Here is a 230,686-nt window from a genome sequence, read left to right as displayed (position 1 = left end):
TCCGCCAGTACTACGATCAAATTTAAATAAACAGTAATCGCTTGTGAGATTCAGCGGGTTCAGAATTACGGCATCCCAATCGTTTTCTCCTTTTGGAACATCACAGCTGTGCAAGGCAGTAAAGCGGCTCATCGCTTCAACCACGTCAGGTCTAGAACCGCCATGACAGACGGCCAGGAGATTTTGCCAATCGAGGTGCCAGTTCTTGGGGGTAGAGGCATCTGATTTTGGATGAAAGTGTTCTACACGAAAGTCAGCAACACCTGTGTGGTCTGCTGCTTTCAAGTTGATTTCGCAGTAAGCACATATTCCACTTTGATCGGTAGCCAGTTGAAGCTGAACAGCTTTACGTCTGGCTGGGGATCTCTTGAAGTGATCCCAGGTTCGGGTTGGATTGGTGGTTACGTAATTCTTTAGTTCGTTAGGTTCCTGGTTCTTTAACGTGTTTTTCATGAGCGGCGATCCATTTCCTTCAGGCGAACATCCATGTCCAAGCGTATCAGCTCGGGCTCGTGACCAGCCCCCCAATTATCGAGCTTCTGTTTAAGTGCCAGTCCATCCTTTGAATCCCATTTATCGTCGGCAACCAGCTGTTGGTATTTTTTCAGGTCACGGACTATCGCTATTTTTTCCGAACGGGATTCTGTGCCCAGTACGTCGGTCAGCATCTGTTGTGCTTCTGCACCCTCTGAAAACTCAACGAAATCCACGTGAGGTTTTCCGTCTTGCCAATCAATTATGCGTAATGATTCGGGTGGAACGGTACTGATCACTTGCGGACTATGAGTGGTGACAATGAACTGAACATCCGGAAAGGTGCGCATTAGGTCAGGAAGAATTTTTTGCTGCCAGCCAGGGTGCAAGTGCAGGTCGACTTCGTCTATGAGAATCACGCCTTCGGTGGCCAATGGATCGGTGGCTTGCGGATTGGCTTCGGCCATGCGCGCAGCAATATCCATAACCATTGCAATCGTGGTTCGATAACCGTCACTCAGCTGTTCGATACGCAACTGTTTGGTTATGCCCTCCACGTTCCAGTCGAGCATTAGCCCGGCAGGATATGCGCCACGAGGATTACTGAAATCGGGCATTAGTCTACTGATTGCCATTCGTATGGCTCGCAACTCAGGTTGTTCAAAGTCAAACGACCTCTGCGCTTTATGTTCGCGACTTTCACAATCTTCCAGATGATAGAAGTACTCGATGAATCTCTTGAAGTTTGTTCGACTTTGGAGGGCGCCATCAAAGGCATCAAATCGGTTAAAGCTGTTTTTGAAACCCTTCTTGCGCTGAGGAATATCAAATACGCCTCGTCCCGTTCCGTAGTAAATGAAAACTGGAAGTTTGTAAGGTTGTTTATCGTTGGCAGCGTCAATAAAGCTGTCGGCGTACTCCGTCAGTGCTTTATGACCAATTGCAGGCGGAATCTGTGCAGCGGTTTTCTTGGTCTGATCTCTTTTTTCTGTGCGATCCCATTTCAAGCCATCTGTGCTTTCGCAAAGAATTCGCATGTATGGGGGCTTGCTGCCATCAGGGTAGATCTGAAAGTCCGCGTCACGCGGGCTTATGCCGGATACGCCAGGCAGCCTTGAAACAAAGAGTCCGAAAGCGGTCGCCAATGCGTCCAGAACGCTTGATTTGCCTGCGCCATTTCTAGCCACCAATACGGTTATTTTATCGTCGAATTCAATCTTGAAATCAGCAAAGCGGCGGTAGTGTTTCAGTGTCAGCTGTCTGATTTTCACAGTACATATCCCTTCTGTGATGGCTACTTTCAATGAATGCCGATTTTTTCGTTCACTTACCGATGCGCGTGAAAGTAGCAGAGTCTAACTACTCCGGTTAAGAAAACTTTTGTTTGCGCATTGAGCGACTCGCTCCTATGAGCGGGGGGCTACTTTCTCGCAACAATCACCGCACGCATCGGCGCCGGCAGCCCTTCAATCGTTTTGCTGTGATCGTCCGGATCAAGGAAGTCGCTCAACGATTGATACTTCATCCACTCCGTCCCGCGCTGTTCTTCGACCGTGGTCACGCTCACGTCAACGCAACGCACATCCGTAAACCCGGCACGCCGCAACCACAGCTCCAGCGCCGGTACCGACGGCAGGAACCACACGTTGCGCATCTGCGCGTAACGGTCTTCCGGTACCAGCACCTGTTGTTGATCGCCCTCGATCACCAGCGTCTCCAGCACCAACTCGCCGCCCTTGACCAGGCAATCTTTCAGCGCCAGCAAATGCTCGATCGGCGAGCGGCGATGGTAGAACACGCCCATGGAAAACACCGTATCAAAGCCTTCCAGCTCCGGCGGCAGGTCTTCGAACGGGAACGGCAAATGCCAGGCATTCGGTTCGGACAGGTAGCGTTGCACCGCTTGGAACTGGCAGAAGAACAGCCAGTTCGGGTCAACGCCGATCACGCTGTCGGCCCCGGCACCGAGCATGCGCCACATGTAGTAACCGTTTCCGCACCCGACGTCGAGGATGCGTTTGCCCTTCAGATCCAGATGCGGTGCGACCCGCGACCATTTCCAGTCCGAGCGCCATTCTGTGTCGACATGCACACCAAACAGGTCAAACGGCCCTTTGCGCCACGGTGACAAACCCATCAGCGCGGTACGCATCTGTGCGCGGGTTTCGTCGTCGCACTCGGTGTCCAGCATTAGGCCATTGAGCAAGTCGACTTCGCTCGGCTGAATCTTCGGCAAGGCATCCAGCGCACTTTGCCAGCGCTCCAGATCGCCGTGACCTTTCTCCATTTTCTTGTCGAGTTGCGCTTGCAGGGTGTTGGCCCATTCGGCCAGCGGTGTACCGGCCAGACGGCGGGCGAGGGGGGACAGATCAATCATGGCAAGGCAATCAACGAGGCAAAGTTAAGACACTGGAACCACGGCACGACTTTCGAGAACCCGGCGGCCAACAGGCGCTCGCGGTGTTCTTCGAGGCTGTCGGGCTTCATGACGTTTTCGATGGCGCTGCGCTTCTGGGCGATTTCCAGTTCGCTGTAGCCGTTGGCACGTTTGAAGGCGACGTGCAGGTCGGTGAGCAGCGCGTGTTCTTCGAGATCGTTGAAACGCAGCTTCTCCGACAGAATCAGCGCGCCACCTGGCAACAGCGACTGGCGGATGCGCGAGAGCAACGCCGTGCGCTGGTCCGGGGCGATGAATTGCAGGGTGAAGTTCAGCGCCACCACCGAGGCTGGCTGAAACTCAAGGGCGAGGATGTCGCCTTCGATCACTTCCACCGGCAGCAACTCCTGGAACATCGAGTCCTGACCGTTGAGGTATTCGCGGCAACGTTCGACCATCGCCGCCGAGTTATCCACAGCGATAACGCGGCAACCGTCGGTGCGCACGTGACGGCGCAAGGCCTGAGTCACGGCGCCCAATGACGAACCGAGGTCGTAGAGCACGCTATTGGGCTGGGCGAATTGCGCGGCGAGCACGCCGAGGTTTTCCACGATGGTCGGATAACCTGGCACCGAGCGCTTGATCATGTCCGGGAACACCCGCACCACGTCCTCGTTAAAGGCGAAGTCAGGCACCTGGGCCAAAGGCTGGGCGAAAAGGCGATCGGGTTCTTTGCTCACGGCGGTTCCAGCAGCGTTGGTGGAAAAGGCCGGCATTTTAGCCAAATTGACGGGGGGATGCGCGGGTTGTCTGATAAACCGGCTGGAAGGGGTACTGGGGGAGCTGCATTGTCAGTGGTGCCGCCTTCGCGAGCAGGCTCGCTCCCACAATGGATCTCGTCGATTGCATTCACCGCAGATCAAATGTGGGAGCGAGCCTGCTCGCGAAGAATTCAGCGCTGTTTTTGGGTGAACGCCGAAGCGGTAATTCCCCATTGCCCCAGCCAATAACTGAGGATGATTACATAGGGCGCTGCGTCGAATGGCATCACAAAACGGCTGATGCCAATCACGCTGTCGGAGAACACGAACGCCACCGCACCTGCCGCTGCCAGCAGCGCCGAGCGTTTGGGGACTTCAGTGCCCAGTCGAGCCAGCGCCCGCCAGAGCATTGCGCTGATGGCCAAGCCGTAAACAATCACCGGGATCAGCAATGGGCCGAGGCCGTGAGAGATCAAAATCCCCAGCAACACCGCGCCGACTCCCAACGCAATCACCAATGGCAACAACGCCAACCGCCGACAATCGCTCAAGTACGCTTTCAAGTACGCCAGATGCGCGACCAGAAACGCCCCAAGACCAAACACAAACAGATCCCCCGGCCACGCCAGCAACACATCTCCGAGCAGCGAGAAAATCAGGCCAAGGCTGATCCAGCGGCGATAGTCGCTGGGCGGCGCGTCATGCAGCCAACCGAGCAAGGCCAGCACTGGCATCGGTTTGACCAGCAGGCAGAGCAACGTTGCATGCATGCTCACGCCATACAGAAAGGTCACTGCGCCCATCAGCGCCAGAATCAGCCAGCCCACGATCAGTTAACCGAGATCGCGCAATCGAAAGTTTCCACCGGCAATACCTCCGGGGCCCAGGGTTGTTGCGATGTCAGGCGCAAGCGCCCGGTGCCGGCGGTGAACGCCTGAAAGCGCCAGGTCGAGAGGCCGGCGCTGCCGACGATTCCGGCGTCTTGCGGGTTACTGTAAACCTCGGGGCTGAGCGCATGCAGCACACCACCGGCCGAATCCTGAATCGCCCAGCGGTAACCCGTCGACGGGTTGCTAGGCAGGGTCAGGATCAGGTTTTGCCCGCTGTTCAGTTTCACCGGGCATTGACTTTGTTTTACCACGGTCACGTTCTGTTTCGGTTGCGTGGCGCAGGCGGCCAGCAAGGACAGGGCGAGGGGGACAAACAGGCGGGTGGGGGACATGGGGTCAGTGGCTCCGGCGTTCACGACGAACGGCGAGCATAACTGAAGATGAGACAAAGTGTGACGGTGGGAGCTACGGACGCGATCCTCTGGTACCTGTTTCGCGCCCGTAGGCGTGCAGCCAGGACTAATTCGCAGTGCTGTATGTCAAGTTACTGGTGAAGGATCCGGAAGCAAACCCGAGGATTTCTCCGGTAAGCGTGGATTTCATGGATATGTTGATGGCTGACACCCTGCAATGGAATCCACTGATATCATTTTTAAAAAGGGCAAAGTGCAATTTTCCATCGATGGCTTCGTAAAGTTCGCGAGAGTCAATATCTAATTTGGTGTTTAGCACTTCTTTGAAACTTGCTGCTCGGAAGGGGCCATCTTTTGTAATAGAGTACTCACCCGTTGTAATGTCTGCGCTGAAAGTGAAAGACAAGTATTTTTCACTAGGGCGGCCCTTGTTTTGATAGTAGGCAATCGTAATTTCATTATCGAATTTAAGGTTGAACTCCAGATCCGTTGAGTCAATCTCAATCCGGCCTCCGGCTCCGAGTTGCATTCGGCCATCCAATTTGAACTTTGTATCAATAATCTGGTTTGTTTTGCTGGTTGTCATGAATAAATCCCTTTCGATAATGAATGATGTCGAGTGGGAAGTGTGGAGGGGTGCTTAATAACTGGTAACTGTCAGATCTGACAGTTGTTTAGATTTATTTGCAATAAGAAGGTAGTTTGCCAGCACCCTACAGCGCGAATGCTGGCGAACTTCCTGTCAAAACAAAATCTTCGCCACATCCGCAAAGCGCTTGGCGAAATGCACGGTAATCCCTTCCTTCAGATAGTCCGGCAGTTCATCAAAACTGCCACGGTTAGGCTCCGGCAAAATCAACTCGAAAATCTTCTGCCGCCGCGCTGCAATCACTTTCTCGCGCACCCCGCCAATCGGCAGTACATGCCCGGTCAACGTCAGTTCGCCGGTCATGGCCACGCCTTTTTTCGGCGGCTGGTTACGCGCGAGCGAGAGCAGGGCGCTGGCCATGGTCACGCCGGCGCTCGGGCCGTCTTTGGGGGTGGCGCCTTCCGGGACGTGCAAGTGGACGAAAGCCTCGTCGAAGAACTTCGGATCGCCGCCAAACGACTTCAGATTGGAGCTCACGTAGCTGTAGGCGATTTCCGCCGACTCTTTCATCACATCACCCAATTGCCCGGTGAGTTTGAAGCCACGGTTAAGCGTGTGGATCCGCGTCGCTTCAATCGGCAAGGTCGCGCCGCCCATGCTGGTCCAGGCCAGACCGGTGATTACGCCAGTGCCGGACAGCACTTGCTCGTTACGGAACACCGGGTGACCGAGTGAGGCTTCGAGGTCTTTGGGCCCGAGTTTGATCACCGCTTTCGGTTCGTCGATCAACTTCACCACGGCTTTGCGCACCAGTTTTCCCAGTTGTTTTTCCAACTGGCGCACACCGGCTTCACGGGCGTACCCGTCGATCAAGGCTTTGAGGGCGCTGTCGCTGATGCTCAGGCTGCCTTTGGACACGCCGGCCTTTTCCAGTTGCTTGGGCCATAGGTGGCGTTTGGCGATGGCGATTTTTTCTTCGGTGATGTAACCCGACAGGCGAATCACTTCCATGCGGTCCAGCAACGGGCCGGGGATCGAGTCCAAGGTGTTGGCGGTGCACACGAACAACACTTTCGACAGGTCCAGACGCAGGTCCAGGTAGTGGTCGAGGAATTCGACGTTCTGTTCCGGATCGAGGGTTTCAAGGAGCGCCGAGGCTGGATCGCCCTGGTAGCTTTGGCCCATCTTGTCGATCTCGTCGAGCATGATCACCGGGTTCATCACTTCGACGTCTTTCAACGCCTGTACGAGTTTGCCCGGTTGCGCGCCGATGTAAGTGCGGCGATGGCCCTTGATCTCGGCTTCGTCGCGCATGCCACCGAGGCTGAAGCGGTAGAAAGGCCGGCCCAGGGATTCGGCGATGGATTTGCCGACGCTGGTTTTACCCACTCCCGGCGGGCCGACCAGCAAAACGATGGAGCCGCTGATCTCGCCTTTGTAAGCGCCGACAGCGAGGAATTCGAGGATGCGGTCCTTGATGTCGTCGAGGCCGGCGTGGTGTTTGTCCAGTACCTTGCGCGCGTGCTTGAGGTCGAGTTTGTCCTCGCCGTACACGCCCCACGGCACCGAGGTTGCCCAGTCGAGGTAGTTGCGGGTGACCGCGTACTCGGGCGAGCCGGTTTCCAGGATCGACAGCTTGTTCATTTCCTCTTCGATGCGTTTCTGCGCCTGCGCAGAGAGCACTTTGCCAGTCAGGCGTTGCTCGAACTGCTCAATGTCGGCGCTGCGGTCGTCCTTGGTCAGGCCCAGCTCTTGCTGAATGACTTTGAGTTGTTCCTTGAGGAAGAATTCACGCTGATGCTCGCCGATCTTGCGGTTAACTTCGGCGGAGATCTCTTTTTGCAGGCGCGCGACTTCGACTTCCTTGCGCAGCATCGGCAGGACTTTTTCCATGCGCTTGAGCATCGGCACGCAGTCGAGCACTTCTTGCAGCTCGCTGCCGGTGGCCGAGGTCAGGGCGGCGGCGAAGTCGGTCAGCGGCGAGGGGTCGTTGGGGCTGAAGCGGTTGAGGTAGTTTTTCAGCTCTTCGCTGTACAGCGGGTTGAGCGGCAGCAGTTCCTTGATCGCGTTGATCAGCGCCATGCCGTAAGCCTTGACCTCGTCGGTCGGCTCGGTCGGCTGGTGCGGGTATTCGACTTCCACCAGGTACGGCGGGCGATGGTGCTTGAGCCAGGTTTTGATGCGCACCCGGGTCAGGCCTTGGGCGACGAATTGCAGTTTGCCGTTTTCACGACTGGCGTGGTGCACCTTGACCAGTGTGCCGTACTCCGGCAGTGCGCCGGTGTTGAAATGACGCGGGTCTTCCTGGGGCGCGTCCATGTAGAACAGGGCCAGGGAGTGATGATCGGCTTTGCTGACCAGGTCCAGTGTCTCGGCCCACGGTTCTTCGTTGACGATGACCGGCAGCACTTGGGCCGGGAAGAACGGGCGGTTGTGGATCGGGATGATGTAGACCTTGTCCGGCAGGTTCTGGCCGGGCAGGGCGAGGCCTTTGCCGGTGGTGTGGTGTTCGATTTGCTCGGCTTCGTCGTACTCGTTTGGGTCTTCGGGGAATTCTTGCTGGTCGCTCATGGGGCACCTGCGCATTGGGTATGGGTGTTAGATGGGGCAGGTGGGGGGTGGTTTCAATGGTTCGGGATATTTCAGAGTGTGTGTTCAGGGTTTGGACAGGTGCTTTGGACTTGGCGGCCTCTGGGCCGACCATGTCGTTGTTTTTGGTGTACATATCCGTTTCTGCGGTAACGGCCACTTAGGGTTTCGCCCTTACGGCGCCTCACTTTTTTTTCAAACGCCAAAAAAAAGTAAGCAAAAAAAGGCTCGCCCCGAGCGTCCGGCCCCTCGCTAAGGCTCGGCGTTCCTTCGCTCCGGTGTCCATCCGGGGACACTGCCCTCCGGTCTGCTTCGCTTCGACCTACATGCAGCGTGTTCGACTGCGTCGAACGGCGCTGCGCGCCACTCCCCGGATGAACACCTCCACTCAGCCTCCCGAAGGGGCGGGCAGATCAAAAGCAAGATCAAAAGCTTTCAGGCGAGCTAACGCTCGGCCTGTTGAGCGGTGAGGAGCAAGGGCGGTACGCCGATCTACTGTAGGAGCTGGCTTGCCAGCGAAGGCGGCCTGACAGCCGACCAATCTCTGGCGGATGGATCCGCTCCTACAGGGGATTGGCTTCTGGTGGGGGATTAGCGGTGTGGCGTGGGTTTGGGTAGTTCGAGGTTATCCAGCATCCGGTTCACCGCCAGTTCGGCCAGCATGACGATCTGCTGAATCGCCATGGTCGTGTTGCGATGCGGGCCTTCCAGATAGCCGGCAAAATCGCTGGCCATCACACTGGCCTGGGCCAGGGACTCACAGGTGTGGGCCAACAGGTCTTCGTCTTTGAGATCCGGTGCGAGCATGAACATCGTGCTGGGTTTGCGGGTGGGCGGTGATTTGAGCGCAGCGGGATTGAGGACGTGATTCAGCGCGCGTTCGGCGGCTTCGTTGAGTTTTTTGGAATCGACGGATTTGTAGGGGGAAACGTCGTCGGTTTCCGGGGGATTCGGTGTTTCTTTGATCATGGTGAAGCTCCATTCGAAGATAGGGAGTTCGCCACGACTGCGACCAAGCAGTTGGGTGGCGAACCGTACGCAGGTTGGTCGACCAGGGAATGGAACCCGGCAGGGCCGAAGCCCTCCCACGCACAGCTCGCCATTAAGCAAGCACGAAAAGTGCGCCATTCTAAACCTGGGCGACCAAACCCGGTCGCTGAATTTGCAGCGACGGGCAAAGCCTATCTCCCGGCCTTCCGACACGACAACCGACAGTACCTGTCGGAATCCTTCCCCAAAACCGCCACGGCTGTAGGACCAGCGCAAAATTTTCAGACTGATCCCAATCGAAATGTGGGAGCGGGCTTGCCCGCGAAGGCTGTTTAACATTCAACATTGATGTCGACTGACACACCGCTTTCGCGGGCAAGCCCGCTCCACATTTTATTTATGGTGTGGCGAAGATGGCGGCCACAAAAAGGCGAGGCTTGCCTGCGAAGGCGGCCTGACAACCGACCAATCTCTGGCAGATGTGTACCGTTCCACTGTAGGAGCCGAGCTTGCTCGCGATGACGGAGTGTCAGTTGTCATTAATTTTGAATATTAGACCGCAATCGCGAGCGAGCTCGGCTCCTACAGGGGATTAGCGGTGTGGCGTGGGTTTGGGTAGTTCGAGGTTGTCGAGCATCCGGTTTGCCGCCAGTTCGGCCAGCATGACGATCTGCTGAATCGCCATGGCCGTGTTGCGATGCGGGCCTTCCAGATAGCCGGCAAAATCGCTGGCCATCACACTGGCCTGGGCCAGGGACTCACAGGTGTGGGCCAACAGGTCTTCGTCTTTGAGATCCGGTGCGAGCATGAACATCGTGCTGGGTTTGCGGGTGGGCGGTGATTTGAGCGCAGCGGGATTGAGGAAGTGATTCAGCGCGCGTTCGGCGGCTTCGTTGAGTTTTTTGGAATCGACGGATTTGTAGGGGGAAACGTCGTCGGTTTCCGGGGGATTCGGTGTTTCTTTGATCATGGTGAAGCTCCATTCGAAGATAGGGAGTTCGCCACGACTGCGACCAAGCAGTTGGGTGGCGAACCGTACGCAGGTTGGTCGACCAGGGAATGGAACCCGGCAGGGCCGAAGCCCTCCCACGCACAGCTCGCCATTAAGCAAGCACGAAAAGTGCGCCATTCTAAACCTGGGCGACCAAACCCGGTCGCTGAATTTGCAGCGACGGGCAAAGCCTATCTCCCGGCCTTCCGACACGACAACCGACAGTACCTGTCGGAATCCTTCCCCAAAACCGCCACGGCTGTAGGACCAGCGCAAAATTTTCAGACTGATCCCAATCGAAATGTGGGAGCGGGCTTGCCCGCGAAGGCTGTTTAACATTCAACATTGATGTCGACTGACACACCGCTTTCGCGGGCAAGCCCGCTCCCACATTTTATTTATGGTGTGGCGAAGATGGCGGCCACAAAAAGGCGAGGCTTGCCTGCGAAGGCGGCCTGACAACCGACCAATCTCTGGCAGATGTGTACCGTTCCACTGTAGGAGCCGAGCTTGCTCGCGATGACGGAGTGTCAGTTGTCATTAATTTTGAATATTAGACCGCAATCGCGAGCGAGCTCGGCTCCTACAGGGGATTAGCGGTGTGGCGTGGGTTTGGGTAGTTCGAGGTTGTCGAGCATCCGGTTTGCCGCCAGTTCGGCGAGCATGACGATTTGCTGGATTGCCATCGCGGTGTTGCGATGCGGGCCTTCCAGATAGCCGGCAAAATCGCTGGCCATCACACTGGCCTGAGCCAACGATTCACAGGTATGGGCCAACAGGTCTTCGTCTTTGAGGCCCGGTGCGAGCATGAACATCGTGCTGGGTTTGCGGGTGGCGGTGATTTGAGCGCAGCGGGATTGAGGTAGTGATTCAACGCGCGTTCGGCGGCTTCGTTGAGCTTTTTGGAATCGACGGATTCGTAGGGGGATACGTCGTCGGTTTCCGGAGGGTTAGGTGTTTCTTTGATCATGGTGAAGCTCCAAGTAAGTAATGGAGCTGCCACTAATCGCCGCGAAGCAATGGAAGGTGGCAGCTGTACGCAGGTTCGCGGACCGAGCACTTGGTAAACCCGGCATACCCGAAGGTATCCCGCGCACAGCCACCATAAAACCAATCGACAAACTATGAAGGAGAGTCGGTTGAGGGCGGTGATTATGCACCAAGTAAGCTAATTCGGGCCGCGATGCCCGGCCGCTGATTTGCAGCGACGGGCAAAGCCTATCCCCATGGCTTCCGACACAACAACCGACAGTACCTGTCGGAATCCTCCTCGAAAACCGCCCCGGCTGTAGGACCTCCACAGATTTTCCAGACCTCCCCCGGTCAAATTGTAGGAGTGAGCCTGCTCGCGATGGCTGTTTAACATTCAACATCAATGTGCCTGACACACCGTCATCGTGAGCAGGCTCACTCCTACAATTTGATCAGTGGGGTGACAAAAATCGCGACCACAAAAAAAGGCGACCCCCTCGCAGGAGTCGCCTTTCCATTAACCGCCGCTAAAACCTATTCCGGCAGTTTGTACGCAATCACATAGTCACCCATCTTGGTGCCCAGCGAACCGTGACCACCCACAACCAACAGAACGTATTGCTTGCCGTCCTTGCCCGTATAGGTCATCGGTGTGGCTTGGCCACCCGCCGGCAGACGCGATTTCCACAACTCTTTACCAGAGTTCACGTCGTACGCGCGCAGGTACTGGTCGAGGGTGCCGCTGAGGAAGCCGACGCCGCCAGCCGTTACCATCGAGCCGCCCATGCTCGGCACGCCGAGGGTGAAGCCGATCGGGATCGGCGAGCTGTCGCGGCTGGTGCCGTTTTTGCGTTTCCACACGACTTTGCCGGTGGTCAGGTCGATACCGGCGACGTAGCCCCAGGCCGGGGCCTGGCACGGTACGCCGAAGGGCGACATGAACGGGTGCATGATCACGGCGTATGGCGCGCCGGTGTTCGGTTGCACGCCAGCGGTTTCGCTCTCGCGTTTGCTGCCGGCAGCGACTTCTGCGCGTGGCACCATTTTCGAGACGAAGGCCATGTAGTTCGGGCTGGTGAACAGGATCTGGCGAACCGGGTCGACCGAGACGCCGCCCCAGTTGAACACGCCAACGTTACCCGGGTAGATCAGGCTGCCCTGCTCCGATGGCGGGGTGTACTGGCCCTCATAACGCAGTTCCTTGAACTGGATGCGGCACAGCATCTGGTCGAACGGGCTCGCGCCCCACATGGCTTTTTCGGTCAGTTCCGGAGCCAGCAGGTTGAGGTCCGAACGGGCCTGGGTCGGGGCGGTGTGGTCGCCTTTCACGGCGCCTTGCGGAACCGGGATTTCCTTGATCGGGATGATCGGTGTGCCGTCACGACGGTCGAGGACGTACAGGCTGCCCTGTTTGGTCGGGGCGATCAACGCAGGTTTCACGCCGTCGGCGGTTTTCATGTCGAGCAGGGTTGGCTGGCTGCCAACGTCCATGTCCCACAGGTCGTGGTGGGTGAACTGGTAGTTCCAGCGTACTTTACCGGTGGCCAGGTCCAGAGCCACAACGCCGGCGCTGAATTTCTCGGCGCCTGGGGTGCGGTCGGCGCCCCATTGGTCTGGGGTCTGGTTGCCCAGTGGCAGGTAAACCATGCCGAGTTTTTCGTCGACGCTGGCCAGCGACCACATGTTCGCCGAGTTGCGGCTGTAGGTTTCGCCCGGGGCCAATGGCTCGGTGGCGTCTGGCTTGTCGCTGTCCCAGTTCCATACGAGGTGGCCGTCGCGCACGTCGAAGGCGCGGATCACGCCCGATGGCTCGTTGGTCGATTCGTTGTCGGTAACGTGACCGCCCATGATCACCAGATCACGGGTAATCGCGGCCGGCGAAGTGGAGTAGTAGCCACCGGCAGTGAACGGGCCGATGCCTTGGGTCAGGTCAACCACACCGTTTTTGCCGAAGCCTTCGCAGATCTTGCCGGTGTCGGCGTTCAACGCGATCAGGCGGGCATCGGCGGTTGGCAGGTACAGACGACGCGGGCAGGCCTGGGCGACGGCTTTGCCGGCTTCGGAGATGACGGCGGAAGCGGCGTTTTCAGACTTGGCGTACGTAGCTTCGTCGTAGTACGACACGCCACGGCAGGTCATGTGGGCGAAGCCCTTGAAGCCGACCGGGCTCTTGATCTGTGGATCGAAGCGCCACAGTTCCTTGCCGGTGTCCGGATCCAGTGCCAACACTTTGCTGTGCGCGGTGCAGGCGTAGATCATGCCGTTGGCTTTGAGCGGGGTGTTTTCGTTGGTCAACTCGACCGGGTCATCCGCGGTCGGCAGGTCGCCGGTCTGGATGCGCCAGGCTTCTTGCAGCTTGCCGACGTTGGCCGGGGTGATCTGCTTGAGTGGCGAGTAACGGTCACCGAACTCGGTGCGGCCATAAGCCTGCCAGTCGCCATCCGGCATTTGCGGGGCGGTGCTGGTGGTGTCTGCAGTGTCGCGGCCCAGTTCGCCGAACGTTTCGCCCGGGTGGGTGAACAGGCTGGCCAGTGCGGTGACGCCGGCCAGAACCACAGCCACGGTCAGGCCGCCGGTGCCCATTGGCGCAGGGCCGTTGAGCAACAGTGGACGGCGGAACCACGGCAGCAGCATCACGAAACCGAGGACAAACCACAGCGCCAGGCGCGGGACCAGTTGCCACCAATCGAGGCCGACTTCCCACAAGGCCCACACGGTGCTGGCGAACAGCACCAGTGCGTACAGGCCCAGGGCGGCTCGGCGGGCGAGCATCAACAGCACGCCGCTCAGCGTCAGGCCGATACCGGCCAGCAGGTAATACAGCGAGCCGCCGAGCATGCTCAGCTTGATCCCGCCGGCCAGCATGGCCAGGCCCATTAGCAGAAGCAGAATGCCGAGCAGGGTCGGCAATAGACGGCTTCGACTCAAAGCACCATCAGTGCTCATAGTGTGGTTCTCCGTGACGTTTCAAGTAGTCCCGCGCAAGTTCACTGTAGATGACGATCTGGCGTGGGCATGGTTCATATAAAAACTGCAATCCTTGTAGGAGCTGGCTGTGTGGCGAGGGGGCTTGCCCCCGTTCGGCTGCGAAGCAGTCGCAAAGTCAGCATGAGCGGTGTTTCAGTTACACACCGGTCACAGTTTTTGGCACTGCTTCGCAGCGCAACGGGGCGGTGCGGCGTTCCGACAAGCCCCCTCGCCACACAGCCTGCTCCTACAGGGGGTTGTGGTGTTCGTTAGAAGGATGAGGTGATCTTGATCCCGCCAATCAGTGCGTCATCGACCTGGTTCACGCCACCGGGGTGGCGGATGTATTGCAGGTTCGGGCGTACGGTCAGCCAGTTCGTGACGTGCACGCCGTAATAGAATTCGGCGCTGTATTCGGTGTCCTGCGGCGGCAGGAACGACGGGTCGTCGTAGCTATCAACGGCGCGCGCTTGATTGGTCGCTTCGGCGTTTTTGCGATAGGCCGGGTTGACGTGGACCCGGGCCAGGGCGAAACCGATGTCGTCTTTGGCACGTGCATCGAACCAGCCTTTGTAGACCACGCCGGCCTGGACGTAGTTGTCGATGGCATTGGTCTTCTTGTCGTGCATCGTGGCGTTGGCAAACACGTTCAAACCACGGGAGTGATCGCTGGCGATGCTGGTCACTTGCTGCTGAATAACGAGCCACTCGCCATGCTTGCTCGATGCACTGCGATAGGCCTCGCCACTCAGGGCGGCAGGCTGGCCATTGCTGTCCTTGTAGACATCGGTGGCATTGGCGCTGCTGTAGTAATAGCCGACGCGGTATTCGCCCGGCAGGTCATGAACCTTCGGCGACCACACCAGTTCCACCGGCAAAATCGCGCCTTGGGTGCCGCTGCCGCTGAGCTTGAAGCCGTTACCGCGATCCAGGTTCGATGGGTTTTGCTCATAGGCGCCGACCTGCGCAAACAACTGCGGCGTGAGGTGATATTTGACGCGCATCGCCCACTGGCTAACGGGCCAGTTGTACCAGATGCCACCGACCCAGTTGCCGACTTGCGAGCCGCAGAACGCCAGGTTCTGGAAGTCGCAGGGGAAGCTGTTGAAGTCTTCGCCTTCACCGAAGCGACCGACCTTGATGTCGAGTTGCTGATCGAAGAATTTCTGCTGATACCACATCTGCGTCAGGCGCCAGGTCTGCCCACGCCCCCAGACTTCCTGAGCCGAGGTAAAGCCGCCCACACGTGGATCGTTGATGCGGTCGTTGCTGATGTTGTTGCCGTTGCGCTCGGTGAGGGTCAGCTGAAATTCGGCGTCGTCCCAACCGAGGATTTTCTGCAAATCCAGGTGCGTGCCGAAGGCGAACTGATCGCTGTAGCGCGCGGTGCGGTCATGGTCGTAGCCGCCGTGCAGATTGCTGCCCGTTTCGCCGGTGTAATCGACGTTGAAGTCGTAACCTTTTTCCGAAAGTTCGGTGCGCGTGCCGTTCCAGTCGCCGAGCATCCACGGTGAACTGCTATCGAAGGCGGGAGCCGCCTGGGTGCAGGTGGCGAGGCCCAGCGCGGTGAACCCACCGATCAGGTTCAGGGCTTTTCGGCTGGCAATAGTGGTGCAGACAGCGCTGTCTCGCGAAGTTTTAAAATAAGGCATAGAGAAGAAATTCGGGGTCTTTTTCCAGGAAATAAACGGATTGCAACAGGCGTGAAGCAGTGTGCGGAAGCGTTTCAGCTTGGTGGGCGCAAGGATAATGTTCTGTTACAAATAGAGAAAGGGCTTTTACTGACATGGATCATTTCAGATTCGGTAACAGTGCCGGGCGGCAGTCTTAGCAAGGTCACCTACAGTAAGAGATAGCGCACAGAGCGCTTCCACCCGATCACACCCTCGGCTAAGGTGCGCGGCTTCCCACTCCTTACATCGCTCGAAGGCCCTGCATGACCGAACAGAACAACAACCCGCTGCATGGCGTGACGCTGGAACAGATCCTCAACGTCCTGGTTGAACATTACGAATGGTCGGGGCTGGCCGAGCGCATCGATATCCGCTGCTTCAAGAGCGACCCGAGCATCAAGTCGAGCCTGACGTTCCTGCGCAAAACCCCGTGGGCCCGGGAGAAGGTTGAGCGCTTGTACGTCAAGTTGATGCGCACCAAGCGACCGGTCTGAGCATGCCGGGCTCGGCTGCCAGGCGCTATTTTGTTGCCGCTGCGGCGCTGCTGGGCTGGACGGGACTGGCTATTCAGCTGTACCTGATTCTCTATTCGCGCTGGAGCCTGGAAGCCAGTCTGATAGGTGGGGTGGTGAGCTTTTTCAGCTACTTCACGGTGCTAAGTAACACGCTGGTGTCGACGGTATTGACCTGTGAGTGGACATCCCGCGAGTCAGCGGCGCGACGCTGGTTTTTACAGCCATGGGTCAGCAGCGCGGTTGCCGTGAGCATCACCGTGGTGGGGCTGGCGTACAGCGTGTTGTTGCGACATTTATGGCATCCCGAAGGCTGGCAATTTCTGGCTGATGAACTGATGCACGACATCACGCCGCTGCTGTTTCTGGCGTATTGGTGGGTGTGTGTGCCCAAAGGCACGTTACGGCTGCAGCACATTGGTCTGTGGGTCATTTATCCGCTGGTGTACTTCGCGTTTGTGTTGTGGCGCGGGCATGTGCTGGCGGTTTATCCCTACCCGTTCATTGATGTCGACAAGTTGGGTTATGCACAGGTGTTTGTGAATGCGGGGGGATTGTTGGCGGGGTTTGTGGTGATAGCGCTTCTGATAATCGGATTGGATCGGTGGCTTGGACGTCGCACAAAGACTTCAGGTTTGTAGTGGCTCAGCTATCGCCTTCGCGAGCAGGCTCGCTCCCACAGTTGATCTCGGTCTAATGTGGGAGCGAGCCTGCTCGCGAAGGGGGACTAAAACCGGTCACTCTTCGTCGCTGTCATCCAGCCGCCAGTAGCCGACGGCTTTGACGAACTGCTCATTCAGGCCGTGCTCATCGAGCAATAGCCGACGGATCTGCCGCGACACCTTGCTCTCGGTCGCCACCCACGCGTACAGACTGCCGCTCGGCATTTGCAGTTGCTTGACGGTGGTCAGCAGATTGTCTTTGCCCCCTTCGCGCAGTACCCAGATCACATCGACCTGTGCGGCGCTTTCCAGGCGCTGCTGTTCGGCGCCGTTCTCCACTTCCACAATCACCAGCGCACGGCGATTGACCGCCAGGCCTTCAAGTCGACGGGCGATGGCGGGCAGGGCAGTTTCGTCGCCGATCAGCAGGTAGCTGTCGAACATGTCCGGCACGATCATCGAGCCGCGTGGCCCGCCGATGTGCAGGAACTGGCCGGGCCTGGCTTGCTCGGCCCAGGTCGAGGCCGGTCCGTCGCCATGCAGCACGAAATCGATGTCCAGTTCCAGGGTATCGAGGTCGTAGCGACGCGGTGTGTAATCGCGCATCGCCGGCATCGGCCCATTGTCTTTGCCTGCGCCCAATACCAGGGTTTCCAGCGCCGCTTGTTCCGCTGCATTTTGCGGGAACAGCAGTTTGACGTGGTCGTCGGTGCCGAGGCTGACGAAGCCGGCTAATTCCGGCCCGCCCAAGGTGATCCGGCGCATACGCGGCGTCAGGTCGACCACGCGCAACACTTCCAGGCGACGGCGTTTGATCTCATGCATGACACGGTGGATGGATTGCACGATCACTTCAGTCATTCGGTTTTCTCCCGAACAGGTTGAACGGCAGGGCCGTCGACAACGGCTTTTGCGGTGTTGTTGAGCAGGTCGCGCACCCGCAGGATTTCTTCCGGGCTCCAGCGGCCGTGGTGCATCTGCAAGGCATGACGCAAGTTATGCACGGCTTCGTGGATCTCGGCCGGTCGATCTTGGCCGCGCAGCGAGCGCTTGCTGACTTCGATGCGCATCCGCACGCCGTCCAGCGCAATCGCTTGCTCGGTCAACGACAGACGTCCAGTGTCGGTGATGCTGTAGCGTTTTTTGCCGCCCTCGGCGTCGCCCGAAATCATTTCGCTTTCTTCAAGAAAGGTCAGGGTCGGGTAAATCACGCCGGGGCTGGGGCTGTAGGCGCCGTCGAACATGCTTTCGATCTGGCGAATCAGGTCATAGCCGTGGCAGGGCTGTTCGGCGATCAGCGCCAACAGCAGCAGTTTCAGGTCGCCGGGGGCGAACACTCGTGGTCCGCGTCCGCCGCGTTCACGGCCGGGGCTTGGGCGTTTTTCGACGCCGTCGCGGTTGTCGCTGTGCTCTCGATGGGAATGATGGTCTCTCATTTTGTGTCTTCTCTCGTCGTGTTTAGATACAACTTAAGATATATCTTTACGAGAAAGCAAGACGCCAGGACAAACGGTCGACGGCACAGGAGCGCTCGGTGCCATGGCACACGACAGACGGGGCTGCTGCGAAGTTAGCTCTTTTAGAGTAATTGAACTAACTCTAATGCGCTGCTGTTTATCGTTGGCTTATTGTTGTGCCGTCAGTGGTATTGTTCTGACGGAAGTTAGATTGATTATTGTCTGTGTGCTTTTTAAGTTAAAACTGTGTGTAGTATTTGTCTGAGGGTAAAACAATCTATTTGTTGTTTTTATGACTTTTTTCCTGCTGTTCGAAAGCCATTATTACTACATGTTCTTCGGAACTTGCGTACTTACTTTTTCGAGCGATTGGCCGATCATTCTCTGGCGTCGAAAGTTAAGCGAATTCACCATCGCCTCACGGTATGGCATTCGCTTGCTCTAACTTTTATTCGCCCAATCCTTTGAAAAGACAGGTACTCAACAATGTTCAAGAAGTTTGCAATCGCCGTTCCGATGACTCTCCTGGCCCTCAGTTCTTCGCTAGCGTTCGCTGAGTATGACGCGTACACGAACATCAGTATCACTGCCACTATCCCAACCCAGGTATTTCACGCCCAACCGGTGAATCCTGACTTCGGTAAAGATGAAAAAATGGCCTACAACCTGGTGGCCGGCACCTTGGACCCGCTGCGTGCGACTTACGATATTCGCCACACCAACGGTTCGGTCAATGCTTATGTAGAAGGTGGTCCGCAACCCCTGTTCAACGGTAATAACAACATCGCGCTGACTTACTCCTTCAACGGCGTCACCTTGACCGGTGTCTCTCAAGAAGTGGTCGGCGATACCGAGTCCAACGGGGGCATGCGGACTGATCTGGTGATTGCCGCTGCCAAACCGACCGCCGCCCAGACGGGTGTTTACACGGCCAATCCGGTCGTGGTCTTCGATGCCATCCCGCGTGTCCAGTAATACGGTTATGAATTAAGGCTTGTCCTTATTCGTCAACGCCGACCGGTCGATGGGTAGTCACTGCCTGTCGATCGGGTTTTAACGCACTTATCTTCAGAGTATCCCGTTCATGTTCCCGATGACTCCCATCGCGACGGCGCTTGCCCTTTTTTTCTGCGCAACTGCAATCGCCGCGCCAGCGGATAACGGCACTACACCTCGAAGTCTGCTGGCGCAGGCCAAGGGGTTGCCGACCGAGTTCGAAGAGCATTTCTTTGACGTGCCATTGGCCGTGCGTGTGGAACTTGACCAACAATTTCTCGGTGAGGCGATGGTGGTGTTATCTCGCGACGACCGCATCACCCTGGTTGACTTCACCGACGTCAGTGACAGTACGATCAAGCCCAGCGAACGTGACACCTGGTCGATCTGGCTGAAACAAGGTGTGGCGCTGGGCAGTTGCGAGGCCAAGTGCCCTGAGCAACTGCTGGCGGTGCATTACAGTCTTGAAAACTCGCTGGTGTCGATTGTCACGGAAAACGCCGAGCGTGACGATCAAGCGCAGCGTTATTACACGTTGCCCGAAGGTGGCAGCACCGGTTTGATCGTGCGCAACCAGTTGAACCTCAATGGCGGCCAGAACCAGGACCTCGGTGGCCGTTACGGTCTGGAAGCCAGCAGCAGCCTGGGTAATTGGACCCAAGCGGTCAATGTTCAGTGGTCCCGGCTGGGAGGCCTGGATAACACGCTCTATCACGCCGTGAATGAGCTGTTTACCCAACGCGAACTGGAAGGCAGCTTTCTGCGCCTGGGTCTTTTCACTCCCTCGTCCGAAGGCCTGACCCGCCAGCCAAATACCTTTGGCACCAGCCCCGACACGGCGCTGGGCGTGATGTATGGCAGCTCCGACAGTCTGGCGCTCAACAACCCGAAGGCGGCGGTTTATCCGATTTATGTCACCGCCAATCGGCAAGGGTCGGTGGAGATCTACCGCGACGGTTTGATGATCAATACCCAGGCCGTTCCCGCCGGTTTACAGACCCTGGACACGCGTCCGCTGCCGGGCGGCATCTATGAAGTGGAAGTGCGTCTGATCGAAGATGGCCAGATCACCTCCAGCACCCAGGAACTGATCTACAAGCCGAACAATTGGCGTAACCATGACGAACGCTGGCGCTACAACCTCTTCGCCGGCCGTGAATCGAAAGTGCTCAGCAACTGGGACCAACAGGACGATGGCGACATGACCTCTGGCGCCGCGTTCAACTACCTGCTGCACCCTCGGGTGATCCTCGGCCTGAGCGCTCGTCAGGTGCGCGACAACCTGCAATACGGCACGTCGGTCGACTGGTCGATCGTCAATAACGCCAGCCTGTATGCCAGCGTCTACGAGACCGAAAATTACGGCACCGGTCTCGATGTGCAGGGGCTCTACTCCTATGGCAGCGGCAGCCTCGTCGCCAGCTATAACCGCAGCTGGCTCGACACCACAAAGCTGTATGACACCCTGCCCGATGGCACGCGGGTGCGGCAGCCCAATGTGTTTATCGGGCAAACCAGCAACTCTTCGTTGTCGATCAACCATCGACTGACCAGCAAAAGCTCGGTCAATGCGCGGGTATCCCACAGCGAGGGCAACACCAATGGCACAGGTGTGGATCTGGGATGGACCCAGCGCACCCGGCTGTTCGGCAGCGATGCCAACTGGCGACTGTCCCTGTTCGATCGGCCGGGCAGTATCAGTTCGGATGACGAACGCAACCGTGGTGTCGACCTGAGCGTCAACATTGCCTTGGGTGGCCCCGGTGAACAAATCTCCGGCAGCATCGGCTCACGCACTGCGCGCGAGGGCGGTCGGGATAACAACGCCTCGATCTCCTACCGCAAAGACCTGCAGGATCACCTGCTGCAAAGTGTCTCGGCCACGGTCCTCACCGACACCTACGGCGTGGGGTTGAACGCGATGGGGACGATGCAAACGGACCTGGTCAACGGCGACGGGTTTGTCCAGCGCTCGTCTTTCAGCAACGACTTCACCGGTGGCCTGAACCTGGACAGCACCGTGGCCGTCGGCGGCCAGAAAATGGTCGTTACCAGCCAGTACCACCGCAACGGTGCGGGCATGATCATCGATGTCGAATCGGACATCGCGGACATTGCCCTGCGCGCCGACGATTTGAGCGGTAGCAGCACGGTACTCAAACCCGGGCGTAATTTTGTGCCGATCACCGCCTACAAAAGCAGTTCGGTCAGCTTCGACTTCGAAGGCAATCATGTACCGGCCGCGACCATTCAGCCGGCCCGTTCCAGCTATCACCTGAACAAGGGTGGCGTGGGCTATCGCCAGATCAAGGTCATGCGCACCCTCACCGTACTCGGTCGGCTGATCGACCCCCAGGGCAACCCGCTCAAGGGCCACCACGTCATCAACCATGCCAGTCGCGGTGTGAGTGAAGTGGACGGTTTCTTCTCGATGGAAATGAACGCCGGCTCACCGACCCTGGAAGTGCGCCACGGTGATCAATTGCTGTGTCAATTCCGCCTCGATACGAGCAGTGGGCGCACGGAAAACAACGTGTTGATGATCGGTGATTTGCGCTGCACGCCGGACACCTTGGCGGATGCAACTTTTATGGCTCCAACGGCGGGTTGATGGCCCGGCAGAACGTGATTAATCAACGAGGTAAGGGACGATGAAACGTCTGTTGGCATTATTTGGTTTTTGTTTGTTTACCCAGGCAACGCAGGCAACACCGAGCATCAATATCGGCACCGTGTACGACTATCTGGACGGCGACAAAAGTACCTTTTTGAAACGGGTGTTCAATGGCGGCGACAGCACGGCATTTGTGAAGGTCAATATTCTCGAAATCCTCTATGACGCCGACGGCAAATCACAGGAAGTGCCGCTCAAGACCCAGACCGATGGCAGCGCCCGTGATGGCTTGATGGCCAGCCCGGCTCGACTGATCGTCCCGGCCAATGGCATGCAGGGCACGCGATTGTTGTTCATGGGGGAGCGCGACAAAGAACGCTATTTCCGCGTGCGTTTCGTACCGGTGGTGCCCGAAAAGGAAGACGAGTTTGCCGTCTCCAGCGAAGAGCGTGAGGACTATAAGAAAACCCTCTCCGCCGGGGTCAATGTACTGGCGGGTTACGGCGCGGTTTTTTTCGTACGGCCCAAGCAGGCACGCTTTGACAGCGCGATCGAAAACGTCGCGGGCACTTATCGGATTCGCAACAACGGCAACACGGTCGTGGTGATCGATGAGTTCAAGGATTGCTCGGTTAAAAACGAGCAGGACTGCCAGCCGACCACCAAACATCACATTCTCGCCGGCCGTACGTTTACCTTCGAAAAACAGGCCGGCCGCCACTACCAGTTCACGCTGGTGGAAGGTGTAAGCAGCAAAAAACTCGACGTGAAGGGTTGAAGCCATGACCAGGAAACTGATCTTCGGGTTGTTGGCGGCTGCTGTTGCGTATGCGAGTCATCCGGCGTTTGCCGCCAGGGAAGTGTATCAGTTCGAAGTGTTCGTGACGATCCCGACCCAGGCGTTCTACGTGATTCCCTCGGACCCGACCTGGATCCATCGCGAGCAGCAACTGCCCTGGAACCTGACCACGTCGACGCTGGGCGGCTTGCGCAAGTATTTCGACGTCAAGAACGAAGCCGGCTCGATCGAGGCAAGGCTTGAAGGCCGACCGTATCTGTCCAACGGCACTCCGGCCGATGACATTGGCTTGCGTGTGCTGTTCAACGGCACGTTGTTGAGCGAACTCGAGAGCAGCGAAGTGGTGTCCCTGGCCGACGCTGCCCCCGGCAAACGCGTCTTGCTGGAAATCGTCCCGATGCCGCCGGCCGATGGGGTTTACAAGCCTGGCAATTACTTTGGCAACGTCAACATGATCTTCAACGCGGTCATGCCAGGTGCTTGATACCGATCTTATGAGGCTAAAGGGATGAAGCGTTTTCAGACATTACGACGTTGTGCGGGGGCGTTGGTGTTGTGCTCGATGTGGCTGCCAACGGTCTGGGCAGAAGAGGTGTCGATTCAGGCCTCGTTCAAACCGGATTCGGCTAATCCGCAAAGCAATAAATTCACCAACGACACGCCGTCCAGTGGTTATTGCGTCAGTTACCCCGATCAGTGCCGAATCTATGAGATGTTCAGCCTGCAAGTCCCGATCGAGTTCAACTCAATCGCGCCGATTCAAGCTCGTCACGGGGATGTTCGCCAGGGGGCAATGATCAAGGTCCCGACTCAGTGGCGAGACTTGACGGTCGTACACGAAGCTACCGGTGAGCCGGCGACGGTGAAAATCCGTATTTCCGGCGTGGGGTCACAGTATGTAACGGAGGACGTGGTCAGTCTGGTGGGTGGCGGCGACGATTATCGAGTTGCCCATAATCAGTTATGGGGCAGTAGCTGGGTTAACGCACCTGCACCCTGTGCTGTCAGTGGTGTGGGTTTTTTCGGTCCCAATCGGTACGGTTTTTTCTGGAAAACGCCAACGGAAGGCGTTTGTGCAAAACAGGCGCAGTTCAATGTTCCATGGCTGCGTTATAACTACCTCGACTTTGCCTACGAACTGGTGACCCCCAACCCCTTGGGTATGTCCTCGGGCAAGTACCGTGGAGACTTGGTCTATTACCTCGGTCCCAATAGGGACTTCGACATGGGCGACATCATGCAGCCCACCAGTTCAACCCTGAAGTTGAACTTCGCCCTGGATGTTCTGCATACCCTTAAAGTGGATGTGCCACCGGGGGGTAACCGCGTGGAGCTGGTGCCGCAAGGCGGATGGCAGTCGTGGTTGACCCAAGGGCGCAAGCCGACACGCCTGTTCCGCGAGCAGACGTTCAATATTTCCGCCAGTTCACGCTTCAAAATGCAGCTCGACTGCCAATACACGCAGGATGGACAGAACTGTTCAATGCGAGAACCCGTGAGCGGTCACGCCGTTCCCTTGAATGTCAGCGTCAGCCTTCCCCATGGCTTGAGCGATGCCACTGGGCAAGCGGTCAGTCGTCGGCCACTACGGCTGGATGGCAGTGGCACGGAGCTGTTTCAACCGGGCATTTATGTGGACCGCAAACCGGGAACGCTGCACTTCGAGGTGCCTGCCTCAGAGGTGGCAGAGATGATTCGTCCAGGATCGTCTCGCCAATACTCGGGCAACGTGACAGTGATCTGGGATTCGGATGTCTAGCACTTCGTCAAACGCTGCCAAGGCTAAAACGGAACGAGCCTCAACAGGATCTTTGAAGGAAAGACAATGAGCCATTTGCGTACACAATCATTTGGAAAATTGAGCGGCCTGCTGTGCGCCGTGTTTGCACTGTCGGCGCAAGCCTTGACGGTGGACATCGAGGCCACCTTCAAGCCCGATTCATCCAACCCGCAGAGCAATAAATTCATCAATCAGACGCCGTCCGAAGGTTTCTGCCGACAGGTGCCGCAGGCCTGCGAGCCCTATGGGCTGTTCAGCCTGGGTGCGCCCATTTCGTTCACGGCCAATGCGCCGATTCTGGCTAATCACACGGACCCGCGTCAGGGCGGCATGGCCCGGGTGCCCTCGGAGTGGCGAGATGTGCCGATGACGCATGAGTCGGGTGATACCAAAGTGCTTTCCATCCGGATTGGCGGAATTGGCCATGAAGCGCAGACGCCGCTCCCCGTCACCGAAATAACCGACGGCGGAGGCTGGGACCACCTGTGGGAAGGTCGGGGGTGGACGTATGCGCCTGCGCCTTGTCAGGGCGTAGGTTGGTATTCGGCGGGAAGCCGGGGTTACAACAGTTTTTGGAGAGTCCCGGAGGGGGCTGGAGTGTGCAGCAAGAAGGCGCTTTATGAGATTCCGATGTCCTTCCGCTTCCTGTACTTCGTTTTTGCTTACGAGCTGCGTACACCGGATCCGCTGAATATGAAGGCGGGTAAATACACAGGCTCCATCCCGTACTCGGTCGGCCCGCGCAAGGATTTCGACATGGGCGATGTGATGATTCCGGATGACGAGCAATTGATCCTCAATTTCTCACTGGATGTTCAACACACGCTAAAAGTGGAGATTCCTCCCGGTGGTACACGCATTGAGCTGGTGCCGCAAGGTGGCTGGCAGGCCTGGTTGACTCAAGGGCGCAAACCGACGCGGTTGTTCCGTGATCAGACGTTCAACATTTCGGCCTCGAGTCGTTTCAAGATGAACCTCGAGTGCCAGTACATCCGTGGCAATACCTGCGCGGTGCGGGAGCCGGTGACGGGACATTCGGTGCCGCTCAACATCAGCGTCACCTTGCCCAGCGGTTTGACCGATGCCGCGAACCAGCCGGTCAATCACCGCCCGCTGCTGCTCGATGGCAGTGGCACGCACTGGTTCCAGCCTGGCTTTTACGTGGATCAGAAACCCGGGACACTGCATGTCGAAGTGGCCCGGGACCAGGTCGAGGAGATGCTCGAACCGGGCGTTGCCCGAAGTTACTCGGGCAGTATCACGGTCATCTGGGATTCGGAGGTGGGTTGAAAACAGGGTGGCGTGCAGAAGATTGCCCTCAGGACAAATGCCAGTCTGTTAAGAACATCTCAGGAAAAACAAGCTCTTGGTAACAGCAGGCTTCGCCAGCTGCTATGTATGGACTCGCCCCCACTTTCAACCCGCTTTTGAACACTGCTACCCGGTTGCATCTATGTATAAGGCCTATTCGAGGAAGCCTTCATCGGCTTCTGGCCAACATTGGGTGAGCTCGCGGTATGCCTATTACATTTAGGCCTCAAGGGCCGGTAGCAGCTCAGGCATCTATCCGCGACGGTCTGACCTGGGGTCAATGTTCTTCAGCAAGGGTTGAGGCGGCTCAGCGCCCCGGTGGCAGAACTCTGTCAATGACTCTTGATCAGCCCCTCATCACGGCCTCTGACCAGTGGCCGGTTGGCGATGATAGGTCTGCTCGTTTTGCAGCAGCACCCACATGATGCGCAGGTTGCGGTTGGCCAACCGCACCGCCGCGCCTTTTTGACCGTGACGGCTCAACCAGCGTCGCAGACGCTGGTCATCTGGATGTTCCGAATCTGGCCGCACCTGCCTCAATACAGAGTGCGCACCTTGAATCGCCAAGCTGCGCAGATAGGCATCACCGCGCTTGCACATATTGCCCAGTCGAATCTTTTGCCCGCTACTGTGCTGTTCGGGCACCGTGCCGAAATAGGCGGCGAACTGGCGCGCGTTGGCAAAGCGTTCAGGCTCAGTCTGTTTGGCTAGCATCGCCGTGGAGAAGATCGGGCCGACCCCCGTATCGTCATCAACCGTTTCGCCGTCTCGTCCGCGCGAGCACTGGCTTCCAGGCGCCCCGTCAGCACGTTGATGTGTTCGCCCAGTTGGCCCCACTCAGCCAGTATTTCGTCGATCAGCTCGCGCAACATATCCGGCAGCGGCTGGCTGGGGTCTTCCAGTACCCGTGGCACATCTCGGCTGAGGGCCATCTCGCCCTGCGCCAAGGCAATGCCGTGTTCCAGCAGCAAGCCACGCATCTGGTTACCCAAGGCCGTGTGCCGTCGCACGCATCCCTGCCGGACGCGGTGCAGCGCTTGCATCGCTAACGCCGACTCACTCTTGACCGGTACGGCTGCAATTTTTTGGTCTCGGCCTGCACGTAATATCGCCAGCACATCGTTGCGGTCATTCTTCGCTCCGCTACGGTGTTCGGCCACACGTTGTGCAGGCAGTATCCGCACTGGATTGCCTTGCGCCTGTAACAGCCGTGCCCACGCTTGCGCGCCCGGCCCGGTCTCCATCAGTACCGTCACATCCGCCGACAACTGGCGCAGGAACACGTGAAAAGCTTCACGAGACTTGATCCGTTGCTCGTGGACCACCTGGCCAAGGGAATTTTCCCCCGCGACCTGAAACACATTCTTCGCAAGATCCACCGCTACTGTCGTGCACGCCGCAAGATCGGCTGGCGACAAGGATTTGTTTATCGTCGTATGCTTGCTCATGGCCTCGCCCTCGCTGTCGTTGGCTTTCATAGAATGCCACCGTGGCGCGAAGACGCCTCGGCTTGGGCGAGTCCATTCAATTACAAATTGCGTTACGGCTTAACTGACTGGCATTACCCCGCTGGGCTTTCAGGGTTGTTCTTTACTGCCCGGCCTTTTTCAGCGCTTCACGGGTCAGGCGTCGGCTTAACGCCTTTTCGTCATAGCCGATCTCGTTGAGCAACCGCTCATACACGGCATCGGTCATCTCGGCGCCGGTAAACACCACGCTGTGGGGTACGGGAAGTTGATCGGCGAGGTCCTGCAACTGCCGCCGCAACGGAGCGCGCCGCACTTCAGGCCATCGGGCGGAATGTACCCAGGCGTGTTGCGCATCGCGCAACTGATCCAGCAGCTCGGGTTTGCCCCGGTAGATTCGGGCATTACGGCTGTAGGCTTCGGGGTAGGCCTCGCGCAGGTACTTTTCCCAGAAGGGCTGTTCGATCATTTCATTGACCAGCCCGTCGCCGGCCTCCATGGAGATCACAGTGTCAAACGCCGTCTCGAGGGTTCTGGCGCTCACGCCGGCCGTGGGTTCATAGAGCATCGTATTGGATTGCCATGGCAGGTCCAGGCGGTGAGCCAGGCCGGTTTCGTAGGCCAGGTACACCTCGACTTCATCGGGATTGCCCGCTCGGCTGCGGACATCGGCACCGGCGATGTCATCCACCCGCGCCAGGCGCGCGGCACCTTTTGCCAGGGTCACCAACCTGCTTTCCAGAATCGCGGCCGATGTCGAGAGGGCATAGGCTTCGGCGGTGAGGACTTTGATGCCCATGTTATTGAACAACTGGGCACCGGCATCGGCGCAGGTGGTGGGGGCGGAGCTCATCTCGAACAGCTCGGTGCGCAATTCAGTGTCCAGGTCCATGGCCTCGATCATGCGCCAGACGCGTCCGCTGAGATGGTCGCGCAGTGCTCCACCGGCGCGGTAGTCGGCCGACTGCTTGAGTTTCTCAATCAATGCGAAAAAGTCTTTGGAGCCTGGCTCACCCATCAAGTCGTGCCAGGCTTCTTCCTTGAACGTGCCCAATCCGGCGACGACCTTACTCCACCAACGGGAATCATCCGACATCGGCCAGGCATTGATCGCATGCTCGGCGGCACGGCGGTAGATATGCCCGGGGCTCAAGCCCACTGACTTTCGGTACTCCTCATAAGCCATGCGGTTTGCATCGGAGAGCTGCTTGGCGAACAAACGCGTGCGGGCCACGATGCGCGCCTCTTCGGAGCCCGGAACCACGGCCGGCAGTTCCGTGAGCGGGTTCTCCATCAGGTCGAGGAAAAACCCTCGGGGGCGGCGTTTCTCGAACAGACCCTCAGGCCAGCGCGTCACCCCGGTGTTGCTCAAACTGAGGAGCATCAGTTTGGGCATACGCTCGACATTGGGCAGCAGGCCCAGTGCCGGGTTTTCATCGAGCCTGAGTATTTCCATGCGGGTCAGGTTTCTCAGAATCTCGACGGCGTCGGGTGTCAGGGTGATGTGGTTGTCCGTCAGGCGCAGGGTGCGCAGAAAGTGCATCTTGTCGATGCCGTCCGGCAAGTGGGCCAGACGGCAGTCCCTGGCACTGAGCTGCTCAAGCGCAGGGAAGTCTTCCAGCAGACTGCCGGCTCTGGGGTTGAAGGTTGTACGGTCCAGCGTCAGCGTGGTGACCTGATCCAGAAGGTGTTGGATGTCGGGCAACTTGTCCCACCACAGATCGAGGTTGATGACATTGAATTCCGCCGACAGATCCAGTGCGTATCCACCTTCGAGGCTGGCGCTGCGCTCACCGAAGACCATCGATCTTCGTTCAAAACACTGCAACAGTCGTTCGGCAATCAAGCTCCCGCCGTTGTACCTGAAGCTCATCCATTCGGGGTCAACCTCACTGTCACCCGTGCCGTCATAGGGCGCAGGTTCCCAATTTTCCAGAGTCTGTCGCAGCTTTCCAAGCTCCTCCTCCAGCGCGTTCATGACCTTGAACGGCTCTTCTCTGGCATTCAAGGATCGAGCAAAGGTTTCCACTTCGCGTTCATTCAGGTTGGGGTAGAGATTGCGTACCCGGTCTTCCAGCGTCGCGGCGGGTTTGGAAAACAGTGGGCCACGCAGCAGGGTGATCGTTTCGCGGGGCAGGACGGGCACGTTCGGTGGCTCGGCGAGCAGCACCCGACGCACGCTGGGCATTTCGGTCTTGGCCATGATCCATTGCTTGAAGAAAAGGCCTTGTCCGGGTCGGTAACCCAGTGCCTGACGCTTGTTCGCTGGCAAGGCGTGGAGTACCGATTCAACAAAGTCGTCGGCTTCATGCACTTTGTTGTTGGCACCGTCCCGCACTTCGTATTGGTCGGATTCCTCGCGGATCAGCAGTCGCACGGTCGTCGCATCTTCGGCGCCGACGCTGCATCGCAGTGGTCCGTCGAAGGTGCCTTCGCGCACTTCAATGCGCAGCTCGGCGAAGGTGTCGGTGTACAGCCGCAGGGTATTGAGTACCAGCCTTTCGGTATCCGCCCCCCACTGCGCATCAGCATAAAAGCCCTCATAGGCGTGGCTGAGCCGTGCTTCGAAGGCGGCTTCGCGGGCCAGGGTTTTCAAGCGCAGCGGCGGGCGCTGTTCTTTTGACAGGCGCTCCAGTTCACCACCACGGGCCCCGGCCAGCAGTGTTTCGGCCGTGCGTGCCGGCAGCTCCGGTACCGTTTGACGAAGCACGCGGATGCGCGGGTTGTCCGAGGTTTGCCCGGCCTGGTAAAGCTGATTGAAGATGTCTGTCCTGAACTTGCCGGCTTCATCAGCCAGCTGATTGCGCAGGGCGTGCAGGCGATCACCCTTGGCGACCTGCGGACCGAGCAACGCTTCAAGCTCTGCGTCGTTGAAAAAGTCGACGACGCTTTGCGGAAATTGGTCGCTCGTGACATGGGCGATACTGGTGGCGAGGGTCTGTTCGTCGCTGGCCTGTTCATTGCCATACTGACGAGAACGCCCAGTCAGGTCGGAGTTTTCGTAAACCTTCAGCGACTTCTCTGCGGGCCAGCCGTCCAGATAGGTCACCAGCGGCTCAAACCAGTAAGGGATCGGTTCGAGGGGCTGCCCGGCACGGATTTGCTCGATCGTTGTGTCGATCTGCCGGTCAATATTCAAACGCTGCAGGCTGTCGGCAAGCAGCGGCGGTGGTGGTGCATTGTCGATGTACATCCGTCGCAGCGCATCATCGTCGGTGCCGCTGGCGATGCGCACTCGCTCAAGCGCTGCATCGCTGAAACCATCCACGTCATGGCCGAGGCGGCGCATCAATGTCGGGCCTTCCCAGTCCTGCGGGGTTTCGCCTTCATGGGTCCAGGCACCCAGGCCATTGGTCTTCAATTCGGGTAAATAGGCATTGGCGCGCTGAGGATGCTTGATGCGGTAGCGCCCCTGCGTTATCTGGTGTTGCACGGCGTAGTGTTTGCCCTCCAGTGGCAACACACTTTGCCCCTTGTGCGAATGCAGGCCTCGCTCATCCGGTCGCGAACCGTCCGGCAACGTGAGTCCGGGCTGTTCGTAGGGTGTGAGATCGGGATGCCACAGCCGGGACTGACCGTTGGGCAATCTCACCGGTTTCATCCCTTCGATCAAGGGCGAAAGCCTCAGGCGCGCGAATTTGCCAAGCTCTGCACCTGCCGCAATAGCCGCCAGTTGAATGATGTTCGTCACCACCTCGACGATGTGTTCGGCGGCTTCGGTCCATAACCCTTCGGCCATGTCGACGATGGATTCGACCACGTCACTGGTGATCTGGTAGGCGGTGTAGACCATCATCAACTCACCCAGGAAGGGCACGAACGGGGTGATGACAATCAGCGCGATGTTGAAGATGTCCGAAACGATCTTCTTGAAGTTGTCCCACCAGGCCCAGCGGGCATTGCTGTCGGCATCGGCGGTGGACACGGCGATGTGTCTGGCGTCGTTGAGAATCTTGTTCAGTTTCTGCTGATAGAGATGCGTCCACAGATTGTCGTTAATCAGTTCGGTACGAAAATGCAGCCGAGGATGAGCCACCGGCTCTTCGCGCCATGGTGGACGCTGATCCAGTGGCTCTTTTTTGTGCCAACGCACCTCGGTCAGGTTCTGCTGGAGTTCGGCGAAAAACAGCCCACGTTGCTGATGAGGGACGAATTGACTGAAGTATTGGCGGTAGGTCATACCGCTGGATCTGATCAGTTTGTTTTCCCGCAACTGGCGTGTCAGTTCGTTTAAGAAGTCGGGGAGCGAGGGGTACGACTTCAGCGGATGTTCGGGGTCCTGCGGGACATAGGCGATCACCTGCTCGGTCTGCCATGTCCGATCCAGATCCGGGGCGATCAGGACGATACCGGTCAGCGCCGTGTCCAGCATCGACAGTTCGTGAAAGCGCAGGTGCTTGCCTTTGAGTTTGATATTGCGTTCACCCTCAAGCATCGCCACCACGACGTCACGGGTGTAGGGTCCGATATCGCCGGTCACCACCGCCAGTTGCGCCGCCGCTTTGAATGCTGCTTTCTGACTTCTGACGACTTTTTTCTTCAAGAGCGTTTTGACAACGGCATCGCCGGACAACAACGCACTTTCAAGGTACTGGGTGTAACGGGCGCCGATATCCAGTTCGCGACACAGTGTCTGGAACTGAGCGATGGACATCTTGTGCTTGATCGGTTTGATGTCGAACAGCCCACGTTCATCGGGCTGGCTGATGAAATCCGAATCGGCTTCGCAGGTTTCAGAGCGTGCAAAGTTGTGCAGCGCGGCGTCCAGCAGAGATACAGTTCGGGTGACAACACCTTTTGAAATGTCTATGGCGTACCACGGCTGTTGCTTGGGTAAATAAAGATGCAGGAATGTTGTTTTGACGTCGTCCTCGACGCCATAGCGTTGCTTGAGTGCGGCACTCAATAAGGGTTCGGCAAATTCATAAACATTCTGCAACTTATCGAACAGCCGGTCGATGCTGTTGTGTTCGGTCCACAGTTTCAGATTGGCATCTTGTAACTGGCTGTGATCGTGCTGTGAGGCGGTTGTTATCCAAGTCGCGGGGCTTATTCGCGCGGAACTTAGTTCCCTGGCTCTTTTTAGTGATGAGCTTTTGAATACGAGAGGGATGCGGCTCTTGATAAACGCGTAGTGATGGCCACTGTCGCCAAGTGTGTCCGGCTCTTGATCTGCGATTATACGTCCTTGTAAGTCAGACATTGTTTTAATAAACCTTGAGCGTTAATAGGAGCTTCCAGCCTACCTTTCATTGCTCAAAGTTAAAGTTTGAATAACTGCTGTTAAGTCAGAGTTGGTCCTTGAAAAAACATTGAAATTATCAATGTCGAAAATAATTATGTACCACCTGCGCACACGGCCGGTTCTGTTAACGCCGCACCACTTCAATCGGCAAGCAACCGGTGTTACCGGTGGGTTGCAGGTACGGCGTCAGAATCGGCGCCATGCCCTTGAGCACTTGCACCGGCAGCGCTGAAGTGAACGTGAACGATTCGGCCGAGCGACCCGGCACGAAGGCGGTGAGGGTGCCGAAATGGTGATCGCCGATGAAGAACACGAAGGTCGCCGTGCGATTGAGGGATTTGGAGCTGATGACCCGCCCGCCGGAACCAATGGCTGCAATGCGGTTGTCGCCGGTGCCGGTCTTGCCGCCCATGGCCAGCGGTTTACCGTCGGGCAGGGTGAAACTGCCGGACACACGTCTCGCCGTACCGGCATCCACCACTTGCGACAGGGCTTCGCGCATGGCCGTGGCAACTTCGGACGGCATCACCCGCTTGCCTACGTCCGGATCATTGATCAATTTGGTTTCGTACGGTGTGTTCGCCGCGAAATGCAGCGTATCGATGCGCAGCGTCGGCATGCGTACGCCATCGTTGAGAATGGTGCCGATCAACTCGCCCAGCGCCGCCGGGCGGTCACCTGAGCTGCCAATGGCGGTGGCCAGCGACGGCACCAGGTGATCAAACGGGTAGCCGACTTGCTGCCAGCGCTGGTGAATGTCGAGGAACGCTTCGATCTCGAGCATAGTGCGAATGCGGCTGTCACGGGCGCCCTTGTGACGGCTTTTGAACAGCCAGCTATAGACTTCCTGGCGTTCGAAATGGCTGGCCTTGACGATCTGGCTCCACTTGGCGTCAGGGTTGTTCAACAGGTAACCCATCAGCCACAGGTCCAGCGGGTGGACCTTGGCGATGAAGCCCTGATCCGGCAGATCGTAGGCTCCGGGGCTGTAGTTTTCGTACAGCCGTTGAAGGCGTTCGTCGGTGAGTTTTTCGGTAGCTTTTCCGGTGGGCTTGGGGCCTTTGAGGTGCGAACGCACAAAGGTGTTAAAGCTTTCCTGACTGGCTTGCGGCAGCAGATAACGGTGAATCGCCGCCAAGCGAATCGGGGTCGGGCGCAGGCTGTCGAGGAAGGTGTCGAGCCGCGCCTGGGTGTCCTTGTTTTTGTACTTCTTCCAGAACTTCAGCAGGAACGAGGTGCCTTCGCGGTCGGCAAAATTGGCCAGGTATTCCTGACGCCGAGGGTCGCGGTCGTCCTTGAGCAGTTCGGCGCTGCTGTTGGGGCCGGAATACGTGGCGTAACGCACCAGGTCGCGCATCAGCCGAATGAACGGCAGGTTGATGGATTCGCGCAGGGCATCGCGCAAGGTGGGGATGCGGCCGTTGTCTTCCTTGCGAAAGTTATGGAACACGTGCAACCCGCCCCCGGTGAAAAACGCTTCGCCGGGGCTGGCCGAGTATTTGCGATCCAACGCGGCGCCGAGCATGGCCGGCAGGTTGCGGTCTGTGTTCTCGATCAGGTAATCAACGGCCCAGCGGCTCAGGCGGTCCTGGTCAGGGACGTCGATTTTTTTCAGTTCAGGGACCGTCATCCCGGCATATTTATCGTGCAACTCGGCGATGATTTGCAGGTAGGTGGTGAGCACGCGCATTTTTGCAGTGGAGCCCAATTCCAGCTTGCTGCCTTCGTTGATGTCGAACGGCTGGTCGGTGCTGTCGGTCTGAATCCGCACGCGCGCGCCGTCCGGTGTCAGTTCAAACAGGGTGAAGCTGTAGCGCACCTGGGTGGTACTGGTGGGGGTGAGCAGGCGTTCGCCCATCAAGCCGATCTGCGTGGCAAACGCCGGATCGGCCAGATGCTTGAGGTACTCGGTGGCCTTGGATTGCAGGTCGCCTTGCAGGGTGCTGGTGGCAGACAGGTCGAGGCGATCAAGGTCGTACAGCGGACGATTGAGCAACCCGCCCAGGCGGCTGCGCGCTACGCTGATGCCTTTGTTGGTTTCGATCGGCTGAATGGTCGGCTGGGTCTGCCAGTCGCGATAAGTGACCTTGCTGGCCAGTGCCGCCGCCGCGAGGGGCGCATCAATCACGTTGTTCTGTGCCAGCAGCCGAATGTGGCTGTCGGTGAGATCGACCAGTTCGTCACGGCCCTTGGTCAGGTAGTGAGAAGGGCGACGCTGGGCAATCATCAACGAGAGCACTTCACGCAGGGCCAAACCTTTCGCGGCCAGGGTCTTTGGATCCGTGTCGGTGCTGGCGAGCGTCTCGTTGGCCTTATTGAAGTCGGCGCCGTACCAGACGCGCAACCCTTCGGCCATGCCATGCACTTCACCGTGACCGGGCACGGCAGAGAGCGGCACGCTGTTGAGGTAATCGCGAACCACATTTTGCCGCGCCTCAAGGGTTTCCGGACCGGCCTGATAGGCACGCACGGTGGCGGAAATCATCTGCCGGATCTTTTCCGCGCCCGAGACCGTCAGGCCGTCGGGCGAATGCCGATATTTTTCAAGCTGTGTCGCCAGGGTACTGCCGCCCGCCGACTGGCCCGGCAGGTGCATCAGTTTGGCCACCTGCGACCACGCGGCCATGCCAAAGCGTGGCCAGTCCACGGCGGGGTTGGCCAAGGGTTGTTTGGGGTCGAGCAGAAAGCGGTTCTCGATGAACAACAGGCTGTTGACCACCACCGGCGGAATCGATTCAAAGCTTGAATAAAGCTGTTGTGGATACTTGAACTGGTACAGCGGTAACGCGCGGCAATCGGTGATCGACAGGCCGGCCTGGATTTTCTCCGAATAGGGCACGAAAAGGCCTTTGGCACTGTAGTCCATCAGCTTTGGAGAGAAACGCGTCTGGGCTGAAATCACGTAGTCGCGCTTGAGTAACCGGGGCAGGAACTCATTCAGTGAGCTGTAGCCCAGTCGCAAATCGAAAGGCCCGGCGCCAGGGTAACGAATGGCATCGCTGGGGCCCGGTTCCAGGGTGTAGCTCAGCGACGCGGCGAATTTGCTGGCTTCCCGTGCCTGAAACTTCGAAGTGCGCATTTCTTTGGCAGCAGCGAGCCCCACGACGATCAGAATGATGAGCAGCAGCAACCAAAACGCCTTCCAGCCGTGTTTGACACGGCTGCTACGGGGTTTTTCAGGTGATGGCGCTTCATCCACAGGTTCAGTCGGGACCACAGTTTTACTCGTATCGGTTTGCCACAAAGCGCCCATAGTCGATTGATCCATTTACGCAGATTGATCGGACTTGTCTCAAGCTTAGACGGTGGATGGCGATGGTGAAAAAATTGTGAGCGCATAAATATCGAATATTTCCCGTGACCTGTGATGAGTGGGCTTTTGTGGCTAGTGGGCTTTTGTGGCGAGGGGGCTTGCCCCCGTTCGGCTGCGAAGCAGTCGTAAAATCGGCAACAAAGGTGTGCCTGATATCTGGGACTGCTGCGCAGTCCAACGGGGCGGTGCGGCGTTCCGACAAGCCCCCTCGCCACAACGAATCCTTTAGCTTCAGGGGAAGTGATCTGCGCTGAAATGCTTGGATTAGACGCTTCGAGAGGGAAACTCTACGAATGTCTGGGCATGACGACGCACCAATGCTGTGCAATACTCGCCGCCGTGTTCAATTGCGAGTGAAATCAGCTTTAGCCAGTTAAAGCCTCTCCTTCTATCGCGCTTTTGCCGAGAGTTGTGGCTGTAATTTATGGTTTATAGAGTGAAAACGCCTGCGAAAAGCTTTTTATACTGCGCGTCCCGCTGATCCTGAAGGTTTTGTCCTACAGGACGGTTTTGCCCAAAAAGCAAACCGGTTTCAGGCAAGCAATGGCTTATCGGTCAGCGCTTCGACACTCGGTGGGTATATCCAATAACAAGACGAGGATGTCCCCTATGCCAGTCGGCAATCAGCTGCCCCACGGCGAGACCGCTCAAGGCGGCCCGCTTAAACGCGAACTCGGCGAACGGCATATTCGCTTGATGGCGCTCGGTGCCTGTATCGGTGTCGGTTTGTTTCTCGGATCGGCCAAGGCCATCGAAATGGCCGGCCCGGCCATCATGCTGTCGTACATCATCGGCGGTCTGGCGATCCTGGTGATCATGCGCGCCCTCGGCGAAATGGCCGTGCACAACCCCGTCGCGGGCTCGTTCAGCCGTTATGCCCAAGACTACCTCGGCCCCTTGGCGGGATTTCTCACCGGTTGGAACTATTGGTTCCTGTGGCTGGTGACCTGCGTCGCGGAAATTACGGCGGTGGCGGTGTACATGGGCGTCTGGTTCCCCGATGTGCCGCGCTGGATCTGGGCGCTGTCAGCGTTGATCAGCATGGGCACCATCAACCTGATCAACGTAAAAGCCTTCGGTGAATTCGAATTCTGGTTCGCCCTGATCAAGATCGTCACCATCGTTGCGATGGTCATCGGTGGCATCGGCGTGATCGCGTTCGGCTTCGGTAATGACGGTGTAGCGCTGGGGATTTCCAATCTGTGGACCCACGGCGGCTTCATGCCCAACGGCGTGCAAGGCGTATTGATGTCGCTGCAAATGGTCATGTTCGCCTACCTCGGCGTTGAGATGATCGGCCTGACCGCCGGTGAAGCAAAAAATCCGCAGAAGACCATCCCGGATGCCATCGGCTCGGTGTTCTGGCGGATTTTGCTGTTCTACGTCGGCGCGCTGTTCGTGATCCTGTCGATCTACCCGTGGAACGAAATTGGCACCCAGGGCAGTCCGTTTGTGATGACTTTTGAGCGTCTGGGTATCAAAACCGCTGCTGGCATCATCAACTTTGTGGTGATCACTGCCGCGCTGTCGTCCTGCAATGGCGGCATTTTCAGCACCGGGCGCATGCTCTACAGCCTGGCGCAGAATGGCCAGGCCCCGGCTGGTTTCGCCAAGACGTCGAGCAACGGTGTACCGCGTCGCGCCTTGCTGCTGTCGATGGGGGCATTGCTGCTGGGTGTGTTGCTCAACTACTTGGTGCCTGAAAAAGTCTTCGTCTGGGTCACCGCGATTGCCACCTTCGGTGCGATCTGGACTTGGGTGATGATCCTGCTGGCCCAGCTCAAATTCCGTAAAGGACTGAGCGCCAGCGAGCGTGCCGGACTCAAATACAAGATGTGGCTGTACCCGGTGAGCTCGTACCTGGCGCTGGCGTTCCTGGTGTTGGTGGTCGGCCTGATGGCGTACTTCCCGGACACCCGTGTGGCGCTGTATGTGGGGCCTGCGTTCCTGGTGCTGCTGACGGTGTTGTTCTATGTGTTCAAGCTGCAACCGACCCAAGTGTCGCAAGGTGCGGTACGTTCGGCGTCGTAAGGCGTAACGCCTGAAATGCAAAAGCCCCGGTCCATTGGCCGGGGCTTTTTCGTTTCAGGCTGCCGCGATGTGTGGTGAACGGTTCAGGCGTTTATTGAATTCCAGCCAGACCGCCAACAACCCCATCAACCCGGCCCCCACCAACGCGGTGAAGATTTGCATGGCAAACGCATCGTCGGTCAGGGCGTTGATCATATCCGCCAACGGCGCCAGCAAAACGCCGAGGCAGAACACTTCCAGTGAAAAACGACCCATGCGCGAGCATTGCCGGGCCAGCCAATTCTGCGTCCAGCCAGTGTCCGGCAACAGTTTCGCCGTAACGTATGCCAGAGCCAGAAAGTGCAGCAGGCGCACTGGCGACAGGTCGGTCTTGCTGATCGGGTAGAGCAGGTTGTCCAGAAGGGTTGGCATCAGCGCGTCATGAATGGCCGGCCAGCGCCAGGAGACGGTAATCACTCCGGCAGCCACCACGTAAATCGCCGCACAGACAAACAACGGCTGGCGCAGCAGCGGACGATCCTCGGTCAACCGTGGCCTTTGCCCGTGAATCGCAGCGGCGCCGCCGAGCACAAACAGCAGTTGCCAGGTAACGGGGTTGAAGTACCACACGCCGTCCTTGATCGCGGCCAGGTTCCAGCCAAATACCAGCGCCAGCAGGTAGACAGTCAACGATACCGCCACTACCGCCCAGGCTTTTCGCACCAACATGGGCAGCACCAGCGGCAACCCAACCAGCAACACGATGTACAGCGGCAACGGATCCATCAGGTTCGGTTTGAAGCGCAACAATAATTCATCGGTCAACGCTTGCTGCGGGTTGCTGATGAAGTGGAGCATGCCCATTTCCTCGACCAGATCCCGGGTTTCCACATGGCTGTTGGCGAAAAACACGATGCCCATCAGCATCGCCAGCAGAAAAATATGCACCACATACAGCACCCAGGCGCGGCGCAGGATTTTCACGCAAGTAATCAGATAACCGTCGCGCGCAAGGACTTTTCCGTAGGCCAGGACCGCCGCGTAGCCCGCCAGAAACACAAAGACCTCTGCTGCATCGCTGAAGCCGAAGTTACGCAGGGTAATTTGGCCCAAGGGGTTGTGGGGCACGTGATCCCAGAAAATGAAGATCAGTGCCAGGCCACGGAAAAAGTCGATTCGGTGATCGCGTTCAGTCGTCATGGCTGCGGGCTCTTGAACGGTGTTGAAGTGGGGGCGGCCGGTGCCACAATTAAGTCGCGCGCGGCACATCGGCGGCGCGCAGGGTGCGGGGATTAGCCGGCAATTGCAAAGTGTGGGTATTACGGGATGTCTCAGCGCATTTCCGAAGGGCAACCGCCGGTCTAAAAGCCCGGCAGCTTTGCGATCTCTGACTAACGTCGGATTCAAAGTTGTATTGGTTGTGGGCGAAATCCCTTGAGGCGCCGACATGAGCATCTGCGATTGGCTCGACAAAGCACGTGGAGGCCGTCAGGTCTGGTTGCTGTTTGTTCTTGCGACGTCGCTCTATGTCCTGCCGTTGATCCTCGCGGATTACCCTTACATCGATGACAACTGGCGTTCCCTGGCCGCTGGCATGGGCTGGTCGGAGGAGGGCCGCCTGTTCGCACAATGGTTCTACAACCTGCTGACCTTCAGCGGTGCCGCGCCCAATATCTTCCCGTTGCCGCTATTGATTGCCACGCTGGCCATGAGTGCAGCCCTGACCCGCCTGACGTTCCACTACTTTCCCGAACCGACTATTGCTCATTGCCTGGTGGTTCTTCCGCTTTGGTACAACCCGTTTCTCCTGCAAAACCTGTCGTACCAATATGACGGGCCGACCATGGCGCTGAGTGTGGTAGCGGTGATTTACGCGATCACGTTCAAAGGCCCCACGCGCGTTCAGCAACTGATCGTTCCGGCGCTATTGATTGCGTTGGCCATCGGTCTTTATCAGGTCAGCATCAATGTGTTTTTCGGGCTCTGTTGCCTGGAGCTGCTGCGGGGTGCAAACGACAAGTTATCGTGGCCCGCGTGGTGCCGATTGCTCGGCTGGAAAGTCGCGCAGGTGGTGTTGGCAGGCTTGATCTACGGCGCCACGGCCTTTGCTTACATGAGTCAAAACCGCACCGCGATGTTGAACGGAGCGGCAGCACCACTGCTGCAAGTTGAAATCAATGCAGGCCGGGTGCTGGAAAAAGTCGTGCTGCTGTTTCATGGTGGCTTTACCTGGGTGTTCGCCGCGCTATTGCTGTGCGCCATCGTCGGGGGGGCACGCGTGGGGCAGGGCTTGCTGGCGCGGCAGGACAGGAGGCTGCACAAAGCGCTGATGGGGTTGGTGTGTTTGTTGATTCTGCCGGTCCTGGTGTTATTGGTGCCCGGTGCTTCACTGTTTTTTCGTGACTTCAATGAAGGCGCCCGAACCTTGATGGGCTTTGGCGTCGTGCTGGTGTTGCTGTTCTATCTCAGTCATCGGGCTCTGGCATCGTTGCACGGAAAACTGCCGTTGCTGTTGCTCATCCCGCTGTTGGCGATGCTCTCGCTGTCCTTCGCTTACGGGCGCGTGCTGACCCTGCAAAAAACCTTCGCGACCAACGCGCTGTATGCCTTGAGTGCCGACATCGCCTCGCGCCCCGCATTGCGCGATGCCAAGCGCATTTACTTGTCGGTGACTTACTCGGATCACTGGTTAGTTGCCGCCGCAGGGTCGTTCAAGCAGATGCCGGTTTTGCACTATTTGCTGAACACCGACTACTACATGCTCGCGGAAAATCTGCCGAAAACCGGCATCACCAATGTGGTCCGGGAAAAGGAACGACGCAACGCGACACGAGTGGGTTATCAGGGGTATCCGCCGCTGGTGGACAGCCAGTTTTATCGCATTTATCTGCTGGGGGATTACGGCTTTATCGTCATGAAAGAGCCGGTGCCCGTGAAAACGCTTCAGTGGTGAATGAAGATAGTGGGCATGACCGTTAATCAGGAATACCGCGGCACCTGCTATTTCTGACAGTAGACGCACACCTGCCCTGACATTAGGTTGAAGCACTTCTGAAACCGAGAGCGGGCCAGGGAACGGACATGAAAGCCTTATGGAAAGAATTCTCCACCTATACGGTTGTTGGCGTGGCCAATACGCTGATTCATTGGCAAATATTTTATGTACTCACCACCTCCGCCGAATGGAGTCAGGCCGCCAGTAACGTTTCGGCGTTTTGTGTGGCTGCGTCGTTCTCTTTGTATGTGCATGCGCTGTACACATTCGACGCCAAAGCATCGATGCTTCGTTATCTGGTGTATGTCTGTTTCATGGGGGTGATGAGTTTCGTTGTCGGCCATTTCGCTGATGTCCGGAAACTTCACGGGTTGGTGACCGTCGGGTCGTTCTCGTTCTTGAGCCTGATCTGCGGGTTGTTATTTTCGAGATTTATTCTGTTTAGTGAGCGTGAGGTGTGAAAGATGCCAGCCTCCCCGTGAAGCTGGCATGCAGAGCCATTGTTAAGCGGCAGCCACCTCATTGGGCTCAAAACTATCCGCCCGAGCCATTTGCCACATCCGCGAGTAAAACTCCCCATTTACTTCCCCGGTAAGCAACTCCCCCGGTTTCAAGAACACATGCAACTGCGAGAACAACTTGATCTCGGTCGCCGACATGCGCCGCACCAAGTGTTTGGCCGACAGCTGTGAAGGGTGATCGAGGCCCGCCGCCGCGAGCATTTCGGCCAGAGCTTTGAGCGTATTGCGATGAAAGTTGAACACCCGCTGGGCCTTGTCCGGTACCACCAGCGCGCGTTGACGCAAGGTGTCCTGAGTCGCCACACCGGTCGGGCATTTGTTGGTGTGACAGCTTTGCGACTGAATGCAACCGATAGCGAACATGAAGCCGCGCGCCGAGTTGGCCCAGTCGGCGCCGATGGCCAGGACGCTGGCGATGTCGAAGGCGCTGACGATCTTGCCGCTGGCGCCGAGTTTGACTTTGTCCCGCAGGTTCAGGCCGACCAGCGTGTTGTGCACGAACAACAAACCTTCGCGCATCGGCACGCCGATGTGGTCGGTGAACTCCACCGGCGCAGCGCCGGTGCCGCCTTCCTTGCCGTCGACGACGATGAAGTCCGGGAGAATGCCGGTTTCCAGCATGGCCTTGGCGATGCCCATGAATTCCCATGGGTGACCGAGGCAGAACTTGAAGCCCACTGGTTTGCCGCCGGACAGTTCACGCAGTTGCTGGATGAAGTGCATCAGTTCGATCGGTGTGGAAAAGGCGCTGTGCCGCGACGGCGAGATGCAGTCTTCGCCCATCATGATGCCGCGGGTTTCGGCGATTTCCCTGGTGACTTTGTGCTTGGGCAGAATCCCGCCATGGCCGGGTTTAGCACCTTGGGACATCTTGATTTCGATCATGCGAACTTGCGGCGTTTGTGCCTGGGCGGCGAAACGTTCCGGGTCGAATTGGCCGTCAGCGGTACGGCAGCCAAAGTAACCGCTGCCGAGTTCCCAGGTCAGGTCGCCGCCGTTTTCCCGATGGTAAGCGCTGATGCTGCCTTCACCGGTGTCATGGGCAAAGTTGCCGAGCTTGGCGCCCTGGTTCAAGGCGCGAATCGCGTTGGCGCTGAGCGAGCCGAAGCTCATGGCCGAGATATTGAATACTGACGCGGAGTACGGCTGGGTACATTGCGGGCCGCCGACCATCACGCGGAACGCGCTCGGATCGCTCAACGGCGCCGGACGCATCGAGTGGCCGATGAACTCGAAGCCTGACTGATACACATCGATCAGCGTGCCGAAGGGTTTGTCCGCGCTTTCGTTCTTGGCGCGTGAATAAACCAGCGAACGCTGGGCCCGAGAGAAGGGCAGGGCATCGCTGTCGGATTCGAGCAGGTACTGGCGGATTTCCGGGCGAATGCCTTCCACCAGATAACGAATATTGCCCAGGATTGGATAGTTGCGACGCACCGCGTGCGGGCTTTGCAGCAGATCGAACACGCCGATCAGGCTGAGCACGCCCGTGACGGCAGTGATCGGCCAGAGCCAGTCGTATTGCACAAAGGGCAGGCTGGCGAGGGTGAAGATCACGCAAGCGGCAAAGAAGGCGTAGCGGCTCAGGAGTGACAGGCTCATACGGTTTCCTTGGGGTCGGACTCGGTCATTGATTAGCAATGTTGCAACTTGCTTTTGTGGCGAGGGGGCTTGCCCCCGTTGGACTGCGTAGCAGTCCCAAACCATCCACCGCATTCTTCCCAACAGAACTCTTTGCAGGTCTTACGACTGCTCCGCAGCCGAACGGGGGCAAGCCCCCTCGCCACAGGGATCAGCGGCGCAGCGCAGTTGTCAGGCATTCTGCGCCCTGAGGAAAATCGATAACAGTCTCTTGTTCGCGCGATCCGGGTGTCCGTCTGATGACGAGCCCCCGGCGAGCATGGGATCCTTGCGGTTTTTACCCAAGGCCCTCTCTGATCCATGACGCTTTCATCCGCTGATACACCGCGCCTCATTCGCATCGCCGCCGCCCTGTTGATCGGTCCCGACGGCCGCACATTGCTGGTGCGCAAGCGCGGCACTCAAGCCTTCATGCAGCCGGGCGGCAAGATCGAAGCCCATGAACAACCGGTACACGCGTTGGCCCGGGAGCTGGAAGAAGAGCTGGGTCTGATCATCGATCCTGCGCATGCCCGTTACCTTGGGCACTTCTCGGCACCGGCCGCCAACGAGCCGGGATTTGTCGTACACGCCGAACTGTTTTTGCTGACTATCGATGCCGACGTTACCCCGGCGGCGGAGATCGAAGAAGTGATCTGGATCGACCCGGCCATCGATGGCGATGTTACGCTGGCGCCATTGACACGGGACCTGATCCTGCCGTTTTATCGAGCATCGCTGAGCGAACCTGCCTAATCATTACCGGACGAAGGATTGCCCATGATTCCGCTTCAAGATCTGTTGATTTTCGCTGCCGCCGCGTTGTTGATGGTGCTGACGCCGGGGCCGAACATGATCTACCTGATCTCCCGTTCAATCTGTCAGGGGCGCAAGGCCGGCGTGACGTCATTGCTGGGCGTGGTCGCGGGGTTCTTCGTGCATTTGTTCGCCGCCGCTGCCGGTTTGACCGCGGTGTTCCTGGCGGTGCCGATGGCCTATGAAGTCTTGAAATGGGCCGGGGCGTTGTACCTGGTGTGGCTGGCCTGGCAGGCGGTCAAGCCCGGTGCGCGTTCACCGTTCGAGGCGCAGCAATTGCCGCCGGACTCATCGCGCAGACTGATCACCATGGGGTTTCTCACCAGTGCGTTGAACCCCAAGATTGCGGTGTTTTACCTGTCTGTGTTTCCGCAGTTCATCAACCCTGAACACGGCTCGGTATTCAGCCAAAGCCTCATCCTTGGCCTGACGCAGATCAGTGTCAGCTTCTGCGTCAATCTGCTGATCGCGTTGTTCGCGGCGGGCATCGCCTCGTGGTTCGTCAACAACCCGGCCTGGCTGGCGGTGCAGCGTTATTTCATGAGCTTTGTGTTGGCGGCACTGGCGGTGCGGCTGATGCTTGAGCAACGCAAGATGGCGTGAACATGTGGATTGAACGGCTCGATGCCAGTCATGCCCTGGCTTACCGGGAATTGATGCTCGAAGCCTACGACTTGCATCCGCAGGCCTTCACTTCAAGTGTGCGCGAACGCGCCGCGATGCCGCTGAGTTGGTGGGAAAAGCGCCTGACCAGCAAGCTGGATGCGGTGTTTGGGGCGTTTGAAGAAGGCCGGCTGGCGGGCATTGTCGGGTTGGCATTTGAACCGCGAGAAAAGGCCCGGCACAAGGCGAGGCTGTTTGGCCTGTATGTGTCGGGCACGGTTCGCCAGCGCGGGTTGGGGTATGAGTTGGTGCAAGCGGTGTTGGCCGAGGCGCGCAATCATCCGGCGCTGAAGGTCATTCAACTGACTGTTACTGCCGGCAACGAGGCAGCGTTCAACCTGTACCAGCGCTGCGGCTTCATTCAGTTCGGCCTGGAACCGCTGGCGGTGTGGGTGGGCGAAGACTACTTCGACAAAATCCATATGTGGCGTGAACTCTAAACCCACCGCTATCCCCTGTAGGAGCCGGGCAAGCCCGGCTCCTACAGGGGACTGTGTTCCTAGCGGACTGCGCTGACCCCATCCAGCGTCGAGAACGACGTGTCTTTCGCCGTCAGCAAGAAATCGCGCATATACGGCGCATCCAGCATGTCCGCACGAATCCCCGCGTACAGCGTCGCAAACAAACCTTTCTCGCCCAGCCGCTTGGCCTTCACGTAACCCCGCGAGCTGTATTCATGCAGCGCCCAATGCGGCATGCCGCACACGCCGCGACCGCTGGCCACCAGTTGCATCATCATCACCGTCAGTTCCGAGGTGCGGACCTGCGCCGGTTCGATATCGGCCGGCTCCAGGAAGCGGGTGAAGATGTCTAGCCGATCACGTTCCACCGGGTAGGTGATCAAGGTTTCCGTGAGCAAGTCTTCCGGCACGATGTACGCCTTGCTCGCCAACCGGTGCTGGTTGGCCACCGCCAGCATGGCTTCGTAGGTGAACAGCGGCACATAGGTGATGCCGGCAATGTCCAGCGGATCAGAGGTCACCACCAGATCCAGATCGCCACGGGCCAGCGCCGGCAGTGGTGCAAAGGAAAAACCGGAGGCCAGGTCCAATTCGACTTCCGGCCAGGCATCGCGGAACTGATCGATGGTCGGCATCAACCACTGGAAGCAACTGTGGCACTCGATCGCCATGTGCAAGCGCCCGGCCGTGCCGCCCGCCAACCGCGCGATATCGCGCTCGGCGCCGCGCAGCAGCGGCAGGATGGCGTCGGCCAGTTGCAGCAGGCGCAAACCGGCACTGGTGAAGCGCACCGGTTTGGTCTTGCGCACGAACAGCGGCATGCCCATGCGCTCCTCCAGTTCCTTGAACTGGTGGGACAGGGCCGATTGCGTCAGGTGCAGCCGGTCGGCGGCATCGACCAGGCTGTCGGCTTCGCGCAAGGCGTGCAGGGTCTTGAGGTGACGGATTTCAAGCACCGGATGGCTCCATGAGAAAAACTTGTGATCAACACGAAAAGGTTGAGTTTGTCTCATGATGGGTTGGCTGTCGACAATAGCGCCATGTTTTACAGCATCTTTTATAGAGAGAACTCATCATGGCGCTGGCCCACACACTAGGTTTCCCACGCATCGGCGCGGACCGCGAACTGAAAAAAGCCCTTGAATCCTATTGGAAGGGCGATCTCGATCAGGACGCGCTGAACAGTGTCGGCCGCCAATTGCGCGCGACCCACTGGCAATTGCAGAAAGACGCCGGCATCGACCTGCTGCCGGTCGGCGACTTCGCCTGGTACGATCAGGTGCTGACCCATTCCCTGACGTTCGGCGTGATCCCCGAGCGTTTCGACAGTGCCAAAAATGCCAACGGCCTGCCGACCCTCGACACGCTGTTTGCCATGGCCCGAGGCGCTACCGCGACCTGCTGCGGCGGCGAACACGGCAAAGCGCAATACGCCCAGGAACTGACCAAGTGGTTCGACACCAACTACCACTACCTGGTCCCGGAGTTCAGCGTTGACCAGCAATTCAAGCTGAGCTGGGAACAGCTGTTTAATGAAGTCGACGAGGCCAAAGCCCTGGGGCACAACGTCAAACCGGTGATTATCGGCCCGTTGACTTACTTGTGGCTGGGCAAGGCCAAAGGCAACGACTTCGACAAACTCGACCTGCTGGAACGCCTGCTGCCGGTGTACAACGAAATCCTCACGCGCCTCGCCGCACAAGGCGTGGAATGGGTGCAGATCGACGAACCGATCCTGACCCTCGACCTGCCGCAAGCCTGGAAAAACGCCTTTGAGCGCGCTTACCACATCCTTCAATATTCGCCGCTGAAAAAACTGGTGGCGACCTACTTCAGCGGTCTGGAAGATAACCTCGGCCTGGCCGTTGGCCTGCCGGTGCAAGGCTTGCACATCGATGCCGTACGCGCGCCGGACCAGCTCGGCCAGGTGCTGGATCGGCTGCCGACCTACAAAATTCTATCGGTCGGTCTGGTCAATGGCCGTAACGTCTGGCGCTGTGAACTGGAGCAAGTGCTCGCGCAACTGCAACCGGCCCAGGAACGTTTTGGCGACAACCTGTGGGTCAGCAGTTCCTGTTCGCTGCTGCACAGCCCGGTGGACCTGGAACGTGAAGACAAACTCGATCCGGAACTGAAAAGCTGGCTGGCCTTTGCCGTGCAGAAGTGTGGCGAAATCGCCGTGTTGCGCGACGCCCTCAACGACCCGCAATCGCCAAAAGTGCAAGCCGCACTGGCCGAAAGCCGGGCGATTCAGGCCAGCCGCGCCGAGTCACCGCGCATTCACAAAGCCGATGTGCAGGCGCGTATTGCCGCCATCGGCGCAACGGACAGCCAGCGCCAATCGCCGTTTGCCCAGCGCATCGAGCAGCAGCGCGTACGCTTGAAACTGCCGGCGTTCCCGACCACCACCATCGGTTCATTTCCGCAGACCGGTTCGATCCGTCTGGCGCGTCAGGCGTTCAAGCAAGGCAAGCTGTCGGCCAACGATTACACCGACGCCATGCACAGCGAAATCCGCCACGCCGTGCAAATACAGGAACGTCTGGGACTGGACGTGCTGGTACACGGCGAAGCCGAACGCAATGACATGGTCGAATACTTCGCCGAGCAGTTGGATGGGTACTTGTTCACCCGTTTTGGCTGGGTGCAGAGCTACGGTTCGCGCTGCGTCAAACCGGCGATTGTCTACGGCGACCTCAGCCGTCCCAAGGCGATGACCGTCGACTGGATCACGTATGCACAGAGCCTGACCGACAGGGTCATGAAAGGCATGCTTACCGGCCCTGTGACCATGCTGATGTGGTCGTTCCCGCGCGAAGACGTGTCGCGCAAGATCCAGGCGCAACAATTGGCGCTGGCCCTGCGTGACGAAGTGGTCGACCTCGAAAATGCGGGCATCAAAATCGTCCAGATTGACGAAGCCGCGTTCCGTGAAGGCTTGCCACTGCGCCGGGCGCAATGGCAGGAGTATCTGGACTGGGCGGTGGAAGCGTTCCGCTTGAGCGCCAGCGGTGTGCGTGACGAAACCCAGATCCACACCCACATGTGCTACAGCGAATTCAACGACGTGATCGTGTCCATCGCGGCGATGGATGCCGACGTGATCACCATCGAAACCTCGCGTTCGGATATGGAGTTGCTGGAGGCGTTCGAAGCGTTCGACTACCCGAATGACATCGGGCCGGGTGTGTACGACATCCACTCGCCACGGGTGCCGGACACGGCCGAGATGGTCAAATTGATGAGCAAAGCCGTGAAGCGAATTCCGGCCGAACGTTTGTGGGTGAATCCGGATTGCGGGTTGAAGACCCGGGCGTGGCCGGAGACCGAAGCGGCGTTGGTGAATATGGTGGCGGCGGCGCGGCAATTGCGCAGCCAGTTGGCATAGGGTGCCTGAAGCGGGAGCGGAAAAACCGCTCCCGTTTTACGTTCTAAGCCGGATCGAAATGTTTAAGCACTACGGATTTCTTGCCGATGTCGGCGTATGGAAGGTCGGCATTGTCAGCGTGCGTCAGAAACCGGTGCTCCGGCAGTTTTAGATGGGCCTTTTCGAATTCACCGAATGCAGGGGCTGCCTTGCTGTAATGAAAATGCGCATACCACATCACCTTGGGCGGTGTTTGCGTCAGGTCTCGTACCTCGTATTCCTGCAGGTAGTCGGTGCGTCCGTCCGCACGTTTACCCAGATTTTCCATCGGTTTTTGCTTGTGGACATCAACGATTTTCTTCTGCGCGGAATTTTGCTTCATGAGGTAATCCAGCATGCCATCGGTGGGGTTTCGACTTTTCATCGAGTACTCGATACGCAGCGCCCGTGCGGTATAGGTCAGCTCCGTAGCCTTGTCACGCAACTGCTGGATAAGCGCGTGACCGGATTGAACCTCTTCGATCGCCAGGGCTCGCCGGCCGAGTTCGGCGGCCTCGCTGAGCATCATGTGTTCCAGATCAACGGGCAGCATTTCCTGTCGGGCATAGGCCTCGACGCGGGTCTTGTACGCCGCTTGTGCCGCGAGTCGGCTGCGGGCATCGGCCGTTAACGCTCCAAGGTCTTGGCGCGCGGGGTGAGCGCTCTGTTCCTGAGGATTCAGGAGGCGAAACTTGCCATTTGAGCCTTGTTCCCAAACCTCTTCGAAACCGCGATGTCCCGTCAGTGAGTATTGGCGCTTTTGGGTCGTTGGTTCCCAGCGCTCCTCCCCGATCAGCAATTGATCATCTTCGGTGGTGAACACTTTTTTGCGGCGTTGCCCGGCCGGGGATGCAGGCGCTGGCTGATCGATGGCCTTGTGTGCCCGTTCGGCCATTTTCTCGATACCCAACAGCAATGGCCCCACGGCGTCCAGATGGAAGTGCTGGGGATAGCTGGCGGTCCAGGCATTCATGTCGCGGCGAAACTCCCCGTAAAGATCGAGGCATTCCTGCAATATCCGATTGCGCTGGGCTCGGGTGGCGCTCACTTCCGGCAGGCTGTGTTGGGTGAACAGGGCGCGATCGACTTTGGTTCGCAGGGTCTGCGCCCGTGCTTGCAGGTAGAACCAGGAAACATCGCTGGTGCTGTCGTAGCGTTTGACGATTTCCAGCAAGTGACTGGTTTTCAAGTACAGCTGATTGGCCTCGTTGAGCTTCGCGTTCAAGTCCACGAAGGCGCGGGTCAAGACTGTTTTTGTGGGTTTGTCGGTAATGCGTGGGTACCACAGGTTGAGGTCGCGCATATGGGCATCGATCGCGTCGAACTCGCGCATATTCTTCAGGCGCAGCTTCCTGACGTCCTCCAGAATACGCAAACGCTCGCCCAGTGCCTCGGCAGGCAGTGCGTCCAACTGGTCCAGTAGATCGTCGATCCTGTCCGTCAGGGCTAGCGCCCGTTGACTGGCCAGGACCACCCGTTGTTTGGCCCGATCGGCCAGTAACAAGGCGTCATTGCTTTGTATTTCCTTGAGCACGCGCAATTTGTTGCCGCGCGTCATGGGGAGCAGATCAGTCAGCGTCTGGTAATGCTTGCTGCCCAGTTCCATGTCCTTGATGCATGCCGCTTCAAGTGCCTGTATCAGCGCCGGGCGAAGGCTTTCGGGGCTGACGTTGTACGTTTCCATCAGGGCGGTGGTACGCGCAACCTGGTCATCGATGAGCGGGCCCATGGCATCGGCGGCTTCGGTCAGCGCTTGTTGGCGGCGCAAGGTCTGGTCGGTCCACCAGCGCGGTAGACGTTCGCGAATGACGGCCGGCCAGAGCGGGTCAAGGCCGTCCGCCAAGTGCCCGAGCACACCACCGCCACCCAGCCCGCCGCCCTCGAAGGTCACCCCGTAGACACCGAACCAAGTGTCCCATTGTCCGGCTTCATTGAGGCCGATGGGTTGTTTATAGGTTTTTTGACGAGTGCCCGTCAGTCGCCAGTTTCGTGAATCCCGGCTGCGTTCAACTTGAAAGATCCTGCCCTGGCGAACAATGAAATCGCCGTCCGGGTGGCGGTAAATACTGCGGTAGATCCCGTGGGTAGCCGGTTGCAGTCCGGCCAAAGAGAGCGGTTTTTCGTAATCGTAACCGGCAAAGCGATTCAGACCGTGTCGCGCTTGGCGCCTTGACCTCCCTTGCAGCGCCCCCGCACTTTTGCCCAATGCGTTGATTTGGCGAAGCCGCGCCAGTGAACGGGCACCCTTGGCTGACCGGGGCCCCACGGACGCGCCCGGAAGAATGTCCATGGCGGCATCGACCAGTGACAACAACACCGATTCAATCTCCGTCAGGCCATCGCCTACGTCACCGCGCAACAGGGCCGCGACGGCGTGGTTGGCACTGTTCCAGGCATCGTAGAGGGCGATGCCCGCGCCGACAAAGGGCACCATGCCCAAGGCCATTTTTATGTAGTTGAACGCCCTCGGCCCGCTGAGCGCGTAGCGTTCCTGATACAAGGCATCGTTGGAACGCGAGGTGCCGCGATGCGCTTCGATCAGGCGTCCCATATGCGCATCGAGCAGATGGGCCGACAGCGACGTTGTTTTCGGCCAAGGCAAGCCGACCCCGATCATCGCGTCGAAATGCTTGAGCACGGCCTGGTTGATACGGCTTGCATGGGCTCGCACGTTGCCGATCAAGGCGCGTCCGGCCAGATAACTGACCATCTCGCTACGCAGGCACAGATTGAACAAGGCCCGGCGAGCAGCCTCCAGGTTGTCGTAGCGTCGCAGAAACTGACCGTCGGGGCTGTCAGGCAGATACAGCAGGGTCATCCCGCTGACTTGCTCTTGAACGAATGTCACTCCTGACAACGTGGTGCCTCCTTCGTTGGGTGTGTCCTTGCCACCGGCGCTCAGGTACGCCGGCAGGAGCACGATGCGCTTGCCCGCAACATTCCAGGCTGGCGGTGTATCGGCCGTAATGGCGATGTTCAACACCTGCCATTCGTTCTGGTTGATCTGCTTTTGCAGGCGCGCGCAGGATCCCTGCAACTGGAGCATCAACCGCCAGGGCTCGATCAGGCATTCACGCCGGTGTTCCTTGATGAACGCGGTCTCGCTGGCCGAGCCCATGAAGGCGTCGCGAATCAGGTTTTCGTAGGCTTGGGGCAGATCCAGTTCAGGCAGTACCTTGCGTAGCCAAGGCAAGGTGATGCCACTGGCCAACGCCTGGCGTTCGGTGTCATCCGCCGCCGTGACTTCAAGCCGCATAAAACCCAGTCGCAGTGAAAGGGGTTCCAGCTGCATCGCGGGTGTGTTGTCGATGTTGAGCTGGGCGAGTGCTTCGAGTGACATTTTGCTGCGGGCTGCACTGAGAACCGCAACGAGCTTCTGCGGGGTTCCCGGCGCGGCGCCATCGGACAGTTGTTTTTTCAGCGTCACCGCGTCGGGCAGATCAAGCTGCACGGCAAAATGCCCGTTGAGCGAGAAGTCTTTTCGCAGACGCGCCTGCAGATGCTGGCGGGTGAAGTCGTCACGCGGTGGCAGGGCGATTTCCAGCTGTGCGTGACTGCGGCGCATAGCCAGGATGTAAGCCTCCACCAACCCCTTGAGTTCAGCACGCTCGGACGCCGATAAGGTGGCCAGCCAATCGGGTAACAGGGAGAAGAGCTTCGCGCTACGGCTTTGTTCCAGCAGGTGTGCAAAGGCCAGGTTTCTGGCGGCTGGCATCGGGACTTGCAGGGTCGCCAGCGTTTGTTTGCGCAGCGTTTCCAATTCGTCTGCACGCTGTGGCGCCTGGCGTAGATGTGCTGCTTGTTCTTCGAAGTGGGTGGTCTGTTTATCGAGGCTGTAAGACAGCGGGTCGGTGACGATTTTTTTCAACTGCAAGGCCAGAATCTGGTCTTGGTCCTGGATCTTGAACAGCTGTTGTTCCAGTTCCGTGCGGTTCGCAAACCGTTGCAAGCCGCCGCCTAAACCTGGCCAGTACAGCAAAAGGCTGTGCGGCGATGGCGCATCGAGCGGCGCTCGGGTGATGACGAAGGGACCGTTGAGCGTCTGGGTGGTGACGCTGCCGTTGGGCCCGGTCATCGACAGCGTCAGGCTGGCGGCGGTGATGGAGGTGTCGCGATTGGTGGCGAGCGGCGTATCCAGCACAGCCTTGAGTAGGCTGAACTCATCGCTGTCGAGCTGCTTGAGCGCCAACTGAAGCTGGACCTCGGCGCGCAGGCCATCCTTGTGCGCCTGATAGAGAGCACTGAACTCACGATTGATGGTTGCAAAGTCGAAGGCGCGCGATCTGTAAAGCAGGGCGGAGGCCGCCGTGTCGGCGGCTTGCTCTGCCGTCTCCAGCGCCTGCATTGCCTCTTTGAATGACTGTTGACGCTCGCTGTCGAGCTCATCGCCCAACAGCGCTTCGAGCGCATCGCGCTGCCGGTTCAGCGAGGCCTGTCGCTGGGGCCAGGGAATGTCGGCAAACAGGTGGTCGAACAGCGGTTGTTCATCTTCAACCGGGTTGTCTGGCAGCGGGATTTCAAGGTCTGGAGGCAAAGCGAAAACGACGGCGTTCGCGTACTGCGGGTGCAGAAGCAGCTCCGTGATACCGACCGTGAGCGGCTGAGCCTTCGCCGTGTACTCAAAGCGCAAGTCATCGTCGGGCAGGCCCTGCGTAACGAGCGATTGCCCGGACAACCAGTCTTCCATGTCACTGCGCTGATTGAAGAACTGAATGGGAACTGGCCGGCCAGGCAGGTACAGCCACTGCGCGGAGGGTTGCCGATCACCCACGCTGATGACCCAGGCGGCGGGGAGTTTCAGGGTGCCGCTGTCGCTCAACACCAGCGTCAACTGCTCGGTCTGGATGGGCTGATCGTCCAGGCTCAGGCCGGAGGCGGGAGGAGCGAGGATCAACAGCAGCGGCTGCAACTGTTCCGCCGTCAGGGTTCGGCTTGCGAATGCCACTTGGGCACAGGCCTCGAAATGGCTGCGGTACAACTGACCCGCCTGCTCGCGCCGCGACACCGGCGTACCGGGTGCCCGGGCGCCCCAATAGACATTCCAGCGATCGTTGAGCGAGGGTTCATTGCGCTGACTTCGTAGCGGAGCAGCGTCAAACAACGCCTGCAAACCCTGGCTGCTGTCGCGCCAGCGCGCTGAAGCGCTCAGCAACAGGCTTTCATCCGGGTTGTTCTTCAGGGGGGGAGGAGCCGGAATCACAATCGGCGGGGAGACGGGCAGGGTGCTGAACACACTTTCATTCATGGCAACGTGGCTCTGTGCAGAGGAGCGGCGTATCCGCTCTTGAAGAGCGCCATTAAAAGAAACCTGCCACAACCCGTGGCACTACATAGTTATCGCATCGACCATTGGGCGAGATTCACGAAACTGTCACGCAACTGTGGCAGCGCGCTTGATCAAACTACATCAGACTCGCGCTCTACTGGGGTTCTGCGTTTCGGTGTTTTTCATGCGTGCACGATTTTTATCAACAGCGGCCTTTCTGGCCGCGTTGTTGTTTGGCTTACCGTCCTTTGCGGCGTCTCGTTGTGATGTCAACGTACCGACCCAACACGTCGATCTGGCGCAGGTGAGCCTGGCGTACCAGAGCATTGGCCGTGCGTCGGACCCTGCGTTGCTACTGGTGATGGGCCTGGGCGGGCAGTTGATTCACTGGCCGGACGAGGTGGTGGTTGCGTTGTGTCAGCAGGGTTTTCGGGTGATTCGTTACGACAATCGTGATTCTGGCCTGTCCACGTGGCGGCAAACCCCGGCCGAAGCCAACCTGACCTTCGAGGCCTTGCGCTACAAACTCGGGTTGCCGGTGTCGGCGCCGTACACCCTGACCGACATGGCCGACGATGCCTTTGGCTTGATGGACGCGTTGCACGTCGAGCAATTCCACGTATTGGGCGCGAGCATGGGCGGGATGATCGCCCAGCACATGGCGGCGATGGCGCCGCAGCGCGTCGAGAGCCTGACGTTGCTCATGACCAGCTCCGGGGCCGAAGGCTTGCCGGCGCCGAGTGAGGCACTGGTGCAATTATTGTCACGTCGTGGCGCGCCAAATCGCGAAGTGGCGCTGGAACAACAGGCGGATTTGCTCGCGGCGCTGGGCAGTCCGTCGGTGACGGATGACCGGCAGGCGCTGTTGCAGCAAGCAGCGCAGTCTTATGACCGGGCGTTCAACCCTGAAGGCGTGAAGCGCCAGATCATGGCCATCCTCGCCGAGCGCAGTCGCGTGGACCTGCTCAACCAGTTGCGCGTGCCGACGCTGGTGGTCCATGGCACTGCCGATCCGTTGTTGCCGGTGATGCACGGTGTGCATTTGGCGGCGCATATTCGTGGCAGTCAGTTGAAGCTGATTCCGGGGTTGGCGCATCGGTTCCAGGAGGCATTCAAGGAACCGTTGCTGGCGGCGGTGTTGCCGTACTTGCAGGCCCATCGCGAAGACATCTCGCATTGGGCTCAGATTGATCCAGTAACGTACCCAAACCTCCTGTAACCCCCAAACCGAACTGTAGGAGTGAGCCTGCTCGCGATGGCGGCGGATCAGTCAGTATTGATGTAGCAGACAGACCGCTATCGCGAGCAGGCTCACTCCCACAGGTTTTGTTTTACGTCGGGACGACGTTATCAAGCATCAGGTTCACCGCCAGTTCGCCGAGCATGACCGAATTCTGAATGCCGAGAACGGTGTTGCGCTGGGTGCCGTCGACCGTCGCTGCGAAATTGCTCAACATCACGCTCGCCGACGCCAGTGATTCGCAGGCGTTGACCAGCAGGGTTTCGTTGTCGGTGTCGGGGGCGACGAAGTAGATAGTGCTGGGTTTGCGTGGAGTGTCTTTGGGAATGACCGGTTTGAGGTAGTAATCGAGGGCGCGGTCGGCGGCGTTGTTGAGCTTTTTGGACTCTGGGGTTTCGTAGGGGGAAACGTCGTCGGTTTCCGGTGGGTTCGGCGTTACTTTGAACATTGAGGGATTTACCTTTAGTAGGGCTACAACCTCTCTCGCTACTAAACGGTAGGGGTGGTAGCTGTGCGCAAGTTAGTAGACCGGTAACTCCCTCAAACCCGGCGCACCCGAGGGTGCCATGCACACAGCCACCATCAAGTGCAGGTGAAAACCTGACTGAATGACGCTTATGCATCCGTCTTGAGGGGTAATCCGGGCTACTAAACCCGATCACTGGGAATCAGTGACAGGACCAAGTTACCGACGGGCCTCCAGGCGCACAAGCCGGCGGATTCTGACGTGGTTGTAGGCGACGGCGCAAGACGCTGTAGCTTTCAGGAAGTAACCCTAAACAGAACTAAACACACGCCCCCCAAACACCGCACAAACCTGTAGGAGCCTGGCTTGCCAGCGATGGCGGCGTGTCAGTCACCACACATGTCAGCTGGAAGACCGCTTTCGCGGGCAAGCCCAGCTCCTACAGGGGATGGTGGTGTGTCAGTCACTGCAGATGTCGGCTGGCACGCAGCCATCGCGGGCAAGCCCGGCTCCCACAGGGAATAATGCAACGGCTGCCACCTAGGCCCCGTCAGGTGTATCGTTCGAACTTTCCGGCGAGATCCAAGCCTGCGAGGTGTGTGATGAGTACCCCTTTGAAAATCGATTTCGTCAGCGACGTGTCCTGCCCGTGGTGCGTTGTCGGCTTGTACGGCCTGACCCGGGCGCTGGAGGTTTTGCGCGATGAGGTCCAGGCCGAGATCCGTTTCCAGCCGTTCGAACTGAACCCGAAGATGGGCCCCGAAGGGCAGAACATCACCGAGCACATCACCGAAAAATACGGCTCGACCCCGGAGCAGTCACAAAAGAACCGCGAAATGATCCGCGCCCGTGGCGCCGAGGTCGGGTTTGCGTTTCGAACCGACGGCAACAGCCGCATCTACAACACTTTCGATGCTCATCGTTTGTTGTACTGGGCAGGGCTGGAAGGGCGGCAGTTCAATCTGAAAGAAGCGCTGTTCAAGGCGTATTTCACCGACGGCGGCAATCCGTCCGATCACGGACAGTTGGCGCAAATTGCTGAAAGCGTGGGGCTTGACCGGCAGCGCGCCGAGGCGATTCTGGCGTCGGATGAATACGCCAAAGAGGTGGTTGAGGAAGAGCAGCTGTGGCTGACCCGTGGTGTGAGTTCGGTGCCGACGGTGGTGTTTAACGGGCAGTACGCAGTGAGTGGCGGGCAGCCAGTGGAAACGTTTGTCGGCGCGATCCGGCAGATCATGAGCGAAGCGAAGGGCGGTACTGTCAGCTGATCGTATGGCAAGTGCGGTTACTGTGGGAGCGAGCCTGCTCGCGATAGCGGTGTGTCAGACACTATCAATGTTGACAGACACTCCGCCTTCGCGAGCAAGCTCGCTCCTACAGGGGATTTGTGGTGGTCAGGTGTGGAGGCGAACCCAGACAGTGACCAGAACGGTGGCCGCGATCAACCAACCCACAGCAGCCACGGCCAGCGACGCCTCCAGGCGCATCCGGTCGACCATCACATACAAGGTCGCCAGGTAAACGAAGTACGGAATGATCGACCACATGCCAAACACGATGGTGGTCTTCAAGTCCTCCACTGAGCGCCCTTTGCCGACGATGAAATGCGCAATCAGCGCAAAGGTCGGAAACAAAGGCACCAGGCCGGCGATGTAGTAATTTCTGGTCTTGGCCAGTGCCGCCAGAATCAGCACCACCGCTGCGCCCAACGCGGCTTTCAGAATCAGATCCATCAGTGGCTCAGCCCGTACTTTTTAACCTTGTCGAACAGCGTGGTCTTGGCCATACCCAGTTCCAGGCTGGCCTGGGTCAGGTTGCCGCCGCTGCGCTGCAAGGCGTCGCTGAGTAAATTGCGTTCGAAGGCTTCTACCGCTTCGGCGAAGGCCAGGCCCTGATTGCTGCCGCTGGCACCGGACTTTTTGAAGGCCGGCAGGCCGAGGGCGAAGCGTTCGGCGACGTTGCGCAGTTCGCGCACGTTGCCCGGCCAGTCGTGGCTCATCAGGTTCGACAGGGTCTGGTTGTCCAACTCCGGCACGGCGCGGTCAAAGCGCAAGGATGACTGCTGCAAAAAGTGCTCGAACAATTGCAGGATGTCTTCGCGACGTTCGCGCAGCGGCGGCAGTTCCAGAGTGACCACGTTCAAGCGGTAGTACAGGTCGCTGCGGAATTCGCCAGCCTTGCTCGTCTCGGCCAGATCGGACTTGGTGGCCGCGATCACCCGGCAATCCACCGCCACGCTCTGGTTCGAACCGAGGCGTTCGAGGGTGCGTTCCTGCAACACCCGCAGCAGTTTGATCTGCAACGGCAGGGGCATGCTTTCCACTTCGTCGAGGAACAGCGTGCCGCCGTCGGCATGTTCGATCTTGCCGATCCGCCGCTTGCCGGCGCCGGTGAAGGCGTTGGCTTCATGGCCGAAAATTTCGCTTTCGAACAGGTTTTCCGGCAGACCACCGCAGTTCAGCGCGACGAATTGTTTGGTGTGGCGCCGACTGAAATCATGCAGGCAGCGCGCGACCAGTTCTTTACCGGTGCCGGTCTCGCCTTCGATCAACACGTTAGCCGAGGTGTCGGCAACGTTGGCGATCAGTTCCCGCAGGTTCTGCATGGCCGGCGAACGGCCGATGATGCGGCCTTCGAGGGAGTCGCGCTCGGCCAGTTGCCGCCGCAACGAAGAGACTTCGCGGGCAAGGCTGCGTTGTTCCAATGCACGACGTGCAACGTCCACCAGGCGTTCGGGGGAGAAGGGTTTCTCCATGAAGTCATAGGCGCCTTTTTGCATCGCGCCGACAGCCATGGAGATGTCGCCGTGACCGGTAATCAGCACCACCGGCAAGCTGCGGTCGCGGGCCTTGAGCCGGGTCAGCAGTTCCAGGCCATCAATGCCAGGCAGGCGAATGTCGCTGATGACGATGCCGGCAAAGTTGTCGCCGACACGCTCCAGTGCTTCTTCGGCGCTGCCGACGCCGACGCAGGGAATGTCTTCCAGGGTCAGCGCCTGTTGGCAGCCGAGCAGCACATGAGGATCGTCCTCGACGATCAGCACACTAAGGTCGTTGTTCATATGGGCTCGGCGGAAGTAGGGCTTACCAACGGTAAACTGAGGACGAAAGTGGTACCACCGCTGACCGGGTGTTCGACACCCAAATTTCCGCCAGTAGCGGCGGCCAGACTGGCGGACAGGGTCAGGCCGAGGCCCAGCCCCTGTTCACCGGGTTTGGTGGTGAAGAACGGTTCGAACAGATGCTTGCGCGCTTCGGCGTCGATGCCGTGGCCGTTGTCGCGCACGCGAAGCCGGTATTTGCCGTCGAAGACGTCACCTTCCAGCCACAACTCCGGCAGCGGTTGGGCCTGCATGGCATCAAGGGCGTTGCCGATCAGGTTGACCAGAATCTGTTCGAGGCGAGTCTGATCGATCTGCACTTGTACATCTTTGAAATCGCGATGCAGTTGCAGGTGCGCGCTTTCCACCCGACTGCTGAGCAGTTGCAAGGCGGCGTCTACGGCTTTGCCGAGGCTGGCCTGGCCTTTGTCATCACCGCGACGAGCGAAAGAGCGCAGGCTGGCAGTGATCCGGCCCATGCGGTCGATCAGTTCGTTGATGGTATTGAGGTTGGTGCTGGCCACGTCCAGCTGACCACGCTCAAGGAAGCGCACGGTATTGCCGGACAAGGTGCGCAGCGCGGCCAGCGGCTGGTTCAATTCGTGGGCAATGCTGGTCGACATTTGGCCGATAGCCGCGAGTTTGCCAGCCTGCACCAGTTCATCCTGGGCGCGGCGCAGCGTCTCTTCCGCGTGCCGGCGCTCGCGGATCTGGCCCTTGAGCCGTTCGTTGCTGGCGCGCAGGTCGGTGGTGCGTTCGGTAATCCGACGCTCCAGTTGATTGTTGGCTTCCTGCAAGGCTTCCCGGGCGGCGAGGCGAGTGGCGATGACCTTGCGCCGCTCGTTCCAGGCGATCAGCAGAAACGCCACCAAGGCGAACGCTACCGCCACCAGAATCCCCTGATTGATCGCTTCACGGCGCAAATCCTGAAGCGGCGTGAGCAGGGTGAAATTCCACGGGGTATCGCTCAAGGGCCGGGTCTGGGCCAGGTAGCTGATGTCCTCTTCGTCGGACGCCACTTCGCTGTTGGCGGGGAATGTCAGCTTCTCGACACCCTCGGCCAGGGTTTCTCGGGCCAGCGGTTGCAGCTCATTCAGCGGAAACCAGTAGTACTGGAGACTACGGGCGAGTTTTTCCTTGGTCTCGTCGCTCAACGGCACGACCGACTTGAGCCGTCGCGCCGGATCACTGGAGAGAATGATGATGCCGTTTTCGTCGCTGACGAAGGCTTCGAGACGCGCCCGCTGCCAACGTTCCTCCAGGGCTTCGAGGCGGATTTTGACCACCGCGACGCCGATGATTTTGCCGTGCTCTTCCAGGCCGTGGGCCAGGTAGTAACCGGGTTCGCCGCTGGTGCTGCCGATGCCGTAGAAACGTCCCGGCTGGCCGCGAATGGCGTTCTGGAAATAAGCGCGGAAGGACAGGTCTTCACCGAGGTAACTGTCGACATCGCGCCAGTTACTGGTGGCTACGACACGGCCGGTCGTGTCCATCACGTAGATAGCCCGACTGCGGCTGCGCCGGTTCAGGCCTTCAAGGTAATCATTGACCGTTTGCCGGTGTTCCGGCGACGGGTCAGCCAGCAGTGTGGAAACACTGGTTTCGAGTTCCAGCAAGCTGGGCAGGTAGGTGTATTTGCTGATCTCGCTCTCGACGGCGCGGGCGTGCAGTTCGAGCTGACGCTGGCCGTTCTCGCTGAGGCTGCGAATGCCGTAGTGTTCACTGACGCAGAAGCCGGCGTAACCCAGTCCGATCATCAGGGCGATGATCAGCGGCGGCAGTAACATGTGGCGAATCAGACGGGGTTTCACGGCAAGTGATGGCGTTGCTGCGCGATAGAGAATGGGGTCGCATTTCATCACAGATGCCTTGGGTCAACCACAACACAAATCTGAACCTTGCACCGACCCCTGTAGGAGCCGGCCTGTGGCGAGGGGGCTTGCCCCCGTTGGGTTGCGAAGCGACCCCGGCATTTCGAAGTCAAACCGCATTTAACGGGTTTACGACTGCTTCGCAGCCGAACGGGGGCAAGCCCCCTCGCCACAGGCCAGCTCCTGCAAAGGAGCGGCGTTTGGTACTTAGTGCTGCAGAATCTTGTTGAGGAAGTGCTGTGTACGATCGGCGCGGGCGCCGATGTCGCCGAAGAATTCCTCTTTCTGGCAGTCTTCGATGATTTTGCCCGCGTCCATGAAGATCACCCGGTCCGCCACTTTACGGGCGAAGCCCATTTCGTGGGTCACGCACATCATGGTCATGCCTTCGTGGGCCAGTTGCACCATCACATCGAGCACTTCGTTGACCATTTCCGGGTCCAGTGCCGAGGTCGGTTCGTCGAACAGCATGACGATCGGGTCCATCGCCAGTGCGCGGGCAATCGCCACACGCTGTTGCTGACCACCGGAAAGCTGGCCAGGATGCTTGTGCGCATGGGCAGACAGGCCGACGCGCTCAAGCAGTTGCAGGCCTTTCTTGGTGGCTTCTTCCTTGCTGCGGCCCAACACCTTGATCTGCGCGATGGTCAGGTTTTCGGTGATGGTCAGGTGCGGGAACAGCTCGAAATGCTGGAACACCATGCCAACGCGCGAACGCAATTTCGGCAGGTTGGTCTTCGGGTCGGCAATCGAAGTGCCGTCGACCACGATGTCGCCTTTCTGGAACGGTTCCAGGGCGTTGACGCACTTGATCAAGGTGGATTTGCCGGAGCCGGACGGCCCGCACACCACGATCACTTCGCCTTTTTTGACCTCGGTGCTGCAATCAGTCAGTACCTGGAAGTCGCCATACCACTTGTTGATGTTCTTGATAGAGATCATACGGCAAACCTTTTTTGCAGACGCTTGACCAGCAGCGAGGCGGCAAAGCTGATTGTGAAGTACACGAGACCTGCGAAGATCAGGAACTCATTGGAGCGGCCAATAATGTCGCCGCTGGCACGCGAGGCGTTGAGGAAGTCCACCAGGCCGACCGCGTAAACCAGCGAGGTGTCCTGAAACAGGATGATGCTCTGTTGCAGCAACAACGGGGTCATCTTGCGGAACGCTTGCGGCAGGATGATCAGACGCATCATCTGGCCGTACGTCATGCCCAATGCCTGGGCAGCGCCCATCTGGCCCTTGGGAATCGACTGTACACCGGCCCGGACGATTTCGCAGAAATACGCCGCTTCAAACATCATGAAGGCCACGATGCACGAAGCGAACGCGCCGATCGGGGTGTCTTCGCCGGTGATCCAGCGCAGCACGAACGGCACCGCCAGATAGAACCAGGTGATCACCAGCAGCAGCGGGATCGAGCGGAAGTAGTTAACGTAGGCGCCGGCAATGTTCGACAGCAATTTGCTGTGGGACAGGCGCATCAGGGCCAGGATCGTGCCGAGGATAATGCCGCCGACCACGCCCATGACCATCAGCTTGAGGGTCATGACCATGCCGTTCCACAAGCCCGGCAGGGAAGGGATGATTCCCGAGAAGTCGAATTCCATCATTTACCCCCTACGGAGATCAGGCCCGGTACGGCCACTTTCTTCTCGACCAGGCGCATCAGCAGCATCAGGCTCATGTTCAGGGTGAAGTAGATCAGGGTTGCCAGGGTGAAAGCTTCGAACAGGTTGGCGGAGAACTCGGCGGTCTGTTTGGTTTGCGCGAGCAGCTCCATCAAACCGATCAGCGAGGCCACGGACGTGTTCTTGAACACGTTGAGGAATTCCGAGGTGAGCGGCGGAATGATGATCCGGTAGGCCTGGGGCAGCAGCACGTTCCAGTAGATTTGTGGCAGCTTGAAGCCCATGGCGCGAGCGGCGGATTCCTGGCCTTTGGGCAGGGCCTGGATGCCGGTGCGCACTTGTTCGCAAACGCGAGCGGTGGTGAACAGACCCAGGCAGACGACGACGCTCAGGAAAGCCGAGGTGACCGGGCTCAGGTCCTGTTTGTACCATTCTTGCAGGTCTTGCGGCAGCAGGTCGGGCACCAGGAAGTACCAGATGAACAGCTGAACCAGCAGCGGCACATTACGGAAAAGTTCGACGTAGCAGGTCGCGATGCCCGATACGATGCGATTCGGTACGGTGCGCATGACGCCCAGAACCGAGCCCAGTGTCAGGGCGATAATCCAGGCCACGATGGCAATGGCAATGGTCCAGCCCAAACCGGTGATGTACCAGTCGAGATAGGTCTCGCTGCCAACGCCAGTGGACTTGAAGAACACGCCCCAGTCCCAGTTGTAATTCATTAGGGTCTCCCCTCAGATCGTTCGATGTACAAGTGCCCGCCTGGGGAAGCTCCGTTCCCGTTCTGATCGAGACGATCAGGCACACACGAGCGGCTCGACAGCTACCGGTTCGAGTGTTTCCAAAAATGCCAGCAGGGAGTGACAAACCCCTGAAAGGGCAGCGGCCCTCTCAGGAGATAAGATTAGTCAGAAATCAGGATTTCTTTTCGTCAGCCGCTTTATCGGTCGGATTGGCGATCAGGGCCTTGAGTTCGTCGCTCATCGGGAAGTTCAGGTTCAGGCCTTTTGGCGGGATTGGTTGCATGAACCATTTTTCGTAGATCTTGTTGATCTCGCCCGACTTGTAGGTCGCGATAATTGCGTCGTCGACGGCTTTCTTGAATGGAGCGTCGCCTTTGCGGACCATGCAACCGTAAATTTCATTGGACTGCGCAGTCCCGGTCACGGCCCAGTCATCGGCTTTCTTGGCCTTGGCTGCTTCGCCCGCCAGCAAGGCGTCGTCCATCATGAAAGCCACAGCACGGCCCGATTCCAGCATCTGGAAGGACTCGCCGTGGTCTTTGGCGGAGATGACGTTCATGCCCATTTGCTTGTCGGCGTTCATCGACTTGAGGATGCGCTCGGACGTGGTGCCAGCGGTGGTCACGACGTTCTTGCCTTTAAGGTCGGCGAAGTCTTTGTACGGGGAATCTTTCTTGGACAGCAGCTTGGTGCCGATTTCGAAGATGCCAACGGAGAAGTCAACTTGCTGCTGACGCTCGACGTTGTTGGTGGTGGAGCCGCACTCGACGTCCACGGTGCCGTTCTGCACCAGCGGGATACGGGTTTGCGAGGTCACCAGGTTGTATTTGACCTGGAGGTTCGGCATGTCGAGGTCTTTTTTGATGGCTTCGACGATTTTCAGTTGCAGATCGTGGGAGTAACCGACCGGCTTGCCGGAAGCGTCCGCGATGTACGAAAACGGAATGGAAGCGTCACGATGCCCGAGGGTGATGACACCGGACTCTTTGATCTTTTTCAGGGTGCCGGTGAGTTCGGCAGCGAAAACCGGAGTGCTGATCAGAGCGGCAGCAATGGCTGCGCCCAGGATGTGGGGAACGATGCGCATCAAATTTTCCTCGACATTGTTTTTTTTATGGAGCCAGTTTATCGGCCCTTTTGTGCTTCGAACGCCTGTGGGCTCCTGAAGGGGCGCAACAGGCATTCGTCGAAGAAGTGTAGAGCATGACTCGTGCCAGGCCAGGCCGCACAGGTTAACTTGTTGATTTATAACGGTATTAAATATTTATGGCGTTATTTCTCGCGTGGAATAATCCGGTTAACCGAATCGACCGACAGGTCGCGTTCGGAAAACCGAATGCCATGCCGTACACATAACCCTGTGGGAGCCGGGCTTGCCCGCGATGGCGGTAGAACATTCAAAATAAATGGTGGCTGAACTGGCCTCATCGCGGGCAAGTCGGATCGCCGCACCGCCGCTCCTACAGGGGGATTTGTGGTGTCTGGCAGTATGCAAAAAGCCCCTGAATCTCTCGATTCAGGGGCTTTGCTTTAACCGATTGCCGATCAGGCCGCTTCGATCTTGCTGCGGTTCTGTTCGACCTTGCTCAGGTAATCCGCCAGTTTCTGTTGTTGCGCCGCAGTGGTGAACAGCCCGAGCTTGCTGCGACGCCACAATACGTCATGCGCGGAGGTCGCCCATTCATCGCTGCACAGGTAATCGACTTCGCGGGTGTAGAGCCCGCCGCCGATGTGTTCACCCATATCACTGAGGTTCTGCACGCCTTCGAGCATGCGCCAGGTGCGGCTGCCGTAGGTGGTGGCCCAGCGACGGGCGATTTCGGTTGGCACCCAGTCGAACTTGTCGCGGATCAAGGCGCACAAGGCTTGCGGGGTGGTCATGTCCTCGCCGCCCGGCAGTGTGGCGCTCGCAGTCCAGCTTGGCTTCATGTGGGTGAAGTACGGCGTCAGCTGCGCCAACGCCGATTCGGCCAGTTTGCGGTAAGTGGTCAGCTTGCCGCCGAACACCGACAGCAAGGGCGCTTCTTCACCGGTGCCCGACAATGCCAGGGTGTAGTCGCGGGTGACGGCCGACGGGTTGTCGGACTCGTCGTTGCACAGCGGACGAACACCGGAATAGCTATGCAGGATGTCGTCGCGGCGGATCTGCTTTTTGAAGTGGGCATTGACCACGTTCAACAGGTAATCGGTTTCGCCATCGGTGATCGCAACTGCAGCCGGGTCGCCGGTGTACTCACGGTCGGTGGTGCCGATCAGGGTGAAGTGGTTCAGGTACGGAATGGTGAAGACGATGCGCTGATCTTCGTTTTGCAAAATATGTGCGTGTTCGCCTTCATACAGTTTCGGCACGATCAGGTGGCTGCCCTGGATCAGGCGAACGCCGTACGGCGATTCCATCTTCAGGTCGTCACGAATGAACTTGGCGACCCACGGACCGGCCGCATTCACCAATGCCTTGGCGCGGATCGAAAACAGGCTGCCATCGGCGCGTTCCAGGTTCAGGTGCCACAAACCCTTGGAGCGACGCGCGCTGACGCAACGAGTCTGGGTGTGAACATGGGCGCCTTTTTCGCGAGCAGCCATGGCATTCAAGACTACAAGGCGCGCGTCATCGACCCAGCAATCGGAGTATTCAAAGCCTTTGGTGATTTCGCTTTTCAGAGCGCTGTCCGGACCGAACTTCAGGCTTTTCGAGCCCGCGAGTTTTTCCCGTTTGCCGAGGTTGTCATACAGAAACAGGCCGGCGCGAATCATCCACGCGGGACGCAGGTGCGGACGATGTGGCAGCACGAAACGCATCTGCTTGACGATGTGCGGTGCCTTGGCCAACAGCACTTCGCGTTCAGCGAGGGCTTCGCGCACCAGGCGGAACTCGTAATGTTCGAGATAGCGCAGGCCACCGTGGATCAGCTTGCTGCTGGCCGAGGACGTGTGGCTGGCCAGGTCATCCTTTTCACAAAGGAACACCGAAAGACCGCGACCGGCGGCATCTGCTGCGATCCCCACGCCATTGATCCCGCCACCGATGACGGCGATATCGTAAACCTCAGCGAGAGGGGGCGTACGCAAGGTGGAAGTGGGCATCGGCTGGCCTCGGTGCTTGTTTTATGTATTTGAATTCGAACATTAATGTTCATTTTCGAAAATGGTAGCCCATAAAGACGCCCACAGCCAGTTAACTTCGATTAAAAAAACTCATCGAAGGGCGGTTAAAGGAAAATTTTCGAACATTAGAAGAATTAAGAGAGAGGTGCGCAGCGATTTCTGTAGGAGCCCGGCTTGCCGGCGATGACGTACTTGAGGCCGCCATCGCTGGCAAGCCGTGCTCCTACAGGTTGTCTAACCGCCCTCGGTGTTAAACGACTTCCAGTCGAATCTTGTGCTGACTCAACAACTGCGCCAGCGCCGGCACAGGTTGCTGATCAGTGACCAGGCAATCGATGAGGCTGATCGGCCCCAAACGAATCATGGCGTTGCGCCCGAATTTGCTGGAGTCCGCTGCCAATATCACTTGCCGCGCATTGGCAATGATCGCCTGCGACACCCGCACTTCCTGATAATCGAAGTCCAGCAGGCTGCCGTCTTCATCAATGCCGCTGATGCCCACCAGCGCGAAGTCGACTTTGAACTGGTTGATAAAATCGACGCTCGCCTGACCGACCACGCCACCGTCACGCCGCACATTGCCACCGGTCAGCAGAACGTCGAAGTCGTCCTTGGCGCTGAGCATCGAGGCCACGTGCAGGTTGTTGGTGATGATTTTCAGGTGATTGTGATTGAGCAGCGCCCGGGCAATCGATTCGGTGGTGGTACCGATATTGATGAACAGCGAGGCGTGATCGGGGATCTGTGCGGCAATGGCTTCGCCGATACGCTGTTTCTCATCGCGCATCTGGTCTGCGCGCATGGCGTAGGCGGTATTTTCGACACTGGAGTCGTAGGCGGCGCCACCGTGGTAGCGACGTAATAAATTAGCTTCCGCGAGCTGATTGATATCGCGGCGGATGGTCTGCGGTGTAACGACGAACAGCGTGGCCATTTCCTCGATACTGACGTAGCCGCGTTCGCGGACCAGTTCGAGGATTTGCTGCTGACGGGGAGGCAGATTCATGGGGCTTCCTTTGGGCTGCCGTGCAAAATTTGCCCATGATGCCGCAGGAATCTGCTCCCGACCAGTTACAACCCTATTCGCAACCTGTTGTTGGCTTATTCAGCGCCTTCATGGGGTTCCCAGTCGCGGGTGCGGCTGACGGCTTTTTTCCAGCCGGCGTAGAGTTTTTCCTTCGCGGCTTCGTCCAGGGTCGGTTCGAATTCGCGCTCGATCACTGCCTTGCCGCGTAGTTCTTCCAGGCTGCCCCAGAAACCGCACGCCAGGCCAGCCAGGTACGCGGCACCCAGTGCGGTGGTTTCTCGCATTTGCGGACGCTCGACCCGAGTGCCGAGGATGTCGGCCTGGAATTGCATCAGGAAGTTGTTCGCCACGGCGCCACCGTCCACACGCAGGGATTTCAAACGTTCACCGGAATCCTGTTGCATGGCGTCGAGCACATCGCGGGTCTGGTAGGCAATCGACTCCAGCGCGGCACGAATGATGTGATCCACGCGTACGCCGCGAGTCAGGCCGAACAGCGCGCCACGGGCATACGGGTCCCAGTACGGCGCGCCCAGTCCGGTGAAGGCAGGCACCAGGTACACGCCGTTGCTGTCCTTGACCTTGTTGGCGAAGTATTCGGTGTCGTGGGCGTCGTTGATGATCTTCAGTTCATCACGCAGCCATTGAACTGTGGAGCCGCCGTTGAACACTGCGCCTTCCAATGCGTAGGCCACTTCGCCGCGCGGGCCGCACGCGATTGTGGTCAACATGCCGTGCTTGGACTTCACCGCTTTGTCGCCGGTGTTCATCAGCAGGAAGCAGCCGGTGCCGTAGGTGTTTTTCGCCTGGCCGGGCTCGACGCACATCTGGCCGAACAGGGCAGCCTGCTGGTCACCGGCGATACCGCCGATGGCGATGCCGCTTTTGGTGTGGCCATAAATCTCGGAGGACGACTTCACTTGCGGCAGCATTTCGCGCGGGATATCCAGCACCTCCAGCATCTTCGCGTCCCACTCCAGCGTGTGGATGTTGAAGAGCATGGTGCGAGAGGCGTTGGTGTAGTCGGTGACGTGGACTTTGCCGCCGGTAAATTTCCAGATCAGCCAGCTGTCGACGGTGCCGAACAGCAGTTCGCCGTTGCGCGCACGCTCACGGCTGCCTTCGACGTTGTCGAGGATCCACTTGAGCTTGGTGCCGGAAAAGTACGGGTCGGTGACAAGGCCCGTGGTGTCGCTGATGTATTGCTCGTGACCGTCGCGCTTGAGCTGCTGGCAGATTTCGGTGCTGCGGCGGCACTGCCAGACGATCGCGTTGTAGATCGGGCGGCCGGTGGTCTTGTCCCAGACCACGGTGGTTTCGCGCTGGTTGGTGATGCCGATGGCCGCGACCTGGTCGTGATGCAGGCCGGCTTGCGCCAGGGCCTCGACCATCACGGCGCTTTGGGTGGCGAAGATTTCCATCGGGTCGTGTTCAACCCAACCGGCTTGCGGGTAATGCTGTGCGAATTCGCGCTGGGCGGTGCTGACCACATTCGCGTCGCGGTCGAAGACGATCGCGCGGGAGCTGGTCGTACCCTGATCGAGGGCAACGATGTAGTTCTTATTCTGAGTATCGGTCATGTCGATTGCCTTGGACGAAATAAGGAAGTGAGGTCAGGCGCGCAACCCCATTCGCAGGATCATGCGCCTACGGTATCAAGAAGTTCTTGGTTTGCCGTCAATGGCCGGTGTTACGTCCTTTGTAGCAGGTGTGGCGTTGGGCAGATGACGGGCAATCAGCCCGCGATAAGCGGCAGCACCGAGGCAGGCACCGACAATCGGTGCAAAAACAGGAATCAGGAAGTACGGGATATCACGCCCGCCGGTGAAGGAAATTTCACCCCAGCCAGCGAAGAAAGTCATCAGCTTCGGCCCGAAATCACGCGCCGGGTTCATCGCGAAACCGGTCAGTGGCCCCATCGAGCTGCCAATCACCGCAATCAGCAAGCCGATCAGCAGCGGCGCCATCGGCCCGTTTGGCAGACCGTTGTTGTCATCGGTCAGGGACATGATCACGCCCATCAGGATCGCGGTGATGATCACTTCCACCAGGAACGCCTGGGCCGTGGTCAGGGCCGGGTTGGGGAAGGTCGAGAACACCGATGCCAATTCCAGGCTTGCCTGGGTGCCACGAACCATATGGTGGATTTGTTCGAAATCGAAGAACAGATTGCTGTACAGCGTGTAAACCAAAAGTGCGCCGCAGAAGGCGCCCGCGACTTGGGCGAGAATATAAAACGGCAATTTACGTTTTTCGAAGTCAGCGAAAATGCTCAGGGCGATGCTGACAGCGGGGTTGAGATGCGCACCGGAAATTCCGGCGGTCAGGTAGATCGCCATGCTCACGCCGACGCCCCAGATGATGCTGATTTCCCACAAGCCAAAGCTGGCGCCCGCGACCTTGAGCGCGGCAACACAGCCAGTACCAAAAAAGATTAGTAGCGCAGTGCCCAGAAACTCGGCCATGCATTGGCTCGAGAGCGACGGTTGTTGTAAAGCAGTTGTCATTGAAAACCTCAGTTGTTTTTGTTGTCTGGCGCTTTTTTCATCATGGTCGAAGCGCGATTTTCACCAAGGCAGGATCCCCATCCTGGTCTTGGCTTACTGCTCGGTGCTGCGGTAGGACTTTTCGTTCGTATTCAGATTCGAAAAAATATAGACAAGAAACATGGCTGTCAAAGGTCGAAAGTGAACTATCAGTCATAATTCAACTATTAGTCATGTGAATGATCGAGTTGTTCATCCGGCGCTCCTTGCGCGGACGAACGGTAAAAAACGCCGCCATCCCCTGAAAACAGGGGCGCAATAGAGCCTTTTGCGAGTCAATGACCTAGAATCCAGCGCAGTATTTTTCTACTGCCGCCCAGTCTGGAGCTGTCATGACCCCCGCATTGGATTTGTTGAAAAAAGTTCGAGCCGAACATCGTGTGCACAGTTACGAACATGATCCCAAAGCCGCGTCCTATGGATTGGAGGCTGCAGAGAAGCTGGGGCTCGACCCGGCGCAGGTGTTCAAGACCTTGCTGGCGGCCAGTGAGAAAGGTGAATTGCTGGTGGCGGTAGTACCGGTTGGCGGGACTCTGGACTTGAAGCATCTGGCTCATGCAGCGGGCGTGAAAAAAGTCGAAATGGCGGATCCGGCCGCTGCGCAACGATCCACCGGTTATTTGTTGGGTGGCATTAGCCCGCTGGGGCAGAAAAAGCGTTTGCGCACCTTTATCGATAATTCGGCTCAGCCGTTCGCCAGCATTTTTGTAAGTGCCGGTCGGCGTGGCCTGGAAGTCGAGTTGGCGCCGGCAGTACTGGCCGAACACACTCAGGCCAAGTTCGCCGACATCGGTCGCGTTTGAAGTCAGTGATGAGGTGCAGCGCTGTATGGTGAAAATCAGGCCGCGCTGTCACTGGTGCGGGTCAGTCCAGCGCGGCATGCTGGTTGACCTGACAAAAGGGAGAAGGTCATGCAACTTGAATTTCACCAGGTCGATGCGTTCAGTGATCGGCCGTTCAGTGGCAACCCGGCGATGGTTTATCGGCTCGATGCGTGGCTCGCCGATGAGCTGATGCAGAAAATTGCCGCCGAACACAACCTGGCCGAAACTGCCTTCGTGGTGCGCGAAGAACAGGGTTGGCACATTCGCTGGTTTACCCCGACCACGGAGGTGCCGTTGTGCGGCCACGCGACGTTGGCCAGCGCCTATGTGTTGTTTGAAATCTATAAAGAACCCACCGAGCGTCTGGACTTCATTTGCAAGTCCGGACCATTGAGTGTGAGCCGTGACGGCGAGCGTTTGTGGTTGGACTTCCCGGCGATCACTGCGGCGCAAGTGGACGTCACCCTGGACGTCGAGCGCGCCTTGGGTGTCGAAGTGGTCGATGTGCTGGGTTCAAACGAGTTGTTTGTGGTGCTGGAGTCCGAGCAGGCTGTGCTTGATTGCCAGCCGGATATGGTCGCGCTGGCTAAGCTGCCCTGGCCGGGGGCGATCGTGACCGCCAAAGGCAGCAAGCATGATTTTGTCTCCCGCTATTTCGCGCCAGCGATTGGCATCAACGAAGACCCGGTGACCGGCTCGACCCACTGCAGCCTGATTCCCTATTGGTCGAAGCGTTTGGGCAAATCGAGCCTGACCGCTTATCAATGCTCGAAACGCGGCGGGGAATTGTTCTGCCGGCTGGAAGGCGACCGGGTGAAGATTGGTGGGAATGCGACGCTGGTTGCGAGCGGAACGTTGATGCTGGCCTGACGCATAACAACTGTAGGAGTGAGCCTGTGTGGCGAGGGGGCTTGTCGGAACGCCGCATCGCCCCGTTCGGCTGCGAAGCAGTCGTAAAACCGTTACATGCTGATAACGTTGAAATGCCGGGGCCGCTTCGCGACCCAGCGGGGGCAAGCCCCCTCGCCACACAGGCTCGCTCCCGCATTCGGTTGGTGTCTATCAGTTGGCCGTGCTGTAGCGGCGCACACCGGACTCGACTACTGGAATCTGCGCGGCAGTGCTACCGGACGCCTGAAACAACACCAGGTGTTCAGCCGCCACACGAATACCGACGTCAGCACCGACCTGCCGATCCACATGACTCGGGAAAATCGATTCCAGCTGCGCCCCGGTCGGCATCTGCAACCGGTACAGCGTCGATGCGCCCTGGAACGACTTGCCGACAATCCGCGCTTTCAATGCACTGTCTGGCGCATAAACGATATCGTCCGGACGCAGCAACACATCCACCGCACTACCGACCGGCCAGGTGTAGGCACGATTACCGCGCAACTCACCCAGTTCGGTCAGCACCGACTCCGGGCTGCTCAACTGGCCACGGATGAAATAACCCTGGCCGATGAAGCTGGCTACAAACGGTGTCAGCGGTTCGTGATACAGGTTGTAGGGGGTGTCCCATTGTTCCAGGCGACCTTCCTTGAACACGCCGACATGATCGCTGACCGCGAAGGCTTCTTCCTGGTCGTGAGTTACCAGAATCGCGCTGGTGCCACGGGCCTTGAGAATGTCGCGCACTTCATGGCTGAGCTTGCGTCGCAGTTCGCCATCAAGGTTAGAGAACGGTTCGTCGAGCAGCAGCAGTTGCGGTTCCGGCGCCAAGGCGCGGGCCAAGGCAACACGCTGTTGCTGGCCGCCGGACAGTTCATGCGGGAAGCGCTTGCCGAGGTTTTTCAGGTTGACCAGTTCCAGCAGCTCTTCGGTCACGCGATCCTTCTGCGGGTGCTTGCGGATCCCGAAGGCGATGTTGTCGGCCACACTCAAATGCGGAAACAGCGCGTAGTCCTGGAACACCATGCCGATCCGGCGCTTCTCCGGAGCCAAAGTGAAACCGGCGCGGGAGAGGGTCTCGCCCGCCAAGGTGATTTCACCTTCGTGCACCGGTTCAAAACCGGCAATCGCGCGCAACGTGGTGGTTTTGCCACAACCCGAGGAGCCGAGCAGGCAACCGATGTCACCGGCATTCAAATGCAGGTTGAGGTTTTGCACGACCCGCTGGTCTTGATAGCCGCAGGCGAGGTTACGCAGGTTAAGCAGTAATGGCTGGCTCATGCGTGGTGATACGCCGGTTCGACTAGAAACTCGAGCAGGGCCTTTTGTGCATGAAGCCGGTTTTCCGCTTGATCCCAGGCCACGGAGCGTTTGTCGTCGAGCAGGTCGACGCTGATCTCTTCGCCGCGGTGGGCCGGCAGGCAGTGCATGAACAGCACATCGTCTGCGGCGAGGTCAAGCAGGGCGCAATTGACCTGGTAGGGCGCGAACAGCTTCAAGCGCTTGGCGGTTTCTTCTTCCTGGCCCATGGAGGTCCAGACGTCGGTGCTCACCAGGTGGGCGCCGCGCACAGCGTCCTTTGGATCGCGGACGATGGTCACCCGGTCGCCGGCCTTGGCCACGAACTCAGGGTTGGGTTCATAGCCTTCAGGGCAGGCAACGCGTAGATGGAAGTCGAACTGGATCGCCGCTTCTATATAGCTGTTGCACATGTTGTTGCCGTCGCCGATCCAGGCCACAGTCTTGCCCTGGATCGAGCCGCGATGTTCGAGGAAGGTTTGCATGTCGGCCAGCAACTGGCACGGGTGCAGGTCGTCGGACAAACCGTTGATCACTGGCACACGGGAGTTGGCGGCGAATTCGGTCAGGGTGCTGTGGGCAAAGGTTCGGATCATCACCGCATCGAGCATGCTCGACATGACGATCGCGCAGTCGCCGATCGGCTCGCCACGGCCCAGTTGCGTGTCGCGCGGCGAAAGGAAGATTGCCTGACCGCCGAGCTGGATCATGCCGGCTTCGAAGGAGATCCGGGTGCGGGTCGAGGACTTCTCGAAAATCATCCCCAGGACGCGGTTTTTCAGAGGCTCGAACAGTACGCCGCGGTTACGCAGGTCCTTGAGCTCAACGCCTCGACGGATCACGCTGACCAGCTCTTCGGGCGTGCAATCCATCAGGGAGAGAAAGTGCCTTGCGCTCATCATTGACTACCTTTTTGCTACAAACCGCAGATGCTCAAAGCCTTGTTTAACGGAACAACGGGCGAGACCTGCGGCGTAAGCCGCACGGGGCGACGAAATAGGGGAAGGCGCGATCTTATAATTAAATGTCGCGTCTTACCAATAGGGGGCTTATTTTTACCGCTTCCAATGGTTGCAGGCGAAGGGGTTGATCCACGTCGCTAAAGTCCAGACCAGCATTTGTACACGGTGCACAAGCGGGTATGCAATAACCGCTGCATTGAGGCGCGCGCATTCAGCGCGCGCGCCTGCTTGGGGGTTGCGGGCCGTAAAGGCCTGGTTTTTCAAGGTTGGCGTTGTTTGCTGTTACGGTTTTACAAGCGGGTATCTGGCCATGCTCAGGTATCCTCTGCCTCATTGCGTGATGTCGACTTGAATCAAGCCAAACACCCCAAGGAGGGAACCCTGTATGTCGATCGAAAAAAACGGATACGCAGGCCTGACGCGTCTTCGTCGCGTTTCTCCAGCTTTTGATATGGCTGTGCTTTCCACGGTCATGGGCTTCGCGATTATCGCCAGCACGATTTATCCCGGGCTTCCGAGCGCAGTGGTGGGAGCCATCGTCGGTGCTTTTATCGGCGTGAAGAATTTCAAGGACGATACGAGTGCAGATTGATTCGACCCAGTGTTTGGTGGTGGGTGGATTGATCGCAACTGGAATCTATCTGGGGGCTTCACTGCTCTACCGATCAACGCCTGACCTGAAGCATGGAGCAGCATTAGTGGTCGCGTGGTTTACCGTAGTGAGCGTCGTCGACATTGCGTTGCAGGTCTATCAAGCTGAACCTCATCAACTGGGCATCCTGGCAAACCAGAAAGCGATCATCTTGATCGGGTCTGGGGTCATGCTTTGGTTGGCTGTCGGGGGCATATGGACGGCATTGATCTCACCTCTAAAGAAGAAGGCGTTGAAGGCTTCTCAAGCCCGGTGACGTGTGTCTTCATGGTGAGCTGCCGATGTGTTTTCTACTGCCAGGTGCTGGGTTATAACTAGCTGACGAGTGACGCAATTGCGAGCGGCCATCGGCTGGCCTGATAGTCGCCGATTCACAAGACGAACGTCGCTGGCGCAGTAGCGGGTCTGGCGCCATAGTTTTGTTCCCGCGGCCGATATTGCCCGCCCAGAACAAGACAGAGACTGGCCATGACCAAGACTCTCCATCACCGAGCCTGCCACCTGTGTGAGGCAATTTGCGGCCTGACCATCGAAACCTCCGAGGTCGATGGCGCTGTGCAAATCACCTCGATCAAGGGCGATGCGCTGGATACGTTCAGCCGCGGGCACATCTGCCCCAAAGCGGTGGCCCTGCAAGATATTCAGAACGATCCGGATCGTCTGCGTCAGCCGATGCTGCGAGTGGGCAGCGAGTGGCAGCCTATCGCGTGGGAAGACGCCTTCAACCTTGTCGCCGAGCGCCTGGCGGCGATTCAGGAGCGGCACGGGCAGAACGCGGTGGCGGTGTACCAAGGCAACCCCAGCGTGCATAACTACGGGTTGATGACCCACAGCAATTACTTCCTCGGGCTGTTGAAAACCCGCAACCGCTTTTCCGCGACGTCGGTCGATCAGTTGCCGCATCACCTGACCAGCCATTTGATGTACGGCCATGGGTTGTTGTTGCCGATCCCGGACATCGATCACACCGATTTCATGCTGATCCTGGGCGGTAATCCTCTGGCGTCCAACGGCAGCATCATGACCGTGCCGGATGTGGAAAAACGCTTGAAGGCGATTCAGGCCCGGGGCGGCAAAGTGGTGGTGGTCGACCCGCGCCGCAGCGAAACCGCCGCGATGGCCGACCAGCATCTGTTCGTGCGGCCCGGTGGCGATGCAGCCTTGTTGTTCGGGCTGCTCAATACCTTGTTTACTGAAAATCTGACCCGTGACAGCCATTTGCCGGTGGACGGCCTGGATGATGTGCGTCAGGCCATCGCCACGTTCACCGCCGAAGCCATGAGCCCGTTGTGTACGGTGCCGGCAGAACAGATCCGCCAACTGGCCCGGGATTTCGCGGCGGCACCGACCGCGGTGTGTTATGGCCGCATGGGCGTCTCCACCCAAGCGTTCGGTACGCTCTGCCATTGGCTGGTGCAACTGATCAATCTGGTCACTGGCAACCTTGATCGGGTCGGTGGTGCGCTGTGCACCGAACCGGCGGTGGACCTCGTGGCGTCCACTTCGGGCGGGCATTTCAATCGCTGGCAAAGCCGCGTGTCCGGTCGTCCGGAGTACGGCGGTGAGTTGCCGGTGTCAGCCTTGGCCGAAGAAATGCACACCGAAGGAGAAGGGCAGGTCCGTGCCTTGATCACTGTCGCCGGTAATCCGGTGCTCTCGACACCCAATGGCCGGCAACTGGAACAGGCGCTGGATGGCCTGGAGTTCATGGTCAGCATCGACCTGTACATCAATGAAACCACGCGCTATGCCGACCTGATTCTGCCGTCGACCTCGGCGCTGGAAAACGATCACTACGACACGACGTTCAACATGTTCGCCGTGCGTAACGTGACTCGCTTCAACCGCGCGATACTTGCCAAACCTGAAGGTGCCCTGCATGACTGGGAGATCTTCGTCGGCCTTGCCAAGGCGTTTGCCGCCAGGACCGGCAAGGAATTGAAACCGACCATCGCGCCGGCGCAAATGATCGACCTTGGCTTGCGGATGGGGCTATATGGCGACGCTTCGGAACATAAACTCTCGCTGGCAACCTTGTTCGATCATCCTCATGGAATCGACCTGGGCGCACTGAAATCCAACCTCGCACCACGCCTGAAAACCACCAATCAACGAGTGCAGGCAGCGCCGCCGGCGATCCTTGCCGACCTTGCGCGCTTCGCCGCTCTAGAGGCACCGGTTGCTGATCAGTTGCTGATGATTGGCCGCCGTCATGTGCGCAGCAACAACTCGTGGATGCACAACTATCACCGTCTGGTGAAGGGCAAGCCACGCCATCAATTGCTGATGCACCCGGACGATCTGGCCAGTCGCGGGCTCAATGACGGCCAGCGCGTGCGGGTGAGTTCGCGGGTTGGCATGATCGAAGTGGAAGTGCTCGCCACCCTGGACATGATGAAAGGAGTGGTCAGCCTGCCGCATGGTTGGGGCCATGCGCGGCCAGGCGTGCAGATGACGATTGCCAGTGGCCAGCCGGGTTCCAGCGCCAACGACCTGACTGACGAGTGTCAGCTTGACGAGTTGTCGGGGAATGCGGCACTAAATGGCGTGCCTGTGACGGTGTCGGCGGCGTGATCGTGTCTGTCGGGCAGACCGAGCATGGCGCTCGGGTTTCCGTTACAATGCGCCACCGAGCCGACCTCTGAGTCGGAAAGTTCAGCCGAGGTGCTCCATGGATATCATCGAAACGATTAAAGAGCAGATTGCTAACAACACCATTCTGCTTTACATGAAAGGTTCGCCGAATGCCCCGCAGTGTGGCTTCTCCGCGAAAGCCGCGCAGGCCGTGATGGCATGTGGCGAAAAGTTTGCGTACGTGGACATCCTGCAGAACCCGGAAATCCGCGCCAACCTGCCAAAATACGCCAACTGGCCAACCTTCCCGCAACTGTGGGTCGGTGGTGAGCTGGTCGGTGGTAGCGACATCATGACTGAGATGGCTGCTGACGGTTCGTTGCAGGCCACCATCAAAGCCGCTGTTGAAGCAGCTGCGGCCAACAAGACCGAAGCCTGATTCGGTCTCTGTAGGAGCCGAGCTTGCTCGCGATGCAGGCGCCGCGGTTTAGCAAGAACACCGCGTCATCGTTCATCGCTGGCAAGCCACGCTCCTACAGGGGCATTAAAAAAGCCCCGCCTCTTTAAAAGAGTGCGGGGCTTTTTAGTGTTTCGAGTTTAGCGGGCGCTAACTTATTCGTCTTCGCCCATCTGCGATTGCAGATAGTTTTCAAGACCGACTTTATCGATCAGGCCCAGTTGGGTTTCCAGCCAGTCGATATGTTCTTCTTCGGACTCAAGAATGTCTTCGAGCAGTTCACGGCTACCGAAGTCGCCAACCGTTTCGCAATGAGCAATAGCGACTTTCAGATCGGCATGACCAATGCGTTCGATACGCAGGTCGCACTCAAGCATTTCCTTGGTGTGTTCGCCGATGTGTAGCTTGCCCAGATCCTGGACGTTCGGCAGGCCTTCAAGGAACAGGATGCGCTTGATCAGCTTGTCCGCATGCTTCATCTCGTCGATGGATTCATGGTACTCGTGCTTGCCGAGCTTGTTCAGGCCCCAATCTTCATACATGCGGGCATGCAAAAAGTATTGATTGATCGCGACCAGCTCATTGGCAAGGATCTTGTTGAGATGCTGGATGACTGTAACGTCGCCTTTCATGATGGGGTCCTGCCCTAAGTAGCTGTCTATAAGGCTGAGTTTGAGCCGCGTATGTAAGAGTGTCAAACCTAAGTTATTGAAACTTATATGAAAATTAATCGGAATAAGAATGTTTGTGTTCCGCGTCTAGGGCGTAAGCAGTTGATTTTCAGACATAAAAAAACCGGACATCAAGTCCGGTTCTTTGAAACTAAGTAATTAAGCGGCAGTAAATTCTACAGGGAAAGGTATGGCTGCCTGGGCCGATTGCAATTTGGTCAGGGTTTCGCGAACCACTTCCTTTGCAAGGCAGGCGCATTTGCCGCATTGGCTGGCTACGCCAGTGGCCTGACGGACTTCCTTATAGCTGCAGCAACCTTCATAGATTGCATCGCGGATTTGACCGTCGGTGACGCCAGTGCAGAGGCAGACATACATAAGTGAAAACCGTCGCTGGTTGTGACTCAATTGCGATGGATCTTAATGTTAACGAGAATGATTGTCAAAGTGCTTTCTGAAGGCTTCGCGTTAAAAGCGGACGTGACCGACGAACGGTTTTCATCCGGGTAATCTCCCGGTCACTGTAACAACGGTAAATTTACGCTCCTGCAAAAAACCGTTGAGGACAGCTCAAAAACGCCGTGTATGATGGTCGGTCCTTCGAAGGGGATCGTGTCACAGGGCTGTCGCCTGAGGGTGGCAGGCTGATGCGAATCCAGTTCTTCACGTTAATAGACCAGGAGATTTTCAATGAGCGTACTCGTAGGCAAACAAGCCCCGGACTTCACCGTTCCAGCTGTACTGGGCAATGGCGAAATCGTCGACAGCTTCACCCTGTCGTCGGCCATCAAAGGCAAATACGGCCTGGTGTTCTTCTACCCACTGGACTTCACCTTCGTTTGCCCGTCCGAGCTGATTGCTCTGGACAACCGCATGGCTGACTTCAAGTCCCGCAACGTTGAAGTGATCGCCGTATCGATCGACTCGCACTTCACCCACAACGCCTGGCGTAACACCCCGGTAAACAATGGTGGTATCGGCGAAGTTCGTTACACCATGGCTGCCGACATCAAGCACGAAATCGCCAAGGCCTACGACGTTGAGTCCGAAGGCGGCGTGGCTTTCCGTGGCGCGTTCCTGATCGACGACAAAGGCGTTGTCCGTTCGCAGATCATCAACGACCTGCCGCTGGGCCGTAACATTGAAGAGCTGGTCCGTCTGGTCGACGCTCTGCAATTCCACGAAGCGCACGGCGAAGTTTGCCCTGCCAACTGGAAAAAAGGCGACAAAGGCATGACCGCTTCGATCGAAGGCGTTGCGGCTTACCTGACCGAGAACGCTGCGGCGCTGTAAGCCCAAGCGTCAGGCAATAAAAAACCGGCCTCTGATGAGGCCGGTTTTTTTATGCGCGGGATAAATCAACAAGATCAGTCGTTGAAGTCTTCCCAGCCGCCCATTTGTTTCCAGCGATTGACGATGCCGCAGAACAGCTCTGCTGTCTTCTCGGTGTCATAGCGAGCCGAGTGAGCCTCGCGACCGTCGAAGTCGATATCGGCTGCCTGACAGGCCTTGGCCAGCACGGTTTGACCGTAAGCCAGACCGGCAAGGGTCGCGGTGTCGAAGCTGGAGAACGGATGAAACGGGTTACGTTTCATGTCCAGGCGTGCGACCGCTGCGTTGAGGAAGCCCAAGTCGAAGCTGCTGTTGTGGCCGACCAGAATGGCCCGTTTGCAACTGTTGGCTTTCAGAGCCTTGCGAATGCCACGGAAGATATCGGTCAGCGCGGCTTCTTCACTCACCGCCATGCGCAGTGGGTGATCGAGTTTGATCCCGGTGAATTCAAGCGCGGCCGCTTCGATGTTCGCGCCTTCAAAAGGCTCTACACGGAAGAAGTAGGTGTGATCGGGGTACACAAACCCTTTCTCGTCCATCGCGATAGTGGTTGCCGCAATTTCCAGCAGGGCGTCGGTGGCCGAGTTGAAACCACCGGTTTCTACGTCGACGACAACCGGCAGGTAGCCACGGAATCTGGCTGCCATCGGATGACGAGGACCACCTCCGCCGCTTTGACCGTCCTGTTCGTCGTCGAAATGGTCTTCACTCACGCGTGTTCCTCCAGCAGGCGCCAGCGCAGTTTTTCACCGGCGCGCAGCGGGATAACGGTCAGCTCGCCAAATGGCAGGCTGGTTGGGGCGGTCCACTCATCGCGAACCAGGGTAATGCGGTCGGTGTTCGCTGGCAGGCCATAGAAGCGCGGGCCGTAGAGGCTGGCGAAGGCTTCGAGCTTGTCCAGCGCGTTGCGTTGTTCGAACGCTTCGGCGTACATCTCGATGGCCGCATAAGCGGTGTAGCAACCGGCGCAGCCACACGCGGCTTCTTTGGCGTGCTGGGCGTGGGGTGCAGAGTCGGTGCCCAGGAAGAATTTTTCGCTACCGCTGGTGGCGGCGTCGAGCAGGGCTTCCTGGTGCGTATTGCGCTTGAGAATCGGCAGGCAATAGAAGTGCGGCCGAATCCCGCCCACCAGCATGTGGTTGCGGTTGTACAGCAGGTGATGCGCAGTGATGGTCGCGCCGACGTTGGCCGAAGCCTCGTTGACGAACTGCACGGCATCGGCGGTGGTGATGTGTTCGAACACCACTTTGAGCGTCGGGAAACGCTCGACCACACGACGCATGTGCTCATTGATGAAGATTTTTTCGCGGTCGAACACGTCGACATCGCCACGGGTGACTTCACCGTGAACCAGCAAAGGCATCCCGACGTCGGCCATGGCCTCAAGCGCAGGGAAGATTTTGTCGATGCTGGTGACGCCAGAATCCGAGTTGGTGGTCGCGCCGGCCGGGTACAGCTTGGCGGCGTACACGAAACCGCTGGCCTTGGCCTCGCGAATTTCTTCAGGCTGGGTGAGGTCGGTCAGGTACAGCACCATCAACGGTTCGAAGCGACTGCCGGCCGGGCGTGCAGCGAGAATCCGCTGGCGATAGCCATCGGCTTCAGCGGTGTTACGCACCGGAGGTACCAGGTTGGGCATGATGATGGCGCGACCAAAGGTGCGCGCGACATCCGCAACGGTATTGGTCAACACGGCACCATCGCGAAGATGAATGTGCCAGTCGTCGGGACGCAGCAGGGTCAGGCGGTCGGACATGAGGGAATTCCAGGCGGGTCAAACTCAGGGGAATGCTACCGGAAAAGACACTTGCAGGCACTCGCTATCAAGTTTTGCAGGAACTTACCGATATGAACGAGGTATGCCGTAAACATGCGTGTGTCGGTCTTTTTGTCGTAGAAGCCAGTGGAGCCTCCCGTGCGCCAGCGTTATTTAGCCTTGCTCAGTGTGTTTGCCAGCCTTCCTGCAATGGCGCTGACTTTCCAGACACCTCTGGAGAGCATCGAGTGGACGGTCGAAGGTGACAAGTTCGAATGCCGCCTGACTCAGCCGGTCACTGATTTCGGCTCGGGCGAGTTCGTGCGCCGTGCTGGCGAGCAAGCGACGTTTCGTTTGAATGCCTACAACTCAATGATCGGTGGTGGTTCGGCGACGTTGCTGGCGGCCGCCGCACCGTGGCAGCCGGGGCGGGGCGATATCAACCTGGGATCCGTCAGAATCGGCAGCGGCAATGTGCTGTTCAATAGCTCGCAAGCTCAGGCCGGGCGCTTGATCAGCGGATTGATCGATGGCCGCAGCCCGGTGATCCGGCATACTTCCGGCGATGGCCGGGTGTCGGAAGTGCGTCTGTTGCCGGTCAAGTTCAACAAGGCGTTCAGCGACTATCAGAGTTGCGTGGCGAAACTGCTGCCGAAGAATTTCGAACAGGTTAAAAGGTCCGAAATCGGTTTCCCGGGCGAAAGTATCGACCTCAGCCCCCAGGCCAAGGCGCAGTTGCAGGTGATGCTTGAGTTCATGAAGGCTGATCCGTCGGTGAATCATATCGAGCTTGACGGGCACTCCGACAACAGTGGCAATCGCCTGACCAACCGTGAGCTGTCACGCCGCCGCGCCTTGGCGGTGATGGACTATTTCAAGGCCAACGGCATTCAGGAATCGCAGATCACTATGCGCTTCCATGGTGAGCGCTACCCTGTGGCGCCGAACACCAACGCTGGCAATCGCGCGAAAAATCGTCGGGTTGCGGTGCGACTGGAGCGTGTGGCACCGACCGAGCAAGGCGCGCCGCAAATCGCTACGGGCGGTACTTCGGCAACTTCCTGACTCGCCGGTCATCGTCGCGCTCTCGACAGATTCTGTCGCTTCGTCGTCTTAAGCTGTCGCGCCTCTGTAAATTACCGCGTTTGAGCGGTAGACTTCCCGGCTTTCCGTAGAATCCCGTGGAGTGATGGCATGGCGGACGTAAACAAGGTCGTTCTGGCGTATTCCGGCGGCCTGGACACTTCGGTGATCCTCAAGTGGCTGCAGGATACTTATAACTGTGAAGTGGTGACGTTCACTGCTGACCTGGGTCAGGGCGAAGAGGTCGAACCTGCGCGCGCCAAGGCGCAGGCCATGGGCGTCAAAGAGATCTACATCGACGACTTGCGCGAAGAATTCGTGCGTGATTTCGTTTACCCGATGTTCCGCGCCAACACCGTTTACGAAGGCGAGTACCTGTTGGGTACTTCCATCGCTCGTCCGTTGATCGCCAAACGCCTGATTGAAATCGCCAACGAAACCGGCGCTGACGCCATTTCCCACGGCGCTACCGGCAAGGGCAACGACCAGGTTCGTTTCGAACTGGGCGCTTACGCCTTGAAGCCAGGTGTGAAAGTGATCGCTCCGTGGCGCGAATGGGACCTGCTGTCCCGTGAAAAGCTGATGGATTACGCTGAAAAGCACAACATCCCGATCGAGCGTCACGGCAAGAAAAAATCCCCGTACTCGATGGACGCCAACCTGCTGCACATCTCCTATGAAGGCGGCGTGCTGGAAGACACCTGGACCGAGCACGAAGAAGATATGTGGAAATGGACCGTCTCCCCGGAGAACGCTCCAGACAAACCGCAGTATCTGGAACTGACCTACCGTAACGGCGACATCGTTGCACTGGACGGCGTCGAAATGACCCCGGCCACCGTGCTGGCGACCCTGAACCGTATCGGTGGTGCACACGGTATCGGTCGTCTCGACATCGTCGAGAACCGTTACGTGGGCATGAAGTCCCGTGGCTGCTACGAAACCCCAGGCGGCACCATCATGCTGCGCGCTCACCGTGCGATCGAATCGATCACGCTGGACCGCGAAGTGGCTCACCTCAAAGACGAGTTGATGCCGAAATACGCCAGCCTGATCTACACCGGTTACTGGTGGAGCCCTGAGCGTCTGATGCTGCAACAAATGATCGACGCGTCCCAGGCCCACGTGAACGGCGTGGTTCGCCTGAAGCTGTACAAGGGCAATGTGATCGTTACGGGTCGCAAGTCTGACGAATCGTTGTTCGATGCCAACATCGCAACCTTCGAAGAAGACGGCGGTGCTTACAACCAGGCCGACGCGGCGGGCTTCATCAAGCTCAACGCCTTGCGTATGCGCATTGCTGCGAACAAAGGCCGGAAGCTGTTCTGAGCCCCTTGAAGCAGTCATAGAGCTGTGGCCTTGTCGGTGACAAGGCCACAATTCTGAAAAGGGAAGTTTTTCCTGTTGCGCACCGTGTTTTTCAACGTTCTTCTTGTTACTCGTACAATTCCTTCTGCTTTTTTCTCTCTCTGAGTTTTAGAGAGTTGTCCTGTTCGGCTATCGGGCACTCAAGCCATAGTCGTCACACCCTGTGAGCTCACGTTATAAGCGACCCAGAACGCTGTGTGGCTGCGTTTCCTTGTTTGCTTTGAATACTTGAGCGCGCTTTCTTTCAGTAGCGCTTCTGAATCGGTACACGTAAGAAATACGATCAACCGTGCAGAGGGGGCCTGAGGTGCCTGGACCTTCTCGATCAATGTGTTGAATTCCATTTTTTTGCTCATCCTTCGTACATCAACGATGTGTAGATCCTTTAGCAATGCCGGTAACCGTACCTGATGCTCAATCCAGTGCTTGGTCGAGTCTGTCGGTGCGAAACTTTCCGATTGATCAGCGTTGGCCATCACCTTTATGAAATGTTTTCCCTTCTCAAAATCAGAGGGGGCGTACAGTGATCGGTAGTTGAAGTTGAGTGTGGCGAAGAATAGGAAAAGCAAATAAAAGGGGAAGCTGATAAGGAACCAGATGTAAATCTTGCGTTCATCATTATCGAGAAAGGGCAACGAAACAGCCGCTGAGGTTTCAGACAGTGTTGCAAATACCGCGATGATTGTCATGGGGTTGGTAATTCTTGATTTGGGTTTTATCATGTTTTTTGCTCATATAGGACTATCTTTTCTCGATTTGTAAGTTTGGATTTCTCAAGTGTATTTTAGTTTGGTTGTATTGGAGCTGTTGTTATTTTGTGGGTCCTTTTAGTTGGGTTTCTAGTGGGTCTTATAGTAGCTGGATTAATGGCGGGTCGGGTATAGCTGCTGTTCGTGTTTTAAGAAGAGTTATGTTGATCTTTAATGCTGGAGTGTTGCTCGATGTTGATCTGTTAGCATTATGTTGGTCAGGTGGTTGATGCTGCGCCTCCAAGGTGTGAGTATTTAGGGTTGAAGTGTTGGTTGCTTTTTAAGCGTAGCCCAATCGCCGGTGTTTGTCGGGCTGCACGTTCACTGTCCTGTCCCCTTGGTTTTTTAGGATGTAAATCGATACACAAAAAATTCAAAAAGCCGCGCGTTGATGGACGGGTAAAATTTAAGAAACACAGTATTTGTGCAAATCTTGTAAGAATTATCCTTCTTGTTTGTAGGGAATGTCTCTCGGTGTGGGTCGCTGAGGGGGGCGGCATGCCATGGATGAAACGACTAGGCTATTGTGCGGGCTCTAAAAATTCGAACAGCGAAAATTGGAATTGCCCATGAATAAAGTGCTGATCGTGGATGATCACCCCGTCATTCGTCTTGCGGTACGTATGCTAATGGAGCGTCATGGCTACGAAGTCATTGCAGAAACAGATAACGGCGTGGACGCATTGCAACTGGCCCGCGAACTTATGCCGGATATTGTCATTCTGGATATTGGAATACCGAAGCTGGATGGGCTGGAAGTCATTGCGCGACTGACATCGACGGCGATGCCTCTTAAAGTGTTGATATTGACTTCACAAGCACCTGGGCATTTTTCCATGCGTTGTATGCAGTCAGGGGCTGCAGGCTATGTTTGCAAACAGCAGGACCTCACTGAATTGCTCAGTGCGATAAAAGCCGTTCTTTCAGGCTACAGTTACTTTCCGAATCAAGCGTTGCATACCGTACGGTCCAGTCTTGGCAATGCCAGTGAAGCCGATATGGTGGATCGTCTGTCCGGGCGCGAAATGATGGTGTTGCAACAGTTGGCCAGAGGCAAGACCAATAAGGAGATTGCCGATGGAATGTTCCTCAGCAATAAAACCGTCAGCACTTACAAAACTCGCCTGTTGTTGAAGCTCAATGCGCGCTCCCTGGTCGATCTGATCGAACTGGCTCAGCGCAATGGTCTGGTTTAAGTGCCACTAATGGCTGATGAGGCGGCGCTCATCAGGGATCGGCACTTAGTAAAAAGCCTCCGTTTAGGGAGGCTTTTAGGTGTTAAAGGTCAAAATCGTAATCGGCCAATTGCTTTTGCAGTCGGCGCTCCTCCAGCAAATTGTCGATGGTGCGGCGTTTGCTCAGGTTGGTCTTTGCCACTTCAACCACCGGTTCAGCGTCATCGGCCTCAACGGGTGTGAAGTCGTCTTCTACGTCCAATTGCTCTTTGCCAGTGCTCATAAGGTCAACTCCAGGCTAAGACTGCCTTTGGCGCTCCTTATATCGACAATCGACCGGCGGGTAAAAAAGATTTTTTCAATCGATGGATCAATAAATCTAATAGTGCCTCAATCGTCCGAGGTCTTTTGCTTGTATTCGCACAAATCTTCGATCCGGCAACTGCCGCAGCGGGGCTTGCGGGCCAGGCACACGTAGCGCCCATGAAGGATCAGCCAGTGATGGGAGTCCAGCAAGTATTGCTTGGGCACAAACTTCATCAGTTTCTGCTCCACCTCGACTACATTCTTGCCGGGAGCAATGCCGGTGCGGTTGCTGACCCGGAAAATGTGGGTGTCCACCGCCATGGTCAATTGGCGAAAGGCAGTATTGAGCACCACGTTAGCGGTCTTGCGGCCGACGCCGGGTAGCGCTTCCAGTTCCTCGCGGGTTTGCGGCACTTCGCCGCCATGGCGCTCCACCAGCAGTCGACAGGTTTCGATCACGTTTTTCGCTTTGCTGTTAAACAAACCGATCGTCTTGATGTATTCCGACAGGCCCTCGACGCCCAGCGCATGGATCGCGGCCGGTGTATTGGCCACGGGATAGAGTTTGGCGGTGGCCTTGTTGACGCCGACATCGGTCGACTGGGCGGAAAGAATCACGGCAATCAGCAATTCGAATGGCGATGAATAGGCCAGTTCAGTCTTCGGTTCCGGGTTGTCTTCGTGAAACCTGCGGAAAATTTCCAAACGTTTTGCGGCATTCATGGGCGATGCGTTTCCTAAAAACAGTCAATCAAGGAGAGGGCGTCGATCGGGTCCAGGCCTGACGTGCGGCGATCAACACTCCCAGCAGAATGAACCCGCCGGGGGCCAGCGTGGCGAGCTGCAGGCCACCGTTGCCAACCAGTTCGCGAAGCAGGCCCAGGCCGACCATCAGCGCGCCAAACAGAGCGCACAGGCGCAAGCGATCAAGGCGTGGGTTCTGGAAGAAACCGTTGTACTCCAGCACAACGCATTGCAGGGCGATCAATCCTGCGTAAAGCGCCACTGGTTGGTGCCATTGAAGTGACCAGACTTGTGCGGCCATTTGCGCGCAGCTGGTGAGCATGGCTGCCAGCAGGAGGCAGGCAAGCAAGCGGGCGGACGGAACCAGCCGGGATCTCAAGGCCCACATGCCAACGCCATAAGCGCTGATCACCACAATGAACATCAGCCACAACCCCAGCGCCGCCATCCAAGACGTCGTGGCGCCGATCAGGGGCGCAAGCATCAACGAGTTTTGCAGGGTCGAGGACTTAGTCATGGACGCTACTCCCGATCAATTGTTGGCGGTGTTCATCGAAGTAGCGTAACGCGTCGTGAATGGCACTGATCACCGCCCTTGAGGTACTGGTTGCCCCCGTCACCTGATCGAATTGCCCCTGATCCTTTTTCAGGGCCCAGCCTGCGTCGCCGGGTTCGCTTCGAGACTTGCCGGCAAATGCCTGGAGCCAGGTATTGGGCCAGTCGCCGATCTTGCCACCCAGTCCCGGAGTTTCCGATTGCTTGAGGGTTTTGACTCCCAACAATTTGCCGTTGGGATCGATGGCAATCAGCAATTCGATTGAGCCTTCGTAGCCCATGGTCTGGCTGCGCAGTAATACCGCGCTCGGTTGGCCGGCCTTGGCCGCCAGGTAGCCGCCCAGCAGCGTGCTGTTGGGCAGCGTGATGTTGGCGAGGTTGAGCGGCTGTTCCAACGGTTGATTGTCGTAAGTTGCCGGTGGTAGCAGGTCGAGCAGGTTGCGGCTGTCGATCAACCGTTGTTCAGCGGCAATGCGGGGAGCGCTAATGCGTTGCACGAAGTAGGTCGTTCCGACTCCCAGCCCGGCGAGCAGCACCAGAATCACCACGCTGGACGCTCGGCTCATGGGGTCACTTCCTGCCTGGACGCGACAAAGCGCTCCAGCGCTGGCACACAAAGGTTCATCAGCAACACGGCAAATGCCACGCCGTCCGGATAGCCACCCCAAGTCCGTATCAGGTAAGTCAACAAGCCTGCGCCGATACCAAAGAGCAACCGGGCACCAGCGCTTTTGGCGCCGGACACCGGTTCCGTGACAATGAAAAAAGCCCCCAGCATGGTGGCGCCGGTCAGCAGATGAAACAGGGGAGAGCCATGGGAGTCGGAGCCTGAACCGTTCCAGCACAGCAGGCTGATGACGAACAGGCTGGCGAGCATGCCGACCGGCGCATGCCAGCTGAATACCCGCCGTTGCAGGAGAAATGCGCCGCCAGCCAGAAAGGCCAGGTTGACCCATTCCACGCCGCGTCCGCCGAAATGGCCGAATGCCGGGTTACCGGCGAAGAGTTCGTCCATGGTCAGGCTTTTGTTGATTCGCAGGCTGTCCAGCGCAGTGGCCTGGGACCAGGCATCTGGTGTAGCGCTGAGGTTGAATCCGAAAACCTGTTGCAAGCCGCCCAGCAAGTCCATGCCGTGGGAGGTCGGCCAGTGCGTCATTTGCTGGGGAAAAGCCACCAGCACCAGGGCGAAGCCGAGCATCGCCGGGTTGAAAGGATTCTTGCCAACGCCGCCATACAGCTGTTTGCCGAGCAGCGCGAACGTCGCCGCACAGACCGTCAACCACCACGGGCAGTAGGGCGGCAACGCCAGTGCCAGTAACGTCGCACTGACCAGCGCACTGCCGTCACTCAATGTCGGTTTGAGCAGGCGCTGGCGCAGTCGCAACACGGCGCCTTCAACCGCTAGCGCGGTAGCGGCCGCCAGCATCAGGTTAATCAATACGCCCCAGCCATACAGCCAGAACAACGTCAGCATTCCCGGCACGGTGGCCAGCAACACCAGTTTCATGGCCTGCTGAAGGCGTTCGTCCACTGACTCAAGGGGCGACATAGGCATCCACCTGGCGCTGGGCTTCCAGCAAGCGCGCGCGGGCCTTGTCGATCAATTCGCTTGGGGTGTCCGCACCTCGTTCGAGCTTGCTGACGTCGGCACGGGCATAGGCCAATTCGGTTTTCAGCTGTCGAAGCTGGTTATCGATGGGACGCTTTTCGACTCGCGTGAGGTTTGGCAGCGGCTGCTCGCTTGCCGCTTCAGCGACGTGCAAGGCCTGTTCCGCCTCGTTGAGTGCGCGTTGCAGGGCTTCGATCTGTTCGGCCGGTGCGTCGTTGGTCTGGGCTTTCTTGAGTTCGGCGCGCCGCATGGCCAACTGGATCTTCGCCCGTTTCAACTCGGCGTCCTTCGCCGGGGCAACCGGTGTCGGGACTGGCGGTGAAATGCTTTCCAGTTGTGCCAAAGCCTGTTCGGCGGCTTCGAACTGTTGTTGAAGCACGATCAGTTGCGACTGCTGCTCGAAGGTCGGTGGATGCCCGAAGGCCTTGAGTGACTTGTTCAGTTGCGCCCGACTCATCGCCAGATCGATCTTGGCCTTTTTCAACGCCGCATCGGCGCTCGCCGCTTTTTGTGCGCGCACGCGTTCAAGCGCTGCCTGGACCGGGTCGAGCGTCGTCACTTCAGTGTGCGCAACGGTGCGTTGCGCGCGGGCTTGGCGTTCAGCGGTTTTCTGTTGTTCCTCGCGCTGCAAGCGGGCATTGCGCTGTTCGAATCGGCGCCGTGCATGGTTGCGTTTGGTAGCGCGAGCCCGTTGCTCTTCAAGGCTGAAGGCCAAGCCCCCGACAATCGGCAATACGGTGGCCAGCGGCAACGGTCGCATCTCGATGCAGTCTACCGGGCAGGGCGCTACGCAAAGGTCGCAACCGGTGCATTCGTCGATGATCACCGTGTGCATCAACTTGGCTGCACCGACGATGGCATCCACCGGGCAGGCCTGGATGCATTTGGTGCAACCGATGCATTCGGCTTCGCGAATATAGGCAATCTGCGCCGGGGCCGAGCCGCGACTGATGTCCAGTTCCAGCACCGGTACTTTCAACAGTTCGGCGAGGGCTGCGATGGTTTCGCTGCCGCCGGGCGGGCACTTGTTGATTGGCTCGCCGCTGGCGATGCCTTCGGCGTAGGGCTTGCATCCAGGGTGGCCACATTTGCCGCATTGAGTCTGCGGCAAGAGGGCGTCGATGCGTTGAATCAGACTCATGTTTTGATCAGTCCGCTAAATCCGAGAAATGCCACCGCGATCAATCCGGCGCCGATCAGCTCGATCGGCAGGCCGCGAAAGGGCTGGGGAACATCGTTATCGAGTGTGCGTTGGCGCAAATCGCTGAACAGGCTCAGCACCAGCCAAAACCCCAACCCTGTGCCGAGACTCAGGAAGGTGGCGTGAAAGAATCCTTTATCGTCCTGAGCGTTGAGCAGCGCCAGCCCGAGCACGCCAGCGTTGCCCAAAAGAAGCGGCCAGAGACCGTCGAACGCCAGCGTTGGCAGGGCCCGCGACAGCACTTTCAACAACGGCCCAATCAACAAAACGCTTAGTGGCAAAAACACGAAAAGGCGCAGCGACGTCAGTTCCAGAGGGACCAGCAGCCAGCGGTCAGCTGAGTAGCCCAACACGCCGACCATCAGCATCAAACAGAATGTCGCAATGCCCAGCGCGTGCACTTGCCGATGCTCGTTACCCAACAGCGGATCGGCGCCCAGCGGCCAGTGCAACACAACATTGTTGATCAGGGCAGCGCTGATAAGCGTAAGAAGCATCTCGGTCATGATCGTGCCGGCAAGAACAGGGGCTTTTTAACGGAGCGGTCTAAAAAGCTTAGGCATTATCCGGCAAGGACGGAGGGTGGGCCAGATATGAAAATCCCACAGTCGCGTCAGGCACGACTGTGGGATCGATTTACCGCACAACCTTACTTGATGCGCTGACCTGGCTTGGCGCCGCTATCAGGGCTGAGCAGGTAGATTTCTTCACCACCAGGGCCGGCCGCCATGACCATGCCTTCGGAGATGCCGAACTTCATTTTCCGTGGCTTGAGGTTGGCAATCATCATGGTCAGGCGACCATCGAGCTTGGACGGATCCGGGTAAGCGCTCTTGATCCCGGAGAACACGTTGCGTTGCTCGTCACCGATGTCCAGGGTCAGGCGCAGCAGTTTGTCAGCACCTTCCACGTGTTCGGCCTTGAGAATCAGCGCAACGCGCAGGTCGACCGCAGCAAAGGTGTCGAACTCGATCTCTGGCGACAGCGGATCCTTGGCCAGTTCGCCATTGCCGGCCGGTGCGGCTTCGCCAGTGTCGGTTGCGCTGGCGGTCAGGTCTTCTTTGGAAGCATCGCTCATGGCCTGCACTTTTACCGGGTCGATGCGGGTCATCAACGGCTTGAACTCGTTCAGCTGATGGTTGCTGAGCAAGGTCGCGTGGTCGTTCCAGGTCAGCGGTGCGACGTTCAGGAACGCCTCGGCGTCGGCGGCCAGTAGCGGCAGGACTGGCTTGAGGAAGATCACCAACTGGCGGAACAGATTGATGCCCAGCGCGCAGATAGCCTGGACTTCGTCCTGCTTGCCTTCCTGTTTGTTCAGCGACCACGGTGCCTTGTCGGCGATCCAGGCGTTGGCACGGTCGGCCAGGCCCATGATTTCACGCATGGCACGGGCGAAGTCGCGAGCCTCGTAAGCCTCGGCGATGCTTGGCGCAGCCGCCAGGAACGCGTCGGTAAGCTCAGGCGCAGCATTGCCCGCCACCAGCACGCCAGCGTTGCCTTTATGGATGAAACCGGCGCAACGACTGGCAATGTTGACGACTTTGCCGACCAGGTCCGAGTTGACCTTCTGTACGAAGTCTTCGAGGTTCAGGTCGAGGTCGTCGACGCCACGGCTCAGCTTGGCTGCGTAGTAGTAGCGCAGGTATTCCGGCGACAGGTGATCCAGATACGTCCGGGCCTTGATGAAGGTGCCACGGGACTTGGACATTTTCTGACCGTTGACGGTCAGGTAGCCGTGCACGTTGATGCCGGTCGGTTTACGGAAACCGGCGCCTTCGAGCATGGCTGGCCAGAACAGGGCGTGGAAGTTGACGATGTCCTTGCCGATGAAATGGTACAGCTCGGCCGTGGAGTCCTTGCCCCAGAACGCGTCGAAGTCCAGTTCCGGCGTGCGGTTGCACAGGTTCTTGAAGCTGGCCATGTAGCCGATTGGCGCATCCAGCCACACGTAGAAATATTTGCCTGGCTCGTCAGGAATCTCGAAACCGAAGTACGGCGCATCGCGGGAGATGTCCCACTGTTGCAGGCCGGCGTCCAGCCATTCGGCGATCTTGTTGGCCACGGCGTCTTGCAGGGTGCCGCTGCGGGTCCAGGTTTGCAGCATCTCCTGGAAGTCCGGCAGCTTGAAGAAGAAGTGTTGGGAATCCTTGAGCACCGGCGTGGCGCCAGAGATGGCCGACTTCGGATCCTTCAGATCTGTTGGCGCGTAGGTCGCACCGCATTTTTCGCAGTTGTCGCCGTACTGGTCTTCGGTGCCGCATTTCGGGCAGGTGCCCTTGATGAAGCGGTCGGCCAGGAACATTTTCTTTTCCGGGTCGAAGTACTGCGTGATCGAGCGCTGGGCGATGTGCCCGGCGTCGCGCAGCTTCAGGTAGATCTGGCTCGACAGCTCACGGTTTTCTTCGGCGTGAGTGGAGTGGAAGTTGTCGAAGTCCACCAGGAACTCGGCAAAGTCGGCGCTGTGTTCAGCCTGGACGTTGGCGATCAGTTGTTCCGGGGTGATGCCTTCCTTTTCCGCGCGCAACATGATCGCCGAACCGTGGGCGTCGTCGGCGCAGACATAAATGCATTGATTGCCGCGGTGCTTCTGGAAACGCACCCACATATCGGTCTGGATGTATTCCAGCATGTGGCCAAGATGGATCGAACCATTGGCATAGGGCAGGGCGCTGGTGACGAGGATCTTGCGTGGCTCGGACATGGGGCTCGGCTACTTGATGAAACGGAGGTCGGCCACTATAAAGCGCCGGCGCATATTTTTCACCCCCGCGACCGGCACCGCGGACCTTTGTAGCAGCTGCCGAAGGCTGCGTTCGGCGGCGAAGCCGTCGTGAATCCGGGCAACTCGGACTACCTGAAGCACCACGGTGTCTGGTTTTACGACTGCTGCGCAGCCGAACGCAGGCTTCGCCAGCTGCTACAGGTCGCATTCAACCATGGGGTGTTTGTCACATCCTGAAAGCATGCCGTCCAGGCCGGAGAACAGGTACGATACCCACCTGATTTTCCAGTCTTGCTATCGGAGTTGCCCATGAGCGCCGTCAATCGCGTAGCGGTGGAAGCCGTCCTTCGCCAATACACCGACCCTTACCTGAACCAGGATCCGGTCAGCGCCGGATGCGTGCGCGATATCCAGATCCAGGGTGATCGCGTTAACGTCCAGCTGGAGTTGGGTTACGCCGCCGGCCTGTTCAAAAGCGGCTGGTCACAGATGTTGCAAATGGCCATTGAAGGCCTGGACGGCGTGGTGACCGCGCGCGTCGAGATCACCAGCGTGATTGCCGCGCACAAGGCTCAGGCGCAAATCCCGGGGCTGGCGAACGTGAAAAACGTGGTGGCCGTGGCGTCCGGCAAGGGCGGCGTGGGTAAATCCACCACCGCCGCGAACCTGGCGCTGGCGCTGGCCCGTGAAGGCGCCAAGGTCGGCATTCTCGACGCGGACATCTACGGTCCGAGCCAGGGCATCATGTTCGGCATCCCGGAAGGTACCCGACCAAAGGTCAAGGATCAGAAGTGGTTCGTGCCGATCGAGTCCCATGGCGTTGAAGTGATGTCGATGGCATTCCTGACCGACGACAACACACCAATGGTCTGGCGTGGGCCGATGGTGTCCGGTGCGCTGCTGCAACTAGTCACCCAAACCGCGTGGGGCGACCTCGATTACCTGGTCATCGACATGCCGCCAGGCACCGGTGACATTCAGCTGACCCTGGCACAGAAAGTCCCGGTGGCCGGTGCAGTGATCGTCACCACCCCGCAAGATCTGGCATTGCTGGACGCGCGCAAGGGCGTGGAGATGTTCCGCAAGGTCAACATCCCGGTGCTGGGCGTGGTGGAAAACATGGCCGTGCACATCTGCTCCAACTGCGGGCATGCCGAGCATCTGTTCGGTGAAGGCGGTGGGGTGAAGCTGGCCAACCAGTATGGCGTCGAACTGCTGGCCTCGTTGCCACTGTCGATGGTCATCCGCGAGCAGGCCGACGGCGGCAAGCCAACGGTGATCGCCGAGCCGGACAGCCAGATCGCGATGGTTTACCAGGAACTGGCCCGCCACGTCGGCGCGCGGATTGTGTTGCAGGAAGCGGTGTCGCCGGCGATGCCGAACATCACCATCAGCGACGATTGATAAACCGCACCTGTAGGAGCACGGCTTGCCGGCGATGGCGATCTTGAATTCGCCATCGCCGGCAAGCCGTGCTCCTACGGGGACGAGGCGTTGCTTAGATGCGCAACCCGCCATCCATTTCGAGGATCCGGCCGGTGTAGTAGTCGTTCTCGAAAATGTACGCCGCCGAATGGGCGATCTCTTCCGGTTTACCCATGCGCTTGAGCGGAATACCGGCCGTCATCTTGTCCAGCGCTTCCGGCTTCATCCCCAGCGTCATCTCGGTTTCGATAAAGCCCGGTGCAATGCCCGCCACGCGGATGCCGTAGCGCGCCAGCTCCTTGGCCCAGGTCACGGTGGCCGCCGCCACGCCAGCCTTGGCAGCCGAGTAGTTGGTCTGACCGACGTTGCCCGCGCGGGAGATCGAGGAGATATTGATGATCGCGCCGCTGTTGTTCAGCTCGACCATTTTGGCCGCAACTTCACGGGTGCACAGGAACACGCCGGTCAGGTTGACGTCGATGACTGCCTGCCATTGGGCCAGGCTCATCTTGGTCATTTCGCCGTCCTTGACCTTCAGCAGCAGACCGTCGCGCAGGATCCCGGCGTTGTTGATCAGGCCGTGGATCGCGCCGAAATCTTCGGCGACCTGGGCGACCATGTGGGTCACTTGCTCTTCATTGGCGACGTTGCACAGGTAGCTGCGTGCCTCGGCACCTTTGGCCTTGCAGGCCGCGACGGTGTCGTCGAGCTTTTCCTGGTTCAGGTCCACCAGCGCCAGTTTCGCGCCTTTGGCGGCGAAATACTCAGCCATGGAACGACCTAAACCCTGGCAACCGCCAGTGATAATGATTACTTTGTCAGTGAGTTGCATTCGCATGCCCCAATAGCAGGTCAGAGTGGTTTCCTTGGAGAGGGCCTCTCGATCTGCGCCGGATGTGGCCTGGCTGCACATGAGAACTGCCCGAATGGCGCGCTGAATACTTATCCCCAGCCGCCTGTCCGTTTTTTCGACGGATTCTATTTAAGGAGTCATAAATTGAGCGTAGAAGCGGCCAAGAATGCCCGAAAATTGCTTCTCAAGGAATACCGGGGGGTGCTGTCGACCCATTCCAAGTCGATGCCGGGTTACCCGTTTGGCTCTGTGGTTCCTTACTGTCTGGACGAACAGGGCCGGCCGCTGATCCTTATCAGCCGCATCGCCCAGCACACGCATAACCTGCAGAAAGATCCGAAATGCTCTCTGTTTGTGGGCGAACGCGAGGCCGACGACGTACAAGCCGTTGGTCGCCTGACCTACCTCGCCGAAGCCGAAAAGCTCGAGGACGAGGCCGCCGTTGAAGCGGCGGCCCAACGTTACTACCGCTATTTCCCTGATTCGCAGAGCTACCACAAGGCCCACGATTTCGATTTCTGGGTGCTCAAACCCGTACGTCACCGCTATATCGGCGGCTTCGGCGCGATTCATTGGGTCGATCATCTGACATTGGCTAACCCGTTTGCCGGCAAGGCTGAAGTGAGCATGGTCGAGCACATGAATGCCGATCACGCCAAAGCCATCGCTCACTACGTCGAACTGGCAGGCCTGCCGAAAACCGAACCGGCGCAACTGGCCGGCATCGACACCGAAGGCATGCATTTGCGTATTGGTCAGGCGCTATACTGGTTGCCGTTTCAAGCGCCTTGTAATACGCCGACACAAGTCCGGGAAGCCTTGGTTTTCCTGGCTCACGCCGAACATTGGCCCAGAAATGAAGTCGCCGACGCTTGAATTCACGAATCGGCGACGTCATCTAGGGAACACTGGCAAGGCATTCTTGCGTTGAGGAACCATTTGATGCGCCCTTTTTTGTTGCTCTTTGTACTGTTCCCGGTGTTGGAACTGTTCGTATTCGTCAAAGTCAGTGGGTCAATCGGGTTTTTCCCGGCCCTGCTACTGATCATTCTCGGCTCGATGCTCGGCGTGTTCGTGCTGCGTATCGCCGGTCTGGCTACTGCGCTGCGTGCCCGTGAAAGCCTGAGTCGCGGCGAGCTGCCGGCCCAGACCATGCTGGAAGGCCTGATGCTGGCCTTGGCGGGTGGTCTATTGATCCTGCCGGGCTTCGTCAGTGATGTGCTGGGCTTGATCATGCTGTTGCCGATCTCTCGTCGACTGCTGGCCAATAAAATGCGCCAGCGTGCCGAAGAGGCCGCGATCCGTCAGCGTGCATTCGCCGACGACCTTCAGCCACGTGGCGGCCCTGTTACGCGCGAGACGCTGGGCCGTGAGCCCAATGTGATCGAAGGCGAGTTCGAGCACCGCGATTCCAAGTAAATCGTTTCATCTGCACGGCACCTTCGGGTGCCGTGTTCGTTTTCGGGTCATCGATGTAAAAAATTTCGATCCCCGCCCTTGTAATGAGCTTATGTGCCCTTATGTAACGGTCACCGCAAGGTTTCTGGCAAACCTGCCAGACAGACTTCCGCGGTTCGTTTGACGAACCGCACCCGGCACCGCCGGATTTGTTAAACCCGCCGGGAGTACACCGGCCGATGAAAACCACAATTAGGAGAGATCGACAATGAAGCTTCGTCCTCTGCATGACCGCGTCGTCATCCGTCGCAGCGAAGAAGAAAAGAAAACCGCTGGCGGTATCGTCCTGCCAGGTTCGGCTGCTGAAAAAGCCAACAGCGGTGAAATTCTGGCAGTCGGCACTGGCCGCGTGCTGGACAACGGTGAAGTGCGTGCACTGGCCGTTAAAGTGGGCGACAAGGTTGTGTTCGGTCCTTACTCCGGCAGCAACACCGTGAAAGTTGATGGCGAAGACCTGTTGGTAATGGCTGAGAACGAGATTCTCGCTGTTATCGAAGGCTGATTCCCCGCTCATTTTCCCGCTACTACAAAGTATTTAAGGAATATCGATCATGGCTGCTAAAGAAGTTAAATTCGGCGATTCCGCCCGCAAGAAAATGCTCGCCGGTGTCAACGTCCTGGCTGACGCAGTAAAAGCGACCCTGGGCCCTAAAGGCCGTAACGTGATCATCGAGAAGAGCTTCGGCGCTCCGACCATCACCAAGGACGGCGTGTCCGTTGCCAAAGAAATCGAGCTGAAAGATCGCTTCGAAAACATGGGCGCGCAGCTGGTCAAAGACGTTGCCTCCCGTGCCAACGATGACGCAGGCGACGGCACCACCACCGCTACCGTTCTGGCTCAATCGATCGTCAACGAAGGCCTGAAAGCCGTCGCTGCCGGCATGAACCCGATGGACCTGAAACGCGGCATCGACAAAGCGACCATCGCTATCGTCAAAGAGCTCAAAGCCCTGTCCAAGCCTTGCGCTGACACCAAGGCCATCGCTCAGGTCGGCACCATCTCGGCCAACTCCGACAACTCCATCGGCGACATCATTGCCGAAGCCATGGAAAAAGTCGGTAAAGAAGGCGTGATCACCGTTGAAGAAGGCTCGGGCCTGGAAAACGAACTGTCGGTTGTTGAAGGCATGCAGTTCGACCGTGGCTACCTGTCCCCGTACTTCGTCAACAAGCCAGAGACCATGACTGCCGAGCTGGACGGTCCGCTGATCCTGCTGGTCGACAAAAAGATCTCGAACATCCGCGAAATGCTGCCAGTGCTGGAAGCCGTTGCCAAAGCTGGCCGTCCACTGCTGATCGTGGCCGAAGACGTTGAAGGCGAAGCCCTGGCGACTCTGGTTGTGAACAACATGCGTGGCATCGTTAAAGTCGCAGCCGTCAAGGCTCCAGGCTTCGGCGACCGTCGCAAGGCCATGCTGCAGGACATCGCTGTCCTGACTGGCGGTACCGTAATTTCCGAAGAGATCGGTCTGAGCCTGGAAAGCACTACCCTGGAACACCTGGGTAATGCCAAGCGCGTAATCCTGTCGAAAGAAAACACCACCGTGATCGACGGCGCTGGCGTTGAAGCTGATATCCAGGCTCGCGTTCTGCAAATCCGTCAGCAAGTGGCCGACACTTCGTCCGACTACGACCGTGAAAAACTGCAAGAGCGTCTGGCCAAACTGTCCGGCGGCGTTGCAGTGATCAAGGTTGGCGCTGGTTCCGAAGTTGAAATGAAAGAGAAGAAAGCCCGCGTTGAAGACGCCCTGCACGCTACCCGTGCAGCCGTTGAAGAAGGCGTGGTACCTGGCGGCGGCGTGGCACTGGTTCGCGCTCTGCAGGCTATCTCCGAACTGAAAGGCGACAACGCTGATCAGGACGTTGGTATCCAGTTGCTGCGTCGCGCTGTTGAAGCGCCACTGCGCCAGATCGTTGCCAACTCCGGCGACGAGCCAAGCGTAGTAGTCGACAAGGTCAAGCAGGGTTCGGGTAACTACGGTTACAACGCTGCTACCGGCGAATATGGCGATATGATCGAAATGGGTATCCTGGACCCGGCTAAAGTGACTCGTTCGGCTCTTCAGGCAGCGGCTTCTATCGCCAGCCTGATGATCACCACCGAAGCCATGATCGCCGAGATCAAGGAAGATGCTCCAGCTGGCGGCATGCCAGACATGGGCGGTATGGGCGGCATGGGCGGCATGATGTAAGCCAGCCTTACCCCTGTACTAAAAAACCCCGCCTGCGAAAGCAGGCGGGGTTTTTTATTGCCCGGCATTTACCCTGTAGGAGCAAAGCTTGCTCGCGATTCAGGCGCCGCGGTGTATCAGTTACACCGCGTTATCGTTCATCGCGAGCAAGCTTTGCTCCAGGGTAAATGCGAGTCTTCAGGCGCTGGCCGGTTCTGCCTTGGTCACTCGATCAGCCTTGGAAGCTGGTCGGTACAGAACGTAGTAATACGACCCCAGACAAATCAGCCAGCAGAAAACTGCTGTCCATACGTTGTGCGAAAAGAAGTGCGCGCCCTGCATCATCCGGCCAATGGAGAACACCGAGCCCAGGGCGAAGGCGAAGACAAACGCCGCGCGAGCCATGCGCGGGCGGCGGTCACGCAACACAAAGAACAGCGCAAACAGCGTGAAGCCGGTGGCAGCATGACCGCCAGGCCAGCAACGGCCAGGTTTATCCGTGTGCGGACGAGGGCTCAACAATTCGCTGTAGGTCTCGTGGCCGCCGAATTGCTCAAGGCTCCACGGACATTGCACCGCCGTCACCGCTTTCATGGGGGTGACAAAGGAGGTCGCCAGTCCCAGAGACAGCACCAGGCAGCCCAGCTCCCGTTTGAACGGCTTGAGCCTGGTCATGAAAAACGAGCCGATGAAGCCGAGGACGGCCAAAACCGAGAACGCGATGACCACTTGCTTGGCGCGGTCATGCAGGATGTCTTCCAGGAAGTAACTGTGACGTCCGATGAAATCTCCTGCCACTGGATCGTAGAACAGCTTGGCAAGGTCCATGTCCAGGGATGTCAGTTCGAGCAGCACCAGAATGATCGCCGCGACGGCGGGGACACCCAGGCACACCCAGAAATTGAGTGGGCGAGAGGCAGGACGGACAACGGTTGATGACATGGTGAATCCTGAACAAAGGAACAAGCCCCAGAGCATCAGCCTGGGGCGATTCGGTTAACGGTTGCTGACTTGGCCGTCACCCTCCTTGGACGCTTTCCAGCCAAGCAGCTGTTGCTTGAAGCCATAACTGGCCGTTTGGTAATAAGTGATCGCACGGGTGATCAATGGATCGTTGGCGGTGGCACTGGACTCGCGACTGTCTGTCAGCGCTTCATCATGACGACGCAACCCTTGGCGCGGGCTAAGGATCGCCAGATCCTTGCCATCAAACAACCCCAGGTGTTGATAATTGCCAACCACCACTCGCGGTGGCAGCGGATTGTCCTGCAACAGGTTGCGACCAAAGAACGTCGATTCATAATCCAGATTCAGCAAGCCCAATAAAGTGGGTGCGAGGTCGATCTGGCTGGCCAGTTGTGCGGTCTCGCGGGCTTCGATCAACTTTGGTGCATAAATGAACAGCGGAATCTGATAGTTACTGATCGGCAAGTCTTCTTTACCGGCGCTGCCAGCGGTGTGGTCGGCGACGAACACGAAGATTGTATTGTCAAACCAGGGCTTTTTGCGCGCCTGATCAAGGAACTGACCAATGGCGTAGTCGGTGTACTTCACCGCACCGTCACGGCCATCACCGGATTTGATGTCGATCCGATTCTCCGGATAGGTGTAAGGGCGGTGGTTGGACGTGGTCATCAGTTGCAGCAGAAACGGCTGTTGCTTCGCATAGTCGGCGTCAGCCAGTTTCAGCGTCTGCGTATACAGATCTTCGTCGGCCATGCCCCAGGCATTCTTGAAGTGAATCTCGGCTTCTTCGATGCTGCTCTGGTCGACTACGCGGTAACCATTGCCGCTGAAAAACGCGTTCATGTTGTCGAAGTAACCGCGCCCACCGTAAACGAACACGCTGTCGTAACCCACGGCGTTGAGTTGTTGGCCGAGACTGGCAAAACCGCTCTCACGCCCTACGCGCTTGACGATTGAGCGTCCCGGCGTTGGCGGGATGGCCAGGGTGATGGCTTCCAGGCCGCGGTCAGTACGGGTTCCGGTGGCGTAGAAGTTGTTGAAGTACAGGCTCTGGTTGCGCAGGGCATCGAGGTTGGGTGTCAGGTCGCGCTGGTTGCCATTGCTGCCCATGTATTTGGCACTAAAGCTTTCGATGGTCACCAATATGATATTGGGTTTGCGCAGGGTGCCGGGGTTATCGATTTCCCGGCGGATGTCTTGCGGGTCCGTGCCAATGAAACGCGCGTTCGGCTCGCTTAGCTCGGCCCGAATCTGCTGTGCGACAACGTCGCCCGGCAGGGTGCTGTAAAACTGCGGGTAATCCAGTTCGTTGTTACGGAACGCTGCAAAAAACTGGTACGGACCGTTGCTTGCCAGCTCGTTTTGGTAGGCGTTGCCGCCTTGTGCGCGAGGCGAGTCCTGGCTGAGCAATTGCAGGCTCAACCCAGCAACGATCAATAACCCCAAGGCATTCAGCAGGCGCCCGCGCAAGGGTGGCAACGGGGCGTTCATGGCTGCATTGAAAGGTTTGCGCAATACGAAGCTCAAGCCGAACGCCAGGACCGCGAGCAGGCTCAGCAGCTTGCCGATCGGATAGGACTCGAGCAGGTTGTTCAGCACTTCGTCGGAATACACCAGGTAGTCGACGGCGATGAAATTGAAGCGCACACCAAATTCATCCCAGAACAGCCACTCGGCCACCGCGGTGAAGAGCATGGCGAACAGGCTGACCGTCAGCAGGCCCTGAAGAAACCAGCGGTGACCGCGCCGACGCCACAAGGCCGGTGGGCACAGCAGCAAGTAGAGGCCCATTGGCAGTGCCGCATAGGCAATAAAGCCCAGGTCGTAAATCAAGCCGATACCGAACACTGACAGGAAGCCGCTGCCGGCCTCGTCCAGATGAGTGAGCAGCAGAACCGTTCGGGTCAGAAAGAAGATGGCCAGCCAGGCGCCGGTGACCAGCAGGAGAAAGCGCATGGGGGCTGTCTTGAAGAAGTCCATGTTGTCTACATTCCTTATTATCAGTTACGCGAGAGCTTCACCCGACCGCTGTAGTGAGGGTGTGAATCCATAGTGAAAAACATGTTAACTCTATCATTTGGTTGAGCGAATTGATTCCTCCTGTCCGCAACCCTAGCCCTGAGCCACACTTGGCCTTAAGCTGCGCGGGCCAAGACGGCCGTTACTGTGTACGGAGGAGTGCCCATGCGAATTCTATTGGTTGAAGACAACCGCGATATCCTGGCCAACCTGGCTGATTATCTGGGCCTCAAAGGCTACACCGTGGATTGCGCACAAGACGGTCTGTCTGGCCTGCACCTGGCGGCCACCGAGCATTACGACTTGATCGTGCTCGATATCATGCTGCCTGGCATCGACGGTTACACCCTGTGCAAACGCCTGCGCGAAGATGCCCGCCGCGATACACCGGTCATCATGCTCACCGCCCGCGATCAACTGGATGACCGGCTGCAAGGCTTCAAGTCCGGCGCTGATGATTACCTGATCAAACCGTTTGCCCTGTCTGAACTGGCAGCACGGATCGAGGCGGTGATGCGCCGCACTCAAGGTGGCGGTCGTCGTACGTTACAAGTCGGCGATCTGGCCTATGACCTCGATACCCTGGAGGTGACCCGCGGCGGCCGACTGCTGAAGCTCAACCCGGTGGGCTTGAAATTGCTGGCCGTGCTGATGCAGAAAAGCCCGCATGTACTACGCCGCGAAATTCTTGAAGAGGCGCTATGGGGCGACGACTGCCCGGACAGTGACAGCCTGCGTAGCCACGTCCATCAACTGCGTCAGGTCATCGACAAGCCGTTCGCCAAGCCATTGCTGCAAACCGTTCACGGTGTAGGTTATCGCCTGGCCGAGGGGCGTGATGGAGTTTAAGCAGAGCCTTGCTCAACGGATCATCATCGCCTTTGCGCTGATGAGCGCATTGGTGGCTGGCGCCTTTGCCATGGGCATTGTGGCGACCGTGCACGTGGTGGAAGAAAAACTGATTTCGTCCGGTCTGGGCGGCGATTTACAACGTCTGTTGTTGATGGACAGCATGTCAGACTGGAACCATCGTCCCGAGCCGGACCAGCTGTTCTACTTCAGTGGTGGGGCAGGCGATTTCGAACTGCCCAAGGATTTGCGCAACCTGGACTCGGGTTTTCACGAGGTTTTTCGCGATCAGCTGTCGTATCACGCCATGGTCGAAATCGTCGACGGCCGGCGTTATGTCTTGCTTCAGGACCAAAGCGATTTCGAAGAGCGTGAGCGGGTGCTGTTTGCCGTGGTGTTAACGGGCTTTGTGCTGAGCCTGGCGCTGGCGGTATTTCTCGGTTGGGTCCTGGCGCGCAAAGTCATGGCGCCGGTGGTCCGTCTGGCACGCCAGGTGCGTCATCGTGATCAGTTGTTAGGGCTGGCGCCGCCCCTGGCGCCCGATTATGCCGCCGACGAAGTGGGCGAGTTGGCTGTTGCCTTCGACGCCACCCTTGGGCGCTTGCGCCAGGCGTTGAACCGCGAACGGTTGTTTACCAGTGACGTCAGCCACGAACTGCGTACGCCATTGATGGTGCTGGCGAGTTCCTGTGAGCTGCTGTTGGAAAATCCCGGTCTCGATCAGCGCGGCCGTGCCCAGGTCGAGCGCATTGCCCGGGCCTGCGAAGAAATGCGAGAGCTGGTACAAACCTTCCTGATGCTGGCCCGCGCACAGCGTGAAGACGCCAGCATGTCGCCGCAGCAGAACCTGAGCCAGGTCGCCGAAGGGTTGCTCAATCTGTGGCGAGAACCCATCGAAACCAAGGGGCTGACACTGATTTTCGAGCCGGGCCCCCCTCCAGTCTCCAGTTACAACGCAACGCTCTTGCACGCGGTAATGGGCAACTTGTTGCGCAACGCACTGCATTACACCGAACGCGGGTTCATTCGCCTGACCCTCACGGCCACGGGTTTTTTTGTCGAGGACAGTGGTGTGGGCATTCCAGAGGACAAGCGCGAAGCGATGTTCGAGCCGTTTGTGCGGGGTTCCGAAAAACGCGGCGAGGGCCTTGGTCTGGGGTTGTCACTGGTGCAGCGGATCTGTGAGAACCAGGGCTGGAGTGTCAGCCTGACGACAATGGAGCCCAATGGTTGTCGTTTTCAGGTCGAGTTACAGGCGTTGAATGTCAGTTGATTGAATGGTCACGGTGGGATGCCATGAGCTATTGTTAGCTTTCTGTAAAATCTTGAATTGGTTCAAGGTTTTACTCGACGAAATTTTCACAAATGCATGACCTGACACCGACACCAAACTACATAAGGTTGATTTCATCAGCATTTCAGGTGAGCTTGATGGACGGTCCGATCAAACTTGATTTTTCCGAAAAATACGACGATCAACACGCTCAACGCTACCTGCGCAAGCATCAGGATGGACTCGGTCGCAAGTTGTCCCACTGGCGTGAAGTACAGCTGGCGCGCAAGGCGCTAAAACTGGCCGGCGAACCTGGGCTGGTGCTCGATTTGCCATGCGGTGCCGGACGTTTCTGGCCAATGCTGGCGGAAAAAGCCAATCGTGCGATCATCGGTGCCGATAACTCTGAGTCGATGGTGAAGATTGCCATGCAGGCGCAACCCGCTGACGTGGTCAAACGGGTACAACCCTTGCACACTTCTGCCTTCGACATCGCCCTGCCTAATAACGCCGTCGACAGCATTTTCTGCATGCGTTTGCTGCATCACATCGGTGAAGCCGAGCATCGACTGGCGATTCTGCGCGAATTCGAGCGTGTCTCCCGTGACAGCGTGATCATTTCGTTATGGGTGGACGGTAATTTCAAGGCATGGAAACGCAAGCGTTCAGAAGCGCGACGTGGGCAGGAAGGTTACCAAAACCGCTTTGTGTTACCGGCCGCAACGGTGGAAAAGGAGTTTGAGCAGGTGGGTTTCCGTATCCAGGAAAAACTGGACTTTATACCGCTCTACGCTATGTGGCGCATTTACGTATTACGCAAGAGGTAACAGGATGGCAGTGCAATCTGCAGCAGAAAAGGAAGTCGCTCCCCAGGACCGCTTCGACTATTTCTGGAATAAGCACGGTGAATGGGTAGAAGAACCCAATGTTCGCCGCGGCGGGGAAAGTGGCGTGCAGCGCGTCATGGGCAGCGATGGACAACTGCTCTATGCCAAGCGTCAGACCGGCCATATCTATCGCAGCTGGTTGCACCCGTTTGGTCGACCGACCGTGTTGCGTGAGCAAGATGCTTACATCGGCCTGCGCATGCTCGACGTGGGTGTTCCTGACATCGTTTTCTGCGGCGCACAGCGCGACCCGGTGCATAAATGGCGCGCATTGCTGGTGACCAAGTCGCTGGATGGCTTCGAGGAAATCGAACACTGGTACGCCGGTGGTGGTCTCGAGCGTCATGGCGAAGCGGTGAATGATCGTGTGTTGAAGGAGCTGGCCGAGGACCTTGCCCGCATGCACAAGGGGCGTTGGCAGCACAGCTGCCTCTACACCAAGCATATATTTGTGCGGGTCACGGGTGAAGGTGAGACGGCGAAAGTCGAAATTGCCTTGATCGATCTGGAGAAGTGCCGACAGCGTATGACAGCTACTCAGGCGGCTGTTCATGACATGAAGCAACTGCGTCGCCACTCGTCGTTCAGCCCTGCGGATTGGAAAAAACTCGTCTACTTTTACAAGACGGCGTTTGGCAGCGCTATCAAAGGTTTATAGCGATGAAACTCGAAATTGCACGAGGTTTGTTTCTGATAGGAGCCTTGGCAGTTGCTTCATTGGCGGTGGCTGCCTGGGAGCAGCCTCGCACGCAGGTCCTCAGTTCAGTGAGCGGCGATGCTCACTGTCCAATACCGCGCGCAATCAAAGCCTCCACAGCTGCGCAACCCGACCACGATTTGTTGTTGCTTATGTTCGGGCTTGTACAGGGAATGAGGCCGCAAAGTTGACCAGATTGAAGCCAAAATAAAGGCCTCGCAATTGCGAGGCCTTTTTTTATGCCTGATGCATAACCCCCTGTAGGAGCGAGCTTGCTCGCGAAGGCGGTGTGTCTGCCAGCAATGATGTCAACTGACCCACCGCTTTCGCGAGCAAGCTCGCTCCTACAGGGGGTTATGCGCGTTCTTTAGCGTCCGGTTTGGCCAACAAAGTGTAGATGCACGGCAACACGAACAGGGTAAACAACGTCCCGATCGACATCCCCGTAGCGATCACCGTACCGATATCAAACCGGCTCACCGCACCCGCGCCCGTGGCAATGATCAACGGCACCATGCCGAACACCATCGCTGCCGTGGTCATCAGTACAGGACGAAGCCGAATGGCCGCCGCTTCCTCCACGGCTTCGCGAGCCGTCAGGCCTTTTTCCTTGCGGAGCACGTTGGCAAACTCGACGATCAGAATCCCGTGTTTGCTGATCAGTCCGATCAACGTCACCAGCCCGACCTGGGTATAGATGTTCATGCTCGACCAGCCGAGGAACAGCGGGATCAACGCACCGCAAATCGACAGTGGTACGGTCACCAGAATCACCAGCGGGTCGCGAAAGCTTTCAAACTGCGCGGCCAGTACCAGGAAGATGATCGCCAGTGCCAGGGCAAAGGTCACCCACAGCGCACTGCCTTCTTGAACGTATTGCCGCGACGAGCCGGCATAGTCGACGGCGAAGCCCGCCGGGGCTTCTTCCCGGGCGATCTGCCGCACGACATCGATGGCTTCCCCCATGCTGACCAGCGGCACCCCGGCAAGGATGGCCGAGTTGAGTTGCTGGAACTGGTTCAACTGCCGCGGCCGCGCACGGTCGGTCACGGTGATCAGGGTCGACAGGGCTAGCAATTCACCCTTGGTGTTCTTCACGTAATAATTGTTGAGCCAGTCCGGGTTATCCCGGAACGGGCGCTCAACCTGCGCAATGACTTTGTAACTGCGACCCTCGATGGTGAACCGGTTGATTTCCGCCTCACCCAGCAATGTCGCCAGCGTTCCGCCCAGGTCTTGCATGGACACGCCCATCTGCGCGGCTTTGGCGCGGTCGATATCGACCACCACTTCAGGCTTGTCGAAGGCCAGGTCGACGTGAACGAAGGCGAACTTGCCGGACTCCATTGCGCGCTTTTTCACCTGGTCCATCACTTGCAGCAGCAACTCGTAATCCTTGGCCGTATTGATGACGAACTGAAACGGCAGCCCTTGGCCGGTGCCGGGCAGGGAGGGCAGGTTGAAACCGAAAATCTGCAAGCCCGGGATGCTTTCCAGTTTCGCCTGGACGTCGGGGCGTATCTGCATTTGAGTGCGGTCGCGCTGGTTCCACGGCTTGAGCAAGAAGCCGCCGATCCCCGATTGCACGCCGTCGAAACCGTTGATCTGGAACGAAGAGTAGTACTCGGGAAACGCCTTGAAGATCGAGATGAACTCGTCGGTGTAGGTGTTCAGGTAATCGAGGTTGGTCGGTTGCGGGGCGTTGGCTATCATGAAAATGATGCCCTGATCTTCATCCGGCGCCAGTTCCGACTTGGTGAACTTGAGCAGCACCGGAATCAGGCACAGCACAATGACCGCGAACACCAGCACCACCGGCCGGGTGTTGAGGGTGCCGTGAAGCATGTGTTGATAACGGCGCTTCAGGCCCTCGAAAATCAGATCCAGGCGATGAGCCAGGCCGCTGGGGTTTTCATCGTGACGCAGCAGCAACGCACACATCATCGGTGACAAGGTCAGAGCAATGATCCCGGAGATCACCACCGCCCCGGCCAGCGTCAGGGCAAACTCCTTGAATAACGCCCCGGTCAGACCCGTCAGGAAGCCTATCGGCGCGTAGACCGCCGCCAGGGTGATGGTCATGGACACCACCGGCATGGCGATTTCCCGGGCGCCTTCGATGGCCGCATCAACCGGCGTCTTGCCTTCTTCGATGTGCCGGTGAATGTTTTCCACCACCACAATGGCGTCGTCCACTACCAGGCCGATAGCCAACACCATCGCCAGCAGTGTCAGCAGGTTGATCGAGTACCCCATCATCTGCATGAAGAACATCACGCCGATCATCGACAACGGGATCGTGACCACCGGGATCACCACCGAACGAAAGGCGCCGAGGAACAGGAACACCACCACAATCACGATCAGCACCGCCTCGAACAGCGTTTTCACCACTTCGTCGATCGAGGCCTGGATGAACAGCGTGGCGTCGTAGGCAATTTCACCTTTGAGGTTGGGCGGCAACTGGGCGTCCAGCTCCGGCATGATCTTGCGCACTTCCTTGATCACGTCCAGCGGGTTGGCGCCGGGCGTGGCCTTGATGCCGATGTACACCGAGGGCGTGCCGCCGAAGGAGCTGATGGTGTCGTAGTTTTCCGCGCCCATTTCAACCCGCGCCACATCACGCAACAGCACCCGACTGTCGCCATCGATCTTCAGTGGAATCGCCGCAAAGGCCTCGGCGGATTTGAGCTCGGTGTTGGCGTTGATGCTGGTCACCACGTATTCGCCTTTCACCTCGCCTGCGGCGGAAAGGAAGTTGTACTGGCGCACCGCGTTGGTCACGTCGCTGGCGCTCAAGCCGAAGCCGGCGAGCTTCACCGGGTCCAGCCACAGGCGCATGGCAAACACCTGATTGCCGAGAATCTCGGCTTCGGCCATGCCCGGCAAGGTCGCCAGTTTCGGCTGAATGACCCGTGACAGATAATCGGTGATCTGCGGGTTGCTCAACTCCTTGCTGAAGTAACTGATGTACATCAGCGCCGAAGCGTCTGCCGATTCCTTGCTCAGTACCGGGTCTTCGGCGTCTTGGGGCAGTTGGTTCTTCACCTCGTTGGCTTTGGCCAGCAGTTCGGTGAACAAACGGTCAGTGTTGGCGCCAATACGCGCGTAGATCGAGATCACCGAAAAGTTCTGGCGACTGACCGAGGTCATGTAGTCGATACCCTCGGCGCTGGCCAGACTCTGTTGCATTGGTTGGGTGATGTAACCCTGAATGGTTTCGGCGTTGGCCCCGGGGTACGCGGTCGTCACCGTGATCAGGGCGTTTTCCATGACCGGGTACTGGCGCAGCGGCAGTTTGCCCCAGGCCTGAAAGCCCAACAGCACAATCAACAGGCTGACCACGGTAGCGAGCACCGGGCGGCGGATGAACGGGTCGGTAAAAGCCATGGGGGATTCCTTGATCAGTCCGCGCGCGGCTGACTGTTCTTCTCGGCTAGGGTCTTGTCGTCGCTGATAGTGATGCGCGCACCGTTGTCCAGTTTGATCTGGCCGGCTGTGACCACTTTTTCGCCGTCCTGCACACCTTTGGTAATGATCACCATGCCCTCACGACGCTCACCGGTTTCAATGAAACGCCGTTCGGCGACCAGGATCGGCTCGCCCTTGTCGTTCTTTTCGACGCTACCGTCTTCGGCTTTTTTCTGCGCGACCACGTAAAGCGAATTGCCGTAGAGGGTGTAGGTAATCGTGCTTTCCGGCACGACGACGCGCGGCTGCGGGTTGGGCAACATCACTTGCAGGCTGGCGAACATGCCGGGCAACAGTTTGCCGTCGGGGTTGGCCAGGGTAGCGCGGACCTGCATGTTGCGCGTGCTGCTCTCGAGTTTCGGGTTGATCGCGCTGATGGTGCCGGGGAAGGTTTGGGACGGATAGGCCGCGGCAATGATTTCAACCGGCTGACCAATCGCGATTTTCGGCACCGACTGTTCGGGTACGAAAAAGTCGACATACAGGCTACTGATGTCTTGCAGGGTGGCGATCATGGTGCCGCTGGCCACATAGTCGCCGACGTCGACCTGGCGAATGCCGATGGTCCCGCTGAACGGCGCCAGGATGCTTTTCTTGCCAAGCGCAGCCCTGAGCTGATTGACCGAAGCCTTGGATCTTTTCAGTACGGCCGAGAGTCGGTCGAACTCGCCTTTGGAAATGGCTTGGCTGCCCACCAGTTGGCTGCCACGGGTGTAATCCAGCTGGGCCAGTCCGAGGTCAGCCAGAGCAGTTTCCAGCAAGGCGCTTTCCACGGCGCTGTCGAGTTTGACCACAGGCTGTCCGGCCTTGACCGTCTGCCCTGACTGGAACTGCACATCCGTAACAGTGCCGTCGGTCTCCAGGCTCAGGTCCACTCCTTGCAATGCCTTGAGCGTGCCGACGGTAGGCAGGCGGGTTTGCCACGGACGTTCGGTAGCTGTGGCCACCGCGACACTGATCGGTGGTCTTGGCGCAGAGTGGCCTTGAATCATCGTGTAGATGGAGAAGGCTTTATAACCGGCCAGGACCAGCACGATCAGCAGAACAACACCCAACATGATCAGCATGCGGCGACGCAGCATATGTCCAGTTCCTTGGATAAATCAGGTGAGACAGAGAGGCACATTACCCCGAGTGCACGGGTGATTCCAACTGACACATTTCACAGACCGCACAAAACCTGTAGGAGCCGAGCTTGCTCGCGATAGCGGTGTATCAGTCGGTATATCCATTGGCTAACACACCGCTATCGTCGGAACGCCGCCCGGAGCAAGCTCGGCTCCTACAAAGGTAGCGTGTGTTTAGATGAGATGCAGGTGGTTGTCCCAAAGCCCCGCCGGCAGCTCAAGGGGGGTTGCAACAAGGTTGGTCTGGCGGCAATCGTAGTAGCGGCAGCGGCCCTGGCCCGAGGTCACGACAAAACCATCGGCCACGGCGCCTACCCCGGCGCAATCGGGAAGTGGTGCATCCAGGCGTACTTCGCCGCTGTCCAGGTCCCAGATGAAAAAGCGGTTACCCCGGGGGGCGGTCAACGCCACCAGGCGCAGATCGCTGTGCACCGCAACACTGGCGGTGTAATGCCTCATCGCCTGCAACTGATGCTCGGGCACCGGAAAGGCCACGAACGGCTGGCCGGGACGCTTGATTGCCAGCAGTTCTGATGACTCGTGGGACGGCCCCATGAATTGCTGACCGGCAACGATGGTGCCGTCGCTGGCGATTCCCAGATGCCGCACGCTGTTCATCTGCTGGGCGAGGGTTTCCTTGCTCAACAAGGTGCCGTCGCGCTGCATCAGCACCAGGCTTGGCTTCATGGCGTTGAGGTTCATGTCGACCCGGCTTTCGGCCTCGGTGCGAATGCCGCCGTTGGCCACGACCAGGGTTTCACCATCGGGCATCCACGACACCTGATGCGGGCCGAGGCCATGGGTGGAAATCTCGCCGCTGTGTACCAGTCGCTCACCCTCGAACTTATACACACCCAGCAGGCCGCGACCCGGATCGGACGTGTCATTCTCGGTGGCGTACAGCCAGTCGCCGCTTTTATGAATCACTGCGTGACCGTAAAAATGCCGGTTCGGCTGCGAGGTCACGGTTTGCAGTAACGTGCCATCACGCAGGTCGATCAAGTAACTCTCGGTACCCGGACGGCGGGCGACAAACAACGCAATCGACAGCGTCGGGTGATTGATGATGTCGTGGCAGCGCTGGCCGACCTGGGTGGCGAACACCCGGGTGCCGTCCAGCCGATAGCCGACGGCGTAATGCTTGCCATCGGTATCGTCCCGCGCCGACAGCAGCAACGGGCTTTTGTCCTTTTGCTTGAACAGCGTCCAGCCGCCCAGTGTCACTGCTCCTAGCAGCAAGCTACCTAAAGTCAGAGCCTGACGTCGCAGCATGGCACTCGTCCTCATCAGTCACCGTCGTTGGCGTTGAAGCCCAGTTGAATGCCCAGCGCCTTGGCCAGTTCGCCTTCGTGCAAGCGGTGAACAGCGTTGAGGCTGTCGTAGAGATCGTTCAGTTGCTGGCGACCGGCATCGTCGTTGAGCATTTCGGTGAGCGAACGCTGATTGCTGGCGAACAGTTTCAGCGACGCGGCATAAGCGGTATCGATCTTGTCGGCTAACGGTTTCTGCTCGTTCGGCAACAGACCGCGCAGGCCTTTGTTGTCGACGCCTTCCCACACGGTTTTGGCGGCGGCGAGGCTGGCTTCCAGGCCGGTCAGGGACGACTGGCTGCGCCATGCATCGGCCTGGAACGGTTGCGGTACACCCTTTGTCTGACGGCCCATCGGCGTGCCGAGTTTTTTCTTCAGACTGTCGAGGGCAGTGACCTGCACGCGCAGCAGATCGGCGATGGCTTCGTGGGAGTCGGCGTAGCGCTGGTTCGGGAACTTGCTCATTTGCGCGAGCATGCCGTCGGTGTTGTTCCAGCTCTGCAGAATCTCTTCGGCCAGTTGTTTCTGACGCTCGCCAATCGCCTTCAGCAGTGGGCAATATTTGGCTTTTTGTGCGTCGTTGGCCACGTCCGGCTTGCTGTCGAACAGGATGTATTCATAGGCCGAGAGGCCCTGAACCACAACGCTGGACTTGGCCAGGGCGGTGGCATCGATCTGCGGCTGCGCCGTCACCAGTTGCTCGACCTGACGGCCGACCAGGTTTTTCTTGTCCGGCCAGAACTGCACCTGCCACGAACGGTTGCCCTCGGCCAGCGGCCCGATCAGCAGCGGTTGCAACTCGGCCCAGGCTTTCTGCGCGTGCAGGAAGTCGGCGCGGGCGGTGCCGAGGTTTTCCTTGCCTTCGCAGTAGGCGAGGGCGCTGACGGCCAATTGACGGTCGGCTTCAACCCAGCGGGTGTAGGTCGGCAAGATCACCGATTTGGCGATGGCGGCCGACGTCACGGCTTGCGGGTCCTGCGGTGAGCAGGCGCCCAGTGCGAGTGCTGCAAGGCTGGTGAACAACAATTTGGGACGGAACATGTCGGGCTCCCGATTCTTTATAAGTGTTTAAAGTGAGTTCAAAAACGCCAGCAACGCAGCGCGCTGCTCGGCATTGAAAGACAAAACCTGTTGCTGCGCAGCCTGAGCCTCGCCGCCATGCCAGAGCACGGCTTCGAGCAGATTGCGCGCGCGGCCATCATGCAAAAACTGGGTGTGGCCACTGACCGCTTGCGTCAAGCCGATGCCCCACAACGGCGGGGTGCGCCAGTCGCGGCCACTGGCCTGGAATTCAGTGCGGTTGTCGGCCAGACCGTCGCCCATGTCATGCAGCAGCAGATCGCTGTACGGGCGAATCACTTGATTGGCCAGTTCAGGTTCGGCGGCGTTGGCGGCGGTGGTGTATTTCGGCGTGTGGCAGGACTGACATCCCGCCTGGAAAAACAGAGTCTTGCCGGCCAGCACTTGCGGCGCACTGACATCGCGGCGGGCCGGTACGGCGAGGTTACGGCTGTAGAACAACACCAGACGCAGGATGTTGTCGCTGACTTCTGGTTCACCGTCGGGGCCGGTGCCATTCGGCGCCTGTTTGCAGGCAGTTTGCGCGTCTGTGCAATCGTCGACGGGCTTCAGGCTGGTGGTCAGGCCCATGTCGCCGGAAAACGCATGTACATTCTGTTGATTGAGGTTCGGTTGCCCGGCTTTCCAGCCAAATCGTCCGAGGACGGTCTTCTGCTGCATGTCATCCCAGACCCGGTTCGGGCGTCCGGCGATGCCCTTTTTGTCCTTCGCCTGCGCCTCGGCATTGGCCAGGATCGCCTCGTCAGGTATGGCTTCGAGTAAACCCAGGCCAATCATTGGCGGGGCGACGCGCGCCGAAAAACGGGTATCGGGGTGCATCGGGCCGTAGCCCAGTTGGGTGATGTTCAGGCTCGGCTTGCGCAGCTCGACTTCAGTACCGTCCTTGAATCGCACTGGAACGGGCGTGTAATCGACGCGCACTTTGCCTTCCGGGGTTACGCCGGGTACGGCCATGTCCTGGAATTGGCCACCGTAGACAGGCTCAGGCACCACGCCGAGCTGCTCGATGACGTTGGCATAGGCCGGTGCATCGGGGATCGACAGGCGCACCAGCATCGACACGGCATTCGCTGCGTCAGGTGTTGGCGGGTGGCCGCGACCGTCCTTGATGTGGCAGCCCTGACAGGCGTTGGTGTTGAACAGCGGGCCGAGGCCGTCGCGGGCGGTGGTGGTCGACGGGGCGATTACCCAGGGGTTGCGGAAGAAACTGTTGCCGACGCTGAAGTCCACGCGCCGTGACGGCGGCAGGTTGGCGGACGGCAGGGAAAACGAGTTCTGATCAGTCTTGCGCACGGTCGCGCTGCCACCGGACCGGGCTTCACCGGGTTCGGCCTTGGTAAAACGCGGGGAGTCATCGCAGGCACTCAGGCACAGGGCCAGCAACAGTGCGGACAAGCGAAGAGGCAGCGGGGGCATCAGACATCCTGCAAGACAAGCAAAACAAGGGCGCAAAGTCTAACAGGGCAGGGGAGTTTGAATAAGAGGAATTATCGTTTACTTGATGTGGGGCAGGTTTATCTGGAACCGGTGATCCTTGTGGGAGCCTGTGTGGCGAGGGGGCTTGCCCCCGTTCGGCTGCGAAGCAGTCGTATAGATTTGGGGCCGCTTCGCGACCCAACGGGGGCAAGCCCCCTCGCCACACAGGCTCGCACACAGGGGGGTTGTGGTTTGGCAGGTATGAAAAAGGCGACCCGCAGGTCGCCTTCTTGTTCAGCCAGCGTTGATCAGAATTCGTGATCAGCGTTGTCCGGGTTCAGGTCGCTGATGCCCAGTTTGCCAGCGGCGGCTTCGATCGAACCGGTCTGCTTGACCAGGGAAGCGATCGCGTCACGGACGATCTGGTTGCCAGCGGTGTTGCCGGCAGCGATCAGCTGGTCGTAGTGCTCACCCTTGTTGGCGTGATCGACGATGACCTGCATCTTGGCTTCGGTTGCAGCCAGGTCGGCTTTGAGCGCGGTGTCGGCAGCCGAGTCGGCCTTGGCCACCAGGGACGACAGGCTGGCGCCGGTCATTTTGGTGCCGTCGACGCGGGTGTACTCGCCCAGGTAAACGTTACGAATGCCTTTGGCATCGTAGAACTGCGAGTTATGGGTGTTGTCGCTGAAGCAGTCGTGTTCGTCTTCCGGGGAGTTGGCTTCCAGGGAAACCTTCATGCGCTCGCCCGCCAGTTCGCCCAGGGACAGGCTGCCCATGCCGAACAGCATTTTGCGCAGGCCCGAATCAACCGGTTCGGCTTCCAGGGTGGCGCGGTAGTTGTCGGCCACGTTTGGCTTCCAGTTACCGACCATTTCTTCCAGGTCGTTGACCAGCAGTTGGGTCACGGCCTTCAGGTAAGCGCGGCGACGATCGTTGTGACCGCCGGTTGCGCCTTTGCCTTCCAGGTAGTCGGAGGCTGGACGGTTGCCGGCGCCAGGGCCGGTGCCGTTCAGGTCCTGGCCCCACAGCAGGAATTCGATGGCGTGGTAGCCGGTGGCGACGTTGGCTTCTGAACCGCCCAGCTCGTTCAGGCTGGCGAGTTTTGCCGGGGTGATGTCTTTCACGTCGATCTTGTCTTCGCCGACCTGAACCTGGGTGTTGGCGATGATGTTGGCGGTGGCGCCCGGGTTACCCAGTGCGTGTTCGTAGGATTTGTCGACGTAGTCGATCAGGCCTTCGTCCAGTGGCCAAGCGTTAACCTGACCTTCCCAATCGTCGATGATGGTGTTGCCGAAGCGGAACACTTCGCTCTGCAGGTAAGGAACGCGGGCAGCAATCCAGGCGGCCTTGGCGGCTTTCAGGGTGTCGGCATTCGGCTTGGCGAGGAAGGCGTCAACGGCGGTTTGCAGGGTCTTCGCGGTGGATTCGGCATCGCTGTAAACGGCGAAGACGATGTCGGCGTAATTCGCGACAACGGCTTTGGCGGCGGCTTCATCGACTTTACTGACAGCGGCAGGGGCGACAGCAGGTGCTGGTGCAGCAGCGGCAGTGCTGGCGGCCGGAGCAGGCGCGGCGGCGGTCTTGTCTTTTCCTTCGCCGCAACCGGCGAGGGAAATAGCGATGGCCAACAGACTGGCGGTAGCCAGAGGCATACGAATCATGGCGAACATCCTGCTTCAAGAGGGGTGGACTGGCGCTTCACGCGCGCAAAACTGCGACATAATGCAAATCTTTCGCATTATGTGTAAAGAGTGCAGGTGGAAATATTTCTTATTCACGCGGACGTTGTGTCGTGGATCAAAAGATCGCAGCCTCGTTTCACTCGACAGCTGCTACAGACACACGCGGTCCTGTAGCAGCTGTCGAGTGAAACGAGGCTGCGATGTTCGGAGACCTACAAAATAGCCGCGTTACTGCGCTGGGCCTGTTTCAGGTAGGCGCTCAATTCCCGTGCTGGCAACGGTTTGCTATAGAGGTAGCCCTGACCTTCGTGGCAGCCTTCGGAGATGATGTAGGCCTCTTGCTCGGCGGTCTCCACGCCTTCGGCAATCACTTGCATGCCCAGGCTCTTGCCCAGTTGGATGATCGCTCGAACGATGGTTGCGTCGTCGTCGTCATCGAGCAGGTCTTGTACGAAGCTCTTGTCGATCTTGATCTTGTCCAGCGGCAGGCTTTTCAGATAGCTCAGTGACGAATAGCCGGTGCCGAAGTCATCGATGGCGATCAACGCGCCGGAGCGACGCAGGCTCAGCAGGTGCTGGGCGGCCGTGCTGATGTCTTCCATCAGGCCGGTTTCGGTCACTTCCAGTTCCAGGCTGCGCGGTGGCAAGCGGTACATTTGCAGCAGATTATTCACCACTCGCGGCAGCTCGGCATGGTGCAGCTGTACGGTGGACAGGTTCACCGCCATGCGCAGGTCGGGGAAGCCCTGATCGTGCCAGTCGCGCAATTGCTTGCAGGCCTGATCCAGCACCCATTCGCCGATGGCAATGATGGTGCCGTTCTGCTCGGCCAGCGGAATGAACAGATCGGGAGGCACCATGCCATGTTCGGGATGCTGCCAGCGAATCAACGCTTCGACGCCCACCACCCGGTGATCGCGGTAGCTGATTTGGGGTTGGTAAACGAGGTAGAACTGATCGCGGGCCAGCGCATCGCGCAGGTCCTTCTCCAGTTCGCGACGACGGCGCATCTCGGTGTCGACGCTGGCGATGTAGAACTGATAACGGTTGCGCGAGCGGGTTTTGGCCAAGGTCATGGTCTGCTCGGCTTTTTGCAGCAGCTTTTCGGTGCTGTCACCGTCCTCGGGGAACAAGGTGATGCCGATGGTCGCACGTAGTCGGATTTCCTGATGATCGAGGGCAAACACCGCTTCCAGATCATCGAGAATGCTTTGCGCCAGTTCGGCCGCTTCGTAAGGTTGTTCGATATCGGCCTGGACCAGGGCGAACTGGTCACCGCCCAGACGGGCGAGGGCGCCGAGGCGGCCACTGTGAGCCCGCAAGCGATCGGCCAAGGCCAGCAGAAGTTGGTCGCCGGCCTGGTAGCTGAATTGTTCGTTGATGCCTTTGAAGTCGTCCAGACCGACCACCAATACCGCGACCCGCCGTTGCAATTTGCCGGCATCGATCAGGATCTTGTCCAGTTGTTGCTGCAATTGCTGGCGGTTCGGCAAGCCGGTAAGGAAGTCGTACTGGGCCATGCGCAACAGGCTGTTTTCCGCTTCGTGGCGCAGGTGGGTGTTGCGTTCGATGGATTCGAGCAACTGGTTGGCGGTGTTGATCCAGATCCCCAGTTCGTTCTTTTCGTGACCCTTGAGCTGCGGAATTTTGTGTTCGCTGGGGCGATCAGGATTGATTTCGGTCAGGTGCTGGATAATCCGCGACAACGGTTTGGTCAGCAGCCAGTGATACACCAGGTACAGCACCAGGCTCATGGCCATGGCGCGTAATACGCCGGAGATGAAGATGATGACCGAGCTGACGATGAACCCTTGCCCGTAGGTGGCGGTGTCGAGGGTGATGCTCAGGTCGCCGTAATATTCACTGTAAGGGCCGCGACCGACCAGTTGGGTGGTGAAGGTGCGTTCCTTGCCAAGGATCAGGTCGGTCAGCCAGCGGCTGTCTGAATGCTGCAATTCGCGGGTTTTTTGCGCGAGCATGGCTTCGTTGGGATGGCCGATGGAGGCCTGGCGCACGGCGTCGTCCTGGAACAGGCCTTCGATCACTTGCATGCCCATTTCCCGGTCAAGGCTGTAGACGGCCTGGGTCGAGGGGTCGCGGAACATGTCGAGGATACGTTCGGCATCGTTGGCTACGGCCTGGCGCGTCTTATAGGCGTCGAAAACGATTTGCGCACAGCTCAAGACCACGCCGACGATCAATGCCGACAGGAGGACGACCCGGAGCAACTTCACCGACAAGCTGTTCTTGAGTTCCAGCTTCAAAGGGTTATTCCTTGTTCCGTGCGGGTAGCATCAAGTTGCCATGAGTATTGGCAATCCCGTGATGGCAGTCAAAGGGACAATCCATTACAGGGGGTTTTGCCTGTGGGCTTGGCCGATATACTGTTGTCTGGGGTATTTATCCTATTAGTACTGTGTCGGTAGTTGGGTCCTTCAACTTGAGGGGATTGGGATAATTTTTCCTTCTCGGTTGATGGTAGTCGGCTATGGCGGCGCGGCAAGGGGGGTAAGGCTGGTTTCATCGTCGGAAATTGCCCCGTTTTTTACTGATGTACGCCGTTTAAACTGTAGGAGCTGGCTTGCCAGCGAAGGCGGTCTGACAGCCGACCATGATTTTGAATGGTGTACATATCCATTCCTGCGGTAACGGCCACTTAGGGTTTCGCCCTTACGGCGCCTCACTTTTTTTTCAAACGCCAAAAAAAAGTAAGCAAAAAAAGGCTCGCCCCGAGCGTCCGGCCCCTCGCTAAGGCTCGGTGTTCCTTCGCTCCGGTATCCATCCGGGGACACTGCCCTCCGGTCGGCTTCGCTTCGACCTACATGCAGCGTGTTCGACTGCGTCGAACGGCGCTGCGCGCCACTCCCCGGATGCACACCTCCACTCAGCCTCCCGAAGGGGCGGGTGGATCAAGATCAAAAGCTGAAGGCGAGCTAACGCTCGGCCTGATGAGTGGTGAGGAGCAAGGGCTGTACGCCGATCTATTGTGGGAACTGCCTTGCCTGGAAGGCGGCCTGACAGCCGACCAATTTCCAGCAGATATACACCATTCCCCTGTAGGAGCTGGCTTGCCAGCGAAGGCGGCCTGAAAGCCGACCAATTTCCAGCAGATGTACACCATTCCCTTGTAGGAGCTGGCTTGCCAGCGAAGGCGGCCTGACAGCCGACCAGTCTCCAGCAGGTGTACACCATTCCCCTGTAGGAGCTGGCTTGCCAGCGAAGGCGGCCTGACAGCCGACCAATTTCCAGCAGATGTACACCATTCCCCTGTAGGAGCTGGCTTGCCAGCGAAGGCGGCCTGAAAGCCGACCAATCTCCAGCAGGTGTACACCATTCCCTTGTAGGAGCTGGCTTGCCAGCGAAGGCGGCCTGAAAGCCGACCAATCTCTAGCAGATGTACACCATTCCCTTGTAGGAGCTGGCTTGCCAGCGAAGGCGGCCTGAAAGCCGACCAATCTCCAGCAGGTGTACACCATTCCCCTGTAGGAGCTGGCTTGTTGGGGTCCAGTTTTTTTGGACCACTCTGTAGGAGTTTTTAGGCCGCCTGCTGCTCAAAGAGAGCCGGCGGCAGGTTATTCGAAGCGGTGTGGCAACGACGATGGTTGTAATGCGACACAAAATCGATCACATCCTTCTCCGCTTCGAAATGGTTCTGGTAGCCGCTCTCCGGCATCCAGTCATGCTTCAATGTTCTGAAATAACGCTCGACCACCGCATTGTCCCAGCAGTTTCCACGCCGGCTTACGCTATGCACGATCCGGCTTTCTTCCAGGCATGTCGCGAAGCGGTCAGAGGTGTACTGGCAGTCTTGGTCTGAGTGGAACAACAGCTGCGGCATCGGACGACGCAGCGCAACTGCCAGCTTAAGGGCTTTGATGGACAAGTCCGTGTCAGCCGTCCTGGAACAGGCCCATCCCACAATTCTGCGTGAAAAAAGATCCATCACTACCGCCAAATACAACCAGCTATCCCTCACTTTGATGTAGGTGATATCACCCGCCCATAGCGTGTCCGGCTGGACTGGATTAAAACGACGATCAAGTATGTTTGGTGCCGTGACTCCGGGCTTGGTGGCGCGGCGATAGTGGGCATAACGCGGTCGACGTCTGGCGAGTTCCAAAGTATTTATCAAGGAGCGCATTCGGTGACGCCCAATGAAAACACCACCTTTTCTCAGCTCCTTGGACAACCCGCGCGCACCCAGTGCTTCGCGATGCTCCTTATGTACCGCACGAATTTTCAGCTCCAGGTCCTTCTCGATAACACGCGGCAACGCAGGCTTACGCTTCGCGTAAAAGCTACTGCGAGCCAAACCCAGGACCGAGCACATACGTCGAATCGACATTGCTCCTCTAACGCCATCAATCACTTGGTTCGGTTGAACAGAACTTTCAGATGAGAGGGCAATTGCTTTTTTAAGACATGATTCTCGGCCTCAAGCAGGGCCAATTTTGCCTGCAACGACTCGATCATCTGCTGATCTTGGGGCCGGGAGGCCTGCAAAATCCCCGCATGCTCCCGGCGCCAGTGCAAAACCCATCGGCGTAGAGCTGTGGGCCCCACGCCTGTAAGCTCACAGGCTTTATGAATGGAGCATTTCATCTCCACAACCAAACGAATGGCCTCCGCTTTTTCCTCAGGACTAACAACCCGATATCCCATGATGCTTCCTTAGGTCGATACTCCTACATCATGGTCCAAAAACATTGAGCCACAACAGCTTGCCAGCGAAGGCGGCCTGAAAGCCGACCAGTCTCCAGCAGGTGTACACCATTCCCTTGTAGGAGCTGGCTTGCCAGCGAAGGCGGCCTGACAGCCGACCAATCTCCAGCAGATGTACACCATTCCCCTGTAGGAGCTGGCTTGCCAGCGAAGGCGGCCTGAAAGCCGACCAATCTCTAGCAGATGTACACCATTCCCTTGTAGGAGCTGGCTTGCCAGCGAAGGCGGCCTGACAGTCGACCAATCTCATTCTGCCGCCCCCCGACTGATCGTTCCCACGCTCCCCCGTAGGAATGCCGCCAGGGACGCTCCGCGTTCCATTTTTGAGTGTTGAAAGATGTGTAAGAAACACAGAGCTTTCCCACGCATTTTTCAGGTTGCCGGGTAGGAAGCGGTCTCTCTAACCTCTGGCTGTCGCTGAAACCTCAGCGACCGGGTGTGAGAGCCCGGCAACTTATGGTCATCCAGTGTCTGTACACGCATAATCGCCGCCAGCTTACTTGCTGCCGGTAAATGCGTTATGGCGGCTGTGTGCGGGCGGACTTCGGTCCGGCCGGGTGTCCATAACCGGTCTTCTCACCTCGCACATAGCTGCCACCTCTTCGCCGTGTGAGAAGCGGCAAGTGGAGGCTCCAACGCTGGAGAAATTTTCAATGGACAAATTGATTCCCGATCCACCCTTCAACACCACAACTCCTGACGCCGAAGACACCCGGTCCGAAGCGCTCCTGCGAGACCGCGAAGCTATAAAACGCGCCCTCGACTACTACCTCGATCCCCCATCGCAATACACCGAAAAACCCCGCCGCCCCAGCACGATGTACATGATCGCTCCCAACATGGACACCGAAAGTCTCCTGGCCCAAGCCTGCGAGTCATTGGCCTCCGCCAGTGTCATGACCAGCGATTTCGCCGCGAACCTGATCGGCCCGCAGCGCAATACGGTGTTGGCGATCCAGCAGATCATCATGCTGGCTGAGTTGGCGGTGAACCGGGCCTTGGATAACGTCGATCCGCAGGGCTAATCAAAGACCGCGTCATTGTTCATCGTCGGAACGCCGCCCGGAGCCGGCTCACTCCCACAGGGAATCGATGTCAGACACAAACATTGTGTTCACCTAGATCAACTGTAGGAGTGAGCCTGCTCGCGATGGCGGCAGAGCAGTCGACTCAGTTCTCTAAGTCGCACAACGCTCTCGAACATTTCCCAAACCCATAAAAAAACCCGGCATAAAGCCGGGTTTTTTGACTGGCGTCGAGCTTAAGCGGTGAAGGTTTTGCCTTCGAACTGCTCAGCCACGAATTTCCAGTTGACCAGGTTCCAGAACGCTTCGACGTACTTCGGACGAAGGTTGCGGTAGTCGATGTAGTAGGCGTGTTCCCAGACGTCGCAGGTCAGCAGCGGGGTGTCGCCGTTGGTCAGCGGGTTGCCGGCGCCGATGGTGCTGGCCAGGGCCAGGGAACCGTCAGCCTTTTTCACCAGCCAGCCCCAACCGGAACCGAAGGTACCGATGGAAGTCTTGCTGAATTCTTCCTTGAACTTGTCGAACGAACCGAACGCAGCATTGATGGCATCAGCCAGCGCGCCGGTTGGTTGACCGCCGGCGTTTGGCGCCAGGCAGTTCCAGTAGAAGGTGTGGTTCCAGACCTGAGCGGCGTTGTTGAAGATACCGCCCGAGGAAGATTTAACGATTTCTTCCAGGGTCTTGCCTTCGAACTCGGTGCCTGGCACCAGGTTGTTCAGGTTCACGACGTAGGTGTTGTGGTGCTTGTCGTGGTGGTATTCCAGAGTTTCCTTGGAAATGTGCGGCTGCAGGGCGTCGTGTGCGTAAGGCAGCGGCGGCAATTCGAAAGCCATGATGATTCTCCTAATCAGGTCAGTTGCGGTGAGCGCAAGGCCGATCACGGGCGGCCAGACAAGCGCCGGGGAGTTTGTACTCTTTGCGGCGCAGGGAATCGGATCATAGCACCGGGGGTGCTGCATAACCACGCAACAACTGTGTGGAATAGAGGTTCCAGAGCCATTTGGAATAATCAGGGGGCGACGATTAATTGAAAGGCCACTGCAAACATCATCACCGCCACCAACAGATCGAGAATCCGCCAGGTGCTCGGCCGCGCGAGCCAAGGCGCCAGCCACGCCGCGCCCAACGCCAAGGTGAAGAACCACAGCAACGACGCACTCGCCGCGCCCACGACATAAGCACCAGGCTCGGTTTGTTGCGCACCGAGGGAGCCGATCAGCAAAACCGTGTCCAGATAAACGTGCGGGTTAAGCAGTGTCACCGCCAACGCACTGAGCATGACGGCGCGCAGTGAGCGAACGGTTTGGTTTTCTCCTTGTTGCAGGCTCTGTTTCGAGCAGGCGCGGCGCAATGCCTGGCTGCCATACCAAATCAGAAACACCGCGCCGCCCCAGCGGGCAACCGCCAGCAATGTCGGGTTTTGCGCGAGCACGGTCGCCAGACCGAACACGCCCGCGGCGACCAACAATGCATCGCACGTCACGCACAACGCCGCCACCGGCAGGTGATGTTCACGACGAAGACTTTGCGCCAGCACAAACGCATTCTGCGTGCCGATCGCCATGATCAGCCCGGCGGCCACTAGCAGGCCGTTCACATAGCTTTGCCACATAAGGTTTACTCCGCGTTGGCTGCAAGGTCGCGCAGCACGTGCAGTGCGCGTTCGGCGTCGGCCTGACCGACAAACAGGTGATCGTGGTAGTAACCGGCGATCACGTTGCAACTGATGCCGGCCTTGCCTAACGCGGTGGCGAAGGCGGCGGTCAGACCGACGGCTTCCAGCGCCGAGTGAACATTCAAGGTGATCCAGGCCGCGACGTAGTCGAAGCTGAAACCGGCTTGTTCGGCGTGGGAACGTTCCAGGATGACGGTCAGACCTTCCTGCTCGCGAAAGCTGCCGACGATCTCGAGGCCCGCCGGCAGCTTGCCGTCGCGCAGGGTGCAGAACACGTATTCGCCGGCGTTGAGTTGCGGGCTCATGCTGCGCAGCAGGGTTGCCAATGATGTTTCGCCAGCCATGTCGGTGTTCCTTGTTCAAGAGATCTTGATGGGCATTCTCCGTTGCAAACCTGTATAAGAAAAACCAATCATGCTGATCGCTCATTAGGAAAACTGATGTTCGACTACAAATTACTCTCTGCCCTGGCCGCCGTGGTCGAGCAGGCCGGTTTCGAACGGGCCGCGCAGGTGCTCGGTTTGTCGCAATCGGCGATCTCCCAGCGGATTAAGCTGCTGGAGGCGCGGGTCGGCCAACCAGTATTGGTTCGGGTCACACCGCCCACCCCGACGGAAATCGGTCGGCGCCTGCTCAACCATGTGCAGCAGGTGCGTTTGCTGGAGCGCGACTTACAGTCCCTGGTGCCGGCGCTGGATGAGGAAGGCCTGCCGGAGCGCCTGCGCATCGCGTTGAATGCCGATAGTCTGGCCACGTGGTGGGCGCAAGCGGTGGGCGACTTTTGTGCCGAACAACACCTGCTGCTGGATCTGGTGGTCGAAGACCAGACCGTCGGCCTCAAACGCATGCGTGCCGGCGAAGTGGCGGCGTGTGTCTGCGCCAGTGAGCGCCCGGTGGCCGGTGCTCGCAGCGTTCTGCTGGGGGCCATGCGTTATCGGGCGTTGGCCAGCCCGGCGTTCATCGCGCGACATTTCCCGGAAGGCGTTCGCGCCGACCGACTGGCGAAAACCCCGGCGCTGGTCTTTGGCCCGGATGATTTCCTACAGCATCGCTACCTTGCTTCGCTGGGTGTGGATGGCGGTTTCGAACACCATTTATGCCCCTCCTCTGAAGGCTTCATTCGCTTGACCGAGGCCGGTCTCGGCTGGGGGCTGGTCCCGGAATTACAGGTGCGCGAGCAACTGGAACGCGGTGTATTGAGGGAGCTTTTGCCAGATAAGCCCATCGACGTGCCGCTGTACTGGCATCATTGGCGCAATGGCGGTCAACTTCTGGGGTTGTTGACCGATCAATTGGTGCGTTCGTCGAAGCAATGGCTGGTGCCGTTGGATTGACGGACAGCGTCAAGACCTCTCGAAATACGCAAAACGAAAGACATCGGAGCACTACATGAAAATTCTGGTCACCGGCGCAAGCGGCTTCATCGGCGGACGTTTTGCGCGTTTCGCCCTGGAGCAGGGCCTGGACGTGCGGGTCAACGGTCGCCGGGCCGAAAGCGTCGAACACCTGGTGCGCCGTGGCGCGGAGTTTATTCAGGGCGACTTGAGCGACCCGGAACTGGCGCGCGACCTGTGTTCAGACGTCGAAGCCGTGGTCCATTGCGCGGGGGCGGTGGGGCTGTGGGGGCGCTATCAGGACTTTCATCAAGGCAACGTCCAGGTCACCGAAAACGTGGTCGAGGCTTGTCTGAAGCAGCGCGTTCGTCGGTTGGTGCACTTGTCCTCGCCGTCGATCTACTTCGATGGCCGCGATCACTTGGGGTTGACCGAAGAACAGGTGCCCAAACGTTTCAAACATCCCTACGCGGCGACCAAATTTCTGGCCGAGCAAAAGGTCTTCGGCGCCCAGGAATTCGGCCTCGAAGTCCTGGCGCTGCGCCCGCGTTTCGTCACGGGCGCGGGTGACATGAGCATTTTTCCGCGATTGCTGAAAATGCAGCGCAAAGGACGCTTGGCAATCATCGGTAATGGCCTGAACAAGGTCGATTTCACCAGCGTGCAAAACCTCAACGAAGCCTTGCTCAGCAGTTTGCTCGCCAGCGGCTCGGCCTTGGGCAAGGCCTATAACATCAGTAATGGAACGCCGATTCCATTGTGGGATGTAGTCAATTACGTCATGCGCAACATGGAAGTCCCACAAGTGACGCGCCACCGTTCCTACGGTTTGGGTTACACCGTCGCGTCGCTCAACGAAGGGGTGTGCAAACTGTGGCCGGGGCGTCCCGAGCCGACCTTGTCGCGCCTGGGCATGCAGGTCATGAACAAAAACTTCACCCTGGACATCAGCCGCGCCCGGCATTATCTGGACTACGATCCGAAAGTCAGCCTCTGGGCCGCCCTCGATGAATTTTGCAGTTGGTGGAAGGCTCAGGACATCCGCTGACGTTACAACCCCGACTGCCAGCACTGAACCGAGTTGGGTGTAGAGAGTCAATCGGTGCGGCAGTGGGGGTTATACTCGCCGCATAAAGCCATCACCGCGTTCCACAAAGGTTGACTCAATGTCCATGCGTAACGATGCCAACGACGATTTCGAGAATGTACCTAGCCTGCGTGCTGACAGCCTCGACGATGATGATTTTCCGCCCACCGTTCGTACACGCGTGCATTCGCGGCCGGTGCCGGCGGTCCAAGTCAAAAGCGCCAGCACCGGCCCGCTCTGGGCATTGGTCGGCGCGTTGTTTATTGCGTTTGCCGGCCTTGCCTGGTGGAGTTTTCAGCAGATCTCGCTGATGGAACAACAACTGGTAGCGACCCAGGAAAGTTTCGCGCGTATCAGTGAAGAAGCGGCGGGGCGTTTGCAGGACATTTCCGGCAAGGTCGTCGCCAGCCAGACCAACGTCACCAGCGACAGCGAAGCGCTGAAACTGCAAATCAAGGACCTGGAATCCAAACTGCTGGATCAAGGCAAACAGCAGCAAGGCGTTGTCGGCCAGGCTTCCGATCTGGACAAGCGTCTGGCGCAGATGACGGCACAAACCAGCGATCTGGATAAGCGTCTGGCGCAACTCACCGCCCAGGACACCGAGCACCAGACGGCCAATACGCAATTGCAGGTTCAGGTCAAAGCCTTGAGCGCTGAGTTGACCGCCCTGAAAAGCGCGCCGGACGACAGCAGCAAATTCGACGCTCAGCTCAAAAGCCTCGGGGCCGACATTGTCGCGCTGAAAAAACAAGGCAACCCAAGCGCCGCTATCGAGCGTCTGGAGCAAGAGATGATTGTGCTCAAAAGCGAGCAGGACAACCGCCCGGCTGCGCAAGGCGCCACCAATACCGCCGAGTTCGACGCGTTCCGCGGTCAGGTCACCCGCAACATCAACACCCTGCAGGCGCAGATCCAGAATCTGCAGCAGCAGCTGCGCGCCCGGGGGCAATAGCCTGGCCGATCAACACCTGTAAGGTTGAGGACAAGCATGTCTACCTGAAAAAGGTCGGGCATTTTCTGGTGGCTGTCGGGTATTACAGCCCTTGATTCTCAGTGACTGATATACCGCTTTCGCGAGCAGGCTCGCGAAGGCCGCAACTCGGTCCAATTATCGAACCTTGTCCTCACGCCCCCGCAACAACATATTCGGCATCGCAACCGCCGCCGCCAGCCCCAGCAGCGACACCGCCGCACTCACCATCAGCAAATGCCTGAAAGTCAGCAACAATTCAGCGCGCAAGGCGTTTTGGGCCTCCCCCGGTGCGGCGTTCAAGCCGTCGAGCAAGACATTGCCCGAGCTGCCCTCGGCAATCAGCGACGAACCGGCGATGTGGGCAAAGCTGGAGTCCTGCAACAACGCCAGCAGCAGCGCCGACATCAACGCCACCCCCATCGCGCCGCCCAGCGAGCGGAACAGGTTGGTGGTGCTGGTCGCGACGCCGATATCACGCTGTTCCACCGAGTTCTGCGTGCCGACCAATGACGTCGGGAATTGCATGCCGCTGGCGATCCCGCACAACAACATAAACAGGCTACTGAGCCAAAAAGTCTGCGGTGGGCTGAATGCCATGCCCAGAATCGCGATCGGCATGAGCGCTGCACCGGTCAGGATCATCGGTTTGTAGCGGCCGGTCACCGAGGTCCGGCGTCCGGCAAAGTACGCGCCGATCGGCAAACCCATCGCCAACGGCAACAGGTGCAGCGCAGCGCTGTCGGCCCCGGCGCCAGTGACACTCTGGAAGCGCAGCGGCATCAGCACGATCAGCGAGATCGCCTGGAAGCTGGTGAAGAAAATCGTGCACCAGCACAGGATCGCATTGCGATTGGCGAACAAATGCATCGGCAGCAACGGTTCCCGCGCTCGGCGTTCATGCCAGACGAACACCCCAAGCACCAGCACCGCACAGGCAAACAGTCCCAGCACTTCGGCGCTGCGCCACGAATGACCTTGGCCGACTTGAGTGATGCCCAGCAACAACGCGGTCAATCCGATGATCATCAGCAAGGTGCCGAGGTAGTCGATGATCGGCTTGCGCTGCGGCACCGGCAGCCCGACCAGTGTGCGATTGGCCACCAGCCAGGCCCCAACGCCCAGCGGCAGATTGATCAAAAACACCCAACGCCAGGACAAGTACTCGGTCATGTAGCCGCCAAGCACCGGGCCCGCCACGCTGGCCACGGCGTACATGCTGCTGAAATAGCCTTGATAGCGCCCGCGCTCCCGGGGCGGGACGATGTCACCGATGATCGCCTGACTGACCGAAATCATCCCGCCCGCGCCGATGCCTTGAATAATCCGCGCAAGGACCAATTGCTCCATGCTCTGGGCCATGCCGCAGAACAACGAAGCGAGGGTGAACAGCCCCATACCGAACAGCATCAGCTTGCGACGGCCATACAAATCGCCGAGCTTGCCGTAGATCGGCACCGCCACTGTCATCGCCACCATGTACCCGGAAATCACCCAGGCCAGAAGGCTGACATCCTTGAACTGGGCGGAAATCGCCGGCATCGAGACGGCGACGATGGTCTGGTCCAGCGCGCCGAGAAAGATCGCCAGCATCAGGGCGATCAGCACGCTGCGAATGGCCGGTTTTGGCATGTCAGGCTGGTGGAGATTGGTCACGGTAAAACCTGCGGACAGTGATGGGCCCGCAAGGAACGAGGCGAGCGGCAATGCTCGCCAGTGTAAGTCGATAGCAGGCTATTCGATAGCCTCGTACGGAATCCCAACGTAATTTTCTGCAATGGTTTTTCGACCGGCTTCGGAGCCGACAAAGTAGTCCAGCTCCGACTCGCTGATGCGCTGACTGAAGGCGTCATGGTCGTCGAAGCGGTGCAGCATCGAGGTCATCCACCAGGAGAAACGCTCGGCTTTCCACACCCGGCGCAGACAGATTTCGGAGTATTTCTCCAGCAAGTCCACGCGTCCCTCCCGGTAAACCTTCAACAGAATATTGAACAGCGTACTGACGTCACTGGCGGCCAGGTTCAGGCCTTTGGCGCCGGTGGGTGGGACGATGTGGGCCGCGTCGCCGACCAGGAACATCCGCCCGAACTGCATCGGTTCGACCACAAAGCTGCGCAATGGCGCGATGCTTTTTTCGATGGATGGGCCAGTGACTAACGACGCTGCCAACGCTTGCGGCAGACGCGATTTCAGCTCATCCCAGAAACGCTGATCAGACCAGTCCTGCACCTGATCCTCGGCCGGTACCTGGAGGTAATAACGGGTGCGGGTTGCCGAACGCATGCTGCACAGGGCAAAGCCGCGCTCGTGGCGGGCATACACCAGCTCTTCGTGCACCGGCGGCGTGTCGGCAAGAATGCCGAGCCAGCCAAACGGGTAGACCCGCTCGAACACCTTGAGACAGTCGTCCGGGATCGATTGGCGCGCCACGCCATGGAAGCCATCGCACCCGGCGATGTAGTCGCAATCGAGGCGATACGTCTCGCCATCCTTCTCAAATGTCACAAAAGGTTCTGCGGTTTTCATCCCGTGCGGTACGACATTGCTGGCGTTGTAAATCGTCTGCGCGCCGGCCTCCCGACGAGCGGCCATCAGGTCGCGGGTGACCTCGGTCTGGCCATAAACCATCACGGTTTTGCCGCCGGTCAATGCGTGCAGATCGATGTGCACCTGGCGACCGTCGAGCGCCAGTTCGAAGCCGGTGTGCACCAGCCCTTCGGCATCCATGCGCTGACCCACCCCGGCCTGACGCAACAGCTCTACCATGCCTTGTTCAAGGACGCCGGCACGGATGCGCCCGAGCACATACTCCGGGGTCTGGCGTTCAAGAATGAGGGTGTCGATGCCGGCGTTGTGCAGCAATTGGCCGAGCAGTAAACCGGAGGGGCCGGCGCCAATGATGGCGATTTGGGTCTTCAGCGTTTTCATTGTTTTTAAGACTCGCAAGCTCCACGCGACCACGGCCGGTGAATTATTTTTATGAATCGAGTGCTTGCATTTTTCTCTTGCGAGTCTGTCAATTGAAGGGGAAAACTGAGCGGATACCTGTACATTCTGCCAATCGGTGCGATTATCGCCCGTAACCCACGAGGCCTGGATTGAAGTGATGAACAAGCCTGACCTGCCTTCGATTCCAGTGTTCAAGCTCTATGGTGAAAGCCTGGACTGGCCAACCCCGGACTTGTTGCACTGCGAAACCATTTCCAAACGCAGCCGCGAACACCAGTGGGAAATCAAACCCCACCGCCACGCCGATTTGTGCCAGTTACTCTTCGTCTTCAAAGGTCAGGCAGAGCTTGAAATCGAAGGTAAACGCACGCAACTGACTGAGCCTGCAATCCTGATCCTGCCGCCGTTGTCGGTGCATGGTTATCGGTTTTCCGAGGACGTCAAAGGGTTTGTATTGACCCTGGCCGCGCCGCTGGTTGCCCATTTGCAGGCGCAACTGGGCAACTCGGTGAATGCGCTGGCCCAGCCCGAAAGCTACCCGGCGGGCAAGGACGGCGACTACCTCAACAGCCTGTTTTCAGCACTGCAAGACGAATACACCGGTCACCAGCCGGCGCGTGAAATGCTCATGCATTCACTGGTCAGCGTGATCATGGTCTGGGTCAGCCGACAGGTGATCACGCGCCGCAACGCCAGCCAGCGTCCGCAGCGCGCCCGGGAATACCTCAACGGGTTTATTCAACTGGTGGAAGAGACCTACCGCCAGCACGTCAAGGTCGAAGACCTGGCGCATCGGCTGGGGATTTCCGTGTCCCACCTCAACGGCACCTGCCGTGAGTTGGCGGGACAACCGGCGTTGCAGATCATGCACGAGCGGCAATTGCTGGAGGCCAAGCGTTTGCTGACCTACACCAGCATGACCATTTACGAAATGTCCGACGTGTTGGGATTTTCCGATCCGACCAACTTCACGCGCCTGTTCCGGCGTCGAGTGGGGATTTCGCCCAAGGCGTTTCGCGACCGCTTGAAGGCCGATCAGGACAACGAGGCCTGATCCCCTTCGTCACCGCAGGGCGTTGAGGGTCGCGTTGTGGGGGATGCAGCGTTCGAAGTTGCAGCTCGCAAACTCGCGGGGCAGTAGACGCGCTTGCTCGACCCGCCAGGCCGCGGTGCCATACAGCGCCAGCGTCACCGCGCAGGTGATGAAAATGGTGAGGTACCTTCTCGTTTTGATGTTCATGGCGTTGACCCCTGAACGAATACCCTTGGGTATTACTTTGAGCATAGGTCAGCGCCACTGAGTTGCCATTAAAACGGCATCGCCTGTACCCCTTGTAGGAGCTGGCTTGTCGGATCGCCGCACCGCAGCGAAGGCGCCATCACATCCAACATTGATGCTGACTGACAGTCCGCTTTCGCTGGCAAGCCAGCTCCTACAGTTTGATAGGGGACGCCACAGCCTATGGGGTTCGACACCAATCCCCTGTAGGAGCTGGCTTGTCGGATCGCCGCACCGCAGCGAAGGCGCCATCACATTCAACATTGATGCTGACTGACAGTCCGCTATCGCTGGCAAGCCAGCTCCTACAGGGGGGGTGTTTACAGGCCGATATCCCACGCAGGTGTTTCCGGGAATCTTGAAACCAGAAAATCCAGCAGGCTGCGCAGCGCCGCCGGCATGTGTTTGCGTGAGGCGTACACCGCGTAGATGTTCATCTGCCGAGGCTCGGCCTGGGGCAGCAGGCGGATCAGTTCGCCGCTGTGAATATGCACGCCCGCCTGATAACTGGGCAGCATCGCCACCCCCGCGCCGGCCATCGCCGCGCGCAGCAACGTGCTGGCTTCGTTGGCGCTGATGTTGCCTTGCACCGGTACCGAGACCGGTTCGCCGTCCTCCTCGAAATGCCAAAGGCTTTTGCCGAAGTAGGAATGGGTCAGGCAGTTATGCCGGCTCAGATCCTCCACCCGCTGCGGCGTCGGATGTTCGCGCAGGTAAGTGGGGGAGGCGCAGATCACCGAGCGGCAGACCGTCAGCCGCCGGGCAATCAGGTTCGGGTCCAGGTCGTTGCTGGTGCGAATCGCCAGATCAATGCGTTCATCCACCAGGTTCACCGTGCGGTCGAGCATCTGCATGTCGATGCTGACGCCTGGGTAACGTTTGACGTAGGCCGCCATGGCGTCCGCCAGTTGTGCCTGACCAAACGAGGTGCTGACACTGATTCGCAACATTCCTCGTGGCGTATCGTCCGGCTCGCTGACGGCGGCTTGCATGTCCGTGGATAAGTCGAGCATCTGCCGACAGCGGGGCAGCATCTCGGTGCCGGCGGCTGTCAGGCTCAGCTTGCGGGTCGTGCGGTGCATCAACCGGGCGCCGAGCCAATCCTCCAACTCCGCCAGATAGCGCGAAACCACTGGTCGCGACAGGTCCAGTTGGTCGGCGGCGGCCGACTGGCTGCCGAGGTCGACCACCGTGACGAACACTCGCATTGCTTGTAGACGATCCATGATTTGCACGCTTTCAGAAACAAACTATGTTCCAGCATCGCATTTTTTGTACTGAGTCATGCAACTAAGCTCTGTCCCACCGTAGGAGCTGGCTTGCCAGCGAAGGTCGTCAACGATGACGCGTGCAGGCTGGATGAACGCGGCGCGCTGGAATGCTTCGCTGGCAAGCCAGCTCCTACGAAGGGCGAACCGCATCGCCCATTTAAAGCCATCGGACAACGGAGCAACACATGATCGGTTTCACCACCCTCAAGCGCATTTTGCTGGCCACCGCCACGCTCGGCTTCGCGGCCCATGCGGCGGCAGCCTCGACCCTGACGCTGGATGTCTACAACCCCGGCGACAAGGCGATCTTCCCGGTGACTTCAGTGCTGGTCAGTGGTGAGAAGGAGGCGATTCTGGTGGATGCGCAGTTCGGCAAATCCCAGGCCGAACAGGTTGTCGAGAAAATCCGCGCCAGCGGCAAGCAACTGACCACCATCTACATCAGCCACGGGGACCCGGATTACTACTTCGGCCTCGACACCCTGACCGCTGCGTTCCCCAACGCCAAAGTGCTCGCCTCGCAGCCGACCGTGGACCACATCAAACACACCGTCGACGGCAAACTGGCGTTCTGGGGACCGAAAATGGGCGCCGACGTACCGGCGAAAACCATCGTGCCCCAGGTACTCAAGGGCGACAGCCTGATGCTGGAAGGGCAGAAGTTGCAGGTGGTGGGACTGGAGGGGAAACAGCCGGATCGCACCTTTGTCTGGATTCCGTCGATCAAAGCGGTTGTCGGTGGGGTAGTCGTGGCAGAGAACATCCACGTCTGGATGGCCGACACGCAAACCCCGCAGTCTCACGCCGATTGGTTGACTACGCTGCACTCGATCGAAACCTTGAAACCGAACACCATCGTGCCGGGGCATTACCTCGGTGACAGCGCTCGCTCCCTGGCGGCCGTGCAGTTCACGGCGGATTACATCAAGGCCTTCGACGAGGAAACTGCCAAGGCAAAAGATTCCACCACACTGATCGCCGCGATGAAAAAACGCTTCCCGACGTTGGGCGAAGAAAGCTCGCTGGAGCTGAGCGCCAAAGTCGCCAAGGGCGAGATGAAGTGGGGGGAATGATCGTTCCGCATGCACTAATTCACCTGAGCCAACTGGAGAATGTCATGAGCAAAATCGCAATCATCGGGGCCACCGGCCGTGCCGGCAGCCAACTGTTGGAAGAGGCGCTGCGTCGTGGTCACAGCGTCACCGCCATTGCCCGCGACACGTCGAAAATCGACCAGCGTGCCGGTGTGGTCAGCAAGAACGTCGACGCCCTGAATGCCGAAGCGTTGCAAGCAGCTGTTGCGGGTCATGACGTGGTAATCAGTGCCGCGCATTTCTCGACGCTTCCCGCCGCTGCCGTGATCGGACCGGTGAAAAAGGCCGGGGTGAAACGTCTGCTCGTGGTCGGCGGTGCCGGTTCGCTGTTGTTGCCGGATAGCACCCGCGTGATCGACAGCAAGGGCTTTCCTGACGAGTACAAGGCCGAGGCGGGTGCCGGTGCTTTGTTCCTTGAGAACTTGCGTCAGGAAAACGAGCTGGACTGGACCTTCCTGTCACCGTCGGCGGAGTTTGTCGAAGGTGAGCGCACCGGCGTGTTCCGGATCGGCAAGGATGATTTGCTGGTGAGCAGTGCAGGGCGCAGCTGGATTACGTTTGCCGATTATGCGATTGCGATGATCGATGAAGTGGAAGTGCCGAAGCACTCTCGCCAGCGGTTCGCAGTCGGTTACTGAGTTGACCTAACCCTTGTGGGAGCGAGCCTGCTCGCGAAAGCGATTGTTCACTCAGAACAGATGTCGACTGACCCACCGCATTCGCGAGCAGGCTCGCTCCCACAGAGGGCGAGTCAAGGCTTTCGGGTTTCAGCGCGCCTGAGCCTGTTCCACCAACCACCCCAACAATTCCTGCAACTTCGGCGAAGGTGCGGGCTTTTGCGGCAATACCAGGTAATACGCCAACCCCGTCTTCACCTTCAGTTCAAACGGCATGACCAGCCGCCCGGCGCTCAAGTCATCGCCAATCAACGACCAGTCTCCGATCGCCACACCCGTCCCTTGGGACGCCATCGACATCGCCAGGTCCAGGGTTTCGAAGTGCTGACCCTTGCTGACATTACTCAGGCGAACATTGGCCGTGGCCAGCCAGGCTTTCCAGTCCCGCTCATCACGGGTGGGGTGCAGCAGCATGTGCTGCTCAAGATCTTCGGGTGTCAGCAACGGCACCGGACCTTCGAGCAACGGCTTGGAGCAGACCGGTGTCAACTGCTCATCGAACAGGCGTTGAGACACCAGTGCACTGTCCGGCGGCGCGCCGTACATCACCGCCGCATCGAACTGTTCGCGATGAAAATCCACGCCGTGCTTGACCGTGGTGGTCAGTTCCACCGGCACGTCCGGACGCTCCCGTTGCCACTGCAAAAGACGCGGCAACAGCCAGCGCATGACGCACGTCGGGGCCTTGAGTTGCAGGGTTTCGCGCTTCTGGCCGATCTGTTCGACCGCCTCGTCGATCAGCCCGAAAATCTGCTGAACCCGTGGCAGCCATTCGCGTCCTTCGGCCGTCAGATCGAGGCCGCGAGCCTGGCGGATAAACAGCTCATAACCCAGATGATCTTCCAGCCCGGCGATCTGTCGGCTTACCGCGCCTTGGGTGATGTGCAGCTGTTCGGCGGCACGGGTGAAATTGCAGCACTGCGCGGTAATCAGAAAGCTGTAGAGCGCCGACAGGGGAGGCAGTCGTTTCATTGGGATCCAAGGTATGACGTGAGGACATGGCTAGTATGACTTTTTATCCATTGTTGCGGCTACGTGTCGCCCGTTCCAATGAGGCCATCCCTGGACCTGCCCACCCATCATAAACACTGCGCAGGCCCGGCGTCTCAAACGAACAAGAAGGGCAAAACACAATGGCGACGTGCGGCGAAGTATTGGTCAAGTTACTCGAAAATTACGGAGTCGAGCAGGTGTTCGGTATTCCCGGGGTTCACACCGTGGAGCTGTATCGCGGGCTGGCCCGTTCGAGCATCAACCACGTCACTCCGCGTCACGAACAGGGTGCCGGTTTCATGGCCGACGGTTATGCACGCACCAGCGGCAAACCGGGTGTGTGCTTCATCATCACCGGCCCAGGCATGACCAACATCACCACTGCGATGGGTCAGGCCTACGCCGACTCGATCCCGATGCTGGTGATCTCCAGCGTGCAATCGCGCAGCCAGTTGGGCGGAGGTCGCGGCAAGCTGCATGAACTGCCGAACCAGGGCGCATTGGTTGGCGGCGTGGCGGCGTTCTCCCACACCTTGATGTCGGCGTCCGAGTTGCCGGGCGTACTGGCGCGTGCCTTTGCACTGTTTCAGGCCGGTCGTCCGCGTCCGGTGCACATCGAAATTCCGTTGGACGTGCTGGTTGAAGAAGCCGATGACCTGCTCAGCAGCGTACCGGTGAACATCGACCGCGCTGGCGCATCACCGACTGCTGTTTCGCGCATGACCGAATTGCTGGCCGGCGCCAAGCGTCCGCTGATTCTCGCCGGTGGCGGTGCCATCGATGCCGCCGCTGAACTGACTGAGCTGGCCGAACTGCTGGACGCGCCGGTGGCACTGACCATCAATGCCAAAGGCATGCTCGAATCCAGCCACCCGTTGCTGATCGGTTCGACTCAGAGCCTGGTCGCGACCCGTGCACTGGTGGCCGAGGCCGATGTGGTATTGGCGATCGGCACCGAACTGGCCGAGACCGACTATGACGTCACCTTCGCCGGTGGTTTTGAGATTCCAGGCCAATTGCTGCGTGTGGACATCGACCCGGACCAGACCGTGCGCAACTATCCGCCGCACGTGGCGCTGGTGTCCGACTCGCGCAACGCCGCCCAAGCCTTGCTCGGTGCCCTGTCGCACAAGTCGCTGGCCGAACGCCGCAACGATTGGGGCCAGGTTCGTGCTGCCCGCTTGCGTGAAGAACTGGCCGGCACCTGGGATGCCCCGACACTGGCCCAGACGCGCTTCCTGGAAACGGTGTTGCACGAGTTGCCGGACGCGGTGTTCGTCGGCGATTCGACCCAGCCTGTCTACACCGGCAACCTGACGTTCAACCCTGAGCGCCCACGTCGCTGGTTCAACTCGTCCACCGGCTACGGCACCCTCGGTTACGCCTTGCCGGCCGCTATCGGCGCCTGGCTTGGCGGTCGTGTTGAAGGCGGTACGCGTCCTCCGGTGGTGTGCCTGATCGGTGACGGCGGCCTGCAATTCACCCTGCCGGAACTGGCCAGTGCCGTAGAAGCGCGCACCCCGGTGATCGTGCTGCTGTGGAATAACCAGGGTTACGAAGAGATCAAGAAATACATGGTCAACCGCGCCATTGAGCCGGTCGGCGTGGACATCTACACCCCTGACTTCATCGGTGTGGCCAAGGCACTGGGTTGCGCGGCGGAAGCCATCTGCGGCGTTGAGCAATTGCGCACGGCGCTGCGTTCCGCGGCCGACCGTCAAGGCCCGACCCTGATTGAAATCGATCAGACCCAGTGGATGCAGGCGGTGTCGAAATGACGTTTCCTACGACACTGGACGGTCTGTTCATCGACGGTCAATGGTCGGCCGGCAACGAACACCTGCGCGTAATCAACCCGGCGACCGAAGCCCTGTTGACCACGGTCAATGGCGGCGATGCACTGGCCGTCGATCACGCGGTGAGCGCGGCGACCAAGGCCTTCGCCGACTGGTCGAAAACCACCGGTGCCGAGCGTGGCGCGATCCTGCGAAAAATCGCTGTGGGCGTGCAGGCTGGTCGTGAGCAACTGATGCATTTGCAGTCGAGCAACAACGGCAAGCCGCTGTTCGAAGCCGCTATCGACGTCGATGACGTGATCGCCACTTTCGAGTATTACGCCGGTCTGGCCGAAGGACTCGACGCTAAACAAGACAGCGCCGTTGAATTGCCGAGTGACGATTTCAGCGCTCGTCTGCGCCGAGAGCCTGTCGGTGTGGTCGGCCTGATCGTGCCGTGGAATTTCCCGATGGTCACCACCGCGTGGAAACTCGCGCCGGCCCTGGCTGCCGGTTGCTGCGTGGTACTCAAGCCTTCAGAGGTGACACCGCTGCCGGAGCTGGAGCTGGCGTCGATCATCGCTAAAGCCGGTTTGCCCGCCGGGGTCTTCAACCTGGTGTGCGGCACAGGCCTGGCAGTCGGCGCGCCACTGTCGGCGGATCCGCGCATCGCCAAGATCTCCTTCACCGGCAGTAACGCGGTGGGCGTGCAGGTCATGCAACGCGCGGCGGAAACCGTTAAAGGCGTGAGCCTGGAACTGGGTGGTAAATCCTCGCTGCTGGTGCTGGCCGACGCCGATGTCGACCTCGCGGTGGAAGTGGCCTGTGGCGGCGGTTTCTTCAACGCCGGGCAAATGTGTTCCGCCACCAGCCGCGTGCTGGTCGCCGATGAACTGGCTGATGAATTCCTGTTGCGTCTGAAGGCGCGCACCGAAGCTATTCGCGTGGCCGACCCGTTCGACCCGGCCGTGGAAATGGGTGCACTGGTCAATCAGGCGCAATACCAGCGCGTGCTGGGCCACATTGATCGCGGTCTGAGTGCCGGTGCCAAGCTGATTTGCGGCGGCAATCGTCCGGCTGATCTTCCGCGCGGTTATTTTTTGCAGCCGACGATTTTCACCGAAGTGCCCCTCGACAGTGCGCTGTGGTGTGAAGAGATTTTCGGCCCGGTGATCTGTGTGCGCAGTTTTGCTTCTGAAGCCGAGGCAATTGCCCTGGCCAACGACAGCCAGTTCGGCCTGGTGGCTAGCGTGGTCACGCGCAATGCCGAGGCTGCTGATCGGGTCGCCAACGCCTTGCAGGCGGGGCTGGTGTGGATCAACGCGCCGCAGGTGATCTTCCCGCAGACCGCCTGGGGTGGCTACAAACAGAGCAGCATCGGCCGCGAGTTGGGGCCGTGGGGCTTGCAGGCGTTTCAGGAAATCAAACACGTGATTCGCGCTGTCTGACGGCACGAAAAAGGTGAGCGCATGCTTCTTGTTGAGGCATGCGCTGGCGTCATGGCTTCAATGAGTTTTTATCGATAGTCAGGTGTTTTGCACGACCTCAGGATGAACCCGCCGGCGCAGCTTAACCCCCGTGAATACGGGGGCTTGAAGCTGAACAGGCCGCGCGGATGCAACGGTTGCGACCAGCCTCATACCTACAAAAACAAAGGGAGTCCGTAATGGGCGAGCATGATCTGAACAGACGTCAATTCATCAAAACCGTAGGCGTAGCCTCGGTGGCAGCAGCGGCCATGAGCATGCCGTTCATCAAGGCCAATGCCAGCGATACTCGCTTTGCGGGCAAAACCCTGCGTTTGCTGACCTGGTCCGATGACACCGGCCTGGCAGCCCTGCGCAACATCGCTGCGACCTTCGAAGACAAGTACGGCTGCAAGGTCATCGCTGACCGCACCGGCAGTACCTCGGAAATGGTCGCCAAACTCAAGGCTGGCGGTGATCGTCCGCAGTACGACATCATCACCCTGGCAGGCGTCGGCGCCGAAGGTCTGGCCGCCGCCAATCTGCTGGAAAAACCTGACCTCAACCGTATTCCCAACCTGGTCGACGTACCGGAAAAATACCGCACCGGCGCCAATGGCCACGGTATCGGTTACCTCCTGTGGTGCAACAGCCTGGTCTACAGCACCCGCACCCAGAAAGAAGCCCCGACCAGTTACGCCTCCCTGTGGGACGCCGACGCGGCGCCGAACATCTTCCTGCCGCCGCCAAACTGGACCGAGGCCATGGACCTGATCATCATCGCCGCCAAACTGGCCGGTGGTGACGAGCACAACATTGAGCCGGGCTTCAAGAAACTCGCCGAGCTGAAAGACCGTGTGGTGACCCTGGGTGAAAACCCGAACCAGATCGCCGAGCTGTTCCGCACCGGTTCCCTGGACATGGGCGGCCTGTACGCGCCAGCGTTCTTCCCGAAACAGATCCGCGATCCGGCCTACGGCCTGGGCGCCACGTTCGGCATGAAGGAAGGTTTCTACACCGACCTGATGCTCTCCGTGATGCCGAAGAACCGTCCGGGCGACACCGACATGGCCTACGCCTTCATCAACCACTCTCTGGACCCTGTGGTGCAGGGCAAGATGGCTGAAGACATCTACAACGGCCCGGTCAACGCCAAGGCGATCATCTCCGCCGAAGCGCGCAAGAGCCCGTACATCCTCACGCCAGAGCAGATTGCCGAGAAGGCGATCATGCACGACAACGCCTTCCTGGCCACCGTGCATGACCAATGGATTCGTCGCTACACGGAAATCTTTTCTTCCTGATCGAGTGACGATCACAAGTCTTTAGAACACTGCAAAACCCTGTAGGAGCTGGCTTTGTGGCGAGGGGGCTTGCCCCCGTTGGGACGCGAAGCGGCCCTAAATCCTGTCATCGCGGTGCATCAGGTGCACTGCACGAGATGATTTACGACTGCTTCGCAGCCGAACGGGGGCAAGCCCCCTCGCCACAAAGCCCGCTCCTACAAGGGATCGATGTGGTTTCAAGGGCTGTGTTTGTCAGCTGCTTTCCATTGACGAGACCTTTGCTATGGAACACCAACCTCTGACTCATCCGGTAAGTGTCGCCCCCGAGCGTACGCAACGGGGTGTTTCGCCGACGACCCGCGCCTGGTTTTTCCTGACGCCGTCGATGCTGTTTCTGGGTGTACTGATTGCCGCCAGCCTGCTGGTCCTGCGCATGAGCGTGGGCACCAAAGGCGCGGAATGGACCGGGTTCAGCCTGGCCAGTTACGCCCAACTGCTGGAACCGTATTACCTCAAATCCTTGCTGCTGACCCTGCGCCTGGCGCTGATCAGCGCTGTGATCGCCGTGGTGCTGGCGATCCCTGTGGCCTACACCATGTCGCGCCTGACCTCGCCGTTCGTGCGCCGGATTTTCCTCGCCGCGGTGCTGTTGCCGTTGCTGGTCAACCTGCTGCTGCAAAGCTACGGCTGGCTGGTGATTCTCGGCCCGGGCGGCATGCTCAATCAGGCGCTGATGGGCCTCGGTCTGATCAAGCGCCCGATCATGCTGCTCTACAACCAGAACGGCGTATTGATGGGCCTGGTGCAAACCGCGTTCCCGTTGGCCGTATTGCCGATTGCCAGCGCCATGCGCGGCGTCGCCCGTACTTACGAAGAAGCCGCCGCGACCCTGGGTGCCAGTCGTTTGCAGGTGTTCCGTCAGGTGGTGCTGCCGATGAGCATGCCGGGGATTATTACCGGCGCGACGTTGGTGTTTGCCTACAACGCGAGCAGCTTCGTGGTGCCTTTGCTGCTGGGTGGCCGACGCGTGCCGATGCTGGCGGTGATGGTCCATGACCAGATCGCGCCGCTGATGAACTGGCCCGCCGCCTCCGCTGCCGGTGTGGTGCTGATTGTTACCACGCTGGCGATCATGACCTTGTCCGAATACATCACTGGCCGCCGTCGGCGCATGCTGGAGGCTTCGCAATGAGCACCCTGATCAAGAAGCGTTATGGCCTGCTGCCGGGCGAGACTGGCAAGTTTGCCGGCATCCTTTCCGGCTTCATCCTGCTGCTGGCGGTGTTGCCGATCCTGACCATGATCGTGATGTCGTTCAGCGGTTCGTCGAATCTCGACTTCCCGCCGAGCAGCTACAGCCTGCAATGGTACAAGGCCGCCTGGCACACCTTCGTTTCGCCAGACGCCAGCGATGTGCTGAGCCTGGGCAAAGCCATGACCACCAGTTTGATGGTGTCCTGCCTGACCATGGTTTTCGCCACGATCATCGCGGTGCCGGCCGCTTATGCGCTGACCCGTTGCGAGTTCCGTGGCAAAGCCGTGGCACTGCAACTGATGTCGCTGCCACTGGTGTTTCCGATGGTGGTGTTGGGCCTGGCGTTGCTGCTGGTGTTCGACAGCCTGCCGTTCCAGATGACCACCTCGCGGCTGGTGATTGCCCACGTGATCCTGGCGTTACCGTTCGTGGTGAAAAACTGCACCGCGGCGATGCTGTCCATCGGCACCGAAGTCGAAGAGGCCGCGCAAATGCTCGGTGCTTCGCCGACCCGGGCGATTGTCGATGTGGTGGTGCCGTTGATGAAGTCGGGGATTCTGGCAGGCATGCTGCTGGCGTTCATCGTCTCGTTCAACGAATTCACCGTGACCTATTTCCTTTACACCATCGACGTCATGACCGTGCCGATCTGGATGTACAGCCGCACCGTGTCTTCACTCGACCCTACCGTTTTCTCGTTTGCCGTGCTGATCGTGCTGATCGACTTCGTCCTGATCTGGGCGCTGGAGAAGCTGGTCGGTGAAGGTGGCGTTTCGTTCTGATTTCTTGAGGTGATTCATATGTCTGGTCTGATTTTGGAAAACGTCGAGAAACATTACGGCTCGGCCTGCGCGGTAAAGGATGTAAACCTGCATTTGCCGGAAGGCAAACTGGTGTGTTTCCTCGGCCCGTCGGGCTGCGGCAAAACCACGTTGCTGCGCATGATTGCCGGCCTTGAAACCCTGACCGGTGGCGAGATTCGCCTGGACGGTGAAGACATCGGCCACACCCCGGCGCATCAGCGTAATTTCGGCATGGTGTTTCAATCGCTGGCGCTGTTCCCGCACATGACGGTGGGGGAGAACATCGCCTATCCGTTGAAGCTGCGTGGCGTCAGCAAGGCTGACCAGCAGGCACGGGTGGTGGAGTTGCTGGAGCTGATTCAGTTGCAGGAAATGATTGATCGCCCGGTGGCGAAGCTCTCCGGCGGTCAGCGTCAGCGCGTGGCGATTGCCCGAGCGATTGCTTCTCGACCAAAAATCCTCCTGCTGGATGAGCCGCTGTCGGCGCTGGACGCCAAGCTGCGCGAGTCGATGCAGGTGGAAATCCGTCAGCTACAACAACGCCTGAACATCACCACGATCATGGTGACCCACGATCAGCGTGAGGCGATGACCATGGCCGATATCGTCGTGGTACTGGGCGAGCACCGCGTGCAACAAGTCGGCACGCCGATTGAAATCTACCGGCACCCGGCCAACGAATTTGTCGCGGACTTTATCGGTTCTGGCAACATCTTCCCGGCCACGGCGTTGGGCAACGGCAAAGTCGGTTTGCCGGGTGGCGATGCACTGCAAGTGCCGATTTGCAGCAGCATTGTGGTCGGCGAGAAAGTGAAGATGCTGATTCGCCCGGAAGACCTGCAACTGTCGCACCCACAGGCGACGGCGGGGAATCGCTTGCTGGGCAAGGTGACATTCGTGCGGGATATCGGCGCGACGATTGAAACCACCGTGGAGTGTTCGGGAGTGTCGTTTACTGCACTGAGCACGCCGTGTCAGGGGTTTGGGTTGAACATTGGCAACCCGGTGTCGGTGACCTTGCCGGCTGAGGCTTGCCGAGTGTTGGGGGCCTGATCCGGATTTGATGTTGGCCTTGCTGGCCTCTTCGCGGGCAAGTCGAATCGTCGCACCGCCGCTCCTACATTTGGAATGCATTCCCCTGTAGGAGCGGGCTTGCCCGCGAAGAGGCCATCAGCCACACACCAAATGCCGGATCAGACAGTCAACCGCAACCGCGCCAAATCCCGGAGCGGCGGCGCCCCGAACAACCGGCTGTACTCGCGGCTGAACTGCGAAGGGCTTTCATACCCCACCCGATACCCCGCCGCCGAAGCCTCCAACCCTTCCGCCAGCATCAACCGCCGCGCTTCCTGCAACCGCAGCTGCTTCTGATACTGCAACGGACTCATCGCCGTCATCGCCTTGAACCGGTGATGCAATGTCGACACGCTCAGGTTCACTTCCTTCGCCAAATCATCGATACGCAGCGGTTGTTCATAGTTGCCGTTGAGCCACTTGATCGCTTGGCTGATGCGATGGCTCTGGCTGTTGGCGATTGCAATTTCATACAACCGATGACCCTGCGGGCTGCGCAACAACCTGTACAGAATCTCCCGACGAATCAGCGGCGCGAGCATGGCGATGTCTTTCGGCGTGTCCAGCAAACGCGCCAGACGCAGTACGGCGTCGAGCATGGCAGTGTCGATCCGCTCGACATACAGGCCGCGACCGGTGGGGCGGGTCGGTACGCCCAAGGGGCCGGCATCGGCAATCAGCGCGGTGATTTCCGCTGGGTCGATGTCCAGCCGCACCGCAAGGATCGGCGCCTCGGGCGAGACGTTCACCACCCGCCCGCTCAGCGGCATCGAAACCGACACCACCAGGTAATTCAGCGGATCGTAGTTGAAATGCTCATCGGCCAGCCGGACCTCTTTGCGCCCCTGCGCCATGATGCACAGCGCCGGTTGGGCGAGCACCGGGGCAAATTCATGGGACTGGCTATGGCGTGACATGAAGAGCGAGCCGACGGCCGTCGCATAATTGCCATCCTCTTGCGTATTGCGGCGGATGATCGCGGCCAGTTCTGCGCGCTGTTTCTCCATGTCGGCGTCCAGCGGGGCTTGAAAATGATCGAGTGACGACATGCAAGGCATCCTCGGTGGGGCGTGGGTTATGAGCCGAGCTTATGTTTGTGCAAGACGATGCGGTAGACACATCCTGCCTCAACCTTGCCTGATTCTGCACGGAGTGGATTAGCGGTGCCTCTACGGCAGGGCCGCTCAAGGAAAACTTGCTTGAAAGCCCTGTTTCATTGGCTTGAAAGCGATTTTCGGTTGTCACAGGTTTTTTCAGAAGCCGCGCAGGATTGTGCAATACACCGGCAGGAATCGACTAACCGCGCTGGAACCTGCGCGCTTAACCTTGGATCCTGTCGCAGCCCGTCCCAAGGCTGCCACTCGAGTACCTGGGAGGGTTGAACATGTCTACACAGATCCCCGTCAGTCATATGGCTTTTGTCCGCGCCCGCGCCGGGCGTTCGGTGGAACTCGGTGCGCGCCTGAGCGCCTTGATCGAGCCATCGCGCAATGCGCCGGGTTGCCTGAGCTTTGCCCTGCAACATTCGCAATGCGACCCCGAGTTGTGGCTGGTGTCCGGTTTCTGGATGAACCAGCAGGCCATGACCGCGTACTTCAGCACCCCGGCGATGGAAGTGTTTGCCGAATTGGTGCAAGACCTGGTGGTCAATAGCCTGGATTTTCATACCTTCAAGGAGGTATCGGCCGCCCAGGCGTTGGGTCAGACCCAGTCGTGGGTACACAAAATGGCGGGTTGAGGGTTTAATGAGGCCATTCTCAACCAGCCAGGATCCGCGACATGGCACGTAAAGCCTTTGAACAGTTCGAAGCCGTTTCCGCTGTAGTACCGGGTGAGGGCGGTTATCACGCCGCTATTGCCGTCAAAGCCCTGGGTGGTTCAGGGACTCCACGCTTTCACAAAGTGCTTGAAGGGCAAATCTTCAAGACCGCAAACGAGGCCGATCTGGCTGCCGCCAAAGAGCTGACCCGCCTCAAGGACGTCAAGGAAAACACCGATCTGCTTTGGTAGTTACTTGACCGCCCCGGGGCGATACATCTTGAACAACGCCTCCGGCCCCAGCTGAAAATAATCCGCTGGCCCACCGCCGCGCAGAATCGGTTCTGCCGCGGCGGTGTCGTAGACCCCATCTTTCAATAGCCATTTGGCGATATGCACGGCGACCACTTCGCCGAGAATCAGCCAGCTCGGCACCACATTCCCGTCGGCGCGCTGCAACTGAATAATCTGCGTGACCTTGCACTCAAAGGACACGGGGCTTTCGGCGACCCGTGGCACCTGGATGATTTTCGAAGGGGCGGGCGTCAACCCGGACAACTCGAATTCGTTGACCTCAGGTCCGACCATCTCGCAGCTCTGGTTCATCTGCTCGGCCAATGGGCGAGTGGCGAGGTTCCAGGCAAACTCGCCAGTTTGCTCGATGTTGTTCAGGCTGTCTTTGCGCCCGACGCTTGCAAAACCAATGATCGGCGGAATGTAATTGAACGCGTTGAAGAAGCTGTACGGCGCCAGGTTCAAGCGGCCGTTGGCATCCTGCGAGGAAATCCAGCCAATGGGGCGCGGGCCGACGATGGCATTGAACGGGTCGTGAGGCAGGCCGTGGCCGTTGGCGGGTTCGTAGAAATGGATGTCGTCGGGCATGAAAGGGGTCCTGGGGCTTCATTCGGGATCGGACCATAGTGCAAGGATGAACCCATAATTTCCAGCGGCCGCAATCCCTGTAGGAGCCGGCTTGCTGGCGATGGTGTGTCAGCGACATGGGGTTGGCTGACACACCATCGCCAGCAAGCCGGCTCCTACAGGGGATTGTGTTTATTCAATGAAAAGGGGCAGACCCGTGAAGGTCTGCCCCTGTGTTTTATTGCGCGAGATGACTCAGTCAGTCTCGATCCGCGAATGCTTGCGGGTATCTTTCATGGTCACATACACCAGCAACGACACCGCAATACACGCTGTGACATACCAGTAGTACCCGGTTTCCATGCCAATGCTCTTGAACCACAACGCTATGTATTCAGCGGTACCGCCGAAGATCGACACGGTCAGTGCGTACGGCAAACCAACGCCCAGTGCACGAATTTCGGTCGGGAACAGCTCGGCTTTGACCACGGCGTTGATCGAGGTGTAGCCGCTGACGATGATCAGCGCCGCCATGATCAGGAAGAACGCGCCCCACCAGGATTGAACGGTGTGCAGCGTGGTCAGGATCGGCACGGTGAACAGCGTCCCCAGAATACCGAAGGCAATCAGGATCGGCCGACGACCGACTTTATCCGACAGCCCGCCGATGATCGGTTGCAGGCACATGAACAGGAACAGCGTGGCTGCCGAAATCGTGGTGGAGTCGGAGATGCTCATGCCGACCGTGTTCACCAGGTATTTCTGCATGTAAGTGGTGTAGGTGTAGAACGCCAGGGTGCCGCCCATGGTCAGGCCGACCACGGTCATCAGTTCCTTCGGATGGCGCATCAAGGTGCGCATGGCGCTTTCCTTGGACTTCTCTTTCTTGGTGAACGACTCGGTTTCTTCCATCCCGCGACGCAGGTACAGCGCGACGACAGCACACAACGCGCCGATGGCAAACGGGATGCGCCAGCCCCAGGCGTACAGTTCTTCGGTGGTCAGCACCTGTTGCAATACGATCAGCACGGCCAGGGCTATGAGCTGGCCGGAAATCAGTGTTACGTACTGGAAGCTGGAGTAGAAGCCGCGACGTTCCTTGGTTGCCATCTCGCTGAGATAGGTCGCCGAGGTGCCGTATTCGCCACCGACCGACAAACCTTGCAGCAGGCGTGCGAACACCAGCAGGATCGGTGCGCCGATGCCGATGGTTTCATAACCGGGGCTCAGGGCGATCAGCAGCGAGCCGAAGCACATCAGGTAGACCGAGGCCATCAATGCTTTCTTGCGCCCGACTTTGTCGGCGTACAGGCCCATCATCCAGCCACCGATAGGACGCATCAGGAAGCCCACGGCGAAGATCGCGGCGGTGTTCAGCAGTTGGGCGGTGGTGTCGCCTTTGGGGAAAAAGGCCTTGGCGAAGTACAGGGAGAAGGCGGCGTAAACGTACCAGTCATACCACTCGACCATGTTGCCGACCGAGCCGCTGAAGATCGACTTGATGCGACTGGAGGTGGTTCTTTCTTTGGCGGGCGCGGCAGCCGACCCAAGGGGCAGGGCGTTTGAGTTATCCATTGAAGGATCCTTCATTTAATTGTTTTTGTGGAGCGCGTTTAAACGCAGCCTGTGAGGGCTATAGCAGGAGGTGTGCCAAGAGGCAGAGGGGCGGTTTAGAGGGGGTTGGAAGGTTTGGTGAGCGGAAATCCGCTTATGTTGGATTGGGTGTGAGCGGAAAATTGCTTATGGGCTCGTCATTTGCTTTGTCTGTACCGGCCTCTTCGCTGGCAAGCCAGCTCCTACATTTGAACTGTGAACTGTAGGAGCTGGCTTGCCAGCGAAGAGGCCATATCAGGCACCAAAAAATCAGCTGTCCTGTAAGAACATCTCCCGACTCAACCCATGCCGCTGCATTTTTTCATTGAACGTGCGGCGCGGCAGTTGCAGCTCTTCAAGCACCGCTTTCACATCGCCCTTGTGCCGGGTCAACGCCGCGCGCAAACAATGCGCTTCAAACGCCTCCTGCTGCGCCGCCAGCGACTGCCCCGGATCCATTCCCACCGGTTCTGGTTCACTCAATCCCAGCACTTGCCGCTCAGCGACGTTCGCCAGTTCGCGCACATTGCCGGGCCAGTCGTGGCTCAGCAGGTGGCTAAGTTGCGGTCCGGTCAGCGGTGGAAAAGTCCGCCCCAAACGCTCGGCGGCATGCTGTGCAAACGACTCGAATAACAATGGAATGTCTTCGCGCCTATCGCGCAACGGCGGCAGCCGCAACTCGGCGACGTTCAATCGATAGGCCAAATCCTCACGAAAACGCCCGGCTCGCGCCTCATCGAGCAGATCCGGTTTGGTCGCGGCAATGATCCGCAAATCAACGCGAATACTCTGGTTCGAGCCCAGGCGTTCAAGTTTCTGCTCCTGCAACACCCGCAGCAATTTCACCTGCTGGGCCAGGGGCATGCTTTCGATCTCATCGAGAAACAGCGTGCCGCCATCGGCGTATTCCAGCTTGCCGATGCGTTTGCCCTGGGCGCCGGTGAACGCGCCGCTCTCGTGGCCGAACAACTCGGCCTCGAACAACTGCTCGGGAATCGCCGCGCAGTTGAGCGCCACAAACGGCTTGTCGGCACGCGGTCCGAAGTCATGCAGGCAACGCGCAACCAGCTCCTTGCCGCTGCCGGTTTCACCCCGGATCAACACGTTGACGGGCAACGCCGCCAGGTCCAGCACCTGTCGACGCAAGGTCTGTAAACCACGGGACACGCCGAGCAAGGTGGCGTCGAGTTTGGCGCGGTTATCGGCCTGCTCGTGCAGCGCGCGGTTTTCCAGCACCAACCGACGTTTGTCCAACGCCCTGCGCAAACTGCTCAGCAGGGTTTCCGGGCTGAAGGGTTTTTCGAGAAAGTCATACGCGCCATCGCGCATCGCTTCGACTGCCATCGGCACATCGCCGTGACCGGTCAGCAAAATCACCGGCAAGTCAGCATCGCGGCGCTGCACTTCGGCCAACAACTCCAGCCCGGTCATACCCGGCATGCGCACGTCGCTGAGGATCACCCCGGGAAAGTGCGCGGGCAATTGCGCCAGGCACTCATCGGCACGGCTGAACAACTGCACCTCAAAACCCGACAGGCTCAGCCATTGTTCGACGGCGCTACGAATGCTGCTTTCGTCGTCGACCACCAGCACTGAATTCAGCATGCGACAGGCGCCTCCAGATCGATGGGCAAGGTCAGGGTAAACACGGCGCCGTTTTCGCCATTGTCGGCACTCAGGCGTCCGCCCGATTCGTGAACAATGGCAAACGATACCGCCAGACCAAGGCCCAGGCCATCACCCACCGGTTTGGTGGTGAAGAACGGGTCGAACACATTCGGCAGATGTTCTTCGGCGATGCCGCCGCCGTTGTCGCTGACCGTCAGGCGCCACAATTGCTCGTCGGCTTCGAGGCGGATTTCCAGGCGTTTGCAGGGCTTGTCGTGCATGGCGTCGAGGGCATTGCGCAGCAGATTGATCAGCACCTGTTCCAGACGAATCGCATCGCCGCGCACCCACGCCGGACGTGTCAGGTGCAGCACGGTGCTGACCTGTTCGTTACGCAGACGCGCGTCGAGCAAGTGCAGCGACTGGTCCACCACTGCTGCCAGGTCCAGCCGTTCGCGCAGGCCGCTGGGGCTTTTGCGGGCGAAGGTTTTCAGGTGACCGGTGAGGGCCGCCATGCGCGTCAGCATCTCATCCACCGGCCTGAGCGCCTTGTAGGCGTCGTCGACCCGACCGTGATCGAGCAGCAGGCGCAAGGTTGCCAATTGCATGCGCTGGGCGGTCAGTGGCTGGTTGATTTCATGGGCGAGGGCGGCCGACATTTGCCCGAGGGCCGCGAGTTTGGCCGATTGCACCAGACCGTCTTGAGCGGTGCGCAAATCGCGGGTGCGCTCCTCTACCAGTCGTTCAAGTTCTTCGCGGCTGCGCTGACGCATTTTGGCCAGGCGCCAGCGTTGATTGAGGAACAGCAATAGGAACACCAGCGCCAGCCACAGCCCGGCAGCGGCGAGCGCGGCATTGCGGCTGTCTTCGAAGGCGACTTGCGGGCGGCGCAGCAGGTGCAGGGTCCAGCCTTCACTGGCCAGCGGCAGCGACTCCCACAGGAAATCAGCCGTCCCGTCGGGGCCCGCGACGCGCCGCAGATCACTGTTGTCGTCGAAGTGCTGCAGCGGTTGGTAGTCCAGCGGTGTCAGCGGTTGTTTGTCGTATTGGCGGGTGGCCTTGAGCGCGGCGTGATCGCTCTCGCTCAACGGTTGCAACAATCGATAGCGCCAGCCCGGCTGGTTGGCGATGAAGATGATCCCGCGCGCATCGCTGACCAGCAGTGTGTCGCTGCCCTGACTCCATTCGCGCTCCAGTTCCGGAAACTCAAGCTTGACCACCATCGCGCCGAGAAACTCGCCGTTGTCGCCAGTGACCGCGCTGGACAGAAAATACCCCGGAATTCCACTGGTCACGCCCACCGCGTAAAAGCGTCCGGTGCCTTGGGTGCGTGTTTCGCTGAAGTAGGGGCGAAAGCCGTAGTTGTGGCCGACATAGCTGCTGGGCAAACGCCAGTTGCTGGCGGCCACGGCGAGGCCGGTGCGGTCGAGCAGTTCGAGGGTCGAGGATTGCGCAGCACCGTTGATTTTTTCCAGTTTGCGATTCAGCGCCTCCTGCTGTTCCGGCGATACCGTGCCGTTGAGGGCGGCGCGCAACTCCGGGTCCAGCGCGAGCACAGCGGGCAGGGCGCGGTAGCGATCGATCAGGGTGTGCAGGGAGTTGGCGTACAACGCCAGTTGCTGATTGGCACGCGCGGCGTCTTCGACCAAGGCCTGGCGTTCGGTATGTCGCATGGCAAAACCGGCCGCCAGCGCGGCGCCGGCGATGATCAGTAAGGTATACAGCGTCAGGCGCAAAGGCCGGGAAATCGCCAGCATGGTGTCCGAAACAATCAGCACTAGGGGCGCGCACCATAACATGGAGTTGCGCCGAAAATTCAGGGCCGGCGCCGTGGCGCAAGCCTTCACGCAGCTCTTTTTTCGATGAGGTACTGTGAAACTCTTCCGGCCAGGTTTCTGGCTTGCTTGATCCCGCTTCGTGCGACTTTGAAGTCCTGCTCAAGCCTCGACCTGTCGAGAGCACCCGAGTTCATCGGCATGTTGAGGGCGCCGATCAGCCTGTCATCGCTGACGGCTGCGCCTGCCAGCGTTTCAAGGGCTTCGTTGACCTGCGCTTCTACGTCATTGAGATAGGTGTCCAGCGCGTCGAGATTGGACGTTATCCTGTCTAGATCGCCTTGGCCAAGAGAATCATTGAGCGCTTCGGTCAGTTGCGACGCCTGACGCGCTATGGCCAGGGTTTGTTTGAGGTAAGGCACCTTGAGGTGTTTACCAATGACTCGGGCGCTGGTTTCGATGGCTGTTTTTGTCAGGCCTGCGGAATTCTCGGGGCTGAAGCTTTGTGCCACCGCTTTAACGCTGAAAGGCTCGGCGCGGGATTTGCTTTTCAGGTTTTTCACCGAGATCGCTGACGGGTCCGGGGTGATGGTGTAACCCAGCCCTGTTTCCTCGCCGACTTTGTCCATGAATTTGGCGGCCGCTTCAGCGGCAAAAATTCCTCCGACAGCCGCTGTTACGGGGACCACAACAGGTGCTGCGGGCCCCGTCAGGCTGCCGACACCCGAACCCACAGCTGCGCCAAACGCCCCCGCATGAAACGTGACGGCAAACGAAGCCACGCTATAGATTAATTTTTTGCCTGCAGTTTTGTAGATGTCACGGGTTCGAGTGAGATTGTAGAGTTGATAATTGAGCTTCTTCATTTCGCTGTTGACGGTCGATAGCGTGTTTGACACGTCGATGATCTGTTGTTTTGCAGAGTCCTCTTTTTTCGTACCGCTGCTATCGATATAGCGCAGCGGGTTGTTGCCCACAAACCCATACAGGTTCAAACCATCCACATCCCCTTGCGGATCAGCACTCACCCACCGCTGCAACCACGGCGCGTAGTAACGAGCACCGTAGTAATAAAGCCCGCATTCATCCATTTCCTTGCCCGAATAACGGATGGTTTTGTAGCCAGCCTCCAATGCAGATACCGCCGCCAAACAGGCCGTGCCGCCAAACGGGTAATAGCCTTCGTGGCTGATCAGCCGAGCCTGTTGATCCAGTTCCATGAGGCTGGAGCCCAAGTGATCGTCGAGGCTGTAGCGCAGTTGATCCTGATCGATGCCGTTGGGTTTTTTGCTCACCCAGTGCAGGCAACGCACGCTGCCTCGACCTCCCGGCAGGGTGATGACGTGTAACACTTCGCCGTTGTCACGCGTACGGACTTCCAGCCCCGGCAAGTAAATGACCTGGTGAAAATGCGTCGTTGTAGACGTATGGGTTTCGTGGCGCTTGTAGACGCGCGTGCCCTGGCTGTAGCGAAAGGTTTCTTCATCGTTGGGCGCGCTGTCACGCTCAACCAGCGTCGCTGCGGCCAGTTGATCGCGGCTGTTCCAGTGCAGCGGCCTTCCGGGGGACGAAGTCAGCTGATTGCCATGGCGGTCGAACACGCTGTCGAAATCGGGGGCGGGGTCGCCTGCTTTCCAGCGCACGCCCCGGTTGCTGGACGGATCAATGAACATCTCTTGGGTGTAGCCGCCCACCGCGCGTTCATGGACCAACTTGATCAGGTTACCGCCGGGGTCGTAGGCGTAGGTCTGTTTGTAGTTGAGACGATTCCTGGGATCGCTCGGCAATGGACGGCCCGGCAGATCGGAGGTCGGCGCGGCGTCATGGCCGCTAGCGCTGGTCAGCTGATACAACGAGTCATAGGTAAACGCGCGATGGCCATCGATGAGCTGGTTTTTGAAGTACGCCGGTTGAAACGCGAGATCATCAATGCGTAACAGGTTGCCGACCCGGTCATAACCGTACTGAAAGTGCTGGAGCAGGTCCTGCCCGGGCACACCGGCAGCCAGGCTATCAAGCCGACCATCGGCCTCATCGTACGTCCAGCGGCTGATCACCTGATTGCCGGCGCGTTGCTCAATGATCTGGCTGGCGGCGTTATACCGGGCGTCTGTCAGCACGGGCAGCCAACTCCCGGTGGGCGTGAGCCGCAGTTGAACCTGTTGCAGTTGCCCGGCGATGTCGTACTGCATCTGTTGCTGATGATCACCGGCATCGGTCTGGGTCAGCAGCGCGCCGAGCGGGCTGTAAGTCCGCTGACTGGTAAAGGTGCCGACACCGGTGATCGTTCGGCTGTCGCGCAACGGTTGGCCGTGCAGGCTGAAGCTGTGGAGCTCAAGAACGCCTGAGGGATCGACTTGCCTGATCATTCGCCCGCGCAGGTTGTGGTTCGGGTCATCGAGCGCGGTGGCGTAAGTAAAGAGGTCGACGGGGCCTTGATGGTTTTCTTCAAGCGTGATCACACGCAGCTGATCGTCGTAAGTGGTGAGCCAATGATTGCCTCGTCCGTCCCAGCGTTGGCGTGTTTCACCGGCCAGCCCCTTCAGGCTCAGCCGTTTACCGGCATCGACGCTGTCGATCATGACGGGGTGTTCGCCAAGACCAAAGACCGACTTCAGGTTTGGGGTGGGCATATCCGCCAGGCGCGGGTCCCGTTGCTCCACCTGTCGGCCGATCACGTCCCGGGTTTGCCGGGTGACGAGAGGTTCCAGAGCACCATTGACCACATTGCGCACATAAGCAATTTGGCGCACCGCCAGACCTCGCGCGTCATGGGACGTTATGGCGGGGGTGTTCCAGTGAGATGCGCCGGTCATTGCACGCCCGCGTTGCGTCGTTGCGCAGGCGGCTCAACGTGGGTGTCATTGAAATCCAGGCTGGTTTTGTACCAAGGGTGGATTATTTCAAGCGCGACATCGCCTTTGGCATTGATGATCTTGATCAGGCGGCCGAGGACGTCATAAAAGCTCTTGTCGTGGTGACCGAACTGCCTGAAGGCGTGGTCATGGATGTAGCCGTAGGTGTTGGCGAAATAGGGACGATAGGTGCGTACGGGTAATCCCTTGTTGTTGTATTCCACGCGTTCGCTGATGCGCCAGCGTCGATCGGCGTGCGCAACCTTTGGTTGACCGTTTTCAATCACCAGTTCGCCGTTTTCCACGACATAGGCATCACCGGGTTCAACCAGTTGTTGGGTTTGCAGGGGGCGTCCGAACCCATCGACGATGCTCAGGATGATGTGGATTTGCTGCGGTGTCTGATCGTAGTAGTCGCGGTCGGCGATGAGGACGACGCTGTGCACTGGAATGCGTGGGACGCTCGACAGCCGTTCCCACAATGCCTGCTCGGCCGGCGTCCGGGACTTGAGCCGGGCCAGTCGCCGCCGTGCGCCAGCACGTAGGTGAAGGCTTGGCAACACCCAACCTTGCGCGCACCAGTCGGTCAGCCAATCGGGTGTCTGCCGGACGGAAGGGGGGAGCTGGCCCATCCAGCTGAACAGGTCCTTGCGCCAGGTACTGGCAGCGTTTTGCAGCGCCTCTTTTGCGGCGTCGATGGCCGTGCCGACGCTGTCATCTTCGGGACGCTGATAGTTGGCGATGGGCAGGAAGCCCGCGGGCAGGGCGGCTTCGGTGCCGTAATAGGTGACCGTGTGCGGGCCGGACGGACCGTAAAGGGCTTCTTCGACGTTGTCGTTGGCATCGATGATGCGCACCGGTAGCCGTGAGTGGTAGTCGATTTCAACGCTTGTGGTACAGCCATCCGTCAGCTCGACGCTGATGTTCATCAGGCTGTAGTCGTCGTACCGGGTCGTAGTGATCCCGTGGCTTTGTGTTTCGTTGAACTGCGTCACCTTATAAAAGTGTTGAAGGTCGCCATACTTGGCAAAACTGTATTGGGCCGACCAAAGATTGCGCTGCTGGTCTTCCTCCTCGTCGGCCTCTTTGTCCGTTCCCAGAAACAGCTTCATGGGCAGATAACCAATGTTCGCCAGTTCTTCCCGGATATCGATCGCAGGGCTCACGTCGCCATAGACATCCAGCGCCGTCTTGTTCAATTGAGCGATTTCCAATGGCCCCGCCAATGCTTCGAACTCGGCAGTGCCGTCCGGCAGCAGCGTGCCGTCTGCCGTTTTGAGATAACGCTGCACCGATTGCGACGTCAGCTCCCGCTGAGCCACCCATTCGGGTGACTTGAACAGGTCACGAAACTGTTCATAGGCAATGTCCTTTGGGGTAAGCCCCGCTGGAGCTGGCCCCTTGGGCAATACCAGTGCGTTACCGCGTTGCCGATACGGCAGGCCAAGCCGCCAGCCTTGAAGATTGGACAGGTGTATAAATTCGGCGCGGGTTTCGCTCAGGTAGTAGCACTGTTGAGCCGGATCATGGGCGTCAATCCACCATTTGCGTTCGTCGACATCGTCAAACGGCGGCTCATCATCCTCGATCCTGCGCCGGGCATAGCTGACCGTGATGCTGTGGTTTGTCAGTCCGAAGGCGTCCCGGTTCAAGTTGATGACATGGCGGCACAGCGGGTCTTCGACGAAGCGCTCGTAGTGGTAACTGATGTTTTCCAATAGCGACGGCAGCAGCACCGCGTTGGGCTGGTGTTCGCCGCGTTCGCGCTCTTGGCGCACGATGTATCGGGATTGTTCCACGAAGAAAGGTTTGGCCGGGGTCGGGTCATTCGCCGCGTAGGTTTCCACTCTCAGCACAGAGCCTGAGAGGGCGCGGGCGATTTCGTGGACGGCGGCTTCATCGCCCGGCGTAATGAGCTCTTCGCACTCATCGCTCGGGTGATATCGACAAAAGAGCGTGTTGCCCAGCGGGTGTGCCTCGTCATCGCGATCGAAATTACCATCGTGCGGCATATCGATGTGTCGGCCGGTATGAAACCAGGTGCAGACCAATGCCGGGGCGGTGAAGCTTTCGTCTTCGTCCGTGGCGGTTTCGCTGTCGGTCTGGTGCAGCCGCCCGAAGCCACGGAACTCCCGGTCCTTACGGTCGTACCAGGCCTCGAAATAGCTGAAAAACTGATTCAGGCAATTGCCGGTGATTTCGTCGCGTTGAGTTTGTTGACTGACGACTTGCATAGCGAAAGGCAAGTAACAAACGGGAAGGCGCTTGAGCTTGAGAATTCGCTGTTTTTCATCCAGCCAGTACTGGGCGGAACTTCGATACAGCACCTCGGTGCTGCAACCCATGTTGTTATTGCTGGCGATCATCAAGTACGGTTTGGCGCTGACAAAGTCATAACGCCAGTGCCGGGGTTTCATGTGCGGTACGGTCAGGATCAGGCTGGCGCAGCCAAGTCCCTGCAGGTCGGCGAGTGTGACCTGGCACAGGTTGTCGTAACGTACACCTTCGGGCCAGGCAACCTGAATGGGAACTTGCTCAAAACCGTTGCCACCCCGGTTGAGGTAAATCTCGAAACCGTCCGAATTCAAATAAATGAGCGCGGGGGCGCCGGAGCCGTTTACATCTGCGATCCGTACCCGTGCCGCGTCGAACGTGTCGTATTCGAAGGGCAGGGCACTCATCACAAACCCCGTACCGAAGTGCCCATGCCCCAAGTTCGGCCAGCATTTGATTTCGTCGTGGCGAATGCGGCACAACTCGGTCATGTCGCTGCCCAGCAGATTGCCCAAAAACACCAGTTCGCTGCGTGAGTTGCTGATCAATGGCAAACGGTCGTCTATCGGCTTATGAGAGACATCCTCGCCCCTGGCAAAACCGTCTTCACGTTTATTGGCGTAAAGGCGTACCGCGTTGGGGCCAATCAGCGCCAGGGAACTGAGCCCGTCGCCGGTCAAATCACCCAACTGCGCAAGGACGTTGGAAAACTCCGCCGGGAACGCGGTGAACGGAATGAAGCTTGACCAGGTTTTATCCGGATTCAGCGTGTAGAAGCCGCTCATGCCGGGCTGAACAACGAGCCAGTCCAGGCAACCGTCGCCGGTGAGGTCCATGAGCGCTTGATGCGCTTGCGTGTTGCGATCTGCGACCGGAATTTCGTTGAGCTCTGTCCACGGGCCATAACTGATGTGATCGCCACCGGTCAAGTCACGCAGCGGCTCGCGGTAGTACCAGCATTGGTCATAACGACACAGGAAGCCCGGCAGGCCTTCTCCGAACAGATCAACGCATTGATAGCGTTGACCTTCTTCGATGCCCGGCATGTTTTCGAACGGGAAGAACGGTGTCGGCTGTGTATTCAGTTCGAAATCCGCATAGTCGAACTCCACTGGGGGCATGTTTTCCACGGTACCGCTGGCGTCGTACGCCTGATAACGCGCCGCAGTGATTTGACTGTACGACCAAGGCTCTGCGGTGACCGAGTACTCCAGCAGCAAGCGACGGACCAACACGGGCTCATCACCCAGCACCGGAAAATTGTGAAACATCAGCACTTGCTGGCAGAGACGGCGAGTGCCGACTTCAAAGCCCTGGCCATAGGACGAAAAGGGGTCGCTACGGGTCAGCCATGGCATAAGCGTCGGGCCGTCGTAGACAGGTTTTTCAGTCAGATCCCGCGTGCGTTCGCCATAGTCGAACACCAGGTGAAAGTGCCATGAAGGCGGCGCAGATCTCAGTACGTTCCAGCCATACAAATGGCTGCTCGCCTCGAAGTTGCCATACAGCACCCGATGCAAGTACCGCTGGGCCCGGTAGTCATGCGGGTCAGGATCCTGGGTCGGGTCCTCCTGTTTGTACTCGTAACAGATGTGCTCGCCGCGAGCGTTCATGCTTTCTTGCAGCAACCAGGCGACAACCCGGTTCGGGTCCTGTGGGTCAGCCTTGCGCGCGGTCTCTATCCTGCCGAAAAGGTGCAGGCTGCCATCGGCCCCATGCACCAGCCAGAAACCATCGGGGTTGGCTTCGCAGCGCCAGAATTCGACCACATCAAAGGAGCTTTCCACCCGCGGCCAAAATTGCACCACGCTGTGAGCCCCGATGGGCAATCCTCTGTATTCGGATTCTTCTCTGGACTTGATCTTGCCTTCGCCATCGCGCTCGGCCATGAGCTGCTCGCCCGTGGGGCTGAGGAACACATCGTCGTCGGTGTAGCGAGGTACTCCTTTGCTGGTCTGGCGGGTGATGGCGATGAGGTTCAAATGCCAACCGACACCGAACGGACCGTTACCGGATTGGCTGCTATAGCTCAGAGAGAGCTGAGGGTCCCAGCCGCGGCCGGGCGAAAAAGGCAGTGACAATACGAATGAAGCGCCTCCGCTCAGACCCACCTTGCCCCAGCTTTTACCGATGGTGGCGATGGATGCACTTTTGGCGATAGAGGGTTCAGTGATGCTCAGGGACGTTTGGTCTTGCATGGGGCTGATCCTGTTTTTTGGTCTGGCGCTCGCCCGTGACTACGGTGTCGCTGGATGGATCAGACGCTAACAAGATGAGCGCCATTCGTAACCTGTCAGATCTGACAGGTCAGGCGGGGCGTTCTAGACCGAATAGTTGTAAACACTTCGGTTTTAATGCCATGGACATTATTTTTTGCGCAAAAAAAACGGCCGGGGCGTCTATTCAGACACCCCGGCCGCTTTTTAGCCCGCTAAAGCGCTTACTGCACTTCTACTGCCAGGCTGTCACTGATCTTCTTCTGCCAGATGGCAGGACCGGTGATGTGGACCGACTCGCCCTTGCTGTCAACCGCAACAGTCACAGGCATGTCTTTGACGTCGAACTCGTAGATCGCTTCCATGCCCAGCTCGGCGAAAGCCACCACGCGGGACTTCTTGATGGCTTGCGCCACCAGGTAAGCCGCGCCGCCGACAGCCATCAGGTAAACGGCTTTGTGGTCCTTGATCGCTTCGATCGCGGTCGGGCCGCGCTCGGATTTGCCGATCATGCCCAGCAGGCCGGTTTGCTCAAGGATCTGACGGGTGAACTTGTCCATCCGCGTCGCGGTGGTCGGACCGGCAGGGCCCACCACTTCTTCGCGCACCGGATCAACCGGGCCGACGTAGTAGATGAAGCGACCTTTGAGGTCCACTGGCAAGGTTTCACCCTTGTTCAGCATCTCGACCATGCGCTTGTGCGCCGCGTCGCGACCGGTAAGCATCTTGCCGTTGAGCAGGACGGTTTCGCCCGGCTTCCAGCTCTGCACGTCTTCCGGGGTCAGGGTGTCGAGGTTGACGCGACGGGCCGACGGGCCGGCTTCCCAGACGATTTCCGGGTAGGCGTCCAGCGGTGGCGCTTCCAGCGAGGCAGGGCCGGAACCGTCAAGCACGAAGTGGGCGTGACGGGTGGCGGCGCAGTTCGGGATCATGCACACCGGCAACGAAGCGGCGTGAGTCGGGTAATCCATGATCTTCACGTCGAGCACGGTGGTCAGGCCACCCAGGCCCTGGGCGCCGATGCCCAGTTGGTTGACCTTCTCGAACAGCTCCAGACGCATTTCTTCAATGCGGTTCTGCGGGCCGCGAGCCTTGAGCTCGTGGATGTCGATGGATTCCATCAACACTTCCTTGGCCATGACCGCGGCTTTCTCGGCGGTGCCGCCGATGCCGATGCCGAGCATGCCCGGTGGGCACCAGCCGGCGCCCATGGTCGGAACGGTCTTCAATACCCAGTCGACGATCGAGTCGGACGGGTTGAGCATGGCCATTTTCGACTTGTTCTCGGAACCGCCGCCCTTGGCCGCCACGTCCACTTCAACGGTGTTACCCGGAACGATGGAGTAGTGGATAACGGCCGGGGTGTTGTCCTTGGTGTTTTTACGAGCGCCCGCCGGGTCGGCGAGGATCGAAGCACGCAAGACGTTTTCCGGCAGGTTGTAAGCCCGGCGCACGCCTTCGTTGATCATGTCGTCCAGGCCCATGGTGGCGCCATCCCAGCGCACGTCCATGCCCACGCGAACGAACACGGTGACGATGCCGGTGTCCTGGCAGATCGGGCGGTGGCCGGTGGCACACATGCGCGAGTTGATCAGGATCTGTGCGATGGAATCGCGCGCGGCCGGCGATTCTTCACGCAGGTAGGCCTCGTGCATCGCCTGGATGAAGTCAACGGGGTGGTAATAGGAAATGAACTGCAGGGCGTCGGCAACGCTCTGAATCAGGTCGTCTTGCTTGATCACGGTCATGAGTCGCGCTCCTCTAAAAGACGGGAACATTCAATAAGGTGCTTGCAGCTTGGGTGCATCGGTCGGTTGCAAGCACCTTTCAAGGCACGCCGGGGCTGCTGGCGCGACGCTAAAAAGGCGCGGCAGTATAGCGCGCCTCGCTTGCGGGCACACCCGCCGGTAGTCAATCTTGTGGCGAGGGGGCTTGCCCCCGTTCGGCTGCGAAGCAGTCGTAAAATCTATGCATACGGTTTTAATGACATTTTCAGGTGACAGATTTTTGGGGACTGCTGCGCAGTCCAACGGGGGCAAGCCCCCTCGCCACAGGCAATCCTCTCACCACAGGTTTTATGCCATTCAGGGACATGCTTTTGACGCCAGTTTTCTGCCCCGAAAATAGTATGGTTATTTATCCGGCTCGCCACTAAAGTGGCACCCGGCCTGTAGAGTAGGACACTCAAACAGCTTTCTTTCGCATGGTGAGTCAACGATTGACCCATAACGCCCTTCAACAGCTTTTACTCAAACGCTTTGCCCTTGCAGCCGGCACTTACGCCCTGGCGCTGATGCTACTGTGGCTGGCGTTTTTCTCCGGACACTACGATGAGTCTGTGGCCAGCCTGGCCGTCGGCACTGCATTGGTGGTCATCAGCCAAGCGGCATTGTTCGCGGTGTTTTACAGCGGCTGTAACCAGCGCTTTTCCGATCCCAGCCTGACCGAAGCGCAAGTGTTGATGGGGCTGGGGTGGCAAACCTGGCTGATCGCCAATCTGGATGAGGCACGCGGCGCGTTTCTGGTGTTTTACGTGCTGATCCTGCTTTTCGGAGTGTTCCATCTCTCGCGCCGAGCGCTGGTGCGGTGTGCGCTGTTGGTGTTTTTCAGTTTCAGTGCGATCACGCTGTGGGAGGGCTACCACTTTCAGCTCCACGACCCGGCGCTGGCCGGGTTGCAAGTGTGCGTGTTGCTTATTGTGTTGATCTGGCTGGTGCTCTACGCCCGTTATGTCCAGGCTACGCGTCAGCGCATGCGGCAGCGGCGCTTCGCTTTGCAAGCGCACCAGGACACCCTGCGCGGCATGATGCGCCAGCTCGAAGACCTGGTCGCCACCGACGAACTCACCGGGCTGTTCAACCGCCGCCATTTCCTGCGCCTGGCCTCCCGCGAACTGAACACCATGGACGCTGGCGTGATGCATGGGCTGGCGCTGATCGACCTTGACCACTTCAAACGCATCAACGATGTGCACGGCCATGCGGCGGGCGACCAGGTTCTGCAAGCCTTTGCCGGCGTCGCGACCGCGTGCCTGCGCGACGGCGATGTGCTGGCGCGTTATGGCGGCGAAGAATTCGTGGTGATGGTGTCCGATTGCGATGCCGAACGTCTGACCGCGTGCTGTGAGCGGTTGCGCATCGCCTTCACTGGTGTCGAGCTGATTGGCCTCAACGTCGCCCATCTCAGTTTGTCGGCGGGTCTGACCTTGCTGGAGCCGGGCGACGATCTCGACGACGCCTTGCAGCGCGCCGATCAGGCGCTTTACCGCGCCAAACGTGACGGTCGCAACCGTTGTGCGGCGGCCTGGGAGAACGTCGATGCCTGAGTTGCGGGTTGGCGAGCGCCGCTGGTCGGTGGTACCGGGCAGCAACCTGCTCGATGCCTTGAATCAAAACGGTGTGGCCGTTCCCTACAGTTGCCGCGCCGGCAGTTGCCATGCCTGCCTGGTCCAATGTGTGCAGGGATTACCGAGCGACAGCCGACCTGATGCCTTGAGCGCAGAGCAACGCCAACAAGGCTGGCGCCTGGCGTGCCAGTGCCAGGTGGTCGAGGATTTGCAAGTGCATACCTTCGATCCCCAGGTCGATGGTCTTCCGGCCGAGGTTGCCGCCGTCGATTGGTTGAGCGCCAGCGTGCTGCGCCTGCGCCTGACACCGCAACGCCCGTTGCGCTACAGCGCTGGCCAGCATCTGGTGTTGTGGGCGGGCAATGTGGCACGTCCTTATTCGTTGGCCAGCCTGCCGCAAGAAGACCGCTTTCTGGAGTTTCACCTTGATTGCCGTCAGCCGGGGCAGTTTAGCGACGCGGCCCGTCAGCTGAAGATCGGCGATTCGATCCGCCTCGGCGAATTGCGCGGCGGCGCTCTGCATTACGACCCGGACTGGAACACCCGGCCGCTGTGGCTGTTGGCCGCCGGCACCGGTTTAGGTCCGCTGTTTGGCGTATTACGCGAAGCGCTGCGTCAGGACCACAAAGGTGCCATTCGCGTTATTCACCTGGCCCATGACGCCGACGAGCATTACTTGGCCAAACCCTTGCACGCCATGGCCGATGGCCGCGATAACCTGAGTGTCGAATGCTGGACCCCGGCCGAGTTGCCTGAGGCTTTGGCGCAACTGCGGCTTGTCTCCCGGCAAACCCTGGCCTTAGTCTGCGGAGCCCCCGACAGTGTCGACGCCTTTTCCCGGCGCTTGTACCTCGCGGGATTGCCGCGCAATCAACTGCTGGCCGATGTGTTTCTGCCTCGTGGTTGAGCGCTGATTTTTCAGACGCGAGTCCCCCATGACCGAAACCATCCAGATCGAACGCGAGCGCAGTTTGTTGACGCTGCGCCTGAATCGCCCCGAGAAGAAAAACGCCCTGACCCGCGCCATGTACAGCCATATGGCCGAGGCGCTGAAGCAGGCCGATACCAACCCTGAAATCAACGCCGTGCTGATCACCGGCAGCGCTGAATGCTTCACCGCCGGCAACGACATCGCCGATTTCATCCAACAACCGCCAGATAGCCTCGATAGCCCGGTGTTCCATTTCATGCTCAATTTGCTGGAGTGCCGCAAACCGGTAATCGCCGCTGTGGCCGGTGCAGCGGTGGGGATCGGCACGACAATGCTGCTGCATTGCGACCTGGTTTACGTCAGCCGTGATGCTCGGCTGCGCATGCCTTTCGTCAATCTCGGCTTATGCCCGGAGTTCGGCTCCAGCCTGATCCTGCCGCGCTTGCTTGGGCATGCCAAAGCAGCGGAGTTGTTGCTGCTGGGTGAAGGTTTCAGCGGTGAACAGGCGGCAGAGTGGGGCATTGCCACTGAGGCGTTGAGTAGTGGTGAAGAAACATTGACCAAGGCGCGGGAGATGGCGCTACGATTCGAGTCGATGCCACCGGAAGCAGTGCGCATCAGCAAGCAATTGATGAAAGCGCCGGATCGGGAATTGATTCGCAAGGTGATAGAAGAAGAGGGCGCGTTGTTCACCCAGCGGTTGCGGTCGCCGGAAGCGTTGGCGGCGTTGACCGGGTTTATCAAACGCCATTGAGTCTTTTGCTGACTGTACCGGCCTCATCGTCGGAATGCCGCCCAGACCAAGCTCGGCTCCCACAGAGTTTTGTGATGGACTCCAATTTTGTGAACACCACCCATCACTGTGGGAGCCGGCGGTGCGACGATTCGACTTGCTCGCGATGAGGCCCGACCAGACAACACATTTGTTGGACCAGAAACCAAAAAGCCCCGCCATTCACATGGCGGGGCTTTTGTTTTTCAGCGGTCGGTCACTCAGACCATCGGATCGCCAACGTGCAGGATTTTCATGCCGTTGGTGCCGCCGATGGTGTGGTAGCTGTCGCCCTTGGTCAGGATGACCCAGTCGCCTTTCGCCACAACGCCCAATTTAAGCAACTCGTCGATCGCAGCCTGGCTGACTTGCTCAGGCGGCAGGGACGCCGGGTCGAACGGGACGGTGTAGACGCCACGGAACATGGCCGCGCGGGCCTGGGTTTCGCGGTGCGGGGAGAACGCGTAGATCGGCACCGACGAACGGATGCGCGACATGATCAACGGCGTGTAGCCACTTTCGGTCAGCGCGATGATCGCCTTCACGCCCGGGAAGTGGTTGGCGGTGTACATGGCCGCCAGCGCGATGCTCTGGTCGCAGCTTTCGAAGACCTTGCCGATACGGTGGCTGGAGGTCTTGCTGGTCGGGTGCTTTTCAGCGCCGATGCAGATGCGTGCCATGGCTTGCACGGCTTCCAGCGGATACAAACCGGCAGCACTTTCCGCCGAGAGCATCACGGCGTCGGTGTAGTCGAGCACGGCGTTGGCCACGTCGGACACTTCGGCACGGGTCGGCATCGGGTTCTGGATCATCGACTCCATCATCTGGGTCGCGACGATCACTGCCTTGTTGTGGCGGCGTGCGTGCAGAATGATTTTCTTCTGAATGCCCACAAGCTCAGCGTCGCCGATTTCCACACCCAGGTCACCACGGGCAACCATCACCGCGTCGGACGCCTTGATCAGCGCATCGAGGGTGTCGTCGTCAGCCACGGCTTCAGCGCGTTCGATCTTCGCCACCAGCCAGGCAGTACCGCCGGCCTCGTCGCGCAGTTGACGGGCGTATTCCATGTCGGCGGCGTCACGCGGGAAGGACACGGCGAGGTAGTCGACTTCCATCTCGGCGGCGAGCTTGATGTCGGCCTTGTCTTTCTCGGTCAGGGCTGGAGCAGTCAGACCACCACCACGACGGTTGATGCCTTTATGGTCGGACAGCGGACCGCCGATCAGCACGGTGCAGTTCAGTTCGGTGGCGGTGGCGGTATCCACGCGCATCACCACGCGGCCGTCGTCGAGCAGCAGCTCGTCGCCTACGCCGCAATCCTTGACCAGGTCGGGGTAGTCGATACCGACTACCTGCTGGGTGCCTTCGGTCAGAGGATGGCTGGTGGAGAAGGTGAATTGATCACCGATCTTCAGCTCGATCTTCTTGTTGGCGAATTTGGCGATACGGATTTTCGGGCCTTGCAGGTCACCCAGCAGGGCGACGAAGCGGCCGTGCTTGGCAGCGAGGTCACGCACCAGCTTCGCGCGAGCCTTGTGCTCGTCGGGAGTGCCGTGGGAGAAGTTCAGGCGGGCGACGTCCAGGCCAGCCAGAATCAGCTGTTCGAGAACTTCCGGCGAGTTACTGGCCGGGCCAAGGGTAGCGACGATTTTGGTACGACGGACGGACATGCAAAGACTCCTGAGTTCAAGCGCTGACTGAGGCTACTATCATCTTTGGGTGTAGTCATTGTTCATGTGCACTACTTATTCGTTTGTTTATTGAAATGAACATTCCTGAAGATTTTCGCCAGCAGGCCGATACAGCGCTCAAGACAGGAGAACCCCCATGCGATTCGCGCTCATTGCCGTCCTTGCCCTCAGTGTGACGGGCTGCGCCCGTTGGTCGATGAACCATCATTTGAATCTCGCCTACAGCGCTTACGACCGTGGCAATTGCGAGCAGGTGATACTCGAGCTTTCAAAAGTCGAGCGCTCCAGCCGCGCGCGGCCTTACGTATGGCCGGAAGTGTCGATGATGCGCGGCCAGTGCCTGGAAAAGCAGATGCTGTATATCGATGCGGCGCAGACTTACCAGTACATCATCGAGACGTATCCGCACAGCGAATACGCCTACCGCGCCCGCGCTCGTCTGGAAACCCTGGAGAGCCAGGGCCGTTACCCGCTGCGAAGCGCCGCAGCCGTGCGCCCGACGCCGTATTGATTGCAGTCGTCGCGCAACAGCTGGCTCACTGGCGGTGGTGAGCTATAGTCCAAGAGATCGGTTTTAGAGCTTTGCCTCTAAACCCGAGTGCATACCTGTGATCGGCAGGAGTAAGCGTCAGCGGTTGCATGGACTGTCGCACCGGGATCAGGGAGAGCGCGCCTTCACTTCTATCAATAAAGAGGAAGACCCGTTCCGAAGCAGTAGTGCGGCCCTGCTTAAGGGTCTTGCTGGGCCATTTGCGCATGTTTACCAACCGCCGGATCACGCGGCATCAGCTGCCGTATTTCCTGAAAGTATTCAACAGCGTCACCGACAAACCCATCGGCTTTCTCGGCAACGTGTCTGAAGACGGGCTGATGCTGATCAGCCAGTTGCCCATGATGGTGGGCGTCGACTTCGACCTGCGTCTGAAAATCCCCGCCACCGAAGGTTGCCTGCAGGTCATCGACCTGACGGCGACTTGCCTGTGGTGCCATGAAGACGAAACGCCGCAGCATTACGACGCCGGGTTCAGCCTGCAACGGGCACCGCCGGAGTATGGGCAATTGGTGAAGGCATTGAGGCAGTACTTCAGTTTTCAGCCGTTGTCGGCGTCTGCCTGAAGCCCCGCGGTGTCTTCACTACCGCCTTCGCGGGCAAGCCCGCTCCTACAGTTTGAAATGCATTCCCCTGTAGAAGCGGGCTTGCCCGCGAAGGCGTCATTACAAACAACAAAGAATGACCGGCAACGGCTACTTCGTCTTGATCGCCCGCTCGTTATCCAGCGACCGCTCCACCAGCATCAACCCCAACTCACTCATCCGATAAATCGCCATCGCCAGATGCCGCGGCGTGTTGTCCAGGCTTTCAGCCAGGTCGAGCAGCAGAATGCTGACCGTCGAAAAGGTTTCGTAGGTCTGGATGGTCAGGGCTTCGGGATTGGCATCCGGGACAACGGTGAACATTTTCATGGCGCGGTCCTGGGAAGTGCGAAGGGAGTCGACGTCGGGTTTGAGGTAATGGTCGAGCGCCTTGTCGGCGGCGGCGTGGAGCTTTCTTGAATCGAGGGTGGCGTAGGGAGAAACCGGGTCGGTTTCGGGGGGATTGGGTGTGGCTTTGAACATGTTTTCGTACTCGATTGGGGCTGCCACGACCTTGCGACTAAACGAGGGGTGGCGGCTGTAAGCAGGTTAGTCGACCGGTGAGTACGAGAACCGGCGCGCCCGAGAGCGCCCTGCGAACAGCCACCATCAAGTGCGGGGGATAGGGAAAACCCGACTGGATGACGCTAATGCACATCGTACAAACACCGGGCGACTAAACCCGATCGCTGATTGGCAGCGACGCGGATCAAGTTACGGGGCAAGGCCAAGGTGCACAAGCCGGCGGATTCTGGCGGATGTGTAGTCCATTGCGCAAGGTTGTGTAGTCAATGGGCGGAAGGCTGAAGGGTCAAACGTAACAGCGTTAAAACGGAGAGCACCGTTCGTCGGAACTGTCAGATTTTACAGGTAGTAGGCGCACTGGTTTAACGCTTTAAATGTCCTCAGCCGAGTTGCAGCTATGTCCATCTTGGAGCGCGGAGTTATGTTGGATCAACCAGATCAACCAGATCAACCAGATCAACCAGATCTGCTGTATCAACTGGAAGAGTTGGACGAAGCGGGCCAGCCACGGCTCACTCATTTGCCCTTTGTTACACCGGGTGACGGTCACATGATTTCGCGTACTGGAGCGGACTTTTTGACTCGGCGGTTTGACGATTCCAATGGTGGTTTCAACCTCGCTACGTTGGATTTCTATGATAACGATGGCCATTACCACCAACAAACCATTTCCTCCCCCTCAAACCCTCTCCGATTTAAGCCGGACGTTAATCTGCGGTTAGGAAGTTGCTCCATTCACTACCGGTTTCGAATTGGTAATTGGTGGACCGCTTGGTACAGAACAGGTTGGTTTGTTGTAGTAGATCCACCGATTATTACGGATCCGCCCGCATCCAATAACGTTCTGACTTCTATGACTCCCTTAATTAAAGGCACAGGACAACCCGGTTATCTGGTGCAACTGAGACTGAGGCGAGACATTCACGATGTACCTCTCAGTGATTCCATCTATATTGATCTAACTCGTAGTTGGGAGCTAAGGGTTACTACTCCACTAGTAGGTCGTCAATGGCACACTATCTCGGTTTTGGAGACACTGCCCGGCTATGGCGGGTCGGCCCGGGCGGCTGAGCGGAATTTTGTTGTGTCATTGCCAGCACCAAAAATTGATGCACCCAAAGATGGCGTTGTGATTCGAGAACCTAGACCTGTATTCTCGGGGACTGGTACTAGCACTACGACGGTCACGGTATTTCGACAGGGTGGCACTGGTGGATCTTATGGCAGCGCTCCAGTCGTCAATGGCAAGTGGGAAGTAAAACTTACCCAAGACCTGCCCAACGGTGATTTTGTTTTTCAAGCAGAAGAAACCTCTGGCGGAGACCATCTAGGCTGGTCAAACCTGGTGGGCGTCAAAGTACAGGTTACGCCCGATCCGCCTGTTGTTCCTGTTATTACTGCACCAAGCCCGGGTTCTCCACAGGCCCCATCGTTTACTCTTTCAGGAACGGGTGGCGAAGCGGGTGCCACGATGCGGGTGTACCTTGATCTGACGTCGACCATGGTAGGCCAGGCTCAGGTCACAGGTGACGCCTGGAGTGTGCCGGTCATTGTCCAGCCCGGGTCGTGCTCGCTGGTTGCCGAGCAGACTTCGAACGGTGGCCCATCCGGGCGCAGCGCCGCTCGCTCGTTCAAAATCACGCCCCCGGCATTGAATGGCGTCAACGTCACGTCCCCGAGCGAAACCGTTTTGAAGTTTTCAGGCCCTGGCCACACCGGCGCAACGGTCGAGATCACTGTTGTCAGTGGGCCGGGTGGGACGGCACCTTCCGCTGTCACAGTGACAGGTGGCCGGTGGGAAACGACCGTGGCCAACTGGCCGTTTGGCTCGTACTCTCTGAAGGCGATTCAGAAAGTCTCCGACAATGCCAATGGCTGGATTGAATCACAGCCCTACACATTTACCGTCAACCGGGTACTGCCGGATCCGACCGACATAGCGTTCACGGAGGAATACTGGCCGACCTTTTCCGGCAAAGGCTACAACCGCGCTACGGTGAAGATCGCTGATCCCGGTGGCCGCACCTTCCCCGCCCCCAATGCGCTCGTGTCCGCAGGCAAGTGGTCGAGCCGGGCATCCGAGGTGTGGGGCCCGACACTGAATCGTGAAGTTCATATCAAGCAATTTCTGGATGGGCAGCAATCGCCGAACTGGGTGACTCTCAAGGTCACCATCCCACCATTGGCGCCTGTCATTGGCCAAGTGCAAGAGGACGGTTTGTCTCCAAAAATCTCCGGCACCTTCTGGTCGGGTGCTGTGGTGGAACTCACGTTCAGCGACGCCCCCACCACAAAGCATCGTGCCACCGTGACCGGTACAAACTGGAGCTTTCAGCGCACGGCTCCGTTTGCCCCGGATGTCACCCACACTGTCACCGTGACCCAAACTGCCGCTCAGCAAACGTCACCCGTCGCGTCCGCAACCTTCGTGGTCTACACGCCCATGCTCCAACCGGTGCTCACTAAACCCGAGCCCGGCTCGGAGGTCGGTAGCGCAATGACGGTCGAGGGGCGGAACGGCATGGCGGGTGCCACGATGCAACTGCGCGATGCTCAATTCGGGCGCGATCTGGGTGAGCCAAAATTGCTGATCGCCAGCGGTGACTGGTCAATCGACCTCACCGGTCTTGAGTCTCGCGAGTACACCATTGATGCGCAACAGACGCTCAATCAGCGCGAGTCTGAGCGAAGCGACATGCTCAAGTTCGAGGTGGTGCTGCTGCCACCGGTCTTTACTCGGCCAACGGAAAGCGGCGATCTGCCACGAACCGCGACGCTTGAGGGGAAGGGCATGCCGCTCGGACGGGTCGAGGTCTGGCTGGTGGGCGCTATCGGGCCTTTGCTGACGGATATTCCCGTGGATTTGAACGGTCGCTGGAAAGCCGAGGTGACCTTGCCGGTGGGGGCAAAAATCATCCGGGCCAGGCAAACGTTCGATGGACAGACATCCAAAGACAGCCCGCCGTTGAACTACAACGTCGTGCCGGCGGCGCCGTTTATCGAAACGCCGGTGATGGACGAACACCTCGGTCTGCGGGTGGTGGTGTCAGGTTTTGCCGTTCCAATGGATACGGTGACGGTGAAGTTGGGGGTAAAGGTGCTGGGACGCAGCCAGGTGCTGGAGGATCGCACCTGGTCGGTGACGGTGGCGTTCGATCAGCCCGGCGGCCGCTACGGCCTGGTGGCTATGGCGTCGTGCGAGGGGTTCAAGTCGGCTGACTCCGCCGAACGGCCGGTCGTGTTGGGCACCTATCTGCCCTCCATCGATGCGCCGCAAGCGGGGGGTTGGGTCAGTGATCCGGTTCGCTTCGAAGGTCAGGGTAAACCGGGAGTCGGGCAGGTCATGAGCTGGTTCAACCCTGAGCAGGTGTGGGCGCCGAATATTGCCGTCAGCGCCAGTGGCTGGCAGGGCTTATCGGGGCAACCGCTGCCCGGCGGCGGCAATTGGTGCCGGTTCAAGCAAACCCTCACTGACGATGAGGGAGGCGCGACGGTTTCCGATTGGGTGGACAGCCAACGCTTCGAAATCCCGCCGGCGCCCCCCGAAGCCTGAATCAACTTCTCGATGAGCGGTCGCCGATACTGTCATTTATGACAGTAGACGGTGATCGGTTTCAGGCGCCAAATCTCTTCAATCAATCGCACGGCCTGACAGGCTTGTCAGGCTGTTCAGGATCGTTATCGACCCCAGGAACCTGACCATGGCTGACTCCCGCCCCGCCTCGCAATTGCTGAACCAGGTCTTCAGTGAAGAACAACGCACACAGTACGCGACTCTCAACACTTACATCGAAGACGGTGGTTCGATTTTTCCTCTGGTGGAAAAGGGTGTGCAGGGGCTGGTGAGGGACTTCAACGTGAGCCCCGATGACGCCCGCCGATTTTTGCGGCGGGCCAACAGCATGGCCATTTATGTGCGGCGACAATTCATCGAGCACAGCTTGCGCAGTCATGAAACAGATGAGGCAGGGACGACCAGTGGTTTGTTGTCGATGGTTTCGGGACCCAGTTTCGAGACTCTGTTCAGCCCCGAATTCGCCAGTTTTTGCCCACCGCAGGCTCTGGAATCTCTCGCTTCGCCAGTGGCGTATCTGATCGAGCTGTTGAGGTGGATCGAGCAGCGTATCGAGTCCGTTTCGAGCAGTAACGAAAAGCTGCTGCTGCATGACCGACGCAAGGACTTGAAACCGCTGCCGGTCGATTCCAATGCGGTGTATCGATCGGTGTCTGCGGTCGACATCATCGTCCCGGTGCTGGAAACCTTCATCGCCGAGCACGATGCCAGACAGGATGTTGAAGACGCGATGATCGAGGCGCGATATCCCAATGGGCTTCCCTACTATCAGCACTGGGTGACCCTGGATGCGGTCGCCCATCACCATGGGCTTTCAGTCGGCAATTTTGCGCACCTGGTGGACATCTCCGCCCCCTATTTTTTGCAACGCCAGGCTTGGGATGCCGACGCGGGGCGTGCCCTGGCCCACGCATCACGGCTGGGGCCCTATCAGCGGCGGTTGCTGACGGAGGAGCCCGTAGAGTCCGGAAGTCGCGAGGATTTTTATTTGCGGAACTTCGGTGCCGTGGGCGTGGCGTGGCAGAACCTTAACCAGGTGCCATTCTTCGGTGAGCGAACCAAACTCGACACCTTGGGGCTGGAGGCATTGCTGTCGGTACGAGGTTTCGCCCCCGTGCGCTCTGCCAACGTGACGTACCCGCAAAACAAGCCTGTTGAGCCGGAAAGCGGGCGTTCCGGTTCGGTTTATCTCAATGCCAATAGCCACCCAGCGGTCAGCATTACGGGTAGCGGAACCGGCCCTTCATTCCTGCATAAATTGTCAGCGGATCCAACAAGTGCAATTGGTCTTGACCGATACGACCGAATGAACCGCAAGTTGCGTCTGGATCAGTGGCTGGGGCTGCCCAGCGATCAGGTGGATGCGCTGCTGGTGGCGGCCATCAAGGCAGAATCGCGCACTAGCAAGTCGGTCAATGCCTGGTGGATCACGGAAAAAGTCGTGCACGCACTGGGGCTGTTTCAGTCGTTACGCGAGCGCTACGGGTGTACGGCGCCAGACTTTGCCGCGTTTATCGACGAGTTGTCGATTTACGGTCGCGGTGAAGCGCTCTCGCAGTTTGATCAAGTCTTCAATGGCCAGGGCGACTACCGCCAACCCATGTTGCTCGATGACGGTGAGTTCTCGGTGTTGCCGGTCCAGGGCGATTCCGAATTGACGATCACCCAGTTGTGCAGTGCGTTGGGGATCGACCTGCAGACCTACCGATACCTGGCCATGGCGATTGCCGGTGCGCATGGCGTCATCAATAACAAACTCAAGCGCACCCCTGCGGTTATTTCCAGTTTTTACCGCCTGGTGAAGCTGCCTCGTCTGTTGGGCATGACGCCGGTCGAAGGCGTCCTGATGCTGACGTTATTGGGGGGGGAAGACTGGCTCTACGGTCTGGCGGGTACTCCCCTGATCCATTCGACCCAAGTCGACACGCCCGATGTGCTGAACCTCATTTACGCCCTGCATTCCTGTGTGGGGTGGTGCGCAGACCGCAAACTTGCGGTGCTCTGGATGTTGCAGCACATCTCGCAACCCCTGGCGTTGGCCACCGCTTCTGCCGATGAGCGCCAGTTGTTTGAAAAAGTGCGCAGCCTGTTGTCAGGCGCTCAGTTCACCCACTCGGCGTTACTGATGGCAGGGGTGCCACCGCTGGCGAACGCAAGCTGGCTGGATTTGCTGACGATGCTGGTCGATGCTGACGGACTGGTCCTGGCGTATGCGGGTACGCAAGCCGAATACCTTGTCTTTGCCCGGCAGGCGCTCGAAAGGGCGGTGAAGGATGGCCTCGGTGACAGCGATGAAGTCGTACGCGCTGCCATTGTCGAGAAAATGCTCGCCGTGCTTTTGCAGGCCCAGGAGGCTCAGGCGTCGGTGGTCAAGGAGTCGCTGGCGGTTTATGCGGGCGTCAACGCCGAGCAAGCGTTTCAAGTGCTGGCCTGGGCCAATGCAACGGTGCACCAATTGTTGCGTCAGGTATTGGAACGCACCCTTTCGGAACGGGAAGACTCCCTGCGGGGACGCGACGAGCAGCCTGACCCCCTGCTTGTACTGTTGGCCGATGTACGCCGTCGCAGTGCGGTGGTGGCGAAACTCGATCTCGGCGCCCAGCTGTTGCAGGACTACCTGGCTTACGGCCACAAGGCCTGGCTGGATCAGGAGGACAAACATGCGTTCACGGTGAGGACGCTGTACTACCTGACGGTGCTCACGCGGGCGTTTGAGTTGAGCGAGAAGCCTGCGCTGAGACTGCTCGATTATCTGCGTGAGGTCAATGCCCTGCCTGACAACCTGAGCGTTGATGCTGAGCGTCTGGCCCAGCAAGCGGCTGCGATTCGCCTGGCCGAGTTTTTCGACTGGAGTGTTCAAGAGGTACGCGAGTGTGTCAGTCGCATCGACCCGGCGCTCAAGATCCTGAAAAACCTGACCCAACTGGATCTGTTGATGCGCATTCGGGTCATGGCGACGCACACCGGCATGGATGCCTTGACGATTTTTTTGATCGGCACCCTGCCCGAGGCCGTGGACAAGCCGAAGTATAAGGATGCTGCCGAGCATGCGTTGCTGAGCCTGTCCGGATCTCCTGTGCCTCAGATGGCGTTCACCGAGGATTTGCAGCAGCTCGTTACCTTGACCTGTATAGAGGACAAGCTCGAGGTGGTGGCCAACAAGCCCGGCGAGAAAATCACCTTCACCGTGACCCTCAAGGATATCGACGCAAAGCCGTTGAGCGGCGTCAAGGTTTACTGGCTTGCCAGGCTGGGCAGTATTGCCACCGGGGAAACGGACGTCGATGGCGTGGTCAAGGCAGAGTTCTTGCCCGGCAAGGTCATGGGCACGGACACCCCGCGGTTCTGGCTGAATCTGTTCACGCCGCAGTACGCCCCCACCATCCATGTTGTCGCTGACGCGCAGTCACTGCAGTTTCCACCTCCACTCATGTCGCCGGTGCCGTTGGGCACCGTGCCCCACGGTCAGGAGATCGAACTCTCCGCCACGCTGATGGACCGATATCTGAACCTCGGGAAAAACAGCCTCGTGCGATGGAGCTACGAGGTTGAGAACGATATCAAACTGCCTTTGCTGGTTATCCGGCCGGAGCAGACCTACACCAGCCAGGAGGGCGTGACGCGAGTGTTTGTCTCCAGCCCTACCGGCGGACAGTTTGAGATCAGTGTGCTGTCCGAAGCAGGAGAATCCATGGCTCATTTCGAACCCATCACGTTCGACGGCGAGGAGGCAGGCCAATGATTGCTATCGCTGACTGGACCTGCGTTCCCGGCTCACACCTTCAGGAGAAAGGACTATGGCACTGAACAATATGGCTGGCCTGCTCGAAAAACGCCGTAATGCGCTGGTCGAGTTCTGTATCGGGACGTTCGGGAGCGGAGAATCACCCAAGTACAGCTTCCTGAAAACCCCGGCAGACCTGTTCGAACTGCTGCGCATGGATCCTCTGGACAACTATCCGGTTCAGAGTTCCTGGGTGGCCGAAGCGACGAGCTGCGCCCAGCAGTTTATCCATGCCGCGTACCGCAAGCTGGAACCGGGCTACGCGACGATCGAGTTCGATAAGAGAGATTTGGCGACTTGGGAGCTTTACAGCAATTACCCGGATTGGGCCGCGCGGCAACTGATCGCGATCTACCCGGAAAATTTCATGAACTCCTTTGTGCGACAGCGCAAGACTAGCCTGTTCAAAACCCTTGAAAACAACCTCAATCAGACCCGCCTGAACAGCGATTCGGTACAGGCAGCCCTGCAGGACTACCTGAAAACGTTCGAGCAGACCTGCAACCTGGATGTGATCAGCAGCTACATGGACGGTGCCTCGCCGGCACGCGCCGATTATTACTTTGTCGGTCGCCAGCGGGTGCCGCCTTACCAGTATTTCTGGCGCAAGGCTGAGGTGGAACTCTTGCCAACCGATGTCGCCCTCAACCCCGCGGTGTGGAATGAATGGCAGCCGGTGGATATTCCGGCCGGAGCCAAGGTGTTGGACATTCGCCCGGTGTTCTGGAGCGGGCGGTTGTGCCTGGTGTGGGCCGAGTGGCGGGACAAGGTCGAGGGAGCGGATGGCAAAAGCATACCGCCGTGGTTGGACATCAATCTGGCGTTCATGAGTCAAAACGGGCAGTGGTCGGCACCGTTGAGCATGCACAGTAAGGAGCGGACAAATGATCAAACCGAGCCCAAAAACGTTCGACTGATTGCGACCGTGTGGGCCGATCATCACAACCCCAAGGGCAAGTTGGGGGTGTTGTTGACGAACCGCAAAGGGGGCGGGAGTAAGCCCGATCTGAATGAGACAGCGGTACGCGATGTGCTTTTCCGTCCCTTGCCCGAAGACGATGGCGGCTGGCTTGGGGAGTCCGCCGACAAACGCTTTGTCACCGCCGAAACGGTGCAGCATCCGTTGCTGAACCAGCCGACCATCGCTGCCACTGTGGCCACGTCGGGGACCCTGACGCCTTACCTGGATGTGCAGGCTGTGGCGTTTCGCGTCGGTAACGACGATGTGCTGATTGTCCAGGGAGTTTTGAGGCCCACGGGTGATACCCGTATCGGTGACGTTGAATTGGAATTGACGTTGACAAACCCAGCCGAAGGCGACCCGGACCCGATTAAAACCTCCAAACCATTTGCCGGTGGCTGGGGCACCGAATGGCAAGTCTTCAAGCGGGGGAAAGGTGAATGGGGGATCCCGACCTTTACTTTTGGCAGTGCCACGGGTGGATATGGAGTTAAAGAATTTGCATTGAGGATTGTCAACGTAACGGACTTCAACCCGGCGGCATTGCTCAAAAACACTTCCAATGCCGCGCAGTTTATTGCTTTCAACCAACCAGAATGGGCACTTAAATTCACCCGTCTGAATTCGCTGTTCGGCCCCGAGCTGGTGCAACGCTCCAGTATTTCCGTGGATGCCGTACTGGATTGGGACACCCAGTTTCTGTCGGAACCGCCGCCCGGTTCTGCAACGATCAGCGAGCCGAACGGCGCATTCAATGGTGCCAATGGTTTGTTTTTCTGGGAGCTGTTTTTTCATTTGCCTCATCTGGTCTCAACGCGCCTGCGCACTGAAGATCGTTTTCTGGAGGCGCAAAAATGGCTGCATTATCTGTTTGATCCGCAAGCGCCAGCCGATCCGCAAGACCGTCTGCGCCCGAATCCTAAACCTCGGTATTGGCGCTGCCGGCCATTGAACGTCGTCGTAGGCAATGTGGGCTTCGAAACCCGCGCACCGACCGATCCAGACGCCATCGGCTATTCCGCGCCCTACCATTTCCAGATCCTGGTGTTTACTGAATACGTCAAGAACCTTGTGGCCTGGGGCGATTGGTATTACCGCCAGCTCACCCGTGACAGCCTGGTAGCCGCCAAGTTGTGTTACGTCCAGGCCGAATTCTTCATGGGTAAGGCCCCCACGGTGCGCACAGTGAACCGTTGGGAAACCGACACGGTGGAGGGCCTTTTGACCAAGAGCCGGTCGCGACCGGCGCTTGAGCAATTTGAACAAGCCCTCGTATTCAGCCTTGCGGACTTTCCTGCCGCTGCCGACGAACGGCCCGAGCTCGGGTTGCTGGCAAACGAGCCTTTCAAATGCCCGATCAATGAGCTGTTGCTTGCGCTGTACGACTTGCCCGGCCAACGCCTGCATAACCTGCGCAATAACCTCACCCTTGACGGCAAGCCGATGGAGATCCTGCTTTTCAGCCCTCCCACCGATCCCAATCAATTGTTGCAAGACTTGGCGGCTGGCGGCGTTGGCGCGCCAAGACCCATGGGCGGGCGTCTGGTGGTCGGTGCTTTCCGTTGGCGCGTGATTTTCGAGGCGGCGTTGCGTGCCGTGCAAACCCTGCAGGAATACGGCAACCAGGTGCTGCGCTTGCTTGAGCAGCGGGATCGGATCGAGCAGGAAGAAATGCAGCAAGACCATCTGGTGAAACTGGGCACCTATGCCCAGACCGTGCAGGAATACGCCATCGACCAATTAAAGGCGAATGTGGTCGCGCTGGAGCAAAGCCGGGCAGTGGCGGCGGAACGGGCCGATGCCTATGCGGCACTCTACGACGAAAATGTGTCAGCGGTTGAATACGAGGTTATGGAAAGTCTGCAGGAGTCTAAAAAACTGGCATTGGCGTCCTCAAGCATGAGGCCAGCAGCCGCGGTGCTGGCTGCACTGCCTAATGTTTTCGGTTTGGCCAATGGTGGGTTTCGTGTCGACGAAGCCATCAATGCCGTGTGCTTCGTATTGGACATCGCCTCGGCGGTCAAACAACTGGACGCGGACAAACAAGCCACCACCGAAGCATACCGCCGGCGCCGTAACGAATGGGCGCTACAGCGCAGTCAAGCGACAGCGGAGATCCGGGCGATCGATGAGCAGATCGGCGCCCAGAAGCATGCCGTCGAGGCGGCCAAAGCCAGCCTGCAACAGACTCTCACGGCCAACAGCCAGGCGCTGACGGTTTACAACTTCATCAAGAAACGTGCGACCAATGCCGAACTGTTTGGCTGGTTGCTGGGCCAGTACAAGGCCCTGCATCATCAGGCGTCCGATGCGGTCGTCAGTTTGTGCCTCAACGCCCAGGCTTCGTTGAACGCGGAAACCGGCGATTACGACGCGAATCTCCCCTTGCCCCAGGTCTGGCTGGATAACCGTCACGGCCTGACCGCTGGCGAACACCTGCGCGGGTATTTGTTGCGCATGGAGCGTGAATACCTGCAACGCCATGAGCGTCGGCTGGAATTGGTCAAAACCGTATCCTTGCGGCAATTGTTTGACGACAAGGTCGAACCGCAAGTGGGGATCGACAATTGGACGTCTGCGCTGCAGCAGTTGCAGGACCGGGGGACACTGGAGTTTAAACTTACCCAGCTGCTGTTCGATCGCGATCATCCGGGGCATTACTGCCGACAAATCAGCTCGGTCGAGGTCGATCTGCCGGTGCTGACCGGCCCTTACGAAAATGTACGAGCAACCTTGTTGCAGATCAGCAGCATGATCGCGACCAAGGCATCGAGTCAGTCTGTGAGGTATTTGCACAACCCGGACGGTGCCACAGGCCCCTCCGACGTACAGGTCAACCTGCGCAGCGGTCAACAAATCGTCTTGTCGATGGGGATCGCCGATAACGGCATGACGACCAGGAAACCTGATGAAGGGATGCTCGACTCCTTCGAAGGTACCGGGGCAGTGTCACGCTGGATGTTGAACTTTCCACGGCCGACAAAAGCGTCGCAGCACGCCATGCTGCTGTCGTTGACGGACATCATTCTGCGGATCCGTTTCACGGCCAAGGCCGGCAAGCCGACCTTCGCGCGAACCGTCGAAGACCTGGTGACCCAAGCCGAAAACCCGGAGCAAAACCCAACCGTCGAAGGAGCCGTCCGTCATGAATGAACCGATCATCCAGGCCAATGAAAGTCTGATCCGCAATGGCGGTTTCGAGCAGGGGTTTTCCCATTGGAAGAAAGGTCCGATAAATCCAAGCTGGTTGAGTAGAGCAAGTGAATTCCATGAAGGCGAATTTATTCCTTTACTGAAATCTGGAAACAAGTCTTCGGTCCGTCAGTCGTTCGGGGTCCCAAAGGATCCCATTGAGCAAGCGCGCTATGTCCTCAGTTTCTGGTGCGAGACACGGCACACCGAAGCGGGCACGCTGAAGATCAGTATTGATGGGCAGCAAGAGACTTTGGTAATCCCGTTGCCGCCGGGTGCATCTCGGGATGTGGAGGAGGATCAGGCGCGGCTGAGGAATGGTCAGCCGCTGGAGTTCAAGCCGATCAAGTACGAAGTTGTACTGGCGCTGCCATTCAATGCCGGGGACACGCTCACCGTCGACGTGTCCAGCCCGGCCAATGCCCCCGGTGACTTCATCTCGGGCATCTGCATCACCCGAATCAATCTTCAATTGCATCTGGAGCCAGCGGTGATGCAAGGCCTGATGCTGGATGAAGAACCGGTGTCACCCGCCACTATGCTGTACATGTGCCTGGGGGCCTCCGCGATCCTGGCTCACCGGTTGAAATTCCTGCCCGCGCCAGACAATGCCTGGCGGGACACCCACGCAGCGTTGAGCAGTGACGACAATCCGTTTGGCGCGGTTGTCGCAGTGCCGGACTGGGGCGTGGATCATCCGCTGGAGGATCCATGGCAGCTTGATTGCCCGTTGATCGGCGATGAAGAGCCCTACCTGTTCTCGATGAACCTGCTTAACCAGTACACGGCTGAGCCTTACCCGGTGAATGTGTCGTTGGGGCATCATCGGTTGGTGTTCCGCGACGTGCTCGAGGCGAAGTATTACCCGGTGCTCGAATACGGGCAGGGTGTACGGCTGGGTGTTCAAGTGGCGTCGTACTACACCGGCCAGTCCCTCAGCGGGCGAACGGTGACCTGGACGCTTGCCGGCCAAGGGGTGAAAGGCGTTGGGGTCACGAATGACCAAGGCTGGGCTTACTTCGATTTTGAACCGGTGGCAGCGGGTAACGTTGTCATTCAGGCCTCTGTCGATAGCCTTTATTACGCCGCCGGGGTGGTCAGTCAGTCGTTGGACGTTCGGGTATTGGCGACGGATCCGTGGAACGACGTATTGGCGGTCGTCGATGGCGATGAGAAGCGTTGGGAGGAAAAAACCGGCTTTCCCAATCGGGGCTCGGATTATCCCGTGACGATAAAACTGCCCGCAGACAGCCCGTTGCTTGGCACGAAACTGATGTTGCGCTGGAGTGGCGATTCCCATGAGCAACTGGGGGTTGTTGTCAGCCCGGCGCTTGAGCATTCGGTGCCGGTCATCGGCCGCGAAATGGCCTGGACCCTGACGAGCGAGGATCGTCTTGACGGTCGGTTTTATCTGGAGCTGGCCTGCTCGAAGCTGTTGTGCTGTTCACCGAAAAAAACCATGTCGCTGGCGCGCAATCTGGTCAAGGTCGGCGAGGTGCGCGAGGCCAACAAGTTTCCGGTGGTGGATGAAAACGAAAGCGTGCTGTTGCGGGTGCAGGTAGTGCATGTGGTGGTCAGTGGCGACGGTGATCCGGTGAATAACGCGTGGGTCGACTGGATAACCCCTGATGGCACGATTGCGACCCGATCCGGTGCCGGTGGCTGGGCCAGTGTGCTGTATACGCCGACAGTCGCCGGGGATCAGGTTGTCACCGCCAGCATCAAGGCCCATGCCGAGGCCGTTGCGATTGAACAGCCTTTTAATGTGAAGGCGATTGCGACCAGCCCCTGGAAGAGTGAAGTCAAGATCCTGCTGGATGACGTGGAAGTCGAGCGCAATACGCTCGGCGTGGTGTGTCGGCGTGGCCAGACACATACCTTGAAGGTTGTTCCGGTCGCCGGCAGTCCTTGGGTTGGCAAAAACATCAGTTTGCACTGGCGAGGGACAGCACCGGATATCGGGCTGGTGCCCAGCGATCTTGGTGCGCCCAAGCCTCTCTTGGCAGCCGGTGTGGAATGGAAACTGAACTCACATGCGAATGTCAGCCTCAGCAGGCTGTTTGAACTGGAGCTACACCTTGAAAGCGTTTCAACCGTTCGGGAACTGTCCGGGCGCTTGATGTCTGCGGATCTGACGGAAGAAGTGAGCCTGATTCTGGATCAGATACCGGCAGCGCTGGATGGTCAGGCGTTCTATCCCTGCCTGGGTGCGATTCACCGTTTTAACGTGTTGCCCAATGCGCTGAGCCCGCTGGTGGGGCTGGAATCATCGCTGACGTGGTCGGGGACGCCGGCCGATCAGCTGGGAGCAACAATTCAACCCGCCCTGAACCTGCGGCAAAACCTGAGCGATGGGGGCGCGACCTGGACGCTGGACTTCACCGCCAGTCAGACACCAGGCGACTTTGCCCTGGCCCTGGAGCTGCCTCAATTGAACTTCGTTGCCACCGCCAAGCCGATGCAGCTGGCGCACAACAAAATCAGGATCGAGTCGTGGCGCGAGTCGCCGGTGGATCCGGTGGTGGGTCAGGAATCTGCGTGGCAGTGGGTTCAGGTGTTCTCTCATTTCACCCGGCACGCAGTGAATCAGGTGCCCGTGACATGGACGACGCCGCAGGGGCCAAGGGTGGTGTATACCGATAACGAAGGTTGGTCCGGTATTGATTTTTCGCCGGTAATCGATGGAGCACATGAAGTTCAGGCGTTGGTGGTCAGTGCTTTCGACAGCTTTGAAGATAAACGGGCGATGAGGGTTACGGCACTGGCGAGCGATCCGTGGGAGGGGCTGTCGGTCAGGTTTGACGGCGGATCGGCTCACGCCTGGGGGGAAAAGACCTACTTCCCGCGTCGCAAGGGTGAGCACACGTTTGAGCTGTTGGCTCCCCAGAACAGCCCGTTGTTTGATCGTGCCTTGACGCTCGGGATGACCGGGACCGGGCCTCGCGAACTGGGTATCCAGTTTTTGTCGGCAGCGCTGGGGGTGCCACGCATGTTTTGCGACGTGGGCTTTCAGTACACGTTCAAGGCGGGCGATCTGAAGGACGCAAGTTTTGCGTTGCGATTGTCATCGGAACGGCTGGCGAGTCTGTCGCCGGCGAATGCGATGTCCTTGGGGGAAGGCGCGCAGGTGGTGAAAATCGCCGGGAACAGCCGCGTTGATCAGACGCTGGATTGGGGGCAGGAATTTTTTGGGCAGGTCACCGTCGTGTCGGTCATCAGTGGCAAGGCGATGGTGGGATGGGTGGTGACGTGGCGTAGTCCTGATCTTGGAGTCGTGACCACTGTGACTGATTATTACGGGGTGGCGAGAGTTCGCTTCGTTCCCGAAACTCCTGGAGAGGCTGAGTTGACGGCAACGGTGGGGGATAGGGAGTCGGTTGCGTTGTCGTATTTCCTGAATGAGCCACGGGAAATACAGACTCTGTCCAGTCCGGATCCTGCCGGATTTCCCGGAGATGAGGTCTCGGCCGACGCTATCGTTGTCTCAGCTATCACTGGCGAACCTTTGTGGGATGTAGAGGTAATGTGGGACTTCCCGGGCGTGACGATTGCACCAACGAGAACTAACAAAGAAGGGAAAACGAGTGTGATGTTCAGGCTTTCAGCGAACATGCCGAGTGTTTTGGGAGCCTCTGTGCGAGGTGGAAAGGCGGGATGGGATACGGCACTGCTAATGTTTACTGTTGAGGATCGGCAGCTAGCCTTTGTTCAACTCATCGGCAATGGCCAATATTATGTAGGGCAAACGGCGCGCCTCAGCTGTCGGCTGGTTGATAACACCACTGGAGAAGGTGTCGTAGGTGTAGACGTCGCCTTTTTCAACAATGGCGTATTCGATGTTTATGTGAAATCGGCTGATCAAGGCGTCTTGAGTAGACATTATCAATCGGATCGATTTCAGCATTACGAAGTACTCATGCGGTTACTAAACTCTGACGGTACAGTTAACGTTGAACAACGTGCAGGTATCGTATTCCTGGAGCGTTAGGGGTCCATTGATGGACGTAATTGCTCATAGCGCTGCCGCCTTCTTCCACCCCAAATACCGCGTCACCAACTCGGCCCCTAACTCCTGGGGTCGAGCATCCACCACCAGCACTCCATGAGCCTTCAACCGCTCATGGAGCTGCGCCCGGTCATTCAAATAATCCACCGTCCCGCAATAGGCCAGCGCCTCTGGCAAGGTCTGCACCGGGGCGTGCCGCAGATTGTCGAGCAAGTCTTCACGCAAACTCGCCACCAACACCCTATGCAGCTTGCTCAAGCGTTTAACCGCAGTCAGCAATTCTTCATCGTCTTCATCCCGCAGGTTGGTCACCAGCACCACTAGCGCCCGGCGTTTCTGTCGGGCCAGCAGTTGAGTGGCCGCAGCCTGGTAATCGGCGGGGCGTTGAGTGCTCTGGAGGTCGTAGACGCTGTTGAGCAACACGTTGAGCTGGCCCGTGCCTTTGATCGGGGCGAGGTAATGCGGTCGGTCGCTGGCGAAGGTGCTCAGGCCCACGGCATCACCCTGGCGCAGGGCGACGTAGCTGAGCAACAGGCTGGCATTGAGTGCGTGATCGAAATGCGCGAGTTCGTCATCCTGACTGCGCATGCGTCGACCGCAGTCGAGCATGAAAATGATCTGTTGATCGCGCTCGTCCTGATACTCACGGGCAATCGGCGTGCGCTGGCGGGCGGTGGCTTTCCAGTCGATCTGGCGCAGGCTATCGCCTTCACGAAATTCGCGCAGTTGATGAAACTCCAGACCCAATCCGCGACGTTGTCGCTGGCGCACGCCGAGTTGGTTGAGCCAGTTGTCAACCGCCAACAGCTGGCCGTCGTAGATGCGGGCGAAGTCGGGGTAGACGCGGGTACTGTCGACCACGTTCAGCAGGCGTTTGTCGGACCATAAACCCAAGGAACTCGGCAAGCTGATTTCACAGTGTTCGAAGCTGAAGTGGCCACGCTTGAGCGGACGCACCCGATAGCCAATCTGGCTCTGTAGACCGGGTTGCAATTCGACGGACAAGGGGAGGTTTTCGAAACTCAGTCCCGGTGGCACATGATCGAAAAGGTGCACGTTCAGCGGTTGAGTGAACGCATGTTCAACGTCCAGCCGTACTTCACTCCACCGACCCAATGCCAGACTGCCGGGCATGTGTCGGCGCAGGCCCGGCGAGGGCTGGCGTCTGAGGCGAATGGCGTCGAGCACGGCCAGCGACAACAGGGCCAGTAGCAATCCCCAGTTGATCGACAGCAGGGTTGATGGGACGGCGATGTCCAGTGCCCGCAATGTGCCCAGCACAATGCCGATGGCCAGCAGGATCGCGAGCCAGTTCAACAGCAGGCGTGACGGTTTCACAAACGCGGCGCCGGCACTTGATCGAGCAGTTGCTTGAGTACTTGATCGACGTCCAGCCCTTCGATATCCAGCTCCGGTGTAATGCGTACACGATGGCGCAGCACCGCCAATGCGCAACCTTTAATGTCGTCCGGAATCACGAACTCACCGCCGCGCAGCAGCGCTCGTGCCCGCGCGCAGCGTACTAAAGCAATGGATGCGCGCGGTCCGGCGCCGAGGGTCAAACCCGGCCAGCTGCGGGTGCTGCGGGCTAGGCGCACGGCGTAATCGAGCACCTGATCGTCCATCGGCAAATCACTGGCAATACGCTGCAGAGCCAGCACGTCCTTGGCCTGCAACACCGTGCGCATCGGTTGCACATCGAGCATGTCGGCGCGGGTCGAGCGGCTGACCTGGCGGACCATGTTCAGCTCCTGCTCGGCGTCGGGGTAATCCATGCGCACCTTGAGCATGAACCGGTCGAGCTCGGCTTCGGGCAGGGGGTAGGTACCTTCCTGTTCGATCGGGTTTTGCGTGGCGAGCACCATGAAGGGTTGCACGATGGGCAAGGCACGGCCTTCGAGGGTGACCTGGCGTTCCTGCATGGCTTCGAGCAGCGCGGCCTGGGTTTTCGCCGGGGCGCGGTTGATCTCGTCGGCCAGCAGCAGATTAGTGAACAGTGGGCCTTTGCGCAGTTTGAACTGCTCGGTGTTCAGGTCGTAGACCGCGTGCCCGGTGACGTCGCTGGGCATCAGGTCCGGGGTGAACTGGATGCGTGCGAATTCGCCGCCAAAGCAGCGGGCGAGGGCGCGCACCAACAAAGTCTTGCCCAACCCCGGTACTCCTTCGAGCAGCACATGCCCCCCGGCGATCAACGCGGTGAGGACATCGTCGATCACGCTGTTCTGGCCGATCACGGCTTTCTGCAATTCGCCGCGCACGGCCTGGGCCAATTGACTGGCGCGCTGGCGTTGCTGGGCGGCGTGAGTTGCCGAGCCGGGCTCGATCTGTTCACTCATAAAGCGTTCCTCAAGGTTTGCAGGTGGGCGACCAGACGGCTGAAGTGAGCGCTGGACAGCCGCTGCTTCGGTCGCGGGCTCATGGCCTGGCTGATAGCGCGTGTGGGTTGGCCGGTCAGGCGTGAGAGCACCAGCCATTGCTCGGTAACGCCGAGTTGTTCAAAACCGGGATGACGGCGCCGCACACGGCGCAGGATGTCTTGTTGCAAGGCTTGCAGCAGGTGCTGCTGGCCGTTGCGGCGCAACATGAAATCGGCACTGGCGCGCAGGTGTTCCTGGAGTTGGCGGCGGCCTTTCGATGCGGGTTCCAGCAGCGGACCCTGGCGCACGCCGACATGCCAGAATCCCAGGATGATCAGCGCAATCAAGGCCACCAATGCCTGTGGGAAATAACGCCAAAGCAAGGTCAGCAAGCTGTCGTGATCGGTGTTGAACAGCAACGTCACGCTCGTGTTCGCCGTCAGATACCAGAGCAGCCAGGCATTGTCGTACTGGTCGATGGCCGGGGTTTTCCACAGGTCGGCATCGGTGACCACGGTGATCGAACCGAGCCCGTGATTGAGCTGCATCATGTGCGTGGCCTTGCCGCTGTTGGCCCAGGCTTGCGCGAGGTTTTTCGGATCGTCGAGATGGAATGCGGTGTCGAAATTCGCGTAGGCCGGTGCTTCTTCATCTTCCAGATACAGCTTGGTCAATTTGGGGTAGTGGTCGTCGAGGATGTCGGGTGGCGGATCTTTGAGGTCTTTGCTCAGCGACTGGTGCAATTGCACCCGGTCGAGCAGCAGGTCGTTGCTCTGGCCGGTCTTTTCATCCCAAAGGGATTGGGCCACAAATAAAATACGCCCGCCGGCATGGGTCCAGTTCAAGACCTGATCAATCTGACGCGGGGTCATGTTGTAGCGATCCCCGAGCAGCAACAGGCTGTGCTGATGGGGATCGAGGCTGGGCAGCACGTCAAGACCATTGGCATGGTTGACGGTCAGGCCCTGCTTGCGCAAAAAATGTTCAGCGGCGAGGTACGGGTTGGCCTGCGCTTCAGGCGATGGGCCGTGATCGATTTCTGCCTGATAGGGCGTGGCTTTCAGGTATAGATAAATACTCAGCGCGCCAACCAAAAGGGCGATGAATACGCCGGTCACCTGCCACAATCTCCGGTTCAATGGGCTGCTCCCGGACCGAACAAAGCTCGCCACCCGTCACACAGTTCCTGTTGCAGATGCGCAGGTGGCAGGCGATGACCGTAGGCCATGTTCTGCCAGTGATCGGTCAGGGTTTTGCTAAAAGCCAGCAACGCGGGTTGCTGCAATTGTTCGACGCGCCGCAGAACCTCGCCTTCGGTGTCGGCGGGTTTCAGCGCCAAGTGGTGGTCGTGCAGCAAGTGGCTTAGCAGGGCGCGATAGAGCAAGCCGAGGGCCGCGCGCGGGTTGGTTTGCCAGAGACTTTCAGCACTGGCGGCAATGTCGGCGGGCAGGGTTTCGCGGCTAAGGTCCAGGCCGAAAGCCTGCTGCGGTAAAGGCCGGGCGACTTTACTTTTCAACGCGGGTCGACGGCTGACGAACGCCTGCAACCAGTCACGGTAACGCCAGATCAATATGCCGATACCGCCGATAATCGCGCTCCACAGCAGCAGTTCAATCAAGGTGGCGAGGAAGCCGAAACGCTGGCTGTCGAGCAGCGCCAACAACACCTTCAGCCATTCGGGGGTTTTGCCGTCATCCGGGGTTTTGGCCTCAGGTTTATCCTCGCCAAACTGATAGCGGGTGACCGTTTCCTTGTTCTTGAACGGTGGTTTGTCGAGGAGAGCTTTGATGCTGTCTTTTGAAGCCTGGCTGGTCAGCGGTTGTTTGAGCAGACGAGGACTGTCCGGAGTGATGACGGGCTCGGTGGCCCAGACGTACTGCCCACCAGGCACCAACAGGATTGCCGCGAGCAATAGGGTGAGGGCGGTTGCATTGAGGCGTTGGCGTAAGCGGCGAAACACCAGTTCAATATCCCAGGCCTCCAACACCGTGCGCCGGTTCAGGTAAAGACTGAAACCGCAGGCGACATAGACCGGCTCCCAGACAATCAGCACCAGCACGTAAAAAACATTGGTCAGGTGTTCCAGCCAGCGCCAGTCCTGCACGACGGCGGTGATCAGGGTCTGCCAGCTCCAGTCGAGTTCGACCTGCTGTGGCAGGAACAGGTAGAACAACACCATCAAACCAATCCATAGCGCGCTTTCCAGATGCACGCCGATGATCGTCAGCCATTGCGCCGCACCGGCGTTGCGCCGCAGCAGTACTTGCAATCGCTGTTGGCGCGGCTCGCCACTCAGGCCCTCAAGTTGCACCACTGGCATCACAAAACTGCGGCTCAGGCTCAGGCGGCGCCAGGTCAGGCTGGCCAGCAGTTGCGGCTTGAGCAGGCGTGGCCATTCGCGCAGCGCCTGTTTCAATGTCGGTGTTTCGCCGAACAGGCTTTTGGACAGGATGAACAACGGCAGGCGCTCAAACGCCGGTTTAAGCCACCAGAAGATAAACACGGCCAGGGACGGCGAATCCCAGAACATCGCACTGAGCAAGGCGAAGACCGGCAAGGTCACGATGGCCCAACTGGTCATCAACAGGCGTCGATGGCGCTGGCTCAGCAGCACGCCCAGGTCCATGGCTTCCCAGGTGTTGCGCGGGCGGATCACGACCGTGGCGTCACTCAGGCGCATGGCGAGCCCGTCCGGCAAACAGCAGATACGTTGCGACAAACGCCCAGAGCGCGGCGCCAACCAGGTATTTGGTCATCGGTGCCGCAGCGGTCATCGACGACCAGTAAGCTTCGATAAACGCCGCAATCAACAGGAACAACATGACGCCGCAGGTCAGCAACACACTCTTGCCCGCCGCCAGTCGCAATGCTTCGGCGCGCGGCAGGCATCCCGGTGCAATCAGCGCCCAACCCAGTTGCAGGCCGGCGGCACCGGCCAGGGCGATGGCCGTCAGTTCAAAAGCACCGTGACCGATCACGAACGACCAGAACGTTTGCCCGTAGCCGACGTGCGTCAGGTGCCCGGCCACTGCGCCGATCATTAAACCGTTGAACAGCAGGAAAAACGCGCTGCCCAGACCCAGCAGCAAACCACTGGCGAAGGTCTGAAAGGCGATGCCGATGTTGTGCATGATGTAGTAACCGAACATCACCCAGTTCTCACTGGCGGCGCGTTCCGTTGTGCGCCCCAAATGGCCGGCGACCGGGTCGTACATGCTCTGCAATTCGCCGACCTGCTCGGCCGGAATCAGGTTGTAGACCAGGTCCGGGAACAGGTACACCAGCAGCGCGAAGCCGATCAGGCTGCCAAAAAACATCAGGCCGGCGGCGAGCACAAAGCGCCATTGTTCGCGCACCAATCGCGGAAAACCGGCCAGGATGAAGCCCGCCACGTTGGCGCCCAGCTGGCTGCGATGGCGATACAGCTGTTGATGCCCGCGCAGCACGAGCTGCTGCAATGAGTCAATCAGAAAACTGCTGTAGCCGCGCTCCTGAGCCAGCGCCAAATGCTGGCAAAGGCGACGATAGTCCTTGGGGAAACCGCCGGTCCGGGACGCGTCCTTGCCGTGCTCCAGTTGACCCAGCATCAGGGAAAACTGTTCCCACTCGGCCTTGTGGCGCTGTTCGAAAAGACTTTGCTTCATGCCGGACCCAACAAGCCGCGGGCAATGCCGTTGAGTTCTGCCACAGCGCGCGGCGGGTCGATCTGCAGCGGTTGAGCAAGAATCGAGGCGAGCTCAAGGGTGCGCGCTTCGGAGAGTTCACCCTGGCGTTCGGCAAAACCGAGGATGGCGCGTTGTTCGGGCAGCGTCAGGGCAAAAGTCGGGCGCACAGGCTGGGCTTCGGGCAGTTGCGGGCGGGTGAGCGGTTGTTCGCGGTAGATCACCAGCGTGCCGGCAGCGAGGTCGCCGAGGCGTTTGAAGGTGGGATGTTGCAGGCAGCTGATGGCGCCGAGGAAGTAGCCGAAGGGCAGCATGTCGACAAATCTCAGCAGGTTGCGCAGCAGCGAAGCGGTCCAGCCGACCGGCGTGCCGTCGTCCTGCACCACGCGCAAACCCATCCATTGTTTGCCCGGTGAGCGGCCCTGATTGAGCACTTCGAACAGCACCATGTACCACCAGCTCACCCCGAACAGCAGGAGCGAGCCCAGCCCGGCGCCAAGCTTTCCGAGAAACGCCAGCACGATAAACAGCAGGCCGAGGATCAGCCCGCGCAACCCGAGGTCGATGGCGAAGGCCAGCGCACGCACCATCAACCCGGCAGGACGCAGTGGCAAGTCGATGCCTTCGGGCGTTTCGACTTGATACCGCGTGTCCAGTGGCGGGTACAGCGTCGCTTTCCTTGGCAGTGCTGTGGTCTCGAGCATGGGCAACCTGTGTGGCCTGTTCGGGATTCGATGTCTGTCCGATGCTAGCAGCCTCTCGGGGGGGAAACGACATAACTATGTATTGCACGGTGAGTGGTCAGAGGTGATTGAATGACAAGATTACTGGCCGGGGCGGGATGTGAACGCCTAGACTTCGCCGATCTTCAGCTCAGGAATAGCCCGTGACCTCGATCTTCTGGTACGACTATGAAACCACTGGTATCAATCCGCGCTGCGACCGTCCGCTGCAAGTGGCGGGGATTCGCACCGACTTCGATCTCAATGAAATAGACGAGCCGGTCAATCTTTACTGCCAGCCCAGTGACGACATCCTGCCGCATCCGGCCGCTTGCGCGATCACCGGCATTACGCCCGGCCGCCTGGCCGAACAGGGCTTGAGCGAAGCCGACTTCATGACCAGGGTGCATGCGCAGTTGGCGGCGCCTGGCACGTGCGGTGCGGGTTACAACACGCTGCGTTTCGACGACGAGATGACCCGTTACAGCCTGTATCGAAACTTTTTCGACCCGTATGCACGCGAGTGGCAGGGAGGTAACAGTCGCTGGGACCTGATCGATGTGGTGCGTGCGGCGTATGCCTTGCGTCCGGATGGGCTCGTCTGGCCCACAGACGACGAGGGCCAAGTGACGCTCAAACTCGAACGCCTGACCGCCGCCAACGGCATTGATCACGGAAATGCCCACGAAGCGTTGTCGGATGTGCGTGCCACCATCGCGCTGGCCCGTCTGATTCGTGAAAAACAGCCAAAGTTGTATGACTGGCTATTCAAGTTGCGCAGCAAACAAAAAGTGATGGACCAGGTTCGCCTGTTGCAACCGATGGTGCATATTTCCGGGCGCTTTTCGGCGGCCCGCAGCTATGTCGGTGTGGTGCTGCCACTGGCCTGGCACCCGCGTAACAAGAACGCATTGATTGTCTGCGACCTGCACCTGGATCCCCAGGGTTTGCTGGATCTGGATGCCGAGACCTTGCGACAGCGGCTGTACACCCGTCGCGATGATCTGGCCGAAGGCGAACTGCCCGTGCCGCTTAAACTCATTCACATCAACAAGTGCCCGGTGGTCGCACCGTTGTCGGTACTTCGCCCCGACGATCAGCAACGCCTGGGGCTGGACATGGCGCTTTATCAGGAGCGGTCGCTGCGGCTAATCGACGCACAACAAGTTTGGCGAGATAAAGTGCAGGCGATTTATACCCACGAAGATTTCACGCCAAGCCAGGATCCCGAACAACAGTTATACGATGGTTTTATCGGTGACCGGGATCGGCGTCTTTGCGAGCAAGTCAGAGCCGCGGACCCTGCGCAGTTAGCACAAGAGCAATGGCCTTTCGATGACGAACGTTTACCTGAATTATTGTTTCGATATCGCGCACGCAACTTCCCCGATACGTTGAATTCCGAGGAGCAAGAGCGCTGGCGATTATTCTGTCAGAAACGTTTGTCAGCACCCGAGTGGGGGGCACCTCATACGCTGAGTACTTTTTCAGAAGCCGCGGCCCAATTGAACGAAACTGCTACACCGTTGCAGCGTGCAGTGCTGAATGAATGGCAATGTTATGTCGAGGCATTACAAAAACGTTTGAATCTTTGAAAACGAAAATAGTCATGCCCCCCTCACGGGCATAAAAAAACGCCAGCATTCGCTGGCGTTCTTTTTTGTCACGGATTCATCTGCGACAAGCTCTGCGGCTTAGCCCAGCAGAGTAGCCCAGCCTTCAACCACGTCGCCGCCCCACTTGGCTTTCCACTCTTTCAGAGTTTTGTGGTTGCCACCTTTGGTTTCGATGACTTCGCCGTTGTGCGGGTTTTTGTATTGTTTAACTTTACGGGCGCGCTTGGTGCCAGTAGTTTTTACTGCGCCGCCGCGTGGTGCTTTGGATTTGGACTCTGGGTCCAGCAGCGCGATGATGTCACGCAGGGACTTGGAGTATTCGCCCATCAGGGTGCGCAGTTTGCCTTCGAATTCCAGCTCGGTTTGCAGTTTGTCGTCTTGGGACAGGTTCTTCAAACGGGCTTGCAGCTCTTTGATAGCTTCTTCGGTGGCACGGTATTCGTTGATCAAGGACATGGAGACTACCTTATGTTGGAGGCTGGATGGCAGGGAACAGTGTGGCAATAATAGTCAGGGTGTTTCATCAAGTAAACATTTAACCGGCGTTTTAATTAAATTACTTGTGAGGAACAGGGTGGAAATTGAAGAGGTCATTAAATAGTGTGAGCAGACAACACAGATATTCACAATTGGACTCTTGATATCGACTAAAAGATCACCACCGCGCGGGGAACGGGTGCTATCAGAGTCGGGTCCACGACCGGCGCGCCGGGCAAGCCGTCATCAATACTGTAGTTTTGCTGCGCAATCGCTAGAATGGCGGCCTTTGCGAAGTTCTGGAGTTTCCCCCTCATGCGCACTTTTCGGCTGGTGATTGCTTGCCCGGACCGCGTCGGCATCGTTGCTAAAGTCAGTAACTTTCTGGCGTCACATAACGGCTGGATCACCGAAGCGAGCCATCACTCGGACAATCTCAGTGGCTGGTTCTTCATGCGTCACGAAATTCGTGCCGACTCGCTGCCTTTCGGTATTGAAGCCTTTCGCGAAGCCTTTGCGCCGATTGCCAAAGAGTTCTCGATGGACTGGCGCATCACCGATACCGCGCAGAAGAAACGCGTGGTGTTAATGGCCAGCCGCGAGTCTCACTGCCTGGCCGACTTGCTGCACCGCTGGCACAGCGATGAACTGGATTGCGAAATCTCCTGTGTGATTTCCAACCATGATGACTTGCGCAGCATGGTCGAGTGGCACGGCATTCCTTACTACCATGTGCCGGTCAATCCACAGGACAAAGAGCCGGCGTTTGCCGAAGTCTCGCGTCTGGTCAAACAGCACGATGCCGAAGTGGTCGTACTTGCCCGCTACATGCAAATCCTGCCGCCAGCGTTGTGCAGCGAATATGCGCACAAGGTCATCAATATTCACCACAGCTTCCTGCCGTCGTTCGTCGGCGCCAAGCCGTATCACCAGGCTTCCATGCGGGGTGTGAAGTTGATCGGCGCAACCTGCCACTACGTGACCGAAGAACTGGACGCCGGCCCGATCATTGAGCAGGACGTGGTGCGTGTCAGCCACAGTGACAGTATTGAAGACATGGTGCGTTTCGGCCGTGATGTCGAGAAGATGGTGTTGGCGCGCGGTCTGCGTTATCACTTGGAGGACCGGGTGTTGGTGCACGGCAACAAGACGGTTGTGTTCTGATAACACCGCAATGCAGTTGAAATTCGAAGGGCCTGGGCGTTCAATCGCTTCAGGCCCTTCGCCGTTTCTGCACTGAGGATATTGAACATGGCCGATCCACTCGACAAAGCTACTTCTAAAGCACCGGCAACAGTGGGCGAGGGCTGTTTGAGCCGCTATGACCCGGATGACATGAGCCCCGAAGACGGCACTGAGTTTCCCGGTGCTGCCGAGTTGTGGGAGCAGTTACAGCAAGACCGTGAAGACACGATCAAGCCTGCTTGAACTTCATCAACTTCCTCAGCAGAGGCCGTCCCAGCATCAGCAAAAACACGGGGCCACCCGCTATCAGGTAGAAGTAATAAGTCACCGCCCGCCAGATCAGAATGGCCGCCGCAGCGGTCGACTTCCCCACCATGGGCGCCAGCAAGGCCGCCGACGTCAACTCCGCCGCCCCGGCACCACCCGGTAGCAAACTGAATTGCCCTGCACTGAGCGAAACCATCTGGATCAAAAAGCACCAGGCCCATTGTAAATCCGCCCCCAGGCCGCGTAATGCCAGATACAACACACTGTAGCGCAGGACCCAATGTAAGCAGGTCAGTGCAAACACCGTGATCAATGTCTGAAAAGGCAACTTCAATGTGTCAGTGAACGCGGCGAGGAAGTGCAGAAGTTTTCGTGCCCAGCGCAGGCGCGTAGTGCTTTTTACATTCAGGTGAACCAGAAATTGGCCGCTCAGGCGAATCAGCAGCCGATGGTAGCGGGCGACCAACACGCAGCAAATCAACCCGCCGAACATCGAAATGACGCTGACAGTCAGCAGCCATTCCATACGTTCGCTGAGGTGCTGGAACAGTGCATAAATCAAAATCCCGCTCAGTGCACAGAGAAAAAACAGCAGATCACTCAGTTGATCCATAGCGAATACCGCGCTGCCCTTGGCCGGTTGCACGCCATTGCGCGCCAGCAACGCCATGATCGTCAGCGGTCCGCCGCTGCCACCGGGGGTGGCGCAATAGGCGAACTCGGTGGCCATCACCATGCCGAGGCTTTTGACCGGGCTGACCTTATCGCGCTGATCGCCCAGCAACAGGCGCAAGCGCAGGGTGTTCACCACCCAGCACAACAGAATCATGCCGAACATGATCAGCAGCCCGTTCAATGGAAAGCTTTGCAGTCGCGACCAGGTCTGGTTACCGCCCAGCAACAGCGGGATCAGCACTGCAGCCAACAGGGCCACGAACAGCACAATCCCCCGGTTCATGCTGCGCGGCCGACTGGGTCGCGTTGCACAGCCAGCCATTGGGACTTGGTCATCGGCACGCGGCCCTCGTCGAGCAAGCGCTTGAGGGTTTGCAACCAGTAGTTGCGCGAGAACGCATGGCGCATGTCCACCGGGTGCAGGCCCAGGCGAATGACCGGCGCGTGCTGACAATGCTGCTCGCGTTGATCGCTGAGCAATTTCGACAAGCCCCGCCGCCAGGCACTGCGAGCGCTCCAGACCAGCCCTGGCGCATCTATCGGCGTGAAATCCGGCAGTCGATACAAATGCTGCGAGTCGCTGGTGTAGCGCAGCGGCAATTGGCGCAACGCCTGGCGCGTGCCTTCGCTCATCAACCAGGCCGGGGCGACGAAACCTTCCAGCGGCCAGTTGTAACGCTCAAAGACCTCGATTCCGGCACGCAGTCGGGCGAGCGCGGCGTGTTGCGACAGGCGGTAAAACTCGCCTTCGTGGGTGTAGATACGGCGCATGAACCAGTCTCGCGGGTTGCCGGGCGGTGGTCCTTCATCGCAATGAAAGTAGCCGTGCAATGCCAGTTCGTCACCTCGGGCGATACGGTGGGTGAGCGCTCGTCGAAATTCCGGGTGAGCGTCAAGGCTGTTGTGTTTGTGGAAATCCGGGACCACCAACCATGTCATCGGTACGTCGCCCCATGCGTCGACCGCTTCAACGAAGGGTTGATAATCGGCCCAGGTTTGCGGCGCAACGTCGTGCAACACCAGTAACACGCAGGAAGGGTTCATCGGATTAGCCATTGGCGGTCAGCGGCCATTGGCTGCCGAGTACTGCGTGATAGTGCCCCAGCAGACTGTTGACCACCGTGTCCCAGCTGTATTGCCGCTCCACGTGACAGCGCGCCGTTTTCCCCAACGCCGCGCTGTCCTGGCTGAACAACTCACGCACAGCGTTGGCCATCGCCATCGAGTTGTTCGGCGGGCACAGCAAGCCGCAGGGCGCGGTAACAATTTCCGGAAAGGCCCCGGCTGCCACCGCCACCACCGGAATGCCGCAGGCCATGGCCTCGAGTATCACCAGCCCAAACGTTTCCTGGTCGCCGGCATGCAGCAATGCATCGGCGCTGGCCATCAGTCGCGCTACTTGTGCGGTCAGGCAGAATCCATCAACCACTGTGACGTTGTCCGGCACAGCGGCCGGCATCGACGACCCCACCAGCAGCAGGTGATAACGGGGCCCCAGACGCACCATGCAATCGAGTAGTACCGGCAGGTTTTTTTCTTTGGAACCGCGTCCGGCGAAAATCAACAGATGAGTATTTTCATCAATGCCCAACTCGGCTCGCAGGCCAGGGTCTCGGGCATCGGGGTTGAAGGTTTGCAAGTCAACGCCCAAGGGTTGGACGAACACGTTCTTCACCCCCAGCCCGCTCAATTTGTCGGCCATGACCCGGCTCGGCGCCAGCACCCGGTCGAAGTTGCCGTAAAGCTTGCTGACATAGGCCTCCACGTTCGGCGTGACCCAATGGCCCATCCGATTGCTGACCAGCAGCGGCAAGTCCGAGTGATAAAAACCGATGACCGGCACATCCAGTTGGCGTCGCGCATCCAGTGCTGCCCATGCGGTGAGATAAGGGTCGCCTACTTCGATCAGATCGGGCTGTAAATCCTGCAGGACATTTCGCCAAGGGGCGAGACGGAGGGGGAAGCGATAACCCTTGCCAAAGGGCAGGGCAGGGGCTGGAACCGTGTAAACGCCATCCGTTTCACTCAGATGTGCGCCCGGAATCAACAGGCTGTGGCGAATGCCTGGCTTGGTGCTCAGGCGACGGTGTTTGGCATCCAGATACGTGCGCACGCCACCGCTGGCAGGGGCGTAGAACATGGTGATGTCCGCGATATGCACGATGAACAGTCCTCCTGGCCTGTTGTTCTCCCTCGGTTGACCTTTATGAAGAATAGTTGTTCGGTTGGGGTTTGTGGCGGGGTGTCAGCGGGGTTTTGCAGTGATTTGAGACCGCTATCGCGGGCAAGCCCGGCTCCCACCATGTAGGAGCCGGGCTTGCCCGCGAAGGGGCCAGAACAGACGCTAGATTCGGAAACTGCCTACCAACTGCGTCAGACGCGAAGCCTGCTGCTCAAGATCGGAGCACGCGCGCAAGGTCGATTGCAGGTTTTCGACGCCTTCCTGGTTCAACGTATTGATCTCGGTAATGTCGACATTGATCGACTCCACCACTGCAGTCTGCTCTTCAGTCGCCGTGGCCACCGACTGGTTCATCCCGTCGATTTCACCGATGCGCAACGTCACGCTGTTCAACCGCTCGCCCGCCAGGTTGGCGATTTCCACGCTGTCCTGACTGTGGCGCTGGCTGTCGCTCATGGTGCTGACGGATTCGCGGGCGCCGACTTGCAGCTCCTCGATCATGGTCTGCACCTGTTGCGCCGATTCCTGCGTGCGGTGCGCCAGGTTGCGCACTTCATCGGCCACCACCGCGAAACCACGGCCGGCTTCACCGGCTCGGGCCGCTTCGATGGCCGCGTTGAGTGCCAGCAGGTTGGTTTGTTGGGAAATGCTGGTGATCACTTCGAGGATCTGGCCGATGTTCACGGTTTTGCTGTTCAACGATTCGATGTTGGTGCTCGATGCGCTGAGCATGCTCGACAGCTGATTCATCGCGGCAATGCTGCGGTCCACCACTTGCTGGCCGTCTTCGGCCAGGCTGCGGGCATCGCTGGCCTGGCTCGACGCTTGCGCGGCGTTACGGGCGATTTCCTGGGCGGCGGCCCCCAGTTGATTGATCGCTGCGGCGACGCTGCTGGTGCGCGAGGCCTGCTGGTCGGAGTTGAACATCGAGGAGTTCGAGGCGGCCACGACACGCAGCGCCACTTCGTTGACTTGGCCGGTGGCCGAGGACACTTCGCGAATCGAGGTGTGAATACGTTCTACAAAACGGTTGAACGCGGTACCGAGGATACCGAACTCATCGTTGTTCTGGATGGTCAGGCGCTTGGTCAGATCGCCTTCACCGTCGGCAATTTCGGCCATGGCGCGGGTCATGACGTGCAGCGGCTGGATCAGGATACGGATCAGCATGCCCAACAGCGCGATGATGATCGCCACTGCAATGATCGTCGCGACGACTGCCGAAGCGCGGAATTCGCTGAGCATCGAGAAGGCTTTGTCCTTGTCTACCGACAAACCGATGTACCAGTTGACCGACGGCAGGCCTTTGATCGCGGTGAAGGTGACGATACGGGTCTTGCCGTCGACCTCCACTTCACTGTAGGCACCGCCGATGCGCGGGGTATTTTTCGGGTAGGCCTCGCTCAGGGATTGCATCACCAGGGTTTTGTCCGGGTGAACCAGGATTTTTCCGTCGGCGCTGACCAGGAAGGCATACCCCATGCCGTTGAAATCGCGAGCGCTGAGGGTGTCGATCAGGGTTTGCAGGCTCAAGTCGCCGCCCACCACGCCGACGCTTTGTCCGGCTTTGCGCGAGGCGGTGGCGATGGAAATGATGGTCTGGCCGGTGGCTGCGTCGATGTACGGTTCGGTCAGGGTCGCGGTGCTGCTGCTTTGCGCGCCTTTGTACCAAGGGCGCACCCGTGGGTCGAAGCCGGCGGGCATCTTGGCGTCCGGGCGAATAGTGAAGCTGCCGGTGGCATCGCCCAGGTAGGACGCCATGAACGTCGACGTCAGGGCTTTCTGCTCAAGCAGGCTGGCGACCGTGGACGGTTCAGGATTGATGGCGATGTTTTGGGCGAGGTTGTCGATCAGCAGGATTCGGCCGTTCAACCAGGTCTGGATGTTGTTGGCGGTGACGTCACCCATCTCACTGAGGTAATTGTCGAGGTCTTCGCGGATGGCGTTACGCTGTAAATAGTCGTTGTACAGCGTGAACGAGGCGAAGGCGGCAATAACAATGAGCGCGGCGGCAAGCAAAATTTTATGGCTGAAGCGCAGGTTTTTGTTCATGGCTTGGGGTTCCGCTAAGGTCTTAATGTCCTGGGCGTGCTTTTATAAAGACACGCTAAGTGGGCAATGTTGTAAATAAGCTGATATTTCCGTTCTTTCCTTAGGGAATTACCGACGCTGATTTCTATGCAGTCTCGGTTTTTGTATCGGCCGTGCCGGCTCAAAGATTAACCATGGGTGACAAAATGCCTGACTCATTGCAACTCGTTCTCGGCGCCGACCTTGCCGGCCAGTCCATTGCCCAGGCCATGCGTCTGGCCAACCGTCACGGTCTGGTCGCAGGCGCTACCGGGACGGGTAAAACCGTCACGTTGCAGCGCATGGCCGAAGCCTTCAGTGACGCGGGCGTGGCGGTGTTTGCCGCCGATATCAAGGGCGACCTGTGTGGTCTCGGTGCCGCCGGCAACCCGCAAGGCAAGATTGCCGAGCGCATCGCCGGGATGCCGTGGCTGAATCACAAGCCTCAGGCGTATCCGGTGACCCTGTGGGACATTCATGGCCAGTCTGGTCATCCATTGCGCACCACCTTGAGTGAAATGGGCCCGTTACTGCTGGGCAGTCTGCTGGAGCTGACCGACAGCCAGCAGTCGGCGCTGTACGCGGCGTTCAAGGTGGCGGATCGCGAAGGGCTATTGCTGCTGGATCTCAAGGATCTGAAGGCGTTGCTCAATCACCTGCGTGACAACCCGGAATTGCTCGGGGATGACGCCGCGTTGATGACTACCGGCTCAAGTCAGGCGCTGTTGCGGCGTTTGGCAACGCTGGAACAACAAGGCGCTGAAGCGCTGTTCGGCGAACCGGCGCTGCAACTCGAAGACATCCTGCAGCCGACCGCTGATGGTCGAGGGCGTATTCACTTGCTGGATGCCAGTCGTCTGGTTCACGAAGCACCGAAGGTTTATGCGACGTTCCTGCTCTGGCTGCTCGCTGAACTGTTCGAGCAGTTGCCAGAGCGCGGTGATGCGGACAAACCGCTGCTGGCGTTGTTTTTCGACGAAGCGCACTTGTTGTTCGCCGGTACGCCCAAGGCGTTGCAGGACCGGTTGGAGCAGGTGGTGCGGCTGATTCGTTCGAAAGGCGTCGGGGTGTATTTCGTCACCCAATCGCCGGGTGACTTGCCGGATGACGTGCTGGCTCAGTTGGGGTTACGCATCCAGCACGGTTTGCGCGCGTTCACGGCCAAGGAACAGAAATCCTTGCGCGCCGTGGCCGAGGGATTCCGGCCGAACCCGGCGTTCGATGCCTTGTCGGTATTGACCGAATTGGGGATTGGCGAGGCGCTGGTCGGGACGCTGGCCGATAAAGGCACGCCCGAAATGGTCCAGCGTGTATTGATCGCGCCGCCGCAATCGCGGATCGGACCGCTGAGCGAGGCCGAACGTGCGGCATTGATCGCCGGTTCGCCGTTGCAGGGGCGATATGACAAACCGATTGATCGAGAATCGGCTTATGAAGTGCTGATGGGGCGCAAGGGGCTGGCACCCGATCCGGATGCGGCGCCAGTCAAACCTGTACCCGAAGAGCCAAGTTTTACTGAACAGGCTGGGGAGTTTCTCGGGACGGCAGCCGGTCAGGCATTAAAATCGGCCATGCGACAGGCGGCCAATCAATTGGGCCGACAGTTGGTGCGCGGGTTGATGGGCTCGTTGCTCGGTGGCAAAAAAAGCCGCTAAACCCTGTAGGAGCATGGCTTGCCCGCGATGAACGATAACGCGGTGTATCTGTTGCACTGCGGCGCTCCCATCGCGGGCAAGCCATGCTCCTACAGAAATCGGTGATCTCAGGTCTTTGGTTTTGCGTGAGCCGCAAGCCGTTCCAGCGCGGCCCGCAGATTCGGATCGGTGATCCCGTCGGCCGTCGCCTGAATGGTCGCGCCCGCATCCGTCGACAAACTGATGGTATGCCCCGCCGCCCCTTGCTGAACGGTCGGTGGCTGAACCTTGAACAAAATCCGCGTCAAACTGGCGAACTCATCAAACATCTGTAGCTGACGCTGCAAACGCTTTTGCTGATAACGCAGGCGGGTCGCCCAATGTCCGTCGGTGACGATCAGCAATAAACTGCCTTCGCGCCACGACGCCACATGGCAATGTTCGCGAGCGGCGGGCTGCAATTGGCTTTCGAGCAGGCGTTGTAAATGACCCAGGCGTTGAGCATGGCCAAAAATAGCTTTCAGCGGCTTGGCTTCGCGAAGCAGAACGGCGGGGGCTCTGGCCGTAAGAGGGCGAAATGCCATGATCAGACACCTGAAGTAACAGAGCCGCCATGGTAGCAGAAAGCACCACGTGCACCTGACCCATTGCTTTGCGCGCGCTTTACCCATTAAATCAACGAGTAACTTCTGCCGTGAATGGCTTGAAGTTCAGCAAAAAGCCCTTATTTTAAGTGAGCCCCGTTACAGCGCAGTGCATGCATCGTGGAACAACGCCACTTTCCTCACCATCGTTTCCGGGTAGAATGCTCGTTCGCATGCGGCCATGAGGGCTGCACGGGCGACTCACGGGGCCGCCCTCCATCCCTTTAGTGTGGAAGATCCTGCCGATATGTTTGCGCCTTTGTTAAAGAAACTTTTTGGAAGCAAGAACGAGCGTGAAGTCAAACGCATGCTCAAGACGGTGCAACTCGTCAATGCCTTCGAAGAGCAAATGGTGGCCCTTTCGGACGATCAATTGCGTGCCAAGACAGATGAGTTCAAGGCCCGCATCGCCAAAGGGGAATCCCTCGACAAGATGCTGCCAGAAGCCTTTGCGGTCGCCCGCGAAGCCGGCAAGCGCGTCATGGGTATGCGCCACTTCGATGTCCAGCTGATCGGCGGCATGACCTTGCATGAAGGCATGATCGCGGAAATGCGTACCGGTGAAGGCAAGACCCTGGTGGCAACACTGGGCGTTTACCTCAACGCACTGTCCGGCAAGGGCGTGCACGTTGTAACGGTGAACGACTACCTGGCCCGCCGTGACGCCAACTGGATGCGTCCGCTCTATGAGTTCCTCGGCATGACGGTCGGCGTGGTTACGCCTTTCCAGCCGCCGGAAGAGAAACGTCTGGCTTACGCCGCCGACATTACTTACGGCACCAACAACGAATTCGGTTTCGATTACCTGCGCGACAACATGGCGTTCAGCATGGAAGAAAAATTCCAGCGTGAACTCAATTTTGCCGTGATCGACGAAGTCGACTCCATCCTCATCGACGAAGCCCGTACTCCGCTGATCATCTCCGGTCAGGCCGAGGACAGCTCCAAGCTGTACATCGAGATCAACAAACTGATCCCGACGCTTGAGTTGCACGTCGAAGAAGTTGAAGGCGAAGTCACCAAGGCTGGCCACTACACCGTCGATGAGAAGACCCGTCAGGTCGAACTCAACGAAGCCGGTCACCAGTACGTCGAAGAAACGCTCACCAGCATCGGCCTGCTGGCTGAAGGCGAAAGCCTGTATTCGGCACACAACCTGAGCCTGCTGACTCACGTTTATGCCGGCCTGCGTGCGCACAAACTGTTCCACCGCAATATCGAGTACATCGTGCAGGACGGCCAGGTTGTCCTGGTCGACGAACACACCGGTCGTACCATGCCGGGCCGTCGTTTGTCCGAAGGTCTGCACCAGGCCATCGAAGCCAAGGAAAACCTGAACATTCAGGCCGAGAGCCAGACCCTGGCATCGACCACGTTCCAGAACTACTTCCGCCTGTACAACAAGCTGTCCGGCATGACCGGTACGGCCGACACCGAGGCGTTCGAGTTCCATCAGATCTATGGCCTGCAGGTCATGGTCATTCCGCCGAACAAGCCGCTGGCACGTAAAGACTACAACGACCTGGTGTTCCTGACGGCCGACGAGAAGTACACGGCTATCGTGGCTGACATCAAGGAAAGCATGGCGGCGGGTCGTCCGGTGCTGGTGGGTACCGCGACCATCGAAACGTCCGAACACATGTCTCGCCTGCTCGTTGAACAAGGCATCGAACACAAGGTTCTGAACGCCAAGTTCCACGAAAAGGAAGCCGAGATCATTGCCCAGGCCGGTCGCCCTGGCGCACTGACCATCGCCACCAACATGGCCGGTCGTGGTACCGACATCCTGTTGGGCGGTAACTGGGAAGTAGAAGTGGCTTCCCTGGAAGATCCAACGCCAGAGCAGATTGCCCAGATCAAGGCCGACTGGCAGAAGCGTCACCAGCAAGTGCTCGAATCGGGCGGCTTGCAGGTGATTGCTTCCGAACGTCACGAATCGCGCCGTATCGACAACCAGCTGCGTGGTCGTGCCGGTCGTCAGGGCGACGCCGGTTCCAGCCGCTTCTACCTGTCGCTGGAAGACAGCCTGATGCGTATCTTCGCCTCTGATCGGGTGAAGAACTTCATGAAGGCCCTGGGCATGCAGCCAGGCGAGGCGATCGAGCACCGTATGGTGACCAACGCCATTGAGAAGGCTCAACGCAAGGTTGAAGGCCGTAACTTCGACATTCGTAAGCAACTGCTTGAGTTCGACGACGTCAACAACGAACAGCGTAAAGTGATTTATCACATGCGTAACACGTTGCTGGCCGCTGACAACATTGGTGAAACCATCACCGATTTCCGTCAGGACGTGCTCAACGCCACCGTCAGCGCACATATTCCTCCACAGTCGCTGCCTGAGCAGTGGGACGTGGCCGGTCTGGAAGCTGCGTTGCAGAGCGACTTCGGTGTGGCGCTGCCGATCCAGCAATGGCTCGACGAAGACGATCACCTGTACGAAGAGACCCTGCGCGAGAAGCTGATGCAAGAGCTGATTGCTGCGTACAACGAGAAAGAAGACCAGGCGGGCGCCGAAGCGCTGCGCAGCTTTGAGAAGCAAATCGTACTGCGCGTTCTGGATGACCTGTGGAAAGACCACCTGTCGACCATGGACCACCTGCGTCACGGCATTCACTTGCGTGGCTATGCCCAGAAGAACCCGAAGCAGGAATACAAGCGCGAGTCGTTCACGCTGTTCTCCGAGCTGCTGGATTCGATCAAGCGCGACTCGATCCGTGTGCTGTCCCACGTTCAGGTTCGCCGCGAAGACCCGATCGAAGAAGAACAACGCCTGCGTCAGGAAGCCGAAGCGCTGGCTGCACGCATGCAGTTCCACCACGAAGAAGCACCGGGTCTTGAGCAAGTGGAACCGTTGGGCGAGGAAATTGATGTCGCCCTGGCCGTAGCACCGGTTCGCAACGAGCAGAAGCTGGGCCGTAACGAGCTGTGCTATTGCGGTTCGGGCAAGAAATTCAAGCATTGCCACGGGCAGATCCAGTAAAACCCGTTTCAAACGCTGAAATACCCGCGCCGCGACCGGCATCAGCCGTCGCGGCGTTTTGCCATTTAATACCACCGTCCATCGTATGACGGTGATGACTACATTTTTTTAAGGAGCGCATTCATGGCTGTTGGTCTTGGTCCTTTGCCAACGTTGCACCCGGTTGCCGGTTTTGAACTCGGTATCGCCTCGGCCGGCATCAAGCGCCCGGGGCGCAAGGATGTTGTGGTCATGCGCTGCGCCGAAGGCTCCACGGTCGCAGGCGTCTTCACGCTCAACGCCTTTTGCGCCGCGCCCGTGATCCTGGCCAAGCAACGTGTGCAAGGTCCGGTGCGCTACCTGTTGACCAACACCGGCAATGCCAACGCCGGCACCGGCGAACCCGGCCTGGCCGCTGCCGAGCGTACGTGCGCCAAACTGGCTGAGCTGACGGGCGTTGATGCCAGCCTGGTGCTGCCGTACTCCACGGGTGTGATCGGCGAGCCGCTGCCGGTCGAGAAAATCGAAGGCGCGCTGCAAGCGGCCCTCGACGACCTGTCGATCCACAACTGGGAAGCTGCCGCCACCGGTATCATGACCACCGACACCCTGCCAAAGGGTGCCAGCCGCCAGTTCCAGCATGACGGCGTGACCATCACCGTGACCGGCATCAGCAAAGGCGCGGGCATGATCCGTCCGAACATGGCGACCATGCTCGGCTACATCGCCACCGATGCCAAAGTCTCCCGTGACGTGCTGCAAAACCTGCTGCTGGACGGTGCCAACAAGTCGTTCAACCGCATCACCATCGACGGCGACACCTCGACCAACGATTGCTGCATGCTGATCGCCACCGGTCAGGCTGCCTTGCCGGAGATCACCCGCACCGAAGGCGAATTGTTCGCCAAGCTCAAGCAAGCGGTGTTCGAGGTGTGCATGGACGTGGCTCAGGCCATCGTTCGCGACGGTGAAGGCGCCACCAAGTTCGTCACCGTTGAAGTCAACGGCGGCGGCAACCACCAGGAATGCCTGGACGTCGGTTACACCGTGGCGCACTCGCCGCTGATCAAGACGGCTTTGTTCGCCTCCGATCCGAACTGGGGCCGTATTCTGGCTGCCGTCGGTCGTGCCGGCGTACCGAACCTGGACGTGAGCAAGATCGACGTGTTCCTCGGCGAGGTGTGCATTGCCAGCCAAGGCGCACGCGCCGCGACTTACACCGAAGCCCAGGGCGCTGCAGTGATGCAGCAGGAAGAGATCACTATTCGTATCGAGTTGGGTCGCGGCGATTGCAGCGAAACCATCTGGACCACCGACTTGTCCCACGAATACGTGAAGATCAACGCCGAGTACCGTACTTAAGACCGAGTCGCTTCAATCGCGGGCAAGCCTTGCTCCTACAGTTTTGTGTCGTTCACAACACCCGTGAACAACATCAACCCCGTAGGAGCAAGGCTTGCCCGCGATGACGGACGACCAGACACTGAAGTTTCTGGTCTGTGCCCCTCATCAAAAGGTCCCGAACATGAGCCTCCACCTGATCATCGGCGACAAACTGCATTCCTCCTGGTCCCTGCGCGGCGCACTGGCCCTCGACTTGACCGGTGCTGCCTACACCGAAGAACTGATCAAGCTGGGGCAACCGGACACCCGTGAGCGCCTGCTCAAGCATTCGCCGACCGGTAAAGTCCCGCTGCTGAAAACCGAACACGGCACCATCGCCGATTCCCTGGCGATTGCCGAGTATCTGGCCGAGCAATTTCCCGAGGCGGGTCTCTGGCCAAAAGACACCGCCGCCCGTGCGCAGGCGCGTTCGGCCTGTGCGCAGATGCACGCCGGTTTTTTTGCCATGCGTGGCAACATGCCGTTCGACCTGAGCCGCGATGCACCGCTGTCGCAGGCGCCTGATGATGTTCAGGCCGACATCCAGCGCATGCTGGCGTTGTGGGCTGAATGCCGCGAGGCGGCGACCGACACCGGTCCTTTCCTGTTCGGCGACGCGACCCTGGCCGATGCTTTCTTCGCACCGATTGCCGTACGCCTGCGCACCTATCAGGTGAAATTGCCGGCAACGGACGAGGCCTACGTCGAAACGATTTATCAATGGCCGGCTTTCAAGGCCTGGCAGAAAGCAGGTCTGGAGGAGGTTGGGCAGTGAAACGAGTCCATGTAGCCGCCGCCGTCATCCGTGATCACAGCGGCAAGATCCTCATTGCACGCCGTGCCGACACTCAGCATCAGGGTGGTTTGTGGGAGTTTCCCGGGGGCAAGGTCGAGGGCGACGAGTCCGTCGAAACCGCGCTGAGCCGTGAACTTCAGGAAGAGCTGGGTATTGTGGTCAGCGCTGCGCGACCGCTGATCAAGGTTCATCACGACTACCCGGACAAGCACGTGTTGCTGGATGTCTGGGAAGTCTCGGCCTTTACCGGCGAACCTCACGGCGCTGAAGGCCAGCCGTTGGAGTGGGTGTCACCGCGCGATCTGTTGAACTACGAGTTCCCGGCGGCCAACCAGCCAATCGTCGCTGCTGCGCGGTTACCGGCCGAATACTTGATTACCCCGCAAGACCTGGAAACCCCGGCCTTGCTGCGCGGCATTCAGAAGGCCATCGCGGGGGGGATCAAACTGATCCAGCTACGAGCGCCCAACGGCTACGATCCCAAATACCGCGATCTGGCGGTGGACGCGGCGGGGCTGTGTGCGGGCAAGGCGCAGCTGATGATCAAGGGGCCGTTCGAATGGCTCGGTGATTTTCCGTCCGCGGGTTGGCACATCACTTCGGCGCAGTTGCGTAAATACGCGGCAGCGGGGCGTCCCCTGCCAGCATCGCGCTGGTTGGCAGCGTCGTGCCATAACGCGGAAGAACTGGCATTGGCCGAGCAGATGGGCGTGGACTTTGTGACCCTGTCCCCGGTGCAAAAGACCCAGACGCATCCAGATGCGCAGCCGTTGGGTTGGGAGCAGGCTTCGGTGTTGATCGAGGGGTTCAGCAAGCCGGTGTTCCTGTTGGGCGGTGTTGGTCCGGCAGAGCGGCAGAAGGCCTGGGAAGCTGGGGCGCAGGGTGTGGCGGGGATTCGGGCGTTCTGGCCTGATTCTTTGGTGTAGCTACCGGCCTCTTCGCGGGCAAGTCGAATCGTCGCACCGCCGCTCCTACATTGAATTTGTGTACGCACCGATCAACTGTAGGAGCGGGCTTGCCCGCGAAGGCGTCCTGACAGGCGCCGATTATTCCTGAGGTTTAGCGGCAGGCTTCCACAAAATCTCCGCAACCCCCTGCCGCTTGGCAATCAACCGCGCCACCACAAACAACACATCCGACAACCGATTGATATACGCCAACCCAACCCCGGCCAGCGGTTCGATCGCATTCAACTGCTGGCACCGCCGCTCTGCACTGCGCGCCAGGCTTCTGCACACATGGGCCTGAGCGATCAGCGCTGAACCGCCTGGCAAAATGAAATTCTCCAGCGGCCCCAACTCTTCATTCCACCGATCAATCGCCGCTTCCAGTCGTTCGATTTCCGCCGCGTCCAGCGCCTGGTACACCGGCATCGCCAGCTCGCCACCCAGGTCGAACAACCGGTGCTGGCAAGGCGCCAAAACCTCGATTACCTCGTTCAACCCCGGATACGTGACGCTTTCTGCGGCCAAGCCGGCCAGCAGTACGCCGACCTGGCTGTTCAGCGAATCGACTTCGCCAATGGCTTCGATTCGCGGGTGGTCCTTGGGCACTCGGCGACCATCTCCGAGCCCGGTTTCGCCTTTGTCGCCAGTGCGGGTGTAAATCTTCGACAAGCGAAAGCCCATGGGTTACCTCGATAGCTGATTGAGTTCTTGAGAGGAGACCGTCGTGCCCGACAAGGGCAGGCGCAAGGTGAAGCAGGTGCCTTGGCCCGGCGTCGACTGCACTTCCATCTGCCCCTTGTGATTGTTGGTGATGATGAAATAGGAAACTGACAGGCCCAGGCCGGTGCCCTGGCCAATTTCCTTGGTGGTGAAAAACGGCTCGAACGTGCGTTTGCGCACGCTTTCGCTCATGCCGATGCCATTGTCCTCGACCTGGATTTCCGCCCATGGCGGATTCAGTCGAGTACGCAGAATGATCCGCCCAGGTTCGCTGTCATCTTCACGCTGGTGAATGGCCTGGGCCGCGTTTTTCAACAGGTTGAGTAGCACTTGTTCCAGTTCGTTGGCCGTGCCGGGCACCGGGCCCAGAGCCGGATCGAACTGGCGAACGATCGCCTGGCCCTTGAAGTCAAAACCGATCGCCAGGTCGAAGTCATTACCGGCGATTTCCACCGCTTGATCGATCAGCGCGGGCAGGTCGCAGGGGGCCATTTGCCGGGTGCTGCGGCGGCTGAAGCTGAGCATGTGCGTGACAATCTTCGCCGCGCGAGCGCCAGCCTGCTGAATGCCATCCAGCAATTGCGGCACTTCACGCACTTGCAGGTAGTGGTTGACCGTGTTCAGTTCGACACCGATCTGCTCGGCCTGCTCCATGTTCTTCGGCAGATCAGGAGACAGGCGTCGGCGAATGTTCTGGACGTTATGCAGGATCGCGCCCAACGGGTTATTGATTTCGTGGGCCATGCCGGCGGCAAGGCCTCCGACCGAGAGCATTTTTTCCGACTGCACCATCATTTCTTCCAGGGACAGACGCTGGGTAATGTCGTCGATCCGGATCACCACGCCACGCCCGGCGCCGCCCATCAGCGGGTAAAAGGTCAGGGCGTAATGTTTGGGCTCATCATCCTTGAACCACGTTACCCGTTCGATCTTCGCCACGGTGTGCTGCTCGACGGTTTGCTTGAGCTGCGGCAGAAACGGCTTCAGCGGTTCGAAGGCGAGGAAGATCGGCTGGTTCAAGGCTTCGTCCAGGCGCGTGCCGGACAGGGCGCTGGCCTCTTGATTCCACTGGGTCACGTAAAGCTGTTCGTCGAGGGCGATCAGCGCCGACGGCATGGAGTCGATAATGCTGTTGAGGTAGTTCTGGAAGCCGGTGAGTTTTTTCTCGATCTTGCTGCGCACCTGGACTTCGAGTTCCAGCTTGCGATTGGTATGGCGCGTTTCTTCGGCCAGGCCCTGGGCCTGATCATAAGCGGCCTGGGAGTCGTCGCGGGCACGCTTGAGTTGCTGTTCCCGGGCCTCGATCCGCGAGAGCATGGTGTTGAACGCTTCGGCGAGGCTGCCGATTTCGTCGTGGTTGCCACGGGAGGCACGCAGCGCGTAGTTCTCTTCGCGGGTCACTTGCCGGGACAGCTCTTCGAGTTCATGGATAGGCCGTGTGATCAGGCGTTTGATTTGCCGGGCGATCACCAGCCACAACAGCACGCTGAAGATCAGAATGCCCAGGCTGGCGGTCAGCGTGCCGGTGTAGAACGCCATTGGCAATTCGCTGCTGGCCACCAACAGTAAATGGCCGGGCTCGGTGCCGGGACGGGGCAGGGTGATCAGTTGATTACTGCGAAACTCGGTCGCTTGCCAGGCTTCAATGTGCTGATAGCGGCCCGGCAGACTCAGTTTGTCGCCATGCTGCAACTGCGCCAGCCGTTCGCCCTTGCCGTCATAAAGCGCGGCCGCACGCAGGGGTGAGTAACTGTCGAGTTCGTTGAGCAGGCGCTCGGCGTTTTGTGGCGACTTTAAGGCATCGGCCACCAGGCTGGGGTTGGACACCAGTCGGCCAATGGTCTGCAAGGCTTGGGGCGCCATGCTTTCCTGGGAGATGTAATACGCCGCGCTGATGAACGTCAGGTTGGCGACCAGCAGTATGGTGATCAACAGCACCAGCAGGGCAGCCAGTAACTTTTGGCCGACGGGGAGGTTTTCGAGGCGCTGGCGCAGTGGCATCAGGTTCGTCGCTGAAAAGGAACAAGTGGCCAGCGTAGCCGCTGCTCAGTCGCTGGGCAATCCAAGGCTGTGCAGATGGCCGATCAGCCGTTGCTGTAATTGATGGAGGTGGGGCAGGTTGAGTTGATGACGCGAGGCTACTTTGCAGACGTAACCCAGCAAGTAGGTGATTTCGGTGCGGCGCATATTCGCTACATCCTGGTACATCGAAGAGTAATTGGCCGCCGTGGCATGGATCACGCGTTCAACTTCCTGTTGCAGGTTTTCCGCCGCCGCGGGCTGGCCACAACGTTCCAGCAACTCGGTCAATTCATCGCAAAGGGTAGCGACTTCGCACTGGTGCTCCTGCAATCCGCCATTGCGGCAATTGTGAAGGACGGTCAACGGATTGATTGCACAGTTGAGCGCCAGCTTGCGCCACAGCCGTGTGAGGATGTCGGTGCTCCATTCATGGGGAATCCCGGCGGCCGTCAGGTCATCCAGCCAGATCGGCGCAACTGGATGGCCGGCATCACCCAGCCAGGTGTAACCGTGACCCGCGAATACCACACGCCAGTCGCCATCGCGAAACGCACCTTCAGTACTCGATGCACTCACGCAACGGGCTTGTGGCACCTGCGCTGCGACAGCGTCCTGACTGCCGAGGCCGTTCTGCAACAGGATCAATTCGGCGTCGGGCGTCAGGCGTGGCGCCAGTTGCGCGACGGCTTTCTCGGCGTCGTAGGCCTTGCAGGCTACCAGCAGGCGTCTGATCGGTTCGCGGTTGTCGGGTGTTTCGCCGGGGATGTCATAGCTGTTGGCTTCGCCGTGCTCGACCAGCGTTAAACCGCCCGCAGCTTGATACGCCTGCAAGCGCTGCGCATCCCGAACGATCAGCCTGACAGGCAGGCCGGCCCGCGCCAGGCGCGTGGCCCACAACGTGCCGAGGCTGCCGGCACCCAATACATGCCAAGGGGTCGACATCAGCTTTTTACTCGGTTTGAGGCTGGCATGTGAGGCTCGCAGTATGGGTTGGAAAAGACCCGTTATAATGAGCCCGATTTTAACCGCAAGCCAAGCGCGCGCCATCGCAATCGAGTGCGCCTTTTTATTGGAGAGATTACATGCCGTCGTTCGACGTGGTATCCGAACTGGACAAACACGAAGTCACCAACGCGGTCGAAAACGCCGTCAAGGAACTCGATCGTCGTTATGACCTGAAGGGCAAGGGCACGTTCGAGTTCAAGGAAAAGGACCTGACCGTCAACCTGACCGCTGAAGCCGATTTCCAGCTCGAAGCGATGATCGAGATCCTCAAGCTGGCGCTGGTCAAGCGCAAAATCGACGTGCAGTGCCTTGAAGTCAAGGATGCCTACGCGTCGGGCAAGCTGATGAAGCAGGAAGCGGTCCTCAAGGAAGGCATCGACAAAGAGCTGGCGAAGAAAATCGTCGCTCACGTCAAAGACGCCAAGCTCAAGGTCCAGGCCGCCATTCAGGGTGAACAGGTGCGCATTACTGGCAAGAAACGTGACGATTTGCAGGAAGCCATCGCAGCCCTGCGCGCCAAGACGTTCGATATGCCGCTTCAGTTCAACAACTTCCGCGACTGACCTTATCAATGCGGGAACCCTGTGGGAGCGAGCCTGCTCGCGAAAGCGGTGTGTCATTCAATAGTGATGTTGACTGATATGCCCTCTTCGCCGGCAAGCCGGTCTCGCTCCCACCCGGATTGCGCTTAACCCAGGAGAAAGTAGATGGATTTGAATACTGAAGTGGACAATCTGGTCAAGGCCTCTCAGGCCTGGATCCCGATGATCATGGAATACGGCAGTCGTGTACTGCTGGCAGTTATCACCCTGGCCGTCGGCTGGTGGCTGATCAACAAAGTGACGGAAAAGCTCGGCGGCCTGTTGGCGCTGCGTAACGCCGACCTTGCGCTGCAAGGGTTCATCAGCAGCCTGGCTAATATCATTCTCAAGGTTTTGCTGATCGTCAGCGTAGCGTCGATGATCGGTGTGGAAACCACATCGTTCGTCGCGGCCATCGGTGCGGCGGGTCTGGCCATCGGTCTGGCTTTGCAGGGCAGCCTGGCAAACTTCGCCGGTGGCGTGTTGATTCTGCTGTTCCGCCCGTTCCGGATCGGTGACTGGATCGAAGCCCAAGGTGTTGCTGGTACCGTCGACAGCATTCAGATCTTCCACACGGTACTGCGTACCGGCGATAACAAAACCATCATCGTGCCCAACGGCAACTTGTCGAACGGCATCATCACCAATACCAATCGTCAACCAACGCGCAAAGTGGTGTTCGACGTCGGTGTTGATTACGAAGCGGACTTGCAGAAGGCCCGTGAAGTTTTGCTGGAACTGGCCAAAGATCCGCGTGTATTGGCAGATCCAGCACCTCAGGCAGTGGTTTCTACTCTGGGTGACAGTTCGATCACTCTTTCGCTTCGGGTCTGGGTAAAGACAGCCGATTACTGGGATGTAATGTTCATGTTCAACGAACAGTCCCGCGATCGTTTGAAAACTGCCGGTATTGACATCCCGTTTCCACAGCGGGTTATTCGGGTGGTTCAGGAATCTGTGTCGCAGTGATTGTTTTTTGATCATGTCTGACTGCTAAGTCAGGCATGTTCCTAACAGATCTGATTGTTTAAACGCAATGTTCCAGCCAACAAAAAAGGCCCATCCGGAGATGGGCCTTTCTTTGATTACCGGGTGCTGACTTTCTGCAATTACAGAATGTTGAGCGGGTAGTCGGTGATCAGGCGGAACTCATTGATATCGCCTTCGCCTTCGTCAGCATTGGCGGAGTGCCATGCTTGACGAATGCGGAAGGACAGGTCTTTGGCTGGGCCGTTTTGAATGACGTATTTAACTTCCACGTTGGTTTCGTGGTGTTTGCCGTCTTGGCCGTACAGACCAGCGTAGGCGCTGCCCGCTGGAGTGTTGGTGCCGTCGATGTTCCAACCATTGACGTAACGGGTCATGAAGCTCAGACCAGGAACGCCGTACTCAGCCATTTTCAGGTCATAACGGGCTTGTACCGATTTCTCGCCAGGACCGTTAAAGTCGGAGTATTGGATGGAGTTGGCGAGGAAAATCGAGTCGCCACCGCGGTTGTTCTTGCCCACGCCGATGTAGTCGAACGGAGTCTCGCCGTTAACCTTCTGGAAGCCCAGGGTCAGGGTGTGCGCATTCAGGAACGAGTAAGCAGCAGCCAGCGAGAAGGCGGTGTTGCTGATTTCGCCTGCGTTAGCGTCGCCGGTGTCCTGAGTGTTGTAGATGTTACCGTCGAAGTTCAACGACTGAGTGCCACCCAGTGCGAGGGTGTAGTTCGCGTTGGCGTAGTACTGGTTCCAGATGTTATCGAGCTTGGCACCGTAGAACGAAAGGCTCAGTGCATCGGTGGCGCCCCATTTGATGCCTGCGTAGTCGATGTTGTCGGCTTCTACGCCAGCGTACGTTGCAAACAGGCCGCCGTCACGGGCGTTTTTGTCCTGGCTGGTCGCCGAGTAGAAGTGACCGCCTTCCATGTCAATGTTGTTGAATTCGCTGCTCTGCAGTTGGAAACCGCTGGCAGTTTGAGGAAGGATACGGGAACCGCCAACAGCGAACACTGGAGCAGTGCTTGGCTGCATGTCACCGGCTTTCAGCTCGGTTTTGGATACGCGTACTTTAACGGCGCCGCCGGCTTTGCCTTGGCTGTCGTTGACATGGCGATTGCCATTAGCGTTAGCGGTATCGCTACGGCTCATGTTGCCGGTGCCACCGGTGCCGTCGCCACCATCCAGTTTGATTGCCAGGTAACCGAATGTATCAACGCCAACGCCGATCAGGCCCTTGGTGTAACCGGAGCTGTAGTTGCCCCAGATGCCCTGGGTCCAGTCTTTCTGGTCGTTGGCGCCATTTTTGTTGTCACGGTTGAAGTAGTAGTTGCGAACCAGCAAGTTCAGCGAGCTGTCTTCAACAAAACCTTTGGCTTCAGCCTGGTCACTTACGAAAGGTGCGGCCGTAGCCAACTGAGTACTGGCTGCTGCTGCAACTGCCAGTGCGATGGTGCTCCACTTCATCACGCGCATCGTGATTTGCTCCTTTGGTTTTAGAAGAGTACTGCCGTCCACCTGATTTATTATCTGGGCGGCTCTTTCTTTTTGTGTCGGCGCAAACTTATATCACGCCGACTCTATTGGCGATACTTGCGTATCCATCCTTTCGGCTTCTTTACGACCCTGTCGCAAACAGCTCGGTAGATGTCGCAAATTTACAGCGTCAATGCAAGCGAACCGGCAACTTTAGCGTTGTTTTCCAGGGCTTGAACTTCGGTAAAAAGAGTCCTTGGTGAAACGTTTGAATCTCCATCGGGCAACCCTGCCGCTGTTTTTATTTGCCTTGAGCCTTCCACGTCCCGCAGAGGTTTCAAGGCGATGTGGGTGTGAATGCAACAAACGTGCACAAATTGGCAGTTTGTTGGCTTTTTTTCTTCTGGCCTGCCTTTCGCTGTAAAAACCTCATAAAACCGGGCGTTTCAAGCAAGTTTTATGAGGCTTGACGCAAAGGTTTGCATCGTGTTTCAGCATGCGGGTCGGCGGCGTAACAATGTAAAACGTTACCGGTCCACCCCGCAAGTGAGTAAATGACGGATGCTGACGCGCTCAGCGTAGACGAACTGTGCGATTTTGGTGCAGAAAATTTTAACCGCTGTACCGAATTCATACAGTGCTGTCATTTGTCCGAATCGAACAGATCGTTGTTAATCAGTCATTTCAGTGTTTTTGGCCTCAAAGCTGGTTCTGTAGTGGTGCGTATTGGTAAAAATGCTTCATGTCGGGGCGTGTGTCTGTTCGTGAAGCCAGCGCCGTTCGCAGGTATGCTGCCGTCCTGTCGCTTGGTGCGCCGTCCTTCGGAAGGGGCGCTAAGCTGAAAAATGAGAACCAGGCGGGAGTGCGCACAGTGTTCGCTTTAGATCCACGGCTTCAACAAGACACGCTACCGATCGGGGATTTCCCGCTCTGCCGGTTGCTGTTGTCCAACGATTCGAATTACCCCTGGTTCATCCTGGTGCCGCGTCGTGACGATATCAGCGAGATATTTCAGTTGAGTGTCGCCGAGCAGCAACAGCTGTGGCAGGAGACGACTGCGTTGGCAGAAACGCTGAAGGATTCGTTCGACGCCGACAAGTTGAATGTCGCGACCTTGGGTAACGTTGTCAGTCAGCTACACATGCATGTGATTGTGCGCAAGCGTGATGACGCCGCCTGGCCTGCTCCGGTCTGGGGCAAGCTTGCGGCCACGCCTTACACTGCGGAGCAGATCGTAGCGATTCGCGAACGCCTGCGTTTGGTATTGGCCGAAGACTTTACGTTTCTGGAGGGTTGAATCATGAGCCTGGAAGAACGCGTTACCGATCTGGAGAGCCAGTTGGCGTTTCAGGATGACGCCCTTCAGTCATTGAGTGATGTGCTGGCGACGCAGCAGCGTGCAGTTGAACGCCTGCAGCTGCAAATGGCTGCACTGCTCAAGCGGCAGGAGGAAATGGCCGGCCAATTCGAATCCTTCGAAGAGGAAGCACCACCGCCGCATTACTGACTTTTTATGATAAAGAAGCAGGCAATAAAAAACCGCGAACAGCCTGGCTGTTCGCGGTTTTTTTTAGCCTTGAATCAGCGGCGCGGCAGGGCAGCGATCACATCTTCGGCTTGCAGGCCTTTGTCACGATTCATGACAGAGAACTCCACACGCTGGCCTTCGACCAGAACGCGGTGACCTTCGCCACGAATTGCCCGGAAATGCACGAAAATATCATCACCGGAATCGCGGGAAATAAAGCCGAAGCCTTTGGAGGTGTTGAACCACTTGACGGTGCCGGTATCGCGGTTGCTCATGTCATAGCTTGGCGAGGCGGCGGCCGGTGAAGATTTGTAGAAGCTGACGCCCAGGTGCAGCAAAACGGCGGACAGGGCAGCTAACAGGCTGAACAGAACGGCAGGTTGACCGGCGATGACAGGCATCGGCGCGAGCAACGTCAGAACTTGCAGGAAGACGGCCAGAACCAGCAGCACGCTGACCAGGTTTTGCAGTTGGTGGCGCGGGCCTTTGTTCCAGTAAGGGATAACAGGAGCAAGGGTGAGGTTCAGCAGGCCGAAAAACGCCAGGTACAGCGCATCGGGTTGTTGCAGGTAAGGGACCGCTTCAGCTCGCAGGCTGGGGATGAAGGACAGCAGCAGGGCGGCTGCGCCCGTTAGCAGGTGGACGATTTTCAACATTTTGATTAACTCGCGTTAAGACGGATCACAAGGAAGAGCTGATGGAGCACGGTTCGCTTCAGAACAATAAGAGGCGTTGGACACGTACCCGGTATCAGCCTATGCGCTGCCCCCGGAAAAATAGGCGGTAGCGACACACTGCCTATTTAACAGCAAAGCCTGCAGCTACTCAAATCAGGCAGTCCGGCGGTGCTCTGGTGTTCGACTTGTTGCGGGTCATGTAAGGAAGTAGCCGGCGTGCCCGGCACCGAAGATATGATCAAACAGCTTGCCGAGGGGGCAGGAGGCAGTCAGGTCCTTGGGTTTTGTTCTCTTTCTGGCTTTTTACTTCATCAGGTCTCTTTTGCACGGGGTAAAACGCGCCTGAGCGCGTAGGAAAATGGCCGGCCTAGGACGGGCTCCATGATCCCCCTTTAGCTGTTGGCTTATCCTACGTGGATGGTCATAAAGTCATCTGGATATACCTTTGCGCCTGCGCTTTTATAAGGCAACAGATGTAGCTCTTATAGAAGGCAAGGATGGCAAAGGAGTGTCAGCGATATGGTTTACGAAGACAGGCTGGGCGAAGGGAGTCTCGGTCCGACCAAGGATATTAGGGTTGATCCGTTCGTCAGTGAATTTGATATGGGGCTGGCCCGGCCTTTATCCCGCTCGGTGCGTTTGAATGGTTTTGCGACCTGCTTGCGGCTTGAGCAGGTCTACTGGGATATTTTGGGTGATATGGCCAAGGTCAATTGCTGTTCTGTCAGTGCGCTGCTGTCCCATGTGGACCGCGAGGTGCATTTGCGTCACGGCGGGGTCAAGAACTTCACAGGGCTGGTGCGGGTTGTCTGTGTCGTGCGCAGCTTGAAGGAAGGGGGCTGCATTGTGATGCCCTAGTCGCAGCGGCGTGAGGAGTTGAGTGTCAGTCTGTGCAGTCTTACGGCTGCACAGGCTGCATTTAATGGATATAATCCCGCTCTTTGCCGCAAAACCCAGCGTGTGCGGTAGCAATCTGATCGCCGAGACAACCCCCATGCCGATGTACGACTATCAATGTGCTTCCTGTGGTCATCAGTTGGAAGCCATTCAAAAGATCAGCGCAGCACCGCTGGTCGACTGCCCTGCCTGCCAGGCGCCAGAGCTTAAAAAGATGCTGTCCATGCCAGGCTTCCGCCTCAGCGGCACTGGCTGGTACGAAACCGATTTCAAGACCGGCTCGAAGAAGAACCTGGCCGGCGGCGACAAAGCTGACTAGAGCCTGAGTTGAACCACACGCGTGAGCGCTTGCATCATCCGGCACCTTTATCAAGGGCCGGATGTGCAGGTCTCCAACCGAATTTCGATTACGAGAAGTGAAACCACTACCATGATGCGCAGCCATTATTGCGGCCAACTGAACGAAAGCCTGGAAGGCCAGGAAATTACTCTTTGCGGTTGGGTTCACCGTCGCCGTGACCACGGTGGGGTGATTTTCCTCGATATCCGTGATCGTGACGGTCTGGCCCAGGTGGTGTTCGACCCGGACCGCGCTGAATCCTTCGCCGCCGCCGATCGCGTGCGCAGCGAGTACGTCGTGAAGATCACCGGCAAGGTTCGCCTGCGTCCGGCCGGTGCCACCAACGCCAACATGGCGTCGGGCATGATCGAAGTCCTCGGCTACGAGCTGGAAGTGCTGAACGAATCGGAAACCCCGCCGTTCCCGCTGAACGAGTTCTCCGATGTCGGCGAAGAAACCCGCCTGCGCTATCGCTTCCTTGACCTGCGTCGTCCGGAAATGGCCGAGAAGCTGCGTCTGCGTTCGCGCATGACCACCAGCATCCGTCGCTACCTGGACGAGAACGGCTTCCTCGACGTCGAGACGCCGATCCTGACCCGCGCCACCCCTGAAGGTGCTCGCGACTACCTGGTGCCGAGCCGTACTCACGCCGGTTCGTTCTTCGCCTTGCCGCAATCGCCGCAGCTGTTCAAGCAACTGCTGATGGTGGCCGGCTTCGACCGTTACTACCAGATCGCCAAGTGCTTCCGCGACGAAGACCTGCGTGCCGACCGTCAGCCTGAGTTCACCCAGATCGACATCGAGACCAGCTTCCTCGATGAAAAAGACATCATGGGCCTGACTGAAGGCATGATCCGCAACCTGTTCAAGGAAGTGCTGGATCTGGAATTCGGTGAGTTCCCGCACATGACCTTCGAAGAGGCCATGCGTCGTTATGGTTCCGACAAGCCGGACCTGCGTAACCCGCTGGAGCTGGTTGACGTTGCCGATCAACTCAAAGAAGTTGATTTCAAAGTGTTCAGCGGCCCGGCCAATGATCCGAAGTGCCGTATTGCTGCCTTGCGCGTTCCAGGCGCGGCGAGCATGCCGCGCAAGCAGATCGACGATTACACCAAGTTCGTCGGCATCTACGGTGCCAAGGGCCTGGCGTACATCAAGGTCAACGAGCGCGCCAAAGGCGTTGAAGGTCTGCAATCGCCGATCGTCAAGAACATCCCTGAGGCCAACCTCAATGTAATCCTCGATCGCGTTGGTGCGGTTGACGGCGACATCGTGTTCTTCGGTGCCGACAAAGCCAAAATCGTCAGCGAAGCCCTGGGCGCGTTGCGAATCAAGGTGGGTAACGACCTGGACCTGCTGACCTGCAAGTGGGCGCCAATGTGGGTCGTCGACTTCCCGATGTTCGAAGAGAACGACGACGGCAGCTTCAGCGCCTTGCACCACCCGTTCACCGCGCCGAAGTGCACGCCGGAAGAACTGGAATCCAGCCCGGCGACCGCTCTGTCCCGTGCCTACGACATGGTGCTGAACGGCACCGAGCTGGGTGGCGGTTCGATCCGTATCCACCGTAAGGAAATGCAGCAGACCGTGTTCCGCCTGCTGGGTATCAACGAAGCGGAACAGGAAGAGAAATTCGGCTTCCTGCTCGACGCCCTGAAGTACGGCGCGCCGCCGCACGGTGGCCTGGCCTTCGGTCTGGACCGTCTGGTGATGCTGATGACCGGCGCCCAGTCGATCCGTGAAGTGATCGCCTTCCCGAAAACCCAGAGCGCGGCAGATGTCATGACGCAGGCACCGGGTCAAGTGGATGCCAAGGCATTGCGCGAACTGCACATTCGTCTGCGCGAAACACCAAAGGCTGAGTAAGGCTGACCGCAAAGGCGCATCCTTTTGGGTGCGCCTTTTCTTTAGGTCGAGATTTTTTGTTGCTGGCCGACACTGTGTGGGGCGGGCAATGTTTCAAAGATAATTCGGAGCGAGTTATGGCGGGTCATTCCAAGTGGGCGAACATCAAGCACCGCAAAGAACGTCAGGATGCCAAGAAGGGCAAGATTTTCACCAAGTGGATTCGTGAACTGACTGTTGCTGCCCGTCAGGGTGGCGGTGATCCGGGCTCCAACCCGCGCCTGCGTCTGGCGCTGGACAAGGCCCTTGGCGCGAACATGAGTCGCGACATCATTGATCGCGCGGTTGCACGCGGCGCGGGTGCTGCCGACACCGACGACATGGTCGAGTTGAGCTATGAAGGCTACGGCCCGGGCGGTGTGGCGGTGATGGTCGAGTGCATGACCGATAACCGTAATCGCACTGCCGCTGCTGTTCGCCACGCGTTCAGCAAATGCGGCGGCAATCTCGGCACCGACGGTTCCGTGGCGTATTTGTTCGAGCGCAAAGGGCAGATTTCCTTCGCGCTAGGCGTTGATGAAGACGCGCTGATAGAAGCGGCCATGGAAGCCGACGCCGATGACGTGGTCACCCACGAAGATGGCTCTATTGACGTGTTCACATCTTTCGCTGGCTTCTATGCCGTGCGCAATGCGTTGGAAGCGGCCGGTTTCAAAGGCGAGGACGCAGAAATCGTCATGCTGCCGACCACCAGTGCCGAGCTGGACCTGGAAGGCGCCGAGAAGGTGCTCAAGCTGATCGACATGCTCGAAGACCTGGATGACGTGCAGAACGTTTATTCCAATGCCGATATTCCGGAGTCGGTGGCTGCACAGCTCGGTTAAGGGCGACTAGGATCTATTGTGGGAGCGAGCCTGCTCGCGAATGCGGATTTTCAGGCAACATCGTTGCTGAATATGAAACCGCTTTCGCGAGCAGGCTCGCTCCCACATTTGTTATTCGCTGAATTGAATATTGTGCTTTTACTGAACCCGCAGGCGTTATGACTTTAATTTTGGGTATCGACCCCGGTTCGCGTATTACCGGTTATGGCGTGGTACGCGATACCGGGCGTGGCTGTGTGTACGTCGCGTCGGGCTGCATTCGCACGGGCTCGGGAGAATTGCACGAACGCCTGCAAATCGTTTATCGCGGCGTGCGTGAAATTATCCAGACTTACGGACCGGTCACCATGGGCATCGAAAAAGTGTTCATGGCGCGCAATGCCGACTCCGCGCTGAAACTGGGTCAGGCGCGCGGTGCTGCAATCGTTGCCGGGGCCGAAGAAAGCCTGGAAATCGCCGAGTACACCGCAACCCAGGTCAAGCAGGCCGTAACCGGCACCGGTGCGGCGAACAAAGAACAGGTGCAAATGATGGTCATGCACATGCTGAAACTGACCAGCAAGCCGCAAATCGACGCCTCTGACGCCCTGGCGATTGCCATCTGCCATGCTCACACCCGTTCCAGTTTGTTGCCCCATGGCCTGGGGACGGCACGCAGTCGTGGCGGGCGCTTGCGTCTCTGATAGCATCAGCAGTCTTTTTTATGGAATGAGGGTTGTCGTGTCTGTGTCGTCGGCGCGACCCCTTGTTCTGTTCGTCGCCAGGCATTGATCTGGCCAACGCTCAAGGATCTGAAACGTGATTGGACGCTTGCGCGGCACACTGGCTGAAAAACAGCCGCCGCACCTGATTCTGGATGTAAACGGTCTGGGGTATGAGCTGGAAGTGCCCATGACCACGCTGTATCGCTTGCCGTCGGTCGGTGAACCGCTGACCTTGCACACCCACTTGGTCGTACGCGAAGACGCGCAGTTACTCTATGGTTTCTTCGGCAAGCGTGAGCGAGACTTTTTCCGCGAGTTGATCCGTCTCAACGGCGTAGGGCCAAAATTGGCGCTGGCGTTGATGTCGAGCCTGGAAGTCGATGAGCTGGTCCGTTGCGTGCAGTCCCAGGACACCTCGGCGCTGACCAAGGTGCCAGGTGTGGGCAAAAAAACCGCCGAACGTTTGTTGGTGGAGCTCAAGGATCGCTTCAAAGCCTGGGAAACCGTACCTGCGATGTTCGCCCTGGTGCCAAACCAGCCGGGAGGGCCAGACGCGCCGGCTCCGGTTGCCACCGCCGAAAATGACGCGGTCAGCGCGCTGATCTCCCTGGGCTACAAGCCACAGGAGGCCAGCAAGGCAATTTCCGCGATCAAGGAGAAAGGTTTGAGCAGTGAAGACATGATTCGTCGTGCCCTGAAGGGAATGATTTAAGTGATTGAAGCTGATCGTCTGATTACCGCCACGCCCGGTCCTCGTGATCGCGAGGAAGTCCAGGACCGGGCGATTCGTCCTGTCAGCCTGGCCGAATACATCGGCCAGCCGACTGTTCGCGAGCAAATGGAGTTGTTCATCCAGGCCGCCCGTGGGCGTAACGAGTCGCTGGATCACACGCTGATTTTCGGTCCGCCGGGCTTGGGGAAAACCACCTTGGCGAACATCATCGCCCAGGAAATGGGGGTGTCGATCAAGAGCACGTCGGGGCCCGTGCTTGAGCGTCCGGGTGACCTGGCGGCGCTGTTGACCAACCTTGAACCTCACGACGTGCTGTTCATCGACGAAATCCATCGCCTGTCACCGATTGTCGAAGAAGTGCTGTACCCGGCCATGGAAGATTTCCAGCTCGACATCATGATCGGCGAAGGGCCTGCCGCGCGTTCGATCAAGCTTGATTTGCCGCCATTCACTCTGGTCGGTGCAACCACGCGTGCCGGTATGTTGACCAACCCCTTGCGCGACCGCTTCGGGATCGTCCAGCGCCTGGAGTTCTACAACACCGCTGACCTCGCCACGATTGTCAGTCGTTCGGCGAGCATTCTTGGTTTACCGCTGGACCCGGAAGGCGCCTTTGAAATCGCCCGTCGTGCTCGCGGTACGCCACGGATCGCCAACCGTCTGTTGCGTCGGGTGCGCGATTTCGCCGAAGTGCGCGCCAAGGGGCACATTACCAAGCCGATTGCCGACCTCGCGTTGAATCTGCTGGACGTCGACGAACGTGGTTTCGACCACCAGGACCGGCGTCTGCTGTTGACCATGATCGAGAAGTTCGACGGTGGTCCGGTCGGAGTGGACAGCCTGGCCGCCGCCATCAGCGAAGAACGCCACACCATTGAAGACGTACTCGAGCCATACCTGATCCAGCAGGGCTACATCATGCGCACCCCGAGGGGGCGAGTGGTGACCCGGCATGCGTATTTGCACTTCGGTTTAAACATTCCGTCACGAATGGGTGAAATGCCCGTCGTAGACGAGTTCCTTGATGCCGTGGACGATTAATAATCTTTGCGCACTGATATATTCGGCGTTTGTGCGGTTCCAGGACCGTACTTTTGCCGCAAAGCCGCAGATCAATGAAAAACAGTTGCCTGGCCGGATTGGCAACCTGAGGAGTAAGCACTAGAGTATGCGCGCGCAAAACGGGCTTGAGCCGTTCGCACATCGTTGTCGCGTTTATTACGAGGACACCGATGCCGGCGGCATCGTGTATTACGTCAATTACCTCAAGTTTATGGAACGGGCTCGAACCGAGCGGCTCCGGGATCTGGGCTTTGCCCAATCGGCGCTGGCAGGGGAGGACCTGTTGTTTGTCGTGCATTCCAGCGAAGCGCGTTACCACGCGCCGGCGCGACTGGACGACGAGCTTCTGGTAAGCGCTGAAGTAATCGAATTGAACCGTGCCAGCCTGCGCTTCAAACAGCAGGTCAGGCGGGCTACGGATAATGTGCTGCTCTGCGAGGGGCAGTTTTTGGTGGCCTGTGTGCGCACTGACAGTTTAAAACCCCGGGCCATTCCCGAAGCTCTACGTGCGGCCTTTGCCGACGTGAGCGGCGCGGGTACACACTCAAAGCAGGAGATTAAGCGTGGAAGCTAACGTCGTCGACCATACCTCCATGTGGAGCCTGGTCAGCAATGCCAGTATCGTGGTGCAACTGGTAATGCTGATCCTGGTAGCCGCATCGGTCACCTCATGGATCATGATCTTTCAGCGCAGCAATCTGCTGCGCGCCGGTCGACGTGCCCTGGAGAGCTTTGAAGAGCGCTTCTGGTCGGGTATCGACCTGTCCAAACTCTACCGCCAGGCCGGCAGCAACCCTGATCCGGATTCGGGCGTCGAGCAGATCTTCCGTGCCGGTTTCAAGGAATTCTCCCGTCTGCGCCAGCAGCCAGGCGTTGACCCGGAAGCGGTCATGGAAGGTGTGGCCCGTGCCATGCGCGTTGCCATTTCCCGCGAAGAAGAAAAGCTTGAGCAGAGCCTGCCGTTCCTCGCGACCGTCGGTTCCGTCAGCCCGTACATCGGTCTGTTCGGTACGGTCTGGGGCATCATGAACTCCTTCCGTGGTCTGGCCGCTGCCCAGCAAGCGACCCTGGCCACTGTGGCCCCTGGTATTGCCGAAGCACTGATTGCTACCGCGATCGGTCTGTTCGCCGCCATCCCGGCCGTAATCGCTTACAACCGTTTTGCTGCTCGCAGCGAAACCCTGCTGGGCCGTTACTACACCTTCGCCGATGAATTCCAGGCGATCCTGCACCGCAAAGTGCACACCAGCGAAGAATAAGCAGGTAATTTCCAATGGCTTTAATCGCTCGAGCTCGCAAAAAGCGCAAGCCGGTTGCCGAGATGAACGTGGTGCCTTACATCGACGTGATGCTGGTACTGCTGGTCATCTTCATGGTAACCGCGCCGATGCTCAATCAGGGCGTGAAAGTTGATCTGCCCAAGGTTTCCAGCGAAGCCTTGCCGCAGGACAACAACACCCAGGTCCTGACCATTTCGATCAAGGCTGACAAGACCTACTACTGGAACCTTGGCAGCGAAGTCGATACCGAAAAGCAGCAGGACAAGGCCATGACCTTGCCGCAAATGACCGACGCAGTGACCAAGATCATTCGTGCTGGCACTGAAGGTGGCAAGCGCACTCAGGTGTTCATCCGCGGCGACAAAACTGTCGATTACGGTTCGGTCATGGGCGCCATGGGCGGGTTGCAGAAGGCCGGAGTCGGTAATGTTGGCTTGATTACCGAGGCGCCCTGATGCAGCAACAACGAGAGCCAACAGCCTCGGAAAGCTACTTCTGGCCTAGTGTCTGGGCGATTGGCTTGCACGTGCTGGTGTTCGGCATGCTGTTCGTCAGTTTTGCCATGACGCCTGAGTTGCCGCCGGCCAAGCCGATTGTCCAGGCGACGCTGTACCAGCTGAAATCGAAAAGTCGGGCGACCACCCAGACCAATCAGAAGATTGCGGGTGAAGCGCAGAAATCTGCTGCGCGTCAGACCGAAGTCGAACAGATGGAACAGAAGAAGGTCGAGCAGGAAGCGGTGAAGGCTGCGGAACAAAAGAAAGAAGAGGCGGCTCAAAAGGCCGAGGAAGCCAAGAAGGCCGACGAGTCGAAGAAAGCGGATGAGGCGAAAAAGGCTGATGAAGCCAAGAAAGCCGATGAAGCGAAGAAGACCGCCGAAGCCAAAAAGGCCGAAGAGAAACAATTGGCTGATATAGCCAAGAAGAAAGCCGAAGAAGAAGCCAAGAAAGCTGCTGAAGAAGAGGCCAAGAAAGAGGCCGCTGAAGAAGCGAAGAAGAAAATCGTCGAAGACGCGAAGAAGAAAGCCGCCGAAGACGCCAAGAAGAAAGCTGAAGCTGAAGAGGCGAAGAAGAAAGTCGCCGAAGACGCGAAGAAGAAAGCTGCTGCCGATGCTGCGAAGAAGAAATCGCAGGATGCGGCACGTAAATCGACCGAAGACAAAAAGGCTCAGGCCTTGGCCGATTTGCTTTCCGACACGCCGCAGCGCCAGCAGGCCTTGGCGGATGAACAGGGTGACGAAGTCGCCGGCAGTTTCGATGATTTGATTCGTGCTCGTGCGGCGGAAGGCTGGGCTCGTCCACCTTCGGCACGCAAAGGTATGACAGTCGTGCTGCAAATCGGCATGTTGCCGGATGGTACGGTGACTTCGGTCAACGTGGCCAAGTCCAGCGGTGACGGTCCGTTTGACGCGTCTGCTGTAGCGGCAGTGAAGAATATCGGACGTTTGATAGAAATGCAGGGAATGAAGCCGAGCGATTTCGCTCCGTATCGTTCATTCAAGATGACATTCACGCCTGAGGATTTAGCCCCGTGAGAAACCTTCTTCGAGGAATGCTAATCGCTATCTGCTGCATGGCAGGGATGGCGATGGCAGATGAGAAAAACATTCTGGTCACCAGCGGCAGTGATCGGGCAACCCCGATCGCCGTCGTTCCGTTCGCTTTCCAGGGCGGCGCCGTGCTGCCGGACGACATGTCCGAAATCATTGGTAACGACCTGCGCAACTCGGGTTACTACTCGCCGATTCCAAAGCAGAACATGATCAGCCTGCCGAGCCAGGCCAGCGAAATCATTTTCCGTGACTGGAAGGCGGTTGGTGCCCAGTACATTATGGTTGGCAGCATTGTTCCAGCAGGCGGTCGTCTGCAGGTGCAGTACGCTCTGTTCAACGTCGCCACCGAGCAGCAAGTGCTGACCGGCAGTGTGTCGGGCAGCGTTGATCAACTGCGCGACATGGCGCACTACATCGCTGACCAGTCGTTTGAAAAACTGACCGGTATCAAAGGTGCGTTCTCGACGCGTCTGTTGTACGTGACGGCCGAGCGTTTCTCCGAGAAGAACACGCGCTACACGCTGCAACGTTCGGACTATGACGGTGCCCGCGCCGTGACCTTGCTGCAATCGCGCGAGCCGATTCTGTCGCCGCGTTTTGCACCGGATGGCAAGCGCATCGCTTATGTGTCGTTCGAGCAGAAGCGTCCACGTATTTTCGTGCAGAACATCGACACCGGTCGCCGCGAGCAGATCACCAACTTCGAAGGCCTGAACGGCGCGCCAGCCTGGTCTCCGGACGGCAATCGCCTGGCCTTCGTACTGTCCAAGGACGGCAACCCGGACATCTACGTGATGAACCTGGGTTCGCGTCAGATCTCTCGCGTCACCAATGGTCCCGGCATCAACACCGAACCGTTCTGGGGTAAGGATGGTTCGACCATCTACTTCACCTCCGACCGTGGCGGCAAGCCACAGATCTACAAAACCAGCGTCGGTGGTGGCGGTGCGGAGCGTGTGACCTTCGTGGGTAACTACAACGCCAACCCGAAGCTTTCAGCTGATGAAAAGACCCTGGTGATGATTCACCGCCAGGACGGCTTCACCAATTTCAAGGTGGCGGCCCAGGATTTGCAACGCGGTAGTGTAAAGATCCTCACTGATAGCACTCTGGACGAGTCGCCCACTGTCGCGCCTAACGGCACCATGGTAATCTACGCCACCCGCCAGCAGGGCCGGGGAGTCTTGATGCTCGTGTCCATTAATGGACGCGTAAGGCTCCCGCTTCCTACCGCACAAGGCGAAGTCAGAGAACCTTCCTGGTCCCCTTACCTGAACTGACGCGGCGCTACACGTTGTACTTAACACATTGGGGTTCATTAGGAGTTTCACGATGGAAATGCTGAAGTTTGGTAAATTTGCTGCGCTGGCTCTGGCCATGGCTGTAGCTGTAGGTTGCTCGTCCAAAGGCGGCGACAATGCCGGTGAAGGCGCAGTAGATCCAAACGCTGGTTATGGCGCAAACACTGGTGCCGTTGACGGTTCCCTGAGCGAAGAAGCTGCTCTGCGCGCAATCACCATCTTCTACTTCGAATACGACAGTTCGGACCTGAAGCCAGAAGCCATGCGCGCTCTGGACGTTCACGCAAAAGACCTGAAAGCAAACGGCGCTCGCGTTGTTCTGGAAGGCAACACCGACGAACGTGGTACTCGTGAGTACAACATGGCACTGGGCGAGCGTCGTGCGAAAGCCGTTCAACGCTACCTGGTACTGCAAGGTGTTTCCCCAGCTCAGCTGGAACTGGTTTCCTACGGCGAAGAGCGTCCAGTTGCTACCGGCAACGACGAGCAGTCCTGGGCTCAAAACCGTCGCGTCGAACTGCGTAAGTAATTCGTCATGCGAACGTGCCGTCGTGCTGTAACTGTCTTGGCTCTCAGTCTCGCGCCGCTTGCGGTGTGGGCTGCGGTTCCTGTGGTCGATAACAACTCCGGTTATAACAATAGCGGGACCAGTTATCCGCCTGCGGGTTACGGTACGAACGGCGCCTATGCCGGGGGAGGGGTTTCGACCCCTGTCTCGGCACAGGGTGAGCTGTTCAACCAACTGCAATCCATGCAGGAGCAGATCTCACGCCAACAGGGTGTGATCGAAGTTCTGCAAAATGAAGTAGCGCGCATGAAGCAAGAGAACCTGGAGCGATATCAGGATCTTGATCGGCGCATAGGAACCGGCGTTGCACCTGCCGCGACTCCTGAAAATTCTTCCACCGGTGGTGATTTGAATGCCACCGGCGCAGCCGCAGCAGCTGGCGCAAGTGCAGGAGCCGCTGCCGCTCATGCACCTGCCGCGGGTAGCGAACCAGCTGATCCGGCGAAGGAAAAGCTGTATTACGACGCAGCCTTCGACCTGATCAAAGCCAAGGATTTCGACAAGGCCAGCCAGGCTTTTGCTGCCTTCCTGCGCAAATACCCGAACAGCCAATACGCGGGCAATGCCCAGTACTGGTTGGGCGAAGTGAACCTGGCCAAAGGCGATCTGCAAGGTGCAGGTCAGGCGTTTGCCAAGGTTTCGCAGCTGTACCCCAAGCACCCAAAAGTGCCTGACTCTCTGTACAAACTGGCTGATGTAGAGCGCCGCCTGGGTCACACCGACAAGGTCAAAGGCATTCTGCAGCAGGTTGTGTCGCAATACCCGGGCACTTCCGCCGCTCAGTTGGCCCAGCGAGACTTGCAGCGCATGTAGGCCTGTAAGGCCTGTTTTGAAGAAACCCGCGCCTGTCGCGGGTTTTTTCGTTAGAATTCACCCCCTTTTTATGGAACACGCTTTTTGGGATCTGCGCGGTGGCGGGGTTCCTTGAAGTGCCTGACGGAGGCGGACAGCCTGTTTAGCTGTTATGCCCGTGGCGACTATGCAAGACACATTGAGAATTACCGAAGTTTTTTACTCGTTGCAGGGTGAAACGCGGACTGCCGGGCTGCCCACAGTATTTGTGCGCCTGACTGGTTGCCCATTGCGTTGCCAATACTGCGACAGCGCTTACGCGTTCACTGGTGGCACCATTCGCCCGCTCGACGACATCCTCGAGCAAGTGGCCGGTTTCCGCCCGCGTTATGTGTGTGTCACCGGTGGCGAACCGTTGGCCCAACCTAACGCCATCCCATTGCTCAAGCAGTTGTGCGACGCCGGTTACGAAGTGTCACTGGAAACCAGTGGTGCGCTCGACATCTCGGCAGTAGATTCACGGGTCAGTCGCGTTGTCGACCTGAAAACCCCGGGTTCGAAGGAAGCACACCGCAACCGCTACGAGAATATCGAATTGCTCACGCCTAACGATCAGGTGAAGTTTGTCATCTGCTCGCGGGAAGACTACGACTGGGCCGTGTCCAAGCTGATCCAGTACGGTCTTGATCGACGTGCCGGCGAAGTCCTGTTCTCGCCAAGCCACCACGACCTGAATGCTCGGGACCTGGCGGATTGGGTGGTGGCGGACAACCTGCCAGTGCGTCTGCAATTGCAGCTGCATAAATATCTTTGGAATGACGAGCCGGGGCGCTGAAATGACGGAACAACTGAATACAGCTGAAAAACGTGCGGTCATCCTGCTGTCCGGCGGCCTGGACTCGGCGACAGTCGTGGCCATGGCTCGCGCCGAAGGTTACAGCTGCTACACCATGAGCTTCGATTACGGTCAGCGTTCTCATGCCGAGTTGTACGCCGCCGAACGCGTCGCCCGAGACCTCGGTGTGGTCGAGCACAAAGTGATCGGCCTGAACCTGAACGGCATCGGCGGTTCGGCGCTGACTGACAGCAGCATCGACATTCCGGAGGAGCTGGGGGAGGGCATTCCAGTCACTTACGTGCCGGCGCGCAACACGGTATTCCTGTCGCTGGCGTTGGGTTGGGCCGAAGTGCTCGGTGCGCGTGACATCTTTATTGGTGTCAACGCAGTGGATTACTCCGGTTATCCGGACTGCCGTCCCGAGTTCATCGAATCCTTCGAGCGCATGGCCAATCTGGCCACCAAGGCCGGTGTAGAGGGCAATGGCTTCCGTATCCAGGCGCCTCTGCAGAACCTGAGCAAGGCGCAGATCGTCGAGGCGGGCGTGAAGCTGGGTGTCAATTACGGGCTGACGGTTTCCTGCTATCAGGCCGACGGTAACGGCCGTGCGTGCGGCAAATGCGATAGTTGCCGACTGCGTGCAGAAGGCTTCGCGGCGGCCGGAGTCAGCGACCCAACACCTTATTTTTGATTTATTTCAAATTAGGTGTTGAATAGTCCTTAAAAATCAGTATTATACGCGCACCACACAGCGGGTCGTTAGCTCAGTTGGTAGAGCAGTTGGCTTTTAACCAATTGGTCGTAGGTTCGAATCCCACACGACCCACCATTTTTGTAGCAGTTTTAAAAGTCTGGAAGGCCCACGCAAGTGAGGATTTCCGGATTTTTTTTTGCCTGCAAGAAAGTGAGAGAATCAGCCGGCTGGTGGACGGGCTCCACCACGAGAGTGTTTGCGCACTTTTGCCGGCCGCTTGTATCAAGAAAAGGAAGGTTGATCATCGATCCGGATTATTCAGGCTGTCCGTGTCCCAGCATTTGCTGTGCTAGTGGTACAAGCGTGTTTCGGCGAGGGCGATAGGCAGTGTCTGGAGACCGATTGATAAGGGCAAGAAAATGGTCCGCATCGAACGGGATTACCTGCTCATAAACAGAGATCTTCTGCCTGGCTTGATTCGTGAAAATGACCATTTTCATCGTTTCGTTGATTGAGCGATCAACCAGTGTCACGCGGTGATGAATGAAGCTGATATTGATATCAAGGTAGCCCTCATTATCCGTCGGTTTCAAAACGCCTTTCTGCTTTCCCTCCTCATCAATAGCGGCAGAGGGTAACTTCTTACGCGCTGCCACAATCAGATCCGGATTATTGAAAACCTTCTGTCTGGAGATTGACTGGGCATTGGACATGTAGGCGAAGATCCACGGGATATTCAGCAATGTCGCTGCCTTGTACATGTGCCCTTGTTCGTCCCGGTAGGTCTTCAGCATCCGTTTTGCCAGCCCGTCGCCAATGTTGATGCCGGTGGACTTTTCGATCATGTAGATGACTGAATCAAAGTTTTCAATCAGAAGTCTGAGGATTTTCTCGGGCAGTCCTTTTTCCTTGGTGCGGCGTGCCGAGCGCTCGGGTTTGCGCTCAGGCTTGGAATAGGGGCAGGAGTCGTAAGATTCCTGATCATACTCAGCCAGCTTCTCCACGGTACGTATGTAATGGCGGCCATATGGATTCGGCGTATTTTCCAGCTCTTTGTAGAGTCCGATGATTTGTATGGGGTTGTCACATCCGGGGCACACAGCAAAATGGGACGGTTCATTTCCTGTGCTGCCAGCTTGGTAGTAAGGGCTGCTTTTCAGGGTGTCTCGCTCAAAATTTTCTGCCGAGATTTTCGTGCTGGTGATTTGCGAAACACTGACCTTGTAGACGTCCATAAAAATTAGATCCTGAGACTGTGTTCGTAATGAAGCCGCAACGAGATTCCATGATTCGTCCGGCGACCTAGGGCCGCAACCATGCAGTTCCACTGCAAGAGGGCGCTCGGCTCGGCCGAGAAATAATGGTGGATTCGTAACCGACAAGCCAGCCTTGTCAGAGCGCAAAAACCAGCGCTGAAATCAGGCGTTTTTTGCTTGCGATTGGGATTTGCTTGATAACGGTACTTTGCCAGCCGTGACGCAGGTCAGAATCATCTTTTGCATCCACGGGATATTCTGTAGCCTTGCGCAGCTTCAGCGCTGTCCGTGCCTGATGAATACTCACTTTCCCGGCGGTACCCTGAAGGGGCCGGAGCCGGGTGTATACTCGACTTTCGCGCAAATGCGCCTGCAGGTCTTGCGAACATGACGCAGATTTCCGAACGCCTTCTGGTTCAGGCTCACCTCGACGCCAAGCAGCCCAAGCCGCTGACCGCCGATGAAGAAGCCTATTACCGTGCCGCCATCGCCGCCGAGCTCAAGGCTCAGGACGCGGTGCTGGTTGCCCACTTCTATTGCGATCCGGTGATTCAGGCCCTGGCCGAAGAAACCGGTGGTTGCGTCTCCGACTCGCTGGAGATGGCCCGCTTCGGCAATGCACACCCGGCCAAGACCGTGGTGGTCGCCGGGGTGAAGTTCATGGGCGAAACCGCAAAAATCCTCAACCCTGAAAAACGCGTGCTGATGCCAACCCTCGAGGCGACCTGCTCGCTGGACCTGGGTTGCCCGGTGGACGAGTTTTCGGCGTTTTGCGATCAGCACCCGGAACGCACGGTAGTGGTGTATGCCAATACCTCAGCGGCGGTCAAAGCGCGAGCGGATTGGGTGGTGACGTCCAGCTGTGCGCTGGAGATCGTCGAAAGCCTGATGGATAACGGCGAGACCATCATCTGGGGTCCGGACAAACACCTGGGCACCTACATTCAGCGCCAGACCGGTGCGGACATGCTGCTGTGGGACGGTGCCTGCATCGTTCACGAAGAATTCAAGTCCAAGCAGCTTGAAGACATGAAGGCGCTGTACCCGGATGCTGCGATTCTGGTGCACCCAGAGTCGCCAACCGCGGTGATCGAATTGGCGGATGCCGTCGGTTCCACCAGTCAGCTGATCGCGGCGGCCCAGAGCCTGCCGAACAAAACGTTGATCGTCGCCACCGATCGCGGCATTTTCTACAAAATGCAGCAGCTGTGTCCGGACAAGGTCTTCATCGAGGCGCCAACGGCTGGTAACGGTGCAGCGTGCCGTAGTTGCGCGCACTGCCCATGGATGGCGATGAACACCCTTGAGCGCACGCTGAAGAGCTTGAAAGAGGGGGCGAACGAGATCTTTGTAGATCCGGCGTTGATCCCTCAAGCCATTCGGCCGTTGAAGCGCATGCTCGACTTCACTCAGGCGGCGCGGATGAAGCTGGCCGGCAACGCCTGAGTTCTTTCCGTTTAGCCGAAAAAAATATGTGGGGGGAGCCAGTGTGGCGAGGGGGCTCGCTCCCACAGTGGTTTTTGTATGGCTGAATTACTTGGTCTTCTTAGGAATCCGCACCAGCTGCGTATTGGAGTAGATGTCATGCCAGCTGCGCTTCTGCTTGTCGAACAGCGACCAGAAGAATCCCAGCCCGAGGCATAGCCAGGACGCAATCGACACCACAAACCGCAACAGCGCCTGCCACAGGCTGATGGACGAGCCATCGGCGTTCTGTACGCGGATGCACCACACCTGCATGCCGAGGGTCTGACCCGACCAGGTCCAGAACTTGGCGAAGAAGCCGAACAGCACAAACAGCAGCACGGTCGAAAGCAATGGATCACCGTCCAGCGCGCCGGCTTCAGTCAGGGTGCGCATTTTGTCTTCGCCGAGGATCGCCATCTGGATCATCTTGTAAATGCCGCTGGCGACGATCAGCAGGGCGGTACACAACAGGAAGTCATAGAACATCGCTGCCAGACGACGACCCAGGGTGGCGGCGGGAAACTCGCCCTGGGGGTTGAGCAGGTGTTTCGACATGGCAGCCTCTGGGCAGAAAAAGAAGCCATTTTACGGATTTACGCGCACAAAAAAGCCCCTGATGTCAGCATCAGGGGCTTTTTTGTTACAGAAGATTAGGCTTCTGCTTGTACTTCGTCAGCCTGCATGCCTTTCTGGCCTTGCACAGCAACGAAAGTCACTTTCTGGCCTTCTTTCAGGCTCTTGAAGCCGTTGCCCTGGATGGCGCGGAAATGCACGAACAGATCCGGACCGCTTTCAGGAGTGATAAAACCAAAACCTTTCTCGTCGTTAAACCACTTGACGGTACCGCTCTGACGTTGGGACATTTCTTATTTCCTTTGACGCTAAAATTAATGACAGTCTCCTTCTCGTGAAAGAGTACTGGGGCTGGTTGCAGGAGAGTAAGAAGACGTCGAACGGGATGTAGCTAACTTGTAGGCTACTGCCCAGGTCACGATTCCAAGCGACCCTTGCAAACACAGTGGACAAACTCTACGCCAACCACGGGAGAAAAAACAAGCCCCGTCAGAGGCCCGGTTTTGCTCAGGTTGAGGGCACTAGCCGCTCCACTAGTGCGTTCTTATTCTTTGTTGCTGTTCAATTGTTTTCGATCGTTATAAGCAACGTTCATAAACGAAGCTTACAGGTAATGATATGCACTATTTTATGGCGGTTGCGTTACACATTAGTGCACTGTTAACGCAACCGCGTTACTTATAGAAACAGTCAATCAGCCGCGATAGTAGCGTTGTGCAACGAATGGCATTTTGCTTACAAGCAAAGGCACCTTTTTCCCACGGACCATTGCCCATACGGGTGTGTCGAGAGCGATGTAGGCGCTGTCGAGGTAACCCATGGCCAATGGACCGCCGAGTGTTGGGCCGAA

Annotated in this window: 190 protein-coding genes, 1 tRNA gene and 3 pseudogenes (2 of these 194 running past the window's edge); 92 read left to right on the top strand and 102 right to left on the bottom strand. The window is 58.5% G+C overall.

Going from position 1 to position 230,686, the window contains the following annotated elements; all coding sequences use genetic code 11:
• From ACWGZX_RS08585 to ACWGZX_RS08525, 13 genes and pseudogenes are all read right to left on the bottom strand, one after another.
• Positions 1–453, bottom strand: partial view of a retron system putative HNH endonuclease gene (locus ACWGZX_RS08585; RefSeq protein WP_452628029.1) — the 5' portion only. Its footprint begins 312 nt before the window's first position; 453 of the gene's 765 nt are visible here — the first part of the coding sequence; it begins with the start codon at positions 451–453; the stop codon falls past the left edge of the window.
• Positions 450–1,745 carry an AAA family ATPase gene (locus tag ACWGZX_RS08580; RefSeq protein WP_452628028.1) on the bottom strand — a complete coding sequence of 432 codons (1,296 nt, stop codon included), beginning with the start codon at positions 1,743–1,745 and terminating at the stop codon, positions 450–452. The genes ACWGZX_RS08585 and ACWGZX_RS08580 overlap by 4 nt, the downstream gene beginning before the upstream one ends.
• Positions 1,746–1,894: 149 nt before the next feature.
• Entirely contained in the window at positions 1,895–2,851 is a 957-nt protein-coding gene (gene cmoB, locus ACWGZX_RS08575; RefSeq protein WP_452628027.1) for a tRNA 5-methoxyuridine(34)/uridine 5-oxyacetic acid(34) synthase CmoB, read from the bottom strand.
• A complete protein-coding gene (gene cmoA, locus ACWGZX_RS08570) occupies positions 2,848–3,627 on the bottom strand; it encodes a carboxy-S-adenosyl-L-methionine synthase CmoA (protein ID WP_452628026.1) in 780 nt (259 codons plus the stop codon). Before cmoA ends, cmoB begins: the two co-directional genes overlap by 4 nt.
• A 176-nt stretch (positions 3,628–3,803) precedes the next feature.
• The gene (locus tag ACWGZX_RS08565) at positions 3,804–4,439 is read right to left on the bottom strand and encodes a lysoplasmalogenase (protein WP_452628025.1); all 636 of its coding nucleotides are present in this window, start codon (positions 4,437–4,439) and stop codon (positions 3,804–3,806) included.
• 2 nt (positions 4,440–4,441) lie between these two features.
• Complete coding sequence (locus ACWGZX_RS08560) at positions 4,442–4,834, bottom strand: protease inhibitor I42 family protein (protein WP_452628024.1); 393 nt, start codon at positions 4,832–4,834, stop codon at positions 4,442–4,444.
• Positions 4,835–4,961: 127 nt separating this feature from the next.
• Positions 4,962–5,441: a hypothetical protein gene (locus tag ACWGZX_RS08555; protein ID WP_452628023.1), complete on the bottom strand. Its 480-nt coding sequence runs from the start codon at positions 5,439–5,441 to the stop codon at positions 4,962–4,964.
• 156 nt (positions 5,442–5,597) lie between these two features.
• Positions 5,598–8,015, bottom strand: coding sequence for an endopeptidase La (lon, locus tag ACWGZX_RS08550; protein ID WP_452628022.1), 2,418 nt, complete (start codon positions 8,013–8,015; stop codon positions 5,598–5,600).
• Positions 8,016–8,624: 609 nt separating this feature from the next.
• The gene (locus ACWGZX_RS08545) at positions 8,625–9,002 is read right to left on the bottom strand and encodes a DUF6124 family protein (RefSeq protein ID WP_452628021.1); all 378 of its coding nucleotides are present in this window, start codon (positions 9,000–9,002) and stop codon (positions 8,625–8,627) included.
• Positions 9,003–9,615: 613 nt separating this feature from the next.
• Positions 9,616–9,993 (bottom strand): DUF6124 family protein, encoded by a 378-nt coding sequence (locus ACWGZX_RS08540; RefSeq protein WP_452628020.1) that lies wholly within the window; start codon positions 9,991–9,993, stop codon positions 9,616–9,618.
• A 614-nt stretch (positions 9,994–10,607) separates the two neighbouring features.
• Positions 10,608–10,984: pseudogene (locus ACWGZX_RS08535) on the bottom strand (DUF6124 family protein).
• A gap of 536 nt (positions 10,985–11,520) precedes the next feature.
• On the bottom strand, positions 11,521–13,932 hold the full coding sequence (locus ACWGZX_RS08530) for a glucose/quinate/shikimate family membrane-bound PQQ-dependent dehydrogenase (protein WP_452628019.1): 2,412 nt from the start codon (positions 13,930–13,932) through the stop codon (positions 11,521–11,523).
• A gap of 290 nt (positions 13,933–14,222) precedes the next feature.
• On the bottom strand, positions 14,223–15,605 hold the full coding sequence (locus ACWGZX_RS08525) for a carbohydrate porin (RefSeq protein ID WP_452628018.1): 1,383 nt from the start codon (positions 15,603–15,605) through the stop codon (positions 14,223–14,225).
• A 284-nt stretch (positions 15,606–15,889) separates the two neighbouring features.
• Between ACWGZX_RS08525 and ACWGZX_RS08520 the strand changes: the two genes are divergently transcribed.
• Complete coding sequence (locus tag ACWGZX_RS08520) at positions 15,890–16,120, top strand: VF530 family protein (RefSeq protein WP_046026590.1); 231 nt, start codon at positions 15,890–15,892, stop codon at positions 16,118–16,120.
• 2 nt (positions 16,121–16,122) lie between these two features.
• Entirely contained in the window at positions 16,123–16,779 is a 657-nt protein-coding gene (locus ACWGZX_RS08515; protein ID WP_452628017.1) for a Pr6Pr family membrane protein, read from the top strand.
• 96 nt (positions 16,780–16,875) lie between these two features.
• On the opposite strand, the gene ACWGZX_RS08510 is transcribed toward ACWGZX_RS08515, so the two are convergent.
• A complete protein-coding gene (locus tag ACWGZX_RS08510) occupies positions 16,876–17,661 on the bottom strand; it encodes a siderophore-interacting protein (RefSeq protein ID WP_452628016.1) in 786 nt (261 codons plus the stop codon).
• Positions 17,658–18,236: a PadR family transcriptional regulator gene (locus ACWGZX_RS08505; protein ID WP_452628015.1), complete on the bottom strand. Its 579-nt coding sequence runs from the start codon at positions 18,234–18,236 to the stop codon at positions 17,658–17,660. The genes ACWGZX_RS08510 and ACWGZX_RS08505 overlap by 4 nt, the downstream gene beginning before the upstream one ends.
• A gap of 507 nt (positions 18,237–18,743) precedes the next feature.
• Here ACWGZX_RS08505 and ACWGZX_RS08500 point away from each other — a divergent pair.
• The 6 genes from ACWGZX_RS08500 (at position 18,744) to ACWGZX_RS08475 (ending at position 25,736) form a co-directional block, all read left to right on the top strand.
• Entirely contained in the window at positions 18,744–19,232 is a 489-nt protein-coding gene (locus ACWGZX_RS08500; protein ID WP_452628014.1) for a CS1 type fimbrial major subunit, read from the top strand.
• 109 nt (positions 19,233–19,341) lie between these two features.
• Positions 19,342–21,864 carry a TcfC E-set like domain-containing protein gene (locus tag ACWGZX_RS08495; RefSeq protein WP_452628013.1) on the top strand — a complete coding sequence of 841 codons (2,523 nt, stop codon included), beginning with the start codon at positions 19,342–19,344 and terminating at the stop codon, positions 21,862–21,864.
• Between the two features lie 40 nt (positions 21,865–21,904).
• Positions 21,905–22,645, top strand: a complete 741-nt coding sequence (locus tag ACWGZX_RS08490) for a molecular chaperone (RefSeq protein ID WP_452628012.1) — start codon at positions 21,905–21,907, stop codon at positions 22,643–22,645.
• A gap of 4 nt (positions 22,646–22,649) precedes the next feature.
• The gene (locus ACWGZX_RS08485) at positions 22,650–23,150 is read left to right on the top strand and encodes a CS1 type fimbrial major subunit (RefSeq protein WP_452628011.1); all 501 of its coding nucleotides are present in this window, start codon (positions 22,650–22,652) and stop codon (positions 23,148–23,150) included.
• Positions 23,151–23,174: 24 nt separating this feature from the next.
• Positions 23,175–24,425, top strand: coding sequence for a hypothetical protein (locus ACWGZX_RS08480; protein WP_452628010.1), 1,251 nt, complete (start codon positions 23,175–23,177; stop codon positions 24,423–24,425).
• A 66-nt stretch (positions 24,426–24,491) separates the two neighbouring features.
• Complete coding sequence (locus ACWGZX_RS08475) at positions 24,492–25,736, top strand: hypothetical protein (protein ID WP_452628009.1); 1,245 nt, start codon at positions 24,492–24,494, stop codon at positions 25,734–25,736.
• 378 nt (positions 25,737–26,114) lie between these two features.
• On the opposite strand, the pseudogene ACWGZX_RS08470 reads toward ACWGZX_RS08475, so the two are convergent.
• From ACWGZX_RS08470 to ACWGZX_RS08460, 3 genes and pseudogenes are all read right to left on the bottom strand, one after another.
• Positions 26,115–27,205, bottom strand: a pseudogene (locus tag ACWGZX_RS08470) (IS110 family transposase).
• A gap of 142 nt (positions 27,206–27,347) precedes the next feature.
• Entirely contained in the window at positions 27,348–32,129 is a 4,782-nt protein-coding gene (locus ACWGZX_RS08465) for an NEL-type E3 ubiquitin ligase domain-containing protein (RefSeq protein WP_452628008.1), read from the bottom strand.
• A 463-nt stretch (positions 32,130–32,592) separates the two neighbouring features.
• Positions 32,593–35,721, bottom strand: a complete 3,129-nt coding sequence (locus ACWGZX_RS08460) for a transglycosylase domain-containing protein (RefSeq protein WP_452628007.1) — start codon at positions 35,719–35,721, stop codon at positions 32,593–32,595.
• Positions 35,722–36,390: 669 nt separating this feature from the next.
• Between ACWGZX_RS08460 and ACWGZX_RS08455 the strand changes: the two genes are divergently transcribed.
• Positions 36,391–37,812 carry an amino acid permease gene (locus tag ACWGZX_RS08455; RefSeq protein WP_452628006.1) on the top strand — a complete coding sequence of 474 codons (1,422 nt, stop codon included), beginning with the start codon at positions 36,391–36,393 and terminating at the stop codon, positions 37,810–37,812.
• A 54-nt stretch (positions 37,813–37,866) separates the two neighbouring features.
• Here the strand turns inward: ACWGZX_RS08455 and ACWGZX_RS08450 are convergent, their stop codons facing one another.
• A complete protein-coding gene (locus ACWGZX_RS08450; protein WP_452628005.1) occupies positions 37,867–38,991 on the bottom strand; it encodes an OpgC family protein in 1,125 nt (374 codons plus the stop codon).
• 247 nt (positions 38,992–39,238) lie between these two features.
• On the opposite strand from ACWGZX_RS08450, the gene ACWGZX_RS08445 reads away from it, so the two are divergent.
• Positions 39,239–40,744: a glucosyltransferase domain-containing protein gene (locus ACWGZX_RS08445; RefSeq protein ID WP_452628004.1), complete on the top strand. Its 1,506-nt coding sequence runs from the start codon at positions 39,239–39,241 to the stop codon at positions 40,742–40,744.
• Positions 40,745–40,872: 128 nt separating this feature from the next.
• Complete coding sequence (locus ACWGZX_RS08440) at positions 40,873–41,247, top strand: GtrA family protein (protein WP_452628003.1); 375 nt, start codon at positions 40,873–40,875, stop codon at positions 41,245–41,247.
• 42 nt (positions 41,248–41,289) lie between these two features.
• Here the strand turns inward: ACWGZX_RS08440 and ACWGZX_RS08435 are convergent, their stop codons facing one another.
• Positions 41,290–42,909: an FMN-binding glutamate synthase family protein gene (locus ACWGZX_RS08435; protein ID WP_452628002.1), complete on the bottom strand. Its 1,620-nt coding sequence runs from the start codon at positions 42,907–42,909 to the stop codon at positions 41,290–41,292.
• Between the two features lie 339 nt (positions 42,910–43,248).
• Between ACWGZX_RS08435 and ACWGZX_RS08430 the strand changes: the two genes are divergently transcribed.
• From ACWGZX_RS08430 to ACWGZX_RS08420, 3 genes are read left to right on the top strand one after another with little or no spacing between them, the layout of a single operon-like run.
• Entirely contained in the window at positions 43,249–43,683 is a 435-nt protein-coding gene (locus ACWGZX_RS08430; protein WP_452628001.1) for an NUDIX hydrolase, read from the top strand.
• Between the two features lie 24 nt (positions 43,684–43,707).
• A complete protein-coding gene (locus ACWGZX_RS08425; protein ID WP_452628000.1) occupies positions 43,708–44,346 on the top strand; it encodes a LysE family translocator in 639 nt (212 codons plus the stop codon).
• A gap of 2 nt (positions 44,347–44,348) precedes the next feature.
• Entirely contained in the window at positions 44,349–44,846 is a 498-nt protein-coding gene (locus ACWGZX_RS08420) for an N-acetyltransferase family protein (protein ID WP_452627999.1), read from the top strand.
• A 59-nt stretch (positions 44,847–44,905) separates the two neighbouring features.
• Here the strand turns inward: ACWGZX_RS08420 and metR are convergent, their stop codons facing one another.
• Positions 44,906–45,823, bottom strand: a complete 918-nt coding sequence (gene metR / locus ACWGZX_RS08415; RefSeq protein ID WP_452627998.1) for a transcriptional regulator MetR — start codon at positions 45,821–45,823, stop codon at positions 44,906–44,908.
• 119 nt (positions 45,824–45,942) lie between these two features.
• Between metR and metE the strand changes: the two genes are divergently transcribed.
• Positions 45,943–48,255, top strand: coding sequence for a 5-methyltetrahydropteroyltriglutamate--homocysteine S-methyltransferase (gene metE, locus ACWGZX_RS08410; protein WP_452627997.1), 2,313 nt, complete (start codon positions 45,943–45,945; stop codon positions 48,253–48,255).
• A gap of 43 nt (positions 48,256–48,298) precedes the next feature.
• Here the strand turns inward: metE and ACWGZX_RS08405 are convergent, their stop codons facing one another.
• Positions 48,299–53,518: a hypothetical protein gene (locus ACWGZX_RS08405; RefSeq protein ID WP_452627996.1), complete on the bottom strand. Its 5,220-nt coding sequence runs from the start codon at positions 53,516–53,518 to the stop codon at positions 48,299–48,301.
• Positions 53,519–53,723: 205 nt separating this feature from the next.
• Between ACWGZX_RS08405 and ACWGZX_RS08400 the strand changes: the two genes are divergently transcribed.
• On the top strand, positions 53,724–54,758 hold the full coding sequence (locus ACWGZX_RS08400) for an alpha/beta fold hydrolase (protein WP_452627995.1): 1,035 nt from the start codon (positions 53,724–53,726) through the stop codon (positions 54,756–54,758).
• 112 nt (positions 54,759–54,870) lie between these two features.
• Here ACWGZX_RS08400 and ACWGZX_RS08395 read toward each other — a convergent pair whose 3' ends face one another.
• Entirely contained in the window at positions 54,871–55,227 is a 357-nt protein-coding gene (locus tag ACWGZX_RS08395) for a DUF6124 family protein (protein ID WP_452627994.1), read from the bottom strand.
• 620 nt (positions 55,228–55,847) lie between these two features.
• On the opposite strand from ACWGZX_RS08395, the gene ACWGZX_RS08390 reads away from it, so the two are divergent.
• A complete protein-coding gene (locus ACWGZX_RS08390; protein ID WP_452627993.1) occupies positions 55,848–56,513 on the top strand; it encodes a DsbA family oxidoreductase in 666 nt (221 codons plus the stop codon).
• Positions 56,514–56,639: 126 nt separating this feature from the next.
• Here the strand turns inward: ACWGZX_RS08390 and ACWGZX_RS08385 are convergent, their stop codons facing one another.
• The 11 genes from ACWGZX_RS08385 to ACWGZX_RS08335 all read right to left on the bottom strand — a co-directional run bounded on the left by ACWGZX_RS08385 (position 56,640) and on the right by ACWGZX_RS08335 (position 69,232).
• Entirely contained in the window at positions 56,640–56,969 is a 330-nt protein-coding gene (locus ACWGZX_RS08385; RefSeq protein ID WP_452628985.1) for a GlpM family protein, read from the bottom strand.
• Between the two features lie 8 nt (positions 56,970–56,977).
• Positions 56,978–58,258 (bottom strand): two-component response regulator AauR, encoded by a 1,281-nt coding sequence (gene aauR, locus ACWGZX_RS08380; protein ID WP_452628984.1) that lies wholly within the window; start codon positions 58,256–58,258, stop codon positions 56,978–56,980.
• A gap of 44 nt (positions 58,259–58,302) precedes the next feature.
• Positions 58,303–60,204 (bottom strand): two-component sensor histidine kinase AauS, encoded by a 1,902-nt coding sequence (gene aauS, locus ACWGZX_RS08375; RefSeq protein WP_452627992.1) that lies wholly within the window; start codon positions 60,202–60,204, stop codon positions 58,303–58,305.
• Between the two features lie 219 nt (positions 60,205–60,423).
• Positions 60,424–61,158, bottom strand: a complete 735-nt coding sequence (locus tag ACWGZX_RS08370) for an amino acid ABC transporter ATP-binding protein (protein WP_452627991.1) — start codon at positions 61,156–61,158, stop codon at positions 60,424–60,426.
• Positions 61,155–61,826 (bottom strand): amino acid ABC transporter permease, encoded by a 672-nt coding sequence (locus ACWGZX_RS08365; RefSeq protein WP_150779483.1) that lies wholly within the window; start codon positions 61,824–61,826, stop codon positions 61,155–61,157. Before ACWGZX_RS08365 ends, ACWGZX_RS08370 begins: the two co-directional genes overlap by 4 nt.
• Positions 61,826–62,572: an amino acid ABC transporter permease gene (locus ACWGZX_RS08360; RefSeq protein WP_452627990.1), complete on the bottom strand. Its 747-nt coding sequence runs from the start codon at positions 62,570–62,572 to the stop codon at positions 61,826–61,828. The genes ACWGZX_RS08365 and ACWGZX_RS08360 overlap by 1 nt, the downstream gene beginning before the upstream one ends.
• A gap of 193 nt (positions 62,573–62,765) precedes the next feature.
• Positions 62,766–63,680 (bottom strand): glutamate/aspartate ABC transporter substrate-binding protein, encoded by a 915-nt coding sequence (locus tag ACWGZX_RS08355; RefSeq protein ID WP_452627989.1) that lies wholly within the window; start codon positions 63,678–63,680, stop codon positions 62,766–62,768.
• A gap of 458 nt (positions 63,681–64,138) precedes the next feature.
• Positions 64,139–65,677 (bottom strand): glycerol-3-phosphate dehydrogenase, encoded by a 1,539-nt coding sequence (gene glpD / locus ACWGZX_RS08350; protein ID WP_452627988.1) that lies wholly within the window; start codon positions 65,675–65,677, stop codon positions 64,139–64,141.
• Between the two features lie 271 nt (positions 65,678–65,948).
• Complete coding sequence (locus ACWGZX_RS08345) at positions 65,949–66,704, bottom strand: DeoR/GlpR family transcriptional regulator (RefSeq protein WP_007916700.1); 756 nt, start codon at positions 66,702–66,704, stop codon at positions 65,949–65,951.
• A gap of 95 nt (positions 66,705–66,799) precedes the next feature.
• Entirely contained in the window at positions 66,800–68,305 is a 1,506-nt protein-coding gene (glpK, locus tag ACWGZX_RS08340; RefSeq protein WP_223512096.1) for a glycerol kinase GlpK, read from the bottom strand.
• A 75-nt stretch (positions 68,306–68,380) separates the two neighbouring features.
• The gene (locus ACWGZX_RS08335; protein ID WP_452627987.1) at positions 68,381–69,232 is read right to left on the bottom strand and encodes an MIP/aquaporin family protein; all 852 of its coding nucleotides are present in this window, start codon (positions 69,230–69,232) and stop codon (positions 68,381–68,383) included.
• Positions 69,233–69,603: 371 nt separating this feature from the next.
• Between ACWGZX_RS08335 and ybaK the strand changes: the two genes are divergently transcribed.
• Positions 69,604–70,074 carry a Cys-tRNA(Pro) deacylase gene (gene ybaK, locus ACWGZX_RS08330; protein ID WP_452627986.1) on the top strand — a complete coding sequence of 157 codons (471 nt, stop codon included), beginning with the start codon at positions 69,604–69,606 and terminating at the stop codon, positions 70,072–70,074.
• 108 nt (positions 70,075–70,182) lie between these two features.
• A complete protein-coding gene (locus ACWGZX_RS08325) occupies positions 70,183–70,965 on the top strand; it encodes a PhzF family phenazine biosynthesis protein (protein WP_452627985.1) in 783 nt (260 codons plus the stop codon).
• Between the two features lie 192 nt (positions 70,966–71,157).
• Here ACWGZX_RS08325 and ACWGZX_RS08320 read toward each other — a convergent pair whose 3' ends face one another.
• Together ACWGZX_RS08320 and argF are read right to left on the bottom strand one after the other, a co-directional pair.
• A complete protein-coding gene (locus ACWGZX_RS08320) occupies positions 71,158–72,267 on the bottom strand; it encodes an ABC transporter ATP-binding protein (protein ID WP_452627984.1) in 1,110 nt (369 codons plus the stop codon).
• Positions 72,264–73,184, bottom strand: a complete 921-nt coding sequence (argF, locus tag ACWGZX_RS08315; protein WP_452627983.1) for an ornithine carbamoyltransferase — start codon at positions 73,182–73,184, stop codon at positions 72,264–72,266. The genes ACWGZX_RS08320 and argF overlap by 4 nt, the downstream gene beginning before the upstream one ends.
• Positions 73,185–73,632: 448 nt before the next feature.
• Here argF and ACWGZX_RS08310 point away from each other — a divergent pair, with 448 nt between their 5' ends.
• The 4 genes from ACWGZX_RS08310 (at position 73,633) to grxD (ending at position 76,912) form a co-directional block, all read left to right on the top strand.
• Complete coding sequence (locus ACWGZX_RS08310) at positions 73,633–73,839, top strand: hypothetical protein (RefSeq protein ID WP_452627982.1); 207 nt, start codon at positions 73,633–73,635, stop codon at positions 73,837–73,839.
• Positions 73,829–74,155, top strand: a complete 327-nt coding sequence (locus tag ACWGZX_RS08305) for a hypothetical protein (protein ID WP_223512089.1) — start codon at positions 73,829–73,831, stop codon at positions 74,153–74,155. The genes ACWGZX_RS08310 and ACWGZX_RS08305 overlap by 11 nt, the downstream gene beginning before the upstream one ends.
• Positions 74,156–74,367: 212 nt before the next feature.
• Positions 74,368–76,473 (top strand): molybdopterin oxidoreductase family protein, encoded by a 2,106-nt coding sequence (locus tag ACWGZX_RS08300; protein ID WP_452627981.1) that lies wholly within the window; start codon positions 74,368–74,370, stop codon positions 76,471–76,473.
• A gap of 97 nt (positions 76,474–76,570) precedes the next feature.
• Complete coding sequence (gene grxD, locus ACWGZX_RS08295) at positions 76,571–76,912, top strand: Grx4 family monothiol glutaredoxin (protein ID WP_033057469.1); 342 nt, start codon at positions 76,571–76,573, stop codon at positions 76,910–76,912.
• Positions 76,913–77,085: 173 nt separating this feature from the next.
• On the opposite strand, the gene bfr is transcribed toward grxD, so the two are convergent.
• Positions 77,086–77,562, bottom strand: a complete 477-nt coding sequence (gene bfr, locus ACWGZX_RS08290) for a bacterioferritin (protein ID WP_046026484.1) — start codon at positions 77,560–77,562, stop codon at positions 77,086–77,088.
• Positions 77,563–77,760: 198 nt separating this feature from the next.
• Positions 77,761–77,979, bottom strand: coding sequence for a bacterioferritin-associated ferredoxin (locus tag ACWGZX_RS08285; protein WP_007943567.1), 219 nt, complete (start codon positions 77,977–77,979; stop codon positions 77,761–77,763).
• 312 nt (positions 77,980–78,291) lie between these two features.
• Here ACWGZX_RS08285 and ACWGZX_RS08280 point away from each other — a divergent pair, with 312 nt between their 5' ends.
• Positions 78,292–78,894, top strand: a complete 603-nt coding sequence (locus ACWGZX_RS08280) for a peroxiredoxin (RefSeq protein ID WP_223512087.1) — start codon at positions 78,292–78,294, stop codon at positions 78,892–78,894.
• Between the two features lie 74 nt (positions 78,895–78,968).
• Here ACWGZX_RS08280 and rnt read toward each other — a convergent pair whose 3' ends face one another.
• Complete coding sequence (gene rnt, locus ACWGZX_RS08275) at positions 78,969–79,646, bottom strand: ribonuclease T (protein WP_452627980.1); 678 nt, start codon at positions 79,644–79,646, stop codon at positions 78,969–78,971.
• A complete protein-coding gene (gene pyrC / locus ACWGZX_RS08270; protein WP_452627979.1) occupies positions 79,643–80,689 on the bottom strand; it encodes a dihydroorotase in 1,047 nt (348 codons plus the stop codon). Before pyrC ends, rnt begins: the two co-directional genes overlap by 4 nt.
• A 159-nt stretch (positions 80,690–80,848) precedes the next feature.
• Between pyrC and ACWGZX_RS08265 the strand changes: the two genes are divergently transcribed.
• Together ACWGZX_RS08265 and ACWGZX_RS08260 are read left to right on the top strand one after the other, a co-directional pair.
• Positions 80,849–81,754: a flagellar protein MotY gene (locus ACWGZX_RS08265; RefSeq protein ID WP_452627978.1), complete on the top strand. Its 906-nt coding sequence runs from the start codon at positions 80,849–80,851 to the stop codon at positions 81,752–81,754.
• Between the two features lie 129 nt (positions 81,755–81,883).
• On the top strand, positions 81,884–83,101 hold the full coding sequence (locus ACWGZX_RS08260) for an argininosuccinate synthase (RefSeq protein WP_452627977.1): 1,218 nt from the start codon (positions 81,884–81,886) through the stop codon (positions 83,099–83,101).
• A gap of 179 nt (positions 83,102–83,280) precedes the next feature.
• On the opposite strand, the gene ACWGZX_RS08255 is transcribed toward ACWGZX_RS08260, so the two are convergent.
• On the bottom strand, positions 83,281–83,862 hold the full coding sequence (locus tag ACWGZX_RS08255) for a hypothetical protein (protein WP_452627976.1): 582 nt from the start codon (positions 83,860–83,862) through the stop codon (positions 83,281–83,283).
• Positions 83,863–84,458: 596 nt separating this feature from the next.
• On the opposite strand from ACWGZX_RS08255, the gene ACWGZX_RS08250 reads away from it, so the two are divergent.
• Positions 84,459–85,085 carry a response regulator transcription factor gene (locus ACWGZX_RS08250; protein ID WP_007943575.1) on the top strand — a complete coding sequence of 209 codons (627 nt, stop codon included), beginning with the start codon at positions 84,459–84,461 and terminating at the stop codon, positions 85,083–85,085.
• 82 nt (positions 85,086–85,167) lie between these two features.
• Here the strand turns inward: ACWGZX_RS08250 and ACWGZX_RS08245 are convergent, their stop codons facing one another.
• From ACWGZX_RS08245 to metG, 8 genes are all read right to left on the bottom strand, one after another.
• A complete protein-coding gene (locus ACWGZX_RS08245; protein ID WP_007898493.1) occupies positions 85,168–85,347 on the bottom strand; it encodes a PA3496 family putative envelope integrity protein in 180 nt (59 codons plus the stop codon).
• A gap of 107 nt (positions 85,348–85,454) precedes the next feature.
• Positions 85,455–86,093 carry an endonuclease III gene (nth, locus tag ACWGZX_RS08240; RefSeq protein ID WP_007943576.1) on the bottom strand — a complete coding sequence of 213 codons (639 nt, stop codon included), beginning with the start codon at positions 86,091–86,093 and terminating at the stop codon, positions 85,455–85,457.
• Positions 86,094–86,121: 28 nt separating this feature from the next.
• Positions 86,122–86,631 (bottom strand): Rnf-Nqr domain containing protein, encoded by a 510-nt coding sequence (locus ACWGZX_RS08235; protein WP_452627975.1) that lies wholly within the window; start codon positions 86,629–86,631, stop codon positions 86,122–86,124.
• Positions 86,624–87,235: an RnfABCDGE type electron transport complex subunit G gene (locus tag ACWGZX_RS08230; protein ID WP_452627974.1), complete on the bottom strand. Its 612-nt coding sequence runs from the start codon at positions 87,233–87,235 to the stop codon at positions 86,624–86,626. Before ACWGZX_RS08230 ends, ACWGZX_RS08235 begins: the two co-directional genes overlap by 8 nt.
• Positions 87,232–88,218, bottom strand: coding sequence for an RnfABCDGE type electron transport complex subunit D (locus tag ACWGZX_RS08225; RefSeq protein WP_452627973.1), 987 nt, complete (start codon positions 88,216–88,218; stop codon positions 87,232–87,234). The genes ACWGZX_RS08230 and ACWGZX_RS08225 overlap by 4 nt, the downstream gene beginning before the upstream one ends.
• Entirely contained in the window at positions 88,205–89,419 is a 1,215-nt protein-coding gene (gene rsxB / locus ACWGZX_RS08220; protein WP_452627972.1) for an electron transport complex subunit RsxB, read from the bottom strand. Before rsxB ends, ACWGZX_RS08225 begins: the two co-directional genes overlap by 14 nt.
• Complete coding sequence (locus ACWGZX_RS08215) at positions 89,416–89,985, bottom strand: electron transport complex protein RnfA (protein WP_452627971.1); 570 nt, start codon at positions 89,983–89,985, stop codon at positions 89,416–89,418. Before ACWGZX_RS08215 ends, rsxB begins: the two co-directional genes overlap by 4 nt.
• Before the next feature lie 143 nt (positions 89,986–90,128).
• Positions 90,129–92,180 carry a methionine--tRNA ligase gene (gene metG, locus ACWGZX_RS08210; RefSeq protein WP_452627970.1) on the bottom strand — a complete coding sequence of 684 codons (2,052 nt, stop codon included), beginning with the start codon at positions 92,178–92,180 and terminating at the stop codon, positions 90,129–90,131.
• A 330-nt stretch (positions 92,181–92,510) separates the two neighbouring features.
• Between metG and apbC the strand changes: the two genes are divergently transcribed.
• Complete coding sequence (gene apbC, locus ACWGZX_RS08205; RefSeq protein WP_452627969.1) at positions 92,511–93,605, top strand: iron-sulfur cluster carrier protein ApbC; 1,095 nt, start codon at positions 92,511–92,513, stop codon at positions 93,603–93,605.
• 94 nt (positions 93,606–93,699) lie between these two features.
• Here apbC and ACWGZX_RS08200 read toward each other — a convergent pair whose 3' ends face one another.
• Entirely contained in the window at positions 93,700–94,458 is a 759-nt protein-coding gene (locus ACWGZX_RS08200; RefSeq protein ID WP_223519790.1) for an SDR family oxidoreductase, read from the bottom strand.
• A gap of 165 nt (positions 94,459–94,623) precedes the next feature.
• Here ACWGZX_RS08200 and ACWGZX_RS08195 point away from each other — a divergent pair, with 165 nt between their 5' ends.
• The 4 genes from ACWGZX_RS08195 to groL all read left to right on the top strand — a co-directional run bounded on the left by ACWGZX_RS08195 (position 94,624) and on the right by groL (position 98,129).
• Positions 94,624–95,355 carry a HugZ family pyridoxamine 5'-phosphate oxidase gene (locus ACWGZX_RS08195; protein WP_452627968.1) on the top strand — a complete coding sequence of 244 codons (732 nt, stop codon included), beginning with the start codon at positions 94,624–94,626 and terminating at the stop codon, positions 95,353–95,355.
• Positions 95,356–95,421: 66 nt separating this feature from the next.
• The gene (locus tag ACWGZX_RS08190; RefSeq protein ID WP_452627967.1) at positions 95,422–95,898 is read left to right on the top strand and encodes an FxsA family protein; all 477 of its coding nucleotides are present in this window, start codon (positions 95,422–95,424) and stop codon (positions 95,896–95,898) included.
• Between the two features lie 247 nt (positions 95,899–96,145).
• Positions 96,146–96,439, top strand: coding sequence for a co-chaperone GroES (locus tag ACWGZX_RS08185; protein WP_019827816.1), 294 nt, complete (start codon positions 96,146–96,148; stop codon positions 96,437–96,439).
• Positions 96,440–96,488: 49 nt separating this feature from the next.
• Positions 96,489–98,129 carry a chaperonin GroEL gene (gene groL, locus ACWGZX_RS08180; protein ID WP_452627966.1) on the top strand — a complete coding sequence of 547 codons (1,641 nt, stop codon included), beginning with the start codon at positions 96,489–96,491 and terminating at the stop codon, positions 98,127–98,129.
• Positions 98,130–98,306: 177 nt separating this feature from the next.
• On the opposite strand, the gene ACWGZX_RS08175 is transcribed toward groL, so the two are convergent.
• Positions 98,307–99,050, bottom strand: a complete 744-nt coding sequence (locus tag ACWGZX_RS08175) for a phosphatase PAP2 family protein (RefSeq protein WP_452627965.1) — start codon at positions 99,048–99,050, stop codon at positions 98,307–98,309.
• Between the two features lie 54 nt (positions 99,051–99,104).
• Positions 99,105–101,054: an LTA synthase family protein gene (locus ACWGZX_RS08170; RefSeq protein ID WP_452627964.1), complete on the bottom strand. Its 1,950-nt coding sequence runs from the start codon at positions 101,052–101,054 to the stop codon at positions 99,105–99,107.
• A gap of 204 nt (positions 101,055–101,258) precedes the next feature.
• Between ACWGZX_RS08170 and colR the strand changes: the two genes are divergently transcribed.
• From colR to ACWGZX_RS08145, 5 genes are all read left to right on the top strand, one after another.
• On the top strand, positions 101,259–101,942 hold the full coding sequence (gene colR, locus ACWGZX_RS08165) for a two-component system response regulator ColR (RefSeq protein WP_223519798.1): 684 nt from the start codon (positions 101,259–101,261) through the stop codon (positions 101,940–101,942).
• Positions 101,932–103,215, top strand: coding sequence for a sensor histidine kinase (locus ACWGZX_RS08160; protein WP_452627963.1), 1,284 nt, complete (start codon positions 101,932–101,934; stop codon positions 103,213–103,215). Before colR ends, ACWGZX_RS08160 begins: the two co-directional genes overlap by 11 nt.
• Positions 103,216–103,373: 158 nt before the next feature.
• The gene (locus ACWGZX_RS08155; protein ID WP_452627962.1) at positions 103,374–104,042 is read left to right on the top strand and encodes a class I SAM-dependent methyltransferase; all 669 of its coding nucleotides are present in this window, start codon (positions 103,374–103,376) and stop codon (positions 104,040–104,042) included.
• Between the two features lie 4 nt (positions 104,043–104,046).
• Entirely contained in the window at positions 104,047–104,760 is a 714-nt protein-coding gene (locus tag ACWGZX_RS08150) for a lipopolysaccharide kinase InaA family protein (protein WP_452627961.1), read from the top strand.
• Positions 104,761–104,762: 2 nt separating this feature from the next.
• On the top strand, positions 104,763–104,990 hold the full coding sequence (locus ACWGZX_RS08145) for a hypothetical protein (RefSeq protein ID WP_223519802.1): 228 nt from the start codon (positions 104,763–104,765) through the stop codon (positions 104,988–104,990).
• A 163-nt stretch (positions 104,991–105,153) separates the two neighbouring features.
• Here ACWGZX_RS08145 and ACWGZX_RS08140 read toward each other — a convergent pair whose 3' ends face one another.
• From ACWGZX_RS08140 to ACWGZX_RS08100, 9 genes are all read right to left on the bottom strand, one after another.
• The gene (locus ACWGZX_RS08140; protein ID WP_452627960.1) at positions 105,154–108,189 is read right to left on the bottom strand and encodes a multidrug efflux RND transporter permease subunit; all 3,036 of its coding nucleotides are present in this window, start codon (positions 108,187–108,189) and stop codon (positions 105,154–105,156) included.
• A gap of 14 nt (positions 108,190–108,203) precedes the next feature.
• Positions 108,204–109,352: an efflux RND transporter periplasmic adaptor subunit gene (locus ACWGZX_RS08135; protein WP_223519804.1), complete on the bottom strand. Its 1,149-nt coding sequence runs from the start codon at positions 109,350–109,352 to the stop codon at positions 108,204–108,206.
• Positions 109,353–109,571: 219 nt separating this feature from the next.
• Positions 109,572–110,669, bottom strand: coding sequence for a DUF1513 domain-containing protein (locus ACWGZX_RS08130; protein WP_452627959.1), 1,098 nt, complete (start codon positions 110,667–110,669; stop codon positions 109,572–109,574).
• Between the two features lie 14 nt (positions 110,670–110,683).
• Entirely contained in the window at positions 110,684–111,748 is a 1,065-nt protein-coding gene (locus tag ACWGZX_RS08125; RefSeq protein WP_452627958.1) for an imelysin family protein, read from the bottom strand.
• Between the two features lie 27 nt (positions 111,749–111,775).
• The gene (locus tag ACWGZX_RS08120) at positions 111,776–113,203 is read right to left on the bottom strand and encodes a di-heme oxidoreductase family protein (protein WP_452627957.1); all 1,428 of its coding nucleotides are present in this window, start codon (positions 113,201–113,203) and stop codon (positions 111,776–111,778) included.
• Between the two features lie 308 nt (positions 113,204–113,511).
• Entirely contained in the window at positions 113,512–114,864 is a 1,353-nt protein-coding gene (locus ACWGZX_RS08115; RefSeq protein ID WP_452627956.1) for an imelysin family protein, read from the bottom strand.
• Positions 114,865–115,097: 233 nt separating this feature from the next.
• Complete coding sequence (locus ACWGZX_RS08110; protein WP_452627955.1) at positions 115,098–117,149, bottom strand: putative bifunctional diguanylate cyclase/phosphodiesterase; 2,052 nt, start codon at positions 117,147–117,149, stop codon at positions 115,098–115,100.
• A 1,271-nt stretch (positions 117,150–118,420) separates the two neighbouring features.
• Positions 118,421–119,254, bottom strand: a complete 834-nt coding sequence (locus ACWGZX_RS08105; protein ID WP_452627954.1) for an IS3 family transposase — start codon at positions 119,252–119,254, stop codon at positions 118,421–118,423.
• Positions 119,251–119,547 (bottom strand): transposase, encoded by a 297-nt coding sequence (locus tag ACWGZX_RS08100; protein WP_452624858.1) that lies wholly within the window; start codon positions 119,545–119,547, stop codon positions 119,251–119,253. Before ACWGZX_RS08100 ends, ACWGZX_RS08105 begins: the two co-directional genes overlap by 4 nt.
• A 713-nt stretch (positions 119,548–120,260) precedes the next feature.
• Between ACWGZX_RS08100 and ACWGZX_RS08095 the strand changes: the two genes are divergently transcribed.
• On the top strand, positions 120,261–120,632 hold the full coding sequence (locus tag ACWGZX_RS08095; protein WP_452627953.1) for a DUF6124 family protein: 372 nt from the start codon (positions 120,261–120,263) through the stop codon (positions 120,630–120,632).
• Between the two features lie 236 nt (positions 120,633–120,868).
• Here ACWGZX_RS08095 and ACWGZX_RS08090 read toward each other — a convergent pair whose 3' ends face one another.
• From ACWGZX_RS08090 to ACWGZX_RS08080, 3 genes are all read right to left on the bottom strand, one after another.
• On the bottom strand, positions 120,869–121,465 hold the full coding sequence (locus ACWGZX_RS08090) for a superoxide dismutase (RefSeq protein ID WP_095133215.1): 597 nt from the start codon (positions 121,463–121,465) through the stop codon (positions 120,869–120,871).
• A 176-nt stretch (positions 121,466–121,641) separates the two neighbouring features.
• A complete protein-coding gene (locus tag ACWGZX_RS08085) occupies positions 121,642–122,244 on the bottom strand; it encodes a LysE/ArgO family amino acid transporter (RefSeq protein ID WP_109634398.1) in 603 nt (200 codons plus the stop codon).
• A 5-nt stretch (positions 122,245–122,249) separates the two neighbouring features.
• Positions 122,250–122,651, bottom strand: a complete 402-nt coding sequence (locus tag ACWGZX_RS08080; protein ID WP_452627952.1) for an ACT domain-containing protein — start codon at positions 122,649–122,651, stop codon at positions 122,250–122,252.
• 96 nt (positions 122,652–122,747) lie between these two features.
• On the opposite strand from ACWGZX_RS08080, the gene ACWGZX_RS08075 reads away from it, so the two are divergent.
• From ACWGZX_RS08075 to ACWGZX_RS08065, 3 genes are all read left to right on the top strand, one after another.
• Positions 122,748–123,641, top strand: coding sequence for a LysR family transcriptional regulator ArgP (locus ACWGZX_RS08075; protein WP_223520286.1), 894 nt, complete (start codon positions 122,748–122,750; stop codon positions 123,639–123,641).
• Between the two features lie 55 nt (positions 123,642–123,696).
• The gene (locus tag ACWGZX_RS08070) at positions 123,697–124,689 is read left to right on the top strand and encodes an NAD-dependent epimerase/dehydratase family protein (RefSeq protein WP_223520288.1); all 993 of its coding nucleotides are present in this window, start codon (positions 123,697–123,699) and stop codon (positions 124,687–124,689) included.
• A 118-nt stretch (positions 124,690–124,807) separates the two neighbouring features.
• Complete coding sequence (locus tag ACWGZX_RS08065) at positions 124,808–125,683, top strand: ATPase (RefSeq protein ID WP_452627951.1); 876 nt, start codon at positions 124,808–124,810, stop codon at positions 125,681–125,683.
• Between the two features lie 156 nt (positions 125,684–125,839).
• On the opposite strand, the gene ACWGZX_RS08060 is transcribed toward ACWGZX_RS08065, so the two are convergent.
• Together ACWGZX_RS08060 and pobA are read right to left on the bottom strand one after the other, a co-directional pair.
• A complete protein-coding gene (locus ACWGZX_RS08060) occupies positions 125,840–127,357 on the bottom strand; it encodes an MDR family MFS transporter (RefSeq protein WP_452627950.1) in 1,518 nt (505 codons plus the stop codon).
• Between the two features lie 78 nt (positions 127,358–127,435).
• Positions 127,436–128,629 carry a 4-hydroxybenzoate 3-monooxygenase gene (pobA, locus tag ACWGZX_RS08055; RefSeq protein ID WP_452627949.1) on the bottom strand — a complete coding sequence of 398 codons (1,194 nt, stop codon included), beginning with the start codon at positions 128,627–128,629 and terminating at the stop codon, positions 127,436–127,438.
• Between the two features lie 178 nt (positions 128,630–128,807).
• On the opposite strand from pobA, the gene ACWGZX_RS08050 reads away from it, so the two are divergent.
• Positions 128,808–129,704 carry a helix-turn-helix domain-containing protein gene (locus ACWGZX_RS08050; protein WP_452627948.1) on the top strand — a complete coding sequence of 299 codons (897 nt, stop codon included), beginning with the start codon at positions 128,808–128,810 and terminating at the stop codon, positions 129,702–129,704.
• 9 nt (positions 129,705–129,713) lie between these two features.
• Here the strand turns inward: ACWGZX_RS08050 and ACWGZX_RS08045 are convergent, their stop codons facing one another.
• Both ACWGZX_RS08045 and ACWGZX_RS08040 read right to left on the bottom strand, forming a co-directional pair.
• Complete coding sequence (locus tag ACWGZX_RS08045; RefSeq protein WP_223520297.1) at positions 129,714–129,890, bottom strand: hypothetical protein; 177 nt, start codon at positions 129,888–129,890, stop codon at positions 129,714–129,716.
• A gap of 359 nt (positions 129,891–130,249) precedes the next feature.
• Positions 130,250–131,155 carry a LysR family transcriptional regulator gene (locus ACWGZX_RS08040; protein WP_452627947.1) on the bottom strand — a complete coding sequence of 302 codons (906 nt, stop codon included), beginning with the start codon at positions 131,153–131,155 and terminating at the stop codon, positions 130,250–130,252.
• A gap of 230 nt (positions 131,156–131,385) precedes the next feature.
• Between ACWGZX_RS08040 and ACWGZX_RS08035 the strand changes: the two genes are divergently transcribed.
• Both ACWGZX_RS08035 and ACWGZX_RS08030 read left to right on the top strand, forming a co-directional pair.
• The gene (locus tag ACWGZX_RS08035; protein WP_452627946.1) at positions 131,386–132,273 is read left to right on the top strand and encodes an MBL fold metallo-hydrolase; all 888 of its coding nucleotides are present in this window, start codon (positions 131,386–131,388) and stop codon (positions 132,271–132,273) included.
• Positions 132,274–132,317: 44 nt separating this feature from the next.
• Positions 132,318–132,932: an NAD(P)-dependent oxidoreductase gene (locus ACWGZX_RS08030; RefSeq protein ID WP_452627945.1), complete on the top strand. Its 615-nt coding sequence runs from the start codon at positions 132,318–132,320 to the stop codon at positions 132,930–132,932.
• 129 nt (positions 132,933–133,061) lie between these two features.
• Here the strand turns inward: ACWGZX_RS08030 and ACWGZX_RS08025 are convergent, their stop codons facing one another.
• Complete coding sequence (locus ACWGZX_RS08025; RefSeq protein WP_452627944.1) at positions 133,062–133,943, bottom strand: LysR substrate-binding domain-containing protein; 882 nt, start codon at positions 133,941–133,943, stop codon at positions 133,062–133,064.
• Positions 133,944–134,104: 161 nt separating this feature from the next.
• Between ACWGZX_RS08025 and ACWGZX_RS08020 the strand changes: the two genes are divergently transcribed.
• The 6 genes from ACWGZX_RS08020 (at position 134,105) to ACWGZX_RS07995 (ending at position 141,602) form a co-directional block, all read left to right on the top strand.
• The gene (locus ACWGZX_RS08020; RefSeq protein ID WP_452627943.1) at positions 134,105–135,742 is read left to right on the top strand and encodes a 5-guanidino-2-oxopentanoate decarboxylase; all 1,638 of its coding nucleotides are present in this window, start codon (positions 134,105–134,107) and stop codon (positions 135,740–135,742) included.
• A complete protein-coding gene (locus tag ACWGZX_RS08015) occupies positions 135,739–137,187 on the top strand; it encodes an aldehyde dehydrogenase family protein (protein ID WP_452627942.1) in 1,449 nt (482 codons plus the stop codon). Before ACWGZX_RS08020 ends, ACWGZX_RS08015 begins: the two co-directional genes overlap by 4 nt.
• Before the next feature lie 218 nt (positions 137,188–137,405).
• Complete coding sequence (locus ACWGZX_RS08010) at positions 137,406–138,509, top strand: extracellular solute-binding protein (protein WP_452627941.1); 1,104 nt, start codon at positions 137,406–137,408, stop codon at positions 138,507–138,509.
• Between the two features lie 265 nt (positions 138,510–138,774).
• Positions 138,775–139,683: an ABC transporter permease gene (locus ACWGZX_RS08005; protein ID WP_223520312.1), complete on the top strand. Its 909-nt coding sequence runs from the start codon at positions 138,775–138,777 to the stop codon at positions 139,681–139,683.
• Positions 139,680–140,528: an ABC transporter permease gene (locus ACWGZX_RS08000; RefSeq protein ID WP_223520314.1), complete on the top strand. Its 849-nt coding sequence runs from the start codon at positions 139,680–139,682 to the stop codon at positions 140,526–140,528. Before ACWGZX_RS08005 ends, ACWGZX_RS08000 begins: the two co-directional genes overlap by 4 nt.
• An 18-nt stretch (positions 140,529–140,546) precedes the next feature.
• Positions 140,547–141,602 carry an ABC transporter ATP-binding protein gene (locus ACWGZX_RS07995; protein ID WP_223520316.1) on the top strand — a complete coding sequence of 352 codons (1,056 nt, stop codon included), beginning with the start codon at positions 140,547–140,549 and terminating at the stop codon, positions 141,600–141,602.
• Between the two features lie 140 nt (positions 141,603–141,742).
• Here the strand turns inward: ACWGZX_RS07995 and ACWGZX_RS07990 are convergent, their stop codons facing one another.
• A complete protein-coding gene (locus ACWGZX_RS07990) occupies positions 141,743–142,672 on the bottom strand; it encodes an AraC family transcriptional regulator (protein WP_452627940.1) in 930 nt (309 codons plus the stop codon).
• 335 nt (positions 142,673–143,007) lie between these two features.
• On the opposite strand from ACWGZX_RS07990, the gene ACWGZX_RS07985 reads away from it, so the two are divergent.
• Positions 143,008–143,361: a putative quinol monooxygenase gene (locus ACWGZX_RS07985; protein WP_452627939.1), complete on the top strand. Its 354-nt coding sequence runs from the start codon at positions 143,008–143,010 to the stop codon at positions 143,359–143,361.
• Between the two features lie 41 nt (positions 143,362–143,402).
• Positions 143,403–143,633, top strand: a complete 231-nt coding sequence (locus ACWGZX_RS07980) for a hypothetical protein (protein WP_452627938.1) — start codon at positions 143,403–143,405, stop codon at positions 143,631–143,633.
• Here ACWGZX_RS07980 and ACWGZX_RS07975 read toward each other — a convergent pair whose 3' ends face one another.
• The 5 genes from ACWGZX_RS07975 to ACWGZX_RS07955 all read right to left on the bottom strand — a co-directional run bounded on the left by ACWGZX_RS07975 (position 143,634) and on the right by ACWGZX_RS07955 (position 150,351).
• Complete coding sequence (locus ACWGZX_RS07975; protein WP_452627937.1) at positions 143,634–144,263, bottom strand: flavin reductase family protein; 630 nt, start codon at positions 144,261–144,263, stop codon at positions 143,634–143,636.
• 234 nt (positions 144,264–144,497) lie between these two features.
• The gene (locus ACWGZX_RS07970; protein ID WP_223511783.1) at positions 144,498–145,817 is read right to left on the bottom strand and encodes an MFS transporter; all 1,320 of its coding nucleotides are present in this window, start codon (positions 145,815–145,817) and stop codon (positions 144,498–144,500) included.
• 288 nt (positions 145,818–146,105) lie between these two features.
• On the bottom strand, positions 146,106–147,440 hold the full coding sequence (locus tag ACWGZX_RS07965) for a sigma-54-dependent transcriptional regulator (protein WP_452627936.1): 1,335 nt from the start codon (positions 147,438–147,440) through the stop codon (positions 146,106–146,108).
• Entirely contained in the window at positions 147,434–149,200 is a 1,767-nt protein-coding gene (locus ACWGZX_RS07960) for a sensor histidine kinase (protein WP_452628983.1), read from the bottom strand. Before ACWGZX_RS07960 ends, ACWGZX_RS07965 begins: the two co-directional genes overlap by 7 nt.
• A gap of 86 nt (positions 149,201–149,286) precedes the next feature.
• Positions 149,287–150,351 (bottom strand): RHS repeat-associated core domain-containing protein, encoded by a 1,065-nt coding sequence (locus ACWGZX_RS07955; protein ID WP_452628982.1) that lies wholly within the window; start codon positions 150,349–150,351, stop codon positions 149,287–149,289.
• On the opposite strand from ACWGZX_RS07955, the gene ACWGZX_RS07950 reads away from it, so the two are divergent.
• Positions 150,235–150,567, top strand: a complete 333-nt coding sequence (locus ACWGZX_RS07950; RefSeq protein ID WP_452628981.1) for a hypothetical protein — start codon at positions 150,235–150,237, stop codon at positions 150,565–150,567. The genes ACWGZX_RS07955 and ACWGZX_RS07950 overlap by 117 nt on opposite strands.
• 1,463 nt (positions 150,568–152,030) lie before the next feature.
• Here the strand turns inward: ACWGZX_RS07950 and ACWGZX_RS07945 are convergent.
• Both ACWGZX_RS07945 and ACWGZX_RS07940 read right to left on the bottom strand, forming a co-directional pair.
• Positions 152,031–156,545 (bottom strand): SpvB/TcaC N-terminal domain-containing protein, encoded by a 4,515-nt coding sequence (locus tag ACWGZX_RS07945; RefSeq protein ID WP_452627935.1) that lies wholly within the window; start codon positions 156,543–156,545, stop codon positions 152,031–152,033.
• 242 nt (positions 156,546–156,787) lie between these two features.
• Entirely contained in the window at positions 156,788–158,311 is a 1,524-nt protein-coding gene (locus tag ACWGZX_RS07940; RefSeq protein WP_223511796.1) for a fumarate hydratase, read from the bottom strand.
• Between the two features lie 470 nt (positions 158,312–158,781).
• On the opposite strand from ACWGZX_RS07940, the gene ACWGZX_RS07935 reads away from it, so the two are divergent.
• The 3 genes from ACWGZX_RS07935 to ACWGZX_RS07925 are packed head-to-tail and all read left to right on the top strand — an operon-like array spanning position 158,782 to position 161,594.
• Positions 158,782–159,888: a diguanylate cyclase domain-containing protein gene (locus ACWGZX_RS07935; RefSeq protein WP_452627934.1), complete on the top strand. Its 1,107-nt coding sequence runs from the start codon at positions 158,782–158,784 to the stop codon at positions 159,886–159,888.
• A complete protein-coding gene (locus ACWGZX_RS07930; RefSeq protein ID WP_452627933.1) occupies positions 159,881–160,816 on the top strand; it encodes an iron-sulfur-binding ferredoxin reductase in 936 nt (311 codons plus the stop codon). Before ACWGZX_RS07935 ends, ACWGZX_RS07930 begins: the two co-directional genes overlap by 8 nt.
• A 28-nt stretch (positions 160,817–160,844) precedes the next feature.
• Positions 160,845–161,594: an enoyl-CoA hydratase-related protein gene (locus tag ACWGZX_RS07925; RefSeq protein WP_452627932.1), complete on the top strand. Its 750-nt coding sequence runs from the start codon at positions 160,845–160,847 to the stop codon at positions 161,592–161,594.
• A 239-nt stretch (positions 161,595–161,833) separates the two neighbouring features.
• Here ACWGZX_RS07925 and pyk read toward each other — a convergent pair whose 3' ends face one another.
• Positions 161,834–163,285: a pyruvate kinase gene (pyk, locus tag ACWGZX_RS07920; protein ID WP_223511800.1), complete on the bottom strand. Its 1,452-nt coding sequence runs from the start codon at positions 163,283–163,285 to the stop codon at positions 161,834–161,836.
• A 157-nt stretch (positions 163,286–163,442) separates the two neighbouring features.
• Between pyk and ACWGZX_RS07915 the strand changes: the two genes are divergently transcribed.
• A complete protein-coding gene (locus ACWGZX_RS07915) occupies positions 163,443–163,817 on the top strand; it encodes a tetratricopeptide repeat protein (RefSeq protein WP_452627931.1) in 375 nt (124 codons plus the stop codon).
• 245 nt (positions 163,818–164,062) lie between these two features.
• Positions 164,063–164,422 (top strand): PilZ domain-containing protein, encoded by a 360-nt coding sequence (locus tag ACWGZX_RS07910; RefSeq protein WP_452627930.1) that lies wholly within the window; start codon positions 164,063–164,065, stop codon positions 164,420–164,422.
• Positions 164,423–164,551: 129 nt separating this feature from the next.
• On the opposite strand, the gene ACWGZX_RS07905 is transcribed toward ACWGZX_RS07910, so the two are convergent.
• On the bottom strand, positions 164,552–164,923 hold the full coding sequence (locus ACWGZX_RS07905) for a DUF6124 family protein (protein ID WP_452627929.1): 372 nt from the start codon (positions 164,921–164,923) through the stop codon (positions 164,552–164,554).
• A 463-nt stretch (positions 164,924–165,386) separates the two neighbouring features.
• Between ACWGZX_RS07905 and ACWGZX_RS07900 the strand changes: the two genes are divergently transcribed.
• The 4 genes from ACWGZX_RS07900 (at position 165,387) to ACWGZX_RS07885 (ending at position 180,464) form a co-directional block, all read left to right on the top strand.
• Positions 165,387–168,518 (top strand): hypothetical protein, encoded by a 3,132-nt coding sequence (locus ACWGZX_RS07900; RefSeq protein WP_452627928.1) that lies wholly within the window; start codon positions 165,387–165,389, stop codon positions 168,516–168,518.
• Between the two features lie 148 nt (positions 168,519–168,666).
• Positions 168,667–172,281, top strand: a complete 3,615-nt coding sequence (locus tag ACWGZX_RS07895) for a Tc toxin subunit A (protein ID WP_452627927.1) — start codon at positions 168,667–168,669, stop codon at positions 172,279–172,281.
• Positions 172,282–172,336: 55 nt separating this feature from the next.
• The gene (locus tag ACWGZX_RS07890; RefSeq protein WP_452627926.1) at positions 172,337–176,437 is read left to right on the top strand and encodes a Tc toxin subunit A-related protein; all 4,101 of its coding nucleotides are present in this window, start codon (positions 172,337–172,339) and stop codon (positions 176,435–176,437) included.
• Positions 176,430–180,464, top strand: a complete 4,035-nt coding sequence (locus ACWGZX_RS07885; RefSeq protein WP_452627925.1) for a hypothetical protein — start codon at positions 176,430–176,432, stop codon at positions 180,462–180,464. Before ACWGZX_RS07890 ends, ACWGZX_RS07885 begins: the two co-directional genes overlap by 8 nt.
• Positions 180,465–180,488: 24 nt before the next feature.
• Here ACWGZX_RS07885 and ACWGZX_RS07880 read toward each other — a convergent pair whose 3' ends face one another.
• From ACWGZX_RS07880 to ACWGZX_RS07855, 6 genes are read right to left on the bottom strand one after another with little or no spacing between them, the layout of a single operon-like run.
• Complete coding sequence (locus tag ACWGZX_RS07880; RefSeq protein ID WP_452627924.1) at positions 180,489–181,820, bottom strand: DUF58 domain-containing protein; 1,332 nt, start codon at positions 181,818–181,820, stop codon at positions 180,489–180,491.
• Positions 181,817–182,818 carry an AAA family ATPase gene (locus tag ACWGZX_RS07875; protein WP_452627923.1) on the bottom strand — a complete coding sequence of 334 codons (1,002 nt, stop codon included), beginning with the start codon at positions 182,816–182,818 and terminating at the stop codon, positions 181,817–181,819. Before ACWGZX_RS07875 ends, ACWGZX_RS07880 begins: the two co-directional genes overlap by 4 nt.
• Positions 182,815–183,978 carry a DUF4350 domain-containing protein gene (locus tag ACWGZX_RS07870; RefSeq protein ID WP_452627922.1) on the bottom strand — a complete coding sequence of 388 codons (1,164 nt, stop codon included), beginning with the start codon at positions 183,976–183,978 and terminating at the stop codon, positions 182,815–182,817. The genes ACWGZX_RS07875 and ACWGZX_RS07870 overlap by 4 nt, the downstream gene beginning before the upstream one ends.
• On the bottom strand, positions 183,975–185,519 hold the full coding sequence (locus ACWGZX_RS07865) for a DUF4129 domain-containing protein (RefSeq protein WP_452627921.1): 1,545 nt from the start codon (positions 185,517–185,519) through the stop codon (positions 183,975–183,977). Before ACWGZX_RS07865 ends, ACWGZX_RS07870 begins: the two co-directional genes overlap by 4 nt.
• The gene (locus ACWGZX_RS07860) at positions 185,506–186,483 is read right to left on the bottom strand and encodes a stage II sporulation protein M (RefSeq protein ID WP_452627920.1); all 978 of its coding nucleotides are present in this window, start codon (positions 186,481–186,483) and stop codon (positions 185,506–185,508) included. The genes ACWGZX_RS07865 and ACWGZX_RS07860 overlap by 14 nt, the downstream gene beginning before the upstream one ends.
• A complete protein-coding gene (locus ACWGZX_RS07855) occupies positions 186,480–187,205 on the bottom strand; it encodes an RDD family protein (RefSeq protein WP_223511815.1) in 726 nt (241 codons plus the stop codon). The genes ACWGZX_RS07860 and ACWGZX_RS07855 overlap by 4 nt, the downstream gene beginning before the upstream one ends.
• A gap of 182 nt (positions 187,206–187,387) precedes the next feature.
• Between ACWGZX_RS07855 and sbcB the strand changes: the two genes are divergently transcribed.
• Positions 187,388–188,818: an exodeoxyribonuclease I gene (gene sbcB, locus ACWGZX_RS07850; RefSeq protein ID WP_452627919.1), complete on the top strand. Its 1,431-nt coding sequence runs from the start codon at positions 187,388–187,390 to the stop codon at positions 188,816–188,818.
• A gap of 99 nt (positions 188,819–188,917) precedes the next feature.
• Here the strand turns inward: sbcB and mvaT are convergent, their stop codons facing one another.
• Positions 188,918–189,295, bottom strand: a complete 378-nt coding sequence (gene mvaT, locus ACWGZX_RS07845; protein ID WP_007945872.1) for a histone-like nucleoid-structuring protein MvaT — start codon at positions 189,293–189,295, stop codon at positions 188,918–188,920.
• A gap of 336 nt (positions 189,296–189,631) precedes the next feature.
• Between mvaT and purU the strand changes: the two genes are divergently transcribed.
• Positions 189,632–190,480: a formyltetrahydrofolate deformylase gene (gene purU / locus ACWGZX_RS07840; RefSeq protein ID WP_007945871.1), complete on the top strand. Its 849-nt coding sequence runs from the start codon at positions 189,632–189,634 to the stop codon at positions 190,478–190,480.
• 87 nt (positions 190,481–190,567) lie between these two features.
• Positions 190,568–190,744, top strand: coding sequence for a hypothetical protein (locus ACWGZX_RS07835; RefSeq protein ID WP_452627918.1), 177 nt, complete (start codon positions 190,568–190,570; stop codon positions 190,742–190,744).
• Here the strand turns inward: ACWGZX_RS07835 and ACWGZX_RS07830 are convergent.
• From ACWGZX_RS07830 to ACWGZX_RS07810, 5 genes and pseudogenes are all read right to left on the bottom strand, one after another.
• Complete coding sequence (locus tag ACWGZX_RS07830; protein WP_452627917.1) at positions 190,731–191,726, bottom strand: lysylphosphatidylglycerol synthase transmembrane domain-containing protein; 996 nt, start codon at positions 191,724–191,726, stop codon at positions 190,731–190,733. The two genes, ACWGZX_RS07835 and ACWGZX_RS07830, sit on opposite strands and share 14 nt — an antisense overlap.
• A complete protein-coding gene (locus ACWGZX_RS07825; RefSeq protein ID WP_452627916.1) occupies positions 191,723–192,499 on the bottom strand; it encodes a DUF2334 domain-containing protein in 777 nt (258 codons plus the stop codon). The genes ACWGZX_RS07830 and ACWGZX_RS07825 overlap by 4 nt, the downstream gene beginning before the upstream one ends.
• Complete coding sequence (locus ACWGZX_RS07820; RefSeq protein WP_452628980.1) at positions 192,492–193,613, bottom strand: glycosyltransferase family 4 protein; 1,122 nt, start codon at positions 193,611–193,613, stop codon at positions 192,492–192,494. The genes ACWGZX_RS07825 and ACWGZX_RS07820 overlap by 8 nt, the downstream gene beginning before the upstream one ends.
• 174 nt (positions 193,614–193,787) lie before the next feature.
• Entirely contained in the window at positions 193,788–194,552 is a 765-nt protein-coding gene (locus ACWGZX_RS07815) for a methyl-accepting chemotaxis protein (RefSeq protein WP_452628979.1), read from the bottom strand.
• Between the two features lie 141 nt (positions 194,553–194,693).
• Positions 194,694–195,533, bottom strand: a pseudogene (locus ACWGZX_RS07810) (HAMP domain-containing protein); the annotation flags it as partial.
• 329 nt (positions 195,534–195,862) lie between these two features.
• Between ACWGZX_RS07810 and ACWGZX_RS07805 the strand changes: the two are divergent.
• The gene (locus ACWGZX_RS07805) at positions 195,863–197,350 is read left to right on the top strand and encodes a helicase HerA-like domain-containing protein (protein ID WP_452627915.1); all 1,488 of its coding nucleotides are present in this window, start codon (positions 195,863–195,865) and stop codon (positions 197,348–197,350) included.
• Positions 197,351–197,457: 107 nt separating this feature from the next.
• On the opposite strand, the gene ACWGZX_RS07800 is transcribed toward ACWGZX_RS07805, so the two are convergent.
• Complete coding sequence (locus ACWGZX_RS07800) at positions 197,458–197,913, bottom strand: DUF721 domain-containing protein (protein WP_223511825.1); 456 nt, start codon at positions 197,911–197,913, stop codon at positions 197,458–197,460.
• Between the two features lie 307 nt (positions 197,914–198,220).
• Between ACWGZX_RS07800 and secA the strand changes: the two genes are divergently transcribed.
• From secA to ACWGZX_RS07780, 4 genes are all read left to right on the top strand, one after another.
• Positions 198,221–200,956 (top strand): preprotein translocase subunit SecA, encoded by a 2,736-nt coding sequence (secA, locus tag ACWGZX_RS07795; RefSeq protein ID WP_452627914.1) that lies wholly within the window; start codon positions 198,221–198,223, stop codon positions 200,954–200,956.
• Between the two features lie 123 nt (positions 200,957–201,079).
• Positions 201,080–202,297: a bifunctional glutamate N-acetyltransferase/amino-acid acetyltransferase ArgJ gene (argJ, locus tag ACWGZX_RS07790; protein ID WP_223511827.1), complete on the top strand. Its 1,218-nt coding sequence runs from the start codon at positions 201,080–201,082 to the stop codon at positions 202,295–202,297.
• Between the two features lie 163 nt (positions 202,298–202,460).
• Positions 202,461–203,093 carry a glutathione S-transferase family protein gene (locus tag ACWGZX_RS07785; RefSeq protein WP_452627913.1) on the top strand — a complete coding sequence of 211 codons (633 nt, stop codon included), beginning with the start codon at positions 202,461–202,463 and terminating at the stop codon, positions 203,091–203,093.
• A complete protein-coding gene (locus tag ACWGZX_RS07780) occupies positions 203,090–204,040 on the top strand; it encodes a Nudix family hydrolase (RefSeq protein WP_452627912.1) in 951 nt (316 codons plus the stop codon). The genes ACWGZX_RS07785 and ACWGZX_RS07780 overlap by 4 nt, the downstream gene beginning before the upstream one ends.
• 120 nt (positions 204,041–204,160) lie before the next feature.
• On the opposite strand, the gene ACWGZX_RS07775 is transcribed toward ACWGZX_RS07780, so the two are convergent.
• Genes ACWGZX_RS07775 through ACWGZX_RS07765 form a run of 3 tightly spaced genes read right to left on the bottom strand, consistent with a single transcriptional unit; the run spans position 204,161 to position 207,745 of the window.
• Positions 204,161–204,742: a cob(I)yrinic acid a,c-diamide adenosyltransferase gene (locus ACWGZX_RS07775; RefSeq protein WP_452627911.1), complete on the bottom strand. Its 582-nt coding sequence runs from the start codon at positions 204,740–204,742 to the stop codon at positions 204,161–204,163.
• Positions 204,743–204,745: 3 nt separating this feature from the next.
• Positions 204,746–206,782 carry a sensor histidine kinase gene (locus tag ACWGZX_RS07770; protein ID WP_452627910.1) on the bottom strand — a complete coding sequence of 679 codons (2,037 nt, stop codon included), beginning with the start codon at positions 206,780–206,782 and terminating at the stop codon, positions 204,746–204,748.
• Positions 206,783–206,827: 45 nt separating this feature from the next.
• On the bottom strand, positions 206,828–207,745 hold the full coding sequence (locus tag ACWGZX_RS07765; protein WP_452627909.1) for a putative 2-dehydropantoate 2-reductase: 918 nt from the start codon (positions 207,743–207,745) through the stop codon (positions 206,828–206,830).
• 140 nt (positions 207,746–207,885) lie between these two features.
• On the opposite strand from ACWGZX_RS07765, the gene ACWGZX_RS07760 reads away from it, so the two are divergent.
• Entirely contained in the window at positions 207,886–208,371 is a 486-nt protein-coding gene (locus tag ACWGZX_RS07760) for a YajQ family cyclic di-GMP-binding protein (protein WP_007906601.1), read from the top strand.
• A gap of 144 nt (positions 208,372–208,515) precedes the next feature.
• Positions 208,516–209,358 (top strand): mechanosensitive ion channel family protein, encoded by an 843-nt coding sequence (locus tag ACWGZX_RS07755; RefSeq protein WP_452627908.1) that lies wholly within the window; start codon positions 208,516–208,518, stop codon positions 209,356–209,358.
• Between the two features lie 140 nt (positions 209,359–209,498).
• Here the strand turns inward: ACWGZX_RS07755 and ACWGZX_RS07750 are convergent, their stop codons facing one another.
• Positions 209,499–210,845 carry an OprD family porin gene (locus ACWGZX_RS07750; RefSeq protein ID WP_452627907.1) on the bottom strand — a complete coding sequence of 449 codons (1,347 nt, stop codon included), beginning with the start codon at positions 210,843–210,845 and terminating at the stop codon, positions 209,499–209,501.
• 871 nt (positions 210,846–211,716) lie between these two features.
• Between ACWGZX_RS07750 and ACWGZX_RS07745 the strand changes: the two genes are divergently transcribed.
• Both ACWGZX_RS07745 and ACWGZX_RS07740 read left to right on the top strand, forming a co-directional pair.
• Entirely contained in the window at positions 211,717–212,142 is a 426-nt protein-coding gene (locus tag ACWGZX_RS07745; protein ID WP_452627906.1) for an HIT family protein, read from the top strand.
• A 3-nt stretch (positions 212,143–212,145) separates the two neighbouring features.
• Complete coding sequence (locus tag ACWGZX_RS07740; RefSeq protein WP_223511838.1) at positions 212,146–212,352, top strand: SlyX family protein; 207 nt, start codon at positions 212,146–212,148, stop codon at positions 212,350–212,352.
• A 74-nt stretch (positions 212,353–212,426) separates the two neighbouring features.
• Here the strand turns inward: ACWGZX_RS07740 and ACWGZX_RS07735 are convergent, their stop codons facing one another.
• Positions 212,427–213,029, bottom strand: coding sequence for a cold-shock protein (locus tag ACWGZX_RS07735; protein WP_317849322.1), 603 nt, complete (start codon positions 213,027–213,029; stop codon positions 212,427–212,429).
• Between the two features lie 540 nt (positions 213,030–213,569).
• Between ACWGZX_RS07735 and ACWGZX_RS07730 the strand changes: the two genes are divergently transcribed.
• From ACWGZX_RS07730 to ACWGZX_RS07650, 17 genes are all read left to right on the top strand, one after another.
• A complete protein-coding gene (locus tag ACWGZX_RS07730; protein ID WP_223511839.1) occupies positions 213,570–213,908 on the top strand; it encodes a ribbon-helix-helix domain-containing protein in 339 nt (112 codons plus the stop codon).
• A gap of 136 nt (positions 213,909–214,044) precedes the next feature.
• On the top strand, positions 214,045–214,266 hold the full coding sequence (locus ACWGZX_RS07725; protein ID WP_010457489.1) for an FmdB family zinc ribbon protein: 222 nt from the start codon (positions 214,045–214,047) through the stop codon (positions 214,264–214,266).
• 111 nt (positions 214,267–214,377) lie between these two features.
• A complete protein-coding gene (gene aspS / locus ACWGZX_RS07720) occupies positions 214,378–216,153 on the top strand; it encodes an aspartate--tRNA ligase (RefSeq protein ID WP_452627905.1) in 1,776 nt (591 codons plus the stop codon).
• 116 nt (positions 216,154–216,269) lie between these two features.
• The gene (locus ACWGZX_RS07715; RefSeq protein ID WP_452627904.1) at positions 216,270–217,016 is read left to right on the top strand and encodes a YebC/PmpR family DNA-binding transcriptional regulator; all 747 of its coding nucleotides are present in this window, start codon (positions 216,270–216,272) and stop codon (positions 217,014–217,016) included.
• 158 nt (positions 217,017–217,174) lie between these two features.
• Positions 217,175–217,699, top strand: coding sequence for a crossover junction endodeoxyribonuclease RuvC (gene ruvC / locus ACWGZX_RS07710; RefSeq protein ID WP_007945844.1), 525 nt, complete (start codon positions 217,175–217,177; stop codon positions 217,697–217,699).
• Positions 217,700–217,814: 115 nt separating this feature from the next.
• A complete protein-coding gene (gene ruvA, locus ACWGZX_RS07705) occupies positions 217,815–218,432 on the top strand; it encodes a Holliday junction branch migration protein RuvA (RefSeq protein ID WP_007897033.1) in 618 nt (205 codons plus the stop codon).
• Positions 218,433–219,494 (top strand): Holliday junction branch migration DNA helicase RuvB, encoded by a 1,062-nt coding sequence (gene ruvB, locus ACWGZX_RS07700; protein WP_452627903.1) that lies wholly within the window; start codon positions 218,433–218,435, stop codon positions 219,492–219,494.
• 127 nt (positions 219,495–219,621) lie between these two features.
• Positions 219,622–220,089 carry a tol-pal system-associated acyl-CoA thioesterase gene (gene ybgC, locus ACWGZX_RS07695; protein WP_452627902.1) on the top strand — a complete coding sequence of 156 codons (468 nt, stop codon included), beginning with the start codon at positions 219,622–219,624 and terminating at the stop codon, positions 220,087–220,089.
• Positions 220,079–220,774: a protein TolQ gene (tolQ, locus tag ACWGZX_RS07690; RefSeq protein WP_452627901.1), complete on the top strand. Its 696-nt coding sequence runs from the start codon at positions 220,079–220,081 to the stop codon at positions 220,772–220,774. Before ybgC ends, tolQ begins: the two co-directional genes overlap by 11 nt.
• A gap of 23 nt (positions 220,775–220,797) precedes the next feature.
• Positions 220,798–221,250: a protein TolR gene (gene tolR, locus ACWGZX_RS07685; RefSeq protein WP_161807482.1), complete on the top strand. Its 453-nt coding sequence runs from the start codon at positions 220,798–220,800 to the stop codon at positions 221,248–221,250.
• Positions 221,250–222,329, top strand: coding sequence for a cell envelope integrity protein TolA (gene tolA, locus ACWGZX_RS07680; RefSeq protein ID WP_223511848.1), 1,080 nt, complete (start codon positions 221,250–221,252; stop codon positions 222,327–222,329). The genes tolR and tolA overlap by 1 nt, the downstream gene beginning before the upstream one ends.
• Before the next feature lie 17 nt (positions 222,330–222,346).
• Positions 222,347–223,627 carry a Tol-Pal system beta propeller repeat protein TolB gene (gene tolB / locus ACWGZX_RS07675; RefSeq protein ID WP_452628978.1) on the top strand — a complete coding sequence of 427 codons (1,281 nt, stop codon included), beginning with the start codon at positions 222,347–222,349 and terminating at the stop codon, positions 223,625–223,627.
• 52 nt (positions 223,628–223,679) lie between these two features.
• Positions 223,680–224,177 carry a peptidoglycan-associated lipoprotein Pal gene (gene pal / locus ACWGZX_RS07670; RefSeq protein ID WP_007945836.1) on the top strand — a complete coding sequence of 166 codons (498 nt, stop codon included), beginning with the start codon at positions 223,680–223,682 and terminating at the stop codon, positions 224,175–224,177.
• 6 nt (positions 224,178–224,183) lie between these two features.
• Positions 224,184–225,029 carry a tol-pal system protein YbgF gene (gene ybgF / locus ACWGZX_RS07665; protein ID WP_452627900.1) on the top strand — a complete coding sequence of 282 codons (846 nt, stop codon included), beginning with the start codon at positions 224,184–224,186 and terminating at the stop codon, positions 225,027–225,029.
• 166 nt (positions 225,030–225,195) lie between these two features.
• The gene (gene queE, locus ACWGZX_RS07660) at positions 225,196–225,843 is read left to right on the top strand and encodes a 7-carboxy-7-deazaguanine synthase QueE (RefSeq protein ID WP_046032066.1); all 648 of its coding nucleotides are present in this window, start codon (positions 225,196–225,198) and stop codon (positions 225,841–225,843) included.
• 1 nt (position 225,844) lies between these two features.
• Positions 225,845–226,537, top strand: coding sequence for a 7-cyano-7-deazaguanine synthase QueC (gene queC, locus ACWGZX_RS07655; RefSeq protein WP_452627899.1), 693 nt, complete (start codon positions 225,845–225,847; stop codon positions 226,535–226,537).
• A 62-nt stretch (positions 226,538–226,599) separates the two neighbouring features.
• Positions 226,600–226,675: transfer RNA gene (locus ACWGZX_RS07650), tRNA-Lys, on the top strand.
• A 179-nt stretch (positions 226,676–226,854) separates the two neighbouring features.
• On the opposite strand, the gene ACWGZX_RS07645 is transcribed toward ACWGZX_RS07650, so the two are convergent.
• Together ACWGZX_RS07645 and ACWGZX_RS07640 are read right to left on the bottom strand one after the other, a co-directional pair.
• Positions 226,855–227,775: a hypothetical protein gene (locus tag ACWGZX_RS07645; RefSeq protein WP_452627898.1), complete on the bottom strand. Its 921-nt coding sequence runs from the start codon at positions 227,773–227,775 to the stop codon at positions 226,855–226,857.
• Between the two features lie 157 nt (positions 227,776–227,932).
• Complete coding sequence (locus ACWGZX_RS07640) at positions 227,933–228,103, bottom strand: hypothetical protein (protein ID WP_452627897.1); 171 nt, start codon at positions 228,101–228,103, stop codon at positions 227,933–227,935.
• Positions 228,104–228,183: 80 nt separating this feature from the next.
• On the opposite strand from ACWGZX_RS07640, the gene nadA reads away from it, so the two are divergent.
• On the top strand, positions 228,184–229,242 hold the full coding sequence (gene nadA, locus ACWGZX_RS07635; RefSeq protein ID WP_452627896.1) for a quinolinate synthase NadA: 1,059 nt from the start codon (positions 228,184–228,186) through the stop codon (positions 229,240–229,242).
• Between the two features lie 87 nt (positions 229,243–229,329).
• Here nadA and ACWGZX_RS07630 read toward each other — a convergent pair whose 3' ends face one another.
• From ACWGZX_RS07630 to gcvT, 3 genes are all read right to left on the bottom strand, one after another.
• A complete protein-coding gene (locus tag ACWGZX_RS07630; RefSeq protein WP_452627895.1) occupies positions 229,330–229,818 on the bottom strand; it encodes an RDD family protein in 489 nt (162 codons plus the stop codon).
• A 95-nt stretch (positions 229,819–229,913) separates the two neighbouring features.
• The gene (locus tag ACWGZX_RS07625) at positions 229,914–230,126 is read right to left on the bottom strand and encodes a cold-shock protein (RefSeq protein ID WP_003175786.1); all 213 of its coding nucleotides are present in this window, start codon (positions 230,124–230,126) and stop codon (positions 229,914–229,916) included.
• A gap of 404 nt (positions 230,127–230,530) precedes the next feature.
• Positions 230,531–230,686, bottom strand: the end of a protein-coding gene (gcvT, locus tag ACWGZX_RS07620) for a glycine cleavage system aminomethyltransferase GcvT (protein ID WP_452627894.1). The gene runs 969 nt beyond the window's last position; only the last 156 of its 1,125 coding nucleotides appear in the window; the start codon falls outside the window, past its right edge; it ends in the stop codon at positions 230,531–230,533.

The sequence above is a fragment of the Pseudomonas sp. CLCA07 genome (assembly GCF_053615335.1).
Note: the sequence above shows the minus strand (reverse complement) of the source record. Positions and strands in the feature narration are given on the sequence as shown.

Coding starts and splice junctions, on each gene's coding strand:
- ACWGZX_RS07835 (WP_452627918.1), top strand. CDS start 190,568: ATGGCCGATCCACTCGACAAAGCTACTTCTAAAGCACCGGCAACAGTG.
- nth (WP_007943576.1), bottom strand. CDS start 86,093: ATGAATGCCGCAAAACGTTTGGAAATTTTCCGCAGGTTTCACGAAGAC.
- ACWGZX_RS07930 (WP_452627933.1), top strand. CDS start 159,881: ATGCCTGAGTTGCGGGTTGGCGAGCGCCGCTGGTCGGTGGTACCGGGC.
- ACWGZX_RS07785 (WP_452627913.1), top strand. CDS start 202,461: ATGAGCCTCCACCTGATCATCGGCGACAAACTGCATTCCTCCTGGTCC.
- ACWGZX_RS08170 (WP_452627964.1), bottom strand. CDS start 101,054: ATGGACTTCTTCAAGACAGCCCCCATGCGCTTTCTCCTGCTGGTCACC.
- ACWGZX_RS08225 (WP_452627973.1), bottom strand. CDS start 88,218: ATGTCGCCCCTTGAGTCAGTGGACGAACGCCTTCAGCAGGCCATGAAA.
- ACWGZX_RS08065 (WP_452627951.1), top strand. CDS start 124,808: ATGTCCATGCGTAACGATGCCAACGACGATTTCGAGAATGTACCTAGC.
- pal (WP_007945836.1), top strand. CDS start 223,680: ATGGAAATGCTGAAGTTTGGTAAATTTGCTGCGCTGGCTCTGGCCATG.
- ACWGZX_RS08025 (WP_452627944.1), bottom strand. CDS start 133,943: ATGAAACGACTGCCTCCCCTGTCGGCGCTCTACAGCTTTCTGATTACC.
- glpD (WP_452627988.1), bottom strand. CDS start 65,677: ATGCCCACTTCCACCTTGCGTACGCCCCCTCTCGCTGAGGTTTACGAT.
- ACWGZX_RS08235 (WP_452627975.1), bottom strand. CDS start 86,631: ATGACTAAGTCCTCGACCCTGCAAAACTCGTTGATGCTTGCGCCCCTG.
- ybaK (WP_452627986.1), top strand. CDS start 69,604: ATGACCCCCGCATTGGATTTGTTGAAAAAAGTTCGAGCCGAACATCGT.
- groL (WP_452627966.1), top strand. CDS start 96,489: ATGGCTGCTAAAGAAGTTAAATTCGGCGATTCCGCCCGCAAGAAAATG.
- colR (WP_223519798.1), top strand. CDS start 101,259: ATGCGAATTCTATTGGTTGAAGACAACCGCGATATCCTGGCCAACCTG.
- ACWGZX_RS07915 (WP_452627931.1), top strand. CDS start 163,443: ATGCGATTCGCGCTCATTGCCGTCCTTGCCCTCAGTGTGACGGGCTGC.
- ACWGZX_RS08095 (WP_452627953.1), top strand. CDS start 120,261: ATGGACAAATTGATTCCCGATCCACCCTTCAACACCACAACTCCTGAC.
- ACWGZX_RS08260 (WP_452627977.1), top strand. CDS start 81,884: ATGGCGGACGTAAACAAGGTCGTTCTGGCGTATTCCGGCGGCCTGGAC.
- ACWGZX_RS08355 (WP_452627989.1), bottom strand. CDS start 63,680: ATGCGCATCGTTCCCCACATCCTGGGCGCAGCCATTGCTGCCGCTCTG.
- ACWGZX_RS07715 (WP_452627904.1), top strand. CDS start 216,270: ATGGCGGGTCATTCCAAGTGGGCGAACATCAAGCACCGCAAAGAACGT.
- ACWGZX_RS08460 (WP_452628007.1), bottom strand. CDS start 35,721: ATGGGCGCTTTGTGGCAAACCGATACGAGTAAAACTGTGGTCCCGACT.
- ACWGZX_RS08010 (WP_452627941.1), top strand. CDS start 137,406: ATGGGCGAGCATGATCTGAACAGACGTCAATTCATCAAAACCGTAGGC.
- ACWGZX_RS08000 (WP_223520314.1), top strand. CDS start 139,680: ATGAGCACCCTGATCAAGAAGCGTTATGGCCTGCTGCCGGGCGAGACT.
- apbC (WP_452627969.1), top strand. CDS start 92,511: ATGAGCGCCGTCAATCGCGTAGCGGTGGAAGCCGTCCTTCGCCAATAC.
- ACWGZX_RS07765 (WP_452627909.1), bottom strand. CDS start 207,745: ATGTCGACCCCTTGGCATGTATTGGGTGCCGGCAGCCTCGGCACGTTG.
- ACWGZX_RS07925 (WP_452627932.1), top strand. CDS start 160,845: ATGACCGAAACCATCCAGATCGAACGCGAGCGCAGTTTGTTGACGCTG.
- queE (WP_046032066.1), top strand. CDS start 225,196: ATGCAAGACACATTGAGAATTACCGAAGTTTTTTACTCGTTGCAGGGT.
- ACWGZX_RS08360 (WP_452627990.1), bottom strand. CDS start 62,572: ATGAATTACAACTGGGACTGGGGCGTGTTCTTCAAGTCCACTGGCGTT.
- ACWGZX_RS08520 (WP_046026590.1), top strand. CDS start 15,890: ATGACCGAACAGAACAACAACCCGCTGCATGGCGTGACGCTGGAACAG.
- ACWGZX_RS08015 (WP_452627942.1), top strand. CDS start 135,739: ATGACGTTTCCTACGACACTGGACGGTCTGTTCATCGACGGTCAATGG.
- ACWGZX_RS08490 (WP_452628012.1), top strand. CDS start 21,905: ATGAAACGTCTGTTGGCATTATTTGGTTTTTGTTTGTTTACCCAGGCA.
- ACWGZX_RS08050 (WP_452627948.1), top strand. CDS start 128,808: ATGAACAAGCCTGACCTGCCTTCGATTCCAGTGTTCAAGCTCTATGGT.
- ACWGZX_RS08440 (WP_452628003.1), top strand. CDS start 40,873: ATGAAAGCCTTATGGAAAGAATTCTCCACCTATACGGTTGTTGGCGTG.
- ACWGZX_RS08190 (WP_452627967.1), top strand. CDS start 95,422: ATGCGCCCTTTTTTGTTGCTCTTTGTACTGTTCCCGGTGTTGGAACTG.
- ACWGZX_RS08160 (WP_452627963.1), top strand. CDS start 101,932: ATGGAGTTTAAGCAGAGCCTTGCTCAACGGATCATCATCGCCTTTGCG.
- grxD (WP_033057469.1), top strand. CDS start 76,571: ATGGATATCATCGAAACGATTAAAGAGCAGATTGCTAACAACACCATT.
- ACWGZX_RS08280 (WP_223512087.1), top strand. CDS start 78,292: ATGAGCGTACTCGTAGGCAAACAAGCCCCGGACTTCACCGTTCCAGCT.
- ACWGZX_RS08450 (WP_452628005.1), bottom strand. CDS start 38,991: ATGACGACTGAACGCGATCACCGAATCGACTTTTTCCGTGGCCTGGCA.
- ACWGZX_RS08250 (WP_007943575.1), top strand. CDS start 84,459: ATGAATAAAGTGCTGATCGTGGATGATCACCCCGTCATTCGTCTTGCG.
- ruvC (WP_007945844.1), top strand. CDS start 217,175: ATGACTTTAATTTTGGGTATCGACCCCGGTTCGCGTATTACCGGTTAT.
- ACWGZX_RS07770 (WP_452627910.1), bottom strand. CDS start 206,782: ATGCCACTGCGCCAGCGCCTCGAAAACCTCCCCGTCGGCCAAAAGTTA.
- ACWGZX_RS08085 (WP_109634398.1), bottom strand. CDS start 122,244: ATGTGGCAAAGCTATGTGAACGGCCTGCTAGTGGCCGCCGGGCTGATC.
- ACWGZX_RS07965 (WP_452627936.1), bottom strand. CDS start 147,440: ATGCTGAATTCAGTGCTGGTGGTCGACGACGAAAGCAGCATTCGTAGC.
- ACWGZX_RS08320 (WP_452627984.1), bottom strand. CDS start 72,267: ATGAGCCAGCCATTACTGCTTAACCTGCGTAACCTCGCCTGCGGCTAT.
- bfr (WP_046026484.1), bottom strand. CDS start 77,562: ATGAAAGGCGACGTTACAGTCATCCAGCATCTCAACAAGATCCTTGCC.
- ACWGZX_RS08505 (WP_452628015.1), bottom strand. CDS start 18,236: ATGAGAGACCATCATTCCCATCGAGAGCACAGCGACAACCGCGACGGC.
- ACWGZX_RS08090 (WP_095133215.1), bottom strand. CDS start 121,465: ATGGCTTTCGAATTGCCGCCGCTGCCTTACGCACACGACGCCCTGCAG.
- metE (WP_452627997.1), top strand. CDS start 45,943: ATGGCGCTGGCCCACACACTAGGTTTCCCACGCATCGGCGCGGACCGC.
- ACWGZX_RS08310 (WP_452627982.1), top strand. CDS start 73,633: ATGTCGATCGAAAAAAACGGATACGCAGGCCTGACGCGTCTTCGTCGC.
- ACWGZX_RS08445 (WP_452628004.1), top strand. CDS start 39,239: ATGAGCATCTGCGATTGGCTCGACAAAGCACGTGGAGGCCGTCAGGTC.
- ACWGZX_RS07625 (WP_003175786.1), bottom strand. CDS start 230,126: ATGTCCCAACGTCAGAGCGGTACCGTCAAGTGGTTTAACGACGAGAAA.
- ACWGZX_RS07755 (WP_452627908.1), top strand. CDS start 208,516: ATGGATTTGAATACTGAAGTGGACAATCTGGTCAAGGCCTCTCAGGCC.
- ACWGZX_RS07940 (WP_223511796.1), bottom strand. CDS start 158,311: ATGACCGTGATCAAGCAAGACGACCTGATTCAGAGCGTTGCCGACGCC.
- ACWGZX_RS08230 (WP_452627974.1), bottom strand. CDS start 87,235: ATGAGCCGAGCGTCCAGCGTGGTGATTCTGGTGCTGCTCGCCGGGCTG.
- ACWGZX_RS07910 (WP_452627930.1), top strand. CDS start 164,063: ATGTTTACCAACCGCCGGATCACGCGGCATCAGCTGCCGTATTTCCTG.
- queC (WP_452627899.1), top strand. CDS start 225,845: ATGACGGAACAACTGAATACAGCTGAAAAACGTGCGGTCATCCTGCTG.
- ACWGZX_RS08390 (WP_452627993.1), top strand. CDS start 55,848: ATGAGTACCCCTTTGAAAATCGATTTCGTCAGCGACGTGTCCTGCCCG.
- ACWGZX_RS08155 (WP_452627962.1), top strand. CDS start 103,374: ATGGACGGTCCGATCAAACTTGATTTTTCCGAAAAATACGACGATCAA.
- ACWGZX_RS08540 (WP_452628020.1), bottom strand. CDS start 9,993: ATGATCAAAGAAACACCGAATCCCCCGGAAACCGACGACGTTTCCCCC.
- ACWGZX_RS07990 (WP_452627940.1), bottom strand. CDS start 142,672: ATGTCGTCACTCGATCATTTTCAAGCCCCGCTGGACGCCGACATGGAG.
- ACWGZX_RS07885 (WP_452627925.1), top strand. CDS start 176,430: ATGAATGAACCGATCATCCAGGCCAATGAAAGTCTGATCCGCAATGGC.
- ACWGZX_RS07960 (WP_452628983.1), bottom strand. CDS start 149,200: ATGCTGGCGATTTCCCGGCCTTTGCGCCTGACGCTGTATACCTTACTG.
- argF (WP_452627983.1), bottom strand. CDS start 73,184: ATGAGCGCAAGGCACTTTCTCTCCCTGATGGATTGCACGCCCGAAGAG.
- ACWGZX_RS08100 (WP_452624858.1), bottom strand. CDS start 119,547: ATGGGATATCGGGTTGTTAGTCCTGAGGAAAAAGCGGAGGCCATTCGT.
- tolA (WP_223511848.1), top strand. CDS start 221,250: ATGCAGCAACAACGAGAGCCAACAGCCTCGGAAAGCTACTTCTGGCCT.
- ACWGZX_RS07760 (WP_007906601.1), top strand. CDS start 207,886: ATGCCGTCGTTCGACGTGGTATCCGAACTGGACAAACACGAAGTCACC.
- ACWGZX_RS07865 (WP_452627921.1), bottom strand. CDS start 185,519: ATGCGCCTGAGTGACGCCACGGTCGTGATCCGCCCGCGCAACACCTGG.
- ACWGZX_RS07725 (WP_010457489.1), top strand. CDS start 214,045: ATGCCGATGTACGACTATCAATGTGCTTCCTGTGGTCATCAGTTGGAA.
- ACWGZX_RS07775 (WP_452627911.1), bottom strand. CDS start 204,742: ATGGGCTTTCGCTTGTCGAAGATTTACACCCGCACTGGCGACAAAGGC.
- ACWGZX_RS08435 (WP_452628002.1), bottom strand. CDS start 42,909: ATGAGCCTGTCACTCCTGAGCCGCTACGCCTTCTTTGCCGCTTGCGTG.
- lon (WP_452628022.1), bottom strand. CDS start 8,015: ATGAGCGACCAGCAAGAATTCCCCGAAGACCCAAACGAGTACGACGAA.
- ACWGZX_RS08030 (WP_452627945.1), top strand. CDS start 132,318: ATGAGCAAAATCGCAATCATCGGGGCCACCGGCCGTGCCGGCAGCCAA.
- ACWGZX_RS08115 (WP_452627956.1), bottom strand. CDS start 114,864: ATGATTCGTATGCCTCTGGCTACCGCCAGTCTGTTGGCCATCGCTATT.
- ACWGZX_RS08510 (WP_452628016.1), bottom strand. CDS start 17,661: ATGACTGAAGTGATCGTGCAATCCATCCACCGTGTCATGCATGAGATC.
- ACWGZX_RS07730 (WP_223511839.1), top strand. CDS start 213,570: ATGGTTTACGAAGACAGGCTGGGCGAAGGGAGTCTCGGTCCGACCAAG.
- rsxB (WP_452627972.1), bottom strand. CDS start 89,419: ATGAGTCTGATTCAACGCATCGACGCCCTCTTGCCGCAGACTCAATGC.
- pyk (WP_223511800.1), bottom strand. CDS start 163,285: ATGTCCGTCCGTCGTACCAAAATCGTCGCTACCCTTGGCCCGGCCAGT.
- tolB (WP_452628978.1), top strand. CDS start 222,347: ATGCTAATCGCTATCTGCTGCATGGCAGGGATGGCGATGGCAGATGAG.
- ACWGZX_RS08035 (WP_452627946.1), top strand. CDS start 131,386: ATGATCGGTTTCACCACCCTCAAGCGCATTTTGCTGGCCACCGCCACG.
- ybgC (WP_452627902.1), top strand. CDS start 219,622: ATGCGCGCGCAAAACGGGCTTGAGCCGTTCGCACATCGTTGTCGCGTT.
- ACWGZX_RS08300 (WP_452627981.1), top strand. CDS start 74,368: ATGACCAAGACTCTCCATCACCGAGCCTGCCACCTGTGTGAGGCAATT.
- ACWGZX_RS08150 (WP_452627961.1), top strand. CDS start 104,047: ATGGCAGTGCAATCTGCAGCAGAAAAGGAAGTCGCTCCCCAGGACCGC.
- ACWGZX_RS07945 (WP_452627935.1), bottom strand. CDS start 156,545: ATGCAAGACCAAACGTCCCTGAGCATCACTGAACCCTCTATCGCCAAA.
- ACWGZX_RS07805 (WP_452627915.1), top strand. CDS start 195,863: ATGCCTGACTCATTGCAACTCGTTCTCGGCGCCGACCTTGCCGGCCAG.
- ACWGZX_RS08245 (WP_007898493.1), bottom strand. CDS start 85,347: ATGAGCACTGGCAAAGAGCAATTGGACGTAGAAGACGACTTCACACCC.
- ACWGZX_RS07645 (WP_452627898.1), bottom strand. CDS start 227,775: ATGGACGTCTACAAGGTCAGTGTTTCGCAAATCACCAGCACGAAAATC.
- ACWGZX_RS07980 (WP_452627938.1), top strand. CDS start 143,403: ATGGCACGTAAAGCCTTTGAACAGTTCGAAGCCGTTTCCGCTGTAGTA.
- ACWGZX_RS08365 (WP_150779483.1), bottom strand. CDS start 61,826: ATGGAATTCGACTTCTCGGGAATCATCCCTTCCCTGCCGGGCTTGTGG.
- ACWGZX_RS07735 (WP_317849322.1), bottom strand. CDS start 213,029: ATGTTGAAAATCGTCCACCTGCTAACGGGCGCAGCCGCCCTGCTGCTG.
- ACWGZX_RS08070 (WP_223520288.1), top strand. CDS start 123,697: ATGAAAATTCTGGTCACCGGCGCAAGCGGCTTCATCGGCGGACGTTTT.
- ACWGZX_RS07860 (WP_452627920.1), bottom strand. CDS start 186,483: ATGAAGCAAAGTCTTTTCGAACAGCGCCACAAGGCCGAGTGGGAACAG.
- argJ (WP_223511827.1), top strand. CDS start 201,080: ATGGCTGTTGGTCTTGGTCCTTTGCCAACGTTGCACCCGGTTGCCGGT.
- ACWGZX_RS08480 (WP_452628010.1), top strand. CDS start 23,175: ATGAAGCGTTTTCAGACATTACGACGTTGTGCGGGGGCGTTGGTGTTG.
- mvaT (WP_007945872.1), bottom strand. CDS start 189,295: ATGTCCTTGATCAACGAATACCGTGCCACCGAAGAAGCTATCAAAGAG.
- ACWGZX_RS08485 (WP_452628011.1), top strand. CDS start 22,650: ATGACCAGGAAACTGATCTTCGGGTTGTTGGCGGCTGCTGTTGCGTAT.
- cmoA (WP_452628026.1), bottom strand. CDS start 3,627: ATGCCGGCCTTTTCCACCAACGCTGCTGGAACCGCCGTGAGCAAAGAA.
- ACWGZX_RS08075 (WP_223520286.1), top strand. CDS start 122,748: ATGTTCGACTACAAATTACTCTCTGCCCTGGCCGCCGTGGTCGAGCAG.
- ACWGZX_RS07900 (WP_452627928.1), top strand. CDS start 165,387: ATGTTGGATCAACCAGATCAACCAGATCAACCAGATCAACCAGATCTG.
- ACWGZX_RS08140 (WP_452627960.1), bottom strand. CDS start 108,189: ATGGCTTTTACCGACCCGTTCATCCGCCGCCCGGTGCTCGCTACCGTG.
- ACWGZX_RS08515 (WP_452628017.1), top strand. CDS start 16,123: ATGCCGGGCTCGGCTGCCAGGCGCTATTTTGTTGCCGCTGCGGCGCTG.
- pobA (WP_452627949.1), bottom strand. CDS start 128,629: ATGAAAACGCTGAAGACCCAAATCGCCATCATTGGCGCCGGCCCCTCC.
- glpK (WP_223512096.1), bottom strand. CDS start 68,305: ATGACCGATACTCAGAATAAGAACTACATCGTTGCCCTCGATCAGGGT.
- aauS (WP_452627992.1), bottom strand. CDS start 60,204: ATGAAATGCGACCCCATTCTCTATCGCGCAGCAACGCCATCACTTGCC.
- ACWGZX_RS08395 (WP_452627994.1), bottom strand. CDS start 55,227: ATGTTCAAAGTAACGCCGAACCCACCGGAAACCGACGACGTTTCCCCC.
- ACWGZX_RS07995 (WP_223520316.1), top strand. CDS start 140,547: ATGTCTGGTCTGATTTTGGAAAACGTCGAGAAACATTACGGCTCGGCC.
- ACWGZX_RS08020 (WP_452627943.1), top strand. CDS start 134,105: ATGGCGACGTGCGGCGAAGTATTGGTCAAGTTACTCGAAAATTACGGA.
- ACWGZX_RS08040 (WP_452627947.1), bottom strand. CDS start 131,155: ATGGATCGTCTACAAGCAATGCGAGTGTTCGTCACGGTGGTCGACCTC.
- ACWGZX_RS08430 (WP_452628001.1), top strand. CDS start 43,249: ATGACGCTTTCATCCGCTGATACACCGCGCCTCATTCGCATCGCCGCC.
- ACWGZX_RS08420 (WP_452627999.1), top strand. CDS start 44,349: ATGTGGATTGAACGGCTCGATGCCAGTCATGCCCTGGCTTACCGGGAA.
- purU (WP_007945871.1), top strand. CDS start 189,632: ATGCGCACTTTTCGGCTGGTGATTGCTTGCCCGGACCGCGTCGGCATC.
- ACWGZX_RS08130 (WP_452627959.1), bottom strand. CDS start 110,669: ATGCTGCGACGTCAGGCTCTGACTTTAGGTAGCTTGCTGCTAGGAGCA.
- ACWGZX_RS07825 (WP_452627916.1), bottom strand. CDS start 192,499: ATGGCTAATCCGATGAACCCTTCCTGCGTGTTACTGGTGTTGCACGAC.
- ACWGZX_RS07800 (WP_223511825.1), bottom strand. CDS start 197,913: ATGGCATTTCGCCCTCTTACGGCCAGAGCCCCCGCCGTTCTGCTTCGC.
- ACWGZX_RS07740 (WP_223511838.1), top strand. CDS start 212,146: ATGAGCCTGGAAGAACGCGTTACCGATCTGGAGAGCCAGTTGGCGTTT.
- ACWGZX_RS08560 (WP_452628024.1), bottom strand. CDS start 4,834: ATGTCCCCCACCCGCCTGTTTGTCCCCCTCGCCCTGTCCTTGCTGGCC.
- ACWGZX_RS07855 (WP_223511815.1), bottom strand. CDS start 187,205: ATGCTCGAGACCACAGCACTGCCAAGGAAAGCGACGCTGTACCCGCCA.
- ACWGZX_RS07905 (WP_452627929.1), bottom strand. CDS start 164,923: ATGTTCAAAGCCACACCCAATCCCCCCGAAACCGACCCGGTTTCTCCC.
- ACWGZX_RS08145 (WP_223519802.1), top strand. CDS start 104,763: ATGAAACTCGAAATTGCACGAGGTTTGTTTCTGATAGGAGCCTTGGCA.
- ACWGZX_RS08135 (WP_223519804.1), bottom strand. CDS start 109,352: ATGCTGCGTCGCCGCATGCTGATCATGTTGGGTGTTGTTCTGCTGATC.
- ACWGZX_RS07975 (WP_452627937.1), bottom strand. CDS start 144,263: ATGCCCGACGACATCCATTTCTACGAACCCGCCAACGGCCACGGCCTG.
- ACWGZX_RS07985 (WP_452627939.1), top strand. CDS start 143,008: ATGTCTACACAGATCCCCGTCAGTCATATGGCTTTTGTCCGCGCCCGC.
- ACWGZX_RS08370 (WP_452627991.1), bottom strand. CDS start 61,158: ATGATCTCTATCAAGAACATCAACAAGTGGTATGGCGACTTCCAGGTA.
- ACWGZX_RS08400 (WP_452627995.1), top strand. CDS start 53,724: ATGCGTGCACGATTTTTATCAACAGCGGCCTTTCTGGCCGCGTTGTTG.
- ACWGZX_RS08005 (WP_223520312.1), top strand. CDS start 138,775: ATGGAACACCAACCTCTGACTCATCCGGTAAGTGTCGCCCCCGAGCGT.
- ACWGZX_RS08200 (WP_223519790.1), bottom strand. CDS start 94,458: ATGCAACTCACTGACAAAGTAATCATTATCACTGGCGGTTGCCAGGGT.
- ACWGZX_RS08425 (WP_452628000.1), top strand. CDS start 43,708: ATGATTCCGCTTCAAGATCTGTTGATTTTCGCTGCCGCCGCGTTGTTG.
- ACWGZX_RS07890 (WP_452627926.1), top strand. CDS start 172,337: ATGGCACTGAACAATATGGCTGGCCTGCTCGAAAAACGCCGTAATGCG.
- ACWGZX_RS07895 (WP_452627927.1), top strand. CDS start 168,667: ATGGCTGACTCCCGCCCCGCCTCGCAATTGCTGAACCAGGTCTTCAGT.
- ACWGZX_RS08120 (WP_452627957.1), bottom strand. CDS start 113,203: ATGCCCCCGCTGCCTCTTCGCTTGTCCGCACTGTTGCTGGCCCTGTGC.
- pyrC (WP_452627979.1), bottom strand. CDS start 80,689: ATGTCCGACCGCCTGACCCTGCTGCGTCCCGACGACTGGCACATTCAT.
- ACWGZX_RS08335 (WP_452627987.1), bottom strand. CDS start 69,232: ATGACAACTGCTTTACAACAACCGTCGCTCTCGAGCCAATGCATGGCC.
- ACWGZX_RS08530 (WP_452628019.1), bottom strand. CDS start 13,932: ATGAGCACTGATGGTGCTTTGAGTCGAAGCCGTCTATTGCCGACCCTG.
- aspS (WP_452627905.1), top strand. CDS start 214,378: ATGATGCGCAGCCATTATTGCGGCCAACTGAACGAAAGCCTGGAAGGC.
- secA (WP_452627914.1), top strand. CDS start 198,221: ATGTTTGCGCCTTTGTTAAAGAAACTTTTTGGAAGCAAGAACGAGCGT.
- ACWGZX_RS07630 (WP_452627895.1), bottom strand. CDS start 229,818: ATGTCGAAACACCTGCTCAACCCCCAGGGCGAGTTTCCCGCCGCCACC.
- ACWGZX_RS08500 (WP_452628014.1), top strand. CDS start 18,744: ATGTTCAAGAAGTTTGCAATCGCCGTTCCGATGACTCTCCTGGCCCTC.
- ACWGZX_RS07750 (WP_452627907.1), bottom strand. CDS start 210,845: ATGCGCGTGATGAAGTGGAGCACCATCGCACTGGCAGTTGCAGCAGCA.
- ACWGZX_RS07830 (WP_452627917.1), bottom strand. CDS start 191,726: ATGAACCGGGGGATTGTGCTGTTCGTGGCCCTGTTGGCTGCAGTGCTG.
- ACWGZX_RS08125 (WP_452627958.1), bottom strand. CDS start 111,748: ATGTTCCGTCCCAAATTGTTGTTCACCAGCCTTGCAGCACTCGCACTG.
- ACWGZX_RS08325 (WP_452627985.1), top strand. CDS start 70,183: ATGCAACTTGAATTTCACCAGGTCGATGCGTTCAGTGATCGGCCGTTC.
- ACWGZX_RS08255 (WP_452627976.1), bottom strand. CDS start 83,862: ATGATAAAACCCAAATCAAGAATTACCAACCCCATGACAATCATCGCG.
- ACWGZX_RS08555 (WP_452628023.1), bottom strand. CDS start 5,441: ATGACAACCAGCAAAACAAACCAGATTATTGATACAAAGTTCAAATTG.
- ACWGZX_RS08495 (WP_452628013.1), top strand. CDS start 19,342: ATGTTCCCGATGACTCCCATCGCGACGGCGCTTGCCCTTTTTTTCTGC.
- cmoB (WP_452628027.1), bottom strand. CDS start 2,851: ATGATTGATCTGTCCCCCCTCGCCCGCCGTCTGGCCGGTACACCGCTG.
- ACWGZX_RS07815 (WP_452628979.1), bottom strand. CDS start 194,552: ATGTTCAACTCCGACCAGCAGGCCTCGCGCACCAGCAGCGTCGCCGCA.
- metG (WP_452627970.1), bottom strand. CDS start 92,180: ATGTCCGAGCCACGCAAGATCCTCGTCACCAGCGCCCTGCCCTATGCC.
- ACWGZX_RS08525 (WP_452628018.1), bottom strand. CDS start 15,605: ATGCCTTATTTTAAAACTTCGCGAGACAGCGCTGTCTGCACCACTATT.
- ACWGZX_RS08045 (WP_223520297.1), bottom strand. CDS start 129,890: ATGAACATCAAAACGAGAAGGTACCTCACCATTTTCATCACCTGCGCG.
- ACWGZX_RS07875 (WP_452627923.1), bottom strand. CDS start 182,818: ATGAGTGAACAGATCGAGCCCGGCTCGGCAACTCACGCCGCCCAGCAA.
- ACWGZX_RS08345 (WP_007916700.1), bottom strand. CDS start 66,704: ATGAATCTGCCTCCCCGTCAGCAGCAAATCCTCGAACTGGTCCGCGAA.
- ACWGZX_RS08405 (WP_452627996.1), bottom strand. CDS start 53,518: ATGAATGAAAGTGTGTTCAGCACCCTGCCCGTCTCCCCGCCGATTGTG.
- nadA (WP_452627896.1), top strand. CDS start 228,184: ATGACGCAGATTTCCGAACGCCTTCTGGTTCAGGCTCACCTCGACGCC.
- ACWGZX_RS08215 (WP_452627971.1), bottom strand. CDS start 89,985: ATGACCGAGATGCTTCTTACGCTTATCAGCGCTGCCCTGATCAACAAT.
- ACWGZX_RS08455 (WP_452628006.1), top strand. CDS start 36,391: ATGCCAGTCGGCAATCAGCTGCCCCACGGCGAGACCGCTCAAGGCGGC.
- ACWGZX_RS08080 (WP_452627952.1), bottom strand. CDS start 122,651: ATGGCTGGCGAAACATCATTGGCAACCCTGCTGCGCAGCATGAGCCCG.
- ACWGZX_RS07970 (WP_223511783.1), bottom strand. CDS start 145,817: ATGGATAACTCAAACGCCCTGCCCCTTGGGTCGGCTGCCGCGCCCGCC.
- ybgF (WP_452627900.1), top strand. CDS start 224,184: ATGCGAACGTGCCGTCGTGCTGTAACTGTCTTGGCTCTCAGTCTCGCG.
- ACWGZX_RS08185 (WP_019827816.1), top strand. CDS start 96,146: ATGAAGCTTCGTCCTCTGCATGACCGCGTCGTCATCCGTCGCAGCGAA.
- ACWGZX_RS08475 (WP_452628009.1), top strand. CDS start 24,492: ATGAGCCATTTGCGTACACAATCATTTGGAAAATTGAGCGGCCTGCTG.
- ACWGZX_RS08545 (WP_452628021.1), bottom strand. CDS start 9,002: ATGATCAAAGAAACACCGAATCCCCCGGAAACCGACGACGTTTCCCCC.
- ACWGZX_RS08285 (WP_007943567.1), bottom strand. CDS start 77,979: ATGTATGTCTGCCTCTGCACTGGCGTCACCGACGGTCAAATCCGCGAT.
- ACWGZX_RS08175 (WP_452627965.1), bottom strand. CDS start 99,050: ATGTCATCAACCGTTGTCCGTCCTGCCTCTCGCCCACTCAATTTCTGG.